The sequence below is a fragment of the Cutibacterium nasicola genome, assembly GCF_052654715.2.
In genome coordinates, this window is the sequence record NZ_CP199745.2 from 1,609,226 (window position 1) to 1,838,397 (window position 229,172).

Genomic DNA, 229,172 nt, shown 5'->3' on the forward strand with positions numbered 1-229,172 from the left:
TCTACGGCCACTCAGTGCCCGACATGCTTGGCCTGGGTGAGGCCCACCCCACTCCCCTCGACGACATGTTGCTGCCGGTCCCCGGTCTGGGCATCAAGTCGATCAGCATCGGCATGATGAAGCCCAACAAGTCCGACGTCATCGCCTGGCGCGGCCCGATCCTCGATCGCGCCCTCACCCAGCTGCTGGCTGACGTCCACTGGGGCGACCTCGATTACCTCCTCATCGACCTTCCGCCCGGCACCGGCGACGTCGCCATGAGCCTGGGCCAGAAACTGCCCAATGCCGAGGTGCTCGTCGTCACCACCCCGCAGCAGGCTGCCTCCGAGGTCGCTGAGCGCGCCGGAACGATGGCCGGAATCATGCAGCAGCACGTCATGGGCGTCGTCGAGAACATGTCCTGGTTGGAGGTCACCGCCCCGAAGTCGGGCGAGACCTTCCGCGTCGATCTCTTCGGCAGCGGCGGTGGCCAGAAGGCCGCTGAGGCCCTGTCGGAGCGTCTGGGCACCGAGGTCCCGCTACTGGGCCAGATTCCGCTGGACGTCGATCTACGCAGCGGCGGCGACAGAGGAGACCCGATCGTCCTCGCCCACCCGGAGTCCCCAGCTGCCAAGGCCATCCACGACTTGGCGGGCACCATCGATTCCCGCCCGCGTGGACTGGCCGGGATGAACCTGGGAGTTTCTCCAGTCTGATCAACCATCACGAAGAATGGGTCCCCGTCAGTACTGACGGGGACCCATTCTTTTCTGGATCATCTGCGAGGCAAAATCAGGTCGCCTCGGTGTCGAAGGGCACCGGCTGGCTGAAGTCATGCACCGCCTCCGGACTCGACCCCGACGGCGCCTCCGGCAGCCCTTCCGAGTTGCGGATGTCCGCCAGGCCCAGGTCAAGGTCGGATCGAACGTCAGACAGGTCAGACTTGATCTCGTCAATGTCATCCTGCAGACCGTCCAGGACGTACTTCCGCACGAAGTTCTGCGGCTTGAGGTCTTGGTAGTCGAGGTCAGCAAACTGCGGCCCCAGCTCACTACGGAGCTGATCCCTCGTGCTGTTCGCGATGTTCTTGAGGTAGTGGTAGACGCGCGCCGCCTTGCGGGCCATCTCGGGCAACTTGTCCGGCCCAAACATGAGCACAGCAATGATGACGAGTACCGCGATTTCCGCTGGACCTGCTGTGGACATGCCCTATACCTTACCCCGGAACTTGACCTTCCAATGTCGCCACAGAGCTGTCACAGCCGAGTGCGATCCAGCAGATCGAAGAAGGTCTCGGTCTGCTCAGTGGTCGGCATGGTTTGGGGAAGACGGACCCCACCGACGTCAAATCCCTGGTGCGCCAGTCCGGCCTTGACCATGGTGACGCCCTGGGCGGCGAAGACTCCGATGAGAACCGGCAGGATTTCGCGGTAGATCGCCAGGGCCTCGTCAATCCGTCCCTCGATATAGGCGTCAATGACCTCGTGCATTCGCTTGCCGGTGAAATGAGTCGACGTCCCGACGACTCCGACTCCACCGACCGACAACAGGGCAGGGGTGATGGCGTCATCGCCGGAGTAGTAGGCCAAGGCGGTGTTGGCCATCACCGTGGCCGACTCGACGACCTGCCCCTTGGCGTCCTTGACGGCCACGATGTTGGGATGGTCGGCCAGCTCGATGAGGGTCTCCGTCTCGATCGGAGTCCCGGTGCGACCGGGAATGTCGTAGAGCATGATCGGCAGGTCGGTGGCGTCGGCAACGGTGGTGAAGTGCTCGATCAGTCCAGCCTGCGAGGGCTTGGAGTAGTACGGGGTGATGGCCAGAAGGCCGTCCGCGCCAGCCTCGGCAGCCTGGCGGGCCAGTTCGACGGTGTGGGCGGTGTCATTGGTCCCGACCCCGGCGACGATGGTGGCCCCCGGCCCGACGGCCTCGGCGACGGTCCTGATGACGTCAGCCTTCTCGGCATCAGTGGTCGTCGGGGACTCCCCGGTCGTGCCATTGACGACGAGGCCGTCATTGCGCTGCTCGTCAACGAGTTTGTGCGCCAATTCGCCGACTCGACGCAGGTCGACCACCCCTTCGGACGTCATCGGAGTCACCATGGCCGTGAGCAGACGGCCGAAAACGGGAGCGGACATGCGAGACCTCCTTGTGTACTTGGTGCCCATGGTAGCCACGAGATGGCCCCGGCGGGCTAGGCTGTTCGTGTGAGTCCAGCACAGCCCAGACATCAAGTCCCAGACGCCCGGTCGTGGGAGTACGCCGACGGCTTCGTCGCCCCCTCCCCTGCCTTGCAGGAGGCCCGCGAGGCCGCACGCGCCGATCAGTGGGAGGTGCTCGGCAACGGCACCACTGCCCTGCTGACCTTCCTGGCACGCACGATGCAAGCCAGCAACGTCGTCACCGTCGGTACCGACGTGGGCGTCTCAGCCCTGGCCCTGTTGGAGGGCATGACTGCCAAAGGCGTGCTGACCAGCATCGACCCCGATGCCGAGCACCAGGCTGCCGCCCGCAAAATCCTCTCACTGGCACGAATCCACTCCAACCAGGTGCGTCTTATCACCGGCACCCCACTGGACGTGCTGCCCAAGCTGCGCGACGACGCCTACGACATGGTCCTCATCAACGGTGACCGGCTGGAATACGTCGAGTACGTCTCCCAGGCGCTACGTCTGCTGCGTCAGAGCGGAGTCGTCATCGTCAATGCCGCACTGGCCAACAATCACGTCGCTGACCCTGACAACGAGGACGACGACACCCTCATCATCCGCGAGACCCTCGACTCGGTGCTGGAGACCGAGGAGTTCACCCCTGTCCTGCTGCCGGTGGGCGAAGGTCTGCTGCTGGCGATGAAGGGATGATCCCATCAACCACGACGAAGTGGAGTGGCCCCCCGGATCACCGGGGAGCCACTCCGTGCGTCCTGTAAATCGTCCCGATCAGTAGGGGACGGTGATTCCCTTGCCGACCACTGTCACACCACCCGGGGAGACGGTGAATCCGCGAGCGCGGTCGTGGTCGTGGTCCACACCCACCTGAGCCCCGTCGGGAACGATGACGTTCTTGTCGAGGATGGTGCGATGGATGGTGGCGTTGGACCCGATCGTCACGTTGTTCATGACGATCGACTCGTCGACACGAGCCCACCTCTCGATGCGGGCGCGTGGACCCAGCACCGTGCGGTAGATGTCGGTTCCGGAGATGATGCATCCAGCCGAGACCAGGGTGTCATCGCAGGAACCACGCATCACGAACTTGGCACCAGGGGCCTGCTCCTGCATGGTCCAGATCGGCCAGTCAGGGTTGTACAGGTTGAACTCCGGCTCGACCGACACCAGGTCCATGTGCGCGTCGTGGTAGGCGTCGATGGTGCCCACGTCGCGCCAGTAGTCGGCGTCCTTGCCGGTGTGACCCGGAACCTCGTTGTCGCGGAAGTCATAGACCTGAGCATCGGAGGCGTTGACGAACCTGGGGATGATGTCTCCGCCCATGTCATGGCGCGAATCGGCGGTGTGGGAATCGTCGTGCAGAGCCTGCACCAGGGCCTCGCGGCTGAAGATGTAGTTACCCATGGAGGCGAAGGACTCGTCCGGGGAGCCCGGCAGGCCAGGCGGATCAGCGGGCTTCTCGAGGAACTCAGTGATCCTGTGGTTCTCGTCAGCATCGATGATTCCGAAGGCCGAGGCCTCCTTGCGGGGCACCCGAATCCCGGCGACGGTGCATCCCAGACCGGAATCAATGTGGTACTGCAGCATGGCGTCAACGTCCATCCGGTAGATGTTGTCGGCACCGAATACCACGACGTAATCGGGATCCTGGTCGTTGATGAGATTGAGGGACTGGTAAATGGCGTCGGCGCTGCCGAGGTACCAGCGAGGTCCGAGACGCTGCTGAGCCGGGACCGGGGTAACGTACGACCCCAACATCGTTGACATCCTCCACGTGATGGAGATGTGACGGTCGAGGGAGTGCGACTTGTACTGGGTCAGCACCGCGATCTGGGTGAGGCCCGAGTTCGCCAGGTTCGACAGCACGAAGTCGATGAGCCGGTAGGTACCACCGAACGGCACGGCTGGTTTGGCACGGTCCATCGTGAGGGGCATGAGGCGTTTGCCCTCACCGCCAGCGAGGACGACGGACAGAACCTTGGGACGCGTCTTTGCCATGGCCCTCAATCTACCGCCACCGAGCCTCTGAGAGGCAATGGTTCGGGCCTTGAACGGCCAATGTCGTGGAGGGTTCCTGATTCGTTGACGACAAGGTCACCCCATTGACCCATCAACGCCGTCTTTGTGGGACGATCACGTCATGTACGTGTCCGTTCTGACCCGCGAATACCCTCCTACCATCTACGGAGGTGCCGGCGTCCACGTCGCGCAACTCGTCCCTCATCTGCGCAACCTCATCGACGTCGATGTGCAGTGCATGGGAGAACCACGAGAGGGAGCCACCGCCCATGCCGAGAACTACCCGGGGGGCGCCAACGGCGCGCTGCGGGCCTTCGGAGCTGACCTGTCCATGGTCGATGCGATCCCTGACGAAATCGATCTCGTCCATTCCCACACCTGGTACGCCAATCTCGCTGGTCTGCTGGCCGGCGTCTTCCATGACGTCCCGCATGTCATCAGCGCCCATTCCCTGGAGCCCGACAGGCCATGGAAGGCCGAGCAACTGGGTGGCGGATACCGGCTGTCCTCGTGGGCCGAGAAGACGGCCTACGACGCCGCCGACGCCATCATTGCGGTCTCCGATGGCATGCGCAACGACGTCCTGCGGGCCTACCCGGAGCTCGACCCGGACAAGGTACACGTGGTACGCAACGGCGTGGACACCGAGGAGTTCCACCCCGTCACCGGGACCGACGTCTGCCGCGAGATCGGCATGGATCCGGAACGCCCGTCAGTAGTCTTCGTGGGACGCATCACCCGTCAGAAAGGCCTGATCCATCTGGTGCGCGCCGCTGCCGAACTCGACCCCGACACCCAGCTCGTCCTGCTGGCTGGGGCCCCGGACACCCCCGAGATCGGTGAGGAGTTCAAGAAGGCGTTCGACGAGGTGAGAGCGTCCCGTCAGGCCCCGGTCATCTGGGTTCAGGATATGCTGCCACGCCCGTCAGTCCGTCAGGTTCTCTCGGCTGCCACGGTCTTCGCGTGCCCCTCGGTCTACGAACCGCTGGGTATCGTCAATCTCGAGGCCATGGCCTGCGCCACGCCGGTGGTCGCCTCCCGGGTCGGTGGCATCCCGGAGGTCGTCGTCAACGGGACGACCGGCCACCTGGTCGACGGGGCCCCGACCGACTCCTCGACCCCCGAGCAGGTCGCCGCCTTCGAGTCGGCCTTCGCCGCAGCGATCAACGACCTCACCCGCGATCTCGAACGCGCCGAGGCGTTCGGAACCGCTGGACGTCAGCGCTGCATCGACGAGTTCTCCTGGGCGCGGATAGCCGAGCAGACCGTTGAGGTCTACAAGGCCGCCATCACACGTCACAACGCGTAAGTACCCCGTATGAACACGGTCGTGCCCGGCTCCGACGAGCCGGGCACGACCATCTCTCAGCCGTCTGCGTCAGCTGGCGACACCCTGGAGGCACTTGAGCAGTTCCTGGGCTTCGTCACCGGTGAGCTCAACAACCAGCCGACCGCCGCCTTCGACTGGAACGCGCATGATGATGCCACGGCCCTCCTTCGTGACCTCCATGGGACCGTCTCCGGTACGGGGCTTCATAGCTGCCATGTCACTCTTCCTCAATCACTGGGCAGTGGTGCAACTCCTATTATTCCGTATCCGGGGCCTTTCCGTTAAAGGTGCGCTCCTCAGAGTCCGCAGAACCCTCCTTCTGGGATGCCTCCACCTGTGCTGCCATACGGTCGAGCAGCTGATCCACCTGAGACATGGAATAGCCTCTCGGCACCACCGCGAAGCGGGCCGAACGCAGGTCATCGGCGCTCAGATCGCCCTCGGGCAGATCGGGGACGGGACGATCATCAACGACCGCTGGCACCTGCCCGAACTTGCCAGATGCTGCCAGCACCGCCAGCCCGATGATGACGATGACGAGCCCGCACAACGCCCACACCATCAGTGGTCTCCTTCCGAACGTTCACACAACCACGACTCGAGCGCTCGGGCACAATCGTCGAGGCTGGACAACTTGCAACACTCATCGGCCTTGTGGGCGTACATCGCGTCGCCAGGACCGAAGTTGAGGGCTGGCCGCCCCATTTCGAAGAACCGAGCCACATCCGTCCAGCCGTATTTCGGCATCGAGGTCGTGCCGACCGATTGGGCGAAGGACTGGGCCAGAGGCTTGTCCAGGCCAGGTCGCGCCGGGGAGGACAGATCGAGGATCTCCATCGTCCATCCGGCGAACATGGTGCGCATCATCTGTTCGGCCTGCGGGGCGGTCTTGTCAGGGGCGAACCGGTAGTTGATCTGGACCGTGGCCTCCGGGGGGACGACGTTGCCGGCCAGACCACCCTGCACCATCGTCGCGTTGAGTCCCTCGTGGTAGGTCAAACCGTCGACCTCCACGAGGTGGTCGCCGTCGGCCTGCCAGTCCTGCAGGATCTGGAGGATCGGCAGCAGGTCATGAATGGCATTGTGGCCCGCCCAGGATCGGGCGGAGTGGGCAGCTTGCCCCTCGGTCGTCAGGGTGAACCTCATCGTTCCCTGGCAGCCTCCCTCGATGACGGCGTCGGTGGGCTCCATGAGGATGGCCAGGTCGCAGTCGAGCAAGCTCTCGTCATGGGACCGCAACTTGAGCAGCCCGTTGTGTTCGGCGGCGATCTCCTCGGCCTCGTAGAACACCCAGGAGACGTCGTGGCTGGGCGCGGCGAGGGTCGCCGCCAGATGCAGTGCGACGGCCACTCCCCCCTTCATGTCGCAGGTTCCCCTGCCGACCAGGTAGTCACCGTCGTCGCGGGTTTCGATGCGGCTGGGAAGGTTGTCGGCCACCGGAACGGTGTCCAAATGACCAGCGACGAGGACGCGGGAGCCCCGGTGCAGGTTCGTGGCCGCCACGATCGAGTTTCCGATCCTGGTGACCGTCAGATGGTCGAAACCTCGCAGGGATTCCTCGACGGCGTCGGCGAGCTGATCCTCATGGAGGCTTTCGGAGCGAATGTCCACGATGTCGCGAAACAGGTCGCGGAGATCACCGGCGAGATCGAGTTGCATGGTCTTCACTGTACTGAACCGTCTGGCATCCGGGTCTGGACCACCTCGGTGCCGGTGCCGCGGGGATGAGTCTGATCGGCAAGGCTCTCAGCCACGTCGAAAACCTTTTCGGTGTCCAGGGACGGCGTCGGCTCATCGGCCAGGAGGGCGAGGACCAGACCAACCGCCAACCCGACGAGGACCAAGACCATGAGCGGCACTTGTCCACGATGTGTCACCCCACGTGGACGGCGCTGACACCTCCAGGTCGTCGGACCTTGCAACTAAACTCATGGTCATGACGCAGACGACGACTTCACAGACCGTCCAGGCCGACCGTCAGGCATGGGGTTGGGGACTGGCCACCGTCCACGAGGGCGGCGACGTCCTGGACACCTGGTACCCCGAACCCAAATTGGGCACCCCCGACGAGTCCAAGGCCCCTGACGACCTGTACCGGGTCACCGAAACCGGTCGCGACGCCATCCGCAACGTGCACACCGAGGTGGTGCGCACCGTTATCAATCTCGACGAGGCACCGGCTGACGTCCCCGACGCCTACCTGCGGCTGCATCTGCTGTCGTCGCGCATGGCCCAGCCACGCACCATCAACCTCGACGGTATCTTCGGTGTGCTTCCCAACAACGCATGGACGACCATCGGTCCGATCCGGGTGGCCGATCTGGACAGGGCCCGCATGCAGGCGCGCATCGCTCATGCCCCTTTTACCGTCCTCCTCGTCGACAGGTTCCCACGTATGGTCGACTTCGTCGTTCCCACCGGGGTCCGCATCGGTGACGCCGATCGCGTTCGCCTGGGAGCTCACCTAGCCGAGGGAACCACCGTCATGCACGAGGGGTTCGTCAACTTCAACGCCGGTACCCTGGGGCACTCCATGGTCGAGGGACGTATCAGCCAGGGCGTCGTCGTCGGCGACGGCACCGACATCGGCGGCGGAGCGTCCATCATGGGCACCTTGTCGGGCGGTGGTAAGGAACAGGTGACGATCGGTAAGGGTTGCCTGTTGGGCGCCGAGGCCGGAATCGGCATCTCCCTGGGCGACAATTGTGTCGTCGAGGCGGGCCTGTACGTCACTGCCGGGACCAAGGTGACCCTGCCCGACGGCAAGACCGTCAAGGCCTCAGAGCTCTCTGGTGCCGACGACATCCTTTACATCCGCGACTCGACGACCGGCGTCGTCAAAGCTCTCGGACGTGGGGACCACAAGATCGAGCTCAACACGAATCTGCACCAGAACTGACATGACGAAGTCCTCCCCGCGCCGGGCCCGGTCTGCCTCCACACGACGACCCCGGGGTCGACGTAAGCGCCTTTCCACCAGTCCGGCCAGGTCGACAGCTGCACTCGTCGTCGTGTTGGCGATCCTGGCGGGACTGGGCTGGGGAGGCCACGAGGTGTGGAAAGCCGTCGACCCATTCGGCACGGTCGAGCCGGAGGGCTGCCGGGTGACGGTGTCCGGCCAGTCCTACGACCTCGATCTGGAACAGTCCCAGAATGCCGCCATCATCGCCGCCGAGTCGATTCGACGCGGGATGCCGGTCCGCGCGGCCACCATCGCCCTGGCGACCGCCATGCAGGAATCGAGGCTGCGCAACATCGACTACGGCGATCGCGACTCCCTGGGGCTCTTCCAGCAGCGTCCTTCCCAGGGGTGGGGAACTCCCACGCAGATCATGGACCCGTGGTACTCCTCCGGGAAGTTCTACGAGGAGCTGGTGAAGTTCGGAAACTGGAAGGACATCAGCGTCAACGACGCCGCCCAACAGGTGCAACGCTCAGGTTACCCGGAGGCCTACCGCAAGCATGAGCCTCTGGCCGAGGCGTGGGCCTCAACGCTGACAGGGCACTCCCCCTCGGCGTTGTCCTGTGTCAACAGGTCGCCCGAGAAGGCGATCATCAACAAGCTCACCCAGACCGTGCGCACGGGGTTGGCGGACAAGATCGCCATCCAGACCAAGGGATCAACGGTGTCCTTCACCGCGACGGATCTTGTGCTGGCCCGAGCGGCAGTGGCTCTGACGATGGCGAGTACGAATCTGGGGCCGATTGATCGCGCTACCGTGGCGACGACGAGTTGGACCGCTGACCCGGAGCACTACGCCTCGTGGCGTGCAGCCACCGGCCCGTCCGCGAGTCCCGCTACCAGCGGCGCGGGCCGAGTCACCGGCACCGTCACCGCCCACAGCTGACTCTCAGCGAGCCTCGGACAACCTCTCGGCCGCGGCGTTGATCCTCTCGTCGGTGGCCGTCAGCCCGATACGGACGTGGTCAGAGCCACCATCGACGTAGAAATCACCCGGTGAACACAGGATGCCAAGATCAGCCAACCTGTCCAGGGTGGCCCGACAGTCCTCGCCCTCGGTCGCCCACAGGTAGAGCGAACCCTCGGAATGATCGATTCGGAAACCGGCCTGCTCGAGGGCTGGCTTGAGCACCTCACGACGCAGTTGGTAGCGCTTCACCTGCTCCCACACGTGGGAGCGGTCGGCCAGAGCGACCTGCATGGCCGCGGCGACCGGAGCCGACAGCATGAGTCCGGAGTGCTTGCGAAGGGTGAGCAACTCGCTGGTGAGAGCGGAGTCACCGACGACGAATCCCGCACGGTATCCGGCCATGTTCGACCGCTTGGACATCGACAAGCAGGCCAGCAGGCCGGTGACGTCCCCGCCGTTGACCCTCTCGTTGAGGACGGAGACGCACTCCCCCTCCCAGACGAACTCGCCATAGCACTCGTCGGAGGCCAGAACGGCTCCGGTGCTGCGGGCGAACTCCACCCAGGCCTTCATCTCGTCGAGGTCGAGGATGCGTCCTGACGGATTGGCCGGAGAGTTGATCCAGATGAGGTCGGGATGGCCCTCGACCTCATCAGGCTCGTTCACGGCTTGCACGGTGGCTCCGGCAAGCTGGGCGCCAACCTGGTATGTCGGGTAGGCGCAGGCCGGAATGACGATCGTGGAGTCCGGGCCCAGACCAAGCTGGCTGGGCAGCGAGGCCACCAATTCTTTGGTTCCGATGACCGGCAGGACGCTGGTCTCACCAAGCTGCGCGGGCGCCCCCCAGACCTGCTTCATGTGGTCCAGGATGCCGACTCGCAGTGCGGGTGTCCCCCACACCTGCGGGTAGCCGTGGGCGTCACTGGTGGCAGTCAGGGCCTCGGTGACGATCTGGGGAGTTGGATCGACCGGGGTGCCCACTGACACGTCAACGATGCCACCGGGATGGGACTGAGCCTTGACCTTGGCGCCGGCAATGGTGTCCCAGGGGAAGGTGGGCAAACTCTCCGAGACGATTCGGCGGCTCATTCGCCCTGAGGGGGCAGGGCCTCGACGGCCGGGTGGTCCTTGTGGGTCGGGCCGAGACGGGCAGCGCCGCCCGGGGAACCCAGTTCGTTGAAGAACTCGGCGTTGATGTCGAGGAACTGCTCCTGCTCACCGGGCAGGTCATCCTCGTAGTAGATGGCCTCGACGGGGCAGACGGGTTCGCATGCACCACAGTCGACGCACTCCTCAGGATGGATGTAGAGGCTCCGCTCGCCCTCGTAGATACAATCGACGGGGCACTCCTCAACGCAGGCACGATCCTTGACGTCCACGCAGGGCAGACCGATGACGTAGGTCACGTCTTCTCCTTGTTCCGGCCCTGGCAAGGGGCCTGATAGACATTCACCGTCATCATAGTGCCGCGCCGCGACATGCATCCCTCGACATGCACCGGCGCCCACGACCGTCGGACGGCCGTGGGCGCCGGAATCAGGTTGTCAGCGTGCCTCAGAGAGCGGCGACCAGGGCGTCAACACTAGCCTTGGCGTCACCGAAGAGCATCCGCGTGTTGTCGGCGAAGAACAGCGGGTTCTCGACGCCGGCGTAACCAGGCTTCATGGAGCGCTTGAAGACGACGACCTCGTGGCCCTCCCACACGTGGAGAACGGGCATGCCCGAGATCGGGGTGCCGGGATCCATGGCAGCCGGGTTGACGGTGTCGTTGGCTCCGATGACCAGGACGACGTCGGCGTCAGCGAAGTCGTCATTGATCTCGTCCATTTCCATGACGATGTCGTAGGGCACATGAGCCTCGGCAAGCAGCACGTTCATGTGACCGGGCAGACGTCCGGCAACCGGATGGATGGCGAACTTGACGTCCACCCCCTTGTCGCGCAGCTTCTTGGCCAGTTCGGCCACCGGGTACTGGGCCTGGGCCACGGCCATGCCGTAACCGGGAGCGATGATGACCGAGGAGGCATCGGACAGCTGGGAGGCCAGCTCGTCAGCCTTAATCTCGGTGATCTCACCGTCAGGGCCATCACCCTCAGCAGCCGGGGCATCGCCGAAACCGCCCAGGATGACCGACGCGAACGAGCGGTTCATGGCCTTGCACATGATGTAGGACAGGATGGCGCCGGAGAAGCCCACAAGGGCGCCGGTGACGATGAGCACCGGGATGTGGAGGCTGAACCCGGAGAAGGCGGCCGCCCAACCAGAGTAGCTGTTCAGCATTGAGATGACGACCGGCATGTCCGCACCACCGATGGCAGCAACGAGGTGGAAGCCGAGGAACAGCGAGGCCAGCGTCAACAGGGCCAGCGGCAGCCAGGCGATACCGCCGGAGACGTTGGAGAACCAGATGCCGCAGCCGATGATGACGACCAGCAGACCGAGGTTGATCCAGTTGCGGCCCGGCAGGGTCAGCGGCTTCGAGGGAACCTTGCCCGACAACTTGCCCCAGGCCACCAGGGATCCGGTGAAGGTCAGGGCACCGATGAAGATGCCGATCCAGATCTCCGAGAGCTGGAAGGTGCTGGCTCCGGTCCCCTCCTCGGCGAAGGCATTGAAACCAATGAGGACGGCGGCCAGACCGACGAAGGAGTGCAGCTGAGCGATGAGCTCAGGCATTCCGGTCATCTCGACCTTGAGGGCCTTCCACACACCGAAGGCACCACCGATGAGCATCGGGACGAAGAGCAGGACCATGGACACCGGCGAGTATCCCGGCAGCTTCACCAGCGCGACGATCGTCGCGACGATCGCGATGACCATGCCGAGGATGCCGTAGGCGTTGCCCTTCTTGGAGGTCTCGAATTTGGACAGACCGGCGAGGGCGAAGATGAACAGCAGGCCCGCGACGATGAACGAGGCGTTGACGAAGTTCACCAACGACCCGGCCATCGGGGCAATGAGAAGTGTTGACGTCATGGATCAGGCCTTCCTGAACATCTTGAGCATGCGCTGGGTGACTGTGAAACCGCCGAAGATGTTGATACTGGCGATGAGCACGGTCACCGCAGCGACGATCCGGATACCCCACGACTCGCTGCCGAGCTGGGTGATGGCGCCGACGATGATGATGCCGCTGATGGCGTTCGTGACGCTCATGAGCGGGGTGTGGAGGGCGTGGGTGACGTTCCACACGACGTAGTAGCCGACGACCACGGCGATCGCGAAGGTACCGAAGAGGGCGACGAACTCGGTTGGGGAAAAGGTCAGCAGGGCGATGAGGGCGATCGACAACGCCGCGACGATGCTGAAGGTCTGGGGCCACGGACGCGGCTCCTTCTCCGGAGCCACCGGGGTGGCCGGTTCGGCCTTGGCGACCGGTTTGGGCGCAGCGGCGACCTGCACCGGCGGCGGTGGGAAGGCCACCTGACCTTCGTGGCAAACCGTCATAGTGCGGATGACCTCGTCGTCGAAGTTGAGGACGAGCTCACCGTTCTTCTCCGGGGTGGCCAGCTTCAACAGATTGACGAGGTTGGTGCCGTAGAGCTGGCTGGCCTGGCCCGGCAGACGGGACGGCAGGTCGGTGTAGCCGATGATCGTCACGCCGTTCTCGGTGACGTAGGACTCACCGGGATGAGTGAGCTCGCAGTTGCCGCCACCCAGGGCGGCGAGGTCGACGATGACGCTACCGGGCTTCATGGCAGCGACCATCTCGGCGGTGATGAGTTTGGGAGAGGGCTTGCCAGGGATGGCTGCCGTGGTGATGATGACGTCGTCCTTTCCAGCCTGCTCCATGTAGAGCTCGGCAGCGCGGACGTTGTAGTCGTCGCTGGTCTCCTTGGCGTAGCCATCGGAACTGACGCCCTGATCGGAGTCGCCGGTGCGCACGTGCAGGAAGGTGGCACCCATTGACTGGACTTGCTCGGCGGTCTCGGGACGGACATCGGTGGCGTACACCTCGGCGCCCATCGAGTTGGCGGCGCCCAGGGCAGCCAGACCGGCCACACCGGTGCCGATGACGAAGACCTTGGCTGGCGGAACCTTGCCAGCAGCGGTGACCTGGCCACCGAAGGTGCGACCGTACGCGAATGCAGCCTCCACGACGGCCCGGTAACCCGAGATGTTGGCCATTGAGGACAGAGCGTCCATGGACTGCGCACGCGAGATGCGCGGGACCATGTCCATGCTCAGGCCAGTGATACCGGCAGCAGCAAGCTTCTCGGTGAGGGCAAGGTCCTGACGCGGGTGAAGGAAGGTGACGAGAACGGCTCCGGTGTGCATGAGGGCGATCTGGTCGTCGGTGGGCTCGTTGACGGCCAACACGAGGTCAGCGTTCCACGCCTGCCCCGGTCCGACGATCTTGGCACCAGCCTCTTCGTACACGTGGTCAGGCAGAGCGGCGTGCTCGCCGGCTCCGGACTCGACGACCACCTCGTAGCCGAGTTTGAGTAGGGCGGGAACAGTCGTCGGAGTCGCGGCGACCCGATTCTCACCCGGGAGTGATTCCCGTGGGATTCCGATGATCATGATGGTGACTTTACGGCCAAACGTCCTTGGATACGACATCGGGGTTGCACGTTTCCCCATGTTGGGGGTCATCTCTGACGAGAAATGGGGCACCGCCGATTGGCAGTGCCCCATCAGGTCGTCAGTTGCCCGGATGAGGCCCGTTCGGGCCAGGAGCAGGATTCCAGGGCTGCTGCGCGGGGGGTTGCCCCCATGGCCCCTGAGGCGGACCTGCAGGGACTCCGGGCTGTCGGTAACCAGCGATGCCAGACGTAGCCCTTAATGTCAGAACGAGTTGCCACACCTGCGCTGCTGCGGTCAACAGCACGAAGACGAGGAAGAACCACACCCCCGCCCTTGAGTTACCGTTGTTGCCGGTCGAGTTGATAACCCCCCCAGATCATGAACAGGACAAGCACCGCCGCCAGTACCGTCAGCACGATCTCGTAGGTGCGCGAGCGGAGGTGATCAGCCATCATCGCTATGACGGCCATGGCGAGGTACACCACCATCAGCAGGACCGTCAGCCGGACTCTCACCGCCCACTCGCCCATACCGTCAGAGGTGACACCGTTGAGATTCAGCGTTCCGAGACCATTGAGCGATATTTCGAGGCCGGCTCCGAGACCGAGACTGACCCACGGGGCCAGAAGAGCGACGAAGCTCAGCAACAGCCCTACGACAACCGCAACGCGACGCACATTGCCCAACGTGCCTCGAATCAGCCCGAGGATGGGATCAGGTTGCCTCGGCTGGGACGCAAATCCCGGCGGCGGGTATGCGGAAAATCCCTATTGGGGGTTGGGGGTGCACGGGTTGGGATTGTGGGGAGGGAATGGACCTTGTGGTGGATATCCCTGCCCCTGTGGTGGAACAGGCCCTTGCCGAGGAGGTACCGGTCGGCCCCATTCGGGGCCTTGAGGCGATGTGGTGTCCGTCATTCTTGAACCTCTCTGGCTACCGTCGATCGTCACGGCACCCGAAAACGTAGCGATGGTACCCCTCCCGTCGCAAGCGGCATCTACAACGAACACACGGTGGCAACGACGGTGGGTCACGCCACTTGCCACCGTTTCCGCGGGGCGGCGGGTATGACGTCACAGCGGAGGCGACCATCTGGCTCGACACCTCAGCAGGGGGGGAGCAAGGGGTAGGGCGCGCACTCATGACCGAACTCATGCGGCAGGCTCGCCGCGATGATCAGCCTGTCCCTCAACGGTCACGGGAGCGGATGCACGCCACCACCAGGCTCGCGGCGAGGCAGACGATCCCGAACTCCTGAATGAGAACGACGAAGTTGGTGAAGACCTCGGAGAACACCGTCACCCGAATGCCCCCTCTGTGCGCAATCAACTGGGCCGCGGCGGACTGGACAACAAAACCGGCGACAAGACATGTCGCACCGACGATGACCGGAGCCCGCAGCGACCGGGGACCGAGAGCAAGCCGTGGTCGCCCGACACCACAAATGGCAAGAACGAAGGAACCAGCCGAGAACCACAACAGGAGCGTGTAGAGGGCCGCTCCGACGATGCCAACCGCCTGAGAGTAGTACTCGAGCCGGACCCAGGAAACCAGGCATGCCACCACGAAGAACCCGATTCCTGCCAGGATCGCCCGTCCCGTCCAGCTCGGCCTCTCGTCGCGTTTCTGCCCACTGGGCTCAGCCATGATGTCTCCCCCGTTGAAGCGTACCTTCAGCTTGTACTCGGACGCGGGTTCTACGGGGTCGCTAGGGTTGCTCCATGACCGCGTACCATGCTGACGCCAGTGACCTTGAGTGCAAGGAAATCCTCACCTGGGAAACCTTCGGTGCCGCCACCGACGAACTCGCCACCCAGATCCACGATTCGGACTTTGATCCCGAGATCGTGATCGCGGTGGCTCGCGGCGGCATGATCCCGGGCGGAGCTCTCACCTACTCCCTCGGCGTCAAGCTCACCGACGCCATCAACGTCGAATTCTATACCAATGTCGAGGAAACCCTGCCTGATCCGGTGCTGTTGGCCCCGATGCTCGACACCGACTCCATCCGCGGCAAGCGAATCCTCGTCGTCGACGACGTCGCCGATTCCGGCCGCACCCTGGCACTCGTGCTCAAGCTGCTGCGCGGATTCGGCGCCGACGTCCGCTCGGCGGTGCTCTACGCCAAGCCGACCACCGTCATCAACCCGGACTTCGTGTGGAAGGCAACTGACAAGTGGATCGTGTTCCCCTGGAGTGTGAAGCCTCCTGTCGGTCAACGCTGAGTCAGAGCATCGACCCCGCCGCGACGACCACGTCATGGAAGGACACCGCTCCCGGATCGGGCGTGCCCAGGGACTTCTCACCCAATGGGCGCGCCCGACCGACCTTGGCGGTCACCTCGGAAGTGGCCTGAGCCCCTTTCTTCGCAGCCTCACATGCGGACTTCCATGCCTGCGGCAACGGATCCGTTGACGATTCCAAGGTCGCCACGAAGGGATCCATGGCGTCGACCATGGTCTTGTCGCCGACCTTCGCCCCTCCCAACCTGGTGACGGCGTCGAGGGCAGCACGAGCAGCCTGACGAATGGTGCCGTCACTGGCAGGATCCTCGTCCCCCAGGACCGCACCGAATGCGGTCAGCACTGCTCCCCACAGCGCACCCGAGGTGCCGCCAGCGTGCTCGGCCCAGGCTGAACCGGCAGCGTTGAGAGTGGTGGCGGCGCCGGCGCCATCCCCTCTCACCCGCTTTGCCTCGGTGAGTGCAGCCTGGGATCCACGCGTCATGCCGATGCCGTGGTCACCGTCACCGGCAACCGAGTCGAGTCGGCCGAGCTCATCGGCGCGCTCCGACAGGGTCCTCCCCACTTCTTCCAATCCCCTGACGACGACGTCGGCAAGCTCCTGGGACTCTTGCGATCCGGGAGCGGCAACCAAGACATGTTCTGCCTCCTGGGGCAACGCAGTGGTGTCGAGATCAACCTGACCGACAGCCCCACGACGATAGGCGGGGGTGTCGCACGCAGCCAGCCACAGCGGTTCGATGACTTCGTCGAGCCACACCAAGGTCAAGGAGACACCTGCCATGTCGAGGCTGGTGACGAACTCCCCCACCTGCGGGTCGACGATCGTCAGTCCGGCCTCCTCGAGACGACGGCTGATGTCATTCCACAACACGAAGAGTTCCTCGTACTTGGTGGACCCGAGACCGTTGACGATCGGGACGACGCGGGATCCGGAGTCCTCGGGGCGGTCGGCCAGCAAGCCGTCGACGAGCATGGCGGCCACCTCGTCAGCCGTGCCGAGGGTCTCGTCATGGATACCCGGCTCACCATGGATACCCATGCCGACACCCATCTGTCCGTTCTCGACACGGAACAGCGGGTCGTCAGCTCCCGGCAAGGTGCAGCCAGCGAAAGCCACCCCGAAGGAACGGGTGCGTCCGTTGACACGATCGAAGACCTTGACGACCTCGTCGATGTCGCGGCCTTCCTCACAGGCAGCCGCCGTCACCTTGAAGACCGGGAGATCCCCGGCGATGCCACGACGCTTGAGGTGGTCCTCCGGGCCGGCGGAGGCGATGTCGTCGGTGACGAGCAGGCATCGGGTGTCGATGCCCTCGCTGCGCAACCGTTCAGCCGCTTGTCCGAAGTGCAGGACGTCGCCGGCATAGTTGCCGAACCCGATGAGGACTCCGGCCCCCCGATCCGCTGCCTTGCAGACTGAATAGGCCTGTGAGGCCGAGGGCGAGGAGAAGATGTTGCCGCAGACGGCGCCGTCGGCGAATCCCGGGCCGACCCAGCCAGCGAAGGCCGGGTAGTGACCTGATCCGCCGCCCACGACGAGGGCGACCTTGCGATCTGTACGGACGGCACGAACGACTCCACCGAAGACCGGCCTCAGGTGGTTCGGGAAGGCGCTGGCGAGTCCAGCGACTGCCTGGGACGGAAAACCATCGGGGCTGTTCACGAGTCGGGTCATGGTTGGAACTCTCCTGTCATCGCATCATCGTTGATGGTGTTTTCCCATAATCCATGATAATTGGTGTCACCACAGAGTGCCCGGTGTGCCGAAAATGGGACAATGGAGCCGATGAAGGAGATCACATGCCTCACACCATGCCTGCCCTGGTCCTCAACGGCCCCGGAGACGTTCATCTGGCCCAAAAACCCGTTCCTGAGCCGGGCCCCGGCGAGGTGGTCCTGGCCGTTGAGGCGACGACGATCTGCGGCACCGATCTACGCATCATCTCCGGCGAGAAGACCACCGGGGTACGCTCTGGGGTCACCCTCGGCCACGAGATCGCAGGACGTATCGCCTCCCTCGGCGAAGGAGTGGAAGGACTGACCGTCGGGCAGCAGGCGACCGTCTCCATCGTCGTCTCCTGCGGCACCTGCCGAGCCTGCCTGGCAGGACGCGAACATCTGTGCAGCCGCTGCGAGCTCATCGGCTACCGGATCGACGGCGGGTTGGCTCCCTGGCTGTGCGTGCCGGCTCGAGCCGTCTCTCGCGGCAACGTCGTCCCGGTGGCTTCCGAGATGCCAGCCAACCGGCTGGCTCTGGCCGAACCTCTCTCCTGCGTCCTCAACGGGCATCGTCGCCATGGAGGGGTCAATCCCGGAGAGACGGTGGTCATCATCGGTGGCGGAGCCATCGGCCTGCTTCACGCCCAACTCGACCTGGCGTGCGGAGCCGGACAGGTCATCCTCTGCGAGAAGCACGCCGATCGACGCGACCGGGCCACTGCCTTGGGAGCTGTGCCGACTTCCCCCAACCACCTGGTTGAGGACGTTGCCGAACGCACCGACGGTCTTGGTGCCGACCTCGTCATCGTCGCCATCGGACACAATGAACTGGCCGAGCAGTCCCTTGACCTCGCTGCGCCCGGCGGACGGGTGAGCTGGTTCGCCGGCTTTCCCAAGGAATCGACGGCGACGATCACCCCCAACACCGTGCACTATCAGGAGCTCACGGTCTCGGGAGGATCAAATGCCCGACGCGCGGACGTCCACCGAGCAGTCGAGATGCTGGGGCGCGGAAACATTGACGAGACCCCGATCGTCACTCACACCTTCGGCCTGTCCCAGTGGGCTGAGGCCGTCAACGCGGTGCGCGGCCACGCCGGGGTGAAGATCGCCATCAATCCGCGGCACTGAGCCGCATCACTTCACAGCTTCACCGAGCCGGCCCCGGTGTCGGGGTTGCCGAATCGGTGGGTCGCCACCGAGACCGAGCGCCCCCGTGGGAACGGCGGCAGTTTGCGGTACGCTGGTGACGTCGTCGGCCCGCACAGCCAGACTGGTCGCGGTTCATCCGTGCTTCGACACTCCATTGATGTCCTGTTGCCAGGTGTGGACCTGTTAGACGGCCTCGGTGACCAGCTCAGCAGGGCGCGGGGATGCCCAGGTATCAGCGTCGATACTCATGGCACGACCATATTCTTGTCAGGGCAGCAACACGCCGCTCACAAGGGCGTGCAGATTCACCGATCTTCTGATGGTGCAAGAATGCCGCCGCAAAATATCCGAGAGGGCAGCTCATGACGCACACCGCCACCGAATCGAGCGCGGCGACCCACAAGGGCATCGAAACCACCGGAATCGAGGTTGTCGAGGAGTCTCAGCGCACCGCGCGCCCACGGGACCTCTTCCTCCCCTGGTTCGCCTCCAACGTGTCGGTCTTTGGCATGAGCTACGGAGCCTTCATGCTGGGGTTCGGGGTGTCGTTCTGGCAGGCCATGGCCGCCACCCTCATCGGCGTCATCGTCTCCTTCGGTTTCTGCGGGATCATCGCCGTCGCCGGAAAGCGAGGCTCGGCCCCGACCATGGTCCTCTCGGGGGCAGCCTTTGGCACCCAGGGAAACAAGATTCCCGGCGTCATCGCATGGATGACCTCGATCGGCTGGGAGACCTCCTTGGCCATCACGGCCGTCCTCGCGACGACCACGATCTTCCACCGGCTGGGGTGGAGTTCCGGGAACTCCGTCAAGATCGTCGCCGCCATCGTCGTGGCCCTGCTTATCGTGGGCGGTGCTGTGGCCGGCTACCACATCATCATGAAGCTGCAGGCCATCCTGACGTGGATCACCGGCGTCCTGACCGTCATCTATCTCATCATGGCCGTCGGACACATCGACTGGCATGCCGCGATCTGTCTGCCCTCAGCCTCCTTCCCGGCCTTCATCGGCACCCTCACCCTCATCATGACCGGCACCGGTCTGGGATGGACGAGCATTGCCGCCGACTGGTCTCGGTACCAGTCGCGCAAGTCCTCGGGATTCTCCATCGCCTTCTGGAATGTCTTCGGGGCGTCGTTGCCACTCATCATCCTCATCACTGGTGGCCTGCTGCTGGCGGCCTCCTCCAAGGACCTGTCTGACGCCATCGGTGACGACCCCATCGGCGCCCTGGCGACCATCCTGCCGACGTGGTTCCTCATCCCATTCCTGCTGGCGGCGATCCTCTCCCTGCTGGCCGGTGCGATCAACGGCATCTATTCTTCCGGGCTGACCCTGCTGACCCTGGGTATTCGCGTTCCGCGCCCGGCTGCCTCTCTCATCGACGGGACGATCCTCACAATGGGCACCCTCTACGTCGTCTTCGTGGCACCCAACTTCATCTCCCCGTTCCAGTCCTTCCTGGTGACCCTGGGTGTGCCGCTGTCAGCCTGGACCGGCATCATGATGGCTGACATCACTCTTCGCCGTCGGCCCTATGACGAGGCCGATCTGTTCGACGGGGCGGGGCGATACGACCGTTTCGACCTCACCTCGATCATCACCTTCATCGTCGTGACGATCTTGGGCTGGGGCCTGGTCGTCAATACCTATGAGGGAGTCAACTGGAACAACTGGCAGGGTTTCCTCCTCGGCCCTCTCGGCCTGGGAGGGCGTGAGGGTGACTGGGCCTATGCCAACCTCGGCGTGCTCGAGGCCCTCGTCCTCGGGTACGTCGTGACCCTCATTGCCCGACGCGGCACAGTGCGTCGCCAAGAGTCACGATGAGCAAGCCATAGCTGGAACAGCCGACCACCGACCCCATCACCTTCGGCAGGGGCCGCTCGGTGGAAAACCGCGAGTCAGCCTTGACGGTGATGGATCTGTACTCTCCGCGGATTCGGGGCGCCACCAGTCGTGAGGTGCTTTCAAGCCGCTCCCAATGCTCTGTATCGTCCTTTTGTTTGGGTACCCTGCCTTGTTTATGCACTCCCCGGAGACGACAATGGTTCTCACTTGCGTACTGGAAAGGGGAACACCACATGCACCGTCGTCTTCTGGCCATCGCAACCATCAGCGCCTGCGCCCTGGGCATGGCTGGTTGCTCCGGCAACTCTGGTCCCGGATCCTCCACCTCGGGCGCTTCCTCGGCCGCCGCTGCGACTGACAAGGTTGACATCGTCGCCTCGACCAACGTCTGGGGTTCGGTCGCCAAGGCCATCGGTGGAGACAAGGTCAACGTCCACTCCGTCATCGACAACCCCAATCAGGACCCGCACGACTACGACGCCACCGCCAAGGACAAGCTCGCCTTCTCGAAGGCCGAGATCGCCATTGCCAACGGTGGCGGTTACGACGACTGGGCTCCGAAACTCCTCAAGAGCACCGGTTCCAAGGCAACCCTCATCGACGCCGTCGAGACGTCTGGCCTCAAGAAGCCCGGCCAGGAGGAGTTCAACGAGCATGTCTTCTACTCGATCGACAGCGCTCGCAAAGTTGCCAAGGCCGTCGAGTCCGACCTGGTCAAGGCCTCCCCGAACAACAAGGCCACCTTCGAGTCGGGCCTCAAGAACTTCGAGTCCACGCTGGACGATCTCAAGGCTCACGCTGCCAAGGTCGGCGAGAAGCACCCGAACAGCACCGCCATTGCCACCGAGCCGGTGGTTGGCTACCTGCTCGAGGACATGAAGATCAAGAACATCACTCCTGAGGAGTTCATCGAGCAGTCCGAGACCGAGGCAGGCCCGTCGACCAAGGTTGTCCACGAGACCACCAAGCTGATTGCTGACAAGAAGGCCTCCATCCTCCTCGTCAACGGCCAGACCAGTGACGCCGTCACGAAGGAGCTGCAGAAGGCTGCCACGGGCGCCGGAATCCAACAGGTCGGCGTATGGGAGACCTTCCCGGAGGGTGTCGTCACCTACCAGGACTTCATTGGCAAGGCCATCATCGACATTGACAATGGCCTGGCCTGACACCCGTGGCATCACATCGCTGTGACAACTCCGGGACGACGAGGATCGAGCCTGCCAGACTCACCGACGCCAAGGTCGCCTTTGGGGACCGGGTGCTGTGGTCGGGGCTCGACCTCGTCGTGGAACCCGGTGAGTTCATCGCCGTTCTGGGGCCCAACGGGGCGGGAAAGACCACCCTGCTGAGGGTCCTTCTCGGGCAGACTCCGCTGACGGCCGGCACCGCGATGGTGGCCGGTCGTCCGGTGCGTCGTGGCTCGACCCGCATCGGTTACATTCCGCAGCAACGCTCCTTGGAGACGACGGCTCCGATTCGCGGCCGCGATCTGGTGGGCATGGGGATCGACGGCCACAAGTGGGGATGCGGCTGGTTCAGTCGCTCTCGACGTCGTCGCATTGACGAGGCCATCGCCTCAGTGGGTGCCACCGCGTTCGCAGACACCCCGCTGACGATGACCTCCGGTGGCGAGCAGCAACGCCTGCGCATCGCCCAGGCCCTCGTCACCAACCCTGAGTTGTTGCTGTGTGATGAGCCGTTGTCCAGCCTTGACCTGCGTCATCAGCAGGAGGTCACCAAACTCATCGACAACGCGCGTCGAACCCGAGAGCTCGGGGTGCTCTTCGTCACCCACGAGATCAACCCGGTTCTGCCCTATGTCGATCGAGTGGTGTATGTCGCTGGCGGCAAGGTTCGCGTCGGCACCCCCGACGAGGTACTGCGGTCCGAGGTCCTCACCGAGCTCTACGGCTCCCCCGTCGAGGTCTTCCGTCACGACGACCGGATCATCGTGCTGGCCGACGACGAGGGACCGTCGCACCTGCACGGTCCGCAGACCCCCGAGGACGAGAAGATGATCTGACATGGATTTCTCCACCATCATCAACTTCGACAGTTTCAGCCAGCTCATTCCCCTGGTTCACGGCTCGATCATCGCCGGTGTCATCCTCGGGGTCCTGGCAGGTCTCATCGGGCCGATGATCCATGCCCGCGACCTGGCCTTCGCGATTCACGGCACCTCGGAGCTCTCCTTCGCGGGCGCCGCAGTGGCCCTGTTCTTCGATGCATCGGTCACCCAGGGTGCTGTCGTCGGATCCCTGGTAGCCGCCCTCATCCTGGGGCTGTTAGGCGTCAAAGCCGCCGAGCGCAACGCCTCCATAGGCATCATGCTGCCCTTCGGCATGGGCATTGGCGTGCTCTTCCTGAGCCTCTACAAGGGCAGATCGTCCAACAAGTTCGGCCTGCTGACCGGACAGATCGTCGCCGTCAACACCACCGAGCTGAGCACCCTGGTCGCCGTCGCGATCTTCGTTGCAGTGTGCCTGGGCATCATATGGAGACCGCTGTTCTTCGCGTCGGTGGATCCCGAGGCAGCCAAGGCTCGCGGGGTCCCCATGCGGTTCCTGTCGATCGTCTTCATGCTGTTGCTCGGTCTGACCACCGCTATGGCAGTACAGCTCGTCGGTGCCCTGCTGGTGCTGAGCCTGCTCATCACTCCGACAGCTTCCGCCGCCAAGGTGACGGCACATCCGCTGGCCATGTCCCTGCTGTCGATCATCTTCGCGACGGTCTCCGCGGTGGGCGGCATCCTGCTGTCCCTGGGGCCCGGCCTGCCGATCAGCCCCTACGTGACGACGGTGAGCTTCCTCATCTATCTGGTGTGCCTTGTCCTCGGCGCGATTCGTCAGCGCCGCGGTTGGAGCCGTCGGGTCGCTTGAACCGTCGTTCCTCGCACAACGTCTTGTCGACGACTGTTGTCGACAAGACGTTGTGCTGTCATCTCGACGTCACCGTGATATCAACTGGGCACTGTGACCTGGTGCGGTACGCCGTCGAGAGGATGATTCATGCATCGCCACCCGGCCCGAGGCCTGGCCGCCACCGCCTGCGCCGCTGCCCTGATCTGCCCGCTGGCACCAGGGGTTGCTTCCGCCGGACCGATCACGGACGCCATCGAGGTGTACACCGGAGGCGCTCCGGTGCTGTCCACCACGCCGAATGGCGTCAAGATCACCGACAGCGGATTCGGTTCGGCCTTTGCCCATCGCAGCGGCGATCCTGACGACGTCTACTACGGTCTGACCGACCGCGGCCCGAACACTGACTCCGATGCCGACAATGAGAAGATCGAGCCGGTCAAGTTCCAGCCCTCGATTGCCAAGCTCCGTCTGGTCAACAGCCACATGGAGCTCGTCAAGAGGATTGGTCTGGCGACCAAGGACGGCACACCGATGAACGGTGCCGTCAATCCGGAGGCCTCCACCGGGGAGGCGATCGTCTACATCAACGGCTGGACGATCGCTCCTTCGAAGGCCGGCATCGACTCCGAAGGTCTCGTCGTCGCCCCAGACGGCAGCTTCTGGGTCTCCGACGAGTACGGCCCCTATGTCGTTCATTTCGATGCCCAGGGACGCGAGATCTCCCATCTCAAGCCCTTCGACGGCACCCTCCCTCGCGAGCGCACCCCGAGCCGTGGCATGGAAGGTCTCACCCTGACCCTCGACGGCAAGACCCTGGTCGGAACCATACAGTCGGCCCTGGAGACCCCGGATCTGTCCGACAGCTCCAAGAAGGTCCCCTTCGTGCGCATCGTCACCATCGACGTCGCGAGCGGCAGGACCACTGGGCAGTACCTGTACCAGCTGCACCTGAGCCAGGCCAAGACCTCCGTCTCAGAGATCACCGCCCTGGGAAACCACATCCTGCTCGTCGACGAGCGTAACGGCGACCCGGGCAAGGGCACCTTCAAGCGCCTGTACAAGATTGACCTGTCGAAGGCGACCACTGTCAACGACGCGAAGTCGGTCCCGGGGGGCGACCTATGACGCCGCCAAGGGTGGCCTGTTCATCAACGGCGAGTCCCTTGAGGGATTCTTCTCGGCTTCAACGGCTGTTGCTCCGAGCACTTCAGCCCCGGTTGACAACAACGGTCACGGCTTGCCGCACACCGGCGTCTGAACGATGGCGTACCAGACGAAGGTTGCCGGAGCATCGATGGCGGTTTGAGCAGCCAGCCGGATGGCTATCACTCCTTTGTCTACGTACTATCCCTCAAAACCGACAACCGAAAACGGGGCGCACCGGTCGCAAGAGCAGTGACTGTGATGGCGAGCACACTGACTGCCCACATGGCGACGGGTAGCGCCGCAATGGAAAGGTCGAAGGATTGATTCGCGTCGGTCGATCCGATCGCGGCATTGATCGCCCAACCAGCCAGAACTCCAACCACCAGTGACATCGACTGGGCCGGCAGGATCGTGACGATCATCTGCACCAAGAAGGACCTTCGCAGGATATGGGCGGGGGTACCCACGGCTTGTTGAGCAGCAATGGTATGTCGCATTCCCCATCGCAGTTCGACAAACGCGACAGTACATGCCACCAGGATCAGCAGGAATCCGGCCGCCAGGCCGCTACGCACGATTCCATGCTGTTGGATAAACGCCTGTAGGGTGTCGGGGTTCTCAGCCCCGGCATGGGCCGCATAGGACGGCGCGGCGGCGTGGAGTTGATCCACTAGCCGATCAAGATCGCCAGTTGTGGAGTCTGCGGTGAACTCCAAGAAGTCTGGAGTGAGGCCTGCCAGCCTCGGGTCGCTGCGAGCGAGGAGAGCGTCATCACCGTAGGTGACGGGTAGGTAGCTGACGGGCTTGATGGTACGGGCCGTAGTGTGTTTGTCGTAACCAAAGGTCCATGTCGATGGCGCGTCTCGCCTCATTGCCGGCATCCTTGGACAGGGTTGCGGATCGGGATCGAAGGCGGCCAAGTCGGCGCAGGATGCGGCAACAAGGGTATGGCCATCGGTGGTCATGTAGATCATGCGTCGGGGCCGGGTGATGCGCCGGAGGGCTTGCTGTTCGGTGGCGGTCCGATCGGTGAAAGGGACCTGGACGAGGACATGGCGGGGATCCCCCTCGGTGTCGTGGGTACCAGAAATGAGGAATCCCGATCCAAATCCGGCCAGGCCGACCATGATCGTCAATGCGACCACCATCGCAGCGGAATCCGGATAGTGGGCCCGGGCCAGGGCCAAACCGAGACGAGTGGGCAGTCTCAGCTGCTCACGACCGGCGCACCACACGATGACGAGGTGGGCTGACATGACGGCGCCGAGAGTTCCAAGCACAGCCCCACCCATGATGTATCCAGCGCCTCGGTCCCCCAGGCGCTGGCCGTCGTGAGCGAACGCCATCATCAGGCAAATCCAGCCTTCCAGACCGATCGCAGCCACGACGAGGAGAAGACCAACGATCCCGAGCAGATGACGCACCGTCCCAAGCCGGGCGCAGCAGCGCGGGGGGCGGCGTGAAGCCAGCAACCTTCGCAGGGTGCGACGGGCTAACCGACCACTCACGATCACCATGATGACGACGATAGCCAGCCACGCCGGCCATCTCAGCCTCGCCTGCCAAGGCCACCAGGTTAGCCCGAGCACCCCGCTGGTTCCGAGGACGTTTTGAACGGGAACGAACAACGCCAATCCGAGCAGAGCACCCAGGCCAGCGGTCCCGGAAACCTCGGCGGCGAAGACCTGGCCACACCAGTCGGGGTCGCATCCCATGCGCACCAACGTCGTGAACCGGTCGCGACGCGAGGCGGCCGACAGACTCAGCGACGTCCACAACAACATGGCTGCCGGCAGCCCAACCAGTCCGATCACCTCGATCCACGCAGTACGTGACGACACCCCAGAATCATCTATCCCGGTCAAGCCGAAGCCCTTCAGCTCGCGGCAACCAGCCTGATCGGGGGTGGTCGTAACCGAGAACAACTCATCGGGTGAAGCCAAGGCAGCCCGATCCACCACCACCGGATCGACCGTGCCTAAGCTGGAAACTTTCACGACCCCGGCGTCCATCAGCGACTTCAGACGCGGGGAAACGATGGTGTGACCCGGTTGGGGCCAGTGCTTCAGCCCCGGAGGCAGCCAGTCAGCGGGGTGGTTCACCACGAAACTCGTCCAGGGCGTGCCGTCGACCTGTAATTCCTGCACCTTGAAACCGGCATGCCCGCTTGCCGGCCTACCCGGAGCAAGGATAGGGGTCCGCGCATCACGTACCTCCTGCTGCTGGACGGTGACGCGGGGCAGGGTGATACCCACCGCTAACCCCAGTGTTGCCAGGGCCACACCCACAACCATCACCACTGATCGAATCAGCTCATGACGGCTCGCTCCACGGCTCAATCGCAACGCCAGACGCAAGCCTTTCACGCCGCGCCTCCCACGATCCGTCCATCGGCCAGGCGAATGATCCGGGCATTTTCCGGCAACGTGTGCTCATCATGGGTAACCATCACCAAAGTGGAACCTTCAGCGCGAACCAGATCATCCAGCAGACCGATCACGGCATGGCGGTTCGTAGTGTCCAAGGCTCCAGTAGGTTCGTCGGCCAGAACGACCGTCGGATGGTGGGCGAGGGCACGCCCCACGGCAGCACGCTGCGCCTGGCCTCCTGACACTTCGCTGGGCCGTCGCTTGCTGCTCTCACCGAGGTCAAGGATCTCGGCAAGGCGGTCGGCGCGCCTCAGTGCGTCCCGACGCCCAGTGCCAAGGAGCTCAAGAGGCAGGGCAATGTTGTCACGCAACGTGAGCTCGGGAACCAGCCCAGAGTTCTGAAACACCAAGCCGATCGTTCGCAACCGCCACGCCGCACGTTGTCTGTCATCCAGCCCGTACACATCGACATCCCCATGTACGACCCGCCCTTTGGTCGGCGCCTCCAAACCGGCAAGACACATTAACAATGTCGACTTGCCCGAACCAGAAGCACCGACGACCACGTTCACCGATTCCGGAGACATGACCAGCGAGACATCGTCCACTGCGGGTCGACTCGAATGGGGGAACTGCATGAACAAGCCATGACAAGCCAATGAACATCGATTAACCATCAGGTGTCCGATCCATGGGCGCCAGAGCGCGGTCATCACTCGCGGTACAGTCTTTCGACGCAGTGGTCACGATACCAATGTTCGGCGCACACTTGGACACGAAGATCTGCTGCACGCAGAGTATCCCCAGGGCTCACATCAGAATTGACACCCACCTTGCCGCCAATGTTTACGTGCCCGATTCTCCTCCACGAGTACCCTTGCTGGCGAGCATTGACATGGCCTGAGTTAGAACCAGTTGACGCCAAGGTTCCGGTGACCCTCACAGCCTTGCCAACCCAGCCCCGATGTGTCACTCCGTAGGTGTATCGACCATGAAAACTGACATTTTGTCCCGTATCGATCCCTATATTCCCACTAGTGGAAGCAAACGCACCAACAGCCATTCCGAATGTCAATACCACAGTAACCCCGACGACACCTGCAAGTCGCTTCACCACAGCCCCTCCGTTGTCAATTCCACACACCACTCTTGATTCGACTACTCACTATATTCAGCGCATATTATTATAACTCTCATAACCCAAACACAAACAAGTTCTTCGATATTGAATTCCTTCGTCTGCAGCACATTGTCCATTCGTACAACTGACCCCAGAGAACCCCATCTACAGATAGCCTCTCGCTTCTAGCGCCCCTACCCCCTCGACTTGAACTTATGCTCTGATATGCATAATTATGTATCATGCGGTGTTGACCGACACCGCACCTGCGAAGGAACGTCACATGAAATCTCTGCGTCACGCCGCCGGCACTTCACTGGCCGTCGTCGCTCTAGCGGTGAGCGGCTGCACCTATGCCTCTGAGGAGTCCGCGTCCCCCACGGCGGATTCCAGCAAATCCGACACCCCGTCGAATGCCCAGCTCATCGACTCCATCAAGACTGATCCCACCATCGCCGCGATGGTCCCTGACGACATCAAGGAGTCGGGCACCCTTCGCAACGGCGCAGCCGCCAACTACGCACCCGCGGAGTTCATCGACACCGACGGCTCCACCGTTGTCGGCCACGACGTCGACTACATCACCGCTGTCGGAAAGATCCTGGGCCTCAAGGTGACGACCGCCAAGGCAGCCTTCCCCAGCCTCATCCCCGCCGTCGGCTCCAAGTACGACGTCAGCGTCTCCTCCTTCACCATCACCCCAGAGCGTCAGAAGCAGGTCACGATGACCTCCTACTTCAAGGCCGGATTCTCCATGGCCGTCCCGAAGGGAAATCCGAAGAAGGTCTCCCCCGATGACCTGTGCGGCCACTCCGTGGCGGTGCAGACCGGTACTGCCCAGGAGTCCGCTGCCCAGCAGAAGTCGAAGGAGTGCACCGAGGCAGGCAAGAAGCCCATTGACCTGTTGTCCTACGCCTCCCAGTCCGACGCCACCACGAACGTCGTCGGTGGCAAGGCCGACGTCCTCTACGCCGACTCAGTGATTACCGGGTACGCCATCAAGCAGACATCCAAGCTCGAAGCCCTCGGCAACATCACCGATGCATCCATGTTTGGCGTCGTCACCGCCAAGAATGACGGCGGACTGTCCAAGGCCATCCAGGCCGCAACCCAGAAGCTCATCAACGACGGGACCATGAAGAAGCTGCTGGCCTCGTGGGGCACCGAGGACGGTCTCACCGAGACCTCCGAGGTCAATCCCGAGTCCTGATACAACCAACCGAAAGGCATCCAAGGTGGCCAACCACCACGCCGACATCCCCAATCGCATCCGGACCCGCGATGTCGCTCATCCGGGCACCTGGATCGCGGCCGTCATCGTTGCCCTCCTGGTACTGATATTCGTCCAGGGGCTCGTCACGAACCGCAACTACCAGTGGTCGATGGTGTGGCTGTACCTGCGTGATGTCAAGGTCATCACCGGTATCGGTTACACCATTCTGCTGACCTTCTCAGCAATGCTGTTGGGAACGGCGGTGGCACTCCTCATGGCCATCATGAGGCAGTCACGCAACCCGGTGTTGCGCGGTGTCTCCTGGGCCTACATCTTCGTCTTCCGTGGCGTCCCGGTGTACACCCAGTTGGTGTTCTGGGGGCTACTCGCGGTCTTGTACCCCACCTTGTCCGTCGGGGTGCCTTTCGGCGGCCCAACGCTGGCCAGCGTCGAGACCGAGAAGGTCGTCACCGCCCTGGCCGCGGCCATCATTGGTCTGGGCCTCAACGAGGGCGCCTACCTGGCCGAGATCATCCGCTCCGGGCTGGAATCCGTCGACGTCGGCCAGACGGAAGCGGCAAAAGCCCTGGGCATGAAGCCATCGCTCATCATGCGCCGCATCATCATCCCCCAGGCCATGAGGGTAATCATCCCGCCACTGGGCAACGAGACCATCGGCATGCTCAAGACGACCTCCTTGGTGTTGGCCGTACCCTTCACCCTCGACCTCCAGTACGCGACGAACGCGATCGCGAACCGCATTTACGCACCGATTCCGCTGCTCATCGTCGCCGCCTTCTGGTACCTCGTCATGACGAGTGTCCTCATGATCGGGCAACATTTCCTAGAGCAGTACTTCGGACGTGGTGTCAACGGGAAGTCCTCGTCGAAGCGACTGCGTCGCCAGGCCGCCATCCAGGCAGCCGACACCACGCACAAGAACATCGCCCTGGAGGTCGAGCAGTGAGTACATCCGCACCAAAGTCTGCACGCACCGAACCAATGGTGCACATCAAGGGATTGCACAAGGAGTTCGGGCCACTCCACATTCTCAAGGGGATCGACCTCGACGTCGGCTCCGGCGAGGTGTGCGTTCTCCTCGGCCCCTCCGGTTCCGGAAAGTCCACGCTGTTGCGCTGCATCAACCAGCTGGAGACCTTCGAGGCTGGTGAGATCTGGGTCGGCGGGGAGCGCGTCGGCTACGAACACGACCCTCTGCCGGACGGCCGCCTCAAGCGACTTTCTGACAAGGACATCGCTGCTCAGCGGGCACGAGTCGGCATGGTCTTCCAGCGATTCAACCTCTTCCCTCACATGACTGCCCTGAGCAATGTCATGGAAGCACCCATCAAGGTGTCCGGGCTGTCCAAGGAGGAGGCCGAGCCGCTGGGCATGTCCCTGTTGGAGCAAGTCGGAATGGCTGATCGCGCTGACCACTACCCCGCCGAGCTCTCCGGCGGTCAGCAACAGCGCGTCGCCATTGCCCGCGCGATGGCCATGAAACCCGAACTGATGCTTTTCGACGAGCCGACCTCAGCACTCGATCCCGAGCTCGTCGGTGAGGTGCTCAGCGTCCTCAAGGATCTCGCCCGCGATGGTATGACGATGATCGTCGTCACGCACGAGATGGGGTTCGCTCGGGAGGTCGCCGACCATGTCGTCTTCATGGATGGCGGCGTCGTCGTCGAAGCCGGATCACCCGATCAGGTCATTGACAACCCGAAATCTGATCGGCTGCGCGGGTTCATCGATTCAGTGCTGTGAGATGTCGCGGCTTCATGACACAGTGACAGCGTGAATGACGATCAGATGATCAGGCTCGGCCAGTATCTCAAACTCGCCAATCTCGCCGAGACTGGTGGGCAGGCCCGCGATCTCATCGCCTCGGGGATGGTCAGCGTCAACGGCGAGGTGGAGACCCGGCGGGGGCGTCAACTCCATCCCGGAGACGAGGTGAGCGTCACCAGCGGTGGCCAGACCGTCACCGAGACAGTCGATCTCACCGAGCCCGACGTCCCCTGGTAATGCGACGTGTCACCATGACGGGTGGCCTGAACTCATGCTCAGGCCACCCGTCATGTAGGTATGAGCTTTCCTGGGCCGATTTCGCCGCTTCGACCGTCATGCGAGCATCAACGATGCCAGTGCCGCATGCGGATATGCACTTCGCCGGGTTCACCGAACTCTTTAATCTTCGCGGGCGTGAGAGCAACGACACCCGACACGTACGACGTGATGCCACAAAAGTCCATTCCTCTCGCTCTGCTAAAGACAAAACGAACCTACGGCGACGAAGGGTCACTGCCTAGACATGACTCGAAAGCCTCTCACATAGCGATGATGAAACATCCCTGAATCAGGACCAAATTAGTAGCGAAGTGATTGAGTCCGGGACAGCGAGGTCAGGAAGATTCAATGTCCCGTCGCCCTCACTCACACTCATGACCTGCTGGTCATCTCCCCCTGCGCCCATGGCAGCGTGGGAACGGCATGAGCAAAGGCTCGCAAAATCTCCTCAGCACCTTCCAAGGCGTTGGTGGCCTCGGTGCCCAGGCCCGCCTCAATCCGTGCGGCAGTCTGCTGGACGCTGGAGTCGGTATCCAACGACTCCAAAATCTCGTTGCGCACCATGTTCCACAGCCACTCCCGTTGCTGCTCGGTACGACGCACCTGGAGGGAACCATCCTTCTCCAGGTAGGCGCGGTGGTCGACGACGGCCTGCCAGACGTCGTCCAGCCCCTCCTTGGTGTACGAGGAGCAGGTGAGCACCGGAACCCGACGCTTGTCTGCGTCGGAGGAGACAAGCTTCATGGCAATGGAGAGATCCCGAGCCGAGACTCGCGCATTACCCTCGTTGTCGCCATCGGCCTTGTTGACCGCGGCGACGTCAGCAAGTTCCAGAATGCCCTTCTTGATGCCCTGGAGCTGATCGCCAGTACCAGCGACGGTGAGCATGAGGAAGGTGTCAACCATCCCGGAGACCGCAACTTCGGACTGCCCGACGCCCACCGTCTCGACGAGGACGACGTCATAGCCGGCAGCCTCCATGACGATCATGGCCTCGCGTGTGGCTCTGGCAACGCCACCGAGATGACCACCAGAGGGCGACGGACGGACGAATGCCTCGTCACGGTTGCACAGGTCTCCCATCCGGGTGCGGTCGCCGAGGATCGAGCCTCCGGTGCGGGTCGAGGAGGGATCGACAGCGAGGACGGCAACCTTGTAGCTGAACTCGTCGATGAGCTTGGTGCCCATGGCATTGATGAAGGTGGACTTACCGGCACCGGGGACACCCGAGATACCGACGCGGATGGCGTCACCGGTGTGAGGAGCCAACAAGCGCAACATCTCGCGCGCCTTCTCGCGATGCGCCGGTTTGCTCGACTCCACCAGAGTCAGCGCCTTGGCAATGTGCTGGCGGCTCCCGGCCAGGACTTGCTCAACCAGTTCGGGGACGTCGATCGGCATGATCACCATTTCCTTCATCGGGTGGGTATGTCCACCGTACCGTCCACGGACGACGTTTACGCCTGAGGGCTCATACCCGGTGGATTTTGGTAACGAAAACGTTGGCCCCTGGAACCTTGCAAGGTTCCAGGGGCCAGACATCAGGCTCGTGGCCTGCCAGACTCAGTCGTCGTTGTGAGCGGCGAGCAGCTTCTCCATCAGCTCAAGGGCAGCGTCCGGAATGACGGTGCCAGGCGGGTAGATGGCGGCCGCGCCGTCGTCCTGGAGCTCCTGGAAGTCCTGGGTCGGGATGACACCACCGACAACGATCATGATGTCGGAGCGACCGAGCTTGTCCAGCTCCTTGCGCAGGGCGGGCACCAGGGTGAGGTGTCCGGCGGCCAGCGAGGAGACACCGACAACGTGAACGTCACCCTCAACAGCCTGTCGAGCAGTCTCCTCAGGGGTCTGGAACAGCGGGCCGACATCGACGTCCATGCCAAGGTCCGCGTAGGCGGTCGCGACGACCTTCTGGCCACGGTCGTGACCATCCTGGCCCATCTTCGCGATCATGATTCGCGGACGGCGACCTTCCTTCTCCTCGAACTTCTTGATGAGCTCGTGGACCTTCTCCGTCGACTCGGAACTACCGGCTGCCTTGCTGTACACGCCCTCAATAGTACGGATCTGGGCGGTGTAGCGCCCGAAAACCTTCTCCATCGCGTCGGACATCTCGCCGACGGAGGCGTTGGCACGACCGGCGTCGATGCACAGCTTGAGCAGGTTGCGATCGGGATCGCTCGGATCGGGGTTGGCGGCAGCCCAGGTCAGCTTCTCGAGAGCGGCCTGGCAGGCCTCCTCGTCGCGGTTGGCACGCAGCTGCACCAGCTTGGCCTTCTGCTCCTTGAGCACCTGGGTGTTGTCAACCTTGAGGACCTCGAGATCCTCTTCCTCGTCCAGACGGTACTTGTTGACGCCGATGAGGGGCTGACGGCCCGAGTCGATGCGTGCCTGGGTGCGGGCAGCGGCCTCCTCGATGCGCATCTTCGGGATGCCCTTCTCGATGGCCTTCGCCATACCGCCGGCCTTCTCGACCTCCTGGATGTGGGCCCAGGCCTTGCGGGCCAGCTCCAGAGTGAGCTTCTCGACGTAGGCCGAGCCGGTCCAGGGGTCGATGACGCGACAGGTGCCCGACTCCTGCTGGATGAACAGCTGAGTGTTTCGAGCAATACGAGCGGAGAAGTCGGTCGGCAGGGCGATGGCCTCGTCGAGGGAGTTCGTGTGCAGGGACTGGGTGTGCCCCTGGGTGGCCCCCATGGCCTCCACACAGGTGCGGATGACGTTGTTGTAGACGTCCTGGGCGGTCAGCGACCAGCCGGAGGTCTGCGAGTGGGTACGCAGGCTCATCGACTTCGGGTTCTTCGGCCCGAACTGGTGCACGAGCTTGGCCCACAGCATGCGGGCCGCGCGCATCTTGGCGACCTCCATGAAGAAGTTGGTGCCAATGGCCCAGAAGAACGACAGACGCGGGGCGAACTGGTCGACCTGCAGACCCACCGACTCACCGGCACGGATGTAGTCGACACCGTCGGCCAAGGTGTAGGCCATCTCGATGTCGGCGGTCGCGCCAGCCTCCTGCATGTGATAGCCGGAGATCGAGATGGAGTTCCACTTCGGCATGTTCGCACTGGTGTAGGCGAAGATGTCGGAGATGATCCGCATCGAGGGCAGCGGCGGGTAGATGTACGTGTTACGAACCATGAACTCCTTGAGGATGTCATTCTGGATCGTTCCGGCGAGCTGCTCGGGCTTGGCACCCTGCTCCTCGGCGGCCACCACGTACAGGGCCAGAATCGGCAGCACGGCGCCGTTCATCGTCATGGACACAGACATGCGATCCAGCGGGATGCCGGCAAAGAGCTCACGCATGTCGAGGATGGAGTCCACAGCCACGCCGGCCATGCCGACATCACCGGGAACACGGGGATTGTCAGAGTCGTAGCCGCGGTGGGTCGGCAGGTCGAAGGCGACCGACAGACCCTTCTGGCCGGCGGCCAGGTTACGGCGGTAGAAGGCGTTGGACTCCTTGGCGGTGGAGAATCCGGCGTACTGACGAATCGTCCAGGGTCGGAAGGCGTACATGGTGGCGTACGGGCCGTGGGTGAACGGAGGCAGACCGGCGTAGGTGTCCAGCCAGTCCATGTCGGCGTAGACGTCCTCGGAGTACAAATGACCAACCGAAATCTGTTCCGGAGTGGTCCAGGGCTCCTGCTCAGCGGAAGCGGCAGCCAGCTTGGCGAACTGCTCCTGAGCGTCCGCGGGAACCGGAGCGTCTCCCAGGTTGATGGAATCGAAACGGGGCAGGGTGGTCACTTGGCAACTCCCAACGTGTCCAGAGTGGTGGTCAGGACGTCAACGACGTCCATCCCGAGGTAGATGCGACCGTCGATGACCTTCTCGGCCTCGGCAGCGTCATCACCAAATTCCTTGAAGGCACCCGACAGGTAGACCAGCTTGGCGCCGGCCTCCTTGAGGGCCTTGGCGACCTCGAGGCCCTGGGCCGCGTAGGTCTTGGCGTTCGAGCACAGGTCTGCGACCTCGGCACCGGACTCCTTGAAGGCCTTGACGACCTCTTCCGTGGTGCCGCCCTCGCACTCGGGGGTCTCCATGCCGGCGATGTGCCACACCGGGGCGGAGAATCCCTCGCGGGGACCGAAGTCACGACGGGTTCCCAGGCAGGCCAGGAACACCTTCGGACGCTCGGAGCAGGTGGCGGAACGATCGACGAGGGCCTCGAAGACCTCGGCGTCACGGTGCTGTTCGAGACCGTTGCGCTTGGGAGCTTCGGGGTAGGGCCTGGTCTCGACGGTCTTGGCGTCGAGCAGCGGGAACTCGCTGACGGCCGTGATCGGCTGCTTGCGGGTGGCCAGACGCTTGGCGCGCTCGGCGTTGAGCTTGTCGAGCTCGGTGCGAACGTGGTCACCGGTGAGGGCGGCAACCATGCCACCGGCGGCCTCGACAGCCTGGAACTCGGCCCAACCGGCCTCCTCCAGCTTCTTGGTCAGGGCCTCGACGTAGAAGGAACCACCCGCCGGGTCATTGGCGCGGCCGATGTTGGACTCCTCGGCGAGGATAATGCCCGTGTTGCGGGCGATACGACGGGAGAAGTCGCTCTTCGGCAGGCCGATGGCGGCATCGAAGGGCAGGGTCGTGACGGCCTCGGCGCCACCGACAGCAGCACCGAAGGTCGAGATGGTGCCACGCAGGATGTTGACGTAGGGATCATCGCGGGTCAACTCACGCCAGCTCGTCACGGCCTCCTGACGGGCGCCACGCTTGGCAGCCGGAACCTCGAAGACCTCACCGATGCGGTTCCACAGGGTACGCAGGGCACGCAGACGGCAGATGGTCAGGAACTGGTCGTGGGTTGCGGAGACCCGGAAGTTGATGGAATCGAAGGCCTGCTCGGCAGTCAGCCCCTGTTCCATGAGCGCACGGACATACTCGACGCCGGTGGCGATGGCCCAGGCGAGCTCGTGCACGTCGCCGGCACCAGCGTTGTGGTAGACCGTCGCATCAACGACGAAGGCACGAGAATTCTTGTACTTGTCGGTCTTCTTGGCCCACTCGGCCATCGTGGACAGATCCGGGGTGCCGCCGTTGAGAGCGGCGAAACCGATCGGGTCCAGACCGAGATTGAACGACAGCTTGTCGGGATCGATGTCGGAGTCGACATAGACGTCAAGGAGGGCCTGTGCAGCGGCCTCCTGGTCGTCACGGCTCGAGACCTCAACCTTGGCCAGGTCGAGCAACACGTCCTTGAGGTCCCCGGCAATGTCCTCCGGCTTGATGGCGTCGGCACCGACGCGCAGCCACAGGGACATCACACCACGCTCGAGGTCGGCGATGATCGCCTTCCTGGTGAACTGCGGATCCGGATCCTCGTGAAGGGCCCGCACATCCCATGCGTCCATGACGCCAGTCCGGATCGTGGCGCCACGGGTGAAGGGCGGCACACCCGGGGCGCCGAGCTTCTCAGGGGCATCTTGACGCCGGTACATCGGCTCGATCTTGATGCCGTCGACCGTGCTCGGCTCGAGGCGCTTCATTCCTTGCTCAATGTTGAGCTCCTTGCCCTCGGGACGTCCCCGGTTCAAGACCTTGAGGACCGCGTCCTCCCACTGTTCGTGGGTGATCTTCGGAAAGTCCCCGGCCAGGCTCAACTCCTCGGGCATCCTGTCCTCGACGGACTTGGATGCGAGGTTGTCAGCATCAGTCATTCGTCAGACTCCTGCTTCGCTGCGGATGGGTGGACGACCTCGGTCGGCCCTCGAGACCTCGGACGCTGCGGCGCACGCAGGGTACGTCGCAAGCTCTGGCAGGTATTCGGACTCATGGGCACCTCGTCTGCCGACAAGTCCTACGTCACCGCTTCCCAGACCGAAGCCCAGTGCTTGATCGCCATCCGGTCGGACCTAAGACCAACTGGACGTCGATGGTGATGTCGTTCCCACTCACCGCTGCGGGGCAGTTCCGGAATTGCACCGGATTCCCTCTTACCGCCTTGAAACCCCCGGACGGGATTCCTTGGCACCAGCACCTATGATACTAGGCTGCGCACGATCGACTTGGCACAGCGGGGGTGCATGTGCACGATTGTGCGACCGTGCTGTGAACAGACGTTTACCGTGCCTTGCGGACCTGGGGGATTTGAGGCCGGTTTGCGACAGAGTCGATCCACTCTCGTAGGTCGGCATGGACGTGCCTGCGATTGACCTCATTGAGAACCTCATGGCGCCCACCCGGGTACAGGATGACGTCCACCTCCTGGGACCCGGCATCGCGCAATTGGCAAGCTGCGCGACGCACTCCCCTACCGGAGTCGCCCACCGGATCCTTGGCACCGGCCATGAGCAAAACAGGCAGAGCAGGCGGAGTGGCACGTAGAACCTCGGTGGAATTGGCGAGTTCGATGAGTCGTACCAATTCGCGGTAGAAGGCTGCGGTGCAGACGAAACCGCACAGCGGGTCGTTGTTGTAGGCGTCCACGACGCGCACGTCTCGAGACAACCAGTCGTAGTCGGTGCGAGCCGGCTGGAAGGCCCGGTTGAAGGACCCGAAAGACAAGGTGTTGAGCAACGGACTGCGGGAGTCCTCCCCCAACATGAGCACCTGGGAACGGGCAAGCCCGGTGGCGACGGTGCTCAACGGCCCCAAGGAGGAGCCTGTGCCAATGATGACCAGGCCGGTCATCTCGCGTCCCCGGCGAGCGGCCAGAACACGGGCGAGGAACGATCCCATCGAGTGTCCGACGAGGAACCACGGCTTCCCCTCAACCTCGGCCATGAAGTGGTCAGCAACCGCGGAGAGATCGTCGAGCAGTTGGTGGTGGCCCCGATCAGGGGTGGTCCCAAGTTGTCCGGTGGCAGCAGCGCGCGGTCCGTGACCACGGTGATCATTCGCCACGACGAGCCAGCCGTCGTCCGCCAGCGCCCGGGCCACCTCGTCATAGCGGGCCGCGTACTCGGCCATGCCATGACACAACTGCACCAATCCCTTGGTGGGGCGACCCGGCGCAGCCTCCGGACGCCAGACAAGGACGTCGAGGTCGGCTCCGTCGTCAGCGGTGATCGTGATGGTGTCCATGAATCCTCCCGGGGTCGTAGTTCCAGCATATTGAGGTCTCCCAGCCAGCATCTCGGCATCGCGGAAGAAGCGCCCACATCACCATGATCCTGTTCTCGCTCAGGGAGAACACGAGCAGAACAACGAGCCTCTTCAGGCCCGACGCTGTGTAGTGAGGTCAACGCCATGCCCGCGACGCGCCGCGTTACCAGGTTCGCGAGCATCACGTCACCGTCTCGTAAGGTCACCGCCCTAGACTCATGGGGACCCACCGAAAGGACGTCTCGTGAAGATCGCCGTCGCAGGACTGGGCTATGTCGGCATGGCCAATGCCGTGTTGCTTGCCCAGCACAACAGTGTCGTCGCCATTGACATTGACGCCGAGAGGGTCGAGATGGTCAACACCGGACACACGACGATCGTCGATCCCCTCATCGGGGAGTACCTGGCCCACCACGAGCTGGATCTGACGGCCACGACTGATCCGCACAAGGCCTATGACGATGCTGACTTCGTCGTCATCGCCACCCCGACGAACTATGACCCTGACCAGAATTATTTCGACACCTCGAGCGTGGACGGAGTGCTCGACCTGGTGCAGGAGCTCGCCCCCGAGGCGACGATCGTCATCAAGTCAACGATCCCGGTGGGCTTCGTCGAGGGGATTCGCAAGGAGCGCCCCGGCCTTGACGTCATCTTCTCTCCGGAGTTCCTCCGCGAGGGCAAGGCTCTCTACGACAACCTCCATCCGTCACGGATCGTCGTCGGGTCGGACTCGGCCAAGGCCCACCTCTTCGCCGATCTCATGGCCGCCGGGGCGGTCGACACCGGCATCCCGGTGCTCTTCGTCGGGGCCACCGAGGCCGAGGCCATCAAGCTGTTCGCCAACACTTACCTGGCGATGCGGGTCTCCTTCTTCAACGAGCTCGACACCTATGCCTCTCAGCGTGGGCTGTCCACCCGTCAGGTCATTGACGGGGTCTGCCTGGACCCCCGCATCGGCAGCCACTACAACAACCCGTCCTTCGGTTATGGCGGCTACTGCCTGCCCAAGGACACCCGTCAGCTGCTGGCCAACTACCAGGACGTCCCCCAGACCCTCATCCAGGCCATCGTTGACTCCAACACGGTGCGCAAGGACTTCATCGCCTCGGACATCATCGCCAAGGATCCGAGGCGAGTCGGCATCTTCCGTCTGGTCATGAAGGCTGGCTCGGACAACTTCCGCTCCTCGTCGATCCAAGGGGTCATGAAGCGCATCAAGGCCAAGGGCATTGAGGTCGTCGTCTACGAGCCGACCTTCGAGGGCAACGAGTTCTTCCACTCGAAGGTCACCAAAGACCTCGAGACGTTCAAGGCCGGCTGCGACGTCATCATCGCCAATCGAATGTCGCTCGAGCTGGCTGACGTCGCCGAGAAGGTCTACACCCGAGACCTCTTCGGCGGTGACTGAGCCTCAGGCTCGGCTGGACCAGATGACCTCACCAGCCTCGCGAATGAGGGCCGAGCAGCCATCACGCACGTCGAGCTCGACGATGAGGGGCTCGGCCCCGGGGACACCGCTACGGTAGACGTAACGCTCGTTGGTCAGGTCAAGGGACTCGGTACGCGCGTCGACGAGCCAGGGATGACGGCGGCGCAGGCCGAGCAGGTCTTGGTGGGCACGCAGGGTCTCGGCGCCCAGGTTGGACAGCTCCGCCGGGCTGGCCGGGAACACCGGACGGATGTCATCGTCGCCTCCGAGCCTCTTCTCCTTGATCCCGCGGTAGGCCAGCTCGTCCCCGTAGTAGATGAGCGGGATGCCGCCAGTAGTGGCCAGCACCGCTGTCGCGACGATCGCACCATCCTGCTCCACCTTCGAGGCGATGCGGGTGACGTCATGATTGCCGACGAAGGTCATCGGGGTGAAGGAATCGGAGAACTCGTTGTGACGCCCCAGGGCATGATCAAGTTCGAAGAAGTTACGGGATTCGATGGACGACCACGTCGCCTTCCACAATTCGTACTGGGTCACCGAATCCATGCCGGAGGCCTTGACGATCCCCGCGTAATCGCCATGGATGACCTCACCGAAGATCCACACGTCGGGGTGCTTCTTGTGTACCGACGGCAGAACCTCTGCCCAGAACTCCGGAGTGACGGAGTAAGCGGCGTCGAGACGCCAGCCATCCACGCCCCGGTCGCACCAATGGTTCATGACCCGGGCAACGAGGTCACGCACAGCGGGGTCCCCGTGGTTGAACGCGACGAGGTCATCGTGGCCCTCGAACACGTCGAGTTGGCCGTCACACCACCGGACCATCCGTCCAGCATCGGTGTCCGGGCCAGCAGTCAAGGCATCCTGCACGATCTGACTACGACGTGAGACGTGGTTGAACACTCCATCGAGGAGCACCGACAGACCGTGGGAGTGGGCGGCCTGAACAAGATGGTCGAAGTCGGCGTCGTCTCCAAGGCGAGGATCGATGGCGAAGTAGTCCAAGGTGTCGTAACCATGGCTGGTCGAGGCGAAGATCGGCCCCAGGGCCAGGCCGGAGCACCCGAGCGACACCGCATGATCGAGCCAGGCCTCCAGATGTCCGAGACGATGCCTCACCTCGTCGGACTCGAGTCGCATGGGAGCCCCCACGAATCCCAGGGGATAGACGTGCCAACCAATGAGATGGTCAACCCATCCGGGACGTTGAGCCATGATGCCTCCGTTCGCCGTCACCACAGCCGTTCGACTGCAACTGTTCCATCATGTCAGTCGTGGTCGAAGTCTGCGGTGGAAAGGTCTGCACGAGGCGCCTTGGTGACGAGTTTGTGACCAAGCCACAGTGCCAGGAATGCCGGAATGGTGATGTACGCGACAACCATCCCGGTGATATCGCCGCTGAGGACGGCATCACGGCCCTGCCCCAGGGTGACGATGACGCACAGCACACCCGCAACGATCGGACCGGCCGGGTACCAGCGCGCCCGATATGGCAACTCGGACAGGTCATGTCCCTGTGCGAGGAAGGCGCGACGGAACTGCATGTGGCACACCGCGATGCCAATCCACGCGATGAATCCGCACAGCCCGGAGATGTTGACCAACCAGGTGTAGGCCTGGCCAGACCCGACCAAAGACGTGGCGAAGCAGGCCGCACCGACGAGCGTGGTGACGATGAGTGCCGGGACCGGGACACCGCGTCGATTCGTGGTGGCGAGGACGTGTGGAGCCTTACCCTCTCGCGCCAATGCGTAGAGCATCCGCGTCGATGCGTACAGGCCGGAGTTTCCGGCCGAGAGCACCGAGGTGAGGATGACGGCGTTCATAACGGCTGCAGCCGCGGCCACTCCGGCTCGCTTGAGCACAAGGGTGAAGGGACTGACGGCGACGTCAGTGACCTCACCGGCGAGCAGGTTCGGATCGGTGTAAGGCAGCAGCACACCGATGACCGCGATGGCGCCGATGTAGAAGATCATGATTCGCCAGAAGATCTGCTTGGTGGCCTGGGGAACTGCCGTGCCCGGGTCCTTCGCCTCCCCCGCCGCGATGCCGATGAGCTCGGTGCCCTGGAACGAGAATCCAGCAACGAGGAACACCGTCATGATGCCGCCGAAGCCGTTGACGAAGGGGGCATCACCGTGATGCCAATTGGAGACTCCCGGGGAGTTCCCCATGATCCCCGCGATCATGAGGATGCCGAGGACCAGGAAGACGAGGACTGCCGTCACCTTGATGATGGCGAACCAGAACTCTCCCTCGCCGTAGGCCCGCGCGGACAGCACGTTCAGCAGGAAGAGTAGGGCCAGGAATCCGGCTGACCATATCCACGACGGCACATTCGGGCACCAATACGCCATGACGATCGAGGCGGCAGCGAGCTCGGCGGCCACCGTGATGGCCCAGTTGAACCAGTAGTTCCAGCCCAGCGCGAAGCCGAAGGACGGTGAGACGAATCTGGTCGCGTAGGTCTCGAAGGCGCCCGGTACCGGAAGATAGGAACTCATCTCCCCCAAGGACTGCATGAGCAGGAAGACCATCAGTCCCATGGCCAGGTAAGCCACGAGGGCGCCTCCTGGACCCGCCTGGGAGATGGTGGCACCGGATGCCACGAAGAGCCCGGTGCCGATGGCTCCGCCAATCGCGATCATGTTCATGTGACGCGAGGAGAGCCCGCGCTTCAATTCGCCGTCCATGGTGGTCCTCAGTTAGGAGCGCCCCGCCCTTCTGGACGCGGTTTTGGTCACTGTACCGCCCTCAGACGCCCCCATGCCCCATACTCCGTATGTTGGTACATGACACAAAGCAGAGGGCGCCCGACATCTCGTCGGAACACCCCCTGGAATGGGCTGTGGCTCAGACCTTCTTGGCGGCCTCGAGAGCAGCGTCGTAATCGGGCTCGGTGGTGATCTCGTCCACCAGCTGGGTGTAGGTCACCTTACCCTCGGGGTCCACGACGATGACGGCGCGGGCGAGCAGATGACGCATCGGACTGTCGGCGAGGGTGACGCCGAGATCCTTGCCGAAATGGGAGCGGAAGGCCGAGGCGACGACGACGTTCTCAATGCCCTCGGCGCCGCAGAAGCGGGCCTGGGCGAAGGGAAGGTCACGGGACACGCACAGCACGGTGGTGTCGTCGAGTCCGGCAGCCTTCTCGTTGAAGGTGCGCACACTCTTCGCGCAGACACCAGTGTCGAGGCTCGGGAAGATGTTGAGGACGAGCTTGTTACCCTTGAGCTCGTCGCTGGTCAGCTCCGACAGATCGGTCTTGACAAGGGTGAACGATGGGAGATCGGATCCAACTCGAGGCAGGTCGGCGACGGTGTTGACGGTTTGTCCCTTGAAAGCAGTAGTGGCCATATTCACACTTTATGCGGATACCGTCCCCAACCACGACGTTCTGAGAGGCATTCAGTCCCGAGTGAACAACTCCGACGCCGCATCCAGGACACACACCTCATCATGGGACAAGGTGAGATCGGTGGCCGCGAGCAGTGGCCCAAGCTGATCCACGGTGCGCGCCGAGGCAATGGGGGCGGTGACCCCCTTGGCAATCAACCACGCCAGCGAGACCGACGCCACCTCGACGCCGTGGTCACCGGCGATTTCTCGCAGCTGATCGAGGACCGCGAAGGCCGCCTGCGCATGCTCGTCGTCAGGCAGATAGGCCGCCATCATCGATTCCCGGGCGACGCCGTGGAGATCGTCACGAGTGGAGTACTTGCCCGTCAGGAAGCCCGATGCCAGCGAGAAGTACGGAAAGAGAGCCAGGTTGTACTCGCTGGCGAGCTGGCCGTAACCCTGAGGGGCCTCAACGTCGGCGCGGTGCAGCAGGTTGTACTGAGGCTGCAGGGCTACCGGACTCGCCAGTCCCTCATGCTCGGCCACCTCGAGCCACTTCTGCTCCCGGCTCACCGAGAAGTTCGACAGACCGACCCAACGCACCTTGCCGGCCTTGACGAGCTTGTCGAAGGCCCTTGCCATGTCCTCGATCTGCTGGTTGTCGTCGTCGTAATGGGCGTAGTAGAGATCGATGTGGTCGGTGTGGAGCCTCACCAGGGAGGCATCGACAGCAGCCGAGATGTTCTCAGCGGACAGCCCCCTGAACTCGGGGTGGGTGGCCACCTTCGTCGCGATGAGGATGTCGTCGCGATGGCCGCCTTTCTCGAGCCATGATCCGATGATCGTCTCTGATTCACCGCCCACATTCCCCTCGGCCCAGTGGGAATAGCCGTCAGCGGTGTCGACCAGCGAGCCCCCGGCGCCGAGGAAGGCGTCCAGGATGGCGTGGGAGTCGTGCTCGTCGGCAGTCCAGCCGAAGGTATTGGCTCCCAACACCAGCGGCCTGATGTCCAGATCGGTGCCAGGGATGCGAGTCATGAGGCCTCCTCGTCGGCCCCGGGATCAGGAACGGTCGACCAGATCGATGTCGACCATGATCTCGGTGGCAATGGATTCCAATTCCGAGCGTAGGTCCTCAAGGGTCGTCGCGTTGGTGATTCGGCATTGCACCCTCGCCTCGAAGAGAATTCCGTCACCCATCGGGGCCTCGCGCAGGCCTGTGGACATGTCGTCAATGGTGACACCGAGACGGGCCATGGTGGCCGTCACCTTGTGAATGATTCCTGGATGGTCGTGACCGACGAGATGAACCACCAAGATGGCCTCGTTCTCGTCGTCTTGTGGGGTGGTGTCGGTGACGGTGAGACGGAGACCCCTGGCCTCCAGGCTTCCAAGATCAGCCTTGAGGGGCTCAACCTTGGACGCGTCGACGTCGACGAGGACGATTCCGGCGAAGGCGCCGGCGAGTCGGGCCATACGGCTATCGAGCCAGTTACCGTCGTAGTTGGCAATGGTTTCTGACAGATCGGAGACAAGCCCGGCACGGTCCGCGCCGACCGCAGTGAGAAGGAGCTGAGTCATGGCTCAAGTCTACGCGACCCCGGTCACCAGCGGGCCCTGGTGGTGGCAGTGGGGCCGTCAAACTCTGTGAAACCGGCGTCAACAACCCTCACACGAGCAACATCGGCGTCCCAATGTTCAACTGTGGGCGTGACGACGCGAACTCGGAACCCGTCACGGCGCCAGCTCTCCAAGGCCTGGCGGTCATCGTCACTGCCGGAGCTCATGGCCTCATGGGCGAGCTGCCCAGCGTGACCACACTGCGCACATGCCTTACCGGTCGTCATCTCGATGCGCGGATTGATTTCTATCGTGACAATGGCTCCAGTCGTGGCGGAATCGCCATTGGAAGGAAGATGGGTGCCAGCTACCTGAAGTTTGTCGATCTGCTTGGGCTGGGGGTGCACCCGGGCCGGGACGAAGGCCCGCACCTTCGCTGGACCTGTTTCGGCTGGCGCGTCAACGGGTGGGTCCTGGCAGACGGTGATGCCGTCAAGGACCTGGACGTCGTCCCACCTCTTGCCGGAAGCACGCCGAACGATCTTACGGATGCGCTTGTCGGACCACTGTTGCACGGCGTCATACCACGGGCCTCCCGGTTGAGCACGGGGGTCGTCGAGGAGGGAGACGACGGCGCGCGCCGCCGCCTCGCAAGCATCTACTTCGCGCGCCGGATGGCGTTTGTCACGAAGCAATACCAGCTGCATAGCCCAAGGATCGGGTTCGTGAGCGGGTGTGGTCACTCGTGGCAGGCTACTCGCCTGATCCTGCGAGACGCGAAGGTGGTCGTCGCCACCGCCACACATCTGCAAGACTCGACGACGTGCGGAGCATTGTCTGGGACATGGGCGGAACGCTCATCGACACGTACCCGGAGGTCGATCAGACCCTTGCGGATGTCGTGTGGGCCGAGCCGAACAGGGAGCAACTAGCAGAGGTGGCACAGCTGAGGTCGGAGTCGATAGCCCACGCCATCGAGGTCTTAGCCGAACAGTATGACGTCTCTTCCGAGCTGCTCGACGATGCCTACACCTTGTTGAAGAAGAAGTGGGCGCACGATCCCGCCCCGCTGATGGCTGGAGCAGCAGAGGTCATGGCGGCCGTGCGGCGCGGTGGTGGCCTCAACCTCGTCGCCACCCATCGTGATCGCGCCAGCGCCGAGAACCTCTTCCACGCCCTGGGAGTGCAGGTGGACGACCTCGTGTGCGCCCCTGATGGTTTCGCACGCAAACCTGACCCCCAGATGAATCTGGTACTCATGGAGCGTCATGGGCTGGATCCGTCCGAGGTCATCGCAGTGGGCGATCGTCCCATTGACATCGACGCCGCGCGAGCCGCAGGGATCGAGGGATTCCTGCTGTCCTCCGAGCCTTACCCGAGCACTACGACGATCAGTAGCTTGACGGAGCTGCTGGATCGTCCGCGAACGGATCACGGTCGGGGTCCGTCTGGACCTCCAGCTCGACCTCTCGAAGCACCCTTTCGGCAGTCTCCTTGCCCTCCAGATGTGCGATGAGGGCTGCGGTCATGTCCATACCTGCAGCAACCCCTGACGATGTCCACCGGTCACGATCATGCACCCATCGTGCTCGTGGCTCCCACCTGACGTCCCGGCCATGGGAGGACGCCCAGGTGAAGGCCCGCTTGTTCGAGGTTGCCCGGTAGCCCTCCAGCAGGCCAGCTGCGGCCAGCAAGGCGGATCCGGTGCACACCGCCGAGATGATGGATGCGGGAGCAGTCCATCCACGCAGCCGGGTCAGGAAGGAGCGATCGTCAACCAGGGATCGCGTCCCCATTCCACCTGGGATCAGGACGATGTCGTGACCGGCGGAGGCATCCATGTCCTCGGTGGCCATGACCACCGCCCCCTGACTGCTGCGAACCGGGCCAGGTTCGACGGCGCAGAACGTCACCTCGTACCGGTCCGACAACCGACTCCACAGTTCAACCGGGCCGAAGACGTCGAGGAGTTCGAAGCCGTCGAAAAGGAGGACACCGACCTGTCGACTCATGCGATAAGGATATCTTCACCGCAAGCGTGTCGGCGGTGACGTCATCTGCTGCTGAGGGGTTTTCCGCCTCAGCGTGCACATCCATGCCGCTCCCAAGGCGGTCGTGAGGACCAGCGTGACGGTAGGAAAGACCGATACCAGCAGCACTTATGCTTGTTCGTAAGCTTCGCCTACGACAGGGTGATGCCATGCGTGTACTCATCATTGGTGGCACTGGAACTATTGGCTCCAAGGCAGCTGCGGCATTTGAGGAGCGAGGCGATGAGGTAATTACCGTCGGTCGTAGTACCGAAGTATCAGTAGATCTATCCTCTATCACTGAGATGTTCAACAAAGTAGGTAGGGTTGATGCTGTTGTGACAACCATGGGATCGGCCCCGTTTGTTTCCATCGAGGATGCCACAGCGGACGATTTCCAGGCGGGAATCAGCAGCAAGATGCTTGCTCAACTCAATGCCGTGGTCTATTGCCTTCCGTACCTCAATGACGGTGGCTCGATTACCATGACGACAGGCATCTTGACCCAACACCCTGTCCCAGGGAGCCTGATTGCTACCGCGGCGAACGCAGGGGTTGAGGGTTTCGTCAGGGCTGCGGTGTCGTCCTTACCGCGGAGCATCAGGATTAATGCTGTGAGTCCGACGATGCTCGAGGAAGCTCGTGAGGCATTCGGACCCTCTTTTGTCGGCTTTAAGCCAGTGTCTGGCACCGAGGTGGCCCAGGGCTACGTTCGTAGTGCTCATGGAATTGAAAGTGGGCAGATTTTCCAGATCTGGGGTTGATTCTTTTTACCAGCGTTGTTCAAGAACTATTCCACACCACCAGGTGTACTGATCAGAGACGCGATTTGAACCCTTTGCCTGCTCGACAAATGCTCTGACAACAAGGCTCGAATTGACGTTGTCCCCGGCGAACTCGGTACGAGCAGGCCTCCCGCCCACAGTGCTACCGCACGCCCTCGTCGTGGCCCGGAGACACTTAGCTTCCTGCAGCATCTCGAACGAGTTGTCATCTGGCTCCTTGCCTGCCTTCTCACTGGGGGCGGAACGATCATCTGGGGATCTCATCAGACCTGGCCCGAGCTCGGCGATCTGGTCGGCACCTCTACGAAGGAGACCGATCTTCGTGTCGTGAAGTCGATGGAGCTCAGGGGGGACGTCCTCCTGCTCGGCATGCGGATGCAGGGCATCGCATCCTGCAGAAGGGCCAGGCCGGCCCCTCGGTGGTCCTGAGACTTGGGGCACCAAGAAGACCCCGTTCATTCAGCATGCCCATGACACTCACCCTCGCGTCGACGGCAAAGCTGTCGAGATCACGCGCGAGAGCCCCACCCCCGCCAAGGTGACGGTGTCCCCGTTCAAGTTCATCAACCACAGCAATGAGAAGTTCTACCGCGGCATTGCGGAAGGTATTGACCCCAACATCAAGGTCGAGTTCGTGTACAAGGACGCCAGCTGACGGATACTGACGCGGTAGATGGCGGCATCTTAGGCGTTGACGTAGCCTTGAAGAATGTTCTGCAAGTGCGCACACAAATCCTCTGACAAGGCCACACACGCTCATCGCACCGCTCGCCTCCTGACGGCGCTGTGTGCTGGAGCGGGAACCTTGCACTTCCTCAAGCCGGAACCCTTCGACAGCATCATTCCGCCTGAAATCCCGGGTAAGCCACGCAACTGGACGTATGGGTCCGGCGCTGCCGAACTGACGACGGCGGCCCTGCTGGCATGTCCGCGGACCCGCCGCCTGGGCGGACGGGCTGCTGGAGCCCTGTTCGTCGCAGTGTTCCCCGGAAATCTGGAGATGGCGCGCCAGTGGCGTGACCGCGAGCCCAAGTGGCAAGTGATCTCCTTGGGTCGGCTGCCGCTGCAGGCCTTGTTGGTCAAGCAGGCCCGGGAAGTGGCGAAGAACTGCTGAGAACGTGGCCCCAGATACCGCGCCGTTGTGAGACGGTATCGTGACAGACGTCATCCCCGAGGAATGCCAACGGTAGGGCTGCCAGCCGGTATGCGACCTACTCAGTAGGCCCGCGTTACAACAGAGCCTGGGAAGCCTCGACCGCTATACCGCCATCGGCCGTCGAGTACACGGTCGCGTTGACGCCGTAAACCTCGCGGAGCATGTCCTGCGTGATGACGTCACGAGGGTCCCCCACGGAGTGAACGCGACCGCCGGACAGGACCACCACCTGGTCACTGAAACGGGCCACCTGCCCCAGGTCGTGGACGGTCATGATGACGGCTGCGGGAACGTCCTTGGCCGCCTGACGGATGCGATCCAACAGCAACAGCTGATTTCGCAGGTCGAGCGCACTCGTGGGCTCGTCAAGCAGGAGAGCCGATGGTCTGCGAATCACAGCCTGGGCGAAACTCACCAATTGTCGCTGCCCTCCCGACAGCTGCGCCATGGTTCGCGCGGCCAGTGAGCCTAGGCCCAGCACCTCGATGATCTCGGAGACATCGCGTAGTGCCGCGGATGTGACGCGCAAACCACAGAGTCCTTTGAAGACCTGCTGGCGAGCGACCATGACGCTCTCAAACACGGTGAGTGAGCTCGCTGGTGGAGGGTCCTGCGGCAGATACAGGACCCGATCTGTGACGACTTCGCCGCCGCATTCTTCCAGCCCCGCGATACAGCGAAGCAGCGTCGACTTGCCAGCACCGTTGGGGCCGATCAGCGACGTGATGCTACCCGCGTCCATGTCGGGAAGCGTGATACCGGTCAACACCGGATCCTGCCCGTGGCCGTACGAAAAGTCGATCCCACACACACGAATCGCTGGCGCATGGACCGGAGCCGACATCACGTCCCGACTGGACTGGCCGGATCGTACCGGAGCGGCCTCGATCGTCGCAGAGTTTGAACCTAAGAGGCCCACAGCGTCCCCCTTTTACTGGTGATGATCAGGACGTAGACGGGCACACCGACGATCGCGGTGATGATCCCGACGGGAAGGATCACCCCAGGTTGGATGACCTTCGAGACGGCGGACGCGCCGACGAGGAGCAGCGATCCCGCGATGGCCGAGGTCGTCAAGAAGTAACGCTGGTCTTCTCCGACGATCATGCGCGCGACGTGGGGCCCCACGAGCCCAATGAACCCGATGGTTCCGGCCATGGCGACGGCAGTAGCGGCGATGAAAGACACGACGACGAGAGTGAGGGTCCGCATCGCATGGACGCGCACACCGAGAGCGCGGGCGCGATCATCCCCCATCCGGAAAGCCGTGAGGCTCCACGCATTGCGATAGAAGAACACCAGCCCCGCAACTGTCACCACGGAAAGCAGCGCGATTTGCGGCCATGTTGCGCGCGTGAGGCTGCCCATCGTCCAGAAAACCACCTGTTCGAGCTGAGTCTCGGAGGCAAGGTACTGCATGAGAGCCAGGAGCGCATCGAAGAAGAAGACGATGGCGATGCCGAGCAAGATCATAGTTTCCGCACCGGGCCCGCGAAATCGGGAGAACAACAGGATGATTCCGCACGCGAGCATCGCAAAGAGCCACGCTGTGCCCGCCATGCCCAGTGCGGCACCTATACCGGTCGCCGCGAACCCGGACACGGTTGCCAGTGCGGCACCGAAACCGGCGGCGGACACACCCAGGGTGTAGGGCTCTGCGAGTGGGTTGCCGAGAATCGTCTGCATTTGGGACCCGGCAGCCGCGAGAGCGCCTCCGACAAGCACCGCGGTGAGGGTCATGGGTAGGCGAATATCGAAGACGATCTCGTGATCTATGGGACGAGACTGTGCCGGATGCACCACCGTGGCCAGCACATCCCGAGCTGGCATCGAGCCGCCACCGAGGAGGAAATCCACGAGGGACACTGCGACCAGGAGGACGACAAGACACGCAATGATGCCCGTCTTGCGGCGTCCCCTGTGCCGGTACCACTGCGCGGTTGCGCTGGCGCTGCCCTCCGGGGCTGCGCCGAACATCCGGGTGCCGCCGTCAGCGCACGTCATGATCATTTCAGACCTGTCCAGAACGTGCCGGTCGCCGCGACGGGGAGGAACTTGTCATGCAGTTCGCGAATCTCCGCGTGCGGATCGATGTCGGAAAACAGCTCCGGATGCATCGCCTTGGCAAACATCTCCACCGCAAGGTAGTTGTACGGCGAGTCGTAGTAGTGATGCCACGCGGCATAGATTCGCTTATTCGCGACGGCAGTCGTTTTTCGCACGGCGGCCTGCTTGTCGACGACCGCGCGCAGGTCACGCGCGGCGGCCTCCGGGGACTCGTCATAGCCCAGCGGGACATATATGCCGGGCTTGACCGGGGTCTTGCCCTGAGCCCAGTCCGCGCCGGTCGCGATGATGACCTGCGGGTTTTTGCCGGCGAGAGCCTCTGGGGACACCTGGCCCTGCTTCGCCTTGATCATGCTGTAGCCCAGGTTGTCCCCGCCGGCCAGATTGACAATTTGCGCGAGGTTGGATTTGGCGAAAGTGGAGCAGCAGTCGAAGTATCCGGGGGCGCGCCACAGGAACGTGGGCGTGCGCTTGGCCTTCGCCTTCTTCAGACGCGAGGTCACCGTCGAGACCTTGGATTCGTAGTATGTGATGAACTCTTCGGCCTTGTCTTCGCGATTCAGGAGTTTGCCCATGAGACGGATGCTCGGGACGGTGTTTTTCACGGGGTCGATGAAGTAGTCGACGGCCACCGTCGGCACCCCAGCCTTCTCGAGCCCATCGATGATTCCCGCGTCCTTGGCGGCGTCAAACACGCCCGCGTTCACCACGAAGACATCGGGACGCGATTCGAGAGCCTGTTCGAGGGACATCGTGTTGTTGTAGATCTCGCCGGTAGTAGGGATGGTGCTAATCGTGGGGAACTTTTTCGAGTAACGCTTATAGGTGGCGAAGTCGTTTTCCTTAAGATCTTCTGGCCACGCGGCAATCTTGTCCGTCGGATTGTCTAGGTTGAGTAGCGCTGTGGTGTACAGCAGCTTTTGGCCACCCATGAGGATGCGATTGACGTCTTGAGGGACCTTGACCTTCCTGCCTAAAGCGTCCGTCACCGTCTCGGTCGGCATGTTTTGCCCCGTGTCCTGCGTACCTGCACTGGTGCACGCAGAGAGGAATACGACAGCCGCCACAACGAGGGCGACGAGAGCTGTGAACGTCCTCGACCGGAGAGGCAAGGGGTACGCGATGGTGGTCATGCTATGTCTTCTTTCGGTAGTGGGGGATGTGCCGACCCTCTGGACGGAGTTGAGAAAAAGTTGGATGAGAAGCGGGGGCGATGGGTGTTCAGGATGCGGCCACCACCGTCTCGCCGGGTTGGTCCAGCTGCGAGATACGGCTCGTGAGGGTGCGGGCCAGAAGGACGGTGGTCGTCCCAAACCCCAGGATCAGACCGATCCACACGCCGTAGGCAGCCCAGTGGGCGACCAAACTCAGGAGGACCACAGCCGGGACCCCGACCGCCCAGTAACCCCACAGGGTTGCCTTGAGCCCAGAGGTGGTGTCTTTCAGGCCACGAAGCAGGCCGACCAGGACGTTCTGACTACCCTTGGCGAATTGTTGGAGCACAGCGATGCACAGCAGCACCGTGGCGATACGAAGGGTGTCCGGAGAGGCACCGCCGAGAAAGAGCTTCACGAAGAACGAACCCAGGGTGAGCCAGATCACAGCGATGAGGGCGAGATAGGCCCACACCGGCAGCAGAACCCTCCGCGTCACCAGCGAGACGCTGTCGCGGCCTTGGCCTTTGACTCCGCTGACGAGCACGGATCCACCGTGCGAGAAGCCAATGCACACTTGGTAGACGATATAGGCGAGTTGGTTGACTACCATGTGGGCGGCAAGCGCTACGGGTCCGACGACACCCATGACGAGGCCAGCGATGGTAGTGATCGCGGCCTCTGATCCATAGGTGAGGGACACCGGGATCCCGAGCCGCACCAGTTCGCGAATATAATCCTGGTCTCCCTTGCGAGGCAGGAAAGCGAACAGCTGACCTAGTTCGCTGTCGCGGCGCAACGTCCACGCGAAGGCACACAGGGCGAACACCTGGACGAATGCGGTGGATGCGCCGATGCCGGCCGTGCCCCAGGCCGCGGACCACCCCAGGGCCGAGACCGCCCACAGGAAGAAGGCGTTGGCGCCGGCGTTTACCCCGATGGAGATGAGCGTGACCACGAGCAATGAGCCGGGTCCCCGCATTCCCACGGCGAACTGTCTGAGGACGTTGAGCCAGACCATGGGTAGCAAACCAGGGCCCAAGGTGAGGGTCATCGCGAAGGTGAGATGCGCAACGCTCTGATCCACCGGGAGGACGAGCACGAACGCCCCGAGCGCGATCACGAGGATGACGCCCAGGATGGCCGACGTGGTTCCCACCGCCATGCCACTGCGCACTGCCCGACGGACCTCGTGGGCCACCCGTTCGTCGTGTTCGCCTCGCTTCCACGGCACCGCCGCCTCCGCGAGGAGATTGCCTGCGGCTGTCACCATTCCGACGCACATCGTCCGGATCTGGTTGTAGAACTGCATGGCCAAGCCGCCGCCAGCGATAGCGGCCACACCAAGGGTCTGCAGCATCAGCACGTCCGCCGTCGTCAGGGCTACCCCTGCAAGTTGTACACCGGCGATGGGCAGCGCAAGGGAGCAGACCTCGCCGTAGCCGATCGCCTCACGCTGTTGCGTGACGGTCACGCCGCGTGCCCCAATACAGGCAGGGCTGACCAGGTCAGGTGTCTGTGACGCAGTTGGTACACGGGGATCTCTCTGTCGATGGACGCCCGGGGCCACCCACGTGGGGGCATTGGAACGCAACGGAACAATCTTTAGGTACGCTTTAGGTAAGCCTTACCTTTATTGTAAAGTTACCGTACACTGAAGGCCGACAACGCGCACCTTCCACCGTCGACACCATGACCATGGCCAGCTCCGGCGGAGGCACAACGGATACCGGCATCCAGCGCCCACACAGACCCGCCGATAAAGAAACACGACCTCTAGTTCGGGGAAACCGAGCCCACCTTCGCCCAAGACATGGTCATGCACCCAACATTCACGACCAGCGCCAACAGCCAGCAGGACTAAGCATTGAGGCGCCATTCAACATCTCTTCAGTAGTTTTTCATTGACGGCGTCACCAGTTAGTTCTCTTTAGAACTCGCCCATTCACAAGTTCCCATCCCCTCTTGCTAGCATCGGTAAACGCTACATGGGTGATCATTTTTCCCGCATTTCCCTTCGCAAATAGAGAAATGGGCTCCTGGACAACCTCCCGATCGATTACCGAACCCCATTTGAATTCAGGATGGGCAGGAACGACAAACCTCCCAGGAGGCACTATTTCTAAACGCAATGTGGGGTTATCGGCACTCCGGTCCAATTTTTGACTGCGGATCTCCACCTCAAAAATTGGCGCAGTAGAGCCGTTAACGACCATGATCCCGTATTTCTCAACACCCTTACGATTAGAAAGCTCAACACCGACCACGAAAATAAGCTCCGCCTGACGACGTTCTTCAGAGATTTGTTGTTGCAGGTCGCGATTTTTCTCGATTCTCTCCATGTTCCTGCTGGTCTGCCACGACACCACAGCGGCGATAACCGCGAGAAGGTCGCTAGGTGTAACCACCACACAGGTTAGGTACATCGGGCTGGTCAGAGACAGCTCTGGCTGGACACGGGCGAGGGCCTCTGGGTGGAGTGTGTTGCTACCACACAAAGCACGACTCCCAAGAGGCCCTCATGACCCACCGTAATGCCCCGTTGTCCGAAACCGGACGTTTGCGCCTGGCCTGCTGCATCGTCGAGGATGGCTGGCCCCTGCGTCGGGCCGCCGAACGCTTCAACGTCAGCGTCACCACGGCCCAACGCTGGGCACAGCGCTACCGCGCCCACGGGCCGGCCGGAATGCGTGATCACTCCAGCCGACCCCACCACCAGCCCCGACGGGTCTGCCGTCGCACGCAACGACGGGTGGTGGGATTGCGCATCACCCACCAGTGGGGCCCAGCACGCATCGCCTACCACCTACGCCACCAACACCTCAGCGTCTCGACCGTCGGCAAGATCCTGCAACGCTACGGATGCCCACCCCTGACCTGGATCGACAAGGCCACCGGCGCCCGGCTACGCGCCCAACCCACACCCGTCCGCTACGAACACGACACCCCCGGTTCACTGGTCCACCTCGACATCAAGAAGCTGGGCCGGATCCCCGACGGCGGCGGCCACCGCATGGTCGGACGCGCCCAAGGAGTACGCAACCGTGGCCGATCCGCCAGCGGGGGTGGGTATCACTACATCCACAACGCCGTCGACGACCACTCCCGCCTGGCCTACGTCGAGGTCCTCAGCGATGAGCGCAAGGACACCGCCGCCGGGTTGTGGACCAGGGCCCAGGCCTGGTTCGCCAGCCAGGCCATCACCGTCAAGCGGGTCCTGACCGACAACGGCTCCTGCTACCGGTCCAAAGCCTTCAACAAGGCACTCAAAGACACCCACATCACGCACAAGTACACCCGGCCCTACACGCCCAAGACCAACGGCAAGGTCGAGCGGTTCAACAGGACCCTGGTCGCCGAGTGGGCCTACGCACGGCCCTACGCCAGCGAGACCGACCGCCTGGCCGAACTCCCCGGCTGGCTGCACCACTACAATCACCACCGCGGACACACCGCGCTCAAAGGCAAATCACCCGCCGACCGCGTACCTAACCTGTCCGGCGATTACACCTAGGTGTCCCGAATGGCAGCCGACCCGGACGAACACGTCGAGCAGTTCCGCCACCGACCGCTCAATGCGGCAGGACCGTTCACCGTGAGGTCTTCGGTATGCAGGTGGTCACCAACGAGACCGGTGCGGCGTGGAACGAGTTCTTCGCAGACTTGGTCCGCCCGCGGCCTGTCTGGAGTCCGGTCGGTCACCTCGACTCGAAGCCCTGGCCCGTTGCCGCATCAATGTCGTGCCCACCACCGAAGCCGAGATCGGAGCTGATGATCTGCCCGCACCTACTACCTGACCCGCCCAAGCGAAGGAACACACCGCTACACCACTACGAGGGACTTGACCGACGTCGCGGGCACCCTCGACCTCCAGCATCCAGCGGGAGTTCACCCAGGCGAAGAGGCAGGTGGGATCGAACCAGAAGTCGACGGTCGTGGTCGCGGCCCCACCTTAGTCGGGCAGTGCCTCCACCGCGGCTCTCTCCACCAGGAGGCCGCGACGGTACCGCTCTAGGAAACAGCGGAAACCGGCGACGTCCTCGGCGACCGGGTAAACCGACTCAAACGCGCCGCCGACAAAGACGACCTCGTCCAAGAAATCGGCCAGCCGCCTGCCCCGCCCGGCCACGCCGTAGAGCGCGAGCAATGCCATGCCCCACGGCCCACCCTCGCCTGCATTCGTCCCGACGGCGACGGGCGCCTCCAGCGCGGCTGCCATCAGGCGTTGTCCCACACTAGGGGTCCGGAAGAGGCCGCCGTGCCCCACCCAGCAGTCGATCTCGACACCCTCCTCGAAGAGGATCTCCATCCCCAGTCGCAAGGTGGACATGATGCTCATCAAGTGGGCCCGCATCAGAGGAGCCAGGTGCAAGGGAGCGTCGGGCAGCCGCATCAGCAGCGGGCGCCCTGCCGTCGTGTCGGTGATGGGCTCCCCCGCGACGTAGTTGTAGGTCACGATACCGCCCGCGTCACCTGGCGCCTCCAGCGCGGAGCGGTAAAGGATACCGTAGAGGTCGTCGGGAGGCACATCCACGCCAGCGGCCTTCGCGAACTCGCTGAACAGCCCCACCCACTCGTCGATGTCGGAGGTGCCGTTGTTGCAGTGCACCATGGCAACCACATCTCCGGCAGGCGTGGTGACCATGTCCAGCTCGCGGTGAGGTGCACTCAGGGGGTGCTCGAGAACCGCCATGGCGAAGAGGCTCGTCCCCGCGGAGATGTTGCCCGTGCGCGGCGCGACGGCATTGGTCGCCACCATTCCGGTCCCAGCATCACCTTCTGGAGAGCACAGCGGTACGCCCGGCTGGATTGTGCCGCTCGGGTCCAGCAGCGCAGCCCCCTCGGCAGTGAGAGACCCGGCAGGCTGACCGGCCAGGCCAACACGTGGGAGCACGTCGCGCAGCCGCAGCGGAACTCCTCGCTCCTCCAGACGCTCCTCGAAGATGGACAGGAGCCGCTCGTCGTAATCGCGGGTGGCATCGTCGATCGGGAACATGCCGCTGGAGTCGCCGATGCCGAGGATCCGCTCCCCCGTCAGACGCCAGTGCACATAGCCGGACAAGGTGGTCAGGAAGTCGACGCGGGAGACGTGCTCCTCGCCGTCCATCACCGCCTGGTACAGGTGTGCCACGCTCCAGCGATGCGGAATGTTTACGCCAAGCAGGGCCGACAGCTCGGACACGGCAGAGCCGGTGTTGGTGTTGCGCCAGGTACGGAAGGGCACCAACTGATTGCCCGCGCTGTCGAACGGCAGATACCCGTGCATCATGCCTGAGACACCCATAGACCCCAGGCGATTCAGCTCCAAGCCGTACTCGGTCCTCACCGTCGCGAGAACTCCTGCCACGCACTGTTGGATCCCGTGCCATGCGTCACTCATCTCGTAGGACCACACCCCGTCAACGAGATGGTTCTCCCAGGAGGAGGTCGCGGTTGCGACGGGAGCCCCATGATCGTCGACCAGGACGGCCTTGATGCGGGTCGAACCGAGCTCGATGCCCAACGCCGTGCGCCCTTCGGCCAGGGCGTCTCGCCGCTCGTCGGGGTAGCGTGCCTTCATGGGGGTTACCTCTCGTTGTGCATTGACTGGATCAGTGCTGGCCGTACACGTTCTGGTACCGCTCCCAGAGCCGGTCGACCATCTCGTCGGGCAGGGATTCGACCGGCCCGAGCTGGAGCGCCGCGTGAACCGTGCGGGCGACCTCCTCCACCATGACCGCAGCCTTGACCGCGGCTGTGCCGTCCTTGCCGACGGTGAAAGGTCCGTGCTGGGCCATGAGGACCGCCGGCGACCTGCTGCCACGCAGAGTCCCCACGATTCCTTGACCGATCGAATCGTCGCCGATGATCGCGAGCGGGCCGATCGGGACTTCTCCCCCGAACTCGTCACCGCACATGGTCAGGACGCAGGGGATCGGCTGACGGCGGGCTGCAAAGGCAGTGGCATAGGTGGAGTGAGTGTGGACGACACCTCCGACCTCGGGCATGTGCCGGTAGACGTAGGCGTGGGCCGCCGTGTCCGACGACGGCTTCAGCGATGCTGCAGTTCCGTCGTCGATCTTCGCCCCGTCCAGGGTACAGACGACCATTGCCTCCGGCGTTAGCTGGTCGTAGGTCACGCCTGAGGGCTTGATCACGAAGAGGTCGGCCCCGGGAACACGCTCCGACACGTTGCCGGCGGTCCAGACCACTAGGCCCCAGCGCGGCAGCTCGGCGTGCAACGCCACAACGCGCTCCCGGGTCTGGGCCACCGCAGCCTGGACGTCGGGCGAGAGCTCCGTCAACCTCAGCATGTCAGTTCTCCTCGGTCATGGCACGGACGGCATTCTCACGCTCACGGAAGTAGCCCACAGTCTGCCCGACGAGCGCGTCGAGCGCCTTCGGGTCGGGCATGCCGTTGCGCGCCGGGTAGGGACCAGCCCCGGGACCGAGCGGCTCCGGAGTGACGAACCGGCCGGGCGCGTTGTGCCCGATGAGATAGAGCGCCATGATCATGGTGTCGACGTCCATGGACCCCTCCCCCAGAGCACGACGGTTCGAGTCCGCCAGGTGCAGGTTCACCAGCCGTTCGCCCGCCTCCAGGATAGCGCGGGGAATGTTGGGCTCCTCGACCTGCATGTGGTAAACGTCACCGTTGATGTGAGCAACGCCGGGGTGGTCTACCCGCTCGATGTACTCGACGGCCTCCTGCACCGTGTGGACGATGGAGACCTCAGCCGCCCGGATGGGCTCGATGGCAGCCTTGACGCCGGTCTCGGTGAAGACACCGGCAGCGAGACGCAGCGCGCGATAACTGCGCTCGACCTCGTAGGCGTCGTAGGCCTGGGAGCGACCCACGGCCCCCGGCACAACCAGCAGGTAGTGGCCACCCATGGCGGCTGTGAACCGGGCTTCGCGACGGATGTAGCCGATGGCCTCCTGCTGCTGGATGGGACGGTTCGACGCCAGGTCGTTGTCCTCGGAGAACATTCCGCATACACCGGAGGTCTTGAGGCCATGACGCTCCAGGACGGCCTTGGTCTCCTCAACCTGATAGCCGAGGTCGTCGCCATAGTGATTGCCGTGCAGCTCGATGTACTCCAGCCCATTGGCGCTGAGCCGCGCGCACGAGTCATCCAGGTCTTCCAGACCGAATCCCCAGTTGGACCAGGACATGTTCAACCGCGGCTCGAAACGAGCCGGGTCCTCCTTCTTGGCAGTCAGGTACTCCTTGCGGATCTCCTCGCGCCAGGCGTCGACGTTCTGCATGGGTGTTCCTTTCATGGTTATGCCGACTCACGGATCATGAGCTCGGGTGTGAACAGGCGGCCTTCCACCGCGACATCGCTGCGTTCGGCTGCCTCGAGCAACTGGGTGGTGAGGTGAGCACTCATCTCACCAAAGGGCTGACGGATGGTCGTCAGCGGCACGTCGAGAACCGCACCGTAGGGAATGTCGTCATAGCCGGTGACGAGGATGTCCCGGCCGACCACCAGTCCCGCGCCGCGGACCGCCCGGCATGCACCGATGGCGGTGTAGTCATTCAGGCACACGATGCAGTCCGGCCACGTGGACCGAGGCTGCGCGAGGATCTCGCTCACGACCCGGAAACCGCCGTCCCACGTCGGGCCGGCCGCGGGCACCCGGCGCACCTGGTCCGGATCCAGGCCGCGGCTGTCCAGAGCGGCCACGAACCCCGCCCAGCGATCGCGGTGTTGGACCGCGTGAACGGGCTCCTCGACGAAGCAGATCCGATGGGCACCCCGGTCCACGACGTGGCCGGCAATGAGTCCCATGCCCGCAAAGTCGTCGACGGTGACCGCTCTGATCCGCTCGTCCTCGCTGCGCTGAGCGAAGAGGAGAACGGGGTGACCTCGCTCCTGGAGGCGGTTGAGAAGGTCGAAACTGCCGCCCGAGGTACACACGGCGAAGGCATCCACCCCAGCGCGGCTCATGCTCTCCAAGGCGGCCCGCTCGGCCTGGTTGGACTGCTGGGTCCCGGCCAGCATCAGTGAGCTGCCCGCCGCCTGGACCTCTTGGTCCATGAGATTGGCCACGTGGGAGAAGAAGGGGTTGGAGATGTCGAAGACCACCACCCCGAGGAGGCGTGAGCGCTGACGGGCCAGCGCCCGCGCCGCCGGTCGCGGCCAATAGCGTTGCCGCGCCATCTCAGTCTCCACCCGAGTTCGAAGAGCAGGGCTCACGCGCTCGGGATGGTTGATAACGTTCGAGACTGTGCCAACCGAGGCGCCAGCAGCCTGCGCCACCGAGTAGATGCTCGCGTTGTTCCCCTCCGTCATGTCAGGCTCGCAGTCCGTACCGGCGCGCGGCGTAGCTGTTCATCAGGACGGCGCAGATCAGCAGGAGACCGAGCGCCAGCAACTGGGTGCGGGGGCCAAGGCTTCCCTGGAAGGAGATCAGGAGGGCCGCGTTCAGCCACGTGATCAGCAGCGCGCTGGTAATGACACCACTCACCCGAGCGAGACCACCGGAGATCAGGACGCCACCGAGCGCCGCGATCGTGATGGCAGGCAGCGCCATGCCGTTACCGCTCGTGCCGGCATCGGGACGTGCGGAGGCGAACTGAGCCACGTTGACGACAGCTGTCACGCCGGACAGGAGCCCGGAGGCCATGTAGGCGGAGGCCCTCGTCCAGCGAATACTCTGCCCGGCGTACGCAGCGGCCGTGTCATTGGTGCCGATGGCCAGCAGCGAGCGTCCCCACGTCGTGTGTTCCAGCATGAACCATGAGATCACCATCGCCGGCAGGAGGAAGCTCAGGACCTGAATCGGCAGTTGCACGTCTCCGAACAGCGAAAGGTTGCGGGTGAGCTCGTGCGTGGCGGCGATCACCGGCCCCGAGATGGGAGCCTGGCCGCTGGCCACCATGGCAATCGACGCGAAGGCATACGAGGTCGCCAGCGTGGCGATGAGGGGTGGGAAGCCGAAGTATCCCACGAGCACGCCGTTCAGCAGACCCATCAACCCGCCGACAATGATCGCCACGAGGGCCGCGAGGAGGACCGGCACGCCAGCGTGCTGGACAAGCGCGCCGAAGACGAGGCCGCTCAACGAGACCATGGCGCCGACAGACAGGTCGATACCGGACCGGCCGGACGTGATGACGAACATCTCCGCCAGGGCGAGCAGGGCTACAGGGACGAAGGCCTCGAGCGAGGACGCCATGTAGGAAAGGTCGAAGGGGGCATACAGGTTGCCGTTGTTCCCCAGCAGGTAGAACACGATGACGAGGATCACGGTCAGGACCGCCAGCGCCGCGACGCGCTCAGTCAGCGCGATGCGCAGCAAGCGCGCACCCGTCGATTCCTTCTTGGGCTGCGTGGCCACCGCCATGTCTGCAGGAGTGGTGCTCACTTGCGGTTTCTCCTTGCCTGACGGGCCAGGTCAACCCCGACCGCAATGATGATGATGACACCCACGAAGAGCTGGGTGAGCTGGCTGGGGAGATGCAGGTGCGTGACGGCCGCCTGAACGCTGCACACCAGAATGGCTCCCAACACGGTCCCCAAGACGGTGCCTCGGCCGCCGATGACCGACGTGCCGCCGATAACGCAGGCGGCGATGACAGACATCTCGAGCCCGGTACCGATGTTCTGCTGGACAAGTCCGCCGTTGCCGATCAACATGACGCCGGCAATGCCGACGGCGATGCCGCTGAAGACGTAGAGCTCGAACACCCGGCGCTGGACCTTCACGCCAGCCAGTCGGGCGGCGACGGGGTCATTGCCGATGGCATAGATATGGCGGCCTGCTGACCAGTCACGCATGTAGAACCACGCGAGCAGGGCGATCAGGAGGGCCAACCACATGGCGTTCGGTATGCCGAGGAAGGAGGCGTCGACACCACCTCCGAGGAAGCCGAGCGTATTCGGCACCCCAGCCAGCTGGGTGTCTCCGAAGATTTGAAGCGCTACAAAACGGAAGATGTTGAGGGTGCCGAAAGTCACGACCATGGCGGGGACTCGCCCGAACGAGATGAGCGCGGCGTTGATGGCGCCCAGCAGGGCACCCACGATGATCGCGACGAGGATGGCGACCGGCGCGCTGACGTGGAGGTCACGCAGCATTCGCCCTACCACCACCATGACCACGGCGAGCATGGAGCCCACAGAGACGTCAATCCCCGCCGTGCACATGATCGCTGTCATGGCGACGCCCATCACGATGATGGGAGCCACGCCGTAGAAGATGGAGAAGACGCTGCTGGGCTCGACAAAGGTTGGAGTGACGATCGCCATGATGATCCACAAGGCTGCGATCACTCCGACCAGGACAATCTCCTGACCTTCGATCCAGGGACGGCGCTGCTTCGGTGCGGCCTTGACGCCACTCACGGCTTGTGTGTCAGTGCTCACCGGTGACAACCTCCCCATCCGAAGTTTCGCCCGACGCCGCGGACAGCAGGCAGGCGGCAGAGACGTCTGCAGGCAGCTCCTGCTCGGTCACGCCTCGTCGCAGCACGATGATGCGATCGCAAAGAAAGCGGATCTCTTCGAGGTCTGTGGAGAGCACCACCGCGGCATGCCCCTCGGCGACGTGGTCGAGGATGAGCCGATGTATCTCAGCCTTGGCGCCGACGTCGACGCCCTGCGTCGGCTCCTCGGCGACCAGGATCTTGGCCTCCTCAACGAGCTGACGTGCCATGACGACCTTCTGCTGGTTGCCACCGGAGAGCGCCCCGATCACGGTGTCGGGGCCAGGAGCCTTGATGCGGAGACGATCGATCATCTCCCGCATCACGGACGTCTCGCGCTTGTGGTCGAAGACACCGCCCTTGGAGAAGTAGCGCAGATGGCTCGACGAAAGATTGAAGGCGAGCGACTTGGGAAGAAAGACGCCCTGCGTCTTGCGATTGCCCGGCAGCAAGGTGATCCCCGCATCCATGGCGCAGCGCGGAGAGGAGAAGCTACGGGGGAAACCGTCGACGGCGATCTCGCCGTGGTCCGGCCGCAAGATGCCAAAGAGGCAGCGGGCGAGCTCGGTAGCACCTGAGCCGATCAGGCCGTACACGCCGAGGACCTCACCGCGGTGCAACTCGAAGTTGGCCGACTGCAGACGGTCTCCGCAGCCAAGGTCCTTCACCGACAGGATGACCTCGTCGCTCACGTGGCTGGGACGCTCGCCGCGGTCAGCGACCTGGAACTTGTCCCCCACCATCGCCGTGGCGATCTTCGCGGGCGACATCTCCCCCGTCGGGTAGTCACCGACGATCGCGCCGTCGCGCATCACCGTCACGCGGTCGGTGATCTCGGTGAGCTCGTCCAACCGGTGAGAGATGTAGATGACACCGATGTTCTCCTCACGGAGCCCGCGGACCGTGGCGAAGAGACGTTCAATATCGTGGTTGGTGAGGATGGCGCTGGGCTCGTCGAGGATCAGGAGACGGACGTCGGCGACGAAGGCCTTGGCGATGGAGAGCAGCTGCTGCTCTCCCACCGCAAGATCGCCGACGCGGGTGTGCATGATGTCCGGGCTGAGGTTGAGGCGGGCCAGGAGATCGGCCACACGCCCCTGCTGCTCGGCCCACGCAACACGCCCCACCTTGGTGAGCTCGCGACCGAGGAAGACATTCTCGGCGACGGTCAGGTCAGCGAACAGCTGTGGCTCCTGGTAGACGGCCGAGACGCCCGCCGCGAGCGCAGCTTTCGTATTCCCGTGGACCAGCTCACTGCCGTCGATGAGGACCGTCCCCGTGTCGGGAGACTCCGCCCCGCTGATCATCTTGATCAGCGTCGACTTGCCGGCGCCGTTCTCTCCCGCGAGGCCGCAGACCTCGCCCGGGTAGACTTTCCAGCTCACGTCCTTGAGGGCGTGGACGCCGCCGTACCGTTTATCGATGTTGCGTATCTCGAGCACGGGCGTGCCCGTCTTGGTGGTCTCCGTCACTGGTGCTGCCATCTCATATCCTTGTGAGGGTGGGGCGCGGGGACCGCGCCCCACCCTGATTGGTTCAACTGGGTGGCTCAATCCACCCTGGGATTACTAGTAGTTGAAGTTGCCCGCATTGTCCTTGGTCAGGATGAGGGGCTCCCCGAGCAGCAGGGTCTTGGTCGACTCGTCGTACTTGATGCCCTTGAGTCGGCCGACGTCCTGGGTGGGCTCAAACTTCTTGCCCGAGGCTAGCTGGAAGCCGGCCCAGGCGGTCAGGTAGCCGTGATCCTCGACGTTCCAGAGCACGGAGGCGCTGGAGGAACCGTCAGTGAGATAGGGCAGCATGGCCTTGGGCGTGCCGACACCAACCGTGAACACCTTGCCGGTCTTGCCGGACTCCTGGACAGCCTGAGCGATGCCAGGGGCCGCGGTGGTGCAGGGGCCGATGATGCCCTTGAGGTTGGGGTTGGCGTTCATGAGGTCTTTGGCCATGGTCACTGCCTTGGCCTGGTCCTCGTCGGCGTACACCGTGTCCACGATCTTGATCTTCGGGTAGTCCGAGACAGCCTTGCTCTTGACGACCTTGATCCATGCGTTCAGGTTCGAGGCGGTCTGGCCGCAGGACACGATGGCGATCTCGCCCTCACCGTTGATGGGCTTGGCGATCTGCTCGAGGAGGGCGGCGCCGATGCCGTCCTCAGTGGCCTGCGTGACGAAGACCTCACGCGCCGAGTTGGGAGCGTCAGTGTCGGAGGTGCCGACCTTGATACCCTTGTCCTGCGCCTCCTTGAGCAGGGGCCCCATGGAGTCGGGGTCGTTGGAGGCGACCATCAGGGCGCCCACCTTCTGCTGCATGAGAGAACGGACGACGTCGCCCTGGGCGGCAGGATCGGCGGTAGTGGGGCCGCTGTAGACCCACTTGAAGCCGAACTCCTTGGCGGCGTCAGCACCGCCCTTGTTCATCGCCTCGAAGAACGGGATGCCCTGGATCTTCGGGACGAAAGCCACCGAGACGTCCGAGGCAGCGCCCGAAGCGGACCCCGTCGAGGCGGTGGACTTGTTGCCGCCGGCGCATCCAGCGGCGGCGAGTGCGAAGGCGGTTGCGAGGCTCGCGACCGCGAGACCATGTCGACGCTTCATGATTTCCTTCCGGACAACTTTGGCCTTGCGCGCCATGGAGGTAGGCACGCGGGATTGAGAACGACTTTGAAGCGCTTCAAAGATAACAGATACTATCCACCTCCGAGTCACAGATGTCAAGACCTCACGCGGCGGTGGTCACATGCAACCCGGAGCCTGACCCGTGCTGTGCTCTTGGCCGCTCTTGACGAGCTGCAGGACCGGCGGGTTCATTACTGACGCTGAGCTGCCCGTGGTGGATGGTCTGGAGCTGTACAGGCTGTCAGACCTGTGACGCGAGTCCGTGAGGCGCTGATGGTCTCCCGTGACGGGGGCCCTACCGGCGACAATGAGGGTCTTCCCGTCGATTGATCATCTGACCCGCGTCCACAACTGTCTGGGCTTCTCACCAGTCCTCGCCCACAAGCAGCAGACCATCGAGTTCGACCGCGAGCCTCATCCTGTGTCGAGGCTGCGTGAAGTGACTCCATGACTACACCGTCGACACCTTGACCTTCGCCACCACGGGCAAGTCCGTGCCCACGCCAGCCTCGTGGTCAACCGCGCTGCACTGGGAGAGATTCTCACCGGTTCCGACGACACCGTCGCCAGGGCTGGCTCACCATCCCGAGGCCCCTCGCAAGCACGGTGCAGAGGTCGCCGTCACCGTCGTCGCGCTCATTCCCGAGTGGGGCACCCGCAACTTCCACGCCATCCGCGAGGACTGGTCGACCGACAACTGGTATATCAAGAAGCGCATCACCAATCTGCGGCCGGACAGCCGCTCAAACCGGGAGGAACAATCATCACTGACACCGCCCATCTCGACGAGCTGATCGCCGCTGAGCGAGCGAAGGCTGACTGTTACGGCGCATGACGTTATTGACGCTGGGGAGATGACGTAGGGGCCGCCCTTCGTCAGGATGGGAGTTGCGAAACCATCCAGCCTTGGAAGGAGCCTACCCTTGAGCACTCACGCTCATGCACCCCTGTCGGTTGGGGCGCCGACGTCTGGTCCAACGCTGTCAGACCCGTCCAATCACCCACGTCGGCGCCGAAATGGGTATCAGCCGCGCGGCCGCGCATGAGTGACCACGCTCCCGTCATCGTGGACTACGCGCTCTAGGCCAGCGGATTCATCCCGACCGTCATGATGTGCGCCGACAACTCGGTGAGGCGCTCTCGAATCTCGCCAGTGCGGTCGAGTTCGCGCATCCGCTCCATCGTCTGCAGCGGCGACGCGGCCATGCCCACCTGCTCGGATACCGGACCGACGAAGACGACATCGAGACCGCGCGCCGCCAACCAACTGGCATAAACACTCGTGGCGCCGCCGATGTCCAAGACTCGGGCCTCGGGCGGAATGAAGCTCAGGTAGTGTCGCGTCGCCTCCAATTCCAGCAGCCCGGCGGTGTGGCGACCCCGCAACCAGCCCGCCTCGGAGCAGTTCGCGTAGAAGGCGCGAGGTTTGGCGTCAAAGTCTTCTTACTGAGCCATACAGCCATCCTCATAGACCTGAGAACCAAATACACAGCCAATTTCCTGGCCCCGTGGGCAGCGGGCGGGTCCAGGGCATGTAGACTGAAGCCATTGTTCGACAGTAGGGTTGGTTTGCATTACGCAAGACGGGTTCTCACGGATCCGAGCAGTTCCTTCTGGCAAGTGTGAAGAGCAACATCCGGAAGCGGCCGAAAAGCGGTCGCTCCACAAATCGAAGGATTGCACCATGGCAACCGGCACCGTTAAATGGTTCAACGCCGACAAGGGCTACGGCTTCATCCAGCCCGACGACGGCTCCGCCGACGTCTTCGCTCACTTCTCCGCTATCAACTCCTCGGGCTACCGCTCGCTGGACGAGGGCGACCAGGTTGAGTACGACGTGGAGCAGGGCCCCAAGGGCCCACAGGCGTCCAGCATCACCTTGAACCGCTAATATCACGTGATCTTCGGCGAGGCCGCTGCCCTTCGGGGCGGCGGCCTCGTGCTTTTCCTTCGGCAAGCAGATCACCAACCGCCGGGACCTCGCGCCCGACCAGAGGCCGATGCACTCCCTGTGACCAGCGAGTTCGACGAGCGCGCCCGCACCCAGGACGACAAGCCAGGTCGACGCGGGGAGGCCCCCGCGGTCATCATGGGCGGGTGACCCCCTCAGCCACCCACGAAGTCCTGGAGATCGTGGCCGGCGCCGGGTTCGCCCCAGCCCCGCGTACGACCTGGTGATCACCCGCATGACGATGCACCACGTCGCCGACCTCGAGCACCTCATGACCAGCGTGCGCACAATGCTCCGCTCGGGCGGCGCCTACCTCGCCATCGATCTGACGGACCGCAGCGCCGACTTCCACGACCACCCGACGCCTCCGGTCCCAATCTCATATTCACAGGGCAAGGGCGGACAGGTTCAGTTGGCGTCAGGATCAGCCACCACCGTTGACATACTCACTACAGGCAAGCTAGAGGTCCCAAGCCCAGCTCAGACACCATCTAAACGTGAAACGAAACTCAATTACACGTTGAAGCGGAATTCCACCGGCTTCCGGGCAGAACTAACGTCTTTTGGGATCAACGCACCACGACCGAAGCGACGCAGCAGCCTCATCCAGATCAGCCCTACCACTCGCCACGGCGACGACGAGGTTGTATGCATCGTCGTCCGGAGCTTCCACCCACCAGCCATTGAGGTCCAAGAACACCACCATCGCCAACCATCCCAACCGCTTGTTGCCGTCCACCAGCGCATGATTGTTCACCAAAGAGTCCAGGAGAGCCGCAGCCTTGGACCCCAGTGTTGGATAGGCATCACCGCCCCACAGCGAGGTGCGTGGACGCGCCGCCGCAGACTCAAGCAAACCAACATCACGTACGGGACCAACCCCCAAGTCTTCAACCAAGGCCATAAGGTCCTCAACCGTGAGAAAAACGGTCATCGACCCAGCCGATCAAGGACATCGGCATACCGAGCCCGCGCCCTCGCCGAGGCGTCAGCCACATCCTTCGTGTGCCCCCTCCGCGCCGCCACCTCATGGATCGCGCGAATCGTCGCCTCCTGACGACTGATCCCGTCATCCTCGGCAAGACGCGCGAGAATCCGCTCGTCCTCTTCTGTCAACCGCAACGTCATGGCCACGAGATGATGATACCAGAGTGGTATCACCATCGGGCTGGAAGGTCGCCGCACCAAAGCTCCACCAAGTTACGAAACCAGCGAGAGTCGGCTCACCACGACCACGCAACCACTAGTCCCAACCGACGACCGAGATCATTGGTCGCGTTCGAGCAGGGAATCCCGACGCTGCGGCCGAGATCTGGCACCTCGTCAGCAGTCTCCGGATCAGTATGACGAAGTCAGTTCAGCACGTCCCGCAGGTGAGCTTTAGACGTCGGCAACATAGATGGTCTCCGGCTAAGCTAGCTCCGAGTCACGAAAGTACAGGTTGCGGATCGATCGCTTCACGACAAGGTCAACGTCACGATCGACAATCCCCCCAGCTCGTCGCGCAAACCACAGAAATCCTCAAAGGGATCCGACTGGCCAGGAATGAAGTCGACCAAGAAATCGACGTCACTGTCAGCGTCGAGCCCTCCCCACACCAAAGGACCAAACACGGCCAGTTCCGCGACGCTGTGCCGTTTCGCGGCGCGACTGATCGCGTCTCAGTCGATGCTCACGGCGATGGCCATACCCTCCAATGTCGCACCGGGTGAGTAGTTACCGGTCTACGTGCATGTCCGGTTCGACACCGGATCGCTCACCAGGCACAAGAGGGGTGGCCGAGATCCTGGTCGCGACGGATGCTCATCGAGGCCCACGACCATGCAGCTGCCCCGCGAGCCCGCCTGCTGACGAGCCTCAACTGATATTCGCGATCACCGATCGAACCCAGCGTGCCAGCAAGCCCACATTCCGGACCCCACGCCCAGATTCAGTCACCATTCCTCTTATGCCACGCGGTATTCCATCTCGATGCCAGTAAAGGGTTTTCCATCAATAGTGGTCGTAGCGCCAACGCGAGTTTGGCAAAAGCCCAGCGACTCGTAGAGGTTGATGGCATTCGTATTGTGCTGGTATACGCCGAGTTCGACGACGCTTGCATCAACGGCTTTCGTTGCCGTTTCTATCAGTCCAACGACCGTCGCCCGTCCCAGACCTCGCCCACGACAGGCCGGGGCCACGATAATGCGCCCGATTCGAACCCGACCACTAGCCAAGAGCTTGTAGGAACCAGACGCCACCAGCATGTCGTTGACCTTCATCGCCAAGACCACCCAGCCATCGTCAGACGTAGCAAGCAGATCCCTCCCGGTCAACGGGAAAGGCAGACGCGCCCCTCCGAACAACATGACATCTGCGCGACTATGAAGCCACCCGGCGACACAATCTGCCATGCGCTCGTCAAGCACATCGATTCGCACGTTCATCCTTCTTTTCCTCTGCCATGGCCACCGTCTCACAGCCCGATGTGAAAACGAATAACCGCTTGCGTTTGAGGCGCTGCTGGAGCCCACGCCAGCAACATACATCAGTCACGCCACGTGCAGCGGCATGATCTGCTCAGCTGCCGCGTCTTCCGCACGGTCGAGCTCGTAGTGGCTCTGCACATTGGTCCAGAATGTCGCCGAGATTCCGAAGTACTTCGCGAGTCACAATGCGGTGTCCGCTGAGATCCCTCGCTTGCCGTGCACGATCTCGTTGATCCGCCGCGGCGGCACACCTATCGACACAGCGAGCTTGTGCTGTGTGATCCCGAAGCCCTCGATGAAGTCCTCCATGAGAACTTCTCCCGGATGGATCGGCTCGATCTCGTCAGTAGTAGTCAACGATCTCCACCTCCCCTGGTCCGGCGTCTGTCCATCTGAAACAAATCCGTCACTGGTCATTGATTCTGATGCTGTCCTGACCAGCTCGGTCGCCCTTGAGCACCTCGAGTCGGTTACCAGGTGGAACGCGGAGGTCTTCGAGCATCTCCGCAGATCCCACCTGACGAAGCTTGCGCAATGCCACCCGGAGGATTCGGGGATCATGGCGGGCACACGCTCACGATGCCACACCCGCTCGGTGTCTTTGCTCCCGAACGATCTGATCACGCGCCCAGCATATAATGGGCTCCGTCAATAGCGCTACACGTTAAACTGGAACTCCGCGACCATCGAGGCAATGCCGAGCAGTGCGGTGATATGACTCGCTGCCATCTTCGGTCTTTCCCGGCACACACCGAGAAAGACGGGAATGTTCCCCGGTTGGACCCAGGACGTGATGTGTTCTTTTAACGAGACCCCATCATCTCATAGAATCAGACACTTGTCCCACACAGCGCAAGTCACACTCCAATCCACGCAACGACACTATTGCCATAGTGGCATTTTGTTCTATCTAACATCCAACCATGAGTACCATTTCATAATGGAGTCATGGCGGATCGATGGCGCTTCAGTGATGAGAGTGATCCGGGTAGAAGCGATCTCACCTTCGCTGACATCGAAACCGTCCCCGACGGCCATCTTATCAATTTCTGGAAGTATATCCTTCAGATCCAGCAAGGATATCTCTGACTCCATCCAGTATATTGATATATTGAGCTCCTTGGCTCTCCTGTTGTACCTGGCCCGAAACTCCTCCGAAACGTGAGTTGCAGATATCGTGAGAGTTAGGAGGTCATCAATTTGACAACAAAGAAGCCCATTCCGATAAGAGTCGATATCGTGATACACATCCTGGACCAAATGAGCAACGGCAGAAGCTCGCCAGGCTGCTATCTCGTCAGGCTTTGCAGTTTCCTCGAGAATGCGAGTCGCGAAAGAGCGTGAGACTCCAAACTGTACAGCCACATCATTCACATTGGCTCCGAGCTCATTCAACTTGTTTCCCAAGTAATGCAGCGTCGATATCAACGATTCTTCGTCTATCTCGAATCTGGTTGCCGCTAACCGAAAGACTTCGGCCTCCGCCTTCAAATTGTCCATCATGCCTCAACTCTGCAACTTTTAGCCCCACTGAGACTGGATACCACCAGCCCGAACTGAGCACTGTGAACATGGGGTAAGCAACCACGTCATATCGCGCCTTATGGCTGTTTCTACAAGGATTAGTTGCCACTGCAGAGATAACACGAGAGTACGGGCCATTTGGCGGGGTACAACCGCTGACCTTTTTTAAAAAGAAACTGCCCCTCGTCTTGTTGGCGAAGCTCAATATGAAGAGAGTGTCTATAAAAGTCATTTGGACTCGCCGTCGAAACGCAGCTTGTCTGCGCACCCCACTCAAGCCGATTCTTGATAACCATAACGGTATGAAACTTTCCCGTACATATTCCCGCATCAAATGATGATCTATTGGACGATATGGACGATTGTTTTGGATTACCAGAAGGACCGATTATCCAAGATCCATCCTCTGATACCATGGTATATCCATCGTGTGATTCAATCCGAGCCCCATCGACATCTATTCCTGCTTCGTATGCAGCTGAGAGCAAGGGGCTAGACAAACGATCTGAATGTGTTGACCTGGCCTCCATTCCATCCGCAAGTGCCCTCGTTGCAACACTCCAGGGACAGCGCACATGTCATACATAGGCCAAGAGCGACCATCGTACTTCCTTGGGTGCACCATAAATCTCTTCCCTTTATGCGCTAACTATGTTGCTTGAGGCTAGAACTGTAAATACTTGGTAGTGTATAGCACTTTGTCTTGTCCGCTCTTGAGACCTGTGCCCTGAACCTTACGGGCAGTCTTGACTGCTCCGGCTCCCATGCATTCGGCCCCGGCGGAAGCCACGCTGAGCCGGAAGCTTCCGGTGAAACGTCAACTCAATCACGATGCCCGCGGGCGGCAGTGTTCTCCGGCGGATGAATACGAATCCCGGTCTGACGGTCCTCAATGAAGCTGCCCTGCGGTGTCCGCGACGCGCGGGCGACGAGGGCGAGGTCCCCGACACACCCGCCCAGGTGAATCGCCCCCGGCACGACCGCTGCCCCGCCCATCGGCCCGTAGGCGGCCCAAGAAAGAGTCGCCGAGGTGAGCAGTACGAGTGGGGCCAGGGCGACGTAATCGAACGCACGCCGGGACGTCCGAACCCCGAGCGCGGTCGTCGTCAAACCCACGACAACCCGGCCGACACGCGCCACCCCGAAAGTCGGTCGATGCCCAAGGGTGAGCAATGCCAGCCCGTGACCAAGCTCGTGGACAACAATAAGGACGACGGTGACCGCGATAACCACGACCACATCGGTCAGTCCGAAGCGGCCTCCTGAGGCACTGCGCGACAGAGCCCACGCTGCAAAGTGACCGACGAATCCCAACACGGTGAGAGCCACACCGACCAAGTTGATCCAGGCCCACTGGGCCTTGGACGGCGTCCAGTCGACGGCTCTGGGCGAGCCGGAAGGGTCACCACTCACGGCCCTCAGCCTAGTATCCTGATCCCCTTAATCCATTAACTCGTCTCAGGTGTCGCGCCATGCCTGGGACCGGTGGCATGGCGTTGTCGGTCAGCTCACGACACCGGAACTCCGGCGGCTTACCAACAGGCAGCCCGGACTCCTTTCCTGAGGCCATTATCGCCTCAGAATCAGTGTCCGGGAAACTCGGTCATGCCTCTGCCATGACAACTACACATTGAACCTAAACTCGACAACCATCGAGCCCGTCGGCATGAGTTGAGCAGGGCCGACCAGTCCCGCTTCACTTACAGGCGGGCACGCGAAAGGCCAGATACTCGTCGTCACACGAGAACCCCAAGGACTCAACCACCTCGCGCTCTGAAAGATCTGCGAAATAGACGAAGTCTGAGTACCCACGGGTGGTAGCCGTAGAGATCCAGGTCGAGAGCATGGCACGCAGGGTCGCATCATCCAGAGCCGACGCCGCCAACACCGGCTGGCCATCCCCTCCCGTGACGCAGATCCACTCTCCCCAATGCGCCCGAATACGATCGGCGCGCCACCAGAAGCCGTGACCAGTCAATCGGTCGAAGAGTCGCGCGAACTCGTCCTGCTCATCATCAGCAAAGACGTGCGCCTCTGGGGAACCGGCCAGATTGATCCCCTCAAACGGGAGACAGTGTTCCAACAGCTCTCCCGCACTTTTCAACCAAGCACGCGCTGTTACATGACGGTGGGAGATCCCCACAATGATCGAGGCGAGTGGGTGTCGCTCCTGCATGTTGGCGAGGAGCTGCGCATACACCGCCTCGTGACTGTTGACGGCGACAGGGCCGCACACCGTCTGAGCGTTCTTCGCATCGGACAGAAAGAAGCCACACGCCCCCATGATCACAGGACCGCACCGAACGATGTACAACTCGTCACCTTCGCGTTCTGGATGCGAGCTCCACACCCTCGCGCGACTTCTTCCCGGCCAGAGGAAAACCGACCTGCCCCGACTGCACGAACGGCCACAACGCAACAGCCGCCTCATGCACCTCACGCTCCGTGGCGGCGACGGTTACTTCCATCGACCCCATACCCACACGTTATCGTCAGCCGCCTTAAATCCGAGCCGTGATTACCCACAAGAATCAATGACGATGTGCTACGCAGCAGACCCAATGTGGTGCAGATCGTTCCACTGACACGAACCACCAGACCGAGCGGGCAGAGATTTATATGGAGCCCGACCTCTGCAGCTACTCCATCGTGGGCCTCGGACTTGTTGAGCGCCCCGCGCCATACTTCGTGATCGAACATATCTTCGATGACAAAAGATGTAGCGCATAGGATCATAGAAGTAGACCTTGGGTACCAGATCGGGAACCAAGGCCCCATGTGTCTGGAGAGATTCGACCTCATGGCGTGCCCGGTCGGGAGTCATAGGCCGCCCCTCGCCCGTCATCCGGACGTATGGCAGCGCTAGCTTGATGTAAAGACCCCACCCGTCTTCATCTTTTAACAGGAAGACGAGGTTGAGATTGCCGTCGCCGATTTCCCGAACTGATGCCACGCGCCCCAGGTGCCCGACCGCAAATGTCGCTGACGAACAGGCTGACGCCGACCAAGAGAGCTGTTACGCCAACGATCCATCCAATGGCTGTGGTCGAGATGAGAAGTCCGCCGCCGCATTGGTCCATCGCCGTGATAACCCATGCCTTCGCGTCAATACTTCCCGAAGCGATATCCGTCGGTGCGGCGCTGGTGCAGAATGTCTGGCTGACCCCAGATCGCAGAGCGGCGGCGTCAATAACTGGTCGCAGGAGCCCACGGGGGCCGCCCAAAAAATGGCTCAATCCGACGAGAACCACGACGAACAGTCCTGGACATAGGACGCGCCGAAGCCAACTGTTCGTGGAATTTGGAAACAAGGACGCTATCGCGACGATAAGACCGAACGCATAGCCTGCGACAGCCCCGGCGGCAGGATAATCCAGCATCGAGCGTGGCGTGATCGTGTTAAGTACTGCGGCGCTCTTTGCCGGCTGTGTGAGGATCGGCATTACAAGCCTCGCGAGAGGCACGAGCGAGGCCATAACGGCACCGACTGCTCCACCGTATCCAATCCATGTGGCGATGCGACGCACACACGAGCCGACTCCCAAACGCAACTGCAGGAATTTGATCCGCCGGAGGAGGGATAAGAGCGCGATGCAGATGAATGCTGAGACGGTGAGAAGACAGCTGATCACCAACATGTTGTAGCTGATTGCAGCAGAGAGCACCGCCGATACGATGCCATCATTCACACCAGTGATACTCACAAAAATCCCGACTAATACGACAACAACGATTGCGATGTATATCACCCCTACGATCCAGATCATTGTGGGAATAGAGACAACATTGTCGAAGCTGTCGGCCGTGATATGAACTTCCCGCCACCCGCAAGGCGCGGCAAGTGTGAAGAACCGTTTGGCCTTGGACTTTGTCTCTTGCCATGTCCTATCGCAGCGATATCGCACGTACGCGCGCACTGTTGTGGAGCCCTGGCGCTCGGCTCCCTGGAGGAGTCTGCACGTTACATACGCCGTGCTCATAGCAATGAGCGCCACGGGATAGACCGCCAACACAGACCTCGGAGCGATAACCATGGTCGCTACGGCGAGTGCCGCAGACACAATGCTGATCTCTTTCGTGGCCGCGAGGCTTCGAAGGTGGTCACGAGCGAACGCAGCTTTCAACTTCGTCATCGCGATCCGGACAACTACACAGACAACTAAGAGGGCAACTAGCGTCCCAATATGCATGGAACAATCATTGTTCCATGCTCTAACATCCAGTCCATTCGTACGAACCACTCGTGCGCCAGTGCCCGAACGTGACAGGCTCCTCCAACCAGGAGGCCTGCTTGCGCAACTCCCCAACGACGAAGGTTTCGGGTAGATGCCCGAAGTCGATGAGTGACGTCGGGTCAATGCCGGTGGGGTGTCTCCGGGGAAGGGAGCCGGAGTAAACGAGCGGTCAACCCTGATTTAACAACGTGAACCTCTGGCTTCGCGCTCACACGCGAGCGAAGGTTCTTACCCCCGGAGGGACGACGCACGACCAGAAAACGGGCCCTCAAGAGGCGAGAATGATTCTAGGCAGTGGGCCGACTGAGGCCCGCTATCAGACGTTGAATCTAAACTCGACCACGTCACCGTCCTGCATGACGTAGTCCTTGCCTTCCAGACGCAACTTTCCAGCGGCCTGGGCCTCCTTCTCTCCACCGAACTCGACGAGGTCGTCGAAGGACATCACCTGGGCCTTGATGAACCCCTTCTGAAAGTCGGTGTGGATGACGCCGGCAGCCTCGGGAGCAGTGTCGCCCTTGCGGATCGTCCATGCTCGGGACTCCTTGTCCCCAGCAGTCAGGAAGGTCTGCAGACCGAGGGTGTCGAAACCGACACGGGCGAGCTTGTCCAGACCGGGCTCCTCGATACCGGCGTCGGCGAGGAACTCGGCGGCATCCTCAGGCTCCATCTCGGCCAGCTCGGCCTCGAACTCGGCGTCCAGGAAGATCGCCTCAGCGGGAGCAACCAGCTCCTCCATCTTGGCCTGGAAATCGGCGTCACCCAGCTGATCCTGATCGCAGTTGAAGACGTAGATGAAGGGCTTTGTCGTCAACAGGAACAGATCGTGCAGCGGCTCGGGATCAAGCCCAGCCGAGAAGATCGTCCTGCCTTCCTCGAGCACCTTCTTGGCCTGCTCCCACGCCTCGGCCTTGGGGCGCGACTCCTTCTTAATCGCGGCTTCTTTCTGCAGCTTGGGCAGCTGCTTCTCCATCGTCTGCAGGTCGGCAAGCACCAGCTCGGTGGTGATGGTCTCGATGTCGTCGGAAGGATCCACGTGACCATTGACGTGGGTGACGTCGTCGTCGTCGAAACACCTCGTCACCTGGCAGATGGCGTCGGCCTCACGAATGTTGGAGAGGAACTCGTTACCCATCCCCTCGCCCTTGCTGGCGCCCTTGACGATTCCAGCGATGTCGACGAAGGACACCGTCGCGGGAATGGTCTTGGCGGAGTGGAACATCTCCGTCAGCACGTCCAGACGCTTGTCCGGAACCCCGACCACGCCGACATTCGGCTCAATGGTCGCAAAGGGATAGTTCGCCGCCAGGACGTCATTCTTGGTCAGCGCGTTGAACAGGGTCGACTTGCCGGCGTTGGGAAGACCGACGATTCCAATCGTAAGTGCCACGTCGAGTCATGGTAGTCGCCGCCTGCGACAAGGGCGACGGCGACACCGCCGGCCTCAGGCTCCCTGCCAGTATGCCGCCAGGGCAGCCGTGATGTACTCCAGGTCCTTGACGCCGGCGAGCTCGCGGGTGGAGTGCATCGACATCAGCGGAACGCCGACGTCAACCGTCAGCATGCCGAGCCTCGTCGCCGTCAGCGGCCCAATCGTCGAGCCACACGGCACCGAATTGTTCGACACGAACTCCTGGGTCGGCACCCCGGCCGTCGCACAAGCACGCTTCCACAGCGCCCCGCCGACACCATCAGTGGCGTACCGCTGGTTGGCATTGATCTTGAGCAGCGGACCCTCGTTGAGCAGCGGATGGTTGGCCGGATCGAACTTCTCGACGTAATTGGGATGCACGCCGTGGCCGGCATCCGAGGACACGCACGACGACCTCGCGATCATCGCCCGGTAAGCCGCGCCCGTCATGCCAAGACCCTCAGCAATCCGCACCAGGACGTCCTCGAGGAAGGGCCCACAGGCGCCGGATCGAGTCGACGAGCCGACCTCCTCATGATCGAAACACGCCATGAGCGCCACGTCATCAGTGGGCGTGACATCGACGAAGGCGGCCACCGAGGAATGCACCGAGGACAGGTTGTCCATGCGCTGGCTGGCCAGAAACTCCCCGTAAGGCCCGATGACGGCCGGGGACTGGGTCAGGTGGGCGAAGATGTCGTGGAAGGCGAGGTTGGAACGCTTGATGCCGGCCTCCTCACACAGCAGGTCCTCGACGTCGAGGTCGGGGCGACCCACCGACAGGATCGGCATGAGGTGACGCTGACGATCCAACGTGAGGTCGTCGTTGACGGTGCGGTCCAGGTGCGGGGCCAACTGGCTGATGCGCAGGATCGGGCCGGTGCGCACGAGATGCACCTGGCCATCCTTGGTGACGAGACGGCCGGACAGGCCGAGGTCGCGGTCGAGCCAGGAGCTCAGCAGACCACCGCCGTAGACCTCCATGCCGACCTGCTGCCAGTCCTGATTGGTGACGGTGGCATTCGGCTTGAGCTTGAAGGACGGGGAGTCGGTGTGGGAGCCGACGATCCTGACGCCAACCTTGTCAGTGACCTTCTCCGGGGTGACCCAGGCAATGACCGCTCCGTCACGGACCACGTAGCAACGTCCCTCGACCGACGACCACGACTCGGTCTCCTCAAGCTTCTGGAACCCGGCCCCGTCAAGCCGTCGCGCCAGCTCGGCGGCCGCATGATACGACGTGGGAGACGCCTCCACGAAGGAGATGATGTCGCGGATGTGATCCGAAGTCGCGGTGTCAACCATGGCGACCATTCAACCATCATCCGTTGTTCTCCACGGTGGAACACGACCGTCGTCAACCATGTCGGAGGCGGCTGCGACCCTCGTGCCATGACGAACATCGTTGTCGGGCTCATTGGTCTGGTCATCGGTCTGGCCATCGGAGTGGGTATCGGTTGGCTCATCGCCCAGTTGAGGGCCTCCCAGCGGGTCGCTGAAGCCACCACGACGGCGCAGGTTGCCACCGAGCGTCTGGAGGCTGCCGAGAAGGTCACCGCCGACCGTGACGCCCTGGCCACACAGTTCCGGGCGCTGTCCGCCCAATCCATGGCCGATCAGGACGAACGCTCCACCCGGGCGGCGCAACGGACGATGAGTGACGCCCAACGCCTGCTCGCCCCCGTCTCCCTTGCCTTGGAACGGCTGGACCGGCGGCTGGCCGAGGTGGAACAAGAACGCACAGCCATGACGGCGAGTCTCCGCGAGCAGGTCGCCGGGGTGAGCAACGCCGGGGAGAACCTGCGCAAGGAGACCGCCAGCCTCGTCACCGCCCTACGCAAACCGCAGGTGCGCGGCGCCTGGGGCGAGATGCAGTTGCAGCGCACCGCCGAGGTGGCCGGAATGCTGGAACACTGCGATTTTCAGACCCAGCAGACAACGACCGCCCAGGGCACTCCTCAGCGTCCCGACATGACGGTGAGGCTCTCGGGTGATCGGTGCATCCACATCGACGCCAAAACTCCATTGGCGGCCTTCCTCGACGCCGCCGAGTGCGAGGATCCCGAGGAGTACGACGCCCAGATGGCGCGGTTCGCCCGCCACGTGCGAACCCACATCGACCAGTTGTCGGCCAAGGGGTACTGGCGCACAGACCTGGACTCCCCGGAATTCGTGGTGTGCTTCCTGCCGTCCGATGCCTTCCTCCAGGCCGCCCTGCAGGAAATGCCTGATCTGCACGAGTACGCCAACCGTCGTGGAATCGTGCTCGCCAGCCCGTCAGTTCTCATCCCGATGCTGAGAACGGTCGCCCTGGCATGGCGTCAGGAAGCCGTCACACAGTCCGCGGCGGAGGTCGCCGCGCTGGGACGCGACCTGCACAAGAGGCTCGGCACCCTGGCCGGAAATCTCGACAAGATGGGACGATCCCTCAACTCGACGGTGCGCGCATACAACACCCTGTTGGGTGGCATGGAGACAAGGGTTCTCGTCCAGGCCCGGCGGTTCGAGGATCTCGGGGTCACCGACGAGGACATTTCCTCACCTGCGCCGATCGAGGAGACAGCACGCCCCCTCACAGCGCCGGAACTGACGGAGCATCAGGGCGAGGACGACTCCCCTACCTCAGTTGGCGGCCGTGCGACGCTTACGCAGCTGCGGAGGCAGGGCGAAGGACAGTGACTCCTCGATGAGGGTCTCCTCCTCGGCCTGCGGCCAACCCTTCGAGGTGAGCAGGTCGAGCACACCCTGGACGAGGGTCTCCGGCACCGACGCACCCGAGGTGACACCGATGCTGTCGACCCCGTCGAGCCAGGACTCCTCGATCTCACCGGCATTGTCGACGCGGTAGGACGCCTTGGCCCCCGACTCGAGGGCGACCTCGACCAGGCGGCCGGTGTTCGACGAGTTCTTCGACCCCACCACGATGACGAGGTCGCACTTGGGAGCCATCTGCTTGACGGCATGCTGACGGTTCTGGGTGGCGTAGCAGATGTCGTCGGACGGCGGATCGATGAGCTGGGGGTGCAGCTGACGGATCCGGTCGACGGTCTCCACCGTCTCGTCAACGCTCAGGGTCGTCTGGGACAGCCACGCCACCGGACGATCAGGGTCCAGCTGCAGACCATCGACGTCCTCGGGGGTCTGCACAAGAGTGATGTTCTCGGGAGCCTCACCCGTCGTCCCCTCGACCTCCTCGTGGCCGGCGTGGCCGATGAGCAGGATCTGGGTGTCGTCGTTGGCGAACCTCTTGGCCTCGTGATGCACCTTCGTCACCAGCGGGCAGGTGGCATCAATGGTCCGCAGACCACGATTGGCCGCTTCGTTCTTGACTTGGGGGGAGACGCCGTGGGCCGAGAAGACCACCAAGGCGTCATCGGGCACCTCGTCGAGCTCGTCGACGAAGATGGCACCGCGCTCCTCCAGGGTCTCCACGACGTGACGGTTGTGCACGATCTGCTTGCGCACGTACACCGGCGCACCGTAGGCCTCCAACGCCTTCTCGACGGTCACGACCGCGCGATCAACGCCAGCGCAGTAACCGCGCGGTGCGGCGAGAAACAGCCTCTTGTCAGTGTCAGCCCCCGAAACAGCCATGGCTCCGAGTCTACGGGTACGCCATCATCTGGCGAATCTCCTCGAATTCGCCTATCGAGGATGCGATGACGCCGGGCCCGGAGGATACCTCGCGCCCAAGCCACTTCCTGCAGACTGTCGTCATCCTCGGATAGCGTGTCGCCCATGGCAGAGCTGAACACCGCTGACAATCCCCGCTCCTTGGCGTGGGTCGTCAACGCCGTCAAGGTGTGGGTGGAGCGCTGCGGGGCGATTTGGGTGCAAGCCCAGGTCATCGAGGTCACCCGCCGTTCGGGCCCGACCCAGTTCCTCACCCTGCGCGACCCGACCGAGGAGATCTCGGCCAGCGCAACCTGCCACCGTCGCGTCCTCGATGCTGCGGGGCCAATCGAGTCAGGGATGACGGTCACCGCCCTCATCCGCCCGACGGTCTGGTCGCGTAGTGGTCGGCTCTCCTTCGAGGTCTCCGAGATCACTCCCACCGGCGAGGGGCAGCTGCTGGCCCAGTTGGAGAGGCGCAAACGTCTGTTGGAGGCCGAGGGACTCTTCGACGGCACCCTTCACAAGGCCATCCCGGTACTGCCGCGCGGAATCGGCCTCATCACGGGAGCTGGTTCCGACGCCGAGCGTGACGTTCAGCGTCATGCCACCCTGCGGTGGCCTGCTGCCCGATTCGTGGTGCGCAACACCCTGGTTCAGGGGTTCATGGCTGCCCAGCAGATCATTGCGGCCTTGGCTGAGCTCGACGCAGACCCCACCGTCGACGTCATCGTCATCGCACGTGGTGGCGGATCCCTTGAGGACCTCCTCCCCTTCAGCGACGAAGCCCTCGTCCGAGCGGTCTACGCCACCAGAACCCCGGTCGTCTCGGCCATCGGCCATGAACGTGACAACCCCATCCTCGACCTCGTCGCCGATCTACGAGCTTCCACTCCGACCGATGCCGGAAAGCTCATCGTCCCGGACGTCGCTGAGGAAGCCCAGGGTATCGAGACGGCCAGAACTCGGCTTCGCCAAACCGTCACGAGGTTTGTCGACATTGAGGTTGTTCGCCTCGCTCAGATACGTTCCCGCCCGGTGATGATCAATCCCACAGCCACCCTTGACGTCGCTGCCGAGAAACTCGCCTCGGCCCTCCAGCGTCTTCGCCTGGCAACCAACCGTGCCCTGGACTCCGAGGGCCGCGAGGTCAACCACATGCTGGAGCAGGTACGAGCGATGTCCCCCAAGGCCACCTTGGATCGCGGCTACGCCATTCTTGCCGACTCCGAGGGCGACTCCATCGCCTCCGTCGATGACACCGATCCGGGGGCGAATCTGTCGGTCTACCTGTCCGACGGGACCCTCGGCGTCACCGTCGATTCCCTTGACCGACGTACCCCGAACCGACCACCGTCCCAGGAGGATTCATGAGCGAGAAGAAGTCCGAGTCGACACCCGAGAAACCCACCTCCGAAGAGCCCGAGATCCCGTACGAGGCCGCCCGCGACGAGCTGGTCGGCATCGTCACCCGGCTGGAGTCCGGCGGCATCTCCCTGGCCGAGACCATGAAGCTGTGGGAACGCGGCGAAGCGCTCGCCGACATCTGTCAGACCTGGCTCGATGGGGCGCGCGCCCGCATTGAGGCGGCACGTTCCGAGGCCGAGGACTCCCAGGGCTGACTGGGCACCCACGACGGTCAGGACGTCTTCAGCATCCCCGCGTCGGCAGTGAGAGCCCAAGTTGGCATCGGCGACAACGACGACCTCCGAGGAAGCGACCGCCCCCGAATCGTTACAGATGCGCCACGCGGCGCCGTCTCAGCTGATCAACCGACCATGTCCTCCATGATGTTGGTCACCAGTGCGGCAATGGGCGAACGCTCCGACCTGGTGAGGGTGACGTGGCCGAACAGATCGTGTCCGCGCAACCGCTCAATGACAGCTGCCACACCGTCATAGCGACCCACCCGAAGGTTGTCTCGCTGCGCGACGTCGTGGGTGAGTACCACCCGAGAGTTCTGCCCGATTCGCGAGAGCACCGTCAGCAGCACGTTGCGCTCCAGGGACTGAGCCTCATCGACGATGACGAAGGCGTCATGGAGAGAACGTCCGCGAATGTGCGTCAGCGGTAGGATCTCCACCATGCCACGCGACATGACCTCTTCGATGACGTAGCTGTTCGTCACGCTGGTGAGGGTGTCGAGGACCGCCTGACCCCACGGGGCCATCTTCTCTCCCTCGTCACCGGGTAGATAGCCCAGATCCTGGCCACCGACGGCGTACAGCGGCCGGAAGACCATGACCTTCTTGTGGAGTTGACGCTCCAGCACCGCCTCAAGGCCAGCACACAGAGCCAGCGCCGACTTTCCGGTACCAGCTCGTCCTCCCATGGAGACGATGCCGACCTGCGGATCGAGCAGCATGTCGAGGGCGACCCGCTGCTCGGCCGAGCGGCCACGAATCCCGAAGGCCTCCTGATCATTGGGGATGAGCCGAGCCGAGGCGTCAGGCATTCTACGGGCCAGAGCACTGCCATTTGGCCCCTCGAGCACGAGTCCGGCGTGCACCGGGATCTCGTCAAAGATCGCGTCAACGACGTGCCCGTCCTCGTAGAGGGTCGAGATCATCTCATCGGGAACCTCAAGAGTGGCCATCCCCTTCCATCCGCTGTCCGGGACAAGTTCGTGCCGGTATTCCTCGGCCTCCACACCAATCGCCGAGGCTTTGACGCGCAGCGGCAAGTCTTTCGTCACCAGGACGACAGAATGCCCGGCCAGTCTGTAATTCTGGGCAACCGCCAGAATCCGAGTGTCGTTGTCACCGAGACGGAAGCCATCCGGCAGGCAATTCGGGTCGGAGTGGTTGAGCTCGACGAACAGCTCGCCTCCCTCGTCATTGACCGGCACCGGACCGACGAGGCCGCCGTTGTCGAGTCGCAACTTGTCGAGGATACGCAACGCCGCGCGGGCGAAATGTCCCAATTCCGGGTGATGACGTTTGCCCTCCAGCTCGGTGATGACGACGATCGGCACCACCACTTCGTGCTCGGCAAAGTTGAGCAGGGCGCGAGGATCGGACAGCAGCACCGAGGTGTCGATGACGTAGGTCCGCCTCCCCTCAGGTGCCTCCGGGATCGGGCTGTGGGCTCGCTCGGAGCCTTCTGGACGGACGGACACGAAAACCTCCCGTGACGTGAGAGGTCGCATCGAGGAAGGCAACGTCGTCGAGGCGTCGGAAGCGGCCCCTCTGGCATCAAACCTAGAGCCCGATCGGTGGCACCGAAGCAGATGGTCCGGCCATCCACCCAGAATTCATCAGACGGTCAGATGACAGCAAGACCAATGGCAACCGCATGACAGATCGCAGCCACCGCGGTGCACGTGTGGAAGACCTCGTGGAACCCGAACCACGTTGGTGACGGATTGGGCTTCTGACGGGCATACGCGACTGCACCGACCGTGTAGAACACCCCTCCGATGAGGATCAGAATGACCACCGCCGGCCCTCCCACACGCCAGAACTGCGGCAACCACCACAACGCCGTCCATCCCATGACGACGTAAAGGATCGTCGACGCCCATCTGGGAACGCCGTTCCACACGAACCGGAAGGCCACTCCGAGCAGGGCGCATGCCCAGATGATCGACAACAGGATCACCCGGGAGGCGCCCGCCGTCAGCGAAACGGCCAACGGGGTGTACGTACCAGCAATGAAGACCGCGATATTGGCGTGGTCGATGCGCCGCAGGACGTCCTTGATCGTCTCGCCCCACGGCACCCGGTGATAGATCGCCGAATTTCCGAACAGTTCCAAACCGGTGAGCATCCAGATCGCGACGGCGAACCGGTTCCCCCAGGTCGGCGTGGCGATCATGAGACCGACTCCGGCAAACAGGATCAGCGGTGCCATGACGGTGTGGACCCATCCACGCATCCTCGGTTTGGGGAGCACGGTGCCACGACTCTCGTCACTACTGCCTTGAGGCGACATATCCGACGAGTCTCCCCTCTTCTCAACAAACCTACGGTTCGGTAGGTTCCACCTCCACCCTACCCTGCCAACGAGGTCAGCCCACGACTCGATCTGTGCCTCACGGCGTGAGGTGCTGATCGCTTGCACCAAGCATTGACTAATCTGGACCCATGAGCAGCCTGGACCACCGTCTGTCGAAGGTCAGTGAGACCCTCGACCGCATGCACCCGTCCGGACTGCTCTACACCACCTATGAAGCTCGACTGCTCGACCAGCTCGATCGCAGCCGTCTGCCCCAGCACGTCGCCGTGCTGGCCGACGGCAACCGACGGTGGGCTCGCCTCAACGCGCCGGGACAACCGTTGGTGGCCGGTTATGAGGCGGGCGCGGATCGCCTCCGGGAGTTCTGTGCCTGGTGCGACGCCGTCGGTATCCCGATCATCACGCTGTGGGTTCTGTCGACCGACAACCTGCAGCGCGCGGAGACGGGCGAGCTTGGACCACTTCTCAAGGTCATCGGATCCCTCGTCGACTCCCTGGCAGAGAATCCACGCTGGCGGGTCCAGGCCGTCGGGGACCTCGATCTGCTTCCCGCCGACATGGCCGAGTCCCTCTGTCGCGCCGGTCGCAACTCGGCGGACCATGTCGGCATGCACATCAACGTCGCAGTGGCCTACGGCGGTCGTCACGAGCTGCGCGACGCCGTCCGCTCGCTGCTTGCCGAGGAAGCCGCGAAGGGCACCAGTCTGGCCGAGCTCGCGAAAACCCTCGAGATCGACCAGATCGAGGACCACCTCTACACCCGCGGTCAGCCCGATCCTGATCTCATCATTCGCACCTCGGGTGAGCAGCGACTGTCAGGCTTCCTCATGTGGCAGAGTGCCCACTCCGAATTCTACTTCTGCGAGGCCTTGTGGCCCGACTTCCGCAAGGTCGACTTCCTGCGGGCACTCCGCTCCTTCACCCAGCGGGAGCGGCGCTACGGTCGCTGACCCGCCAGGTGCACGATCTCAAACCCGCCGCCAGAGCGGTTCCTTGAGCTCCAGGTAATCGGTCACCGGCTCGAGGCACACCGTGCCACGGCACACCCAGCAGGTCGGCTGACCATCGCGCGGAACCCGATCCTCGAACCAGGTACCGAACCCGGACTCCTCACCAACTCGACGTATGATGGCCGACCCAGCCGGGGCCATGCGCCACGCCGCAACGGCCAGATCCGTGGGCTCCTCCTGAGTGTCGGCGATGACGACACCAGCCGGCTTGAGACCACGACGGGCCTCATCGGCGATGAGGAAGTCGGCCAGTGCCCATCCAGCAAAGCGAGGAGCGGACGCCACCACCGGCAGCAGGGCAGCGGAAGCCTCTTCCGCACGGCTGACGAAGTCGTCACGCTCAGCCATGAGGCCCACCCGGCGCAGGGCCATCATCATGACGGCCGTCGCGCTGGGGCTGGCATCGTCGGTCAGGGTGTGAGCGGTCACCGTCAGCAGATCCAAGCCCTCCGCGTCCACGAAGCTGCCATCGGGAGCACCGAACCGCGTCACGGCCTGGTCAAGCGCCTCGACCGCGCGGTCAAGCCACACCGACTTCCCCGTCGCACCAGCCAGACTGGCAAAGGACAGACCAACCCACGCGTAGTCCTCGCAGACTGCCGACGGTCCAGGACGATCGTGGAAGGAGGTGCGCAACAGGTCGCCGTCATGCCAGTGGGATGTCCACAGCGCCTCGGCCAGATCGCGAGCCTGCGACACCCAGGACCACTCGCGCAGGATCATTCCGGCCTCGACGAATCCGTCGACGAGCATGGCGTTCCACGCCGTGATGGCCTTCTCGTCGCGAGCAGGAGCACTACGCCGATCGCGAGCCTCCAGCAGAGTGTCCATGTCAGCGTTGATGCGCTCCCACTCAACCCGTCCGCGCAGCTGAAGGGTGCCCAGACCGTTCTCGTCGAAGGGCTCCAGGTGCACCAGCGGACGCAGCCACTCGGCCTCCTCGGCCCCCAGGACGTCCGTGACGAGATCCTGGCTCCAGAGGTAGTAGATCCCTTCGCGAGTGTGGCCGGCGGCGTCGGAGTCGGCGTCGAGTCCTGCGGCGTACAGGCCGTTCGGCAGCCGCATCTCCCGGTTGAGCCAAGACACGGTGCGACGAGCGGCGTGGGAGTACAGGTCGCGACGATCCGGGTCGTGGTCAGCGGTACGGCGCCAGCAGCGAGCCATCGTCCCCAACAGCAGGGCGTTGTCGTAGAGCATCTTCTCGAAGTGGGGCACCACCCACTGGGAATCCGTGGAGTAACGGTGGAATCCGCCACCGACCTGGTCGAAGATGCCACCGCGCACCAAGTGCTCACACGTGTTCTGCGCCATGTCGAGGCTGGTCGGATCTCCCTTGACCAGCAGCGCATCCAGCAGGGTGGCGTTCGGGAACTTCGTCGGCCCACCGAACCCGCCGTGCACGATGTCGTAGTCCGCTCCCACGGCGTCAATGAGCTCACCGGCAATCGGTCGTGGGGTGTCAGGAGCCTTCTCGATGGGACGCAGGTGCTCGACAATGGCGTCGGCCGAGGACACCACTTCGTCGCGACGCTCCCGCCACGCACCGCCGAGGGCCTCAACGAGTTCCACGAAGGCAGGCTGACCTCCCCGGCGCACCGGCGGGAAATAGGTACCGGCGAAGAAAGGCTTGCCGTCAGGAGTCAGGAAGACGGTGTTGGGCCAGCCACCCTGGCCAGTCATCGCCAGGGTAACCTGCATCAGCGCGGCGTCAACCTCGGGGCGCTCCTCGCGATCAACCTTGATGGCGACGACATTGGCGTTGACGACCTCAGCCGCGTCCGGATCGGAGAAGGACTCGAAGGCCATCACGTGGCACCAGTGGCAACTCGAGTACCCCACCGAGACCATGACTGGAACGTCGCGACGGCGTGCCTCGGCGAACGCTTCCTCTCCCCAGGGGAACCAGTCGACGGGGTTCGCGGCGTGTTGGAGCAGATACGGGCTGGTGGACTCGCCGAGGTGGTTGGGCATGGTCGTCAGCCTACGAGTACAATCCCGTTCCCGGCCAAGTGGGCCCTGGGACACGACAGCCCACGTGTCGGCCCAACCAGCAGCCAGGATCACGTCCTCAACGACGAGGACCACGACCGCATCGCACGCCGCTACCCCACACAGCGTCGCGCCCCGTGGGTGATCCTCATCCTGGTGCTGGCCGCCTCCGGCGCTGACCACGTGCGCGTCGGGAAGATGCCGGTGACGTTCCCGGCAGACTCGTCAAAGGACGAGACGATCCACACCCCCATCACGGCCTTCTCGCCTGCCCTCACCGCTGAGCTGGACAAGTGCGGGCCCATTGAGGTGACACACGCGGTAAGATGTATTAATGCTTGAGTCCCAAGACACTGTGTGGCTGACCCAAGAGGCCTTCGACAAGCTCACTCAAGAGCTCGAGTACCTCAAGGGTGAGGGCCGCACCATCATTTCCACCAAGATTGCCGACGCCCGTTCCGAAGGCGACCTTTCCGAGAACGGCGGCTACCACGCTGCCCGGGAGGAGCAGGGACAGGCCGAGGCCCGCATCCGTCAGTTGGAGCAGATGCTGCGTAACGCCGAGGTGGGCGAAGCCCCGTCCTCTCCGGACGAGGTCGTGCCCGGTTCCAAGGTGACCGTCTGCTACTTCGACGACGAGTCCGACACTGACACCTTCCTGCTGGGATCGCGGCAGGTGATGGGACTCGACGATTCCGTCAACATCTCCGTCTACTCCCCGCAGTCCCCCCTCGGCGGCGCCGTTCTGGGTCATTCCAAGGGAGAATCAACCGAGTACAAGGCTCCCAACGGCAAGACGATCAAGGTGACGATCCTTGATGTCGAGCCGTTCCAGGAGTGACACACGTCCACAGACGTCATGAGGGCGGGGTGCCATGGCGCCCCGCCCTCATTGTGCTTTGTTACGGGCTCACATAGCGCGGACCGCGATCCGTCCGACCAGGCAGGTGAGGTCAAGACGGGCGGCTCCGGAACCCATGACGTACTCGTCGACATCTCCGCCCTCAGGCCAGGAGATCATGCCGGTCTGGGCCTTGCCACGAACCGAGACGTTGGACCCTCCGGCCAGCTTGACCAGTAGATTGCCCGACTCGACGCGGATCTGGGAACGGCCACTGTCGATGCATCCGGTGATGGTGCCGCTTCCAGCCTGGAAGAGACCGTCCTCCAACCGATGGACGCCGTCGATCTCGGTGACGCCAGCCGTGACGCGCACCCGCCCGAGGTGCTGCACGCCAGTGGCATGCACCGAGCCGCCCGACAGCTCGATGTCAACGGGTAGATCGGGATGCACCCGGACCGTCACCTCCCGTCCCAGACCGAGATCCTTGACCCCGTCCATGTCAGCCGGGAGTCGGAACCTCTTGAGGACGCCCAGGTCAGGGGCGAGGTGACCTTCAATACCGACCTCGACGACGCGTCCGATCCGCCGGCGGGTGTGCTTGCCCTCGATCTGCAGACCGGAGACCGAGCGGTCCCCGACAAGACGGATGCGACGTCCGGTGCAGTTCAGACGGACACGGTCCAGATCGGTCGCGACGTCAACGTTCTTCTGTGGTTCGCTCTCGCCACTGGCGCGACGCGGTCCTGGCGACATCGTCGAGGCGACTGTCTCACCGACGCTCTCTGCCACCCCAGAAACCATGCGCCAGGCGGAGCGAAGCCCCTCCTTGGCCTCCGGAGGAATGGTGAAACCGCCCAGGGGGCCCTTGTCATCTGCGAAAGTCTCGTCTTCGGACGCCCCGCGACGGGGCCCGGTGCCTTCGTCGGGGCCGCTGGTGCTCCCAGATGCGGGCTTCTCCTGTCCTCCAGCAGCCGCGATACGGCGGTTGGCCTCGGCGGTGTCAATCCTCCCGGCAACAAGGTCCTCGAGGATGGCGGTGATATCAGCGCTCATGACATCAACTTTACGGGGGAGCCCAACTCACGTGTGTTCGGCAGCGAGGTCGTCCGGGCGTGGCGGGACCTCATCTTCCGGGGTCTCGGGGCTCAGCGCTTTGATGAAGGCCACGCCGAAGGCAACGATCGGGATGGCGAACAGGGCACCCACGATCCCAGAGATGATGGCGCCGACCGCGATACCGACCAGCACGATGAGCGGGTGGATCGAGACTGCCTTGCCCAGCAGGAAAGGCTGCAGGACGTGTCCCTCGATCTGCATGACGGCAACGAAGACGATCAGCATGATGACGGCCTTGAAGAAGCCCAGGGTCACCAGTACCACACCGACCGCGACGACGCCGGCCGTCAGCGCACCGACAATCGGTACGAAGGCGAGGATGAAGGTCAGGGCACCAATCGCAACCGACATCGATGAACCGATGATGGCCGCTCCAATGCCGGCTCCCAGGCCGTCCACGAAAGCAACGATGACGGCGGCTCGCACGTAGGCCACCAGGGCGACCCAGCCACGCTTGGCTGCATCGAGGATCTTGACGCGATGCTCACGCGGAATGAGAACAGCCGTCTTCTCAGCCAGGGTGTCTCCCTCGTACACGAAGAAGAAGGTGGCGAAGAGGGCCATGACGAGTCCCGCTGCGAAACGGCCGATCTGGGTTCCGGCGGCAGCCGCAGCCGAGGCGATACGTCCCTGGGATCCAGCCATGGCGGTCTCGGCCTTGTGCACGAGGTCATTGAGCTGGGCCTTGTCGGTGTGCAGGGGGCTGTCGGCCAGCCATGCCAGGGCCTGCTTGAAGCTCGCAACCGCCTGATTGCCCAATTCCCGCCACTGCATCGCAATCTGGGCGCCGACGAGGGTAAACACGCCGCCGACCAGGATGATGAGCAGCAGCAGGCAGATCCCCGAGGCAATGCCTCGGTGGATGTGATGGTGCGACAACCAGTTCGCCAGCGGCCACATGGCTGCCGTCAGCATCAGGGCCACCGCGACGGGCACTGACACCTCGGACGCAGCGTGAAGCACCTGGTAAAGCCCATAGATGAAGACCGCGATGACCATGAGACGCCAGCACCATCCAGCGGCGGTACGTACACCGTTGGGAATGTCTTCGGCCGGGGTGCCCGTCGCCGTGACGGACTGAGAAACTGGCACGGCCACCTCCTGACCGACAGCGGTCTCAATCGTCTCCCCCTCAGCGCCGGCACACGGGGAAACTCGTGTCGGGTCTGGGGCCTTCTTGCCCGAGCCGAATAGCTTCATGGCATCCTTCCGGAATTGTGAGACGGGTCGTGGCCCCGGAACGCGTCTACGCAGTGTAGCGTCTGGCACGTCAACCGTATGATCCATCTGGAGGTCACCGTGGTAGCCCGTCCCCTTGCCGCATTGGTCGCCCCCGACTGGGCAGAGGCGTTGACGCAGGTGGAACCACGCATCCATGAGATGGGGAACTTCCTACGCGCCGAGACAGCTGCCGGACGAGGTTTCCTGCCTCACGGGGATCGCATCCTGCGCGCTTTTTCCCGTCCCATGGCGAATGTTCGAGTACTCATCGTCGGTCAGGACCCCTACCCGACACCTGGCCACCCCGTCGGCCTGAGTTTCTCGGTGGAGCGCGACGTGCGTCCGTTGCCACGGTCGCTGCAGAACATCTACGCTGAATTGCAGTCCGACCTGGGAATTGACCCTTGCGAGCATGGCGATCTCACCGGCTGGTTCGAGCAGGGAGTGTTGCTCCTCAACAGGTGCCTCACCGTCCAGCCGGGCCGGCCCGCCTCGCATCGCGGTAAGGGGTGGGAGGAGGTCACCCAGACCGCCATCGAGGCCTTGGCGGCGCGTGGTGGTCCGCTGGTGGCCATTTTGTGGGGACGCGACGCGCAATCCTTGGAACCCATGTTGGACAAGGTCCCGATCATCAAGTCGTCACACCCCTCCCCCATGTCGGCCCGATACGGCTTCTTCGGGTCTCGACCTTTCAGCCGTACCAACGACTTGCTGGTACGGCAAGGAGCCGACCCGATCGACTGGGATCTTTCCTCCCACTGATCGGGCCGGCCCCTCACGCCGGCGGGGTGTCAGTCTTGCTCGGGATGGCGGAACAGGGAGACGGCTGATGCAGCCAACCCGCCCCACACCGTGAGCATCGCGATGATCATCATGACGATGGCAGATCCACTCATAACAACGCTCCTTCCTGAGATGCCTGGGCATTCGCCCGAGCGAGCTCTTCCTCGTGAGTGAGCTCGTGGTGAATGGCCGAGCGGTTCGGCCACGGGATGAGGGACAGCACGATTGCCAGCACGACGACGAGGACCGACACTCCCCATCCGAAGAGTCCGACGAAGTTGCCGGGCATTCCGCCGTAACCCTTGGTGGAGACGGTGACGATCTCAGTGATCCACAGGCCCAGCAGGACCAGTGGGGCGACGACGCCGACCAGGGCCATCCATACCTTGTTGACCTTGAACGAGGAGTACTCGTTGAGGTGGTCGCGCAGCACCGGGAGCTTGCGCAGCGCCCAGGTGATGACGAGGCAGGCCAGCAGAGCGACACCGACGATGCCGATGTTGTTGATGAAGTGGTCGGTGACGTCGAGCAGGTTGAGGCCCGTCGTCGTCGGGAAGAGAACGATCGACGCAACAGCCGTCACGCCACCGATGACCCAGGTTGCCGCAACTCGCGTCATGCCGGTCTTCTCACGGAAGGCGGCGATGACGACCTCCAGCAGGCTGATCATCGACGTGATGCCGGCGAAGACCAAGGAGACGAAGAAGAGCACGCCCATGATCGGTCCAACAGCACCCGCCTGGCTGATGATCTGTGGGAACGCGATGAACGCCAGGCCGATTCCCGAGCCAGCAACCTCGCTCACCGGCTTGCCGGAGGCGGTTGCCATGAAGCCCAGGGCGGCGAAGACGCCGAGGCCAGCCAGGATTTCGAACGAGGAGTTGGCGAACCCGACGACCAGGCCGGAACCTGTCAGGTCAGACTTCGGCTTGAGGTAGGAGGCATAAGTCACCATGATGCCGAATCCCACTGACAGGGAGAAGAAGATCTGGCCGTAGGCGGCCATCCACACCTGGTAGTTCCCCAACGCATTCCACGCCGGGGTGAACAGGGCGTCAAGGCCAGTCGATGCGCCGTCCAGGGTGAGGGCGACGATGACCAGTGCGATGAACATCACCGCGAGGATCGGCATGAAGACCCACGAGGCGCGGGTGATGCCTTTCTCGACGCCGGTGGCCATGATGGCCAACACGACGAGCCACAGGATCAGCAACGGCCAGAAGACTCCGGGCACGAAGTGGAACTCGACGTCAATGTTGCTGGCCACGTGCAGGAAGCTGCCTGTGAGGAATCCCTCGGGGTCGTCCCCCCATGCCTTCGTCACCGAGAACCCGACATAGCGAATGGCCCAGGCGATGATGGCGGCGTAGTAGATGACGATCACCCAACAGATGAGGGTCTGCCACCATCCGATGGCCTCCGTGCGCTTGTTGAGACGACGCAAGGCCATGGGCGGCGAGCCACGGAACTTGTGTCCGACGGCATAGTCGAGGAAGAGCAGCGGGATACCGGCCGTCAGCAGCGCAATCAGATAGGGCACGATGAAGGCTCCGCCGCCATTGCTGTAGGCGACGTAGGGGAACCTCCAGATATTTCCCAGCCCGACGGCGGAACCAACCGCAGCGATGAGGAAGGCTCCCCGGCCGGTGAAACTCTCACGCCGCTGGGGCTTTCCAATGGTGGTTCCGTCACCTGCAACGGTCGCGCCAGGCTGCGCGGGGTCAGACATGTTGATCCTTTCCACCGGTGAACTTTGACCCCCAGTCTCACATGGTGATGAGGTGGGATCAGATCATGGACCACACATTGAGATAACAGGAATTGATCCGAGCCGATGTCCGTTACACCCGTGTCGACGTCGTGAGGAAAGGGACGCATGAACAAGAACGAGATGGTCTCACCCGACAACGCCTTGCCCGGAGGCCGAACCCCAGTGTTGGAAATGCCGTTCTTCCACCGCGTGACTGGGGACCGGCTCGACCGCTCCTTCCCCGGCTCCGAGACGATTTACCTGGCCATGGGGTGTTTCTGGGGAGCCGAGAAGCTGTTCTGGAACAATGACGGGGTGCTGCAAACCGCCGTTGGTTACATGGGCGGTTTCACTCCCAACCCCACCTACCGGGAGGTGTGTACCGGACGCACTGGGCACGCCGAAACCGTCCGGGTCACCTACGACCCGACCAAAATCTCCACCGAGGAGATCCTCACCCTCTTCATGGAGAACCACGACCCCACCCAGGGGATGCGTCAGGGCAACGACGTCGGTACCCAGTACCGCTCGGCGATCTGGTGCACCACCACCGAGCAGTTCATGGCGGCCACCACCCTCAGGGGGTCCTTCCAGGCCAACCTGCTCAATGCCGGGTACGGGGAGATCACGACGACCATCTCGATGGCCAACGGCGTGGAGTTCTTCCTGGCTGAGGCCGAGCATCAGCAGTACCTCGAGGACAATCCGATGGGCTACGCATGCGACCATCGGACTGGGGTCTCATGCGCACCACATGGCCTATGACCTGGTCCCACATTGTGCTTTTCGCCACATGACCGGGCGTTACTCACGTACGCTTCGGGCATGACGCCCGCAAGTGAGGCGAGCCGAGCTGGGAGGCGGAGGGGCGGCTCAGGAATGTCTCTGTGGCTCCTGAGCTACCATGACTCGATACCAAACTGGCAGCCCGAGCCGATTATGACCATCGTTGCAACGCCGCGATGGTTACCCTCGAAGATATGGTGACCTTCGAAGATTCTGTGGTGGCTGGCCGAACCCCCCGATTGCCCTGGCCACGGAACAACGAGTGAGGTCGAGGCTGTGGTCACCTTCAGCGCGGCTGGCGTGCTCTGAGGAATCGAGCTTCTCAATGTATCTGTGCAACTGCCTGTCCACCGACCGCCTACAGACCAATCAACGCCACCAATGCCCTCGTGTACCATGACTGCTTTCACAGCTGTCGGGGAATCCTTTCGGCTATCGCCCCGTCCACGCAACCGGGGTGTCCCCCGCGCGGGCATGATGGACATGACCACCCATCGAGGAGGATTGAACACATGAAGTACCGCACGATCGGACCCTTCCGTGCCTCTGCCATCGCCTATGGCTCGATGCCGTTGTCGATCGAGGGGCGCCCGGACCGCGAGACCGCGATCAAGGTCCTCCATGACGTCCTGGACGCTGGATGTACCCACATCGACACTGCGTGGGCCTACTACACCTCCGGTGGCGAGGAGCAGTACGGCGAGAAGCTCGTGGCCGACGCCTTGGAATCCTGGCACGGCGATCGCTCGACGATCTCGGTGGCCACCAAGGTCGGCCACTACCGCTGCTTCAACGATGCCGGAGAGGCCGTCTGGGACGTTGACGGTTCCCCGGAGAGACTGCGCCGTGACGCCACGCTCTCGGCCGAGGCCCTGCGCACCGACCAGATCGACCTGCTCTACCTGCACCGTCCTGACCCGAAGGTCGAGTACGAGGAGATGGTGAGAACTCTGGCAGGCATCCTCGACGACGGCCTGGCCCGAACCGCTGGCATCTCGAATGCCAGCACCGACCAGATCCAGCTTGCCCAAAGCATTCTCGGAGATCGTCTGGTGGCCGTGCAGAACCAGTTCTCTCCCGGCTTCTTGTCCTCACGGCACGAGCTGGAGTTGTGCGGAGAACTCGGTCTGGCATTCGTCGCGTGGAGCCCGCTGGGTGGTTACCGCCGTCCCCTCAAGGAGGACGCATTCACCGCCTTCCAACGCGTCGCCGATGAGCGTGGGGTCAGTCGGGCCCAGGTCATCTTGGCCTGGGAGCTGGCCCAGGGCGATCACGTCGTCCCGATCCCGGGATCTCACCGCTCGGAGACGATCCTCGACTCCTTCAAGGCCGTCGATCTCTCCCTGACCGACGAGGAGCTCGCTCGGCTTCCCTGACGATCACCCTGTGGCGGATGTGTCGATGCACCCGGTGGCCATGACATGATCCCCGGGTGCATGACGACGTGGAGGCAAGACGGGGACTGACGACCGGTATCGCCCTCTAACCTCATGTGGGGGTTCTTCCCCCCTCTACTTCCGGTTGCTGGAGCGTCCAGGGCCTTCGGCATCGGCATCGTTGCCGTCGTCGTCCTCATGCCGGGTCATTCTTCCACGCCGCTCATCTCGCTGGGGCTGGCGATGAGTTTCGGATTCCACGGCCTGGTCAAGAAGGTGCTCGGGGTCACGGTGAACCCCACCGTCGGACTCACTGTCGGGACTCTGGCAACCACTCCCCTGGCTTTTGGTGTACATCGAGTGGGTCGTCGCCCATGAAGAATCCACCTTCACCGGCTCCTACAGCCTGTTGCTTGTCAGCGCCGGCATCCTGACGGCGGTTCCACTGCCGATGTTCGCTTTCACGACCTCCCGCATCAGCCTGACGACGTTGGGAATCCTGCAGTACATCGCACCGATCCTGCAGTTCCTGGTGGGGCTGCTCATCTTCGGCGAGCAGATGCCCTGACAACGCCGGGTCAGGTTCTCCCTGGTCTGAATTGCTGTCGTGATGTTCTCGGCAGAAGGACTCATCCCGTGGTACGACGCGAACGATGACGCCGTCACAGAATGGCGCATGGGGCCACCGGAATCCTCCGGTGGCCCCATGCGTCGTTCCCAGATCAGGCTTCGACGCGCTCATTCGCCTCGCGCTTGGTCCACTGGTAGAGGACCGCGAGTGCAGCGACGAAGACGACGACGCCGACGATCCCGGCGCCACTGTCCCAGGACTCTGGCGCAATCGCGATGGCCTCCTCGGAACCCGCGGCCGCGATCATCGCAGCGTAGATGACGCCGAAGATCGACTCTCCGACGATCAGGCCCGTAGCCAGCAGGATGCCGGTGCGCTTCTTGCCCTCGGCGTCGCCGCCGGTGTGAGCAGCCCACTTGTCGAACAGCCAACCGAGGGCAGCACCGATCGGAATGGTCAGCGACAGTGTCATCGGCAGGTACATGCCCATGCCGACAGCCAGCGGGGGAAGCGAGAACTTCTTGGTGGTGTGGGTGAAGATCTCGTCGACGACGATCACACCGGCGCCGATCAGTGCGCCGATCCCCATCAGACCCCAGTCCAAGGAGCCGCCGAAGACGCCGGTGGCCAGGGATGAGATGAGGGTGGCCTGCGGGGCCTGCAGAGCGTTCGGTCCGGCACCCGGAGCGCCCTGGAACCCGAAGGCGGTCTGCATGAGCTGCATGACGGGCGGGATGATCGCCGATCCGAAGACGACACCGATGATGAGGGCGACCTGCTGTTTCCAGGGGGTGGAGCCGACCAGCTGGCCGGTCTTGAGGTCCTGCAGGTTGTCATTCGAGATCGTCGCGATACCGAAGACGATAGACGCAGTGAACAGGGTGTACGCCACCAGCTTGACGGTCTCGTCGCCACCGACAGCACCGTAGGTGAGTTTGATGAGCAGGGCGGCCACCAGGACGACGAGGATACCGACACCGGATATCGGGCTGTTAGAGGCACCAATGAGGCCGGCCATGTAGCCACAGACCGACGCAACCGCCAGGCCAACGAGCAGGATGAAGACCAGGCTGACGATGATGACGCCGGTCATGGACCTCGAGACCACCATGTCACGGGCAAATCCCCACAGCATGAACCCGATCGGGATCATCGAGAGCAGCACGACGGTCAGGACGACCGACACCGGCAGGTCGCGCTCGGTGAGCGGGACTTCGCCACCCTCATGACGAGTCTTCGAAGACCTTACAGAAGCGTTAATGCCCTTGGTGATGGGCCCGATGACCTTGACGAGGGTCCAAATGGCAGCCACACCGATCGTGCCGGCGCCGACGAAGCGCACGTCGCTGGTGAAGACCTCCTTGATGACGTCGAGGTTGCCACCGACCTTGCCGGAAACTCGCCAGGGCAGGATTGCCCCGTAGGAGATGATGATGCCGACGAGCATGGCTGCCGCGACGGCGACACCGACGAGGTGACCGACGCCGATGAGGGCCATCGACATGCTCACCCCAACCATCGAGCCACTGCTGTTGCCGACCTTGAAAGGCTTGGTGAGAGCTGACTTCACCAGCTTGACGTCAGACAGCAGCGCGTATCCGGCAGACACCAAGGAGCCGACGATGATGACCCGCAGACCCACCTTGTTGGCCTCGGCTGCACCCGCGGAATCGCCAACCTTGAGGACCTCAGCACCAGCAACGCCTTCCGGGTAAGGAAGGTCGGAGCCGGTGACGAGAGCTCGTCGCAGCGGGATGGAGTACATGACGCCGAGGATGCCACCCACCAGACAGATTGCGAGGGTGGTCCAGTACGGGAATCCCGTCCACCAACCGACCATGATGAGGCCTGGCAGCACGAAGATGATTGCGGAAAGGGTTCCAGCAGCCGAGGCAATCGTCTGGACGATGTTGTTCTCTGCAACCGAGTGCCCCTTGAAGTGGCGCAACACAGCCATCGAGATGACAGCTGCCGGAATTGACGTGGCGAAGGTCAGGCCGACCTTGAGCCCGAGATACACGTTCGCCGCGGTGAATACCAACGTCATGAGGCCACCGAGGATGATGCCCCGGAGCGTTAATTCACGTACTGATGACCCTGACGGCTCGGCCGACGTGGATGCGCTCGATAGGTCAGACATGCTCCCCTTCTTCCGTAGGTTGACCTGACTACTATGCCACCGTCAGGGCCCCAAAGGTATACAGGGCGCGGCCAGTCACGCCAATTGCCGTCTTCCAGATTTCGGAAAGACCCAAAGGCTCAGCATGAAATAGACGTACAGGCCTTCAACACACGCAGCGGTGAAGCGAGCAAGTTCGAAATGAACACCTATGTGTTCCAAGAAGGACGAGAACCCCAGGGTGAGACAGACGTAATTGGTCACCATCGTGATGACGTAGCGACCGCCCTGACGGCTCAGATTACCGTGAGACTGAAAATTCAGCCACTTGTTGACGACAAAGGAGTAGATGGCCGACAGCCCGTATCCGAGCGACACCGAAATCGGGTACGGCATTCCGACGCCGCGGAAGAAGACGGCAAGCAGGCTCATATCGATGAGGAACCCGAGTCCGTTGATGATGCAGTAGCCGATGAAGGTGACGGGGAGCCCTGACAGCGGGAAGGGCAGGGCGGAGTGAATCGTCAAGCAACCTCTGGCAAAGACGCGAGGGGCAGAGCGACGGGAAGTCCTCCTGTCGCGGATTCGCTTCACACTCGTCGCCACGAATCCATTTTTACAGTTGGATCAAGGAGCGTCGCCACCGGCCGATACCCTGAGGGCATGGCCACAGCACGACGCGCGACCACAGCTGACCTTCCGCTCATGGTCCATGTGCTGCGCCACGCGGCCGGCGGGATATCGGAACCACTAGACGTCAAGGAATGCCAAACCAATCCAGCCATCGCCCATTACATCAACGGTTGGACCCCGGACCAGATCGGGATGATCTGTTTCGCCGATGGATCCCCCATCGGGGCAGCTTGGTTACGAAACCTGCCGGCCTGCGATCCCGGTTATGGTTTCGTCGCCCCGGGTATCCCAGAATTGACCATGGCCATCTCTCCTCAGCAGCGCGGTCGGGGCCACGGTGGGTATCTCCTGGACAGCCTCCTCGCCGAATGCCACCGCCACGGCACCCGTGCCGTGAGCCTAAGCGTTGACGCCGCAAATAGACCAGCCATGACCATCTATCGCAAGGCTGGATTCGTTGAGGTCTCCACCGAAAACAATCACCTGACGATGCTTCGCGTCAACGGTAGCCCGGCGGAATCCCAACCGCACTCAATCCGTACCTGACCAACGCAAAAACCACCGATACATCAACATATGCTGGGGGGTCTTATGTGTTGGTGTGGGGGCGCATAGAAAAGAAAAGGAAAGGAAAGGAAAGGAAAAAAGACTGAGGGTGTGGGGAAGAATCATATTCTTCCCCACACCCTCTGTTTTTCATGAAATGAATTGAGTCCGGCAGTGTCTTACTCTCCCACATGATCCCTCATGCAGTACCATCAGCGCTGGAAGGCTTAACTACCGGGTTCGGTATGGGACCGGGTGTTTCCCTTCCGCCATGACCACCGGAAAACTATGGGGCCAGTCAGGCTTGGCGCAACCCCGCGTGGGGGCTGGGAGCCGTACAGTGGATGCGACACAACACCATTCTTGACGTCTCAAAACAGAATGTGTAAGTCCTCGGTCTATTAGTACCAGTCAGCTCCACACCTTACGATGCGTCCACGCCTGGCCTATCAACCCGGTCGTCTACCGGAGACCTTACCAGAAACCTGTAGGAACCCTCATCTTGAAGCATGCTTCCCGCTTAGATGCTTTCAGCGGTTATCACGACCCGACGTAGCCAACCAGCCATGCTCTTGGCAGAACAACTGGCACACCAGAGGTCAGTCCGTCCCGGTCCTCTCGTACTAAGGACAGCCCTTCTCAAGATTCCTCCGCGCGCAGCGGATAGGGACCGAACTGTCTCACGACGTTCTGAACCCAGCTCGCGTGCCGCTTTAATGGGCGAACAGCCCAACCCTTGGGACCGACTCCAGCCCCAGGATGCGACGAGCCGACATCGAGGTGCCAAACCATGCCGTCGCTATGAGCGCTCGGGCAAGATCAGCCTGTTATCCCCGGGGTACCTTTTATCCGTTGAGTGACGGCGCGTCCACAAGCCACCGTCAGATCACTAGTCCCGACTTTCGTCCCTGCTCGACCTGTCAGTCTCACAGTCAAGCCCCCTTGTGCACTTACACTCACCACCTGATTACCAACCAGGATGAGGGAACCTTTGGGCGCCTCCGTTACCTTTTAGGAGGCGACCGCCCCAGTCAAACTACCCATCAGGCACTGTCCCTGAACCGGATCACGGCCCAAAGTGAGATAACCAGAACGACCAGAGTGGTATTTCAACAATGACTCCACAACCACTGGCGTGGCCACTTCACAGTCTCCCACCTATCCTACACAAGTCGTCCCAATCACCAATACCAAACTATAGTAAAGGTCCCGGGGTCTTTCCGTCCTGCTGCGCGTAACGAGCATCTTTACTCGTAATGCAATTTCACCGAGTTCATGGTGGAGACAGTAGGGAAATCGTTACTCCATTCGTGCAGGTCGGAACTTACCCGACAAGGAATTTCGCTACCTTAGGATGGTTATAGTTACCACCGCCGTTTACTGGGGCTTAAGTTCACCGCTTCGCACACGCTAACAGTTCCCCTTAACCTTCCAGCACCGGGCAGGAGTCAGTCCGTATACATCGTCTTACGACTTCGCACGGACCTGTGTTTTTGGTAAACAGTCGTTTCCCCCTGGTCTCTGCGCCCCTCACCGCAACCACCAGCACGTGGCAGCAACAGCTCAGGTCCCCCTTATCCCGAAGTTACGAGGGCATTTTGCCGAGTTCCTTCACCATGATGATCTCGATCGCCTCGGTATACTCTACCTATCCACCAGTGTCGGTTTAGGGTACGGGCGGACCAGCCACCTCGCTCACGAAGCTTTTCTCGACAGTACAGGATCACTCACTCACCCACACACATGGGCTCGCCATCATGCCTCAACCACACACCCGGCGGATTTACCTACCAGACGGTCCACACATTTAGCCCCGGACAACCATCGCCGGGGATGAGCTACCTCCCTGCGTCCCTCCGCAGCTTGCCTACTACATGATCGGTTCACACACTCACCACACCACCACAACATCAACGATGCCACAATGGCAGGCTCGCACGCTTAGCATCACACACCTCGACACGAACGGTGACAAGCCGGTACCAGAATATCAACTGGTTATCCATCGACTACGCCTGTCGGCCTCGCCTTAGGTCCCGACTCACCCAGGGCAGATTAACTTGACCCTGGAACCCTTGGATAATCGGCGGACGGGTTTCCCACCCGTCATTCGCTACTCATGCCTGCATTCTCACTCCCGCACAATCCACCACACGGTCACCCGGCAGCTTCACCTCACACAGGACGCTCCCCTACCCAAACCCACACAGGGTCTGCCACAGCTTCGGCGGATAACTTAAGCCCCGCTACATTGTCGGCGCGGAATCACTTGACCAGTGAGCTATTACGCACTCTTTCAAGGATGGCTGCTTCCAAGCCAACCTCCTGGCTGTCTACGCAACTCCACATCCTTTTCCACTGAGTCACCACTTAGGGGCCTTAGCTGATGATCTGGGCTGTTTCCCTCTCGACGACGAAGCTTATCCCCCGCCGTCTCACTGCCACGCTCACACTTGCCGGCATTCGGAGTTTGGCTGATTTCGGTAAGCTGATAGGCCCCCTAGACCATCCAGTGCTCTACCTCCGACAAGAACCACGCAACGCTGCACCTAAATGCATTTCGGGGAGAACCAGCTATCACGGTGTTTGATTGGCCTTTCACCCCTATCCACAACTCATCCCCTCCATTTTCAACTGAAGTGGGTTCGGACCTCCACGACGTCTTACCGACGCTTCATCCTGGCCATGGATAGATCACACCGCTTCGGGTCTAGAACACGCGACTAGCGCCCTTATCGGACTCGCTTTCGCTACGACTCCCCCACACAGGTTAACCTCGCCACGCATCACTAACTCGCAGGCTCATTCTTCAAAAGGCACGCCATCACCCCACAAGGCTCTGACGGCTTGTATGCGACCGGTTTCAGGTACTATTTCACTCCCCTCCCGGGGTACTTTTCACCATTCCCTCACGGTACTCATCCACTATCGGTCACCAAGGAGTATTTAGGCTTGACGAGTGGTCCCGCCAGATTCACGCAAAATTCCACGAGTTCCACGCTACTTGGGGCAACCCTCACCAGTGCCACGCTTACAGTTACGGGACTCTCACCCACTCCGGTACGCCTTCCCAGACGCTTCACCTTCACGCAACATTTATCACTGGCCGATCCTGCGGCAGCAGAACCCAAAGGCCCCCACAACCCCGCACATGCAACACCTGCCGGCTTGAACACACACACGGTTTGGCCTCCTCCGCTTTCGCTCGCCACTACTCACGGAATCACAATTGTTTTCTCTTCCTACGGGTACTAAGATGTTTCACTTCCCCGCGTTACCTCCCACACCCCTATACATTCAGGGCAGGGCCACCGGACACTACTCCGGACATTCCAGGTTTCCCCATTCGGACACCCCCGGATCACAGCTCGTTTACCAACTCCCCAGGGCTTATCGCAGGTTACAACGTCCTTCATCGGCTCTTGGTGCCAAGGCATCCACCGATCGCACTACACAACTTACACAACACAAAACACAAAAATAATAAGATGCTCGCATCCACTATACAGTTCTCAACCACCACACGAATCAACACCACACCCACCACACAGCAGACGCAGCATCACCGCACCAGGCCACCACACACAGTGTGATACCCCAGAACCCCAACAGCATGCCTAAGACCCTGCCACAACACACAGGACGCCAATACTCCACAAGAAGCCAACCCATCCACCAACGCCCCACACGAGACGCACTGAATGAGCCCTTACAAAACGCTCCTTAGAAAGGAGGTGATCCAGCCGCACCTTCCGGTACGGCTACCTTGTTACGACTTAGTCCTAATCACCAGTCCCACCTTCGACGACTCCCCCACACAACGTGTTAGGCCACCGGCTTCGGGTGTTACCGACTTTCATGACTTGACGGGCGGTGTGTACAAGCCCCGGGAACGTATTCACCGCAGCGTTGCTGATCTGCGATTACTAGCGACTCCGACTTCATGAGGTCGAGTTGCAGACCCCAATCCGAACTGAGACCGGCTTTCCGAGATCCGCTCACCCTCACAGGCTCGCAACTCTTTGTACCGGCCATTGTAGCATGCGTGAAGCCCTGGACATAAGGGGCATGATGACTTGACGTCATCCCCACCTTCCTCCGAGTTGACCCCGGCGGTCTCCACTGAGTCCCCACCATAACGTGCTGGCAACAGTGAACGAGGGTTGCGCTCGTTGCGGGACTTAACCCAACATCTCACGACACGAGCTGACGACAGCCATGCACCACCTGTGAACCAGCCCCACAAGGAGGCGCACCCATCTCTGAGCACTCCCAGTCCATGTCAAACCCAGGTAAGGTTCTTCGCGTTGCATCGAATTAATCCGCATGCTCCGCCGCTTGTGCGGGGCCCCGTCAATTCCTTTGAGTTTTAGCCTTGCGGCCGTACTCCCCAGGCGGGGTACTTAATGCGTTAGCTACGGCACGGAATCCGTGGAATGGACCCCACACCTAGTACCCACCGTTTACAGCGTGGACTACCAGGGTATCTAAGCCTGTTCGCTCCCCACGCTTTCGCTCCTCAGCGTCAGGAAAGGTCCAGAGAACCGCCTTCGCCACTGGTGTTCCTCCTGATATCTGCGCATTCCACCGCTCCACCAGGAATTCCATTCTCCCCTACCTTCCTCAAGTCAACCCGTATCGAAAGCACGCTCAGGGTTAAGCCCCAAGTTTCCACTTCCGACGCGATCAACCACCTACGAGCCCTTTACGCCCAATAAATCCGGACAACGCTCGCACCCTACGTATCACCGCGGCTGCTGGCACGTAGTTAGCCGGTGCTTCTTCTACAGGTACCGTCACACAAGCTTCGTCCCTGCTGAAAGCGGTTTACAACCCGAAGGCCGTCATCCCGCACGCGGCGTTGCTGCATCAGGCTTGCGCCCATTGTGCAATATTCCCCACTGCTGCCTCCCGTAGGAGTCTGGGCCGTATCTCAGTCCCAATGTGGCCGGTCACCCTCTCAGGCCGGCTACCCGTCACCGCCTTGGTAGGCCACTACCCCACCAACAAACTGATAGGCCGCGAGCCCATCCACAACCACCGAAGCTTTCCAACCCCCACCATGCAGCAGGAGCACATATCCAGTATTAGCACCAGTTTCCCAGCGTTATCCCAAAGTTGTGGGCAGGTTACTCACGTGTTACTCACCCGTTCGCCACTCGAGTACCCCAAAAAGAGGCCTTTCCGTACGACTTGCATGTGTTAAGCACGCCGCCAGCGTTCGTCCTGAGCCAGGATCAAACTCTCCAATGAAAAAATATCACCCACCCCACACCACACAGGCACAGGGCAACGGTGTCAACATGAAGAATCCAAAACACTAACCCCAAACACTGACCAAAAAATCCAGTCCATGTCCAGAATCACAAAGGAATCCATAAACAAATCCGACACACCAAAAAGATGCATCAAAAAATCATTGACTATCAAAGACACACTGTTGAGTTCTCAAACATCACACCCACAGAACAACCCCACCAACAAGCAGGACCACCCCAAGGCGACCCGACCAACCCTACCACACCAAGCCCCGACACACAAAACCGAGACCAACCAGCAGAACCAGCCACCACCAGAAACCACCCACAAGCAATCCCCGACAGCCCGAAGAACACTACACACCAACCAACCACAACGCAAACCAAACCACCACAACCCCGCTCAGCATCGCATCGGGAGGGAATCGTCAGCCTGTATCCACCTTGCTCATAGACTCAACCCGTGATGATTCGAGCCAAGGAGTGCCGCCGAGTTGCTGGCGTGGTTGCCAGTGGGATCACTCTATGTCTGTTCGCAGCATGTACCACCTCGTCTCCTCCTGCCCCCTCGGACGAACCCAGCCGTACTGCTCTCGTCCCCTCCTCAAAGGTCACTCCTTCGACATCCCCACTCGACGGCACCCACTCCCGGGCGATCATCAACGAGCTGGTAGCCGCGTCGGGCAATGGTCCTGTCACCAAGGTGGACATCACCAAGAAGGCCATGAGCATCACGGTCCAGGCCGGTGGTTCTCCTACGGTGTGGACCTGGCAGAACGGAACGATCGAGTCGTCCGCGACCCAGAGCACACAGACGGCGTCGCGTCCCTTCAACCCTGACGACTTCGCCGTCGAAAAGATGCCGACGATTCTGCGCCAAGCAGCTGAGATATCCGGATCTCACATGAACCAGAACTTGCAGATCGTCGAGTACAACGAAGGCACCATCCTGATGACAGTCTCGACCAAGCCCGAGAGCCGGACGGTCTTCTTTCGACGTGACGGGTCAGTCATCAGCCATATCGATTTCGCCACCGCCACTGGGATGACTGAGGCCCTGGCTGACGCCGTCGCAGGGGCCAAGGAGGTTGGCCAGATCAGTTACCAGCCTGGCAAGGGAGTCATGGTCGACACCCCCACCGCCACGCCTGGCATAGTCATGCGGCGTACCCGGTCAGCCGATATGCCGGCGTGGGCCGTCCAGCGCAAGGGGGATGCCGCCTCGACCTTCTGCCCCGCGCTCCTCGCACCGGACGTCATCGTCGACATCATGGAGCTGGCAGCAGTGGGAACCGGCGAGAAGCCGTCGGACATGGCATGGACCATCTCACTGGACGAACAGCTCGACATGCCCGTCATGCACATCAGCGTCAATGGCGTCTCGACAGCCTTTGACACCAACGGCGCCGACGTCACGGGCAAGATCAAATGACCCCTCGAACTCCCCTTGTGTGATTCAGCTCATCACGGAGCTGGACCGCTTCCTAGGGGCAAGGTGGTTGAATGAAAGTGTGCTCATCACCGCAGTCGGAACGCCAGGCAGTGGGCAGACCCATGCCTTCCACGTCCGTCACGGTATGAATCCGCACGTTGAGCTGTGGCGCCATGGCCTCGTCGTCAAGGAGTACCTGTCAGCTGATCGGGTGGACGACGAGATCGTCGTCACGGCTTATGTCGGGCCCAGGACATCCACCTCCCAGCCGCCCCGCACCCGGGACGGCGTGCCGGATCTGTCGGACGATCGCCAAGTCGGCGAATCGGTTCGCCCCTACCAACGCATTGCCGCCTACGCCGTCGTGCGATCGCGTCGAGGACTGCTGGGCACCGAGTGCTCACCACGAACCGCCGTCCCGGGTCTGTGGGCCCTGCCCGGCGGTGGTCTGGAGCCTGGGGAATCCCCCGCCCAGGCCGTCACCCGTGAGGTGATGGAGGAGTCCGGGCAGCGAGTCCGCCTCAACCGCATCATCGACTTACAGTCTGACCACTGGATCGGGCGTTCCCCCTCGGGTGTGTTGGAAGACTTCCATGCCCTGCGGATCATCTACTCGGCTACGAGCGAGAACCCCACCGATCCTTACGTCATTGACGTCGGTGGCACTACCCAGTCGGCCCAATGGATCCCATTGTGGCGATGGCGTCGTCTGTCCTGGGGAGCCGCGACCCGGATGTGCCTCGAGACCCATCTGCGCGATGTTCCCAGTACCTGACATGACGAAGGGGCTCGGTCATCATGACCGGGCCCCTTCCGCCGTTCACGTCACTCAACACGGAGGTAGCTGAAAATCCGCAGAATCTCGGTGTAGAGCCATACCATCGTCACCGCGATACCGAAGGCAGCTCGCCAGGACTCAGAGACGGGAGCCTGGTTGCGCACTCCCCACTCGGCGTAGTCGAAATCCATCACGAGGTTCATGGCAGCCAGCACAACGCCCAAGGCTGAGCACAGAATCCCGATCGGACCGAAGCTAGCCAGCCCGAGGTGGATCCCGAAGAGCATCAGCACGATGTTGATGAGCATCGCGATGGCGAAGCCGAAGGTCGAGATGATGACGATCTGGCGGAATCGCGGCGTCACCTGGACATTGAAGAACTTGTAGGCAGCCAGGGTCACGCCGGCGGCGGCAAAGGTGCCCAGGACGGCCTGCACGACGATTCCCGGGTACAGGGCCTCGAAGATGGCCGACATGGAACCCAGGACGAGACCCTCACACAGACAGTAAAAGATGACGCCAGCGACCGGGACCTTGCGGCGAGTGCTGACAATCATGGCCGTGACGAAGGCTGCGATCGATCCCACCAGCAGGGCAGCACGGCTGGCAGCGACATTCGGACCAATCAGGGTGAAGCTCACGGCGCTGATGACGGCGATGATGAGCAGCACCAGACCGGTCCGGCCCAGGACGTCGTCAAAGGTCATGGCACGCTCAGCGTGTTGCTCGTGCATGTCATCGTGCGACAGAACGCCCCATTCGGATCCGGGCTGTCCGGACATGCCGTACTGCGCCCCGTAGTCCTGGCCGGCATAGGCCGGCTGGCCATAGGGATTGCCATGTGGCTGGAAGGCCTCGGCTCGGCTGAATACCGGGTTGGCCATGTGATCCTCCTGTGAAAGTCGTGGTGACATCTACTGTAAACAACACCGCGAAAGCGTGAAACCTGCCCCGCACTGCGGGACGACATTCGGACCACACCGACGACTGGGGTCGTACACCGCATAGCTGATGCATGTCCGGGTACCCCCGACGGGATTCGAACCCGCACTGGGACGGGTTTAAGCCGTCTGCCTCTGCCGTTGGGCTACGGGGGCTGGGGAGGAGGTTGGCTCCCCCTGGGCCAGCATCGCCAGCGCCATGCCGTCAAGGATATCCTTCTCCGAGACGACAAGCTCCCCGGCTGTCGCCCGGTGACACACCTCGTCAATGATGAGGGCGCCGCCGCAAAGCACCTCGGCACGGCGTCGCTTCAACGGTCCCATCTGCTCGACCTCGTCGACCGTCGACGCGAGCAGTGTGTCGGCGAGGTCCGCCACCTGATCGGCTGTCAGCACTGAACGGTGAACCTTGGATCGGTCGTATTGCGTCAGCCCCTGGTTGATCGCCGAAAGGCTGGTGATGGTGCCGGCGACCCCTACGACGGTGTGTGCCGAGGCCACATCGACAGGGCATTCGGCGACCATCTCCCGGACGTAGGTACGGGCCTCGTCGATCTGTTCGGCTGTGGGCGGATCGCCGCGCAGGAAGCGCTCTCGCAACCGCACGGAGCCGATGTTGAGGCTCGTCCGGGACTCGATCTGACGTCCATGGCCGAGCACCAGCTCGGTGGAACCGCCGCCACAGTCGATGAGGAGAACGGGCTCCTCACTCACCTCGATCCCGGACATCGCTCCGACAAAGGACAGACTTGCCTCCTCGGTGCCGGCGATCACCTCGGCGTCAACGCCAAGGGCCTCACGCACCCCAGCGAAGAACTCGTCTCGGTTGGAGACGTCACGAGCGGCCGAGGTCGCGACGAAGCGAACCTCGTCACAGTGGTGCTCGGCGATGATCCGGGCGAAGGTGCGGCAGGCCGTGAAGGTGCGTTCCAGGGCGTCAGGGTGGAAGGCACCGGTGGCGTCGACCCCCTGACCCAGCCTGACCAGTTCCAGGTCTCGTGCCTGCTCAACGAGGTGACCTTCTGGGCCCGCCGAGGAGATCAGCAGGCGGATGGAATTCGTCCCGCAGTCGATGGCTGCGACGGTGCGATTGTCAGTCATGACGTCCTTCTGTCACTGCGGGTCGCGGTGTTCGGGTGAGCACGGATTGCACCAGAACTCCCCCAATTTCTCGACGACCTCGTCGCCAAAGGGGTTGACGCCTGGCCCGGCGGCCAGGGCGTGCCCGGCCAGGGCGTGCAGGCACTTGACACGGGTTGGCATGCCGCCTGCGGAGACCCCATCGATCTCGGGGACCGGATCCAGACCGGCTTGTTCGCCGATTCGGGTGCGATCGGCCACGTAGGCCTCGTGAGCGTGTCGGTAGTGATCGGCGAGTTGCTCGTCCTCGTCAAGTCGTGCGGTCATCCGAGCCATCAGACCGGAGGACTCGAGGGTGCCGATGAGGGATGCTGCACGCGGGCAGGTCAGGTAATAGGTCGTCGGGAAGGGAGTGCCATTGGGCAACCTGGGCTCGGTCGCGATCACCCCGGGCTTCCCACAGCCACACCGCCAGGCCACGCCGGCGACTCCTCGTGGCTCGCGACCAAGCTGGTCCCGGACGGCTTGACGGTCGTCCTCAGTGAATTCTTCAAGCATGGTCACCTCATCGATGCGACGGACTCGCGGAAGATGGCTTCGCCGAGGGTGTCGGTGTCATTATCGTCCCAGGGGTGGAGGTGGGCGCTACGGGATGGTCAGCGTCTTGGATCGACTCGGCGGCTCGCCTCCACCAGTGGGCGTCAGCGCTGGCCTCGGTCGCAGGATCCTTCTCGTCCAGTGAGGTCGTGGATCCGATGACCTTGCCGTCCTCCCCGATGACCTGGTAGCCGGTCTCTCCCGGCATCACCCACCCAAGCTGGGCCCGCGCCTGTGCGCGTACGTAGTCAGGATCATGCCACCTCTTGACCTCGCCCTGGAGGGTCGAGATGGAGGCCCGCGCTGTGGCCTCGTCGTCCTGGATACGGGAGATCTGGGAACGCTGGGAGAAGAAAATACCCAGGCTGGGCGCGATCATGATGAGCACCAGCAGGACTACAACTCCCATGACGACTGCCCGCAGTGTCAGACCGAATCGACGTGGCTGCTCGTCCTTGGGAGCGTCATGTCGCGGCGGTTCCGTGCGCGTGGTGCGCTCGTAGGTACCTCGGTTCCTCGGGCCGGAACGGTTCGGGGAGGATGGGCGCGTCCGTCCCCCGGCCGGTCGCTGGGACTGCCCGGACGGACGATTTCGGTTGCTCGGTGTGCTGGCCATCGTGGTCCATCATGGCATGACCGCCCCGGAAGTACCGGGGCGGTCATGCCATGTCGGGCACTGCGAGCAGCGCCTTGTGACGTCACTCAGGCCTGGAAACGCGGGAAGGCAGAAGCGCCGGCGTACTCGGCGGAGTCGCCCAGCTCCTCCTCGATGCGCAGCAGCTCGTTGTACTTGGCGATCCGCTCGCCACGGGCCGGGGCACCGGACTTGATCTGACCGGTCGACAGGGCGACGGCGAGACCGGCGATGGTGGTGTCCTCGGTCTCACCGGAACGGTGAGACATCATGCAGCGGTAGCCGTTGCGGTGGGCCAGCTCGACAGCGTCGATGGTCTCCGAAAGGGAACCGATCTGGTTGACCTTGACGAGCAGGGCGTTGGCGGCCTTGGTCTCGATGCCCTTGGCGAGGCGCTTCGGGTTGGTGACGAACAGGTCGTCGCCGACGATCTGGATCTTGTCGCCGAGCTTCTTGGTGAACTCGGACCAGCCGTCCCAGTCCTCCTCGTCCAGCGGATCCTCGATGGAAACCAGCGGGTACTTGGCGACGAGACCCTCGTAGTAGTCGATCATCTCGGCGGAGGACTTCGCCTGACCCTCGAAGTTGTACTTGCCATCCTCGAAGAACTCGGAGGCAGCGACGTCGAGAGCGAGGGCAACGTCCTTGCCGGGCTCGAAGCCGGCAGCCTTGATGGCGTCGAGGATGAGGTCCAGGGCAGCGGCGTTGCTGGGCAGGTTCGGGGCGAAGCCGCCCTCGTCACCCAGGCCGGTGGCCAGGCCCTTGTCCTTGAGGACCTTCTTGAGGGAGTGGTAGACGGCAGCGCCCCACTCGTAAGCCTGCTTGAAGGACTCAGCGCCAATCGGAGCGATCATGAACTCCTGGATGTCGACGTCGGAGTCGGCGTGAGCGCCACCGTTGAGGATGTTCATCATCGGGACGGGGAGCACGTGGGAGTTCGGTCCGCCCAGGTACTGGTAGAGGGGAAGGCTGGCCGAGTCAGCAGCGGCGTGAGCAGCAGCCAGAGAGACGCCGAGGATGGCGTTGGCGCCCAGCTTGCCCTTGTTGTCGGAACCGTCGAGCTCGATCATGATCTGGTCGATGATGCGCTGCTCACTGGCATCACAGCCGAGCACCTCCTCGGCGATCTTCTCGTTGACGTTCTCAACAGCCTTGAGAACACCCTTGCCGGAGTAGCGCTTCTTGTCGCCGTCACGCAGCTCAACGGCCTCGAACTGACCGGTCGACGCGCCGGACGGAACCGCGGCGCGGGCCTCGGTGCCGTCGTCGAGGATCATCTCGACCTCAACGGTCGGGTTGCCGCGGGAGTCGAGGATCTCACGGGCTTCGATGAATTCGATGGTTGCCATGGACCAACCTTTCAGAGAGGATCTTTGCGTCCACCTCAAAGCGTATCGAAGCCTGCCAACCGGCGGCATTTCAGGGCTCCCCGTCACTTCCTGTCGTGGCCGTCAGCAGGGTTTTCGGTGATGACGAATTCGTAGGTGACGTCGCCAGGAACCTCGATCAGCAGGTCAATCTTCTCGTGCTGTGTCCGCTTGCCGGAGCTGATGTGGGCGTACCCCTCATGGCACGGCGTGGACTCGGCTGCGCCATCGTTCTCGGTCACCGTGATCTGGGCATCAGGGGTGTCACACAGAAAGTAGTAGTCGGTAATGGCCCCGGCCTCGACGACGATGGTCTGGGAGATGGTCCCGGTGACGACGCGATCACTGACGATCCCGATCAGGCCTGGCAGGTAGTCCTTCATACCTCCCCTGCGCAGGGTTGCCGTCGCATCGGAGTTGGGGTTGATCTGCCCAGGAGTTGGTTTTCGGCCCGTGGCGGACGGCGAAACCGTGGATGCGGGCGCTTCCGGCATGTCCGAGATCTCGGTCAGGCCAGCGGGATCATTGTCGCTGCCCTTGCATCCGGTCAGTGCACCCACGGTGACGACGGCGACGAGCACCGTCGCCAGGGTTCGTCGCATCGTTCGTTCACCTCCTCCGTGTCTCGGATAACCGTAGTGGTGGTGGAACCTCAACACCACGTGAGGCCCGGCGTAGAGGGACCATCAGGTCTTGGTGGCGTTCTTGACGATGCCGATTGTGTAGGTCATCTCGGGGTCAGCGTCGATACCCACGACGATCATCTGGTCCTTGATGGGCGGAGGCTGCGCGGATCCATCGCGGTCTCCTCTCCTCATCACACAGGAATTCCCCTCAGACAATACCGCGTATGCTTCAGCGTCCTTCGGCGTCCCGGATGTCGCTCTCTAGCCTGCGCAACTGGTCGCGCAGAGCTTGGTCGGCGTCGACGCCGCTAGCCTGGGCACGGGCGATGAGGGTCAGGAGTTCATCTCCGGTCTGCTCGGCGGTGATGGGTTTCTCAGGCAGTTCAACGTCCACGCCACGGCTGCGAGCCCGTGAGATGACCTTGGCGCTGCGGGCCACGCTCGACAGCGAGTGCGCGATGCCATCGAGGCTGGAGATGCGTCCCTTGGCCGCTGCCTTGCGCGCCTCCCATGCGGCGTCGAGGTCCTCGGGGACGTCCTCGTCCGAGAAGACATAAGGATGACGGGTCACGAGTTTGGCAACGATCCCACCGACGACCTCGTCAATGTTGAAGACGCCCTCCTCCTCCGCGATGCGCGCGTGAAAGACCACCTGGAGCAATAGGTCGCCCAATTCCTCGACGAGGTCGTCGTCAGTGCCGGCCTCAATGGCATCGACGACCTCTCCGGTCTCCTCGACCAAATAGGTCACGAGGGAGCGATGGGTCTGGCTGCGATCCCACGGGCACTCGTCGCGCAACCTCGCCATGACGGCGACGAGGTCGGAGAAATCAGCCCTCGGTCGGGAGTCGTCCGACGCCATCAGGATCAGGAGCGAGAGGTGAAGGGGTCCGACAGCGAGGAACTCCCGTGGACCGCAAGGTTCTTGGCGTCCCAGGTGCCCAACCGCGGATTCGTCTTGACCTCGACCGCGGCCAGGTCGGCCATGGCCTTCTTCTCACCCTCGCGGTCGAACAGATGGAACAGGCCGGCGAAGTCACGGACCATCGCATGGCAGACCGGGTCGGAGGTGAGTGCCGTCATGCCATTGCGGGCGATGACCTGGTCGCGCTGGGCATTGGAAAGCTTCTCCCCGCGGTTGTCCAGGACCTCCTGGGCGACGGCACCACGAATGACCGTCGAGGAGATGACCTGGCGAGGGGTGAGCTCCGTGCTGGGATTGATGTACTTCGAGCAGTGATCCGCTGCCTCATCGATCGACTTCATCGACACCGTTGTGCCCCCCACCGTGGCCGCGGTATTGGGGGAGCTCGCGCACCCGGACAACCCTGCTATACCGAGGAATCCGGTCACTGCGACAGCGACCATGCGGATCGGCATGGGACGCGACAATGCCATGGGGCAACCCTCCTGAATTCGGTGCCGCGCCCTCGGCACGGCGAAGAAGCCTGTCAGCAGCATCCTACGACGAGACTCTCGGCTTCCGCGCCCGACCCGTGAGTGTGGCAGCCGACCCGGCGATGACGGACCCGAGGAACCACGCCGCTCCCACCGGACTCGCGCTAGAGCTGACAACCCAGTTCCACCACGCTTCGTGGCCGTATCCGCGTCCCGTTAGCACTCCGATCAGGAACATACCCACAGCAGGCATCGAGGCAAGCCCCCGCGACATGAAACGCGCACACAGGAGGGTCAGTCCCATACCGATCACGGCATTGCGCGAGATCACCAAACCCACCTCGATAAGGCCGGGACACACGATGGTGGCCAGCAGAGGCAGGGCTGCGGCAACCATAAGCCCAACATCAGCCCAACGCACCGGACGCCGAGATCTCAACTCCAACTCGACCGGATTCCTGGCCACCGACCAGCCGTGAGCCACAATGACGACAAGGGACCCGAAGAACACCAGTGGTGCCCGCAGTGCGACCCCTCCGAAGATGACCGGAATATCGCGAATCGAATTTCCGGTGAGGGCCACCAAGACTGCCATACTGACCGAGCACGCCAGCACAACTGCGACGCCGCGGTTTTTACACCACCAAATCATGGCACCTCACCGCCGAACTGGCCCAACCACCTTCACCGGCACGAGGACAGCCTAGTGGCAACAATGTTCACCGCCTTCGTCTGCTGGACAGCAGGCTGCGTAAGGACTTTCTGCGCCCAGTGCCACTGGTCTGTGGGAATGTTCCCATCCCTCACGTCCTTCTCCGATAGACCCAAGGCCCGTGCACCCGACAGCTGCAGCCACGCTCGGTAACGCCCTTGGTCGGCCGTAGCCCACGCCGGGATCTCGGCGTTCTCCCGTTCCAGACATGGTGCCGTGGCAAGATCACTCGTCAAGGCCCCCAGCAGGTCGTCCGGAGCTGGGGATGGTTGCCCAAGATAGATGTACGCGTCTCGGCCATCACGCGAACGCGATGATGCGGAATCCGGGGGGCTGACCTCGGTGATGACCTCGGGCAGTGTAACGCCTGCCTGACGCCAGACCGGAACCACTGTGGCCACAACGGTCTTGAACCTAGCCGCGGCAGGCTCATGTTCGGGCCACACACAGACCTTTACCTTGGCCACCACGTCACAGTGCAAACCATGGGTTCGCGGCGCGATGGGATCGGGGCCCATCCCCCGAACCATGCTGGCACCACCCACCAGGCCACTCGCGACCAGAACGGCCACTAATCCGGCGACCATACGAGGACCGGGACCCACGGCACGACCACGTGTCCACAACACGAGGAGACTTGCCGCCAGCACGCTGGCGAGCACCGTCCACGTCGCTAAAATGGCACGCCACGACAGCGTGCTGTTGACGCCGCAACATGAGGGCCAGCCTCCGGTCAAATGTCGCATCCACAAGGTTTCGCTGGCTGGAAGCATGATGAGCCACAAGACCGGAACCGTGAGACTGAGCGGCACCGACAGTGCGGGACGCACAGCGACTCCGACCGCCATTCCAGCCAAGGCCCACACCCACACAGTGCCGATGGTCGTCACGATGACGGGCACGGCGTCAATGCTGGTGAACGCCCCGTCACGGATGAAGATCACTACGTCCAAGACGGTGGGAACAACCACCGCAGAGGCCCATGGGGCTGCCATGATCGCGAACCGAGACCGACGCGCTACTCCGGATAGCACCCCACCCGTTTGGAGTCGATGACCTTCCCAGGCACCGGCAGCACATGAGAGCGCAGCGACAAGCAGCAGACTGTAGGCGTCGCGGGTGGCTGATGCGAGGGCGTATCCCTGGGCGGCCGGAGCGTCGAAGTATGTCATGGAGGTGAGAGCCATGACCGGTGCCAACCAGATGCCTGGTGAGATCCGGATGCGCGTCAACCAGGTCATGCCCGCTCCGATCCGACGAGGCCAAGGTAGGAACGTTCGGCGCGATTGGGACCCGGTTCCGAAAGATTGATGAACTCATCGGGCGTTCCTGCGAAGATGACGCAACCCTCATTCATGACGACCACACGGTCGTAAAGGTCCTCGATGTCATCGACCAGATGGGTTGACACGACGACGACTTGGTCTCCAGATGGCACCGACTTGAGAACCTCTCGGAAGGAATGGCGTTGGGCTGGGTCGAGACCTGCGGTTGGCTCGTCCAGCAGGAGAACCTGCGGGTTCACCACCAAAGCTTGAGCAAGACCGACACGGCGTAGCTGTCCTCCTGACAGGCGCGAGGCCCGCGAGGACGCCTTGTCAGAGAGATTGACTGCTGCCAGTACCCCCACGGCTCGACTCTGCGCATCTCGACGCGACAGGCCCGCTAGCCAGCCGGAATAGGCCACCTGTTCATCGACACGGAGTCCGGGTATCGGTGGGACATCCTGGGGCATGAGTGCGACCTGTGACCGTGAGGGCGACACGGGTCCTGGGGAATCAGGCAGGATTACCCGTCCAGCAGACGGTTTAAGGATTCCTGCCATGATTCGAAACAACGTCGACTTCCCAGCACCATTAGGACCCAGAAGGACAGTTTTCCCGCTATAAAGCTCACAGTCGAACCCATGGAAAATCTCACCGTGTCGACCATAGGAAAAATAAACTCCTTCGATCGTCACTTCAGATTCCAGCAGTGCGCGTTTCATGGCACTCAGCACTCGTGAAACATCAATAGCTGATCGTCATCGAGGGGAGCGACACCACTGAGCCGCCATCAATCCCCTCCACCGTCAGGTGATAGTCACCAGCAGGCTGTATTCCCCAACCCGTGTGAGTAGCTGAATACTTGCACAGCAGCGCCTTATTCCCTCTTGCAATATCTGGAAGAACCCACCTATCCTTATGCAAACCCCAAGTGATGGATTTCGCGGAACACTTACCATTGTGCCAGACAATCGTTTTAGCATTATCGTTTGCATTGTCGTGCCAAGACCGCGTTTCAAACCCCACTCTGACGCTACCGAGATGCGATTTGAAACTACCTTCAGCAAACGCTGGCACAGAAATCGACCCCAAGTCACATCCGGCGATCACAGCCGCAGACATGACCCGTCCAATTTTATTCTGCATAATCTCTATATCCTCTCAACCTCGAGAAAACCATGGACTTATCTTGTGTTCCGATGTCAGCATACCCTAACTCGACTGGTCAAGAACGTGGCACAGCCCCGTCTTTGGTGTCCAACACCCCGGCCACGAGACCGGTAGCCCAATCGAGCAGTTCCTGACCTGCCAGAGACTGCCCCCCGATCCGCGCGGTAGTCGGTTTGGGAACCATGACAAGCCCAGCCGTCTCCTTGACCACTGACCCCGGATACAGCCTCTTGAGTCGCATCACGCGCGACTCCGGCAAATGGACCGGGAAAAACCGGATGTTACGTCCCGACGGGACCACCTCGTGGATACCTGCCCTGCGACACATGAGACGGAACCGAGCCACCCCGAGGAGGGCCTGTACCGGCTCGGGCATCGGACCGTAGCGATCGACGAGCTCGGCGGCGATGGCGTCGACCTCCTCGTCGCTGCGCACCTCGGCCAACCTCTTGTACATCTCCAGACGAAGCCGCTCGGTCTCGACGTACTCAACTGGCAGGTTGGCGTCGACCGGGAGTTCGATGCGCATTTCGGGTTCGTCGGCGGCACTGGCGTCACCACGGAACTCCGCGACGGCGTCACCCACCAGACGGATGTAGAGATCAAATCCGACGTCAGCGATGTGACCGGACTGCTCGCCGCCCAACAGGTTTCCGGCGCCGCGAATCTCGAGATCCTTCATGGCGATAGCCATACCGGCACCCAGATCGGTATGGGCGGCCATCGTCGCCAGGCGATCGTGGGCGGTCTGGGAGAGCGGCTTGTCAGCCGGGTAGAGGAAGTAGGCATAGCCACGCTCACGGGAACGGCCGACACGCCCGCGCAACTGGTGTAGCTGGGACAACCCCATGCGGTCCGCGCGGTCGATGAGCAGGGTGTTGGCCGTGGAGATGTCGATACCCGACTCGACGATGGTGGTGCAGACCAGCACATCGGCGCGACGCTCCCAGAAGTCCACCATGATCTGCTCGAGCTGCTTCTCGTTCATCTGGCCGTGGGCGGTGACGATCCGTGCCTCCGGGACGAGCTCGCGCAGTTTGGCCGCCGTCTTCTCGATGGACTGCACCCGGTTGTGGATGTAGAAGACCTGACCCTCACGAGCCAACTCGCGACGGATGGCCGCAACCACCTGACCCTCGTCGTAGGGACCGGCGAAGGTGAGCACCGGATGACGCTCCTCCGGCGGCGTGGCGATCGTGCTCATCTCACGGATACCGGTCACCGCCATTTCCAGGGTGCGCGGGATCGGGGTGGCGCTCATCGCCAGCACGTCGACGTTGACCCTCATGCGCTTGAGGGCCTCCTTGTGCTCGACACCGAAGCGCTGTTCCTCGTCGACGATGACCAGGCCGAGATCCTTGAACTCGACCTCCTTGGCCAGTAGGCGATGGGTGCCGACGACGACGTCAACCGTGCCGCGCTTGATCCCCTCCAAGGTCTCGCGAGCCTCGGCATCGGTCTGGAATCGAGACAGGGCCGCGACCTTGACCGGGAACCCCGCGTATCGCTCGGTGAAGGTCTGGAAGTGCTGCTGCACCAAAAGGGTAGTTGGCACCAGCACGGCCACCTGTTTGCCGTCCTGGACGGCCTTGAAGGCAGCGCGCACCGCGATCTCAGTCTTGCCGTAACCGACGTCGCCACAGACCAGGCGGTCCATCGGGACGACCTGTTCCATGTCGTGCTTGACGTCGGCGATGGTGGTGAGCTGATCAGGGGTCTCGACGTAGGCGAAGGCGTCCTCCAGCTCCCGCTGCCAGGCGGTGTCGGGGCCGAAGGCGTGGCCCTTGGTGGCCTGCCGGGCGGCATAGAGCTTGATGAGTTCAGCGGCGATCTCACGGACCGCCTTGCGGGCACGAAACTTGCGCTTGCGCCAGTCGGCGCCACCCATCCGGTCCAGACTGGGAGCATCACCACCGACATAGCGGGTCACCTGGTCCAGAGAGTTGACGGGGACGAAGAGACGGTCGCCGGGCTGACCCTTCTTGGAGGGGGCGTACTCGATGACGAGGTACTCGCGGGTAGCACCACCGACGGTGCGCTGCACCATCTCCACGTATCGGCCCACACCGTGCTGCTCATGGACGACGAGGTCGCCGGACTTGAGCTCAAGCGGCTGGATCTGATTGCGACGGCGTCGGGGCATGCGCCGCTCGCCACTGACGGCTGGGTCCTGGGAGTCAGCGAGGTCTCCGGTGGAAGCCACCAACAATTTGAGGGAATCCGCGGCGAAACCATGACGCTGATGCAGCCGGACGACCTGGACGCATGGCTCGGTGATGTCGGCGTCGACCTCGTCGACCAGCTTGGCCGCGACGTGATGTTCACCGAGCAGCTCCGCCATGCGCTTGGCGATGCCCTCACCCTCGGCACACAGCACGACCGTCCAGCCCTCACCGAGTCTGGTGGTGAGATCCTTGACGGCCGCCTCCACGTCTCCGCGCCACGGTTCGACAGCCTCCAAGTGCGGGGTGACGGTGTGCGGGGCGGTCGTGACGTCGTCGTCAGCGAGAACATCCGTAGCAGGGTCGTCCAGGGCGAAGGAGGACATCGACCACCACGCCATGCCGCGCTCCAGGCAGTGGGCCCTCACGTGGGACAGGCTGCGGTACCCCGAGGCCGCCAGGTCGATCGGGGCCTGGCCACCACCGGCGGCAGCCGCCCACCCGGCTCCCAGGAATTCTTCGGAGGTGCGGACCAGGTCCGCTGCCCGGGAGCGCACCATCTCGGGGTCCGAGAGGATGACCATGGCGTACTCGGGAAGGACGTCGACGAGCAGCTCCATCTCGTCGACCAGGGCTGGCATGAGGGCCTCCATCCCCTCAACCGCCTGGCCGTCGGCAATCCGCTCCAGCATGTCCGCCAGCTCGGGGTGGTTCGGCAGCAGCGTCTTGGCCCGGGAACGGACCTCATCGGTGAGAATGAGCTCGCGGCACGGAGTACACATGAGCTCCTGGTGGGTTTCGTCGGTAGATCGCTGATCAGCCACCGCGAAGGAGGTCATCTCCTCAATCTCGTCACCGAAGAAATCGATACGAACCGGGTGCTCCAGCACCGGCGGGAAGACATCGACGATGCCGCCGCGTACCGCGAATTCGCCTCGGCGTTCCACCATGTCAACCCGACTGTAAGCAGCGTTGACGAGCTCGGTCGCCAGCACGCTGAGATCGTGCTCCTCCCCCACGGCCAGGCGCACCGGCTTGATGCGACCCAACCCAGCCACCTGGGGCTGAAGCAGGGATCGCACCGGGGCGACGACGATCTGCGGCACCTCTCCCTCAGTGCCACACAACCGACGCAGCACCTCCATCCGTCGACCAACGGTGTCAGTGCGCGGGCTCAACCTCTCGTGGGGCAGTGTCTCCCAGGATGGGTAGTAACAGACGTCATCGGGGCCGAGCCACGTCTCCAGGGTGGCCACCGACTCTTCAGCCTCCCGGAAGGTGCTCGTCACCAACAGCACCGGCAACCGTCCGGAACCAGTGAGCGCCTGGCTGAGCACAGCCGCCACGGCCGGACGGGCAGACGGAGCCACCTGCAGGTCGAGAGTGGGGATACGCCGGGTCAAAGCATCCTCCACGGACTGGGAGAGCACCGGCTCGCGGGAGAGAAGGGAGATCAATCCGCCAGAAGTCACCAAAACAGGGTACGTGGTGGCACCGACAGCTACCCGCCCGTCACGTTCTGGGCTGTTCTCCCTGGCCCACCAACCCATAGCATGACGACGTGAGCACCCCACCGATCCAGTACCCAGTCGTCCCCAAACCCGTTCGACGCGGCGGAGTCCTGCCGATGATCATCACGGTTCTGGGAGCGATCGTCATCCTCCTCATGGTGGCCGTCATCAGCACAGGATCGCCGGCATATTTCATCGTCGGCACGATCCCCTCGACCGTGGCCCTCGTCATGTGCCTGCTGTGCTACCGATGGCTCGACAAGTGGGAGCCGGAGCCCACCCGTCTCACCGTGATGGCATTGATCTGGGGCGGGTCAGCGGCCGTCATCTTCTCCATGCTCGTCGAGGCAGCCATCCCTGCCAGTGACTTCGGCACCGCCGCCATCGTCGCGCCACTCGTCGAAGAGTTCGCCAAGGCCTCGGTCTTCGTGCTGCTCATCACTGGAGTGCGCAAGCTCGAGCTCACCTCTCTGACCGACCACATCTTTTACGCGGGGGTGTGCGCCCTGGGCTTCGCCTTCGTGGAGAACCTGGGGTATTTCGCGACCGCCGAGGGGACAGGAGACATCGTCGTCATGACCCTGGTGCGGACCGGGTTCGGCGTCTTCGGCCACCCGCTCTACACCACCGCGACGGCGGTCGGCGTCTGGGCCTGGCGCAACAAGGACGGATTCTGGAAGGTCATCTTGGGTTATCTCGTCGCCTGCCTGCTGCATGGTCTGTGGAACGGTGGCCCGACGCTCGTGGCAACCGCCATGGGGCTGGGTGTCAACGGCCAACTGACGGCAATGGTCCTCATCTACGTGGTGCTCTTCGTCCCGGTGTTCATCGGTACCGTCGTCATGACGACTCGTAACCGTCGCAAGGAGTCCGAGGCGGTTCGCTCCCAGCTCCCGCTCATGGTCGAGGCGGGCCTGGTGACTCCTGCCGAGGCGCAGATGGTCGCCGATCCGCGCAAGCGTCGCGCCGTGCTCGCTGATTCGGGCAAGCACGGTAGGGCAGCAAAGCGCAGCCAGGAACGGACCATCACTGCTGTCACGGAGGCCGCGCTCGCGCAGAACCGCATCGCCAAGGGTGAGGGCGGTCCCGAACTGGTGCGTCGACGTGACCAGCTCTCGGAATGGCTGCGGACCCGCCCCGACAAATTGGGCCAACTACCCTTCATGCCGCAGGTCCCACAGATGCAGCCTCCGGCGAATTGGTGAGAGTCAGGAATTGAAACGGTTCTGGGCCACCGTCAGCCCCTGGGTGATGATCGTCTCGACGGCGTCGGCAGCCAAGGCCACCTGAACGTCCATGTCAACGCGCTGCTTGGCAGGGACACGAGCCAATACCCAGTCGGCAGGGTCCTGACGGCCCGGAGGACGCCCGACGCCGACCCGCACTCGAATGAAGTCACCGGTGTGCACATGGGACCTGATGGACTTCAACCCGTTGTGTCCGTTGTCTCCACCACCACACTTGAGGCGCAGACGGCCAGGATCGAGATCAATCTCGTCATGGATGACGATGAGGCGGTCAGGGGTGATACCTGCGAAGTCCGCAACCTTGCGGACGGCGACCCCTGACTCATTCATGTAGGTGCGACTGCGCATCAGGGTGACGGTCTGGGTCTCCGAGGCCGGAACACCGAGACCAGCCGAGCCGATGCGGGTGCGAGCCAGCTCGGCCCCCTGCCCGCGGGCCGACGAGAGCTTCTCGCCGGCCCGACGGCACAACTCAGCGATGACGTCTGCCCCGACGTTGTGCCGGGTACCGTCATAGCGCGGGCCCGGGTTGCCGAGCCCGATCACGAGCCAGGAAGGGCTCACTCGTCCTCGGCCTTCTCCTCGCCCTCGGCGCCCTCACCCTCGGACTCCGCGTCCTCAACAGGTTCGGTCTCCGGGAAGACGACGGTGGCTGCAACGGCCTCAGGGTCACCCTTGAGGGTGGTGCCCTCGGGGAGCTTGAGGTCGCCGAGGTAGATGGTGGTACCGGCCTCGAGACCGGTGACGTCGATCTCGATGGACTCCGGGATGTTGAGCAGGTCAGCCTCGACCTCGATCTCGTTGAACTCGGTCATGGCGATGGTGCCAGGAGCAGACTCACCTGCGATACGCAGGGCGACGTTGACGTCAACCTTCTCGCCACGACGCACGGACAGCAGGTCGACGTGACGGACGAAGCCCTTGAGGACGTCACGCTGGACGTCCTTCGGCAGGGCGAGCTTGGGCTCCTTGCCCTCGATCTCGATCGACAGCAGCGGGTTCTCGGTACGCAGGGCGAGAAGGGTGGCGTGGCCCTCGAGGGTCACGTGGATCGGTTCGTGGTCGTGGCTGTACATGACGGCAGGGACCTTGCCGTCACGACGAATGCGACGGGCAGCGCCCTTACCGAACTCAGCGCGCTCTTCAGCCTTGAGGTGAATGATGTCTGCCATGGCAGTGTCTCCTTCTCGTTGACGTGAAACGGCTCGACGAGAGGATGCCCAATCGGGCGGCCAGTCGATCACGGACCTTGCGGTCCCTCGCCAAGCAAGGCCACTGTACGGCACGACGACGTCGTCCCCCAAATGCAAAGCCGCCCACAGCACAAGCGGTGCCATGGGCGGCTGAGCTCTCATGTCAGCGGAACAGGCTGGTGACCGACCCGTCCTCGAAGACCTCCTGGATCGCCTTTGCGATGAGCGGGGCGATGGACAACACCGTCATCGAGGGGATGTTGATGTCGTCACGAATCCTGAGGGTGTTGGTGACGATGAGCTCCTCGATCGGGGAGTTGTTGATGCGCTCGGCGGCAGGATCCGACAGGATCGGGTGAGTGGCGGCTGCGATGACGCGCTTGGCACCGTGCTTCTTGAGGGCCGAGGCTGCCTGGCACATCGTACCGGCGGTGTCGATCATGTCGTCAACGAGCAGGCAGGTCTTGCCCTCGACCTCACCCACGACCTCATGGGTGGTCGTCTCGTTGGCCTTGTTCGGGTCGCGACGCTTGTGGATGATGGCCAGCTGACAGCCAATCTTATCGGTCCACATGTCGGCCAGACGCACACGGCCGGCATCCGGGGAGACGACGACCATGTCGGAGTTGTCGTACTTGGAGGCGACGTAGTCGGCGAGCACCGGCAGGGCCCAGAGGTGATCGACCGGTCCGTCGAAGAATCCCTGGATCTGGGCAGCGTGCAGATCGACCGACATGATGCGGTCGGCGCCGGCGGCCTGGTAAAGGTCGGCCATGAGGCGAGCAGAGATGGGCTCGCGGCCCAAGTGCTTCTTGTCCTGGCGGGCGTAGGGGTAGAACGGGGAGACCACGGTGATGCGCTTGGCCGAGGCCCTCTTGAGGGCGTCGACCATGATGAGCTGTTCCATCATGGCCTCGTTCACCGGGGCGCTGTGGGACTGGATGACGAACGCGTCGCAGCCACGCACGGACTCCTGGAACTGCACGTAGATTTCGGAGTTGGCGTAGGTGACCTGACGCGAGGGGACGAGGTCGACGCCGAGTTCGGCGGCGATCTGCTCGGCAAGTTCGGGATAGGCCCGTCCTGAGCAGATCATGAGGTGCTTGTTGTTCGGACGGGTGGTTCCACTCACTGGTCAGCCTCCGGGCTAAGGGTGTCGTCTTGGCTGTCGGACGTGATGTCCGAGTCGGTGGCGGGAGCGGCGCACTCCCGGGAGAGAACGGATCCGACAACGACGGAGGATCCTGCAGTCACCTCGGAATCGTCGACGTAGGCCATGTGGGGTATGGCCGCCTCGGTTCCGACGTGGGTGTTCTTGGTCTCGACGAAGGCTCCGACCTTGGCGTCGCGGTCGAGGACGGAGCCGGGGCGGATGTTGGAGAACGGGCCGACGCGCACTCCCTCACCGACGACGGCGAGTGTGACCTCGGACCGAGTGACAGTGGCCCCTTCCCGAATCTCGGAGTCGGTGACGATGACATCCGGCCCGATGATGGCCGCGGAGGCGATCGTCGTGGCTCCGTTGAGGAAAACTCCTGGATACAAGGTGACGTCATTGCCGAGATCGACATCCGGCTGGATCCAGGTGGAGGACGGATCGATGACGGTGACCCCGGCGCGCATCCATGCGGTGACAACGCGTCGGTTGACCTCGGCATTCATGCGAGCCAGCTGAACCCGGTCGTTGACTCCCTCGGTCTGCCAGACGTCGTCAATACGGAAGGCGCCGACACGACCACGACCGGGGACCTCGATGGTGCCATCGGCAGCCATGGTGGCGACGTCGGTGAGGTAGTACTCACCCTGGGCGTTGTCGTTGGACAGCTTGGACACGCCGTCGCGCAGGGCCTCGGCGTCAAAGACGTAGATGCCGGAGTTGATCTCTCGGACGGCCCGCTGTGCCTCGTCGGCGTCCTTGTGTTCGACGATTCCGACGACGGCTTCCCCGTCACGTAGGATGCGCCCATATCCCGTGGGATCATCGACCTCGGCAGTGAGAACGGTGACGAGATTGCGACGCTCGCGGTGGACCTCGACCATCTGCCGGAGGGTTTCTCCGGTGAGCATGGGGACGTCGCCATAGGTGACGACGATCTCACCGTGAAGCTCGCCCAGGCCGTCAAGACCGCACGCGACAGCATGACCGGTGCCCTTCTGCTCGGCCTGAACCGCGGTGGTGACGTCGGGGGCGTCATCAGCCAGATGGGCCTCTACCTGATCGCGACGATGTCCGACGACCACGACGAGATGCTCTGGGTTGAGTCCGCGTGCCGCTCCTACGGCCCACGACAGCATGGGTCGACCGGCAACTTCGTGGAGCAGTTTAGACTTCGAGGACTTCATGCGGGTGCCACCGCCAGCAGCCAGCACGATGACGGCGGCCACTCCGTCGATCTCGGTTCGGTCAGTGGACGGGCTGGACGTCACGGTGCTCTCCCAGTTCGAATGCGGCATGCAGGGCCAACTGTAGCCGTCACGCGGTCGCACCGCACCGTGAGGAGGTACGACAGGGTAGATGAGCTCCCCGGGCAGGAGTCGAACCTGCGTCGCTGATCCTGATTCAAAGTCAGGCGGGCCCTGCCGGCAGACCAACCGGGGAACGCTCGGCAAACCGAGTCCCCCCAACCCTAGAGCATGGACCGCGATTCGGCCACGCAACGGGCCTGAGTAGGCTCGATGCCATGACGTCGACGCCCGCATCCCGACCTTCCAGGCACCCCCGGGCTCGGATGACCAGCGGACAGCGCCGCGAGCAGCTCATCAGCGTGGCGCGTCGTCTCTTCGCTGACAACGGCGTCGCGGGCACCTCCGTCGAGGAGATCGCTGCCACCGCAGGAGTTTCGAAACCCGTCGTCTACGAGCACTTCGGGTCCAAGGACGGGCTCTACGCCGTCGTCGTCGATCGGGAGGTGCGCCTGCTGCAGGACTCCCTCAATGCCGCGATGACCCGCCCGAAGCAGGGACCACGCCGCACCCTGGAGTCCGCGGTGCTGGCCCTGCTGGACTACATCGATGATCGCCCCGATGGATTTCGCATCATCTCCCGAGATTCCTCGGTCGGATCAACGACCGGCTCCTACGCCTCGATCCTTTCTGACGTCGCTTCCTGGGCGGAAGGGATTCTCGCCGACAACTTCAACCGTCACGGCTTCGACGCCTCCTTCTCACCCCTTTATGCCCCGGCACTCACCGGGATGGTGGGCATGGCAGGACAGGCCTGGATCGACACCCGGGAACCAGCCAAGGAAATCGTCGCCGCTCACCTCGTCGACCTGGCCTTCAACGGGCTGGCACGGGTGTCGGAAAACCCACGTCTCACCCGCCACAGCGAGCGGGAAGAGGATCAGTCCAGCTCTTCCTGACGAGCCAGCACCGCGCGCAGTCCCCGGCCCAGTTGCTCAACGGCCTGCGGGTCCATCGAGTCGAGGAGACGTCCCTCGGATTCCAACAAGGCTGCCAGAGCTCCGTCGACCCGATCTCGTCCGGCATCGGTGAGCTCGACGATGACCCCGCGACCGTCCTTGGGGTGAGGCAGACGATACACCAGGCCACGATCTGACAGTCTGGTAATCCGATTCGTCATCGTCCCCGAGGCGACCTCAAGCTCGCTGAGGAGCTGCCCGGGGCTGAGCTGATAGGGCTCCCCGGAGCGTCGCAGGGCTGCCAGGACGTCGAATTCCCAGCCCTCCAGGTCCCATTGTGAGAATGCCTTGGACCGGTCTCGATCAAGGCGACGTGCCAGCCTGGTGACGCGCGACCACACCTCCATCACCTCGACGGGCAGGTCGGGTCGCTCCCTCGCCCATGCCGCGATAATGACGTCGACGGCGTCCTTCGGGTCCTGGTGCTGGTGGGAGGTCGTCATGCGAAGCTCCCCACCGGCCCCGGCAACACCTGAGCGCCGGAGGCCGGGCCGCGGGCCGTCCTGGTGCGATTGACCTGCGGTAGGGCGGACACGGCCCCGCTGACCTTCTTGGCCCCGGCGGAGTCGCGCACGAGGAAGGCGCAGGTGGGTCCGGAACCCGAGACGAGAGCGGTAAGAGCTCCAGCTTCCTTCCCGACTTCCAGCACCTCGCCGAGTTCGGGACGCAGGTCAACAGCGGGGGCCTGAAGATCATTGCTCATGGTGGCCGCGACCGCGTCGAGATCTCCCCGCGTGAGGGCTGAGATGAGGTCGTTGGGAACTGACTCTCCCCCAGGGTTCCCGCCCATCTCGTCGAAACGTCGGTAGACGGCTGGGGTGGACAGTCCCTGGTTCGAGGTGGCGATGACCCAGTGATGACGGCCACGACAAATCACCGGAGCCAGACGGTCCCCTCGCCCTCGACCCAGCGCCACCCCGCCCATGAGGCAGAAGGGCACGTCGGAGCCTAGCTGCGCGGCCAGCGGCTGCAGACTCTCAGGAGAATCGGGAAGACGACACAGGGCGGCTGCGGCGAGCAGGGCTCCAGCGGCATCAGCGGACCCACCTGCCATGCCACCGGCGACAGGAATGGACTTGTCGATGTGAATATCGACGCCATGATCGCGCTCCCCCCGCTCCAGGGCGAATTCCTCACGCACCATCTCCACGGCCCGCCAGGCGAGGTTGGTCTCGTCAGTGGGAACCTGGTCGGCATCCTCTCCCGAGACGGTGAGGGTGATGCGTTTGTCGTCACGACGGGTCACCGTCACTTCGTCGTGAATCCCGATCGCCTCGAAGACCGTTGCCAGCGGGTGGAAACCGTCAGGCGCAAGGCTGCCGACCCCCAGCGCCAGATTGACCTTGGCGCTGACCCGCACCGTCACAGTCGTGGGACGGAGCAGGTCGAACGGATCGTCCATCATCATGTGCTTACCGTACCGGCAGAAGTTCACACCTGACCCGGATCGCCGAGGACACCGGCTTGGGCCAGCGCCTCTGCGACACGGGTCAACTCCACGATGCCAAGGGCTTCTCCCCGCACCGTCGGGTCGATCCCGGCAGAGCTGATGAGCTCAGAGGCAGCCATCGATCCGCCGCACAGCCCGGCCAGCGCTGATCTCAGCATCTTGCGACGGGACGCGAAGACCGCGTCAACCACGCGGAAGACCTGGGAGCGAGTGGCCTCAGGGGCTCGTCCATCGATCTGGGGGGGACGTCTCCTCGTGATCCGGACTAACCCGGAATCCACGTTGGGCACCGGCCAGAAAACCGTCGGGGCGACATTTCCCACCCGGGTCGCCTCGGCATACCAGGCCAGTTTGGCGCTGGGGACCCCGTAGATCTTGGACCCCGGAACGGCCACCAGACGGTCGGCCACCTCCGACTGCACCATGACGACACCCGTCGACCATTGCGGACAGATCGCCAGCATGTGCAGCAACACCGGGACAGCGACGTTGTAGGGCAGGTTCGCCACCAACGCGGTCGGATCGGCACCGGGGACGGCATCGACGTCGAGGGCGTCGGAGAGGATGACCTCCAGCCTGTCGGCAGCCTCGGGCATCCGCTCGGCGACGGTGTCGGGCAGCTGGTTGGCCAGCACCTCGTCAATCTCGACGGTGATGACTTGGGCACCGGTCTCCAACAACCCGAGGGTTAGCGACCCCAGGCCTGGGCCGACCTCGATGACACGGTCATCGGGACCCACGTGGGCCAGGGACACGATGCGGCGCACCGTGTTGGCGTCGTGGACGAAGTTCTGCCCCCGGGTTTTCGTCGGTCTCAGGCCGATCTGACCGGCAATGCGTCGGATCGACGCGGGATCGAGCAATCCGGTTTCGGTCACCAGGCACCTCCATAAGCGGAAAAGGCGTTGTCAGTGAGCTGTTGGCAGGCGCGCGTCTCGTCCCACCCACGCTGCTGTGCCACGAAACGGGCGGTGTGCGGCAGCAGATAGGGACCGTTGCGCTTGCCGCGGCGTGGCACCGGGGTCAGGAACGGTGCGTCGGTCTCGACGAGGATGCGGTCGTCGGGAGCGATCGCCAGGGCGTCGCGCTGAGGGCCGGCAGAGTTGAAAGTGATCGTCCCGGAGAACGACAGGTATGCCCCGTGCCCCAGGCAGATCCGGGCCAGGTCGGCATCACCGGAATAGCAGTGCATGATGACCCGCTCCGGCCAACCTTCTGAGTCGAGAACGTCGACGACGTCTTCGTGGGCCTGTCGGCCCTGGGTCGGACCGTCTCCCTCACCACCGTTGCGGGCATCACGCATGTGGATCGCAAGGGTGAGACCGTGCTCATGGGCCAGGGCGATGTGGGCGGCGAAGACCTCCCGTTGGAGGGCCTGGCCCTCGTCGTCAGTCGTGCCGAAGTGGTCGATGCCAGTCTCGCCGATGGCCCGGACGTGGTCGCCGGCGCTGGCAAGGTCATCGATGCGCTTGAGGGCATCGCCGATCTTCTTGCGTCCCAGACGGGCGGCGTCATTGGGATGGATCGCCACCGCCGCAATGACGTTCTTGTGGGTTCGCGCCAGTTCCTCGGCGAACTCGGACCCCTCCACGTCGCACCCGATTTGAGCAATGTGGGTTACCCCGACCTCACGAGCGGCGGCCAGACTGATGGCGGGATCGAGGTGGACGATGTCGGCCACCGTGTCGAGGTGGGTGTGGGAGTCCACCAGAGGGGCGGCCAATGGCTCGGGCAGGGGCGGCAGGCCAGCCTCGGCCAGTACCTCACGGATGGCTTCGTTCACGATTCCTCCTGGTCGGTCGAGGCATTCTGGACGGCGTCGTAGAGCTCATGTCGGTCGACACCGGTGGCCCGTGCTACCTGGGCGCTGGCCTTGGACGGCTTGATTCCGTCGTCGGCGAGGTCAGCGACCATCTCGACGGCCTCGTCAAGACTCACGGAGTTCCCCCTGGCTCCCTCGATGACGATGGTGATCTCGCCGCGGGCGTTCTCACGAGCCCATTCAGCCAGCTCTGCCAGACCGCCGCGACGAACCTCCTCGTAGGTCTTCGTCAATTCCCGGCACACCGCAGCGCGTCGGTCGGTGCCGAGGATCTCAGCGGCATCGTCGAGCAGATCGGCGAGCCGATGGGGAGCCTCGTAGACGACAGTGGTGCGCGGTTCGTCGGCAAGTTCAGCCAGACGACGCCGCCTCTCCCCCGATTTGCGCGGCAGGAATCCCTCGAAGCAGAACCTGTCAGTCGGCATTCCCGAGATCGCCAGGGCGGTCGTCACGGCAGTCGGACCGGGCACCGAGGTGACGACGATGTCGTGCTCGATGGCAGCGGTGACGAGCCGGTATCCCGGGTCAGAGACTGAGGGCATTCCGGCATCGGTGGCCACCACGACGTCATCACCGTCGAGGAGACACTCGATGAGCTCGGAGGTTCGGGCCACTTCGTTGCCCTCGAAGTAGGACACCACCCGGGCAGAGGTCTCGACGTCAAGGCGGCGCAACAGGTCGCGTAGTCGCCGGGTGTCCTCGGCTGCGATGATGCGGGCGTCACGCAGGGTCTCGACGAGGGCAGGCGAGGCGCTACGGCGATCCCCGATGGGAGTGCCCGCAAGGATGACTCGTCCCGATTGTGCCTGGTTCACCTGACCATCGTCCCACGCCGGACCGACGGTGGCGTCCCACCGACCCTCTACCATGGCGATGTGGCAGCAGCGAGAAGATCCTTGTCGACCATCGAGCGTCTCGACGACGGTCGAATGACCGACGAGTACACGAGCTGGGTCGTCACGGCCCTCATCACCGCAGTGGCTTTTCTGCTGCGGGTGTGGAATGTCGGCTTTCCCAGGAACCTCGTCTTCGACGAGACCTACTACCCCAAGGATTCCTGGACGATGCTCCAGCAGGGGTACGAGGGCACCTGGCCCGACGCCGCGAAGGCCAATGCTGACATCGTCAACGGGATCACGAGCACCTGGACACCCGACGCCGAGTTCGTCGTCCATCCCCCGATGGGAAAGTGGCTCATCGCGATCGGGGAACACCTGTTCGGTTTCAATTCCTTCGGTTGGAGATTCGCCTCCGTGGTCTTCGGGTCCCTGCTCGTCCTCATGACGATCCGGCTGGCTCGACGTCTCTCCCGATCCACAATGGTGGGTGCCATTGCTGGCATCCTGCTCACCCTCGACGGCCTGGCCTTCGTCATGAGCCGGGTCGGACTGCTCGACATCTTCCAGGCCTTCTTCCTGGTGGCGGGCGTCTCCGCGGTGGCAGCTGACCGGGACTGGTTCCGTCATCGTCTGGCAGCTCACCTGAGGGCCGTCGGCACACCCCATCTTGATGGGGTGTTCGGTCCAGCTCTGGGGTGGCGGCCGTGGCGCCTGGTGGCAGGGGTCATGTTCGGTCTGGCCTGCGCCACCAAGTGGAATTCCGTGTTCGTGCTGGCGACGATGGGCATCGTCTCGGTCATCTGGGACTGGTCGGCGCGTCGACTGGCCGGTGCTGGCAAGAAGGCTTGGTGGTCCTTCCTGCGCGACGGGATACCGGCCTTCCTCTACATGGTCGTCGTGGCCGTGGGCAGCTACATCGCCACGTGGGCACGGTGGCTCTCGGTCTACCCACACATGGTCTTCGGAAAGTCCTGGGCTGGCCCGAATCCTGATCCGGGTCTGTCGAAAGTGACCGGAAAGCCCTTGGCCGCGCTGTGGGACTATCACCAGCAGATGTACGACTTCCACACCGGCTCATACATGATGACGCAGACCCACGTCTACGCCTCGAATCCATCCGGCTGGTTGATCAATCAGCGACCGCTCGGGATTGACGCCGTCAACGACATCAAGCCTGGACAACAAGGTTGCGAGGCCGTCGGTGACACCTGCCTACGTGTCATCTCCGCGACCGGAACCCCCGTGCTGTGGTGGTTCGCAGCACTCGCCCTCGTGGCCGCGGTGATCTGGTGGATCTTCGCCCGTGACTGGCGGTTCACCCTGCCGATCGTCGCCATGATGTCGACGTGGATCCCGTGGTTCCGCTACGACAACCGTCCGTTGTTCTTCTTCTACGCCATCTGCATCATTCCGTTCACAGTGACGATCCTGGCGATCTGGCTCGGTCAGATCCTTGGCCCGGCCAAGGCCACCAGCCGACGCCGCATCGGTGCAATCGTCGTTGGCACGGTCATGGCCCTGGTCGCGGCCGATTTCGCCTTCATCTATCCCATCCTCACCGACAGCCTCATGACCCGAAAGGCATGGCTGGCACGGATGTGGTTCCGCTCCTGGATCTGAGTCGGTCATCGGACGCCCGACGGGGATTTGCTCGTCGAACAGATACGCTGAGGGTCCGGAAGGGAACCAACCCGGAAGGACGCCCATGATCTGGAAGCTGCACAACGGCGGTGTACTGGAGCCAGGTGAGGTGGTGGCTCCCGACGAGAGGCTCGGATGGGGACGAACCATCGGGCTGGGAGCCCAGCACGTGGTGGCGATGTTCGGGGCAACTTTCGTCTTCCCCGTCCTCATGGGCCTCAACCCGCAACTGGCAGTGATGATGTCGGGTGTCGCGACCCTCGTCTTCATCTTCGTCACCAAGCATGAGGTGCCGTCCTACCTCGGCTCCTCGGCAGCCTTCCCCGGCGTGGCGACGGCCATCTACGCCTCCGGCGGCAAACCCAATGACGTCTCGGGCGCCCTGTTGTGCGTGGGCCTGACCCTCTTCATCTGCGGCATCATCATCCAGGCAGCCGGTTCGCGTGTGGTGCACAAGGTGCTGCCGCCGACGGTGACTGGCGCCGTCGTCATGCTCATCGGCTTCAACCTCGCCCCGGTGGTTGCCAAGACCTACTGGCCCACCGATCAGTGGACCGCACTCATCGTCATGTTGCTGGTCATCGCACTGTCGGTGGGACCGCGCGGATTCATCTCCCGCATCGCCATTTTCCTGGCCTTGGTCATCGGTTACGTGTTGTCGTGGATCGAAGATCTGGTGTTCGGTCCACTGCATCATGCCGACGGCGGCGTCGCACCGCGAGTGGACTGGTCGGTCGTGCATGACTCGGCATGGTTCGGCCTGCCCCCGGTGACGAACCTGGACACGTGGAAGTATCTGCCCCAAGCCCAGAACGGATCCCATTACGCAGCCACCAACGTCGTCGGGTTCCACCTTCCGACCTTCCACCTGGCCTTCATCCTGTTGGCCCTGCCGGTCGTCATCGCCCTCATCGCCGAAAACACCGGTCACGTCAAGGCCGTTGCCGAGATGACCGGCACGAACCTCGATCACCAGGTCGGACGAGCGGTCGCCGCTGACGGTGCGACCTCCATGCTGGCCACCTTCCTCGGCGCGGGCCCGACGACAACCTACTCGGAGAACATCGGTGTGATGGCAGCGACGAGGGTGTACTCCACAGCCGCCTATGTGGTGGCTGCGGTCGTGGCGATCCTGTTCGGCTTCTCCCCCAAGTTCGGTGCCGTCATCTCGGCAACTCCCGGTGGGGTACTGGGCGGCATCACCGTCGTCCTCTACGGCATGATCGGCTTGCTGGGTGCCAAGATCTGGAAGGAGAACAACGTCGATTTCGGCAATCCGGTGAACCTCGTCCCGGTGGCAGCCGGCATCATCATCGGCGTCGGTGACGTCTCGCTGAAGTTCAGCGACTCCTTCACCCTGGGCGGCATCGCCCTGGGCACCATCGTCACAGTCGGCGTCTATCACCTCGCCAAGTGGCTCGCACCCAACGAGCTGTCCGACGCGGCCGGAGGCACGAACATCATCCTCGACACTCCTGGCATGTACGTTGACGACGACACCCCCGACGACCGTCGTCGTCGTGAGGGGAGATCGACGCCGTACGCAGTAGGCTTGCGGCCCAGATGACGGAGGAGGCGATCGATGGCAGCAACACCCCAGCCAAGGAACACCACGCCAACCAGCGCGAGAACCCACGGCGGCACCTCACCGGTGGCGACCGGACCGATCGCCGACACCAAACCCGGCATCGTCGACATCAAGTGGTTCGAGCAGGGAGTCCCGGCCGACCCGGAACACCAGGCTGACATCGAAGCGACGCTGTCCTGGCTGGACGGCCACCCCGAGCGACTGGGAATCATCGTCGAGCAGAGTCCGAACCGGACCCAGATCAAGCGCCTTGTCGACCTCATGCGCCTCGACCCACTACTGGCCGAGGACCTGGTGGAAGGCCACCAGCGTCCCAAGCTGGAACGCCACGGGGATGCCCTGTTCCTGGTGTTGCACCCGCCGTTCTACATCGACTCAATGGAGGATGTGGCCTTCGTCGAGGCCGAGGTCATCAAGCAGCGCAACTGCGTCGTCGTCATCGTGCAACGCATCCCTGACGAGTTGTCGAGCCTGAGGTGGACCCCGCGTCTTCCCAGTGCTCCGGAATTGCTGCGTCATGGGCCGGAGTCAGTGCTTTACACCATCCTCGACGGTGTCGTTGATCAGACCTTTCCCGTCATCAGTGGCATCCAGTTCGACATCGAGCAGATCGAGAGGCAGGTCTTCAGCGGGGACTCTGCGGCCCCCGAGCGCATCTACCGCTTGTCCCGAGAAGCTATCGACCTGCAGCACGCCACCAACCCACTCATTCCCATCATTGCCGCTCTCAGGGCTGGATCGGCCAAGCACCAAGTGCCCCCAGAATTGCAGGCATATCTGGCCGACGTCGCCGACCACTTGGCCCGAATCTCCTCGCAAATCACCGATATCCGGGAGTTGCTCACCCAGATCCTCACCGTGAATGCGACCCTCGTCGACCAGCGATCCAACGAGGACCTCAAAATTATTTCTGGGTGGGCAGCGATCCTCGTCGTCCCCACCCTGATCGGGTCGATTTATGGTATGAACTTCGACAATATGCCTGAGTTGCACTGGCGATTTGGCTATCTCTACTCCATACTCGCCATGGTGGCGAGCAGTGTGATTCTCTACGTCATCTTCCGTAGGAACAATTGGCTGTAGGCCTGGAGGACGGAGCCACGGGCCATACCTCCATGACCACGATCCATCATGGGAGAAGTTTCCGCGGGAGTCGCACGGAACGAGACGCGGCTGAGCGGGCATATTCGCCGACCGCTTTTACTTGGTACGGGTCACGCCGATAAGAGCCGCCAGAGGCCCGAGGCTTCGATTCCTCCACCGTGGGGGCGTGGTCGCCCTTCCTCGGCCGTCATCGTCGAAGCCGGGACCATCGACCTGGCGACTGCGTCGTCACGGGCTCGAGGGCTCCATCTTGGGCGACGCCCCAGTCTCCGGTACCAGTTTCGCTGCTGCCGGGATGCTCGCCCCGGTCTCCGAGGCCGTCTGGGACCAACCGGCCCGCTACCCGCTGATGGTGGAGTCGGGTATCGAGAGGGTTCCACCTTCGTCTGCGCTGAGGATTCTGCCGATCATCAAACCCTCAATGAACTGCTGGAACTCCAGCACCGGATGGGCATGGACATCAACCGAATCAGCGTCTATCAGGCACGCGTGGCAGAACCAGCACTGGGCCCAGGATGCGTCGAGGCTGTCGCCATGCCTGGCGATCACCAAATCGATCCCCAGCGGCTGTGCAGTGCCATCCTGGAGATCCTTGGTGACCGGATCGTGCCTACCCGAGCCAGTGAGGTTCTCTTCGATGAGAATCATCGCGCGATTGGTCTGCGTGGTGCCGACGGCAGAAGCTAGCACGTCGGTCACGTCGTATTCGCGACCGGGATAGAAACCGGTGCGAGGTGAGGTGCTGTGCCTTCGTGTCCCCGAAGCCTTGCAGCTGTTGGTGACAAGGACCATCCGCGGCGTCGTGCAGGGCAATGCAGTTTACATTGTCCCGCGCGTCAATGACACCGTCGTCCTGAGCGCGACGACCCGGAAAGATGGCATGGTGGGGGTGCGTGCCGAGGGAGTCCATCAATTGCCACGCGATGCCCACCGCTTGGTGCCCGGAATCCTCGACTGCGAGATCTACGAGAAGACGGCCAAGTCCCGCCCGGGTTCCCCGACGACATGCCCATGATCGGACGGGTAGCGGCGGGCTCACCGTCTCGATGGGGTACTTTCGACACGGCATTCTTGTGGCCGCTATTGGCTCCATGATTGACGCAGATTTCATCTGCGACACCGAAAAGGACAATGACCCGGTCCTACTCACGGCAGTCAGCCCATTCCGATTCTGCAACCGGTAAGTAGCCATCATGACGACGAACAATGGTGAACACATGGCGACTAGCCATGTCGGTTGCACCACCACGATGATCAACGGAGATCCGTACGCCGACGACGGTAACGAGACGATTCTTGATCTGGTGAGTGCCCGTACCGGCAAGACGCTGAGAGCCGACGGGCGGACCGTCGATGGCTCTCCTCTGGAGATTACGATGGCCGTGAACAGGAGGGCAACGACGGACCCCGACGAGCCGCTGCGCATCGGTGGTCTGGAGTTGACACCCCGACTCATCATGGGCACCGGCGGTAGCACGAGCATGGTCACCCTCGAACGGGCCTTGGTGGCTTCGGGAACCCAACTGGCGACCGTAGCCATACGTCGAGTCGTCGCCGGGGCTCGTCAGTCGGTGTTTGAGATCCTGCAGCGGCACCGCATCACCGCCCTGGCCATGGAACTGGGGTGCGACGCGGTGCTCCTGGCGTCGGCAGTAACCCATGCCCACAATACCGGTGGGCACGGCCAAGGCAATGAGGATGGCCGAAGCGGCTGGACGGGCAGCTCGCAGGTCGGGACGCATCCCACCTCGGCGTCTAGCGCGAGGCAGCTCGCCCTTCGACGGTATTGTCACCGACGGGTACGTGACCCGAGAGAGGACGACAACCTGTGAGCGCTCCGAACCCGGTGGGCAACGCGGCATTATGTGCCGCCAGTGACCGCGATGCCGTAGGAGACTTGCCCCCTGAGACGTCGCTGACCAGCCGTGACCTAACCCGATACGACCGCCACATCGTCCTACCCGGATTCGGGCAAGATGCCCAACGGCGGCTACGAGATAGTCGGGTACTCGTCGCCGGAGCCGGAGGACTTGGCTCCCCGGTGCTGCTATACCTGTCCGCGGCTGGGGTCGGCCACCTCACAATCCTTGATGATGACGTCGTTGACGAGTCCAACCTGCAGCGTCAGGTGATCCACCGCCAAGCCGACGTGGGAAGGCCCAAAGCCGTTAGCGCCAAGGATGCGGCGCACCGATTGGACCCGCAGCTGGCGGTGGAGGCCGTCGTCGCCCGTTTGGGAACCGACAATGCGCTCGACCTAGTCAAGGATCACGACCTTGTCCTCGATTGCACGGACAATTTCACGACCCGCTACCTAGTCTCCGATGCTGCCGAGATTACCGGCACCCCGCTGGTCTGGGGAACGATTCTGCAGTACCAAGGACAGATATCGGTCTTCTGGCCTGGTCATGGACCGATGTTGCGTGACCTGTTTCCCGAAATTCCCGCTGCCGACTCAATACCGTCGGCCGCTGTCGGAGGCACATTCGGCCCGATCGTCGGTCAAGTGGGGTCAATGATGGCCGCCGAAGCCATCAAGGTGCTCACTGGGGTCGGGGCGCCCTCCGTGGGGAAGCTCGTCGTCGTCGACGCTCTCGACATGGGCGCCCGCACCCTCAGTTTCGCCCCAGAACCGGACCGAGAACCGGTGACGTGGCTTCCCCCGTCCGATCGGTGAGCCATCACCAATGATTTTGGTGCACTGTTCTGGCGTCTCGATACATTTGGGCGTTCCGACGAAGCGACTGCAGTACGGCGGTTTCCCCGCCTGATCGAGGGTGGGCCCGCGAATGGCGCTGGTTGGGCCAAAGACAGACAGCATGGTTGCCCCTGCTTTCCTGAGGGTTCGCGCCACACAACGACAAGTGGGTTTCCCCGAGGCGTCGTCATGGCCCACCCGTGCCCCAACTAGCTCTGGGTCAAGACACCGCTATAGCTAACAGCAGCAATGGAAAACCGTATCGGGCACCGGATGCGACGACCGCCGCGAGAGAAACACTCGTTGCAGCGTACTGCCGCATTGTGCAACAGCACAGTCAAACGCTACGACAGCTCTCGTACCAAACTCACTGACAAGGCAGTGGGAAACGCCCGCACGGCTCGGTGCCTCGATCCGACCGCCCCTCGCACGGCCTTAGCTTCGTGCCGAGCCTCGCTGGTCGGCAATCCGCGTCAGTTTCTTCGCCAGCTCCGTCGCATCGCCACCTTGTGCAGTGGCAAGACCAACGAGGAAGGCTGTAAGCGGCGCCCCCGGGCGTGACGGTCCGTGAGAGATGGCCGAGACCATATCGAGCAGGGGCTGCTCGGCATCTGTTAAAATGGTTGGGTCAACACTCAGCTCGTCGGCAGCGGTCTTCAACCATTCACGCATCCGGGCCATTTTCTCCGGGTTGTCGTCATGATGCGGCACGATTTCCTCCTGACATCTTATGGGCATCACACGTAGTAGCTCACCTGTTCTCGTCCTGGAGACACCCTATGACCCAACAACAACCCGAGGACGGGGCGCACATAACTAAAGCGTACTCCGCAGACTTGCGAGATGTGACGCACCGTCCCGCGTGTGGTGGGCATCAATGTCCCCCACCTGCAAGCTGGCTAAAGATGTGCCCGAGCACCGGACCGATCACGGCGAGGGTATCGCTCACCCCCCCGGTGGATCCCGGGGCATTGACGATGAGCGCCCCCTGACAGTCACGCGAAGTGACTCCCACCAGCCCGCGCGAAAGCCCCGCTACGGCGGAAGTATGACCGCCATTGGCTCGGATCTGTTCCGCCAACCCATCCAGACGTGCAACCAGCATTGGCTCAGTAGCTTCCGGGGTGAGGTCACGCGGCGATACCCCCGTTCCGCCAGTGGTGACGACAAGACGGCATCCATGCGCCAGCGCGTCCTTCAGGGCGCCACGCACCGAGTCGATGCCGTCGGGCACGACAACCACCGGTTCGGGGCGAAGCCAGCTGTAATCCAAGCCAGCGAGCAACGAAAGGGCCAAAGGGCCAGACCGATCCGTCGCTGCTCCCGAGGCGCAACGGTCCGAAACGGTGATAACACGGGCCTTGATCTCTTCCACGCGGGAAATACTATCGGGGACCTCACCAGCAGTACCGTTGACCAACCCCCAGTCGGCTGAGTGGAGCGCATACTCGCTGGAAAGCATGCCCCGAACGTTGCGCGGGGAGAGATTCTGTCATCGCCTGCAGGCCTGCCAGCAAGCCGAACATCAGCGACGCCAACAGAAGCTTCTTCATCACCTGGGAGTCACGTCAATGCCCAGCTTCTGGCCGAGCGCGGTCCTTCCGCGACGAGAGGCGCTCAACATCTGTTTCTCTGAGAGAAAGCGTCTCGCACACCTCGACCAACGTGAATGACCCAGGACGGGACAACAGACGGGGCAACAGACGAGTAAGGCTTCCGAGAACATGTCAACCGGAGGCTCAATCGGCGACATGGTTCCGCCACCATTCCAGGTCATCCGGGGTGTCGAGGTCACGACAGACTTCTGGGCTCACCGGCACATCGAGTAAATCCAAATTTCCCAGCACGCTGTGCACCGAGCGGTTGATGACCATGCCGGAAGCAACCATTGTTGCTTCCAACGATACTCGTCGATACACCCCCTGCAGGAGTTGACGACGAGGCTGCGGGGTTCCTCCGAAGACCACCGCCCCGGCGAGGTGGCTCACCGAGGTGTCATCCAAGGCACGGCACAGTTGCGGAATACACTTCCCAATCCCCGGGGAGTCCACTGCGCAGACGAGTACCAAGTCGCCCGGCCGAGCGGGAGGCAGAACCCGCAATCCTGCGCCGATCCCGGCCAGCGGCCCAGAGCCGGGCGGTTCCTCCATGGTGCGCAATACACGTCGAGGCAACCCGACCGATTCACGGGCAACGATGACGTCACAGCCTTCCGTCCCCTCACGGGCCCGATCTACTGCATCCATCACGACATCCAGTAGACGACGCCCCCCTACACGCAAATCGGCCTTCGATACCCCGCCCAGTCGGCGGGCACGTCCTCCAGCGAGGATGACGGCATCCAGACGATGATCGGTCATGTCATGATCATGCCTCACCACGGGCAGGCAACCTCAGAACAAGGACTTGTCAGGCGCTAGAAGATGAAAATCTGGTCTTGACAGGTCGCGGTCCTTGGCAAATGACGAGAGGGACCAGCTGCACATGAAGCCCATGAGGCCAACACCTCGTCGCTGAACGACACCTGGTTTCACTGGGCGAGTCTCCCGGTGAAGGTGACGTCATCGAGGTGGAAAGCTTTTGTCGGTTCCACAACCCGGTTGGCAGGTCTCCGAGCCTCATGTAACCCACACCAACGCGGTGCTTCCCAGGCACGTCATCACATCCCTCGTCGCCCGCCCCCAGCTCGCTAGTGCAACCTGGGCCATGTCGACCTTGGGACGCAGTGCCCGATAGCATCCCAGCACCGGTTTTCTCTGGTAAACTTCGTGCTAATTAACTGATCCCACGCGGAGGCACCGTGAGCACAAGTCCCTCCCGCCATCGCATCGAGAACTGGGACCCCGAGGAAAGCTGGGATTCCCGTATCGCATGGCGGACCTTGACCATTTCGACGTTCTCCATGGTCATCGCATTCTGTGTATGGTTCTTGGTGAGCGCCATCGCGCCCAAGCTCAATGCCATTGGGTTCCACCTGACGAAGTCGCAACTGTACTGGCTCACCGCGATGCCTGGGCTGTCGGGCGGACTCATTCGGCTGGTCTACATGTTCCTGCCCCCGGTGATTGGTACCCGCAGACTCGTGGGATACAGCTCGCTGCTCTACCTCATCCCCATGATGGGCTGGTTCTTCGCAGTGCAGGACCCCTCCACCGGATTCGGCACCCTGCTGCTGCTGTCATTCCTGTGCGGTATCGGTGGTGGCTCGTTCTCCGGTTACATGCCGTCAACGGGGTATTTCTTCCCCAAGCGCAAGCAAGGCACCGCACTGGGTGTGCAGGCTGGCATCGGCAACTTGGGCATGTCGGTTGTCCAACTGCTCGGTCCCTGGCTCATGGGGTTTGGACTGCTTGGCATCACGTGGATCTCTCCGCAGCACACGGCCAGCAGCCCCTTGTGGGTGCACAACGTCGCCATCGTCTTCGTGCCGTGGACAATCCTGGCAGGGATCCTGGCATTCACCATGCTCAAGGATGTTCCGGTCAAGGCGAACTTCCATCAGCAGATCGACATCTTCTCCAACACGGACACATGGATCATGACCCTCATGTACGTCATGACATTCGGTCTGTTCAGCGGGTTCAGTGCTCAGTTCGGACTGCTCATCAACAACACCTACGGGGACACCAGCAACCTGGCTGGACAATTCTCCAACCTACCGACCGGCGCCAGTTATGCCTTCCTCGGTCCGCTCATCGGGTCCTTGATCCGCGTCATCTGGGGACCACTGTGCGACCGATTCGGGGGAGCGGTATGGACCTTTGTCTCCGGCATCGGGATGGCGTTGACACTGGGGTTCTGCGCCTTCTTCCTCAACCCGACGAGTCCCGACCAGTTCGTCTGGTTCCTGTGGGGAATGCTCGCCATGTTCTTCTTCGCCGGAATCGGCAATGCCGGAACCTTCAAGCAAATGCCCATGATCATGCCTGCTCGACAAGCTGGCGGTGCCATCGGTTTCACCGCCGCCATCGGTTGCTTCGGACCATTCGTCATCGGAGTCGCCCTGTCATCAATGACAGCTGTCACCTGGTTCTGGATCTGCAGCGCTTTCTGCATTCTCTGTTCGATCATCTGTTGGATCCGTTACGCCCGCCCCGGTGCCCCCCATCCAGGCTGATGGTCCGGCCAGCCCCACCCAGACATCATGACTCGGTTGACGGAGGAGAACTTCCGATGACAACGCACGACGAACAACCCGACACCAATCGTCCACGTGGTTCAACATTGCTGAGGATGGGGACCTGGCTGCGTCGCGGAGTGACGTCGTCCGACACACGCCAGCTGTTCCTGGAAGGCGGGCGCGAGGCCGACACCTTCTACCGGAAGCGTTGGGCCCACGACAAGGTGGTTCGCTCCACCCACGGAGTGAACTGCACCGGGTCGTGTTCGTGGAAGATCTACGTCAAGGACGGCATCATCACCTGGGAGTCCCAGCAGACCGACTACCCGTCCACCGGCCCCGACATGCCCGACTATGAACCACGTGGTTGTCCTCGTGGAGCAGCATTCAGCTGGTACGAGTACTCTCCCACCCGCATCCGTCATCCCTACGTGCGTTCGGTCCTGCTCGACTTCTGGCGCGAGAAACTGGCTGAACTCGGCGATCCGGTTGACGCCTGGGCCGCCATCGTCGACGACCCTGAGTGTTCCCGAGCCTACAAGAGTGCCCGCGGCCATGGCGGTATGGTACGTGTGACATGGGAGGAAGCCACGCAAATCATCGCGGCGGCCTATGTGCACACCATCAAGGCCCACGGGCCCGACCGCATCGCCGGGTTCTCCGTCATCCCAGCCATGTCCATGGTGTCCTACGGTGCCGGCTCCCGGTTCACCGAACTGCTCGGTGGCACCATGCTGAGCTTCTACGACTGGTATGCCGACCTGCCCCCAGCCAGTCCCCAGGTGTTCGGGGACCAGACCGACGTGCCGGAGTCCAGCGACTGGTTCAACTCCCAGTACCTCATCATGTGGGGGTCCAACGTACCGGTGACCCGCACACCCGACGCCCACTTCATGACCGAGGCGCGCTATCACGGCCAGAAGGTCGTCGTCGTGAGCCCCGACTACGCCGACAACACGAAATTCGCCGACGAGTGGCTGCGCGTCGCCTCGGGCACCGACGGGGCACTGGCCATGGCCATGGGCCACGTCATCCTCTCGGAGTTCCACGTCGGTCGTCGGGAACCCATGTTCCTGGACTACATGCGCCGCTACACCGACGCAGCCTTCCTCGTCGAACTTGACGAGTACGACTCCACGACCTTCGTCCCCGGAAAGTTCCTCACCGCTGACAAGGTACAGCTCGACACCCGTCCGGAGCATCCGGAGTTCCGCCCGCTCGTCATGGAAGCCGATGGATCGCCCAAGGATCCCGGGGGTACCCTGGCCGATCGGTTCTCCACGTCCGGAGTCGGGCACTGGAACCTCGACATGGACGGTGTCGACCCGGTGACGACCATGATGGACACCAACTCCTGGCAGCCGGTGAAGATCTCCCTACCTCGCTTCGACCTGCCCTCCACCGCGGACCAGACGAGTCTGGGGGGCGGGACTGTGCACCGTGGTGTACCAGCCCGGAGGATCAACGGCCATCTCGTCACCACCGTCTACGACCTGTTGCTGGCCCAGTACGCCGTCCATCGTGAGGGGCTGCCCGGTCAGTGGCCCACCGGCTACGACGACCCGACCGTCCCTGGCACCCCGGCCTGGCAAGCCGAGCTCACCGGGGTCCCGGCAGCTGCCGCCGAACGGATCGGACGCGAGTTCGCCATCAACTCACTGCAGACCGGCGGACGATCCATGATCCTCATGGGTGCCGGTGTCAACCACTTCTACCATGCCGACGAGATCTACCGAACTCTCCTGGCGCTGACCAACATGTGCGCCACCCAAGGAGTCAACGGCGGCGGCTGGGCACACTACGTGGGTCAGGAGAAGGTGCGCCCGTTCACGGGATGGGCCAACTACGCCTTCGCCCTGGACTGGGCACGACCAGCCCGTCAGATGATCGCCACAGCTTGGTATTACCTCACCACCGACCAGTGGCGCTACGACGGGGCTCGAGCTGAGAGCATCGCCTCACCGCTGGGTGCCGGATCCCTTGCCGGACGTACCACAGCCGACTGCATGATTGACTCGGCCCGGCGAGGGTGGACACCAAGCTATCCCACCTTCACCCGCAACCCACTCGACCTGGCCGACGAGGCTGCCGCAGCCGGCATGAAACCAGCCGAGTACATCAGTGAGAGACTGGCGGACGGCACCTTGAGTTTCGCCTGTGAGGATCCCGACGCACCACAGAACCATCCACGTCTGTTGGCGAACTGGCGTACCAATCTGCTTGGTTCCAGCGCCAAGGGCACCGAGTTCTTCATGAAACACATGCTCGGTTGCGAGAACGACGTCGGTGCCACCGAACTGCCCGAGGACAGACGTCCCACCAGCATCCGCTGGCACGACGATGCCCCTGCCGGAAAACTCGATCTCATGTGGACAGCAGACTTCCGCAACACGTCCACCACATTGCACTCCGACGTCGTCCTACCGGCAGCCACCTGGTACGAGAAACACGACCTCTCGAGCACGGACATGCACCCCTACATCCACTCCTTCAATCCGGCAGTGGACCCACCGTGGGAGGCACGCACCGACTTCGAGACCTTCCGGACGCTCGCCCACCTCGTCTCACAGATGGCACGTACCCATCTGGGGACCCGTACCGACGTCGTCGCAGCCCCGCTCATGCACGACACACCCGACGAGATGACCACCCCAGCCGGCACCGTGAAATGTGACGAAGGCGACGACAAGCAGTGGACACCCGGTGTGACGATGCCCAAACTCATCACCGTCGAGCGTGACTACACCCAGGTAGGGGCCAAGTTCGACACCTTTGGGCCGCTCACCGACAAGTTGGGCATGACGACAAAGGGCGTGACTTTCCACCCCGACAAGGAGGTTGCCAAACTGGCACGACGCCACGGCGTGGCCGACACCGGCCCCGGCGCCGGACGTCCACTCCTCGACACCGCCATCAAGGCCTGCGACACGATCCTGGCCACATCAGGTACCACAAACGGTCGTCTGGCCACCACTGGGTTCGAGCAGCTGGAGGCGCGTACCGGAACCACGATGGCCGACCTGTCAGCCGGATCCCAGGACCGTAGGATAACCTTCTCCGACACCGTCACCCAACCACAACCAGTCATCACGTCACCGGAGTGGTCAGGCTCCGAACATGGTGGACGCCGTTACTCGGCCTTCGTCATCAACATGGAACGACACAAGCCTTGGCACACCCTCACCGGGCGGATGCACTACTACCTGGACCACGACTGGATGCGTGACATAGGTGAGAACCTACCAATCTACCGACCTCCACTCGACGTTGCCCACATCTACGACGAACCACCGGTCGGACACCTGGGCACCGACTCCGACGGTGCCGCCGTGGTGTCGGTGCGTTACATGACCCCGCACAACAAATGGGGCATCCACTCCCAGTACTACGACAACCTGCACATGCTCACCCTGGCCCGTGGTGGCCAGACGATCTGGATGTCGCCGAAGGACGCCGAGAAGATCGGGGTGACCGACAACGACTGGGTGGAAGCCTACAATCGCAACGGCACGGTGGATGCCCGGGCCATCGTCAGCCACCGAATCCCCGAGGGAACGGTGTTCATGTACCACGGTCAGGAACGCACCGTGAACACCCCACTCAGTGAACGGTCCGGCAAGCGTGGCGGCACCCACAACTCACTCACCAGAATCATGCTCAAACCCAGCCACTTCATCGGCGGGTACGCCCAGCTCAGCTACGCCTTCAACTACTACGGCCCCACCGGGAACCAACGTGACGAGGTGACGCTCATTCGGCGTCGCGACCAGGAGGTGACGTTCTGATGAAGGTCATGGCACAGATCGCGATGGTCATGAACCTTGACAAGTGCATCGGCTGCCACACCTGCTCGGTGACCTGCAAGCAGGCCTGGACCAATCGCGAGGGCACCGAGTACATGTGGTTCAACAACGTCGAGACCCGCCCGGGAGTCGGATATCCACGCGGCTGGGAGAACCAAGATCGGTGGAAGGGGGGATGGCGACGCACTCGTACCGGCAGGTTGGTACCACGTCAGGGTGGACGCATGGCAACCTTGGGCAAGATCTTTGCCAATCCCAATCTTCCCGGTGTCAACGACTACTACGAACCCTGGACCTACGAGTACGACAAGTTGTTGTCGACACCGTCGTCACCACACGTTCCCACCGCCCGGGCCACATCTGCCCTGACCGGTGAGTACCGGAACACCATCGACTGGGGCCCGAACTGGGACGACGACCTTGGCGGATCCATGGAGATTCTCGACCAGGACCCGGTGCTGCACCAGATGAACCTCACGGTGCGCAAATCCATCGAAGACTCGTTCATGTTCTACCTACCACGCATCTGCGAGCACTGCCTCAACCCGACCTGCGTGTCGTCGTGCCCATCGGGAGCGATCTACAAGCGCGCCGAGGATGGAATCGTCCTCGTCGACCAGGACCGTTGCCGCGGCTGGCGCATGTGCGTGTCCGGCTGCCCGTACAAGAAGGTGTTCTTCAACCATCACACCGGCAAGGCCGAGAAATGCACACTGTGCTACCCACGTCTGGAGGCCGGACAGCCAACAGTGTGCTCGGAAACCTGCGTTGGACGACTGCGCTACCTGGGAGTGCTCCTCTACGACGCCGATCAAGTCACCCGGGTTGCATCCCAACCTGACCCACATACCCTGTATGCCGCCCAGAGAGAAATCCTCCTCAACCCCAACGACCCCGAGGTCATCACACAGGCCAGGGCCGACGGCGTCCCACACTCCTGGATCAAAGCAGCTCAAATGTCACCGGTGTGGCAGCTCATCAGCCGCTATCAGATTGCCCTGCCACTGCACCCGGAGTACCGCACCCTACCGATGGTCTGGTACGTGCCGCCGCTGTCGCCGGTCATCGACACCGTCACCGCCTCGGGAAACGACGGTGAGAACCACAAGGTGCTGCTGGCGGCAATCAGCCAGATGCGCATCCCCTTGGAATACCTCGCCGGGCTGTTCACCGCCGGGGACACCGCCCCGGTTGAGCTCTCGCTGCGTCGTCTTGCCACTATGCGCTCCTACATGCGCGACATCTTCCTGGGCGACGAAGGTGACGAGGCGATCCCCGCAACGGTCGGAATGACCGGCGCCGACATGCAGGACATGTACCGACTGCTGTCCATCGCCAAGTACGACGACCGCTATGTCATCCCCACGACCAGCACCAACCTGCCGAACGGGATCAGGGAGTTGGACGACTGCCCTGTGAGCCAGGTGCCCCGCTGCTCGACAGATCTGTGCACCGATGACACGGTCAGCATGTCGTCCCCGGCTTCTGCCCCACCTGGGACTCGTACCCTTCCTCTGGAGGTGATCTGAGATGGGCGTCTTCCTGGGGGCTGCACGCATGCCGACGAGGACGCACGTGGACTCCTCCCCCGTCCAACGTCGCATCGTGCAGATGGCGGTGAGTCTATTGCTGGACTACCCCGATGAACGACTGACCGACATCATCGCTGCCGTGCGTCACGAACGTGATCTCATGCCTGCTCAAATCAGCGAGGAGATCATGATCTTCTGCCGTACCGCCGAGGACTGGGGACTGCGCGCCCTCCAGGAGCACTACGTGGAGACTTTCGATCAGCGGCGACGCTGCGCTCTGTACCTCAGTTACTATTCCGCCGGTGACACCCGGGAAAGAGGAGCTGCGATCCTGGGGTTCCGCGAGGTGATGCGACGCAACGGATTTGAGATGACCAGTCCACATGAGCTTCCCGACTACCTTCCAGTAGTCTTGGAGTTCGCAGCTCGCGCTGATGACGGTGAAGAACTTCTCCGCGCCAACCGAGAGGGTCTGGAGGTCATCCGATCAGCACTGAGGTCGGCAATCAGCCCATATGCACATCTCCTGCAGGCATTGTGTCTCCTCCTGTCACCGTTGGACGAGCAGACCCTCGCCCGCTACCAGCGTCTCATCAGCCAAGGCCCACCCTTCGAGCTGGTGGGTCGTACTGCCTTGGACTCCACGACTGGGAGTAGACCATGAACACGGGATCCATGCTCACATGGCTGGTACTGCCCTACCTGTCCATCGTTCTGCTCATTGTGGGGATGATATGGCGATACCGTACTGACCAGTTCGGCTGGACGAGCCGGTCCAGCCAGTGGAACGAACCAGCCATCCTGCGCTGGTCGTCACCACTGTTCCATTTCGGCGTCCTCTTCGTCTTTCTGGGCCATGTGTTGGGGCTCGTGATACCGGCATCCTGGACCGCAGCCATCGGGATCACCGAAGATGGGTACCACGTCACGGCAACCGTTCTGGGCAGTCTGGCCGGAACGTGCGCCTTCGTGGGGCTTCTCGGCCTGTTGTACCGCAGGCTCGTCGTGGGATCCGTGAGAATGGCGACGACGCGAATGGACATCGTCACCTATGTGCTGCTCACCGTGGCAATGGTGATGGGATGCTGGGCTACGCTGCACCAGCAGGTGTTAGGTGGGGGATACGATTACCGACAGACGATCAGCCCTTGGTTCCGCTCCATCGCCTTGTTGCACCCTCAACCAGATTTGATGGCATCGGTACCGTTGGACTACAAAATGCATGTTCTGGCGGCGATGGTCCTGATCAGCGTGTGGCCATTCACCCGGCTCGTGCATGCTGTATCCGCACCGCTGGGCTACGTGACGAGACCATATGTCGTGTATCGCTCTCGAGGCGAGTAATTGGGGTCCGCCGGCCCCTGTGGAGTGGTGAGGCCGTGAACGTACAAGGACTCGACGACATCTTGTCTGCCATCGCGTCATTGACCCCGGCGCAACAAGCCGTTCTCAGTGCGGTGTCCAACCACTGCGGCCCGGTGGCGATCACCGATCTGGCCCGTGAGTGTGGACTGCACGTCAACACGATACGCGAACCACTCAACGTCTTGGTGTCGCTGAGGCTGGTGGAGCGGGAGCGCATGCCGGTGACCGGGCGAGGTCGCCCTTCTTGGGGATATGTGAATCGGACGTTGTCGGGGCCGGGCTCACCGGTGGACCTGCTGCGTCACCTTGCAAGATCGACGATCACGTGGATCCACAATTCCTGCGACGATCCCATCACCGCCGGGCTGGACCTGGGACGTCATCTGGAGGATGACGCCTTGGCCGCGGCCAAGGTGCCGGACCACGCCACCCTCGCAGCCTCCCCGCAGTTCAGCCTGGCAGCCCACATGACGAAGATCCGGATATTTCTCACCGCCTTCGGTTTTTCCGCAGAACCGCATCCGAGTCTCCCCACTGCCCTGGTACTACGCGCCTGCCCGTTCGTCGATCCTGGATACTCTGACCCGGTGGCGCTGGCGGTTCAGCGCGGGATGTTGCTGCGAGTGATGGAATGCACGGCGGGCAACCTGGCCACAGCCACGATACGTCAGGATGCGGACACCATGAACTGTGAACTCATCCTCAACGCCAATCATGTCGAGTAACGGCAACGGCCCTCAGCCCGGCACCTGCCCAGTGAATCTCATCAGCCCGGCGAGCTGAGCCGTGAAGGGGGTGCGAGGATCGTTCAGCAGCTGCTGAACCGTGCCATCCTCAACGACCCTACCACGCTCGAGCACCACCAGCCGGTCAGCCACCGAGGTTGTGTCCGCAACGTCGTGCGTGATGAGCAGCGTCGTCGTGCTGGTCTGCTCCAATCGGGAGCGCAGCTGCCTGCGGACCAGCATCTGCGTGTCGATGTCGAGGGCAGCGGTGGGTTCGTCGAGCACGAGGACGGCCGGGTCGACGGCCAAGGCACGGGCCAGGCCGACAAGCGCCGTCTGCCCGCCGGACAACTGACCGCCACGTCGTGCGGCAAGGTGGGCACACCCGAGCGCCTCCAATTGTCGAAGAGCGATGGCCCGTGACCTCATCCGGCCCTGTCCGTGACTACGTGGCCCATAGGCAACGTTGTCGAGCACGGACATGTGTCCGAAGACCCGCGCGTCCTGGGTGAGCAGGGCCACCCCACGACGTCCCGGTCGCAGCACACGGCCATTACCCGCGTCGACGATGCGCTCACCGATGCGCACCTGCCCGCCGTCGAGGGCGAGCAGCCCGGTGACGACCCCTGCGAGCGTGGATTTGCCTGCCCCATTGGGCCCCATGACGGCAACGACCTGACCGGGGTCAATGTCGAGCCTCACGTACCAGTCGCGGGCCAACATCTGGCCGTCGACATGAACTGAGGCCAGACCGGTGGAGGTCGATCCCGTGGTGGTGGAGTTGGAAGGATCGGACGACATCTGGAAGGAGTGGTCGTGGGCACGAACCGGGGGCCGTTCCTGGGCTGATGATCGCTGGATACGCTGACCGACCGCCCCACCCACTGCTGTACTGGAGACGGGCCCACGCGGCGGCGTGGAACGTCCACCAGGTGCCCGCTGGGTGAGTCCGACAACGACTGCACCGACGAGGACGAGGACGAGTCCCAGAGCCATGGCAGTGTCCGAATCGGTTTCCCGAGCCAAGTACACCTCCAGAGGCATCGTTCGGGTGACCCCTTGCAGGGATCCGGCGAAGGTGATCGTGGCGCCGAACTCACCCAAGCAGCGCGCTGCGGCCAGAGCCGCACCTCGGCCAAGGGCTGGGGCCACGGTGGGCAGCGTGATCGTCGTGAGGATCCGCCAGGATCCAGCTCCCAGCGCTGCTGCTGTCTGTTCCAGACCCCACGAGCGGGTTCGTACAGACGACTCGAGCGTGGTGACGAGGAATGGCAGTGAGACGAACACTTGTGCCATGACGACGGCTGCCGTGGAGAACGCGATGGTGATCCCCACTGCATGCAGGGAAGAACCGATCATGCCCCGTCTGCCGAAGGTGGCCAGTAGCGCCAAGCCTGCAACCACCGGCGGCAGGGAAAGTGGCAGCAGCACCAACACTCGCACCGCTGCCACACCGGGCCAGTCACGGGCAAGAAGCAGCGCGATCGGCACCCCCAGGATCAGATCGATGACGGTGGCTGCCACACAGGTGCGCATGCTCAGCCACAGGGCGTCCCGAGCCTCCGAGGAAGCCACGATCTGCGGGATGCGTGTCCACGGCACCCGGTTGCCCATTCCCACCAGGGGGAGAGCGAGGGCACAGATGCCCACCACTGCGATGACAGTGGTCCACACCGGCAGTGGGGTGGGGTCGAAAGAGCGCCATCCTGAGATCTTCCGCCCGGACCTGCCCACAGTCGGCCTCTCCTCAGCCAGCGTCGCCTCGACATGCTTGGCGTCCCCCGTCCCCTCACCCGACACGATCACCGCGCCGGGGAGAATCCGTCGTCTGTCAACACCTTCTGGGCCTCGTCAGACATGACATGGTCGATGAACTCGCTGGCCAAAGCCTCATGGGGAGCATTCGCTGCCACTGCGATCGGGTAGTGGTTGACGACCTCTCCCGCACGGTTGATCGGTACGATCTCCACCTTGTTGCCAGCTGCCTTGGCGTCCGTGCGGTAAACGATACCTGTGTCAGCCTGCCCGGACTCAACCTTGCCGCGCACATCAGTGACCTTCTGCTCCTCACTTACCGGAGCGAGGGTGACACCGAGTTTTCTGGCGAGGATCGACGTCGCGCTGCCACACGGCACCTCGGCTGCACAGACGACGAGATCGGCACCGACCAGGGAGGAGTCCAGCCCGGTCACCTTCGCCGGATTACCGGCTGGGGTGATGAGGGTGAGGACGTTGGTGGCGAACTCACGCGAGGGACCCACCAGTTCCTGATCGGATGCCTTGGTCATGCTCCTGGTGTCAGCGGTGGCCAGCACGTCGACCGGGGCCCCTTGAGCCAGCTGGGCGACAAGGTCCTGGGACCCTTCGAAGGAGAACTGCACGTCGACTCCCGGATGAGTCCTCTCGAACTGCTCACCAATCTTCTCATAGGATTTCGTGAGGGATGCGGCAGCGAAAACCGTCAATCTCGTCCTGTCCGCAGAAGGGTCGGACGAGGGGGAACCACCGCCGCACGCTGTCGTCGACACCGTCATGGCAGCTGCTGCGACACTGGCCAGGAAGGCGCGTACTCGAATCATGATGATCACCTGGTTCGTGGAAGTTGGAGGGACACATTGGTTGCCTTCACCTGAGCAACAGCAATCGAACCGACCTGCAGATCAAGCTCTCGTACGGCTTCGGTGGAGACGAGCGAGACGATGCGCAGATCACCGGTGACAAGTTCCACCTGACTCATCACGGCGTCGGAAGTGACGGCAGCGACGACACCTTGGATGTGATTGCGCATCGACTGCGCACGGGAGCCGTCGACCAGGCCGTGACGCTCCTGCTGCTGGTAGGCGAGGAAGGCCGCAAGGCTGGCGCCATTCACTCGTAATCGACCGCTCTCGTCCTTGGCAGCATGCACCTGCCCCTGATCGATCCAACGTCGCACCGTGTCGTCCGAGACACCCAGCAATGTCGCAACATCCGAGATTCGGTGCGAAGGCGCATGACAATTGGGTGGGTTCATGTCAGGGAACTCCATGTTCTTCACCACTCAATCCGTTTCTACGGTGGAAAACGGCTCTTTCTGTCTTACTTGAGAAGTAATTCTAGTGAAGCCATCCCACAATGTCAGCCGTCCTTGCGCACGACAGGACTGAACACACTTCGTCTGGGTACGCCTGCCGTATATCCTCATGTTCACAGCGATGCCGGATCGACACCAGACGCAGACCGGGAGGACGGTGAGCCGTGAGCCGAGTGACTGCCCCACCCACCACTCCCACCTCACGGCGCCTGTCTGACCGTTACGGACGAGTTGCCACCGACCTGCGTGTCTCGGTGACGGACCGGTGCAACCTACGTTGCACCTACTGCATGCCCGCCGAGGGCATGCACTGGTTGCCGGGAGCCAACATGCTCACCGACGATGAACTCATCCGTCTCATCCGCATCGGGGTGGAACGACTCGGCATCACCAAGGTGCGCTTCACCGGCGGAGAGCCTCTGCTGCGCCCCAGCCTGGAGCACCTCGTCCGTGCGACGGCAGCAATGCGCTGCGCAGATGACGCCCCACCGGTGACGGCGATGACGACAAATGGCATTGGCCTGCACCGACGCATCGCAGGGCTCGTTGACGCGGGGCTCAACCGGGTCAACATCTCCCTGGACACCGTTGATCCCCAACGGTTCGCTGTTGTATCACGGCGCAATCGACTGGGTGAGGTCATCGCCGGGATTGACGCCACCCTGACCGCAGGACTGCCAGTGAGGATCAACGCCGTCCCCCAGGCCGACTCGTACCGCACCGACGTCCCGCAGCTGCTGGAGTTCTGCCTGAACCGCGGCTTGGAGCTGAGATTCATCGAGTTCATGCCCATCGGTGCCCCGGGCTGGCGACGCGAGGTCACCGTGAGTGCCGACGACATCCTCGACACGGTACGAGCAGGGGGATTCACCCTGACCGCCGACGAGCTGCCCCGCGGCTCATCTCCCGCGCAGCGATGGCGAGTGACCGCCCCAGATGGACGCTCCGGCTGGCTGGGTGCCATTGCCTCGGTGACCAGACCATTCTGCGGTGACTGTTCCCGCACCAGGCTCACCGCGGACGGTCAGATTCGCAGCTGCCTGTTCGCGACCCATGAGGCGGACCTGCGTTCGGTGTTGCGTTCCGGTGGCGACGATGACGAGGTCATCAAGGTGTGGCAAGGTGAGATGTGGCGCAAGAATGCTCATCACGGTGTCGATGCTGGCGATTTCGCCGATTCCTCACGTCGAATGTCTGCCATAGGAGGGTGATGGTGCTGGTGCATTACTACGGTGGCACCGCCGAGGCTGCGGGAACCACCGAAGAGATGATCGAGTTGCCTGTTGACCTCACCGTTGACCAGGTGCTGGAGCACCTCGGCAAGCTCCATTCCGATTTGGGGCGGGTACTGGGAGTGTGCACCTTATTCGTCAATGGATTTGCAGCCCGAGGTGACCAAACGGTGCCAGATGGCGCCCAGGTCGACGTGCTTCCGCCATTTGCAGGAGGGTGAATGTACGCCGAAATTTCCGAGCAGCCGCTCGACGCCGCCCGCATCGTCAGCCTTCGCGGTGACGACCGCAGCGGTGCCGTGGTGACCTTCACCGGCATTGTGCGTAACCATGATGCTGGCCACGCCGTCGTCGCCATCGACTACAGCGCCCACCCACAGGCCGACCTGATCCTCCGAAAACTGGTCACACAGTACGGTGCTCGAGAGGGGGTGCACGGTGTCGCCGCCGTGCACCGGACCGGCCATGTGGCCGTCGGTGAGATCGCGATGATCGTGTCGGTGTCTGCGGAACACCGCCGGCAGGCCTTCGACGCAGCCTGCGATCTCGTCGACTCCGTCAAAGCGACACTTCCGGTGTGGAAGTGCCAGTGGCTCGCCGACGGCTCCCACGAGTGGACCGGGTTGTCCAGGAAAGCCTTATGATCGACACATCGAGTCTCGTCCTGCCCGTGACTCCACCCGAGCGAGTGAGCATCGAGGAGCATCTGCAACTGGTCTCCGCCCTCCCCGCCACACCGGGGACGGTCACGTTGCCCCTGTCCATGTGCTTGGGACTGGTCACAGCCGAGGACATCGTTGCCCGGCTCGAGGTGCCGCCGTTCACCAACTCTGCGATGGATGGATTCGCGGTATGCTTCGATGACGTCTCCGCAGCTACCCCAAACACACCTGTCACTCTCCCGGTGACTGCCGACGTGCCAGCCGGTTCTCCAGCCGACTATCCGTTGAAGGTCGGCACTGCCCAGCGCATCATGACTGGTGCTCACATGCCGGAGGGAGCTGACACCGTTGTCAAGGTGGAAGACACCGATCATGCCGCCGGCGTGTTTGATGCCCCTGCAACGGTGACAATCATGCGCTCCCCCGCAGCTGGCGCTAACGTGCGTCACCGCGGCGAGGCGCTGACCGTTGGGGATCTGGTGCTGGCAGCCGGGACGAGCCTCACTCCCGAGGCGCTCACAGCTGCCGCCGCAGTTGGATACGGTGATCTGAGGGTGCATCCGGCACCACGGATCGGCGTGTTGACGACGGGCTCAGAGCTCAGCGAGGCCGGTGAGCCTCTGGATCGTGGGAAGATCCCGGACTCCAATGGCGTCCTGCTCGCAGGCTTGGTGCACTCATACGGTGGAATCATCACCGAGCAGGCGAAGGTGCCCGACGACCCGACCCGGTTGCGTGAACTCATCACCTCTTGGCAGGTAGATCTCGTTGTCACGGCGGGAGGCATCTCCATGGGAGCTTACGAGGTCGTGCGCCAAGGGCTGCCAGAACTTACTTTCCACCCCGTCGCCCAGCAACCCGGCGGCCCACAGGGGATAGGTCTCATTGGCTCGACGCCCGTAATGGCTTTGCCCGGAAACCCGGTCGGAGCATACGTGAGCTTCCATGTCTACGTCGTGCCACTGATGGCCCGGCTACGTGGCCTCCCTCCAGATGGTACTCACGAGATGCCCGCCGAAACGTCTGTCATCCTTGATCCAGTGCTGAATCGCCCCATCAAGCGGGCTCCCGCTGCTGCATCGTGGCGCTCTCCGGTTTCCAAGACACAGTTCATGCCCGTGCGCTGGGTCGCCGGAGGAGTCGCTCCGGTACACTCGTTGGGTTCACAGTCACACGTGGTGACGGCTCTGCCGGCCACCGACGGACTGGCCATCGTCGGCCCCGGCGTTGATCACGTCGACATTGGCGACGAATTGAGCATCCTGTTGACCAGGAGGGATCGCACATGAGCGCGTCTCCTTTCACCCACCTACGAGGTGACGGGTCGGCCCACATGATCGATGTGACCGACAAGACCCCCACCGTGCGTGAGGCGACAGCAGAGTGCTGCGTAGCGTGCTCCGAGCCGATCATGTCCGCACTGCACAACGAATCAGTCCCCAAGGGAGACGTGCTGGCCGTGGCCCGCATCGCAGGCATCCAGGCCATCAAACACACACCTGACCTCATCCCCCTGGCGCACCGTATCGGCGTGCATGGAGCCGAGGTGGACCTGTGGCTCGAAAACGACCGAGTACGTATCCGCGCCACAGCGCGCACCGCTGATCGCACCGGGGTCGAGATGGAGGCACTCACCGCGGTGACGGTAGCCGCTCTCACAGTGGCCGACATGGTCAAGGGTGTCGATCGTGGCTTCGCCATCGAACACGCAGTGATTACTCATAAGGCTGGTGGCCGCAGCGGCGAATGGACCCGAGAGGACGCTAAGTGAATCCCGGCGGCATCACCCCCGACAACGGGCCGGGCGCCGGCTTCATCCACGAGGCGTCCGACGATGATCTCGATACCTTCGCGGCCACGTTCACCACCTTGGAGTCGTCGCATCGCACGGCCCCGGCCCCGAACGACTCAGCACACTAGTGGGGATGATCAACGAATGGCCAGGGGCGGCATCCGCTCGCATCCAGGTGGGCCCGTTCTGTTACGCCTTGCCGAACGACGAAGCGGTGTGAGGCCCATCAGCGTATGCATGACGGATGGAGTCCACCACTCGGCCTGGTCAGGGTGGGCAGCCGCCACTCCTCAGCCCGGCGTACAAACTCGGTCTTGCCGAGCTTACGGGCCTGGTCGAGGGCGTTGGCCCCGGTGCTCGTGGTGCGTCCCAATTGCAGATCGTCTCGGGCGAGCCAGAGGCCATAAGACCACAGAAAGGCACTCTTCTGGAATTCGCGTAATGGCTAACTCCATCGAGGGGTTCTCCTGTCGTGGCCGGATAGCTGTCCGCTACCTGCGCTGGCCTTCAGCAGCCGTTCCGCGACCGCAGGGCTGGCCGCGAGATCCGTGTACTACGCCGCGAAGAAGATTGACATCGCCCCGACCGAGCCACGGCTTGCACTTGGCACATCAATATCTTGATCCAACAGCTCACTGACGATTTCATTGCGTCAGTCTTCAGCCGAGATGTCCACCGGCCGCCTCTAGAGGGGTCTTGCCGTTGTCGTCGACGGCATTGGGGGCGGAGCAGTGCTTCATCGTGTACGCGGTTTCACTGCCCATGGCTAGCGAGGGAGATCAGAACGTCGTCATCCATAGTTGTAGCTCCCATGTCGTATTGGCGGCTTACTCCACACCGTCATACTTGGGATCGTCACATCGGTCACGAAACTGTTGGACAGGATCCGGGCCGTGGCAGGGCGACGGACCGCAGGCACCGGCCCCCGAGAGACGACTCTGCGAACATGTGCTCCACACCGCGCTAACTAACACGGTCAACAAGTGGGGTGATACCTGGGCGTTGTCCATAACTTGGAAGAGCGCGTCAGGCGATCAGATCCTATGAAGAGCCACCGTGGTGGCGCCGATAAAACGCCTCGGTCTCCTTTCACTCGTCAGAGCAACAAAACAAAACTATTCGTGCATCTTGCACGCGTGTGTTGTGCACGCCTACAGCGAAGGCATGGACACTCCAGGTACACAGATCGCGGAAGCGCTAGCGCTGAGAGTGTCCGATTCTTTGTGTGCGGGGGGTTGGTTTACAAGTAGTCCGCGAATCGGTCGGGGTAAGCCACGGCTAGTTGGTTGATGGCTTGTTTCCACCCGGTGGCTTTCGCTCCTTCAATATAGCCGTTGCACTCAACGTCGCGCTTTGCTTTCTTCGCTCGCTGCGCAGCGCGCTTGTCTTCGATGTTGCAGATCATCAGCCAAAGCGTCTTCAGCGCCGCGGTATCGTTCGGGAACTGGCCCCTGTTGCGGGTAGCTTTACGCAGTTCAGCGTTGAGCGACTCGATTGAATTGGTGGTGTAGAGCACCCGGCGTGCCGCCGGCGGAAACTGTAGAAACGGCACGAACCGCTCCCAAGCGTCGCGCCAGACTTTGACCGACTGGGGGTATTTCCGGCCCAGTTCACTGGCTTCGAACGCATCCAAGGCGGCACGGGCGGTGTCCTCGTTTGCGGCCGTGTAGACCTCACGCAGCGCCCGGCAGACGGGTTTGCGGTCCTGGTAGGACACCCACCGGTTCGCAGCCCGAATCAGGTGCACAATGCAGGTCTGCACCATGGAATTCGGCCAGGTGGCCCCCACGGCTTCCGGCAAGCCTTTGAGCCCGTCGCAGCACACGATGAACACGTCCTGGACACCGCGGTTGGCCAGATCCGCGCACACCGATGCCCAGAATGCAGCGCCTTCGTTGTCGGCGATCCACAATCCCAAGATGTGCTTGATGCCGTCCATGTCGACACCAACCGCCATGTAGCAGGCTTTGTTGACCACGCGGTGGCCGTCACGGATCTTGACGCGTAGCGCGTCGAGGAAGATCACCGGGTAAAACTCGTCGAGCTGGCGGTTTTGCCAAATCATGACCTCGTCTAACACCGCATCGGTAATGGTGCTGATCGTATCCGGGCTCATATCCACCCCGAGCGTGGTCGCGAGGTGATGCTGGATATCGCGCACTGTCATCCCGCCGGCGTATAGCGAGACGATCATGTCGTCGAGTTCTGTGAGCCGGCGTGCGCCCTTGGGCACCATCCGGGGCGTAAACGTGCCGGCACGATCCCTGGGCACGGTCACTTCCACCGCGCCGTAGCCAGAATTGACGGTCTTGGTGTACGACCCATTGCGGTAATTGTTCGCCTGTGCGGTTTCCACTTGGGCTTTGGTCTTGCGGTCAGAATGGCTATAGCCCAAATGCGCATCCATCTGTGCCTGCAGACCAGCGTTGATCGATGCCTGCAGCAGGCCTTTGACCAGCTCGCTGGCATCATCAGCGGAGGTCGACAGCTCGCTGATCAAGCTGGCGAGCTCAGGATTTTCCATCAGCTTCTCGCTGATCTCGTTGACCCTCGACCGCTCAGTGGTTTCGCGACATGCATCAACACTTGAATCAGCAGGGCTCGTCGTACGCGCCGCCGATCCGCGTGACCCGCGCTGGACACAGCTCACACTCACGCAAACAGGCCGCGACGCCGTACACGAGATGCGCCATCGCCTCGTCGTGCTGCTCGATGAGTTCCTTTCAGGCTGGCCAGCGACTACCCGCGCCGAGTTCGCAAGGATGCTGAGCGCACTCACTCAAACCGGACCATTCGCTAACTAACGAAAGTACTTCCCAACCACACGCTGCGCCGCAGCGTGGGCTTCGTGCGCCCATTTTCCGTGCGATTCCGTCTGAAAGGAGCTACATGTCCACCCAAGACCGCCTCACTCCCGCCACCCGTCACGTCGTTGTCGCGCTCGTATTCGGTGCCATCCTGCCGCTACTCGACACGAGCATCAGTAACGTCGCCATTCACGGACTCGGCGACTCATTCGGCACATCCGTAGCCGTCAGTCAGTGGGTGATCAGCGGTTACGGCCTCGCCTCAACCCTTGCGATCCCGCTCAGCGGCTGGGCAACCCGGCGCTTCGGAGCCCGCCGCGTATGGCTTACTGCGCTGAGCGTGTTCACACTGGCGTCAGCTCTGTGCGCGAGCGCCTGGAGCATCGGAGCACTTATTGCCTTTCGAGTCATTCAGGGATTCGCCACCGGATTCTCAATACCAATCATGCAAACGCTCGTTGGTGACCAGTGCGGGCAAGGCGCAGGCAACCCGAGCGATGACTGCGATCGGGTTACCCGCAGTGATTGCGCCGCGGTGGCGCCCCTTCTCGGCGGAATGCTCATTGACACGCTTGGCTGGCGCGCGATTTCCTCATGAATCTACCGATCGGCATCGCCGCTATTGCGCTCGCTCTCCATTATCTTGGCCCCTCACCCGCAAACACCGCCGCCCGGCTGAGCATCGTCGACTACTTACTGCTCGCACCTGCGCTCGTCATCACAGTGTTCGGCCTCAACAGCGTCGGTACTGCCCCGCACTGGTTTAGTCTCGGGGTCTTCTGCATTGGTGTGCTCTTGCTCGGGGGGTATCTGATCCAGGCAGTGCGAACCACCGAACCACTCATTGATGTGCGCCTTTTCCGCCGCGGCACCTTCACGTCGGCGTGGACAACACTCGCACTCGCGAGCATTGTGTTTTATGGCGGGCTTTTCCTTATCCCTCTGCATTATCAGCAGAACGCTGGCACGTCAGCATTGACCGCAGGCTTGTTGCTGGCAGTGCAGAGCCTCGGCGCGTTCGGGAGCCGTTCGTTCGCACCCACGCTCACAACTCGGTGGGGTACGCGCACCTGCGCATATCTGTATATCGGAAGCACCGTGCTCGGCACACTGCCATTTGCGTTCTCAAGCGGCAGCGCGCCACTCTTGCTCGTCTCACAAGTGGCTGGCCTATTGTTGCGGGGCGGCGGGCTCGGAGCGCTCACCGTGCTCTGTATGTCCGCGACCTACCACCAGCTCGACGCCGACGAGATCGTCCACGCGAGTACTGCTGGACGACTCGCCACCCAGTTCGGTAGTGCGGCTGGCGTCGCGGCTTGTGCGTTACTCGTCGCGGTAACTGACGGAATCCACCCGGTCACCTTCGCCGCGCTCACGGCCGTCACCGCTCTCATGACGGTCACGGCCGTGAGACTGCCGGACGGTGAAGTCGTACGAAACTAGCTCAGGCCCATAACCTACTTAGCCTCAACGACCTTGACGTGGTCTCCTTCGAACCTCTCCAGCAAGCATTAGAGCGTTTGAAGGCACGACGCTCACCGCCGCCCATGATGGATTATTCACACACTGTTCCGACCACTTCCTCATCTTTGGGGGCAGATGGAGACATCTACAAACCAGCGATCCACGTGGGATGAGGCCCGCGTCGTTACAGAGAGGACGCAGAGCGATGCCTACACAGATCGATCTGGAAGAGGAAGCGTGTCACGCAGACTACATCCCCTGACGGGACAGCAGAAACTCCGGGGATCCTGGATCAGCCACCCATACGTTCGTGCAATCGGCGTGCACTGAATCTGTCGGTAACCAGATGCGTGGCGTACCCAGTCCGGAGTGCTGTGTGAAGCGCCTCGGTCTTTCGGCGCCCTCCCGCCACCAGGACGCGAGTTGGTATGAGGCGCAGCTCATCCAGCTGAATGCCGACCGTTCTCGCATCGATCTCCGGACTACAGGGCTGACCATCAGCATTGATGAAGCGTGAGCAGATGTCCCCTATCGCCTGCATGCGCAACCGGTTGAGCTCGTCATCAGTGAAATAGCCCATGTGCAGCAACAGCGCGTCACGGTCCATCGCTCCCACGGTGAAGACCGCAACATCAGCTTGCTTGCCCAGGTTCAGAATCTGGGCAATGTGGCGTTCCGTCTCGACCAGTTGCTTCACCTGTAAAGAGTCGAAGATCACCGGCAAAGGCAAATAGCGACCATAAGCGTTGAATGCTTCGCATACAGCGGCGATGGTCTCGACATCGTTGGTGGGGATGTCCGACTGTGACATCCCTCCCTTGAGCTGGATGACCTCGACACCTCGGCGGTCCTGATGCTCAAGCTGGCGAGCCACTTCAAACATGGTGCCTCCCCAGGACAGTCCGAGGGTCATCCCATCGGCGACGACATCCTCCAGCATGCGGGCGCCGCCCCGTCCCAGAGCCTTGAGCACCTCTGCCTCATCATCGACCGGAGGGACCACCACGTGAACCTCCGTGAGCCCATAGTGGGTCCTCAGTGCGTCGGCGAGCACTGAACTGTCCTCTCGAGGATCATTAATGGAAATAGTGACGAAGCCACGGTCCTTTGCGTGCTGGATGAGCTTCGAGACGGTGGGCCGGGAGATTCCCATCTGGATGCCGATGTCGCTTTGCGATAGGCCGCTCTCGTAGTAGAGGCGGACCACGTCGAGGGCTTGGGCGTCTCGCTCGTCCATGCTAAAGATCCTTGCGGTCACGATGCCGAGTGCGGCCAGCGGATTGCTGGCCGCACCAGCGAGACTAGCGCCCACAAACTCGTACTTCATTACCGCTTGTCCATACTGACCCCCGTCCGTGCGGTGAAATCCTCGGCAGTGGCGTAGGAGAACTGGGTTCCTCTCCGGGTGACGGAGTCGGCAGCGTACGCGTTGGCCATTTCAAGAGCATCGGCGATGGGCCACCTTGAGACAAGAGCATGGCTGAAGCAGCCGATGAAGGCGTCTCCTGCGCCGGTTGTGTCTACCGCATCGACGCTGACGGGTGGAATCAACTGGGTCCCCTTCTCGCTGACCCACAACACACCGCGTTCCCCGAGAGTGACAATCACGTTGTGCATACCCTTCGCGACGAGCTCGGTCACGGCCTCGGTGATCTCCTCGAGGGTGTCAACCGGCTTCCCAGTCAGCAGCGCCAGCTCCGTCTCGTTTGGAACGAAGTAGTCGACTGAAGCGATCCGCGAGTAGTCGAGGTTGGCAGTCGCCGGAGCGGGGTTCAGCAGGACGGGGATCCCAAGTCCGTGCCCCACCTCAATCGCGTGATACACAGTGTCGAGCGGGATCTCCAACTGCAAAACGATCAGACGGCAGGACTTGATGTCGTCGATAGCCGCGTCGATGTCCTGGGGTGTGAGAAGAGCATTGGCCCCCCTGACGATGAGAATGGAGTTGTGTGACTCCTGGTCGACGAAGATCGGGGCCACCCCGGAGGAAGCCTCGGTCCGCATCACGTGGCGAGTGTCGATGCCGTTGGAAGCAAAGTTGCGAACCGTGTTCTCAGCAAACACATCGTTTCCGACCCTCGTCAGCATCATCACCTGAGACCCCAACCGGGCGGCGGCGACAGCTTGGTTGGCTCCTTTCCCTCCACAGCCCATCTGGAAGTCGGGCGCCTCGAGGGTTTCCCCCAGCACGGGCATCCGGTTGATGTAGGTGATCAGGTCAACCATGTTGGATCCGATGACAGCGATGTCCATGACTACTTGTCCATTCCTGTGTGAACGTGGAAGTGGCGGGTCTCCCCCGCTTCCAAGTTGATGAGGGTGCCTGACGCCTCCGCGGCGTTGCGCCCCTCAGGGCGACATGTTCCGGGAAGCACGAACGCGCACACCCTCTGGTCGGCGTTGTGCAACAGCCAGCGCGTAGCAGTGGTGAACTCTTCGGTCGAAAACTCTGTCACGAAGCGCCCGCCCTCAGGCAAACTCATCTCAAAACGTGCCGTGGAGCCATACTGCGGAAGATCATCGGCGAAATAGACGATCTCGGGGTCGTAACGGCTACCGTCAGCGAGAACTTGAGAATCAACTCCGCCAGCCAGAATCTCCTCGTTAAATGCCAACCAATCCTGCGTGGGTGAAACATGGGCAGGAACACTGCGACGCAGCTGGAAAACGTCACCAATCGACTGGCTCATGCGCGCACCGTCAATCCATGCGTAGTTCATATGGCACATGTACTGCAACGGCATCGGCTGGTAGTGCGACAGGTTGGTCACGCTCAGATCGATGTCGATCATCGTGGCCCCGGTAGCAAGCGACACACGAGGAACAGCCTGGTAGTGGTGCCCGAACCCTTGGGCGTATTCACGACGACCACTCACGGCGATGGTGCCACCACTGACCTCCAGCCATCCCTCATCAAAACGAGAACAAGGGAACTCACCGTGCAGAGGATGCGTGTCCTCAGGGGCTGGACAGCCATTGGCGAGCAGTCCTGAGTGGAAGGCGAAGCAGCCATAAGTATTGACGATGACATCCGCGGGTTGAGGCTGGGAGAACATGTTGTCCATCGTGAGTGAGACACCATCGAAGACCACGTCCCAGATGATCTGACCCATGAACGGCAGAACTTCTACGTGCCCACGGGAGTTCGAAACTGTCACAGACGCCACGCCACTTTCGTAACGCTTTGCGGTGACGGTGAACTCATCAGATGACAACAAAACAGTGTCACGCCCAGCGGTGAAGAGTGATTCATGCAATGGAATTGTGTACATGAGAGACTTCCTTATTCAGATAAATGGTTAGTCGGCCACAGCCGCTGAATCGGAGCGCTGCAGGAGAATGAAGTGCGTCAGCACAGCCGCGAAACAAACCAGTGGCACTACGAAACTGAACGGCATCGAGCCAGTCCTATCGGAGACCATGCCTTGGAGGAGTGGAACTATTGCGCCGCCAACGATGGACATGACGATGACAGCGCCGCCAGTTTCGGTATGCCGCTTGTCAGTGATCGCGTCCAAAGTACGGGTGTAGATCGTGGCCCAGCAGGGTCCGAGCAGACCCGAGGTCAGGATTGCTGCCCATACTGCACTCATGTTGGGGACGAGCATCACGTACAGCAGCGCGAGACAGCCCAGCGTCGAGTAGATGATGATCGTTTTATTCGGGCCAATGCGAGTCATGAGAACGTTCGCCAGGAATTTCCCGAGAAAGAATGCAATGAACGCCCATATCATGAAATTAGAAGCAGTTCGTTCGTTCATAGTGTGATCGAGAGACAAAGCCAGGCGAATAGTGAATGACCAGAGCGCCGTCTGCAAACCCACGTAGAGGAATTGAACGAAAATTCCGCGACAGAAAGTCTTATTGCGAACGAGGTAACGTAACGTTTCCCCAATGCTAGCGCTGGCCTCTTGATCCTCTCCTGAGTTTGTATGCCGTAAGGGCTTGCAGTGGGGGAACTGGGTGATAGCCACGAGAATCAGCATCACGACGAGGACCATGACGATGTACTTGTAGGGCAGGAGGGTGCGCGCAAGCATCTCCTCAGCAAGGGCCCGTTTCTTCTCCGCGTCTAGTCCGGACATTCGCCCCTGCAAGCGATCCCCTTCGGAGAAAATCAAGTACTTGCCGAGCAGAATGCCAAAGATAGATCCAAGCGGATAGAAGGTCTGCGAGATGTTCAACCGGAGCGTGGAGGACTTCTTGGGACCGATCATTGATGAATACGTGTTGCAGGACGTCTCGAGGAAGCTGAGACCGACCGCAATGGCAAACAGAGCGACGAGGAACACCGAGTACGTCGCCATGTGCGATGCCGGGAAGAACAACATGCAGCCGACGATGTACAGCGTCAGGCCAATGAGAATAGAGAGCTTGTAGCTCCACTTTTTGATCACTCTCGATGCAGGAATGGCGATGACAAAATACCCGCCATAAAAGGCACTCTGGACAAAGGCAGAAGCCGCATCCGAGAGAGTGAAGATCGTCTTGAATTGTGTAATCAGAATGTCATTGAGACTCGCCGCTGCTCCCCATAATGGGAAGCAGATCGATAGAAGGATGTACTGGAAGATCGGCGTTCGATCCAGATAACCGTCATCCTGTTGCACTGCGCTGTGCTTGATGAGCATGTCAGTTGCCTTCCTTGATGATTCTGAGCCCGGCGGAAGCACCGATCCGATTTGCACCAGCTTCAACCATCCGAGTGAAATCCTCAGCTGTGCGAATTCCACCGGAGGCTTTGACGCCGAAATCTGGCCCCACCGTTTCGCGCATCAAGCGGACGGCGCCTTCCGTCGCGCCGGAGGTGGAGAACCCCGTCGACGTCTTGACGAAGTGAGCGCCCGCAGCCACAGATCGACAGCAGGCCTCAACGATCTCGCCATTGTCCAGCAGACACGTTTCGAGGATGACTTTGACGAGTGCGCCGTCTGCTGCCTCGACGACGGCACGAATATCATCCTGAACCCCCTCCCAGTCGCCAGCCTTTGCCAGCCCCAGGTTCATTACCATGTCGATCTCGTTCGCGCCGTGTGCCACCGACTCTCGAGTCTCAGCCTCTTTCGTGGCAGTGGTAGTCGCACCTAGCGGAAAGCCAATCACCGTACATACAGCTAGACCAGACCCCTGCAGCGCGTCATGAGCTGTGGGAACCCAATAGGGATTGACACACACGCTGGCAAAGTGGGCCTCTTTGGCCTCCTCGCACAGGCTGAGTACCTGGTCGCGAGTAGCAGTGGGGGCCAGCAGGGTGTGGTCGATGAGATGTGCCTTCGATGGCATGCGTTCTCCTTTGATCGCGTTGACAGGAACCACACAACCACCAATGGGAACATTTGTAAATCCTAAACTTCGCGAACGTTCCCAAAACTCCGTGAAGAAGCAGCCCATGCATGGCGTCATAGTGACAAATCCCTCACCCGCCAATGCCCCGAGGTGAGTCGTCTTCCAGCTCCGCACGGAGTTCACGCAGCAACGCCGTCGCCTCAGCAAGCCGGGCGGCATAACCCTCGGCTATCGCCGTAAGCAGCGGTGCCCGCACGTCCGCTGCCGCCGCAGCGAGAGACGCCCCCTCCTCGGTGAGCGTCAAGATGACCGCACGACCGTCATCTGATGAGGCAGACCGGGTGACGTAACCAAGATCAACAAGCCGCGACACAAGACGGCTCGGATGCCCCGACTCAGCAACCAAGCAGCCCGCAAGTTCCTTGAGCGACACCGGACCGAGCTCACCGAGGGTCATCAGCGCATCAGCCTGCACGCAGGTTAACCCAAGTGGACGAAACAACGCAGCAAGTGCCGCATTGAGCTCAGCAACGAAACGCTTAAGCTCGCTGGAAAACTCGAGCACCACCGTCGATTTATGTGACATGTGACCTACTTTCACTACGATCAACTACATGACATGTTACGTATCACAGCCACGGCGGGAGCGCACCGCTCTACGAGTGCAACAATTCACCGCAGCACCGCGCCTCGTACATGAACCGCTGGTAGTTCCAGCCCAGCGAGCGCTCGTACACGTCACACACCGCAGTCGGAGTCACCGATGCGCTCGCCGCGCATGGGGACTACCTCCTCCATCCGCGCAGTGGGTTCGTCCCCGGCTACGACTTCGTCGGCACCGTGGAACAACTACCCGCCCATGCCCCTGCCGAGCTGCGCGTTGGCGACCGAGTAGCAGGCATCCTGCCGCATATGCCGAGGCACTCCACGCGATCGCCTTGGCCATTGCAGTCGCCGTCGCGTGCCTCGGGCTGGCAGTGTGGTGGCTACGCCGTGGCGACCACACTGGCAGTGGATCACCCCTGACGGACCAGCAACCGTCAGAAACTGCCCCGATCCGCCAAATCCGCACGTCTGAAGCCCTTGGGGTCGGTGCTGCTCCGTAGGCGAGGGTCGCTCTCAGCGCCAAGGATCGGAGGTAAAACTGTTCGACCCGACACAGGTTGGCCTTGGATACGAGCGACTCTCTCGCCTCCTGCGAGAACGCGGCGTCAACCTCCGCAACCACTCACCATCGACCAGCGAGATTCGGCGATGCGCTCCATGCATGAGTATGGGGGTTTCCCTGGAATGCGTGGGCGACAAGTTTGGCTACACAGTGGGATCAGTTCGCAAGCACTTGATCACCGCTGGCGTCATGCTGCGCGACCGCACGGTCGTGGAACAGCCCCGAAGGCACAGCAGGACCATTGCTGAAGAGCAACGCACGCCAAGACACGTTACGTAACCTCACGGCCAGGCGAAGCGTGCAGCTCTCGTCGCCAGGTGCAGCAGCAGCTCGAAGTCGATGTTCCCTGTCGGGAGCATCATCTGCTCTTCCCGCACGAACTTGCAGATCAATTCCATGAGCTCCTTGGCCCCGCCTCCTGCGCAGCCTGCGTGATGCGATCCAAGGAGAGGGTGCCGGCGAGGGAGGCTTCGTCGATGATGACGAGTTGCCCAGACCGGAAGGTGGCCCCGGTGTGTTGGTGAGTGGTCCACCACTTGGCGGTGTTCTCCGTGACGATCCCCAGATCGCCGGCCAGCACTTGCGCCGCAACCGATTCATGATGGACTTGCGCAATCAACACCTGTGTCCCCGCACCTGCAACCGCCTGCCACACCAACGCCGACTCGGCACACTGGGCGTCACATCAAACCCCGCGACCGCACGTCGCGACCCCGCTCAGGATCAGGCGACAGGTCCAGCGCAACGCGATCAGCCGTCGAGTTGTACACCGGATACGCGCCCCAACAGATCACCCATGATCGGGATCGCGACCCATACCAACCAACGGCTGACGATGCGCGTCCGACACCTGCAAACCAAGCGCGAGTCCACCATGCCCCAGGGCAGCGATGACCGAACCCAGCTACCAACCTTGCGAACCGCCGATCACCGGAATTGGCGTCGGGAATGGTCCGCACCGCCCACGGGTTCCGGCTTGGTTGATCCGATGACAAACCTCGGTAGAGTCGAGTCGTGATCATTTGAGCATTTCCCTGACCTGCGTCCGAGGCCGTCTGCCCGGCAGGTTCTTTCACGTCTTCGGGATTTTGCTCATGCCTCACGTACTTGCTTCATCGTCGTTCACTGCCACGGGCTCGCATCTGCGAGTGGACGGTCTCTCGTTCTCCTACCCTGATCGGCGGGTACTCACGAATTTGTCGTTCGTCGTACCTGCTGGTGACCGGGTGAGGCTGATCGGGGAAAACGGGTCGGGGAAATCGACCTTGCTCAGGGTGCTCGCCGGATTCTTGGAGCCGACATCGGGAACGGTCGCCGTGAATGCACCGGATGCCGATGTACCAGTGATTGGGCTGCTTCATCAGGAGTCCCCGTTCTCCGCAGCTGAGATCATCGAGAATGCCATGGAGACTGTGGTTACCCCGTCGCGACGCGCAGCCGAAAAGGTCAGCAGGCTCGGTGCCGCGCCTGCGAACAACCCCGATGATCCAGTCACCGCCGACGCCTATGCGTGTGCCCTGGAAACGGCCGAGCGTCTTGGGGTGTGGGAGATCGAGGCGAGGGTCTCAGCGATGCTGACTGGACTCGGGCTCGGGGGAATCGACCGCGACCGGTCGATAGGGACGCTCTCCGGTGGGCAGTGAGTTCGGCTCGCTCTGGCGTGGCTGCTGCTGAGCGCACCGGATGTGCTGCTGCTGGACGAGCCGACGAACCATCTTGACGATGCCGCGACCGCATATCTCGTCAGCGTGCTCACGGCGTGGAGAGGGCCGCTACTTATTGCCAGTCAGGATCGGGCTTTCCTTGATGAGACGGCCACGTCGCTGCTCGACCTCGACCCGTCGCCACTCCCGCACACGGTCGCGGGGCCGCTGGTTGACGACGGCACGGGAACCGGGATCGGCCTCACCCGCTTCACCGGCAGCTACAGCGACTACCTCGCCGCACGAGCTGAAGCACGGCAGAGATGGGAACGGTGGTATCGCGATGAACAAGCCGAGCTTTCCCGGCTTCGTGCCGCGGTAAAGGATCAGCAGATGGTGGGACACTCGGATTGGCGCCCGCGTTCCGAGGTGCGCATGGCGAAGAAGTTCTACGCTGACCGCAACGCGCAGGTCATCTCTCACCACCGTCAACGCGGCTCTGAAAGATCGGTTCCCGGCCACGTCGCTCAGCATCAGCCGAGGCGAGAAATGGCTCATCACCGGCCCGAACGGATCAGGGAAATCGACCTTGCGCGGCCTGCTCGCCGGCACGCTGAAACCAAGCAGTGGGCAGGTCACGCGCACCCCGGTGGACCGCGTACGGCTGCTTGCGCAAGAAACCGCGCTACCTGACCCCTACGATCGCGGTCCTACACGCACGGTGCTCGACGCTTACACAGATTTGGTCGGTGCGGAACGTGCGGCACGGGTGCCGCTGAGCACCTTCGGGCTGATCGCTAGTCGAGACCACACCCGACGTGTGCAGGAACTCAGCGTCGGCCAACAACGTCGTTGCCCTCGCGGTAGTGCTGGCTGACCCGCCAGAGATCCTGCTGCTGGATGAGCCGACCAACCACTTTTCGCTCAGCCTCGTCACCGCACTCGAAGATGCACTCGTCCAATACCCTGGCACCGTCGTCGTTGCCTCACACGACCGGTGGCTGCGCAAACGATGGCAGGGTCAACGGCTGACACTCCCTGAACCGTGCTGACAAGCACAGTGCACCGAATCGAGGCGCAACTGCACCTGCAGCCAGAACCGAGCACCCGCTGTGCCGTCGCCAGCCCAGATGGCGAGGATGGCGTGGCCCGATTCACCGTGACGCCCTTCACGGCATGGAACGGGGGTTACGGACTTGCCCCGTCAGGGACCATCACCACGATCACGTCGACGAAGATCACCGGATAGATCGCATTCAGCGGTCTGCTCGCCCATTGGGTGGGTTCCGCCGGTGGCCTTCTCCGTGATCTGGCTGATGGTGTGTGTGGAGGCCGTCGTCCCACAAACCTCGTCGAAGTGTGTGACGATCTCACCAGTCATCAACCCGCACGGTCACCAACAGCACGGTCTGATCGATCCCGTCCAGACGGCGCTTGCGCTTGGGCACGATCACCTGAGCCCAAGACAGCAACAAGGCCCGAACCGAAACCATCGAGGATGGCAAGGGTTCGGGCCTTGTGGTGGGGTGGAGCATAGGGGATTCGAACCCCTGACCTTCTCATTGCGAACGAGACGCGCTACCAACTGCGCCAATGCCCCAACAACGCGGTTACGCTACCACATCCGGGCAACCCGCGCCACGGGCGCGACTCAGTCGACAAGGACCTCGTCAGCTCCGGACTCTTCCTGCTCCTTGGCGACGTCATCAAGGGCTGTGCGCATGTCCTGGACCATCGTCTCGATGTTTGACGGACCCTTCTGCGGTCCACCTGCAACACGACCGTCCACGCCCAGCAACCATGCCGTCGGGTATCCGTGAACCTCGAAGACCAAGTTGGCGGACCCGCCCTCGTCGACCAAGGACAGCGGGCGCAGCGACTCCGGAAGTGCCTCGCGAGCAGACTCGCCCATCACCAGGCATCGCACGTCAACCTCGGGCAACAGCGTCATCCATCGTGGAACTTTCGCCATCAGTGTCTCACACGGGCTGCAACCGGGAGACACGAAGAGCAGCAAGGCCGGACGCTGTCCCACCAGGCCGCGCAGGGTCGTGGTGCGTCCCTCGGCATCCGTCACCGATGCCAGCGGGATCGGCACAGACTCGTAGTCGGCAATCTCCTCGTCGTCATCCTCCTCGGCCACCTCGTCGACCGGGCGGTAGAGCACCGTCGCGAGGACAGCGGCGGTCAGCACGGCGGCAAGCCACCACCACAGATCACCGGCCGAAGCCTTGATGATCCTCTCGACGGCCGGACGACGGTCGTCAATGGCCGCGATGAGGGCCAGTACCGATGCTGCGACCAGCAGGACGTTGCGCATGATGGTTCGGATCCCGACGTCACCGGGAGCCAGATCGCCAAAACAATGACAGTCCACCGGATCGGGAATCGTCACGACTGCCCGAATGATGATGCCGAGGTAGAGGCAGAACAGCGCGACAGCGCAGGAGGCGACGACGATTCCGAACACCCCACCGACGATGAGCAGCAGGGCCCCCAGCACGATCTCTGCCCAGGGCAGCATGGACAGTACCCCCGACGGCAGTTGCGAACCGGGGAGGCCGAGTGCGTCGAGGGCATCACTGACTGTGTCGTGAGACTGAACCTTGCTGCCCCCCGAGACGAGGAGGACAACCGCGGCAAGCACCGTGCACAGCGTCAGACCGGAAAACACGGGTGCCATTGTGTCATCTCATCTGGCCTATGTCAGAACCGAGCTTCAGGCCGAGGAGGCTCGAACAATCCCCGAGGGACCCTCACGATCCTGCGAGAATGCCTGCTGGTCGTCGGAGGCTTCGATCTCGGTGACGACGGGGGTGTCGACCTGGCCTGGAACCGGGCCAGGAGCGGACAGGTCGATGGTGCGAACGGTCCGAGCACTCAACGGCGTCGAGACATAAGTCGGAGCGGTGACGACGACGTCGTCCCACAGCGAGCCCTCCGGGGCCGTCACCGGAGGGTTGAGGTCGATCGTCCAGGAGGTGGGCTCGTCCTCGGTGCGAAAGGGTTCCGTCTTCACCTCCAGGACTACGGTGTCCTCGTCCCATCCCCTGTCGATGAGGGCGTAACGACGATCAAAACGCTTCGCCATCGCCACCACGGACCACCGCGCCAGGGCGAAGAATCCGACCAGAAGAAGGGCGAGGACCGCCACCAGCCACCACGGCGTGACGTCGGCGATGGCAAGCACCGTGAAGAGCACCGTCAAACTCAACAGCACCAACATCGTGGTCATCCGACGCTTGGCGGCCACCGCCCAGGATCGCCTCACGTCGCGACGGGCGTACGACCTGGTGTACGGGGTGGACAACTCCACCTCGGGGCCGTCATCGGTCGTGTCGGGGGTAACTGTGCAGGAGCCTCGGGAGACCACGTTCATGGTGTCCGGGAAGTCCTCGTGCGCGTCATCGGGCACCTCTTGAGAACGTCGACGGTTGACGACCATCGGGACGAGATAGGCGATCCATCCCACGAGGACGATGGCGATGAGGACGGCTTGTACGGCTTGCACGAGTGACACGCTACGGGGGCTCCTCGGCGTGTCGCGTGGACCACACGCGGAGTGTCGAGAAACGAATTACAACGGCGTGGTTCGGTCCTCGTCCTCCACCATCGGCGACCCCGGAAGAAGGTGGTTGGCGAGGTAGTGGCACAGGACGCCATCGGGGTAGTCGTCGGCCAGCAGACGAAACACCCGGTGATCGCGCCATTCACCGTCAATGTGCAGGTATGCAGGCCTCATCCCTTCCTCCGCCATGCCGAGTTTCTCCACCACGCGCAGGCTCTTGGCATTCTCGGGACGAACGCAGATCTCGACTCGGTGCAGCCCCATCACTTGGAAGAGGTAGTCGCACGCCAGCGCCACCGCTGTCGGCGCCACACCCTTACCCGCATGGGCGGACGCCACCCAGTAACCCATCGAGCATGTCATGGCCGATCCCAAGGAGACCGACGACACCGTCAGCTGTCCGATGAGTGGCGTCGTGGCACGGTTGACGGTTCGATGATCGGGCCATCCGTCGTCCCAGCCGATGGCCCACGGCAGGCTGCTGCCTTCCTTGGCACGCTTGCGGTTTCTCAAAACCATCGTGAGATACCCGCCAATGCGCTCGTGGGACCCCGGTGGTTTCGTCGCCTCCCACGGGCCGAGCCACTGCCAGTCGAGTTCACGCGTGGTTGTCCACCTCACCTCGTCGGCTCGCCGGAACGGACGCAACACCACCCCACCGGCTTGCAGGGTCACCGGCCAGTGATGGTGACGTGGCATCGTCACTCCCCACGGCAGACGAGATGAGGTCATGCCGTCACCTCAACCACCAGCACACCAGTGGCATACCGGTCGGAACCGGCTCATCGCCCGCCCCGACGACGGCGATTGCGTCAGCCATCGACAGGTCGACGGCGTGGGTGACGTCACCCATTCCCGCTCGTGAGAGGACCGGACGACCTCCGACTCGAGCCAGGCGCACCGGGACGAAGGTCGTGGAGTCCGGGTGACGGGCAATCGGCCGATCCGTCTCGGCCTTGAATACATCAGCCGGCGGCAGGCCTGACAGCTTGCGCAGCAGAGGTTGCACAAAGGCCATGAACGAGATGAGAGCTGGCCCGGGGCCTGCTGGCAGGACGACTAGGGGGACCAAGCTCGGGTCGATGAGGGCGAATTCCTGATTGGCCCCCGGCTCCATCGCCACCCTGGCGAAGTCAGTACCCCCCATTCGTGGCAGTACCGACGAGACGGCGTCCTGCTGACCAACGACCATGCGATCGCTGGTGGCCAGGACGAGGTCCGCACCGCGTACGGCATCGGACAGCAGCCGTGTCAACTCACTGTCGCACGAGGTGTTGGTGGAGATGACGGTGACGTCGGCGTCGAGGGCGCGGGTGGCGGATTCGATAGCTGCAGCCGTGGCATCAAGGGAGGCAATCTCTTCGGCGCCATTGGCGCGGGCTCGCCTCTCGATCTCCTCACGCTGGCCCTCATCAGCTCGTACCGCCACGATGACGACCTTGGGACGCGGTCGGACGAACACCTCGTCGATACCGGCTGAGGCCAGCATTGAGATGATTCCGGGATGCAGGATCGTCCCATTGCGTACCAGGACCTCGCCTGTTCCGTAGTCCGACCCTGCGAGACGAGCTCCAGCCCACCTCTTGACCGGAGAGAACAGCACGATGTCGCCATCGGCGTCGAGCAGGTCCGGTGGGAGGACGCAGTCGGTACCCTCTGGCAACAGCGACCCAGCCATGACGCGCACAGCGGTGCCCGGGGTGACTGGAGTGGGAGGGCGACGATCGATCTGGATCTCCACGGAGCCGGAACGCCCTGCCATCTTGGTGGACGCAGAATCGAGGGCATAACCGTCAATGACAGCCGTCGTCACCACGGGCACGTCATGAGGTGCGTGGATGTCCTCACACACCGCCAGCCCCACAGCCCGCGGCACATCCATGGCGACTGGTGGAACGGCCTGGACGAGGCTGCACAAGTAGTCGCGATGATCGACGATTGACCGACGCCCGGACATGTCCGTCTCGGGCGCTCCCGGAAGGCCGAGAGGTTCCTCCTCGGGCTCCGGGGCATCGATCTGCTTCTTCCTGTGGAACAAGGCCATGGCATCACCCTAGAGGTCATGGCGCGGTCTGCCCGGCAGCGACTCGGCCAGGGCGTAGCATGAGGGAGTGATGACGCACCACAGCCCCGCCAGTGAGGACCCCTCTGATCCTCGGCTCGGCAAGGAGGAGCTCCGACGGCGCTGCCAGGCCCGCCGGGCAGCCGTGGACCACCAAACCAGGATCAGCAGGGACGACCGCCGCACCGAGCACGCCATGAGTCGGCTGCTGTGGGCCCACAAGGTCGCCCTCTACCTGTCTCGTGGGGATGAACCGGACACCGTGGGACTGGCCGACACCCTCGTCATGATGGGAAAACAAGTCCTGGCTCCAGTGTTGACCGACGGCCACGGTCACTCCCTGCATGAACCAGCGTGGGCGTGGTACGACGGTATGAACGTGCGTACCGGACTGTGGGAGATTCCCGAGCCGGTCGCTGCTGTGTTGCCGGACTCGGCCATCGCCGAGGCCGAGGTTGTGCTGTGTTCGGCCTTGTTGGTCGACCGGACGGGCTACCGGGTCGGCGTGGGAGGCGGCTGGTACGACCGTGTCCTCCCCCAGCGAGCCCCTGGGGTTCCGGTGTGGGCGGTCGTCAATGATGACGAAATCGTCGACGAGGTTCCCCATGATCCATGGGACGAGCCGATCACCGCTGCTCTCGCTCCCACTGGCCTGCACCTGTTGGGCCAGTGAACGACGCGGAATTTCCTGGTACCCGACAGCGCGCCTATCATTCGACAGGCGCCTGACACCGATCGGGCCGGAACGAGGAGATCATGCCCACCTACCAATACCGATGCAACGACTGCGACCGTGACCTCGAGGTCGTGCAGAAGTTCAGCGACCCCTCGCTGACTGTCTGCCCCACCTGTGAGGGCGAGCTGCGCAAGGTCTTCAGCGCGGTGGGAGTGGTCTTCAAGGGGTCGGGCTTCTACTCCACCGACAATCACACCAAGGCAGGCTCCACGGCGGCCACTGCCGGGAGTTCGTCCTCCTCCGATTCTTCCTCGACGAAATCCGAGTCGACGTCGTCCTCGTCATCCTCCTCGACGACGAAGACCTCCGACAACGCATCCTGAGTGACGGGTCCTGGCAGGGCGAGAACCTCCTGTGGACGAAAACTGCCCTGTGGACAACTGAACGATGTCGTCTCCTTCGGCGATAACTGTGGGTGTGAGACTGACATCGAAAAACTCCCAGGCCCCTCGAGAATCGACCCGTAAGCACAAGACCACCGCGCGACGGCGTCTGCATGTCCTCGTCGTCCGTCATCGACGCGGATTGGCGGCCCTTCTCGCCGCACTGGCCGTGTTGCTCGTGGCCTCCCCCGGAAAGGCCATGACAACTTCCGGTCGAGAGGTCATCGTTGCCGCCCATCCCATCGAGGGCGGACGCACCATTCAACGTTCCGACCTACGTAGCGTCCGAATGGATCCTGCCGTCCTACCGCATGAAACAGCGACCCTCGCGCAGGTGGAGGGTCGCCAAGCATCAGCTCGTATCACTGAGGGAACGATCCTGACGGCATCAGCCGTGCTGTCCGGCTCCAGCGTCGGAACCGGAAAAGCCTTGGTGGGGATTCATCTCGCCGACTCGTCAATGGTCGGCATGCTGCAGGTAGGCCAACGGGTATCTGTCGTCTCACCTAGCGAGGACGGAACACCGCACATCCTCACCCGTGGCGCAATCATCCGTAGCCTGCCCACCAGCGGCGGTGGACTCGCACAAGGTTCCCCGTCCACGGAATTGGTGGTGGTGTCTACTGGATCGGCCGATGCCGCGGCGATCGCTGTGGCTGGCCAGGGGCAGCCCTTGGGACTGGTTGTGGAGTGAGTTCGCATCTGGCGAAACAGCGGAAACGGTATTAGCCGCACCTCTGATGTCCCGTTACGGTTCTCAACGGGCCCGAGAACATCGGGGCAGTACCAACTCGAAAGGAGACCCGTGAAGGGATTCAAGGACTTCCTGATGCGCGGCAACCTCATTGAGCTCGCTGTGGCATTCATCCTTGGCGGCGCGTTCTCCACCGTCGTCAAGTCATTCACCGCGGTCATCATGGATCTATTCGGCAAGGTCGGGGGCACCCCGAACTTCTCCGGTTGGGTCCCGGGCGGGGTTCATGTCGGTGCCTTCATCACCGACGTCATCTCCTTCTTCGTGATGTCCTTCGTCATCTACTTCGGGCTCATCAAGCCCGTGGAGATCGCAACGAAGAAACTCAACCACACCGAGGAGGAGCCGGCGGCTGCCCCCACCATCGCCGATCTCCTCATCGAGATCCGCGATGAGCTGCGCTCCCGTCCGATTCAGTGACCTGACTCAGTGCAACACGCTGTGTGGTGGTCGTTCGGACAACAGACGAGCCTCGTCAGGCCCGATGACCACCGCACCGCGATGCACTGTCGAGCTCAACCCGTCCAGCCCGGCTATCCGACGCGTCTGGGCGAGCACCGCTCCATAGCGGGCGAACTCAAGTCCGGAGGCCAGGTCGTCGGGGAGCGAGTCGGGCCACGAGCGTCCGGTCTGTTGACATTCAGCTCGCCGCTGCGTCAGTCGTGAGGCCGGCCAGCCCTGCTCGGCCAGCCAATCCACCAGGTCGGCGGCCTCCCAACCTGGCCCGTCAGGGGCGGTAAGCCGCTGTCCGGTGAGGGCCGCGGCCACCGCCTCCCAACATTGCTGATCAGATGTCACTTCTGACCTGAACGCTCGCCGGTGAGCACGGTGCCGTCAGGGATCCTCTGAGGCCTCTCGGTGCTGAGGGTGGCATCTGTCTCGACGACGACCCCCGACCCGAAGGTCCAGTCTCCCCTGACCGTGAGAGAGGTGGCCTTGCGCAGCGACGGCGGCTCCGGGATGCGATCGTTGAAGTCACTGACCTTCTTGTAGAACTCCTTGTCAAGGTCGATGGCGCAGGTGTCGTCAGTCATCTTGACCAGGTGAGCGGAATCATCAAGGTCGTACACGTCGGAGCGCAGCAGCAGCAGCTCATTGGTCGTCTTGACCGGCAGGAACCGGGAGCGATCCACGCAGATGCAGGTGGCGCCCTCGAAGACCTCGATGGCACCACCCATGGCGGACTCGATCTGAATGACCGGGGTTGAGGAGGAATCCTTTGGGTCGACGGTCTTGTCGTTGCGGATGATCTGCAGACCCATCACGCCGTGACGCTCGTCGAGGACCTTCTTGAGGGCCTCGAGGTCGAACCACAAGTTATTGGTGTGGAAGTAGGGATGACGGTTCTCGTCGGTGAAGTACTCCATCTCCTCATCGGCGGTCTGGGCGGTGTCGCGCAGGATGAGCTGACCGTCGGACTTGCGTACGGCCAGGTGGCCACCCTTCTTGTCGTTGATGGTGCGATGGCACAACTCGGCGGCGTACGGGGCGCCCGAGGCGGCGAACCAGCCGGCCAGACGACCGTCGGGAACCGCCCCCAGGTTGTCGCCGTTGGACACCGAGGCGTACGTGAACCCAGCGTCCAACAGCTTGTCGAGCACACCGGATCCGAACAGGGCGGTGTAGAGGTCCCCGTGACCCGGCGGGCACCACTCCAGGGAGGGGTCCTTCTCCCACTCGACCGGGGTGAGAGTCTCGGCGTCGAGCTTGGGCTCCTGATTTTGCAGAAAGTCCAGGTCCAATCCCTTGACAGCCAGATCCGGGTACTTCTCAAGAACCTTGAGGGTGTCCTCACGAGTGCTGAAGGAATTCATGAACATCAGCGGCAAACGGGCGCCGAACTGCTTGCGAGCCGACAGCACCTGAGTGGCGATGATGTCGAGGAAGGACTTCCCGTCTCGCACCTCGAGCAGGGACTTCGCGCGGTCCAGACCCATCGAGGTTCCCAGGCCACCGTTGAGCTTGATGATGACGGTCTTGTCGAGCGCCTCGGCGGCCTGCTCCTCACTGACCTCGACGTCGTCGAGCATCGGCGGATCAGTCATCGGGGAGATGGTGTCCTCGCGGATGAGCCCGGTGTCACCGGTCTCGAGCTGGTGATAGTAGGAGGTGAAGACATCAATGGCGACGGGATCGACACGTGCCTCGGCCATCTTCCGGCGCGCAGCTTCAAGTCCTTCTTCGCTCATTGTTGCTCCCTTGCTGGTAGACAGACGTCACCAGTCTATCGAGGAGGCTCCACCGGCACGGTGGAGCATGCCACCCCGATGTGGTCGGGGTTGGTGGGTGAGGTTGGCCCTTCCCACCACACCGGACTAGGCTGGTGTGGCCCTTTGTGGGCAGGGCCCCGTAGCTCAGGGGATAGAGCAGTGGTTTCCTAAACCATGTGCCGTAGGTTCGAATCCTATCGGGGCCGCCCTCAGGCGTAACGCCGTTTCATGTCGACCTCGATCTCCTCCAATGAGCGTCCCCTCGTCTCCGGCATCACCTTCACCAGGATGAGCGCGATGACGAGGTTGGCAATGCCGTAGGTGAGGTAGGTTCCGGCACCTCCCAAGTCTGCCAGCATGACCGGGAAGGTCCAGGTGATCGTCGCGTTGGCCAACCAGCCACAGAAGACCGCGGCACCATTCATGGCTCCACGCATCCGGGTCGGGAACATCTCGCCGAGCATGGTCCACACCACCGTGCCGTTGGTGGACTGCACGATGAGCATGAACAAGCTCATGAGAACGAGCACGAGGATGGGTGCCCACTTCGGCACTCCCGTGCCCATCTGGGGAGCGGTCGCGAATCCAAAGGTGGCAGCGATGCCGAGCAGACAGACACCGACGGCGGTCACGTCGAAGATCAGTAGGTGACGACGATCGAACCGCTCGATGAGCCACAGGCCAGCGCCGGCGCCGATGACGGACATGACGCCGTTGGCCACCTGGGCGATGATCGAGGCCTGGGTGCTCATACCGGCGAATTCCAGTACCTTCGGCGCGTAGTACATGACGGTGTTGACGCCAGTGGTCTGGTTGACTGCGGCGAGGAAGATCCCCACCAGCAGCAGCCGTCGGGTCCAGCGCAACTCCACGACAAGGGCCCATTGCTGACGATGAGTGAGCCTGCCGCCCGCACCGTGGAGCTCGACCATCTCGGTGATCTCGTCAACGAGCGGTTCGTCGACCCCCTCCTCGCGAACCTGCTTGAGGCAGGCGATCGCCTCGCTGAGCTGACCATGGCTGAGGTGCCAGCGAGCCGACTCGGGCATCTTCCTCATGCCGATCCACAAAGCGATGGCCGGCAGGGTGCAGACCACGAGCATCCAGCGCCATGCACCGCCGGATCCAGCGGACACCGACAGCTGGGCGAGGAAGGCATGGAATGCCTCGTCACTCATCGTCCCGCCGTGGGACGTCGTCAGGGCCTGCAGCTTGTCCCAGGAGTAGGTTCCGGGATCGAGCCGACCGGACGGGTCGGCGGTCACCGTCAGGCTCGGGCCGCCGTGTGCCGCAGAAATGGCGGCATTGACGGAAAAGGCCAGCAGCTGACCGAAGACGATCATGAACTGGTCAAGAGCGACGATGCGACCACGCATCCGCTTCGGAGAGGTCTCCGACAGATAGACCGGCACCGTTGCCGAGGCCGCACCCACGGCAAAGCCGAGCACCACCCGGAAGGGATACATCACCCACATACTGGGAGCCACGGCTGTGCCGAGGGCACCAGTGATGAACAGGACGGCGAGGGTCAGCAGGTTGTGCCGGCGTCCCCAGCGATCGCTCATCATGCCGCCTACGAGCCCGCCGAAGGCCGCACCAAGGGTGAGTGTTCCCCCGATGGCGCCTTCATGGCCCACCGTCAGGGCCAGGCCGCCAGCAGCATGTGGCAGGTACATGAAGGGTAGCGCGCCAGAGATGACTCCGGTGTCATAGCCGAAGAGCAGGGAGCCCAGGGTGGCAACTGCCGCCACCACACCGACACGGCGCTTCGGGCCTGCCGGTTGCGTCGTTTCGACGAGCTCGGCGACCTCGGCTCTCGATGTCACGGACAGCTCCTATGAACGGGATGTCGCACCGACGCACCACTGGGCTCGGCACCGCGACCCGACCGGCAGCCATAACTCAATCACGTATGACACGAAGAAGGCCGACGGCAGGACGTTACCATCCTGTCGTCGGCCCCCGTACCCGCACACAGTGGCGGGAATGAGAAACCCCGATGTCAGCCCTGCTTCTGGGTCTCAGCCTGCTTCTTGAGATCCTCGACGTCGATCCCCTTGACCTTCTCGATGAGCTCGTCGAGCTGACGGCCCTGCAGCAGGCCGGACTGACGGAAGACGAGGTACCCGGCGCGGAAGGCCATGATCGTCGGGATGGAGGTGATTTCCAGACCGGCGGACAGCTCTTGCTGGTCCTCGGTGTCGACCTTGGCGAAGGTCACGTCGGTGTGACGCTCGCTGGCGTCCTCGTAGATGGGCGAGAAGCGCTGGCACGGTCCGCACCAAGATGCCCAGAAGTCGATGAGGACGACATCGTTGGAGTCGACGGTCGAGGAGAAGTTGTCCTTGGTCAATGCGACGGTAGCCACGTTGTACCTCCCGGTAATTGCTTGGGTTCGGTCGACCGCAACGCCGTGGCGCCTCGGCCCATGTGTGATGCAACAGCGTCAGGTGCTGGTGTATTCCCAATGTGCCAATCCGTATTCACCTGGATGTCACGCGCCTTTCAACTCGGCAATCGCCGTCGCTCCCAGATCACGCAGCAGGTGACCGGCACGCACGGGCCGCGCGGCAATGACCGACACCACACGGGACAATCCCGGCAATGCCTCGTCGGAGACGTTGACGTCGTAGCCGGGAGCCGCGGGGTCCAGCATTGGGTTGGACCCGTCCGCCCACTGCTCGTTGAGCTTGTTCCAGGTCGTCACCCAGGCATTGCCGATCTCGCTGCCCGACGGCACCCCGAAGAAGTGACCCACCGGGGCATGATGGCGCAGGGCCACCAGACCGGATTCCTGAAAAATACGGGCCAGACGCACCCGGGAGTCCAAGGCCCGGCGTTCCTCCGATGTACCGGCGAGCACCCACTGGCACGGGTGCGGACAGGTGATACCGACGTCCGGACGCTCACCGACATCAATAGTGGCGTGGTTCATCGCGCATACACCCAAGGCTTCGCCCAACCTGGAATGGAACTTGTCCAGGTACGAGGTGTAACCCTCCTGGTCACCCTGAGCAGCATGGAGGCTGCGTCGAGCCGTTGCATTCATGGCCGAGGTGTGGGCGCAATCCTGACCGTCGCCTCCCCACTTCTCCCCCACCTTACCGGGCAGGGTGAGCGGGTCCCCGCCGTCTCTGAGCACCGGCTGCCAGGCCAGCTGGCCCAGGTACTCCCCCAGGATGTGGCAGGTCACGACAACCTGCTGGGGCTCCTCACGGTGCATTCGGATGTCGAGGACCTCGAGCATGAGCTCGTAGAGGGGCACCAGGTCTCCCAGTGCTCCCCTCACAGTTGCCCGCGGATGATGCGGAAAACCCGCGTCAGTGAGCCGGGACCGCAGGTCAGCAGGCAGAGGATCCCCGATCTCCTCGAAGTCCTCGGCATCAAGGGCCAGGACCCTGCGGGCCACCGCCGTCACCGCAGCAGCCTGCACCAGGTGGGGATCGTCGCATTCGGACGCCCGCGCCATCCGCAACATGGAATCGGCGGTGTCATACCAACCCGCCTCACAGAGCGTGACGATCTGGTTCAGATCTGGCAGCTGACTGGGCCACAGGGTCTGGGGCACACTCATCGCGGCATCGTCACCGCGATTCAGCAGTTCTGGACGACGAACAGACCGGAAAGGACCTCGGGATCGACGACGACCGAACCGTCCGGACCCGTCAAGCGGATGCCGTCGGCATCATCGTCGACCTCAATGCTCCTGCCCGGCAGCAAACCAGCGGCGTAGGTGTCGGTGAGATTACCCTCGGTGGCCTGGAAGAACTCCGACAACCGGGTGACGGTCACGCTGACCGGGCAACCGGCCTCGGCAATGATCTCGTCAAGGGGCTTGGAGTCGTCGCGGAAACGCGCGGAGTCGTCCGGGCGACGACCGATCTGCTCGGGAGGAAGGGGGCAACCGTACGGAGAGACATCAGGGTTGTCGAGGATCTCGGTGAGATGCTTCTCAACCTCACCGGAGATGACGTGCTCCCAACGGCACGCCTCGTCATGGACCAAGTCGGGTCGAAGACCAATGACCTCGGTGAGCAGGCACTCAGCCAGACGATGTTTGCGCATCACCGTCTCGGCCACGTCATGGCCCTCCTGCGTCAATGAAATCGAGCGGTTCGCCCCGACGACCACAAGACCGTCACGTTCCATACGAGCCACGGTCTGGGAGACGGTGGGGCCCGACTGGTGCAATCGCTCGACGATACGAGCTCGGCGCAGTTCGACACCCTCCTCGAGCAGCTCGTAGAGAGTCCTCAGATACATCTCCGTGGTATCAACGAGCTCACTGCTCACGGTGCACCTCTTCCCCGCCCTCACAGCCGAGGGGCGTCGCTGGCCACCTGCCCACCGGACAGGCTGTCTGACAAAACGGTCGGGGCGTCATTGCTCACGCCCGAGTGACCTCCCGTCATGAAGTTTAGTGCTCAAGTACCTGCGATGACCGTCAGACGGACTCACCGCGACGGATGACGCGAACCAGATGGCCCTTCTCGTCGGTGAGGCACATGTCAGCCCAGTGCCCCTCCTCCAGGACGCCGACCTCGTTCAAACCGTGGAGTTCGGCCGGTGTGGTGGCTGCCATGACGGCGACTTGGCCCAGCGGCAGGCCCACGACAGCAGTGACGAACTCGACCGCGCGGCCCATCGTCAGAGTGGATCCTGCGATCGCTCCCAGCGAACCGTCGGCGGCCAGCAGTCGGGCGCGACCATCCACGACCTTCACCGGCAACCTGCCCAGGATGTAATCGCCGTCAGGCTGACCGGTGGCACTCATGGCGTCGGTGACCAGGGCGATGCGCTGCGGTCCGGCAGCCAAGATGGCCATCCGAATGACGTCGGGCGCCAGGTGCACACCGTCACAGATGAGCTCGCAGACCACACGCGAGTCAGTGAGCATCGGCGGAACTGGACCGGGCTTGCGGTGATGGATGGACGGCATCGCGTTGAACAGATGTGTCATGACGTCAGATCCAGCGTCGACGGCAGCGCTGGCAGTGATGTTGTCGCACTCGGTGTGACCGATGGCGGCGTGCACCCCGGCCTTGGTGAAGGTGGCGACGGCCTCCAAGCCGTGCTCGCGCTCCGGGGCGATCGTCACCATTTTGAGAGCAGACCCGCCTACTGTGATGAGTCGGTCCACCGACGCCGGGTCGGGATCACACAAGAGCTCGACGGCGTGGGCTCCCTTGCGCGATTCGGCGAGGAAAGGCCCCTCGAGGTGGATGCCGGCGATCTCGTCGTCGTCCATGAGCTGGCGGAGTCGCCCGATCTGGTCGACGACGTCGCCAATGGCAGCGGTCACGGTGGAGGCGAACAGGGTGGTCGAGCCCTGACTACGGTGGTAGTGGACGGCCCGCAGTGCGGCGTCGCGATCAGGATCGGTGAAGTCAGCACCGGCGCCACCGTGGCAGTGGGTGTCGACGTAACCGGGCAGGATCCACTCGTCGACGAGCTCAGCCTGCGGATCGATGCCCTCGCCGACCTTGATGATGCGTCCGGCCTCGACGGTGATCGTTGCCGGTGACTCACTTCCGTCACGGGCGACAACGTGGTGTGAAGCAATACGGCTGATCATCGATGCCTCCTTGGCAGCGGGTTTTTCCACATACTGTCACATGGCCACAGCGTGAACTCGGGCTTCGTCCGGCCCAGGATCTGCGAGGATCAGAGCATGGCTGAGCCAAGGATTCCCAGTGACCTCCTGCCCTCGGACCCCCGTTTCGGGTGTGGCCCGTCCCGGATCCGACGGGAGGTGGTGGCCAGTCTGTCCGAGCCGGGATCGGTGATGGGTACGTCCCATCGCCAACCACCTGTTCGCCATGTGGTCGCCGCGATCCGCGAGGAGCTCTCCACCCTCTACGACCTTCCGGTCGGACACGAGGTTGCCCTCGGCAACGGCGGAGCCACCCTCTTCTGGGACATGGCGACCGTCTGCCTGGTGGGGAAGCGCGCCGCAACTGGCGTTTATGGCGAGTTCACGAAGAAGTTCTCCTCTGCTCTGCAGAGGGCCCCCTTCCTCGCTGATCCGGCAGTTTTCCAGGCCCCGCCCGGCAAGCTTGCCCTGCCGCAAGCCCTCGGAGAGATCGATGCATATGCGTGGGCTCACAACGAGACCTCCACCGGGGTCATCGCCCCGGTCCGTCGACCGGATGAGATTGACCAGGATTCCCTGGTTCTCATCGATGCCACGTCAGCCGCCGGAGGAGTTGCTGCAGACGTGGCGCAGACCGACGCCTACTACTTCTCACCGCAGAAGAACCTGTCCTCGGACGGCGGATTGTGGCTCGCAATTCTGTCACCAGCAGCGATCGAACGCTCGGAACGACTGACTGGCTCGGCCCGCTGGGTACCGCAGATGCTCGATCTCAGCGTCGCGGTGAAGAATTCCCGGGCTGATCAGACCCTCAACACTCCTGCGCTGGCCACCCTCGTCATGTTGGAGGCGCAGTGCCGCTGGCTGCTGGACAAGGGCGGCATGACGTGGGCGGCATCCCGCACCACGTCGACCTCGGGGATCCTCTACCGCTGGGCGGAGGACAACCCGCTGACGGCCCCGTTCGTCACCGATCCGGCGCTGCGCAGCCCGGTGGTGGTGACGATCGACATCGACGAGTCCGTCGACGCCGTCCGGCTGTGTGCCCGCGCCCGCGAGAACGGGATCCTCGACATCGAGCCCTATCGCAAACTGGGCCGCAACCAGATTCGGGTGGCCACCTTCAGCTCGATCGAGCCGGGCGACATCGAGGCGTTGACGGCCTGCCTGGATTGGCTCCTGGAGCACCGCGACTAACGGTGTCGCCAGGTGGTGTCCTGGGAGCGGTCGTGCAGGAAGGTCACGATGCCGGCGCACAGCGCCACCGCGACCGCTCCCAACACCGCGATGAGGGTGCCCGAGCGCGCCTTGGAGGTGGGCTTTCCGGTGGCCTGAGTTGCCCCTGCCCTGGAACTCGGAGTCAACGAGGGGGTCGGCGAGATCGAAGTCAGCTTCGTCGGGAAGTCAATTCCCTGTACCTTGCTGCCCGAGGTCGCGACCTCCAAGGTCTTCTGAGTGGTGTCGGTGGTGATGGCCTGCCCACCCGAGAACGCCGCGTTGGCAACCGTCTTCCAGGAGTAGGCGTCAACGACGCGAACCTCATGGTCGGTCAGCATGGCCATCCGTGACCCGTCCGGCAGGAAGGTGGCGTCCTTGACCCCAGCGGGGGCGTCGGCCACCTTTTCCAGGGGGTTGGACTCCGTGCGGCTGACCTGCGGGCCGCCACGGTAGATCGCCGGGTGGGGGCCGTCAGTGATGATGTAGAAGGTCCCCTTCGGGCTGACTGCCAAGGCCTTGGCGTCGTGGGCGCCGTCAGGGTAGGTGAACATCCACTCGTAGTAGGTGGATTGACTGGCGGCCGTCGCGGTGGGAGACATCACTCGGATGCCGCGACGCGTGGCCTTCTCGTCACCGATGTCGGCGACATAGAGGACTCCATTGGCCCATGACATCGCCTCCACGTCGTGGAAGGCCGGGTCCCACTTCACCCGATGGACCTGCTTACCCGTCTTGTCGAGGGCAAGCAGGGAGCGGACCGTCGACGGAGAACCATCGGTGACCCAGTACCAGTCGTTGTCGAGGTCGGCGGCCATGCCCACCGGATTGCCGAGCTCCTTGTCCGTCGTGACGGTGAGATCGACGGCGGCAGCGGGGCCAGTCGAAAGCCCCCAGGCACATCCCAGGGCCACCAGCGCACTCACGCAGCGGGAACGTCGGGTCCTGGATCGTCGGGTCACGAAGAGACATCCTGCCATGCCGGATCGACCTGTGACAGCAGGGATCCCACCACGACGAGCAGTACGAGGATGATGAGAACCCCGCTGATGGTGTGCTGCCTGGGGCGTGGATTCATGGATTACACCTTATGCTGACCTCGTGACGAATAACCTGTTTCCATGGGTGGGTTGAGACTCAACACCATCGCGATCGACGAAGTTCGCGACATGTTTGAGGCTGACGAGGGACTCGCAACGAAGCTACGCACATGGACCGAGGCCACTTTCAGCGTGCCCGTCCACCACCATCGTCGATCAGGGTGGCACAGCCCGTTCCACCCGCTCTACAAGCCCAATGTTGAAGACCCGATGCTGCCGGTGGGATGGCCAACTCCCAATGACGTCGAAGACCTGGTCCGTGGCCGTTCCATCGAGGCTGATCGTCTGGGCCGCTGCTGGCGACTCGTCAATGAGTGGCTGACCCACCTGTCGTGGGGATGGACCGAGATCCCGATGTCGGTGGCACGGCTCCATGAGCTCAATTCCGATCTGGCGGCTGTCGGCCTGCCCAGCACCTGTGCCATCGAGCGGCTCATGGTCAAGGATCCGCGGATTCCGCTACGACCGGCACCCGGCATGAGGATCGGCCATGCGAGCACCGAGCAGGTTCTGACAACTCGGCTCGGACTGACTGGCGTCGTCGACAAAATACCGGTCGAGCGGCAAGGTGAAGGTGACGCCGTCCTGGGTTTCCTCAACTCATTCCGGGGTGGATGGACCTCGCCGGCGACCTGGGGCGTCCGGCGCCAGGCCTCTTGGTGGTCTGGCAACCGGACACCGTCAGTGGGCTTCAACCCACCAGCCTCACATCTGGCCGAGCAGTCTCATGAGCAGCGACTGGGCGAAGTAGACCACGAAGAGGGCCGCAACAACCCACAACAGCGGATGGATCTTGCGCGCCTTGCCAGCGATGGTCTTGGTGATGCAGAACATGATGAGGCCGGCGCCAATACCCGTGGTGATCGAGTAGGCGAACGGCATGAGCACCATGCCCAGGAAGGCCGGAAGACCCTCCTCGACGTGCTTCCAGTCGATGTGGGTGACCTGGGCCATCATGAGGAATCCGACGAAGACCAGCACTGGTGCGGCCGCCTCCGAAGGAATGATCGAGACGATCGGCGCGAGGAACATCGCCAACAGGAATCCGATACCGGTGACGATGGAGGCGATACCCGTTCGGGCTCCTTCCCCCACGCCAGCAGCGGATTCGACGTAACCGGTGGCCGACGAGGCCGAGCCGAGACCGCCAGCGACGGCAGCCAGGGCGTCGACGACGAGGATCCCCTTGAGGTGCTCGGGATTGCCGGTCTCGTCAAGGATGCCGGCCTGGTCACCGATGGCGACGACTGTTCCCATGGTGTCGAAGAAATCAGCAAGCATGAGGGAGAAGACGACCAGCAGGGTTCCCAGGAACACTCCGACGCGGAAATGCCCGTCAGCCAGGAAGCCGCCGAACAGGTCGACGTGACCCAGCAGGCCCAGATTGGGCAGGCGGAAGTCAGCTGCTCCGGGCAGCCGCGGAACGTTGAGGGCCCAACCGGTGGGGTTCTCCTCGCTCTGTGGTCCAAGGTGCGCGATGGCTTCGATGATGACACCGAGCAGCGAGGTACCAATGATGGCGATGAGCATGGATCCCTTGACGTGACGCTGGTGCAGGACGACGAGAAGCAGGAATCCGAACAGGCACAGGAAGATCGGCCAGCCCTCCAGACTGCCGCCGACGCCCAGGGTGACCGGGGTGCCGGAACCGCGGCGGACGACGCCGGAATCCACGAAACCAACGAAGGCGATGAACAGGCCAATTCCGACGCTGATCGCCGAACGTAGGGAGTTCGGGACAGCCCGGAAGATCATTTCCCGGACGCCGGTGAGGACGAAGATGAGGATGAGGGCGCCTTCCCAGACCACCAGGCCCATCGCCTGGGACCATGTCATCGTTGGGGCGACGACGTAGGCGAGCAGAGAGTTGATGCCAAGGCCAGTTGCGATACCCATCGGGAATCGTCCCCAGATACCCATGGCTATCGTCATGACCGCGGCCACCAAGGCGGTAACGGCCATGACCATCATCTTGTTGTCGTCAATGGCAGCCGTGTTGAGAGTGGTGCCAGCGGCGTCGAGGAACTTCGGGGCACCGTTGAGGAGCTTGCCGTTCTTGTCGGCCGCGGTACCGATGATGAGAGGGTTCAGGGCCAGGATGTAGGCCATCGTGAAAAAGGTGACGATGCCGCCGCGAACCTCGCGGGGTCTCGTCGATCCTCGTTCTGTCAGATGAAACCAATTGTCGAGTCTTGCTGATGCGGTGTTGCTGGACACGGGGGCATTCTAGGGATGAGATGTCACGGCAGCGTTGCAGGGCATTACGATGGGATCGTGGCGAACCAGCGTGAACACCTGCTAACCCAGGCCAATGTCGCCCCCGTTGACGAGAACGGGGTGGCGGTCGGCATCGTGGGAACCATCGCTTTCGCTGTGGCGTCCATCGTCTGCTGGATCATGCTCGACCGCCTCACCGGAACCGGCTACCGCGACTGGCTCTGGATCTGCCTGACGGGCACCGCTCTGGGTATCGTCGGCACGGGATACTGCTGGTTACGATCCCGTTGCTGAGCCGCTCCACCGGAGGCTCACAACTCAGTCGAACAACGAGTCGTCGATGGAGATGGTGTCGAAGACCGGCTCGGGCAGTTCGATACCGCGATGCTTCTCGACGACGTCGGAGTGACCGCCACAGCCATGATCGACGTGGACCACTGAGCCGTCAGAGGGCGAGAATTCATTGGAACACACCCCGAAGACCCGCCCCAGGGAGTGCTGCAGGCGCACGAAGTAGCCACAGGTGACGCAGCTGGCAGGGGCATGACGACTCATGGCATTGTCAGGGCCGCCCTCACCGGTAAGCCAACGCTCAGCAGTGACGTCACGACCCTCACGCGACAGCACACGCTCACGGCCCAACCCCAACTCGGATGCCACGGCTCGGGTGGCAGCCCACTCGGCGGGATCCTCGTCGGCGGCGAGCTCACCACCGGTGTGACCAGGCTCCAGGCGTGGATCATTGTCGGCGGTGGGCATGAGGGTGCCGGCGGTGATGTCCCCGGCACGCACTCGGTCGCGCCACGGCACCCACTCAGGGGCCAACAGGGAGTCGTCGCCGGGAATGAGGGTGACCTCATTGACGGTGACGTTGCGTCCGCGCAGGGCGCGCGCCATCGTCACGGCCCACCGCCAGCCCCGGTATCCCGGATGCGGGCACTCGAAGAGGTGGGTCAGGACGCGCTCATCCTCGACGATCATCCCGACGTGCTCACCCACTCCGAAGTCACCCGCCCGACGTTCGGCCGCTTCCCGGGCCTGGTCGACAGCCTTCGCGATCGTCGCGTCAGTCTTGATGGCCCGGGTCGCAGTGCGCGGCTTCGACGTCACCTGTGTCATCACAGCTCCAACTCGTCGGCAACAGCACGAAGCATCTTGGCCACCGCGCCGGCGGTGCGCGGATCGGGGTGACGTCCGTGCCGGTAGCCATTGCCCATCTTGTCGAGCATCTTGATGAGGTCCTCGCAGATCACCGCCATCTCCTGTGGCTGCTTGCGACTCACCTTGGACAGCGAGGCCGGGGTCTCGACGATCTGCAGGGACAGGGCCTGCTCTCCTCGACGTCCCTCAACAACCCCGAAGTCAACCTTCTGACCGGGTTTCAGGGTATTCACCCCTGCGGGCAAGGCGGAAGCGTTGACGTACACGTCACCGCCGCCGTCCTTCGTCAGGAAACCGAACCCCTTGGTGGCGTCGTAGAAACGCACCTTTCCGGTTGGCATCTCTGGCTCACTCCTTCTGGTCATGACGGTCAATGGACCGCCCTACAAGGCTACAGCCTTGTCGACGGTCCACCACTCACAATCCTTTCACGGCCCGACGGGAAGGTTCCCGGCAGGTCAGGAGCATCACGCTGACGGGTCTCACATGACGCCGGAGAGATCACCCCGCTGCCCATCAGCCCACCTGAAGTAGTCAGCCATCGTCAACTTGGAGGCTGCGGCCTCATCGGCGATCACGAGAACATGGGGGTGGAACTGCAGAACCGAGGCCGGGCACATCGCCGAGACCGGACCCTCAATGGCTCCGGCGAGGGCATCAGCCTTGTTGGCACCGACGGCCAGCAAAACGACATTGCGGGCGTCCATGATCGTCCCAAGTCCTTGGGTGACACAGTGACTGGGAACTTTCTCACCCTCCTCGAAGAAGCGAGCATTGTCAGCCTTGGTCCGCTCGGCGAGGGTCTTGACGCGAGTCCGCGAGGACAGCGAGCTGGTCGGCTCGTTGAAGCCGATGTGGCCGTTGGCCCCGATACCGAGGATCTGGACATCGACGCCGTCAGCCTCCTTGATCGCCTTCTCGTAATCCGCGCATGCCGCGTCGAGGTCGTCCGCCATGCCGTCGGGAGTGTGCACATCAGCCGGGTCCAGGCCGAGCTGCTCGGTGACGGTGTGTCGGATGGTGGCTGCGTAGGAGCGCTCGTCATCAGCAGGAAGACCGACGTACTCATCCAGGGCGAAGGCGCGCAGACCGGTGAAATCGGCCTTGCCCTCCCCAGCGAGAGCCACCAGCGAGGAGTAGGTCGTCAGCGGAGTCGATCCGGTGGCAACTCCCAACACCGGTGTCTTGGCCCGGGCCAGAACCTTGGCAATACGCTCGGCGGCAATCCGTCCGACGGCCTGCTCGTCAGCGCAGATGATGACCTCCATGTCGGCCCCTCCCTCACATGCGCGGCCACACCGCGCGTCATAGTCGTGTCCGGATCAAGATTATGACCCGGTGAACATTCCTGGACGATCACAATCATCACCTGTAAGCGTTGCGCACACTCTGAGCACACTGCGTGGCCAGCCCTACCCCTTACCATGGAGCCCTACCCCTTACCATGGAGACATGGCACAGAGCACCGACATGAGAGCGCCCATCGACGTCGTCGGTTCCCGTCCTGCTCCGAGTGCCTTCCAAGCCCCGCGGGTCGCTCCCCTCGAAACCCCGAGCATTCCGGCCAACCCGGCTGCCGGGAAGCCATCGATCGCTCCCCGTGGTTATCAGAGTGGGAACTACCGTCCGCTAGCCGAGCTGATACCGCAGCGTCGACGCAGCCACGAACCGCATGAGCCCTTCTCCACCCAGGCAGGACTGACTGGCCCTCGCATTGAGCATCGGGACCCACGCGAACCCATCCGCGCCAGCCGGTTGACCAGTAACTCCTCGACCTGGGCAGCTCCGTCGGAAGCCCCCGTCTCGACGACTCCCCCGCCGCGTCTCAAGACTGTTCGTATGCCCCGTCGGCTTGATCCGCGCATGCCCGCTACCGCTGGTAGTCGGTCCTTCATGGACCTGTGTCGAGGGCTGGGCTGGTCGTGGATCGTCGTGCTCGCCCTGGGATGCGTGTGGTCCCCGCTGTCGATACCGGCTCTGCTCCTCGCATGGTGGCTGGCATGGCGTCACCCCTTCGCTGCCGGACGCCTCAACAAGGCTCTCACCGCTGTGACGGTCGTCGTCATCATCGGTGGTGCGATCGAGTCGCCGGTACGAACCGTACTGGCCCAGTTCGCATGGATGTCTCGCCTGGGATGCGTCGTGATGCTCGCGCTCGGGTTCATCCTCATTGATCGTCAGCTGACACCTCGAGAGCCGAGGTCACGTTGATGAGTGCGGTTGATGAACCGACGACCCTTGCCTCCACGATTCGGGATCTGGATACCCAGGGACTCTCTCGACTGCTGACCCTGCGTCCTGACCTGACGAACCCCACTCCCCGTGACCTCGCTGAAGTCTCTTCGCGGGCTGGTACCCATGCCTCCATCAATGCTGCGATTTCCAGCCTTGACCAGTGGCGACTGAGGCTGCTGACCGCCTTGGCCGCACTCGGAGATCTCACACTGGCTGAACTGACTGACGCCATGTGCCAGGGATGGCCGACCGAGCCCGACACCATCCGTGCAGACGTCGCGGACGGCGTCTCCGATCTGCTCGACATGGCTCTCGTCCTGGAAGGCTCCGGCCACCTGCACGTCATTCAGGTCGTCACCACTCACCTGTCCGAGTACCCGGCCGGTCTGGCACCGGTCTCCGCCATGCCCATGGGTTCCGACGAAGTAGCCGAGAGACTGGCTTGCGCAGGCCCCACGGCGCGCGCCGTGGTGAAGCGTCTGGTGTGGTCCCCCACCGGGCACGTCCCCAATGCCCGACGCACGGTGATGCCCGAGACTGCGACGACCCCCGTCGAGACAGCGCTGGCTCACCGCCTGCTGCGTCCCCTTGACGACGACACCGTCATCCTGCCCCGCGAGGTGGCCCTACCCCTGCGCGGGAATCGTCTCTTTGCCGAACAACCCAGCCCCACCCCACCGGCATGGCCTGAGCCCCGCCAGACCACCCTGGTCAACCGTGCCGGCCTTGGGACGGCGCTGGAGGCGGTCAGCGCGATGTCCGCCCTGTTGGAGGGCGTCGAGCGTCACGACTGTGCTCTGCTGGCCCGTGGCGGCATGGCCAAGCGAGACGCCCGCACCGTGCTGTCGCGAGTGGCACCGGGCAACGATGGCTGGGTACATCTCGCCGTCGCAGCAGCTGGCGGATTCATCGGGGCCGACGGACGAGGCTGGCTACCCACCTCGCTCGCGGACCGCTGGCGCACTGATTCATTGTGGGGTCAGTGGGTGAGCTTGCGGGATGCCTGGAGACGCATCCAGCAGCTTCCCGGCACCCTGGACAACACCCTGGACGCCCCATCGCCGGCAACCGCCCGAGCATGGCGACGCCTCGTCCACGAGGAATTGAGTACATCTGAACCCGGAACTCCCATCGAGGCTGGCCTCCTCGCCGACCGCATCCGGTGGCGTCAACCGGGCACCACGGTCGATGACTCCTTGGTCCAGGCTGTCCTTGACGAGTGCCAGGTGCTGGGAATGATCGCTCTGGGGGCACGCACCGATCTCGTCGATTCCCTCACCTGTGCTGGCATGCCGGAGCGCACCGACGAGGTCATCCTTCAGTCCGATCTCACCGCTGTCGCTCCCGGTCCGCTGACCCCCGACACCGCCGCTGACCTGGCTCTGCTGGCTGACCGGGAGTCCACCGGCATCGCCGGCGTACGGCGATTCAACCGGACCAGCCTTCGTCGCGCCCTGGACGCCGGATGGACTGGGGAACGCGTGCGTCAGTGGTGGACGGATCACTCCCTCAGCGATGTTCCCCAAGGCCTGCTGGTCCTCCTTGACGACGTCGTACGTGACCACGGCCGGGTGTCAGTGGCCGCCGCCGGTGCCCTGCTGGAGGTCGACGACCCGGCTGCCGTCGAGGCGATGTTGCGCAGTTCGCTGGCCACCGATGTCGGACTGCGTCGAGTCGGCCCGCAGGTACTAGTGGCCCAGGCAGAACCTGACCAGGTACTGGCAGGCCTGCGCCAGTTGGGAATGTCCCCGGTGGCCCGCGATTCCCATGGCGACGTGTTCTCGGCTCCCCCGCCACCACGTGCCAAGGTCGATGCCCCCACGTCAACGGATCCGCACGCCGATCCGAACGGCCTTGCCGCGTCGCTGCTCAACAACAAGGGCCGCGGGTTCTCGGATTGCCGTCAGCTTCTCGCACAATTGCACCAAGCCCAACAGGAGGGAGCGTGGATGCAGATCGAGCGAGTCATCGACGATGGCACTGCGGTGCGTCAGACGGTGCGGATCATGGCAGTCGCAGCAGGAGCAGTACGCTGCGTCATCCGTGGTGGCGGCGGGGTGGCGATTGTCCCGGTGTCCCGGATCACCTCCTGCCAGCCTGCCTGACCAGGCCGGTCCGCCCCGGCATGGGTGTTGTCCAGGTGGCCGCCTGAACAAATCTGTACCGCACAGCCAAGGGTCATCAGCATTGGTGCCATCGTCGTCGCCCGCTCCCTGGCTGTGGCGATCTGGCCCGAAAACGCCATCGCTGCCAGGTGCGGTGGCAGGCATGTCCACTGCGCGCACGATTGCCACACGAGCTCCGACACCGCCCACCTCATCGGGAACAAACACGAGCCATGGGGCGATACTTGAGGTGATGACTCCCGTACCCGGCCCACTCATTGTCCAGTCCGACCACACCCTTCTGCTGGAGGTAGATCACCCGCAGGCAGAGGAGTGCCGTCATGCCATCGCTCCATTCGCGGAGCTGGAACGTGCCCCTGAGCACATCCACACCTACCGACTCACCCCGCTGGGCCTGTGGAACGCCATGGCCGCTGGACACGACGCAGAACAGGTCGTCGACATCCTGATGCGGTATTCACGCTACCCCGTGGCGTCCGGCCTGCTCATCGACGTGACAGAGACGATGTCACGCTATGGCCGGCTGCGAATTGAAAAGCACCCCACCCACGGGCTGGTGCTGGTGTCACCAGACCGTGCCGTGCTCACCGAAGTGCTGCGGTCAAGGTCAGTACGCGGTCTTGTCGGCGACCAGATTGACGACGAGACGGCGGTGATCCACCCGTCGCAGCGCGGCACTCTCAAACAGGCGTTGTTGCAACTCGGCTGGCCTGCCGAGGATCTTGCCGGATACGTTGACGGCGAGCACCACGACATCGCCCTCAACGAGGACGGATGGAGCGTACGGCCCTACCAGAAGGTCGCGGCGGAGTCTTTTTGGGACGGGGGATCCGGCGTCGTCGTGCTGCCGTGCGGTGCCGGCAAGACGATTGTCGGGGCCACCGCGATGAGCTTCGCCCGCTGCACGACCCTGATCCTCGTCAGCAACACCGTCTCAGCTCGACAGTGGAAAGAGGAACTCGTTCGACGCACCTCGCTCGCCCCTGACGAAATCGGCGAGTATTCCGGGTCGCGCAAGCAGGTGCGCCCGGTGACGATCGCCACGTATCAGGTCATCACCACCAAGCGTCACGGCGTGCACCCTCACCTGGAGCTGTTCGAGGCGCGCGATTGGGGACTTGTGATCTACGACGAGGTCCACTTGCTACCAGCCCCTGTCTTCCGAATGACGGCTGACCTGCAGGCACGTCGGCGTCTCGGTCTGACGGCCACCTTGGTGCGGGAGGACGGGCATGAGGACGACGTCTTCACCCTCATTGGCCCCAAGCGCTACGACGCTCCGTGGAAGGAGATCGAGGCCCAGGGGTGGATTGCGCCAGCCGACTGCGTGGAGGTTCGAGTGAGCCTGCCTGAGTCTGACCGGATGGCCTGCGCGATGGCAGAACCCGACGTCCGCTACCGGATGGCCGCGACCCTGCCCATCAAGAATAAGGTCGTGAAAGACCTCGTGGCGCGTCATCGTGGCCAGCCCACCCTCGTCATCGGCCAATATGTCGACCAGTTGGAGGAACTGGCCAAGGAATTGCGATGCCCCATCATCTCCGGGTCAACGACGCCAACTCGACGTCAGGAGATCTACCAGGATTTCAGAGAGGGGCAGGTCGACCTGCTCGTCGTCTCCAAGGTCGTGAACTTCTCCATTGATCTACCAAGCGCCGAAGTCGCCATCCAAGTCTCCGGCGCCTTTGGATCACGCCAGGAGGAGGCCCAACGTCTAGGCCGTCTGCTGCGTCCAAAGGACGGCCTGGTAGCTCGTTTCTACGCGGTTGTCTCGCGCGATACCGTTGATGCCGATTTTGCCAGCCACCGTCAGCGGTTCCTGGCCGAGCAGGGGTATTCTTACCGCATCATTGACGCGGGCGACTTGGACGCGCTCGACTGAGCGGCGTGACAATAGACGTGAAAGCACTAGGCCCACGAAGGAGGACGCCTTGTCCGCGAAGGCTCTCATCACCAGACGTGCAGCGCTAGGGGGCCTGGTCGTCGCTGGCGGGGCTGCCATCGGTGTGCCCATGGTGCGTGCCGAAAATCGTCCGGAGAAGCCTGCACCCCACAAGCTTGCACCCGCCAAGGCGGCAAACCTTGCAGGTCCCGGACCCTATGTGCCGTTTCCTTACCAGAATGAGCTGAAGAAATACCTCAAGGCCCGTAGGGGAGAGCAGTCCGTGGCGATGCGGGTGCACGGGCAGCGCGACATCCACGTTCTCGATCACGGCGCGACCACATACATCACCGCGTCCATCATCAAACTCGCGATCATGGAAACCGTGCTGATCCAGGCTTCTGACGACAAGCGCCCACTCACCAGGGACGAGAAGAGCCTTCTCGTCCCCATGATCGAAAGCTCGAGCAACGATGCCACGACGACGCTGTGGAAGCAGGTTGGCAAGGCTGGCGGGGTCCGTACGGCGATGCGCCGCATGGGCGCCACGCACACCACCTTCGATCCCGAAAACCGTTGGGGCCTGACGTCAACGACCGCCGCTGACCAAGTTGTGCTCGCCGATCACATTTTCTGCCCTAACACGATCATTCCCGAATCCATGCGTGCGTACGCCCGCGAGCTCATGTCCAGCGTCGACGATGACCAGAATTGGGGCATGACGGCAGGCATGGAGTCCCCCTTCGTCAAGAATGGATGGTTGCCGCGCGACGATGGTTGGCACGTCAATTCAGTGGCCTCCACCGGGACAACGGGGTACACCGCCGTGGGGCTCACCCATTCCGCCACCGCATCGATGGACGACCTCGTCGAAACCATCGAAGGAATGGCACGAATCATCGCCCGCCATCAGCACAGCACCTCAGCCTCGTCGGCGCAACAGACCGGTTCCCCGGCTCCTCAGACTGTCAGGGGCGACCATGGCCATGCTCAGTTTCGGGCGCCGGGAACCCGAGATGTGTGGATCCAGGCATACTGACGCAAGGTTGGCCTCACCCGGCCAAGCGGTCGAGGAGATGTCGCCACGACCTCACCAAATCAGCATTGACCCACGCCTTCCACGACCCTTGAGGCCGCGCTGGGCTACCAATGTGGAAGGCCCGGATGCCGGCCTGGTACAGCCACGGAACGTGTTCAGCACGCAGCCCACCGCCAGCCATGACGAGGTTGGCAACTCGAGGGTCCGCCTTCGCTCGGGCAATGAGATCGTCGATGCCGTGCTCGACACCTCGTGGTGATCCAGCGGTCAGTACCTGATCGAGCGCAGGCAAGCCGAGCAATTGCGCCCACGCCTTGTCCGGCTCCAGACTGTTATCGATGGCACGATGAAACGTCCAATGCTGGTACCCCGCTGTCAGCTCGGTGACGGTCTTGACATCAACTCCAGTCGCCGGATCGAGAAATCCCAGTACTGGGCCGTCGGCGCCCAAGTCACGGTATGCGCTGGCCAGGCGTAAGGCCTCGTCCTGACGACGTGGATCAGCCCGAAATCCACCATCGAGACGCAGCATCGGTCGCACTGGAATGTCGACGGCGCTGAGGGTGCGTGCCAACAGCTCAGGGCTTGGCGCCAGCCCCTCGTCGTCCATGGTGCCAACCAACTCGACGCGATCGGCACCCCCTTCCGCTGCCCGCTTGGCGTCGTGTTCGTGCAGACATATGACCTCGAGCAATAGCATAGCCCTAATTGTTGCGCCAGTCGCGTCGAATCGTCACCACAAGGACGGTAATCAGGGCCACCAAGACGATCATGCTGACGACGGATCCTTCTGCCCCGAACGTTCCGCCAGTGAGCCAGGAGCGAGAATCAGGTGTCCTCGCGGTCGTCATGACGCTCTCATCAAAGTGCAGGCCTGACACGTCGAAACCCAGCACCATCCCCTGCAACCAATTCCAAGCGGTATGGAACGCCATCGCCGCAAGCAGGTTACCCCGCCACACCACTAGCAACCCTTGCATGAGGCCGAATCCTGCGATGTTCACCAAAGCTACCCATGTCGTACCGGGGTTGGCACCGTGCAGCGCGGCGAAGACGACAGCTTGAATGGCCAGTCCGGCGAGAACTCCCCATTTCGCGGCTACTGACTGCATGAGGTAGCCGCGTAGCACGGCTTCCTCGGCGCATCCCTGCACCAGAAACAGCACAATCGCGGCGACGATGAGCACCACCGCCATGACACTCGGCCGTCCCCACGACATCGTCGCCTGGCCACTGGCCGTCATGACCGCGACGTCAATACCGAGGATCACGACCGCGATGACGAGCCCAATCCACACGTCGTCGCCATGGCCCCGAAAACCAAGACAGCTCATAGGTCGCTGTTCGACGAAACGCATCCATGCCCAGAGCGCCAGCCAGACCCCGGCGAAGGATGCCAACAGCAGGATTGTCGAGGTTTGAGAGTCTGGAGGACCGCCCACTGACGCTGTCAGCACACAAGCGAAACCGCCTTGTCCCACCCCGAGTATGGTCATTGCCGCCAACAATGACAACAGCGGATGGAGAGTTCCAGCTCCAGCAAGAAATGTGGAGAACCGGCTTCCTTGCGGGCATCGGGTATTCAGGTGCACTACACGAGAGTACTTGACGGCAGGCAACCACCACTTCAGTGCGGCAAGACGACGAGAACACCACACGCCAACCGCCCTACCACCCCTTTGGCACGGCCAAAACCGTGGATCCGCGCGACCATGACCTTGTAGCCCAGCCTGCAACGATCAGGTCTGTAGGGGGATACTAATCCAGGACAACACCGTCATGGCCACCGGAGACCCCCAAGCGCAGGGGACTCGCCCAAAGAAATCGCACGATGCGGACCATTCCATATTCTGCACACTCCTTCCAATTCATGAGTCGAGGTGCCGTACTCTGTACGCGCTCATTGTTTCTCACGTGGCACATTTTCATGCCAGAGAGGACCTCCCCCATGACCAGGCAGCCACCGAGCGGTGGATGGCCCCAGGGACCGCAACCACAGCAACCTACGTGGCAGTCCCCGTACGGGTCGAGTCAGCCTTATCCCCAGCCCCACAGCAACAACTCCGCACAACGTCGCGACCAGCAGCCGACTGGATTCGGTTCAGCGTAGGCGCCACGGCAATTCTGTGTGGCATCCTCACCTTGTTGAGCCTCATGCTGTCCATGGTCACATTGCACGCTTCCAATGTTCCAGACGGCATTCCACATGATGCGTCTGTCAAACCGTTCGAGGGAATTGATCTGGGAGCGATGACAGCTGACGCTGACACCAAGGCCTTCCTCGACGCAGTGTCATCTATGACAAACTTCACCGGCATCACGTCTTTGCTTGCCGCCTTGCTGTTCATCGCCACAGGCATCCTTCTTCTTCTCCGTCGCAATGTGCTCGTCACAACTGGAATGACCGTCGGCGCAGTCTACATGTGCGTAGCAGCACGCATCCCCGCTGGCATCATCACGGGGCTGGCAGAACGAGTCACGTCATCGTTAACACAGATGCTCGGTGTTGCAGCCTTTGACGATGATGATTCAGGCGAGATCACCGAATTCTCACAGATCCTGTCATCGATCTCGATAAAGAACGGAGCCGGAACAAATTTCATCATCGTTTCGGAGATTCTTGCCGTCGTCGCTCTGATTGTCATCGCTGCTTGGATCATCATCCACGGAACCAAGACCATGAAGGGGGCCATTCGATGAGTGAGAACGGCGATTTCGACAAGACCCGCATCAGCCCTGCGCCATCGTGGACGCCATCCCCGAACCGGCCTGGCCCTCAACGAGCCCCTCACCCTGACGGCTCACGCCCCCACCAACAGCCTCCCACGCCGTATCCCACGGGACAGCAATACGGCCAGCCCAATCCCGGGCAGTACAGCCAATCCAACCCCCAGCAATACAGGCAGTCTGGCCCGTATTACCCGGGCGCATCATCCAACACACCAAAGTCATCCCACCATTTCACGATGTGGCTCAAGCAGGACAAGGCGTCACTCCTATTCAGCGGGGCCTTGGTACTTGTGGGAATACTGCTTTTCTTCATCCCCATGTTCACATGGCTCTCTGTGAGCGCTACTGACAGCAGCGCCACCATGAATGGCATGGGTCACATCTCGATCAGTTCCGTCGAGGATCAAAGTAGTGACGATATCCAGACACTTGGTTTGATCAATTCATGGTTACCGGCAGTTACCAATCCGATCCACACCATGCTCATTTGGACAGGAATAATCCTCATTGCCGCCGGGGTCGTCACCGCTCTGACAACCAGCAAACTCGGTGACGTCATCGCCGCTGTGTCCTCCGGATGCATGGCTTTGATCTGGCTGGTGCTCACCGCCAACGCCATGCACGCTCTCAACAAGGCGTTTGCGGGCACACCGGACCAACTGCGTGTGAACATGGGGGCAGGCGTCATCATCGGCATGGTGCTGCTCGTCGCAGCACTGGCAGTATCGATCATTCACCTCGTCCGAACACCGGCACCATCGCGCAGGATATCCACGGATCACCTCTGAACCGTTGTCACCGACAAAAACAATGGGGCGGCTCCAATCGGAGCCGCCCCATTTAGTCAGGTGGACTGGATCACATCATTCCGCCCATGCCACCCATGTCCATGTCACCGCCAGCCGGAGCAGCCTTCACGGGCTCGGGCTTGTCAGCAATGACGGCCTCAGTGGTGAGGAACAGAGCCGCGATCGAGGCGGCGTTCTGCAAGGCCGAGCGGGTCACCTTGGCCGGATCGATGATACCGGCCTTGACCATGTCAACGTACTCGCCGGTGGCGGCGTTGAGGCCCTCTCCGACGGACAGGCCGGCGACCTTCTCAGCCACGACTCCACCCTCGAGACCAGCGTTGATGGCGATCTGCTTGAGGGGGGCGGAGCACGCGGTCACGACGATCTGGGCACCGGTGAGCTCGTCACCCTCCAGGCCCTCGATCCTGGCAGCCTTGGAAGCCTGGATGAGGGCGACACCACCACCAGGGATGATGCCCTCCTCGACGGCAGCCTTGGCGTTGCGCACGGCGTCCTCGATACGGTGCTTGCGCTCCTTGAGCTCCACCTCGGTGGCAGCACCCACCTTGATGACGGCGACGCCGCCAGCGAGCTTGGCGAGACGCTCTTGCAGCTTCTCGCGGTCGTAGTCGGAGTCGGAGTTCTCGATCTCCTTGCGGATCTGGGCGACGCGTCCGGCGATCTGCTCGGAGTCGCCGGCACCGTCGACGATGGTGGCCTCGTCCTTGGTGACGACAACCTGGCGGGCGTGGCCCAGCAGGTCGAGGGTGACGGCGTCGAGGGACAGACCGACCTCCTCGGAGATGACCTGGCCACCGGTGAGGATGGCGATGTCGTTGAGCATGGCCTTACGACGGTCGCCAAAGCCCGGAGCCTTGACGGCGACGGACTTGAAGGTGCCGCGGATCTTGTTGACGATGAGACCAGCGAGGGCCTCACCCTCGACATCCTCGGCGATGACGAACAGCGGCTTGCCGGACTGCATGACCTTCTCAAGGACCGGCAGGAGATCCTTCAGCGAGGAGATCTTGGAGTTGACGATGAGGATGTAGGGATCCTCGAGGACAGCCTCCATGCGCTCGGTGTCGGTGACGAAATAGGGCGAGATGTAGCCCTTGTCGAAGCGCATGCCCTCGGTGAGCTCGAGCTCCAGACCGAAGGTGTTGGACTCCTCGACGGTGATGACGCCTTCCTTGCCGACCTTGTCCATGGCCTCGGCGATGATCTCACCGACGGTGGGATCGGCAGCCGAGATGGAGGCGGTGGAGGCGATCTGGTCCTTGGTCTCGATGTCGATGGCCATCTCGGACAGGCGAGCGCTGATGGCCTCGACGGCGGTCTCGATGCCCTTCTTCAGGCCCATCGGGTTGGCGCCGGCGGTGACGTTGCGCAGGCCCTCACGAACCATGGCCTGAGCCAGGACGGTGGCGGTGGTGGTGCCGTCGCCAGCGACGTCGTCGGTCTTCTTGGCGACCTCCTTGACGAGCTCAGCGCCGATCTTCTCGTACGGATCGTCGAGTTCGATCTCCTTGGCGATGGATACACCGTCGTTGGTGATGGTGGGAGCGCCCCACGACTTCTCGAGAACGACGTTGCGGCCCTTGGGGCCGAGGGTGACCTTGACCGCGTCGGCGAGGGTGTTCATACCCGCCTCGAGTCCGCGGCGGGCCTCGATGTTGAATTCGATGAGTTTTGCCATATTTAGGGGATTCCTCCGCTCCGGTGGGCTTGGCAGCCCGTGGACGTCAGATGATGTGGCGGGAGCGACCCCGCGTTCTGATTCCCCGTGATGCCCGCGACGGACGATCTGGTGATCTCATCACCGGGATGACCACCCTCGTTCGGCGCTCGCAACACCGACCCGGGCAGTAGCACTCTCGCTTGCCGAGTGCCAGTATCATGTTTAGCACTCGCACCCGGCGAGTGCAAAGGGTTGACGAGCGGAAGGTGGCCGATTGTGGTGTTGACGATGGCCTCAGACAGATTGAGCCCCGTCACCAGATGATGTGTGTGGTACGGGTCCTACACTGGGTCTGTGTCAGATTCCCCCACTTCCGAAACCGTGACGTCCGGCGAACTCAGTGCATCGGACCGCGCGATTCTGGATCTCGAGGAATCCTGGCAGGCCGGGAATCCGAGTGTTGACAAGGAGACCGTCATCCGCGAGAAGCTCGGCATGTCGTCCCCCCGTTACCACTTACGGCTCAACGAGCTGATCGACGATGAGCCGGCCGCGCGATATGCGCCTTCCCTCATCGGGAGGCTGCAACGAATCCGCAATCAACAGCGCAGGAACCGCAGCGCACAGCTGCTCGGATGACACACGCGGCATTGTCTACGATGCGCCACCATTGACGAGAGGCACACTATGAAACGCCTGACCGGTACGGTCCGGACGTACTCCTGGGGCTCCTATGACGCCATCCCCAACATCTTGGGAAAAGAAGCCGACGGCGAGCCCTGGGCCGAGTACTGGCTCGGAGCCCATGGAACCTCACCGTCGACCCTTGACGGCATTCCCCTCACCGAATACCTCAAGGCTCACCCCGACGAGCTGGGTGAGCGCAGCCGCAATGCCTTCGGATCCAGGCTGCCCTTCCTGCTCAAGATCCTCTCGGCTCGCCGCCCGCTGAGCCTCCAGGCCCATCCTGACGCACGCATGGCGCGACAGGGGTTCGCGCGCGAGAACCAGGCCGGTGTCGACGTCAACGATCCCCAGCGCACCTTCGTCGACGACTGGCCCAAGCCGGAACTCCTCGTTGCCCTCACCGATTTCGAAGGATTGTGCGGGTTCCGCGATCCGCATGAGACACGCCAGCTGTTCGATGGGCTTGACGTGCACACCCCGACGGACCCGGTATTGGGGTCGCTCACCGAGCGTTCCGGCCCGGCGGCGCTGGCTGAGACCTTCCTTGACTGCATCACCGGGGATGACCTGCGCCGACAGATCGTCACCGAGGTGGTGTCAGGGGCCGTCAACCACGTTGGAGAGGACACGCCGCTGGGTGAGTTCGCTCGCACGGCCGTCGAGCTCGACGAGTATTTCCCCGGGGATCCGTCGATCCTGGCGGCACTCATGCTCAACCGGATCCATCTCAAGCCCGGCGAATCGCTGACAGTCCCTCCCGGTCTCATGCATTCCTACTTGTCAGGCACGGGCATCGAGATCATGGCCGACTCCAACAACGTCGTGCGTGGCGGACTCACCGACAAACACATTGACGTCGACTCCCTGATAGGGATCGTGGATTTCCAAACCCAGGAACCACGAGTCATGGCGGCCGAGGAGGCAGATCCCGGTCTGCGGGTCTTCCCGAGCACCGATGACCAGTTCCGGCTGTGGGAACTCGACCTCGACACCGCCCGTCCAGCCATCCTGCCGGCCAGCGATCTGGCCCGAATCCTGCTCATCACCGGTGGGTACGCGGTGTGCTCGAGTTCCCAGGGCACTGACGAGATCGTGCATGGACAGGCCGTCTGGGTTCCCGCTGGCGAACAGGTACAGGTGGACGGGAACTGCGACGGATTCCTCGCTGCTGCTGGGGTGTGACGCGACCCCGTGTGGAATTCGCGAGCTTACGAGAGGATGGACCCATGGCACACAAGATGAACGTCGAGAGTTTCAACCTGGACCACACCAAGGTGGCGGCCCCGTTCGTGCGGGTGGCCGACATCAAGCACCTGCCTGCTGGAGACACCCTCACCAAGTACGACGTGAGGTTCTGCCAGCCGAACAAGGACCATCTGGAGATGCCTGCGGTCCACTCGATCGAGCACTCCTTCGCCGAGTGCGTGCGCAATCACTCGGAATCCGTCATCGATTTCGGGCCGATGGGATGCCAGACCGGGTTCTACCTCATCATGGTTGGCGAGCCGGACGTCCCGGCCACCTGTGAGCTCGTCGAGACCACCCTGCGCGACATCCTCGAGCTCGACGCCACCCCCGCGGCCAATGAGGTGCAGTGCGGCTGGGGAACCAACCATTCGATCGAAGCCGCTCAGGACGCCGCCCGACGGATGCTGGATCATCGTGACCAGTGGGAACGGGTGATGGCCTGAGAAGGTGATCATGGCTCAAGGGCTCACCGTTCACGTCGCCCTTCGACCGGTTGGTGGTCGGTCACTCGAGATCCCGGAATAGACGGTTTGCACACCCAGTCCCGCCGATTTGACCAGGTCGAAGCGATGGTGCGTGGTGCGGCGTCAATGGGGAACCATTCACAACCGGGTCCAGCTCGTGGCTGTTGTGGAGCCTCTGACAGGATTCGAACCCGCGACCATCGCTTTACAAGAGCGGCGCTCTACCAACTGAGCTACAGAGGCCTGTCGCCTCACGACGACGTGGAACATTGTGGCACACATCGCCCCCAAGACGTCACTGACGCATGTGCCGACAGTGTCGTCAGGCCAACGCCTGTGCGAGGTACCGACGCGCACCGACCATCGCGGGCCCGTACCAAGCCAGCTTCTGACCATCGACGAGACGGACGTCAAGGCCCGGAAAAGCTGGGACGTCGTCAGGGCCGAAGTGGTAGGGCTCGTCGGGCAGGATGACGCGGTCTGGACGGGCGGAGATGAGGTCGGCCAGTTCGGCGTGGGGGTAACGGGACTCCCCCGGTAGATCGATCACTTCCACCCCGACATGCCTCAGCGCGTCGGCGATGTAGGTGTCCTGTCCGACGCACACCCACGGATCCCGCCACACCGCAACCACGGCACTGCGCACCTCGCCGGTCCACGACTGGCTCCACTCCTCGTCGGCATCGCGCAACCACCGCGGTCGCCGGACGCCGAACCCTTCCATGAAAAGCCTCGTCAGGCTTGAGATCGCCTCGGACACCGTGTCGATCCGCGTCACCCACACCGGCACACCGGCCTTCCGCAACAAGGTGACGTCGTGCTCGCGGTTCTCCTCCTGATTGGCGACGACCAGATCTGGTTCCAGGTCGGTGATAGCTGCCCGATCAGGATTCTTCGTCCCCCTGATTCGCGCCACCTCGTGGCCGACAGCCTCGTCCAGGTTGGCAGGCCGAATGCAGTAATCCGTGCATCCCACCAGAGTCTGCGGACACGTCGCCGCAATCGCCTCGGTGATTGACGGCACCAGGCTCACCACCCGCTGCACTCGTCCGCTCACCGGCACGTCGGCACCAAGATCGTCGATCATGACACCACCGCCACGGCCAGGGCGGACAGCACCCAGAAACTCATCTGCGTCACCTCATTGATGCTTCCAAAGGTGTCCCCCGTCATCCCGGACAGACGCCTCACCAGGTGATGAATCCAGGCCCACGCTATGAGCAGGGCCAATGCGGCGCAAAACAGGGCGACCAGGCACCACCGCCAGCCTCCGGCGACAAAACCCGCCAAGGCCATGACAGCTCCCAGAACCGTCAGGTTGATCGAGGCTGATTCAGGAGTCGTCACCCCGGCGACGAGGGACCCGAATCCACCCGGACGAGCGCAGGGCACGCCGGTCATCGTGGCGAAGAGAATGGCAGCTCGACCGATGGCCGGCCCGAGCGCAACCACCATCGCCACACGCCACCATGCCCCCGAAACGGTCGTTCCGGCCAGGCTCACCACGGCAGCCGCGTCCACGATCAGTACCAGGACGATGCTGATGACACCCATCGGACCGATGTCGGACTTCTTCATGATCTCGAGGGCCTTGTCAGGCGCTGCTCGCGAGCCCAGACCGTCAGCAGTATCGGCGACTCCGTCGAGGTGGAAGCCTCCGGTCGCTCCCGCCAGCCAACACACGGCGAGCACCCCGGCCAACCACGACCCAGCCCCCAACCCGAGCACCAGGGCAACGATTCCGCCGGCCACCACTCCCAGGCACAGTCCCAGCCAGGGGAAAGCCGTGATGGCCCGCCGAGCCAGCGAACGATCGATGTCGTTCAGGTATGGCCCAGGCAGGATCGTGAAGAGGGACAGGGCCTCGGCCACTCCACGCAGGGGTCCCAGCTTCCCAAGATCTGCATGTTGTTCGTCGCTCATGCCCACCTCTTCGGGATTCCAGCCACGCACATCCACACCTCGTCACAGGCATCCCCGACAGCCGCATTGAGGCGCCCCAGCTCGTCGCGGAAAAGCCGTCCCGCCGGGGTGTCAGGCACGACGCCCATCCCCACCTCATTCGAGACGAAGGTGACGTCGCGCCGAGTACGACGGATGGCGTCGGTCAGTTCATCGACGCGATTTCTCAAGGACCTCTGCCACGACTCGTCCCCGGGATCAGCAACCCATGCTCCGACCTCGTCGAGGACCCGCGTGATCCACACCCCGAGGCAGTCCACGAGTACCGGAGAGTCGTCGTCAGCCAGCAGCACGGACGCGATATCCGGGGTCTCGACGGTCTTCCAGGTCGCCGGGCGCCGGGCCTGGTGTAGTCGGACTCGTTCCTCCCACTCGGCATCGTCGGGATTCCGCTCGGAGGTGGCGACGTAGGTGACCTTGGAGTCACGGGGCAACCTCGACTCAGCGAAGGTCGACTTCCCGGATCGCGCACCCCCCAGAACCAGGACTCGACAAGGGGGAGCGCTCGTATCGAGGGCATCGGGAAGATCGGTCTCCCCAGTCACCTTGATGTCGGTGACGTCGGCGTCCTCGAAGGTGGCCATCTCGTTGAGGATGTGGGCGCTGGCCTGAACGATTGGCAGGGTGAGGATGGCCCCCGACCCCTCCCCCAGCCGCATCCCCAGATCCAGCAGGGCCGGAAGACCGAGTGCGCTGGTGGACGCGGTGATTCCCGGCTCGGCGCCGGCATGGCTGGTGATGACGAAGTCGCGTACCTCCGGGCAGATCGCGGTGGCCGTCAGAGCTGCCGAGCAGGCGATAACCCCGTCGATGAGCACCGGGACACGCCGGGAGGCCGCGGCCAGGATGTACCCCGCCATGGCGGCGTGCTCGAAACCTCCCACCTTCGCCAATGCCTCAACCGGGTGGTCGGCGTCGGGCCGGTTGACCTGGAGTGCGCGGGACACGACACCGATCTTGTGCTGGTGACGACGGTCGTCCGACCCAGCGCCCTTACCCGTCACCTCAGCAGGAGAGCACCCGGTGAAGACGCTGATGAGTGCCGAGGCCGGCGTCGTATTCGCGATGCCCATCTCGCCAGTGACGAGGATGTCTGCTCCCCCCTCGACAGCCTCCAGGCCGGTCTCGATACCGACTTCAAGGGCCTGGACGGCCTCGTCAGCACTCATGGCCGGGCCCTGGGAGATGTCATCGGTGCCTCGTCGCACGCAACGCTGGCGAATGGGCGCGTCGACCTCGTGGAGGGCACCGACGTCGGTGATCCACAGCTGCGCACCCATCTGCCGCGACAACACGCTGATCGCTGCCCCGCCGGCCGCCATGTTGGCCATCTGCTGGGTGGTGATCTCCTGAGGATCCGGGGAGACTCCCTGGGCCCACACCCCGTGGTCGCCTGCGAACAGCCCGACGACCGGGTGGCTCGGGACAGGGACCGGTACCTGTCCGTACATTCCCGCCAGCCGGATCGAGAGATCCTCCAACAGCCCGAGCGAACCCTCGGGCTTGGTGAGCACCTGCTGACGGGCTCGGGCAGCCTCCAGGGCCTTGGCGTCAGCTCCTCGAATGCCGCGCACTGTACGGGCAAGCAGGCTCTCAGCGGACACGGATTCAGACAGTCGGGCCATCATGCTCCATCGTCGGGGACGCCGCCGCATCCCCCGGGCCTGTGTCCTCGCAGTCCCGGACGCCACGCACGTGCGTCGCAATGTGGTCCCACCCCGGTCGGGGCAGGTGTGCGCGGTTCTGGTCTGACTTCGCCTCGATGGCGTCACAGTGGCGGGACCGTCCCGGATTCACACCGGTGTTCCACCGCGGTCGAGGATCATTGTCCCACAGCCTGCTTTGATGGAGTCATGGACGTCCTCATTCTTGGCGGCACGACAAAGGCCCGGCAGCTGGCCACTCGACTGGTCGATGACGGGATCGACCTGTGCACATCCCTGGCGGGACGCACGAAGTCCCCACGACCCGTCCCAGGACCGACGAGACTGGGCGGGTTCGGCGGTGTCGACGGTCTCAAGGACTTCCTCACCGCCAACGAGGTCAAGGTCATGGTGGACGCCTCACACCCCTTCGCCGCGACCATGCACGGCCACGCCGCACAGGCGTGTCTCGATCTCAACCTGCCGCTGGCCCGGCTCGCACCGCCGAGCTGGCGTACCCAACCCGAAGCCGCAACCTGGCACTGGGTGGACGATCACGACGCCGCCGCACGAGCCCTTGCGGACCTGCCTGATGTCGTCCTGCTGACGGTGGGACGCCAACCCATCAGCCATTACCTGCGCCTTGGCCCGCGTCGGGTCATCGTGCGCTGCGTTGACGCCCCCGAGGAGGAGCTTCCCGAGGGCTGGACGGTGCTGCAGGAGCGTGGCCCTTTCACCATAGCCCGGGAGCGTGAGATCTTCTCCGGGGGTGTGGAGACCGTCGTCTCGAAGGACTCCGGGGGCACCGAGCTGGACCCCAAACTCCGTCTGGCAGCCGAGACCGACGTCCAGATCGTCATGGTGTCACGCGGCCCGGCCCCTGGTTGGGGGGACGAGCTCAGCGAGGTCGACGAGGCGGTGCAGTGGATCAACGCCCACCTCGCGACGGTGAAATCTCAGTGATCAGACGGTTCGTGGACCTGGGTCTCGTCGAGGTCCAGGCCCGCGACGTCTCCGACAACGGTGATGGCCGGCGGCTTGATGCCAGCCTCGGCCATGTCCTCAGCGGCGTTCTCCAGGGTGGTCGTCAGGGATCGCTGGGTGAACAGTGAGGCGTCCGCGACGACGGCGACGGGGGTGTCACCGGCAAGTCCACCTTCCATGAGGCGTGCAGCGATGTCACCGATGTGCGCCACGCCCATGAGGATGACGAGAGTGGTGCCAGTCTTGGCGATCTGTGCCCAGTCGAGTTCGGACCGGGTGTCGCCGGGGGCGACGTGCCCCGAGACGACGGTGAATCCCTGGACCAGGTGACGGTGGGTCAGTGGGACTCCCATGAGCTCGGGGCCGGCCACGCAGGAGGTGACTCCGGGAATGACGCGCACCGGGACGCCGGCTGCGGCGCAGGCCTGCCACTCCTCGCCACCACGTCCGAAGACGAAGGAGTCGCCACCCTTGAGGCGCACCACCTTGCGCCCGGCCCTGGCATGCTCGATGAGCAGCTCGTTGGTTCGCTCCTGCGGGACGTAGGGCCCGCGCGGCACCTTGCCGACCGGGATCTTCTCGGCGTCCGGATTCTCGTCCATGACGACGACCGGAGCGAGACGGTCGTGGAGGATGACGTCGGCCTGACGCACTGCCTCCAGCCCTGCAACGGTCAGCAGCCCGGGATCACCGGGGCCACCTCCGACGAGGGTGACAGTGCCGGGAACGAGTTCTGGGGAGTAGGACATCAGTTTTCCTTGGGTTGGTGTGCTGTCAGATCGGAGATGGCTCGGGCGAGCTCAGCATGTGTCTTCGTGTCACGGACGGCGAGTCTGATCCAGCTGGGACCGAGACCGGGGAAGGTCTCCCCGCGCCTCACGGCAAACCCGCGATCAGCCAGGGGAAGACGCACCGATTCGCCGCTGATTGACGAGGTGTCGACGAGCACGAAGGGAGCCTCGGAATCGACGATGGTCAGACCGAGTTCTCGAAGGCGTCCGACGAGGTCGGCGCGGGCCGCGGGAATCTCGTCACGCAGCTGGTTGCGGAACCGAGACGCTTCCTCGGAGGTGCAGGAGACCATGGCCGCGACGGCCGGGGTGGACACCGACCATGGGGTCTGGTGAGCCGCCAGACGTGAGATGAGTCGCGGATCCCCGACGACGTATCCGGCACGGATTCCGGCCAGGCCGTAGGTCTTCGTCAGGGAACGCAGCACCAGCAGGTTGCCCATGTCGTTGCCGATGAGGGACTGGGACTCGTCAGTGGCGTCCATGAAGGCTTCGTCGACGACGAGGATCCGACCAGGGCGGCGCAGGGTCAGCAGGTCGGACGCCGGGTGCAGCCGACCGGTGGGGTTCGTGGGGTTACCGACGATGACGAGGTCGGCATCCTCCGGGACGAGGGCCGGATCCAGTGCGAACCCGTCGGAGGCATTGAGGATGACTCGGTCGACGTCAATCCCGGCTGATCTCAGAGCTGCCTCCGGCTCGGTGAACTGAGGATGGATGACCGCAGCGTGGTGCGGCTGCGTGGTCGCAATGAGGGGGAAGGCCTCGGCTGCTCCGGAGGTGGGCAGAACCATGTCGGTTCCCACACCGTGCATGGTGGCCAGGGCGTCCCGGGCCGGGGCGGCGTCAGGGTAACGCGCCCAGTCGTGCTCGGTGGAGGTGATTGCGTCGCGAAGCCACTGCGGCGGCTCGAGGACGCGGACGTTGACGGCCAGGTCGACTAGACCGTCGGCAATGTCGCTGTCCCCGTGGTGATTGAGGTCAGGCTCGCCCTCCTGGGCCCCTCTCCCCTCGTGGAACCTCGCCACCTCACGGGCAAACCACGCCGCCTGGGAGGGGTGACCGGCCCAGTGCAGGTGCAGGTAGGAGGCCTGAACGGTGGGACGCCCCAGAGAAGCAGGGTCTCCCAGAGCTCCCTCGGCACGATCGGTGCCGTCGGGCATGGCGATGTGCCAAGCCGGGTCGACGTCAGCCAATGGCGTCGTCGTGGTGCGGTGGAATTCGTGGCCGACGACGCTGATGGAGTTGCGGGTGGCGACCCGGTACCCCATCGTCAGCCTCGTCGCCATCGCCGCGTCCATCGGAAGGACGCCGGCCATGTCGCGCCCGTCGAGGTGACGGCAGAGGTAGAGAAGCCCGGCGCACTCCGCGACGATCGGCATCCCGGCCTCGGCATGGGCGCGGACATCTGCCGCGAGCTCGGTGTTGTCCTCCAAATCCGTGGCGTGCATCTCCGGGAATCCACCGCCCAGGTACAGGCCCTGGATGCCGTCCGGAAGACGTCGATCGGTGAGGGGATCGACGTCGACGACCCGGAACCCGGCCGCCCGCAACATCTCGGTGGTCTCGGGGTAACGGAAGGTGAAGGCTCGCCCCGCGAAGATTCCGACCACCGGCGGCTCGTCGAAGGAATGGCCTTGCCAGCCAGCTGATTGCAGAGCGGCTCGCGGATCCCAAGGCTCGACGTCGAGGTCGGGTGCGGAATCGGCCAGGTCCATAACGGCGTCGAGATCGACGTGTTCGGCGATGAGGTCACCCAGGCCGGCGACCTTGGAGGCGGAGTGCTCCCACTCCCCCGCCGGGACCAGGCCCAGGTGGCGAGACGGCACGAAGATCGACTCGGTGCGCGGAATCCGCCCCAGCACCGGGATGCCGAGTCGGTCGAGTCCGCGCACGACCTCGGCACCATGACGAGGAGAGGCGACCCGGTTGAGGATCACACCGGCGATCGTGACATTCGGATCAAACGTCGCCAGACCTGCCACCACTGCGGCGTGGGTGAGGGACGCATGAGCGGTGTCGACGACCACGACCACCGGGGTCTGGGTCGAGGTGGCGATCTCGGCGCTGGACCCGCGTCCGGTCCCGAGCTGGCCGTCGAAGAGGCCCATCACTCCCTCGATGACCGCAATGTCCGCCGCATCGGGGGTGACGAAACCATGGGCCAGCAGCGGAGCCATGAGCTCGTCACCACACATGACGGAGTCCAGGTTGCGGCCCGGACGACCACTGGCCATCGAGTGGTAACCGGGATCGATGTAATCCGGCCCGACCTTGAACGGCGCCACCGTCCGGCCGGTGGCACGCAGGGCTGCCATGAGACCTGTCGCGACGGTCGTCTTACCGCCTCCCGACGCCGGGGCGGCGATGAGGATTCGTGGAATGCGCATCACCATTCGATTCCCGCCTGACCACGCTGACCGGCGTCGAAGGGGTGCTTGACCTTGGTCATCTCGGTGACGAGGTCTGCGGCCTCGACGAGGGCTGCCGGGGCGCGACGGCCAGTGATGACGACGTGCTGGGTGCCGGGGCGGTTGACCAGTGTGTCGACGACCTCGTCGACATCGAGCCATCCCCAGTCCAGCGGGTAGGTGAACTCGTCAAGAAGGTAGAAATCAAGCGCCTCGCTGGCCAGGAGTTCCGACACGTGTCGCCACCCCTCGCGGGCAGCGGCCTCGGGGTCATCGGCGGCATCGAAGGAGCGTGCCCAGGACCATCCAGTCCCCATGACCTCCCATGTGACGGGACCGCCGGCACCGGTCTCCTCGTGGAGTTTCCCGAGAGCTTGCAGGGCGTCCTGCTCGCCGACATGCCATCGTCCGGACTTCACGAACTGGAAGACGCCGACTTTCCACCCTTGGTTCCAGGCGCGCAGGGCGGTACCCATCGCCGCTGTCGTCTTGCCCTTGCCCTCGCCGGTGTTCACAGCAAGAACTGGCCGTAATCGTCGCTGTCTGGTGGACAGCCCGTCGTCTGGTGTGGCGCCACTGCGCGCGTGCGGCATGAACGACCTCCTTGCGGGTCCGCGCCCGTCGGGTCACGGGATTTCCGTGACCTGACCCGCAGGATCGACCTGGCTCGCGCTGAGGCGCTCACAGTGGCGGGACCGCTCCGGATTCACACCGGATTCCTCCCCGAGGGCCATCGTCGATTGTGTCACACGGGTCGGGTTGTCCTCACCCGGCACTGCCCTAAGCTTCCCTCATGACCCATGATCCTGACGCCACCCTCCTCGGACGCACGCCTGGCCTCGACGAGACGCACTTCGCCCATGACGGCCTCATCACCAAACATCCGGTGAGGGCCGTCGCTCTGGCAGCGTTGCGACCCATGCCGGGCCAGCTGCTGTGGGACCTCGGCACCGGCGCCGGGTCGATCGGTGTCGAGTGGTGTCGCACCGATCCGACCTGCCGAGCCATCGGGGTGGAGCGCAAGGCAGAACGGGCCGCCAATGCCCGCACGAATGCCGCAGAACTCACTCTGCCCGGCCAGTTCGAGGTCATCGACGCCGACCTCGCCAAGGGGCTGCCGGAGGGACTGCCCGACCCGGATGCCATCTTCATCGGCGGCGGTGCGACGGAAACTCTCGTCACCCAGTGTCGACCACGTCTGCCCATCGGGGGACGGCTCGTCGTCCATGGGGTGACGATGGAGGCCGAGATGCTCGTGGAGTCCTTGCACCGGGATCTGGGCGGTGACCTCATGAGGTTCGGCGTCGAGACCGCCGACAGCATCGGCCGGCTGCGGGGCTGGAAACCGGCCCGCACCGTCGTGGCGTGGACCTGGCAGCACACTGAGTGACGACGAGCCACCCAGTGTGCACAGTTGTCTGATCCTGGACTCAGCTGATCTGGGAGGCCAGCAGGCAGGCAGCCCAGGTCTGCTCGGCAGCGAAACGCACATGGTGTGGCACTGCCGAAACCGACAGCGCTGACCTGTTCATGATGACCATCGAACCGCCGCACTGTGGCCGCCCCATCAAGAGTGCCTTGTGCCGCTGATGTCACAACGATGACGTCAACACGGACTGCTCGGTGCCAGGTGTGACAGGATCGCGACGACCTCGCTCATCGTTCGGGGACGCTCATCCATCCCAAGACGCCGGACCAGTTCGAGGGGCCAAGGCAGGTGTAGATGGGCCCTCTCCACCATGGTCACATTTGCGAGTAACTCGTCGATCGGCCCCTGCTGCACTCCCCCGTCGACAACGATGAGCGCCTCGTCAGCCCAGGCCAGGGCCAGGTCGACGTCATGGGTAGCCATCGCCACGGTCGTACCGTGGTCGCGCAGACGGTCCAAAGCCTCCAGCATCTTGGTGACGCCGACCGGGTCGAGTCCGGCGGTGGGCTCGTCAAGGAGAAGCAGATCCGGGCGCATGGCGACGGCACCGGCGACAGCAATCCTCTTGCGTTCGCCGTAGGACAGCTGGTGCGTGGCACGCTCGGCAAGATGGCTGGCCCCGAGTAGCTGCAGGGCCTCGGCGACGCGGTCGCGCACCTCCGCCACGTCCAGCCCCATGTTCATCGGGCCGAAGGAGACGTCCTGGCTCACGTCAGCGCTGAAGAGTTGGTCGTCGGGGTCCTGAAGGACGAGCTGAACCGCCCGACGGTGCTCACGAAGCTGGGTGCGCCCGTGACCGAGCACGGTGTCACCTCTCTTGACCTTGCCCTTGACGGGCTTGAGGGAGCCCGACAAGCAACGCATCAGCGTCGTCTTGCCCGATCCGTTTGCTCCCAGAATCGCCACCCGAACTCCAGCGCGGAAGGACACGTTGACGTCGGTGAGCACCATGGGCCGGCCAGGGTGAGTGGCGTACAGGTGCTCGGTCGACAACAGGGCTTCGTCACTCATCTGAAAATCCTTCCGGTCGTCGACCAGCTGATCGCCCAGACTGCGGCGATGACGATGACGACGATGATCTTGAACCGCGCTGATCCGACGCGTTTGACGGGCAGGGTCACCAGTGCGGACTCGAATCCGCGGTTGACCAGGCCGTCGTTGAGGCGGTTGGCCCTCGTCCAGGCTCGAATTCCGACCGATCCGAGCAGCGCTGCGGTGTTGCTCATGCGCCGGTTGAGCCCGCCAAATTTCCCTTCCGGGGCGTCGCCGAGGCGGGCGTGCTGAGCTTCACCGGCCGTCACGACGGTGTCGAGCAGCACGAAGATGAGCCGGTAGGTCAGGGAGGCGATCTCGAGCAACGGGTCAGGGATGTGGAACTTCCGCAACCACGTGAGCAGATCGACCATGGGGGTGGTGACGGCCAGCACCATGAGGGTGAGGGTGCCGCAGACGCCATGTTCAATCAGTGACATCGCCTGGGCGGTGGTGACCGGCCCGATGCTGAACACCCCGGCATGCCACCAGACTGTCCCGATGGGGGACGACCCAAGGCTGATGAGGACCGAGATCCCGCCGACCACCAGGAAGACGATCGGGGCGGCCATGGCTTGCCACAGCACTCGCCCCCGGATGCGCGCCGGGCCGAGGATGACGATGACGCTGATGATCCCGGCGAGTAGCGCCCCGGGCCAGATGCCGGAGCCGACCACCGGGCTCACCCACGACGATGACTCCATCGACGGGGTACACAGAGCGGTCAGGAGCAAGGATGCTGATAGGGCGACCTTCTCACCAACCGGACGACGCCGCCAGGGGGAATCCCAGGCGGCGTCGTCGAGAGAGGTGATTGTCATGACTTGGCAGTCGCAGTGGCTTCCGACGAGGTGACGGCGGCCTCGGGCACGTCGTCGACACTGTGCAGGTCAGAGGCGTGCTCGGCCTCCTCACGACCCTTCTTCTTGCCGGACATGCGGCCCAACGCGTACCCGGCAATGCCGGCACCCAGGGCAGCCTGCATGGCGAACAGACCGGACTCGACCTCACCCGAGTTCGGCTCGAAGATCGGCTTGATCCACTCCTTGGCGCCAGCCTCCTCAGCCGCGGTGGCAGCTGCGTCGTCAGTTCCGCCGAAGCCCTCCTCCTCGTCTCCGGACACCTTCTTGGCGCCGAGGACCATGCTCAGCACGAACAGGGCGATCAACAGGACGACGATAACCGGAGTCACCCACTTGCTGTTGCCGGTCAGGGAACGATCGGCACGGGTCGGGACTGCAGTGTTCTCAGGCATTTGCCACCTCCGGGGTACGAGCGAGGACGCCGAGCTGCTGAAGCTGCGGGGCGGCGACCTTGGCAAGGAAACGGAACAGCAGGATTCCGATGAAGCCCTCAGCGATGGCCAGCGGAATCTGGGTCACGGCGAAGATGCCGAGGAACTTGCCAACAGCCCCCCAGAAGCCACCGGTGGGATCCGGGAAGGCAAAGGCGAGCTGGAAGCTGGTCACGACGTAGGTGACGAAGTCGGCGAAGACCATACAGAGGAAGACTGCCAACGCGTCGGGCCCGTGGAGTTTCTTGGTGAGCTTGTAGAAGGCGTAACCGGCCCACGGTCCGGCAATGCCCATCGAGAAGGTATTGGCCCCCAGTGTGGACATGCCACCGTGAGCCAGCAGCAAGGCCTGGAAGATCAACACGATCATCCCCAGGAACGCCATGACCGGTGGTCTGAAGAGGGCTGCCCCGACGCCGGTTCCCGTGGGGTGGGAGGACGAGCCCGTGACGCTGGGGAGCTTGATGGCGGAGAGGACGAAGGTGAAGGCGCCGGCAGTGGCAAGCAGGAGCTTGTTCTCGGGGTGCTCCTTGACCTCCTTGACGACTCGGTAGCCGCCGTGAATAACGAACGGAGCAGCAGCTGCATACCAGACTGCACACTCAGCTGGTGAGAGAACCCCCTCAGCGATATGCATGAGGTGTCATCTCCTTTCTCGGGATTCGCGTCCCGTCCTGGAAAGGCCTGATGTGCGCGACAGATCTGACTTCCGATCCACATGGGATCGTCCACAGTGGCGCGTCCGTGCCGGCGTTTCCCGGCTTCAATCACGTCATCAGGACATTCTTGAGTTGTTCAATGGCCAGTCAAACACAGCCACTGCAGGGTTGCATCAAAGGGTTGCCTAACCAAGGTAGCATGCCCGTGTGGCTGATTGCGTAGTGTGGGAACATCCCGATAAGTCGTCATCACCCCTTGTCATCGATAGGAGCACAGCCGTGACCCACGAGTACGTCAACAACGGATCCGACATCTACCGCGAGTCCTTCCGCATCATTCGTTCCGAGGCGAATTTGGATCGCTTCCCCACCGACGTCGAGGGAGTCGTCGTCCGGATGATTCACGCTGCTGCGGATCCCGCCATCGCTGACGACATCGCTTTCACACCAGGTGTGGTCAAGGCCGCCCGCAAGGCCTTGGGTAACGGTGCCCCGATCCTGTGCGACTCCTCCATGACGGCCACCGGAATCATCCGGTCCCGTCTGCCCCGTGACAACGAGACGATCTGTTACATCAAGGATCCCCGCTTGGCCGACATCGCCAAGGCCAAGAACATGACGAAAACCTGCGCCGCGGTGGACCTGTGGGCCGAGGAGGGCAAGCTCGACGGGGCCATCGTCGCCATCGGCAACGCCCCCACCGCCTTGTACCGGGTGCTCGAGGTGTGCGAGGAGACGGGTGCCTGCCCGGCAGCCGTCGTCGGCATCCCTGTCGGGTTCGTCGGTGCAGCCGAGTCCAAGCAAGCCCTTGTCGACTCGCCCCTGGACTTGGAATACCTCACCTTGTTGGGACGACGTGGCGGCTCAGCGATCGCAGTGGCCGCCGTCAACGCCATTGCATCGACCGACGAGCTGACCAACAACCATCGCTGAGAAGCCCCTCACCAGAGCATCGCAGTGGGGCTGAAACCGGCGTCGCCCAGCAGCCGCATCTCACCATCCCAGCCAGGCTCCGTAACTCGCCTGTCCGGAGATCTGCACCCCTGCTCGCCGTCGTCATGGTCAACGACAACCACGTCAACGTCACAGACACCGCACCTGTGAAGCCAAGGGGTACCGAAGCGGCGCAGCTACCTCTCAGCCCTCGTGCCCGGGCACGGAGGCCGGAATCTTCAGCTGGGGTTTGATCGACGACTGGGGTTCCAACCCCCACTTCTCCAGGCTGACCCTCAGGTGCTCGGCGGCATCGATGTTGAGCGGACCAGAGGTCCACATGGCGTAGGGAAGGTTGAGGTAGCGCTTCTTCTTCACCGCATCCAGGTTCTTGGTCGCCGGATTCGATTCCAAGATCTTGATCTTCTCGCTGTAAGGCTGAGCGTCGTAGTCGACGAAGGCGATGGCGTCCGGGTTCATCTTCGCCACCTTCTCCCAGCCGATGCGCACCCAGGTGTCATTGACGTCATGGGCGCCGTTCTGCGCACCCGCCGCGTTGATGATGGCTTGTGGGCCGCCCTTGCTTCCGCTGGTGAAGACGGTGTCCTTGGCGGAGTCGAAGAGCAGCACCGTCGGGGTCTTCTTGGCCTTCGGAGCCTTCTGAAGGGCACCAAGACGATCATCCATGTCCTTCACGGCCTTCTTGCCGGTGTCCTCGTGCCCAGTGAGGATGGCGAGATTGGTGATGTCGGTACGCACCGCATTCCAAGGATCCATGACGCCGCGGGCGCTCTGGCCGTCCTTCTGTCGACAGGACTCGGTGAGCAGATAGCTGTTGATGCCCTTGCCGTGCAGATTGTCGGGGGTGAGATTGTTCGCCTCGGAGAATCCGTAGTCCCAGCCGGCGACGACGACGTCGGGCTTGTTGGCGATGATCGACTCGAGCGTCATGTAACCCTTGACGCCCTCGTGCAGACTGTTGATGGTGTCGGCCCCGTACTTGGCAGTGAGGATCTCCTTGTCCCGGCCCATCGAGCTCACTGCGGCGATCTGTTTGCGTGCCCCGGCGCTCAGCGTCATGGCGATGATGCTGCCGTCATTGACGTAGAGGCGTTCGGCATTCCTGGGGTAGGTGACCTTCTTACCGCAGTTGGTCACGGTGACTTCGCCGGAGTCCTTGGCGGAGTCGCCGCTCTTGGGAGTGGACCCACTGCCGCAGGCGGTGAGTCCCACGGCCAGACAGGCGGCCATGACGACGGGTAGGAATTTGGTGGACATTTCAGTTTTCCTCTCTGATGAGTTCAGGCAGCGGCGCAGTGCACACGAGCTCCTGGCTGCCATCGGGGGTGGTGACATGGTGTGCGACGACGTGGAATGCCGTCGCGACGTTCGATGGGCTGAGCGCCTCACGGGCCGGACCTGCAGAGAGCACTCCGCCATCCGCCAGGACGACGACGTGGTCGAAGTGGGCTGCGGCCATGCCCAGATCGTGGATGGTGGCGACCACCGTCCGACCGCTGGCGCGCAGCGTGTCCAGCAGCATGAGTTGGTGGCGCACGTCGAGGTGATTGGTCGGCTCGTCGAGCATGATGAGGTCTGCACCCTGGGCCAGGCCACGGGCGATGACGGCGCGACGCCGTTCACCGCCGGACAGGTGGTCGCAGCGACGATCGATGAGGTGGTCAAGTCCGACCAAGGCCAGGGAATCCCGGATGATCCTTCGCTCGGAACGCTGCCCCACCTGCCACGGCTTGCGATGCGGAGTACGTCCCAGCGCAACCATCTCACCCAGCAGGAGGTCTGGCGATGGCGACTCCTCCTGCCCGACGAAGGCCATGAGCCGAGCACGTTTCATGGGGGTGTAGTCGGTGACGGAGGTGCCGTCGAGCAGGACGTCTCCGGAATTGAACTGACGCACCCCGGCGATGGATCGCAGCAGAGTCGACTTGCCGACTCCGTTGACGCCGACGATGGCGGTGAGCTCCCCCGGCTCGGCGGTGAAACTGACGTCGTCGACGATGATGCGGTCGTTGATGCGGCACTGGACGTTGCAAACTTCGAGACGTGTCATGACTCACTCGAGAATCGGTACTGGCTGCGCCCCATGAGGTACAGGAAGATGGGAGCGCCGATGAACCCGGTGACGACGCCGAGAGGCACCTCCTGTGGTGCCGCGATGACGCGGGCGCCGACGTCCACCCACAGCAGGAAGAGACTGCCGATGGCGGCGGCGACGGGCAGCATCGACCGGTGACTGGCTCCCACGAGCAGCCGTGACATGTGGGGAATGACGAGTCCGACGAATCCGATGCCGCCCGAGACCGCCACGAGCACCCCGACGAGTACCGAGTTGCCGACGAACAACGCCTTACGCACCCTGGTGTCGGGGATGCCGAGGGATCGAGCGACGTCGGTGCCAGCCGCCAGGGCATCGAGCCAACCCGAGAAGGCGATCATGAGCACCACGGACAGAGCGGTGACGATGGCTGCCACCCACAAACTGTCCCAAGTGGCACCGGACACCGATCCCAGCATCCAGTACAGCACCGACTGCGCCGCGCGCGGGTCCGAGCTGCGGAAGACGAGGAAACTCGCCAGTGCCGAGAATGCCGCAGAGAGCACGACGCCCGAGAGCACCAGCCGCAGCGGCGTCATGCCGCCCTGGGCCATGGAGATGAGGTACACCAGACCGGCGGCGCCCAATGCCCCCACCAAGGCTCCGATGGTGAGCCGGTGAGGGCCCCAGGAGGCAAACATCCCCAGGGCGATGACCGCGGTGGCCCCCACACTCGCACCGGCCGAGACACCCAGCAGGTAGGGGTCGGCAAGCGGGTTGCGCACCAGGGTCTGCATACCGCTTCCGGCCAGGGCGAGTCCGGCTCCGACGATGATCGCCAGCAGTGCCCTGGGGGCACGCAGGTCCCAGACGATGACATCGATCGTCGGGTCGGGGCCCGGCTCACCAGTGATCCTGGCACCAACCGTGTCAAGAACGCCACGCATTGGCAATGGTTCCGAACCAATGGTCAGCGAGACGACGGCGCTGACGACGATGAGCACGACGAGGATGATCACCAGGGGTGCCACCCGCAACCGGCGGTCACGCTCGGCCGACCGTCTCGAGGAAGGCATAGCTGTTCCTTCTGGGTGCGAGGACCTTGATGCGAGGCCCGAACGACACAAGTCATACATGGGGTCTTCGGACTTCGGATCACTCTCGGTCGGCCCTTCCCAGGATCACTCCCAGTGGTCTTGCCGACGTCGTCACCGTCACCGCTGCGCAACAGTCCCGGATTCTCACCGGATTCACTGCGGCCTCATCGGGGCCGCACCATGTATGCGAGACAGGCTAGCACCTGTGACACGCACTTCGCGACGTGCCGTCCGCCAGCCCCTTGTCACAGACATGCCGGATCGCGTGCGGCACACGCCTCGGAACCCACCGAGCGCAATCGACGGGGTACTTCGCACCCGCGTGGTAATTCAGTTCGGCAAGGTACCTCGTGCCACACCAGGTGACAGACACCACGACTCCTGACACATCTGCCACAGAGACGAACGGACCACAACACCGCCACCGACAGGATCTCCATACCGCGCAGAGCTCCCCACACTGCGAAAAGTTGTGCTCCCGCCGCCGCTTCATGCCTGGAGTACAACTTTGTGGCTGAAAAATTCTGCTCAACAGCACAAGCGCGAGGGTAAGCACAATTTTCTCGACTGGTTCAGCAGCCAGAACCACAGGGAGCAGCCTCGAAGACTGCACCCAGACACCCAATCCGAGGGTGCAAGTACAATCTTTCGGTCAAAAAGTTGTGCTCCACCGCCCCGAAAGGGGAAGTGCACTTAGCTTTCCGGTGTACCGGAACACGCTCTGCCTGACCAGGAACTTGGCGAGATGGATCATAAGGACTGAAAAAGTCAGGATGCCTCGTCACCTGTCCACAGGTAGTGAAATCCGCGACCTGCCATTGCCTCTGACGAAGGCTGCAGTACTCCGTCAGCCATGAGATCCTTGAGGACCTGTCCGACGTTGGAAGCCCACACATCCAGGATGACGCCCAATTCTGTCGTACTGATACGCCCTCGATGCCGGGCATATTGACGAGCCGTCACTGCTCTACTAGGCACTGAACGCTTCAAACCGCGATTCGCATATTCCATGTCCAGCTGCTTGTTTGCTCTCTTGGAGAGGGTAAACGCGGGGAGGACTTCGTCGGGAACGCCGCGGATGGGCTTCAGCAAGGGTTCGCCATCACACTCCGTCTGCCGTAGAAGCTCAAGAGTTTCGTGAACTTCCTCGACGGGGACTTGCAGGTAGGGAGCAAGAATGTCCTCGTCGATCCAGAGATGATCAGTGAGGAAACGCATAACCATCAAAGTGCGGAGATTTTGCATGAGCTCGGGAACATCCATACCAGTGAGCCACGATGTCCATGCCACGTCAGGATCGACACCGGAAAGCGTCGTCACCACATAGGGACCGTCAATTTCCCGAATGGTCGGCATGCGAAGCCCCCGGCGAAGCAAATCACCAACCATACGGTCAACTCCGATACCTTCACGTTCTGCAATTCGAAGTGATGCCAAGAGCTCAGTGAGAGCAACGTTTCTGGACGTCGATGGGTGGGTGATGATGTTCTCAGCCGTCACACCTCCGAAGAATCCTCCGGGGCTGGTAACTCGCAAGACGGCTCCATTGTGCTCGATGAGCGTTGCATCGGGCAGCCCCCATTCACGATGAGCCAACCCATTGACGATGGCCTCACGAATGGCACGTTCCGGCAGCTGGCGGACCTGCCCCTCGACAAGTCCCGAAGACACATGCGATAAAGGGTTGTACGCCCGCGCGACGGCGAACACCCGTTGGAGCTGCTCAAGCAGTGATACCCCACCAATACGTACTCGGTCACCGCTGTCCTGACCGGGCATGTCACGACGTATGTAGTCAAGGCATGGCTCGGGACGCCCCACAAAGACCAGAGCAGCAGCATTGGTGAGCTTGCCCTCACCATCAATGGCGTTCAACCGGGACAGCAACTCACGACTCGTACAGTTGGCCAATTCCACCGCCGCCTCGTCGGTGCTGGCTTGGAGGAAGGCGCGTGCTGCGTCAAGGGCAGCAGGTCGCACTTCCTCCAGGCTCACGTTTGAGAACTGCGCCGACCAGTCGTAGCGGATAGAGTACTGATGGCGGTGGTGCCATGACGTTGCGTCGATCTCCTCGCAATGATCACCAATCCGCCAGCGGATCTTTCCCTTGACCTTGATCGGTTCCAGCGCGGTGGGTGATCTGACGATCAACAACCTGGCATCGTGAACGTGGACTTCTCGGACGTCAACAGTCAACGCGCGAGAGGTGTGCTCATAGATCTTCCTCCGCAACCACTCGGTATCCAAGGATGTACCGATGAGCAATGGTCCATCATCCTTGTCATTGACTCCGACGATCAGAGCACCACCCCCAGGGGTGTTGGCCATGCACGCGGCTTCACCGGCAAGCTGCTCAGCGGCTCGTTCATCCTCACGTCGACCCAGTAGCAACTCACCGTGCTTGCCTCGTCGACTGGAATCCTCCTTGAAGTCAAGATACTTGCATTCCGGGACCCGGTGCCCTGCGTCCAAGTGCTCCAGCGCAGCGTCGATCTCAACTGCAATCGGGTCTGGCCCGAAAGTTGTTCCCATGTGAGCAGTCTACTTCCAGCTACAAGTTTGTGCCCAGAAACTTTTAACCAGGCATCCAGTCCAGACATTGAGTATAACTTTATGACTGAAAAGTTATGATCAAGCTCAGCGACGAGGAGTGCGCACACATTTTCGATGGATCTGACGTCCCCTCACGATTGGGGAGACAACTGGCTGGCATGTTGAGACAACATGAGCCAACACAGCGGGGCGGCGGATGATTCAGTGCGGTATTTCGGTTCGGCAAGGCACCTCGTGCCACGCCAGGTGGCGAACCCCACGATCCCTGGCACATCTGCCACGGGGTCGCTGGACCACGACCCGCTCGGCAGACCGGACCACCACCTCACCCGGGCCCGCGCACACTCTCACTTACACTGCAAACAACAGTGCAAGTAACGAACATCGGGCAACGTGCCAAAGATGGCGGAGACGCTATTCGCGAACATGCCCAATGGCGGCACAGTCATCCTCGGGGTGGACGAAGCAAACGGTCGGTTCGACGTGGTGGGCGTCAAGGACATCGCAACAACGGAGGCGGGTATCGCAACACAGGCCAGGGATGCCGTCCAAGCATCACCGCATCTGGATTTTCAGACATTCACCATTGACGGCAGACAGGTGGAGGTTCTCCATGTGGACGAACAGATCGACTACGACTTGGCCGCTGCCAGGGGACGTGTCGTTGACGACCTGGAACCTGAGCTGGTGGAGTCGTATCTGACGACAGTACGCACCAGTGACCGACGATTGCGCGACCATGCTGACGAGCGAATCCTGCGGACGACGAACATGCTGACAGCATCAGGGAGAACCAACGTTGGCAGGACTGTATGCCCTGGGTGACTATCCGCAGGGGCACTACCCGGCGCTCATGTGGCGTCAACATGACGACTACGAAGCGAAGACAGCGAGGCCCTCACCGGGCCCCAAAGATCTTCGGTCCCAACCCGCAACGAGGAGCACGTACTCGCTACACTCGTCGCAGGGGAGAGCACTGACGATCCACGAACTTGCAGACTACGCGGGACTGACAACTGGTCAGGTGCGTTACGCTCTGGCGTTGCCGCTCAAGGAAAGACTCGTCGTCATGGATGGCCGCCAAGGTGCCCGGACGACCTGCTACCGAATCCATACCGTATGCTGAACCATCCACACCTTCACTCACACTGCAACGCTTGCAGTGTGAGTTGCAGTCTGGCGACCCACCCGCCAGGCCTGGAACACATGTGAACGGCGTGGAGCTGGGCACCAGAACAGACACAGTCGGGAAACGGGGGCGCCTGCAGCTGGCTCACCCCCAACGCTTGGGGGGTGCCACGGGGGACGGAGTATCGCTGACCGTACGGGCCAGCCACATGGGGGGACCGGCACACGGCCTCAGCCCCAGAAGGATTCACCCTCCCAGGTTCCCAGCGATACCACCGGTACGACCTGACCGGAGATGATCGACCCCTCGTGGGGAACCCGTGGGAGGTTCGCCGGGGCGGCCAACGTCATCGGGATCGAGGTGTCACCGACAATCCGGTACCAATCGACGTCGGTGAGTTCATTGGTGCGCTTCTCGACCCGCTTGCAGACCATCGTCATCTCGGCGACGGCGCTGGCCTCCCCGCGAGTGGCGCGACCGGCATTAATCTCCATCAGCCACGGGCTGATCAGGGTTCCGACGGCGAACTGCAGATCACCGGTACCGCCCAGAGACCCCTCGTGAGAGCGTCCGTACTCCTCCTCGGACTCGAAAACCCGCAGCATCTGATTGGCGACGGCGCCCACCCTCAGATGCTCGATGAAGCGTGGGGTGTCGTCACCGGGTTCGGGGCACAGCGGTATCTCAACCGGGTCGTCAACATTGGCCAGGAAGCGCGCCAGGTGCTTGCGGTTGGCGGCGGGCAGCTTGAGCACCGACTCCCCGGTGAGCATGGATGCCAAGTTGGCGTGGGAGTAGATGTCGACCAGTGCCACCGTCGAGCTGAACCGCACCAGATCGGCGGGGTGAGTCGTCGGGGCGACGAGGGAGGCCATCGTCTCGATCTCGTCGCGATCCTTCTGCTTCATGAGCGCCAGCCGCGCCCCGGACGGATCGGTGTAAGCAGCCAGCAGGTCGAACCCTCCGACGTCCTCCACCCCGACAGCACCAGCCTCAGCCGCGGAATTGACGAGGACGTCGAGATCGGGGGCGTCGAAGCCCAGGGCATGTAGGTCATGGGAGATCACCCGACGATGATAGGCAGGAAAGCCCTGAACCGTCATCGTCGGGGAATCCCTCCTCGACAGATTCAGCCCTGCAAGGCTCGCAGCACCTCGTCACGCAGCTTGGCGGAGCGACGCGGGGTACGGTCGCCGACGACGCTGACCGTCATGCCACCAGCCCTCTCGGTGGCCGGGGTGAAGGCACTGCCCTTGCGTCCCTTGTCACCACGCACACAGAAGACGCCGCGCTTATCGGCCTCCTCGGCCACCAAGGCGTTCACCTCGGGATCGTTGGTGAGGGCCTGGACGAACCAGACGCCGTCAAGATCCTCGACCTGGAAGGCGCGACGCTCCAGGTCCACCAATCCCTTGCGGGACATCCGCGTGAGCTGGATACCGGAGTTCGGGGCGACGACGTGGACCTCGGCCCCGGCCTCGAGCAGCCTCACGACGCGGCGTTCGGCAACGTGCCCGGCACCGACGACCAGAACCTTGCGGCCCTGCAGACGCAGACCCGTCATGTAAACCGGGGCTCCCTCCCCCAGGCCCACCTCGTCAAGGGGTTCTCGGTAGCGATCGACGACGACGTCAGCGACCTCGTCACAGTCACCGATGACCGGGGCGATGCGGATCTCGACGCCGGGATGGCTGGCCTGCCAGGCCTCCACCTGCTCGGTCATCCACACGTGCAGCAGCCCCGGGAAGAGGAAATTGCCCTGCACGACGATCTGATCGGCACCCTGGGCAGCCAGGGCGGAGAGGGCCTCGGGAACCGACGGACGGGTCACCTGGATGAAGGCCGGTTCAACCCGGTCAAGGTCGTTCTCCTCCCAGAACATCCTCGTCAGGGTGTAGTGGGAAGCGTTGGCATCGGGCACGAGAGCTCCGCGTCCCACCAACACCACGGCCGTGTCGCGGGAACGCCACTCCTCGCGTCCCTCACCGGCAGCGAGGGTCTCGGCGAGACGACGGTTGAGGGCCTTGCGCATCCGCACGTCCGGCAGCAATGGGGCGGAATACATGACGCGTGCGTCCCCACGGCCCTCGTCGATGGCCTCTGGAATGTCCTCCCGGACGTGACCGCCGGTGTTGAACATCAACGGAACGACGACGGCGGCTGCCGGGTCCTCGTCACCGTCAGCGCCCTCGGGAACCTCCGGTGTCTGGGCGACGGCGGCACGGACGGCGTCCGGGATGCTGGGCTCGGCGAGCTCGACGAACCCCAGCTCGACCGGGATGCCGGGCAGTTTGCCGGCGATGCGCTCGGCCAGGGCGCGACACTCGGCCACGCCGGACTCGTCACGGGTGCCATGTGCTGCGATGACCAGCGGGGTCCCACTGGCGAGTGGATCGGTCATTTCGACTCCTTCGTCTCGGCGTTCTTCTCGGACCCGGACATGCGGGTCGAGTGGACCGGCGGCTTGGACAGGTAGGTCTTCTCGTCAGCCTTGGGCAGGTCCTTGTGCGTGTAGTTCTTGCGAGCCTCACCGGTGACGTGGCCGTCCATCCAGTGGTAGTCACGTGGGGTGACCATGAGGCGTCGTCCGTCTCCGGAGCTCACGTACTTGGTCGTCGTCGAACCCACGACGACAAGGGTCGTCATGCCGACCCATTCGGGCTTGAACTCCTCGAGGGTGGACATGATCACCTCCTGCTGACGACGCTCGGCATGGGAGACGATCGCCACCGGGGTGGACGGCGGACGGTGCTCAGCCATGATCGCCAGGGCGTCGGGGAGCTGATGGGTTCGGGTACGTGAACGCGGGTTGTAGAAGGTGGTGACGAGATCCCCCTCGGCAGCCGCTCTCACCCTCTTGAGGATGAGATCCCAGTCGGTGTGCAGGTCCGAGAGACTGATCGTGGCGTGATCATGGCCCAGCGGAGCACCGAGGATCGCCGAGATGGCGAGCTCGGCGGTGACACCGGGAACGATCTCGACGTCGATGCCATCGGTGCCCATCTCCAGGGTCGGGGAGGCCATGGCATAGATGGCCGGGTCGCCGCCGCACACGAAAGCCACGTTGCGACCGTCGCGGGTCGCGTCAATGGCCGCCTGGGTGCGCTCCTCCTCGGTGCCCATCTTGGTGGCCAGGATTGTGGCACCCGGACGCACCAGGTCGCGGATCTGACGGACGTAGGGGGCATAACCCGCTATGAAGGTGGCATTGCGGATGGCATCGACGGCGCGCGGGGTGAGAAGATCTCGCGAGCCGGGCCCGAGGCCGACGACCGAGAGGTGACCACGAGCCGGGATGCGACCGACGGCGCAGGTGGCCTCGGGAGTCTTGGTCTTGTGGACCAGCAGCTCGGCTCCCTGGCACAGCACGGCAGCCTCGCTGACACTCGGTGTGCCGACCTCGCGTGCGACGACGTCGGAGGGAGTCGGGACATCCTGGGCGGCCAGCTCCTCCGCGGACTCGGTGCGGTAATCGACGCCGAGCTGATTCGCCAGCTTCACGAGACCGAGCTCACCGGCCTTGACCTCGTGGGAGACCAGACGAGTGACCGATCCAAGAGCCAGACCGTTGTCAGCGAGGGTCTTCTCGAGAAGCTCTCGCAGCGGTTCGACCTCGGTGCCCTTGTTACATCCCATCCCGACGACCAGGCAGTTCGGGTGCAGGACGACGGTGGGCAGGTCGTCACCATGGTCAGTCCGAATTCGCTCTGCGACCCGCTCGGAGACGATGATTCGGGCGACCGGGGATTCAGCATCCTCGGTGACGTTCTTGGGCAGTGGGGGCAGCGGCCAGGGCTGTTCGCGGATGACCAGCACCGGGCGTCCGGCGATGATCGATCCGGTCACCCCGGCGACGTCACCCTCGTAGGCCCAACCGAGCTGATCGAGGGCCGGGACACCGAGGGAGTCGGTGGCGGTGGACACGACGGCGGTGCCGCCGAGAGCCTCGGCGATGGTGCGGGAGAGCTCGTTGGCCCCACCGACGTGGCCACCCACCAATGGGATGGCGAAACGGCCGGCCTCGTCGACGACGACCACACCCGGGTCGGTCTTCTTGGACTCCAGCAGCGGGGCGATGATGCGCGTCGTGGCACCCAGGGCCAGGTGGGAGACGATGAGGTCGCACTCGCCCCAGGCCGCCGCCAGCCCGGTGCGGGACGGTCCGACGTACTTCTTGGTCTCGCGCTTGAGCACGTGGTCGATGGCCTCGGCGTGGGCCGCCGCGGCGTCGGAATTGATGATCTGTCCGATGATCGGGTCACGGTCCGAGCCGTCCGGGTTGGTGTCGACGCCGGGCTGGGGGGCCTCGGGAGCATTGACGTTGACGTCACCGGCCAGCTCCGGGTTGATGCCCAGGGCCGCCGGGGAGTCCGGATGATGCTCGAGGACCAGCACGACGTTGGGGCTGAGGATGTCCGCGTCAGCAATGACGGCCCTGGCTGCTTCCTCGTCGAGGACACGCACCCGCTGGCCCTCCTCACCGATCTTCTCAGCGAGGACGAAGGTCTTGCCGCGACCCGCGAGCCCGTCGACCAATTCCGCCAGGCCTCGGTTGGGGGCTGTCAGCACGCCCACCTTGGGATGGATCTTGGCAAGCCGGATGGCGGTCTCGATGTCCTTGGAGTGTGAGGAGACGAACTGGGCGTCGTCCCAGGGCAAGGCCACGGCGGCGAAAGCAGCCTGCAAGGAGGTCGGGGCCGTCACGACCTCGACCTTGAGACCGGCCTGGCGGATACGTCGCACCACACCGAAGAAGAGCGGGTCACCGGAGGCGATGACAACGACGTTGGCGTCGTCGGGCAGGGACTGAACTCGCTCGACGGCAGGGCCGATGAGGCCGAGCTTCTGACGCTTCTCGTCGGGAACGTTGAGGGCGTCAAGGTGACGCTGACCTCCGACGACGAGGTCAGCATCGGCGACCTCCTGGCGCAAGGAGTCGGAAATGGTACCGAGATATCCGTGGACGCGAATCATGAATTGTCCTTCGTGTCGGAGTTCGTGGGGTTCTGGTCGTAGACGCCGCGAGTGCCGTGGGCCTTGAGGTCAGCGCGGGCCTGGGCGTCAGCTCCGCGGTATTCGTGACGGAAACCGGGGTGGTAGAGGTGGCTGCGAGTCTTGATCGGGCCCTCTGCCAGGGCCGGTCCGACGAGGACGACGGCGTGCTTCCACAGCTTGTGGTTGCGCATCGTCTCCGAGAGGTGGGCCAGGTCGCAGCGGAACATGATTTCCTCGGGCCAGCTGACCGCGTACCCGATGATGCAGGGAGTCTCGGGCAGGTAGCCTCCCTCCAGCAGGGCATCCTGAAGAGCCTTGTTACGGGCCGCGGAAAGGTAGATCGCCATTGTCGCACCGTGACGGGCGAAGGAGGCGACGGTTTCCCCGTCGGGCATGGGGGTCCGCCCGCCCTCCAGTCGGGTGAGGACGAGTGACTGGGATACCTCTGGGACGGTGATCTCGACGTCCATCCGGGCGGCAGCGGCCGAGAAGGCCGAGATGCCCGGGATGGTCTCGAAGTCGATACCGATGCGACGACACAGGTCGCGCTGCTCGGCGGTGGCGCCATAGATG

At 62.9% G+C, this 229,172-nt stretch carries 217 protein-coding genes, 5 tRNA genes, 3 rRNA genes, 9 pseudogenes and 3 riboswitches (2 of these 237 running past the window's edge); of the genes and pseudogenes, 89 read left to right on the plus strand and 145 right to left on the minus strand.

Translation table 11 applies throughout. The annotated features are described in order from the left end of the window. A protein-coding gene (locus tag ACUCCZ_RS07510; RefSeq protein WP_435916934.1) for an Mrp/NBP35 family ATP-binding protein crosses the window boundary here: on the plus strand, window positions 1-695 show its 3' portion. It extends 460 nt beyond the left edge of the window; 695 of the gene's 1,155 nt are visible here — the last part of the coding sequence; its start codon lies beyond the left edge, outside the window; its stop codon occupies window positions 693-695. Window positions 696-771: 76 nt separating this feature from the next. Here the strand turns inward: ACUCCZ_RS07510 and ACUCCZ_RS07515 are convergent, their stop codons facing one another. Together ACUCCZ_RS07515 and dapA are read right to left on the minus strand one after the other, a co-directional pair. Continuing rightward, window positions 772-1,185: a sec-independent translocase gene (locus tag ACUCCZ_RS07515; protein WP_435916935.1), complete on the minus strand. Its 414-nt coding sequence runs from the start codon at window positions 1,183-1,185 to the stop codon at window positions 772-774. Window positions 1,186-1,235: 50 nt separating this feature from the next. Beyond that, on the minus strand, window positions 1,236-2,117 hold the full coding sequence (dapA, locus tag ACUCCZ_RS07520; protein ID WP_435916936.1) for a 4-hydroxy-tetrahydrodipicolinate synthase: 882 nt from the start codon (window positions 2,115-2,117) through the stop codon (window positions 1,236-1,238). Between the two features lie 69 nt (window positions 2,118-2,186). Here dapA and ACUCCZ_RS07525 point away from each other — a divergent pair, with 69 nt between their 5' ends. Continuing rightward, window positions 2,187-2,840 (plus strand): O-methyltransferase, encoded by a 654-nt coding sequence (locus ACUCCZ_RS07525; protein WP_435916937.1) that lies wholly within the window; start codon window positions 2,187-2,189, stop codon window positions 2,838-2,840. A 78-nt stretch (window positions 2,841-2,918) separates the two neighbouring features. On the opposite strand, the gene glgC is transcribed toward ACUCCZ_RS07525, so the two are convergent. Beyond that, the gene (gene glgC / locus ACUCCZ_RS07530) at window positions 2,919-4,145 is read right to left on the minus strand and encodes a glucose-1-phosphate adenylyltransferase (protein ID WP_435916938.1); all 1,227 of its coding nucleotides are present in this window, start codon (window positions 4,143-4,145) and stop codon (window positions 2,919-2,921) included. 142 nt (window positions 4,146-4,287) lie between these two features. Here glgC and glgA point away from each other — a divergent pair, with 142 nt between their 5' ends. Further along, a complete protein-coding gene (glgA, locus tag ACUCCZ_RS07535) occupies window positions 4,288-5,475 on the plus strand; it encodes a glycogen synthase (RefSeq protein ID WP_435916939.1) in 1,188 nt (395 codons plus the stop codon). 69 nt (window positions 5,476-5,544) lie between these two features. Here the strand turns inward: glgA and ACUCCZ_RS07540 are convergent, their stop codons facing one another. From ACUCCZ_RS07540 to ACUCCZ_RS07555, 4 genes are read right to left on the minus strand one after another with little or no spacing between them, the layout of a single operon-like run. After that, a complete protein-coding gene (locus ACUCCZ_RS07540) occupies window positions 5,545-5,712 on the minus strand; it encodes a DUF3117 domain-containing protein (RefSeq protein WP_435916940.1) in 168 nt (55 codons plus the stop codon). A 40-nt stretch (window positions 5,713-5,752) separates the two neighbouring features. Next, a complete protein-coding gene (locus tag ACUCCZ_RS07545) occupies window positions 5,753-6,058 on the minus strand; it encodes a DivIVA domain-containing protein (protein WP_435916941.1) in 306 nt (101 codons plus the stop codon). Next, on the minus strand, window positions 6,058-7,155 hold the full coding sequence (gene dapE, locus ACUCCZ_RS07550; RefSeq protein WP_435916942.1) for a succinyl-diaminopimelate desuccinylase: 1,098 nt from the start codon (window positions 7,153-7,155) through the stop codon (window positions 6,058-6,060). The genes ACUCCZ_RS07545 and dapE overlap by 1 nt, the downstream gene beginning before the upstream one ends. Window positions 7,156-7,160: 5 nt before the next feature. Beyond that, complete coding sequence (locus ACUCCZ_RS07555) at window positions 7,161-7,355, minus strand: hypothetical protein (protein ID WP_435916943.1); 195 nt, start codon at window positions 7,353-7,355, stop codon at window positions 7,161-7,163. A 77-nt stretch (window positions 7,356-7,432) separates the two neighbouring features. Between ACUCCZ_RS07555 and dapD the strand changes: the two genes are divergently transcribed. Both dapD and ACUCCZ_RS07565 read left to right on the plus strand, forming a co-directional pair. Further along, window positions 7,433-8,395, plus strand: coding sequence for a 2,3,4,5-tetrahydropyridine-2,6-dicarboxylate N-succinyltransferase (gene dapD / locus ACUCCZ_RS07560; RefSeq protein WP_435916944.1), 963 nt, complete (start codon window positions 7,433-7,435; stop codon window positions 8,393-8,395). A 1-nt stretch (window position 8,396) separates the two neighbouring features. Next, complete coding sequence (locus ACUCCZ_RS07565; protein ID WP_435916945.1) at window positions 8,397-9,344, plus strand: hypothetical protein; 948 nt, start codon at window positions 8,397-8,399, stop codon at window positions 9,342-9,344. A gap of 3 nt (window positions 9,345-9,347) precedes the next feature. Here the strand turns inward: ACUCCZ_RS07565 and dapC are convergent, their stop codons facing one another. The 5 genes from dapC to ACUCCZ_RS07590 form a co-directional block, all read right to left on the minus strand. Further along, window positions 9,348-10,457, minus strand: coding sequence for a succinyldiaminopimelate transaminase (dapC, locus tag ACUCCZ_RS07570; protein ID WP_435916946.1), 1,110 nt, complete (start codon window positions 10,455-10,457; stop codon window positions 9,348-9,350). Beyond that, entirely contained in the window at window positions 10,454-10,774 is a 321-nt protein-coding gene (gene fdxA, locus ACUCCZ_RS07575; RefSeq protein ID WP_435916947.1) for a ferredoxin, read from the minus strand. Before fdxA ends, dapC begins: the two co-directional genes overlap by 4 nt. Window positions 10,775-10,922: 148 nt before the next feature. Beyond that, window positions 10,923-12,344 (minus strand): NAD(P)(+) transhydrogenase (Re/Si-specific) subunit beta, encoded by a 1,422-nt coding sequence (locus ACUCCZ_RS07580; RefSeq protein ID WP_435916948.1) that lies wholly within the window; start codon window positions 12,342-12,344, stop codon window positions 10,923-10,925. Window positions 12,345-12,347: 3 nt separating this feature from the next. Then, a complete protein-coding gene (locus tag ACUCCZ_RS07585) occupies window positions 12,348-13,892 on the minus strand; it encodes a Re/Si-specific NAD(P)(+) transhydrogenase subunit alpha (protein ID WP_435916949.1) in 1,545 nt (514 codons plus the stop codon). Between the two features lie 341 nt (window positions 13,893-14,233). Continuing rightward, on the minus strand, window positions 14,234-14,572 hold the full coding sequence (locus ACUCCZ_RS07590; RefSeq protein WP_435916950.1) for a hypothetical protein: 339 nt from the start codon (window positions 14,570-14,572) through the stop codon (window positions 14,234-14,236). Window positions 14,573-14,929: 357 nt separating this feature from the next. Here ACUCCZ_RS07590 and ACUCCZ_RS07595 point away from each other — a divergent pair. Next, a pseudogene (locus tag ACUCCZ_RS07595) lies at window positions 14,930-15,075 on the plus strand (GNAT family N-acetyltransferase); the annotation flags it as partial. An 8-nt stretch (window positions 15,076-15,083) separates the two neighbouring features. On the opposite strand, the gene ACUCCZ_RS07600 reads toward ACUCCZ_RS07595, so the two are convergent. Then, window positions 15,084-15,542 (minus strand): hypothetical protein, encoded by a 459-nt coding sequence (locus tag ACUCCZ_RS07600; protein ID WP_435916951.1) that lies wholly within the window; start codon window positions 15,540-15,542, stop codon window positions 15,084-15,086. A gap of 74 nt (window positions 15,543-15,616) precedes the next feature. Here ACUCCZ_RS07600 and ACUCCZ_RS07605 point away from each other — a divergent pair, with 74 nt between their 5' ends. Further along, complete coding sequence (locus ACUCCZ_RS07605) at window positions 15,617-16,120, plus strand: phosphoribosyltransferase (protein ID WP_435916952.1); 504 nt, start codon at window positions 15,617-15,619, stop codon at window positions 16,118-16,120. A gap of 1 nt (window position 16,121) precedes the next feature. Here the strand turns inward: ACUCCZ_RS07605 and ACUCCZ_RS07610 are convergent, their stop codons facing one another. Then, a complete protein-coding gene (locus tag ACUCCZ_RS07610; RefSeq protein ID WP_435916953.1) occupies window positions 16,122-17,816 on the minus strand; it encodes a dihydroxyacetone kinase family protein in 1,695 nt (564 codons plus the stop codon). 125 nt (window positions 17,817-17,941) lie between these two features. On the opposite strand from ACUCCZ_RS07610, the gene ACUCCZ_RS07615 reads away from it, so the two are divergent. The 6 genes from ACUCCZ_RS07615 (at window position 17,942) to ACUCCZ_RS07640 (ending at window position 24,845) form a co-directional block, all read left to right on the plus strand. Next, entirely contained in the window at window positions 17,942-18,991 is a 1,050-nt protein-coding gene (locus tag ACUCCZ_RS07615) for an alcohol dehydrogenase catalytic domain-containing protein (protein ID WP_435916954.1), read from the plus strand. A 383-nt stretch (window positions 18,992-19,374) separates the two neighbouring features. Continuing rightward, window positions 19,375-20,838: a purine-cytosine permease family protein gene (locus tag ACUCCZ_RS07620; RefSeq protein ID WP_435916955.1), complete on the plus strand. Its 1,464-nt coding sequence runs from the start codon at window positions 19,375-19,377 to the stop codon at window positions 20,836-20,838. 254 nt (window positions 20,839-21,092) lie between these two features. Continuing rightward, window positions 21,093-22,025 carry a metal ABC transporter solute-binding protein, Zn/Mn family gene (locus tag ACUCCZ_RS07625; RefSeq protein ID WP_435916956.1) on the plus strand — a complete coding sequence of 311 codons (933 nt, stop codon included), beginning with the start codon at window positions 21,093-21,095 and terminating at the stop codon, window positions 22,023-22,025. A 5-nt stretch (window positions 22,026-22,030) separates the two neighbouring features. After that, on the plus strand, window positions 22,031-22,882 hold the full coding sequence (locus ACUCCZ_RS07630) for a metal ABC transporter ATP-binding protein (RefSeq protein ID WP_435916957.1): 852 nt from the start codon (window positions 22,031-22,033) through the stop codon (window positions 22,880-22,882). A gap of 1 nt (window position 22,883) precedes the next feature. Beyond that, a complete protein-coding gene (locus ACUCCZ_RS07635) occupies window positions 22,884-23,738 on the plus strand; it encodes a metal ABC transporter permease (RefSeq protein WP_435916958.1) in 855 nt (284 codons plus the stop codon). A gap of 129 nt (window positions 23,739-23,867) precedes the next feature. After that, the gene (locus tag ACUCCZ_RS07640; RefSeq protein WP_435916959.1) at window positions 23,868-24,845 is read left to right on the plus strand and encodes an esterase-like activity of phytase family protein; all 978 of its coding nucleotides are present in this window, start codon (window positions 23,868-23,870) and stop codon (window positions 24,843-24,845) included. Between the two features lie 212 nt (window positions 24,846-25,057). Here the strand turns inward: ACUCCZ_RS07640 and ACUCCZ_RS07645 are convergent, their stop codons facing one another. Both ACUCCZ_RS07645 and ACUCCZ_RS07650 read right to left on the minus strand, forming a co-directional pair. After that, window positions 25,058-27,160, minus strand: a complete 2,103-nt coding sequence (locus ACUCCZ_RS07645) for an ABC transporter permease family protein (protein ID WP_435917064.1) — start codon at window positions 27,158-27,160, stop codon at window positions 25,058-25,060. A 68-nt stretch (window positions 27,161-27,228) separates the two neighbouring features. Continuing rightward, entirely contained in the window at window positions 27,229-27,912 is a 684-nt protein-coding gene (locus ACUCCZ_RS07650) for an ABC transporter ATP-binding protein (RefSeq protein WP_171023495.1), read from the minus strand. A 726-nt stretch (window positions 27,913-28,638) separates the two neighbouring features. On the opposite strand from ACUCCZ_RS07650, the gene ACUCCZ_RS07655 reads away from it, so the two are divergent. The 4 genes from ACUCCZ_RS07655 to ACUCCZ_RS07670 all read left to right on the plus strand — a co-directional run bounded on the left by ACUCCZ_RS07655 (window position 28,639) and on the right by ACUCCZ_RS07670 (window position 31,593). Beyond that, window positions 28,639-29,565 carry an ABC transporter substrate-binding protein gene (locus ACUCCZ_RS07655; protein ID WP_435917066.1) on the plus strand — a complete coding sequence of 309 codons (927 nt, stop codon included), beginning with the start codon at window positions 28,639-28,641 and terminating at the stop codon, window positions 29,563-29,565. Window positions 29,566-29,851: 286 nt separating this feature from the next. Then, a complete protein-coding gene (locus ACUCCZ_RS07660; protein WP_435917067.1) occupies window positions 29,852-30,535 on the plus strand; it encodes an amino acid ABC transporter permease in 684 nt (227 codons plus the stop codon). A gap of 35 nt (window positions 30,536-30,570) precedes the next feature. Beyond that, window positions 30,571-31,332 (plus strand): amino acid ABC transporter ATP-binding protein, encoded by a 762-nt coding sequence (locus tag ACUCCZ_RS07665; RefSeq protein ID WP_435917068.1) that lies wholly within the window; start codon window positions 30,571-30,573, stop codon window positions 31,330-31,332. 45 nt (window positions 31,333-31,377) lie between these two features. Further along, window positions 31,378-31,593, plus strand: a complete 216-nt coding sequence (locus tag ACUCCZ_RS07670; protein WP_435917069.1) for an RNA-binding S4 domain-containing protein — start codon at window positions 31,378-31,380, stop codon at window positions 31,591-31,593. 414 nt (window positions 31,594-32,007) lie between these two features. Here ACUCCZ_RS07670 and meaB read toward each other — a convergent pair whose 3' ends face one another. From meaB to ACUCCZ_RS07690, 4 genes are all read right to left on the minus strand, one after another. Then, window positions 32,008-33,054, minus strand: coding sequence for a methylmalonyl Co-A mutase-associated GTPase MeaB (gene meaB / locus ACUCCZ_RS07675; protein WP_435916960.1), 1,047 nt, complete (start codon window positions 33,052-33,054; stop codon window positions 32,008-32,010). A gap of 144 nt (window positions 33,055-33,198) precedes the next feature. Further along, window positions 33,199-35,388 carry a methylmalonyl-CoA mutase gene (gene scpA / locus ACUCCZ_RS07680; RefSeq protein WP_435916961.1) on the minus strand — a complete coding sequence of 730 codons (2,190 nt, stop codon included), beginning with the start codon at window positions 35,386-35,388 and terminating at the stop codon, window positions 33,199-33,201. Next, window positions 35,385-37,295, minus strand: a complete 1,911-nt coding sequence (gene mutA, locus ACUCCZ_RS07685) for a methylmalonyl-CoA mutase small subunit (RefSeq protein ID WP_435916962.1) — start codon at window positions 37,293-37,295, stop codon at window positions 35,385-35,387. The genes scpA and mutA overlap by 4 nt, the downstream gene beginning before the upstream one ends. A gap of 80 nt (window positions 37,296-37,375) precedes the next feature. Then, a riboswitch (cobalamin riboswitch) is annotated at window positions 37,376-37,628 on the minus strand. 70 nt (window positions 37,629-37,698) lie between these two features. Then, on the minus strand, window positions 37,699-38,661 hold the full coding sequence (locus tag ACUCCZ_RS07690) for an alpha/beta fold hydrolase (RefSeq protein WP_435916963.1): 963 nt from the start codon (window positions 38,659-38,661) through the stop codon (window positions 37,699-37,701). Window positions 38,662-38,962: 301 nt separating this feature from the next. Here ACUCCZ_RS07690 and ACUCCZ_RS07695 point away from each other — a divergent pair, with 301 nt between their 5' ends. Then, a complete protein-coding gene (locus tag ACUCCZ_RS07695; RefSeq protein ID WP_435917070.1) occupies window positions 38,963-40,093 on the plus strand; it encodes a nucleotide sugar dehydrogenase in 1,131 nt (376 codons plus the stop codon). 3 nt (window positions 40,094-40,096) lie between these two features. Here ACUCCZ_RS07695 and ACUCCZ_RS07700 read toward each other — a convergent pair whose 3' ends face one another. From ACUCCZ_RS07700 to ACUCCZ_RS07725, 6 genes are all read right to left on the minus strand, one after another. Next, on the minus strand, window positions 40,097-41,332 hold the full coding sequence (locus tag ACUCCZ_RS07700; protein ID WP_435916965.1) for an alpha-amylase family protein: 1,236 nt from the start codon (window positions 41,330-41,332) through the stop codon (window positions 40,097-40,099). A 53-nt stretch (window positions 41,333-41,385) separates the two neighbouring features. Next, the gene (locus tag ACUCCZ_RS07705; RefSeq protein ID WP_435916966.1) at window positions 41,386-42,810 is read right to left on the minus strand and encodes an amino acid permease; all 1,425 of its coding nucleotides are present in this window, start codon (window positions 42,808-42,810) and stop codon (window positions 41,386-41,388) included. Window positions 42,811-42,970: 160 nt separating this feature from the next. After that, the gene (gene tpx / locus ACUCCZ_RS07710; RefSeq protein ID WP_435916967.1) at window positions 42,971-43,474 is read right to left on the minus strand and encodes a thiol peroxidase; all 504 of its coding nucleotides are present in this window, start codon (window positions 43,472-43,474) and stop codon (window positions 42,971-42,973) included. Window positions 43,475-43,525: 51 nt separating this feature from the next. Beyond that, window positions 43,526-44,494, minus strand: coding sequence for an aldo/keto reductase (locus ACUCCZ_RS07715; RefSeq protein ID WP_435916968.1), 969 nt, complete (start codon window positions 44,492-44,494; stop codon window positions 43,526-43,528). 24 nt (window positions 44,495-44,518) lie between these two features. Continuing rightward, complete coding sequence (locus ACUCCZ_RS07720; RefSeq protein ID WP_435916969.1) at window positions 44,519-45,037, minus strand: glycine cleavage system transcriptional repressor; 519 nt, start codon at window positions 45,035-45,037, stop codon at window positions 44,519-44,521. A 23-nt stretch (window positions 45,038-45,060) separates the two neighbouring features. Then, window positions 45,061-45,723, minus strand: coding sequence for a peptidyl-tRNA hydrolase (locus ACUCCZ_RS07725; protein WP_435917071.1), 663 nt, complete (start codon window positions 45,721-45,723; stop codon window positions 45,061-45,063). Window positions 45,724-45,860: 137 nt separating this feature from the next. Here ACUCCZ_RS07725 and ACUCCZ_RS07730 point away from each other — a divergent pair. After that, window positions 45,861-46,322: pseudogene (locus ACUCCZ_RS07730) on the plus strand (HAD family hydrolase); the annotation flags it as partial. 85 nt (window positions 46,323-46,407) lie between these two features. Here the strand turns inward: ACUCCZ_RS07730 and ACUCCZ_RS07735 are convergent. Further along, window positions 46,408-47,028 carry a DJ-1/PfpI family protein gene (locus ACUCCZ_RS07735; protein WP_435916970.1) on the minus strand — a complete coding sequence of 207 codons (621 nt, stop codon included), beginning with the start codon at window positions 47,026-47,028 and terminating at the stop codon, window positions 46,408-46,410. Window positions 47,029-47,216: 188 nt separating this feature from the next. On the opposite strand from ACUCCZ_RS07735, the gene ACUCCZ_RS07740 reads away from it, so the two are divergent. Beyond that, window positions 47,217-47,810, plus strand: a complete 594-nt coding sequence (locus ACUCCZ_RS07740; protein ID WP_435916971.1) for a short chain dehydrogenase — start codon at window positions 47,217-47,219, stop codon at window positions 47,808-47,810. Between the two features lie 730 nt (window positions 47,811-48,540). Then, the gene (locus tag ACUCCZ_RS07745) at window positions 48,541-48,945 is read left to right on the plus strand and encodes a DoxX family protein (protein WP_435916972.1); all 405 of its coding nucleotides are present in this window, start codon (window positions 48,541-48,543) and stop codon (window positions 48,943-48,945) included. Window positions 48,946-49,060: 115 nt separating this feature from the next. Here ACUCCZ_RS07745 and ACUCCZ_RS07750 read toward each other — a convergent pair whose 3' ends face one another. From ACUCCZ_RS07750 to ACUCCZ_RS07770, 5 genes are all read right to left on the minus strand, one after another. Then, window positions 49,061-49,753, minus strand: a complete 693-nt coding sequence (locus ACUCCZ_RS07750) for an ABC transporter ATP-binding protein (RefSeq protein ID WP_435916973.1) — start codon at window positions 49,751-49,753, stop codon at window positions 49,061-49,063. 140 nt (window positions 49,754-49,893) lie between these two features. Further along, window positions 49,894-50,991: a FecCD family ABC transporter permease gene (locus ACUCCZ_RS07755; RefSeq protein WP_286320914.1), complete on the minus strand. Its 1,098-nt coding sequence runs from the start codon at window positions 50,989-50,991 to the stop codon at window positions 49,894-49,896. A 2-nt stretch (window positions 50,992-50,993) separates the two neighbouring features. Continuing rightward, entirely contained in the window at window positions 50,994-52,187 is a 1,194-nt protein-coding gene (locus ACUCCZ_RS07760) for an ABC transporter substrate-binding protein (protein ID WP_435916974.1), read from the minus strand. 88 nt (window positions 52,188-52,275) lie between these two features. Further along, entirely contained in the window at window positions 52,276-53,682 is a 1,407-nt protein-coding gene (locus tag ACUCCZ_RS07765; protein ID WP_435916975.1) for an MATE family efflux transporter, read from the minus strand. A gap of 439 nt (window positions 53,683-54,121) precedes the next feature. Beyond that, window positions 54,122-54,550: a hypothetical protein gene (locus ACUCCZ_RS07770; protein WP_435916976.1), complete on the minus strand. Its 429-nt coding sequence runs from the start codon at window positions 54,548-54,550 to the stop codon at window positions 54,122-54,124. A gap of 179 nt (window positions 54,551-54,729) precedes the next feature. Here ACUCCZ_RS07770 and ACUCCZ_RS07775 point away from each other — a divergent pair, with 179 nt between their 5' ends. Then, the gene (locus tag ACUCCZ_RS07775) at window positions 54,730-55,722 is read left to right on the plus strand and encodes an IS481 family transposase (protein WP_435916977.1); all 993 of its coding nucleotides are present in this window, start codon (window positions 54,730-54,732) and stop codon (window positions 55,720-55,722) included. After that, window positions 55,723-55,959: pseudogene (locus tag ACUCCZ_RS07780) on the plus strand (transposase); the annotation flags it as partial. Between the two features lie 201 nt (window positions 55,960-56,160). On the opposite strand, the gene ACUCCZ_RS07785 reads toward ACUCCZ_RS07780, so the two are convergent. From ACUCCZ_RS07785 to ACUCCZ_RS07820, 8 genes are all read right to left on the minus strand, one after another. Next, window positions 56,161-57,768 carry a xylulokinase gene (locus ACUCCZ_RS07785; protein ID WP_435918451.1) on the minus strand — a complete coding sequence of 536 codons (1,608 nt, stop codon included), beginning with the start codon at window positions 57,766-57,768 and terminating at the stop codon, window positions 56,161-56,163. Between the two features lie 31 nt (window positions 57,769-57,799). Beyond that, on the minus strand, window positions 57,800-58,501 hold the full coding sequence (locus ACUCCZ_RS07790) for an L-ribulose-5-phosphate 4-epimerase (RefSeq protein WP_323462601.1): 702 nt from the start codon (window positions 58,499-58,501) through the stop codon (window positions 57,800-57,802). A gap of 1 nt (window position 58,502) precedes the next feature. Next, the gene (locus ACUCCZ_RS07795) at window positions 58,503-59,456 is read right to left on the minus strand and encodes a sugar phosphate isomerase/epimerase family protein (protein ID WP_435918452.1); all 954 of its coding nucleotides are present in this window, start codon (window positions 59,454-59,456) and stop codon (window positions 58,503-58,505) included. 17 nt (window positions 59,457-59,473) lie between these two features. Further along, window positions 59,474-60,487, minus strand: coding sequence for a LacI family DNA-binding transcriptional regulator (locus tag ACUCCZ_RS07800; protein WP_323462599.1), 1,014 nt, complete (start codon window positions 60,485-60,487; stop codon window positions 59,474-59,476). 1 nt (window position 60,488) lies between these two features. Beyond that, window positions 60,489-61,562: an ABC transporter permease gene (locus tag ACUCCZ_RS07805; RefSeq protein ID WP_435918453.1), complete on the minus strand. Its 1,074-nt coding sequence runs from the start codon at window positions 61,560-61,562 to the stop codon at window positions 60,489-60,491. After that, window positions 61,559-62,563, minus strand: coding sequence for an ABC transporter permease (locus ACUCCZ_RS07810; RefSeq protein ID WP_435918454.1), 1,005 nt, complete (start codon window positions 62,561-62,563; stop codon window positions 61,559-61,561). Before ACUCCZ_RS07810 ends, ACUCCZ_RS07805 begins: the two co-directional genes overlap by 4 nt. Continuing rightward, the gene (locus ACUCCZ_RS07815; RefSeq protein ID WP_435918455.1) at window positions 62,553-64,106 is read right to left on the minus strand and encodes a sugar ABC transporter ATP-binding protein; all 1,554 of its coding nucleotides are present in this window, start codon (window positions 64,104-64,106) and stop codon (window positions 62,553-62,555) included. The genes ACUCCZ_RS07810 and ACUCCZ_RS07815 overlap by 11 nt, the downstream gene beginning before the upstream one ends. An 84-nt stretch (window positions 64,107-64,190) precedes the next feature. Next, window positions 64,191-65,219 (minus strand): autoinducer 2 ABC transporter substrate-binding protein, encoded by a 1,029-nt coding sequence (locus ACUCCZ_RS07820; RefSeq protein ID WP_435918456.1) that lies wholly within the window; start codon window positions 65,217-65,219, stop codon window positions 64,191-64,193. A gap of 488 nt (window positions 65,220-65,707) precedes the next feature. Here ACUCCZ_RS07820 and ACUCCZ_RS07825 point away from each other — a divergent pair, with 488 nt between their 5' ends. Beyond that, entirely contained in the window at window positions 65,708-66,034 is a 327-nt protein-coding gene (locus ACUCCZ_RS07825; RefSeq protein ID WP_435918457.1) for a DCL family protein, read from the plus strand. Window positions 66,035-66,320: 286 nt separating this feature from the next. On the opposite strand, the gene ACUCCZ_RS07830 is transcribed toward ACUCCZ_RS07825, so the two are convergent. Then, window positions 66,321-66,626 carry a class I SAM-dependent methyltransferase gene (locus ACUCCZ_RS07830; protein WP_435918458.1) on the minus strand — a complete coding sequence of 102 codons (306 nt, stop codon included), beginning with the start codon at window positions 66,624-66,626 and terminating at the stop codon, window positions 66,321-66,323. A 298-nt stretch (window positions 66,627-66,924) separates the two neighbouring features. Between ACUCCZ_RS07830 and ACUCCZ_RS07835 the strand changes: the two genes are divergently transcribed. Continuing rightward, on the plus strand, window positions 66,925-67,131 hold the full coding sequence (locus ACUCCZ_RS07835; protein ID WP_435918459.1) for a cold-shock protein: 207 nt from the start codon (window positions 66,925-66,927) through the stop codon (window positions 67,129-67,131). A 613-nt stretch (window positions 67,132-67,744) separates the two neighbouring features. Here ACUCCZ_RS07835 and ACUCCZ_RS07840 read toward each other — a convergent pair. The 12 genes from ACUCCZ_RS07840 to ACUCCZ_RS07895 form a co-directional block, all read right to left on the minus strand. Next, window positions 67,745-68,125, minus strand: a complete 381-nt coding sequence (locus ACUCCZ_RS07840) for a type II toxin-antitoxin system death-on-curing family toxin (RefSeq protein WP_435918460.1) — start codon at window positions 68,123-68,125, stop codon at window positions 67,745-67,747. After that, window positions 68,122-68,319 (minus strand): CopG family transcriptional regulator, encoded by a 198-nt coding sequence (locus tag ACUCCZ_RS07845; protein WP_435918489.1) that lies wholly within the window; start codon window positions 68,317-68,319, stop codon window positions 68,122-68,124. Before ACUCCZ_RS07845 ends, ACUCCZ_RS07840 begins: the two co-directional genes overlap by 4 nt. A 329-nt stretch (window positions 68,320-68,648) precedes the next feature. Then, window positions 68,649-68,804, minus strand: coding sequence for a hypothetical protein (locus tag ACUCCZ_RS07850; RefSeq protein ID WP_435918461.1), 156 nt, complete (start codon window positions 68,802-68,804; stop codon window positions 68,649-68,651). Between the two features lie 333 nt (window positions 68,805-69,137). After that, on the minus strand, window positions 69,138-69,617 hold the full coding sequence (locus ACUCCZ_RS07855; RefSeq protein ID WP_023035070.1) for a GNAT family N-acetyltransferase: 480 nt from the start codon (window positions 69,615-69,617) through the stop codon (window positions 69,138-69,140). Window positions 69,618-69,839: 222 nt separating this feature from the next. Next, entirely contained in the window at window positions 69,840-70,016 is a 177-nt protein-coding gene (locus ACUCCZ_RS07860) for a HigA family addiction module antitoxin (RefSeq protein WP_323457809.1), read from the minus strand. 49 nt (window positions 70,017-70,065) lie between these two features. Then, window positions 70,066-70,161 (minus strand): hypothetical protein, encoded by a 96-nt coding sequence (locus tag ACUCCZ_RS07865; protein WP_435918490.1) that lies wholly within the window; start codon window positions 70,159-70,161, stop codon window positions 70,066-70,068. A gap of 404 nt (window positions 70,162-70,565) precedes the next feature. Further along, window positions 70,566-71,162 carry a hypothetical protein gene (locus ACUCCZ_RS07870; RefSeq protein WP_435918462.1) on the minus strand — a complete coding sequence of 199 codons (597 nt, stop codon included), beginning with the start codon at window positions 71,160-71,162 and terminating at the stop codon, window positions 70,566-70,568. An 843-nt stretch (window positions 71,163-72,005) separates the two neighbouring features. Then, a complete protein-coding gene (locus ACUCCZ_RS07875) occupies window positions 72,006-72,596 on the minus strand; it encodes a DUF3267 domain-containing protein (RefSeq protein ID WP_435918463.1) in 591 nt (196 codons plus the stop codon). A 283-nt stretch (window positions 72,597-72,879) separates the two neighbouring features. Further along, entirely contained in the window at window positions 72,880-73,266 is a 387-nt protein-coding gene (locus ACUCCZ_RS07880; RefSeq protein WP_435918464.1) for a hypothetical protein, read from the minus strand. Window positions 73,267-74,074: 808 nt separating this feature from the next. Then, complete coding sequence (locus tag ACUCCZ_RS07885; protein WP_435918465.1) at window positions 74,075-75,316, minus strand: hypothetical protein; 1,242 nt, start codon at window positions 75,314-75,316, stop codon at window positions 74,075-74,077. Between the two features lie 418 nt (window positions 75,317-75,734). Beyond that, the gene (gene ychF, locus ACUCCZ_RS07890; protein ID WP_435918466.1) at window positions 75,735-76,808 is read right to left on the minus strand and encodes a redox-regulated ATPase YchF; all 1,074 of its coding nucleotides are present in this window, start codon (window positions 76,806-76,808) and stop codon (window positions 75,735-75,737) included. 54 nt (window positions 76,809-76,862) lie between these two features. Further along, window positions 76,863-78,143, minus strand: coding sequence for a M18 family aminopeptidase (locus ACUCCZ_RS07895; protein ID WP_435918467.1), 1,281 nt, complete (start codon window positions 78,141-78,143; stop codon window positions 76,863-76,865). A gap of 78 nt (window positions 78,144-78,221) precedes the next feature. Here ACUCCZ_RS07895 and ACUCCZ_RS07900 point away from each other — a divergent pair, with 78 nt between their 5' ends. After that, on the plus strand, window positions 78,222-79,508 hold the full coding sequence (locus tag ACUCCZ_RS07900) for a DNA recombination protein RmuC (protein WP_435918468.1): 1,287 nt from the start codon (window positions 78,222-78,224) through the stop codon (window positions 79,506-79,508). Here ACUCCZ_RS07900 and ACUCCZ_RS07905 read toward each other — a convergent pair. Continuing rightward, window positions 79,452-80,423, minus strand: a complete 972-nt coding sequence (locus ACUCCZ_RS07905) for a 4-hydroxy-3-methylbut-2-enyl diphosphate reductase (RefSeq protein ID WP_435918469.1) — start codon at window positions 80,421-80,423, stop codon at window positions 79,452-79,454. The two genes, ACUCCZ_RS07900 and ACUCCZ_RS07905, sit on opposite strands and share 57 nt — an antisense overlap. Window positions 80,424-80,567: 144 nt before the next feature. On the opposite strand from ACUCCZ_RS07905, the gene xseA reads away from it, so the two are divergent. Together xseA and ACUCCZ_RS07915 are read left to right on the plus strand one after the other, a co-directional pair. Continuing rightward, window positions 80,568-81,815 (plus strand): exodeoxyribonuclease VII large subunit, encoded by a 1,248-nt coding sequence (xseA, locus tag ACUCCZ_RS07910; RefSeq protein WP_435918470.1) that lies wholly within the window; start codon window positions 80,568-80,570, stop codon window positions 81,813-81,815. Then, a complete protein-coding gene (locus tag ACUCCZ_RS07915) occupies window positions 81,812-82,063 on the plus strand; it encodes an exodeoxyribonuclease VII small subunit (protein WP_435918471.1) in 252 nt (83 codons plus the stop codon). The genes xseA and ACUCCZ_RS07915 overlap by 4 nt, the downstream gene beginning before the upstream one ends. Before the next feature lie 146 nt (window positions 82,064-82,209). Here the strand turns inward: ACUCCZ_RS07915 and ACUCCZ_RS07920 are convergent, their stop codons facing one another. Then, window positions 82,210-83,589: a PhoH family protein gene (locus ACUCCZ_RS07920; RefSeq protein ID WP_435918472.1), complete on the minus strand. Its 1,380-nt coding sequence runs from the start codon at window positions 83,587-83,589 to the stop codon at window positions 82,210-82,212. A 116-nt stretch (window positions 83,590-83,705) separates the two neighbouring features. After that, a complete protein-coding gene (trhA, locus tag ACUCCZ_RS07925) occupies window positions 83,706-84,374 on the minus strand; it encodes a PAQR family membrane homeostasis protein TrhA (RefSeq protein WP_435918473.1) in 669 nt (222 codons plus the stop codon). A gap of 152 nt (window positions 84,375-84,526) precedes the next feature. Between trhA and uppS the strand changes: the two genes are divergently transcribed. Continuing rightward, the gene (uppS, locus tag ACUCCZ_RS07930) at window positions 84,527-85,348 is read left to right on the plus strand and encodes a polyprenyl diphosphate synthase (RefSeq protein ID WP_435918474.1); all 822 of its coding nucleotides are present in this window, start codon (window positions 84,527-84,529) and stop codon (window positions 85,346-85,348) included. Window positions 85,349-85,366: 18 nt separating this feature from the next. Here uppS and ACUCCZ_RS07935 read toward each other — a convergent pair whose 3' ends face one another. Then, on the minus strand, window positions 85,367-87,379 hold the full coding sequence (locus tag ACUCCZ_RS07935) for a thioredoxin domain-containing protein (RefSeq protein ID WP_435918475.1): 2,013 nt from the start codon (window positions 87,377-87,379) through the stop codon (window positions 85,367-85,369). Between the two features lie 45 nt (window positions 87,380-87,424). Between ACUCCZ_RS07935 and ACUCCZ_RS07940 the strand changes: the two genes are divergently transcribed. Then, window positions 87,425-87,739: a hypothetical protein gene (locus ACUCCZ_RS07940; RefSeq protein ID WP_435918491.1), complete on the plus strand. Its 315-nt coding sequence runs from the start codon at window positions 87,425-87,427 to the stop codon at window positions 87,737-87,739. Further along, a complete protein-coding gene (gene greA, locus ACUCCZ_RS07945) occupies window positions 87,732-88,238 on the plus strand; it encodes a transcription elongation factor GreA (RefSeq protein ID WP_435918476.1) in 507 nt (168 codons plus the stop codon). The genes ACUCCZ_RS07940 and greA overlap by 8 nt, the downstream gene beginning before the upstream one ends. A 69-nt stretch (window positions 88,239-88,307) precedes the next feature. Here greA and ACUCCZ_RS07950 read toward each other — a convergent pair whose 3' ends face one another. Continuing rightward, the gene (locus ACUCCZ_RS07950) at window positions 88,308-89,294 is read right to left on the minus strand and encodes a hypothetical protein (protein ID WP_435918477.1); all 987 of its coding nucleotides are present in this window, start codon (window positions 89,292-89,294) and stop codon (window positions 88,308-88,310) included. Window positions 89,295-89,321: 27 nt separating this feature from the next. Further along, window positions 89,322-90,557 carry an AI-2E family transporter gene (locus tag ACUCCZ_RS07955; RefSeq protein ID WP_435918478.1) on the minus strand — a complete coding sequence of 412 codons (1,236 nt, stop codon included), beginning with the start codon at window positions 90,555-90,557 and terminating at the stop codon, window positions 89,322-89,324. A gap of 78 nt (window positions 90,558-90,635) precedes the next feature. Here ACUCCZ_RS07955 and ACUCCZ_RS07960 point away from each other — a divergent pair, with 78 nt between their 5' ends. After that, the gene (locus ACUCCZ_RS07960) at window positions 90,636-91,340 is read left to right on the plus strand and encodes a uracil-DNA glycosylase (protein ID WP_435918479.1); all 705 of its coding nucleotides are present in this window, start codon (window positions 90,636-90,638) and stop codon (window positions 91,338-91,340) included. A 29-nt stretch (window positions 91,341-91,369) separates the two neighbouring features. Here ACUCCZ_RS07960 and ACUCCZ_RS07965 read toward each other — a convergent pair whose 3' ends face one another. Both ACUCCZ_RS07965 and ACUCCZ_RS07970 read right to left on the minus strand, forming a co-directional pair. Continuing rightward, window positions 91,370-91,474, minus strand: a complete 105-nt coding sequence (locus tag ACUCCZ_RS07965) for a methionine/alanine import family NSS transporter small subunit (RefSeq protein ID WP_435918480.1) — start codon at window positions 91,472-91,474, stop codon at window positions 91,370-91,372. Then, window positions 91,471-93,090, minus strand: coding sequence for a sodium-dependent transporter (locus tag ACUCCZ_RS07970; RefSeq protein ID WP_435918481.1), 1,620 nt, complete (start codon window positions 93,088-93,090; stop codon window positions 91,471-91,473). The genes ACUCCZ_RS07965 and ACUCCZ_RS07970 overlap by 4 nt, the downstream gene beginning before the upstream one ends. 147 nt (window positions 93,091-93,237) lie before the next feature. On the opposite strand from ACUCCZ_RS07970, the gene msrA reads away from it, so the two are divergent. The 4 genes from msrA (at window position 93,238) to ACUCCZ_RS07990 (ending at window position 95,841) form a co-directional block, all read left to right on the plus strand. Beyond that, on the plus strand, window positions 93,238-93,876 hold the full coding sequence (gene msrA / locus ACUCCZ_RS07975; protein ID WP_435918482.1) for a peptide-methionine (S)-S-oxide reductase MsrA: 639 nt from the start codon (window positions 93,238-93,240) through the stop codon (window positions 93,874-93,876). Window positions 93,877-94,409: 533 nt separating this feature from the next. After that, window positions 94,410-95,273: an aldo/keto reductase gene (locus tag ACUCCZ_RS07980; protein ID WP_435918483.1), complete on the plus strand. Its 864-nt coding sequence runs from the start codon at window positions 94,410-94,412 to the stop codon at window positions 95,271-95,273. 114 nt (window positions 95,274-95,387) lie between these two features. Next, the gene (locus ACUCCZ_RS07985; protein ID WP_435918484.1) at window positions 95,388-95,651 is read left to right on the plus strand and encodes an EamA family transporter; all 264 of its coding nucleotides are present in this window, start codon (window positions 95,388-95,390) and stop codon (window positions 95,649-95,651) included. Further along, window positions 95,623-95,841: an EamA family transporter gene (locus tag ACUCCZ_RS07990; protein ID WP_435918485.1), complete on the plus strand. Its 219-nt coding sequence runs from the start codon at window positions 95,623-95,625 to the stop codon at window positions 95,839-95,841. The genes ACUCCZ_RS07985 and ACUCCZ_RS07990 overlap by 29 nt, the downstream gene beginning before the upstream one ends. 154 nt (window positions 95,842-95,995) lie before the next feature. Here ACUCCZ_RS07990 and ACUCCZ_RS07995 read toward each other — a convergent pair whose 3' ends face one another. Together ACUCCZ_RS07995 and ACUCCZ_RS08000 are read right to left on the minus strand one after the other, a co-directional pair. Beyond that, window positions 95,996-97,984, minus strand: coding sequence for an OPT family oligopeptide transporter (locus ACUCCZ_RS07995; protein WP_435918486.1), 1,989 nt, complete (start codon window positions 97,982-97,984; stop codon window positions 95,996-95,998). 75 nt (window positions 97,985-98,059) lie between these two features. Beyond that, window positions 98,060-98,491, minus strand: a complete 432-nt coding sequence (locus tag ACUCCZ_RS08000) for a GtrA family protein (RefSeq protein WP_435918487.1) — start codon at window positions 98,489-98,491, stop codon at window positions 98,060-98,062. A gap of 135 nt (window positions 98,492-98,626) precedes the next feature. Here ACUCCZ_RS08000 and ACUCCZ_RS08005 point away from each other — a divergent pair, with 135 nt between their 5' ends. Further along, window positions 98,627-99,142 carry a GNAT family N-acetyltransferase gene (locus ACUCCZ_RS08005; RefSeq protein WP_435918488.1) on the plus strand — a complete coding sequence of 172 codons (516 nt, stop codon included), beginning with the start codon at window positions 98,627-98,629 and terminating at the stop codon, window positions 99,140-99,142. Between the two features lie 166 nt (window positions 99,143-99,308). Here ACUCCZ_RS08005 and rrf read toward each other — a convergent pair. The 3 genes from rrf to ACUCCZ_RS08020 all read right to left on the minus strand — a co-directional run bounded on the left by rrf (window position 99,309) and on the right by ACUCCZ_RS08020 (window position 104,395). Further along, a 5S ribosomal RNA gene (gene rrf, locus ACUCCZ_RS08010) occupies window positions 99,309-99,425 on the minus strand. Between the two features lie 98 nt (window positions 99,426-99,523). Further along, window positions 99,524-102,606 (minus strand): 23S ribosomal RNA (locus ACUCCZ_RS08015). Window positions 102,607-102,869: 263 nt separating this feature from the next. Next, a 16S ribosomal RNA gene (locus ACUCCZ_RS08020) occupies window positions 102,870-104,395 on the minus strand. The 16S, 23S and 5S rRNA genes sit together here, the layout of an rRNA operon. A gap of 471 nt (window positions 104,396-104,866) precedes the next feature. Between ACUCCZ_RS08020 and ACUCCZ_RS08025 the strand changes: the two genes are divergently transcribed. Both ACUCCZ_RS08025 and ACUCCZ_RS08030 read left to right on the plus strand, forming a co-directional pair. Continuing rightward, entirely contained in the window at window positions 104,867-105,832 is a 966-nt protein-coding gene (locus ACUCCZ_RS08025; protein ID WP_435917359.1) for a hypothetical protein, read from the plus strand. 145 nt (window positions 105,833-105,977) lie between these two features. Further along, window positions 105,978-106,607 carry an NUDIX hydrolase gene (locus ACUCCZ_RS08030; protein ID WP_435917360.1) on the plus strand — a complete coding sequence of 210 codons (630 nt, stop codon included), beginning with the start codon at window positions 105,978-105,980 and terminating at the stop codon, window positions 106,605-106,607. Window positions 106,608-106,657: 50 nt separating this feature from the next. On the opposite strand, the gene ACUCCZ_RS08035 is transcribed toward ACUCCZ_RS08030, so the two are convergent. The 15 genes from ACUCCZ_RS08035 to mfd all read right to left on the minus strand — a co-directional run bounded on the left by ACUCCZ_RS08035 (window position 106,658) and on the right by mfd (window position 120,112). Further along, the gene (locus ACUCCZ_RS08035; protein ID WP_435917073.1) at window positions 106,658-107,494 is read right to left on the minus strand and encodes a Bax inhibitor-1/YccA family protein; all 837 of its coding nucleotides are present in this window, start codon (window positions 107,492-107,494) and stop codon (window positions 106,658-106,660) included. A 140-nt stretch (window positions 107,495-107,634) separates the two neighbouring features. Next, window positions 107,635-107,707, minus strand: a tRNA-Leu gene (locus ACUCCZ_RS08040). After that, a complete protein-coding gene (locus tag ACUCCZ_RS08045) occupies window positions 107,672-108,652 on the minus strand; it encodes a Ppx/GppA phosphatase family protein (RefSeq protein ID WP_435917074.1) in 981 nt (326 codons plus the stop codon). Before ACUCCZ_RS08045 ends, ACUCCZ_RS08040 begins: the two co-directional genes overlap by 36 nt. A 12-nt stretch (window positions 108,653-108,664) precedes the next feature. Beyond that, window positions 108,665-109,189, minus strand: a complete 525-nt coding sequence (locus ACUCCZ_RS08050; protein WP_435917075.1) for a DUF501 domain-containing protein — start codon at window positions 109,187-109,189, stop codon at window positions 108,665-108,667. A gap of 7 nt (window positions 109,190-109,196) precedes the next feature. Continuing rightward, entirely contained in the window at window positions 109,197-109,637 is a 441-nt protein-coding gene (locus ACUCCZ_RS08055; RefSeq protein WP_435917076.1) for an FtsB family cell division protein, read from the minus strand. Between the two features lie 293 nt (window positions 109,638-109,930). Continuing rightward, the gene (gene eno, locus ACUCCZ_RS08060; protein WP_435917077.1) at window positions 109,931-111,211 is read right to left on the minus strand and encodes a phosphopyruvate hydratase; all 1,281 of its coding nucleotides are present in this window, start codon (window positions 111,209-111,211) and stop codon (window positions 109,931-109,933) included. 83 nt (window positions 111,212-111,294) lie between these two features. Further along, window positions 111,295-111,831 (minus strand): hypothetical protein, encoded by a 537-nt coding sequence (locus ACUCCZ_RS08065; RefSeq protein WP_435917078.1) that lies wholly within the window; start codon window positions 111,829-111,831, stop codon window positions 111,295-111,297. A gap of 84 nt (window positions 111,832-111,915) precedes the next feature. Continuing rightward, window positions 111,916-112,047: a hypothetical protein gene (locus ACUCCZ_RS08070; RefSeq protein WP_435917079.1), complete on the minus strand. Its 132-nt coding sequence runs from the start codon at window positions 112,045-112,047 to the stop codon at window positions 111,916-111,918. Between the two features lie 37 nt (window positions 112,048-112,084). Next, window positions 112,085-112,717 (minus strand): nucleoside triphosphate pyrophosphohydrolase, encoded by a 633-nt coding sequence (locus tag ACUCCZ_RS08075; protein WP_435917080.1) that lies wholly within the window; start codon window positions 112,715-112,717, stop codon window positions 112,085-112,087. A 5-nt stretch (window positions 112,718-112,722) separates the two neighbouring features. Then, a complete protein-coding gene (locus tag ACUCCZ_RS08080) occupies window positions 112,723-113,253 on the minus strand; it encodes a hypothetical protein (RefSeq protein ID WP_117188739.1) in 531 nt (176 codons plus the stop codon). 64 nt (window positions 113,254-113,317) lie between these two features. Next, the gene (locus ACUCCZ_RS08085; protein ID WP_435917081.1) at window positions 113,318-113,848 is read right to left on the minus strand and encodes a hypothetical protein; all 531 of its coding nucleotides are present in this window, start codon (window positions 113,846-113,848) and stop codon (window positions 113,318-113,320) included. 89 nt (window positions 113,849-113,937) lie between these two features. Continuing rightward, window positions 113,938-115,206, minus strand: coding sequence for a DUF7224 domain-containing protein (locus ACUCCZ_RS08090; protein WP_435917082.1), 1,269 nt, complete (start codon window positions 115,204-115,206; stop codon window positions 113,938-113,940). Continuing rightward, complete coding sequence (locus tag ACUCCZ_RS08095) at window positions 115,203-115,925, minus strand: ATP-binding cassette domain-containing protein (RefSeq protein WP_435917361.1); 723 nt, start codon at window positions 115,923-115,925, stop codon at window positions 115,203-115,205. The genes ACUCCZ_RS08090 and ACUCCZ_RS08095 overlap by 4 nt, the downstream gene beginning before the upstream one ends. Before the next feature lie 49 nt (window positions 115,926-115,974). Beyond that, entirely contained in the window at window positions 115,975-116,352 is a 378-nt protein-coding gene (locus tag ACUCCZ_RS08100) for a hypothetical protein (RefSeq protein ID WP_435917083.1), read from the minus strand. A gap of 103 nt (window positions 116,353-116,455) precedes the next feature. Then, window positions 116,456-120,112, minus strand: coding sequence for a transcription-repair coupling factor (gene mfd / locus ACUCCZ_RS08105; RefSeq protein WP_435917084.1), 3,657 nt, complete (start codon window positions 120,110-120,112; stop codon window positions 116,456-116,458). A gap of 26 nt (window positions 120,113-120,138) precedes the next feature. On the opposite strand from mfd, the gene ACUCCZ_RS08110 reads away from it, so the two are divergent. Then, complete coding sequence (locus tag ACUCCZ_RS08110) at window positions 120,139-121,278, plus strand: PrsW family intramembrane metalloprotease (protein ID WP_435917362.1); 1,140 nt, start codon at window positions 120,139-120,141, stop codon at window positions 121,276-121,278. Window positions 121,279-121,281: 3 nt separating this feature from the next. Here the strand turns inward: ACUCCZ_RS08110 and pth are convergent, their stop codons facing one another. The 5 genes from pth to ACUCCZ_RS08135 all read right to left on the minus strand — a co-directional run bounded on the left by pth (window position 121,282) and on the right by ACUCCZ_RS08135 (window position 125,112). Next, a complete protein-coding gene (pth, locus tag ACUCCZ_RS08115) occupies window positions 121,282-121,884 on the minus strand; it encodes an aminoacyl-tRNA hydrolase (protein ID WP_435917085.1) in 603 nt (200 codons plus the stop codon). Further along, window positions 121,881-122,492 carry a 50S ribosomal protein L25/general stress protein Ctc gene (locus ACUCCZ_RS08120; RefSeq protein ID WP_435917086.1) on the minus strand — a complete coding sequence of 204 codons (612 nt, stop codon included), beginning with the start codon at window positions 122,490-122,492 and terminating at the stop codon, window positions 121,881-121,883. Before ACUCCZ_RS08120 ends, pth begins: the two co-directional genes overlap by 4 nt. Before the next feature lie 184 nt (window positions 122,493-122,676). Continuing rightward, the gene (locus ACUCCZ_RS08125) at window positions 122,677-123,609 is read right to left on the minus strand and encodes a ribose-phosphate diphosphokinase (protein ID WP_462981570.1); all 933 of its coding nucleotides are present in this window, start codon (window positions 123,607-123,609) and stop codon (window positions 122,677-122,679) included. 32 nt (window positions 123,610-123,641) lie between these two features. Next, on the minus strand, window positions 123,642-124,940 hold the full coding sequence (gene glmU, locus ACUCCZ_RS08130) for a bifunctional UDP-N-acetylglucosamine diphosphorylase/glucosamine-1-phosphate N-acetyltransferase GlmU (protein ID WP_435917363.1): 1,299 nt from the start codon (window positions 124,938-124,940) through the stop codon (window positions 123,642-123,644). 93 nt (window positions 124,941-125,033) lie between these two features. Further along, window positions 125,034-125,112 (minus strand) — tRNA-Gln (locus ACUCCZ_RS08135). A gap of 130 nt (window positions 125,113-125,242) precedes the next feature. On the opposite strand from ACUCCZ_RS08135, the gene ACUCCZ_RS08140 reads away from it, so the two are divergent. Further along, on the plus strand, window positions 125,243-125,875 hold the full coding sequence (locus ACUCCZ_RS08140; RefSeq protein ID WP_015583165.1) for a TetR/AcrR family transcriptional regulator: 633 nt from the start codon (window positions 125,243-125,245) through the stop codon (window positions 125,873-125,875). On the opposite strand, the gene ACUCCZ_RS08145 is transcribed toward ACUCCZ_RS08140, so the two are convergent. Genes ACUCCZ_RS08145 through rsmI form a run of 5 tightly spaced genes read right to left on the minus strand, consistent with a single transcriptional unit; the run spans window position 125,857 to window position 130,022 of the window. After that, window positions 125,857-126,378 (minus strand): MarR family winged helix-turn-helix transcriptional regulator, encoded by a 522-nt coding sequence (locus ACUCCZ_RS08145; protein WP_435917088.1) that lies wholly within the window; start codon window positions 126,376-126,378, stop codon window positions 125,857-125,859. The two genes, ACUCCZ_RS08140 and ACUCCZ_RS08145, sit on opposite strands and share 19 nt — an antisense overlap. Then, window positions 126,375-127,343, minus strand: coding sequence for a 4-(cytidine 5'-diphospho)-2-C-methyl-D-erythritol kinase (locus tag ACUCCZ_RS08150; protein WP_435917089.1), 969 nt, complete (start codon window positions 127,341-127,343; stop codon window positions 126,375-126,377). The genes ACUCCZ_RS08145 and ACUCCZ_RS08150 overlap by 4 nt, the downstream gene beginning before the upstream one ends. Before the next feature lie 23 nt (window positions 127,344-127,366). Beyond that, complete coding sequence (rsmA, locus tag ACUCCZ_RS08155; protein WP_435917090.1) at window positions 127,367-128,263, minus strand: 16S rRNA (adenine(1518)-N(6)/adenine(1519)-N(6))-dimethyltransferase RsmA; 897 nt, start codon at window positions 128,261-128,263, stop codon at window positions 127,367-127,369. Then, a complete protein-coding gene (locus tag ACUCCZ_RS08160) occupies window positions 128,260-129,168 on the minus strand; it encodes a TatD family hydrolase (protein ID WP_065673643.1) in 909 nt (302 codons plus the stop codon). The genes rsmA and ACUCCZ_RS08160 overlap by 4 nt, the downstream gene beginning before the upstream one ends. Beyond that, window positions 129,165-130,022: a 16S rRNA (cytidine(1402)-2'-O)-methyltransferase gene (gene rsmI / locus ACUCCZ_RS08165; protein WP_435917091.1), complete on the minus strand. Its 858-nt coding sequence runs from the start codon at window positions 130,020-130,022 to the stop codon at window positions 129,165-129,167. The genes ACUCCZ_RS08160 and rsmI overlap by 4 nt, the downstream gene beginning before the upstream one ends. Window positions 130,023-130,136: 114 nt before the next feature. Here rsmI and ACUCCZ_RS08170 point away from each other — a divergent pair, with 114 nt between their 5' ends. The 8 genes and pseudogenes from ACUCCZ_RS08170 (at window position 130,137) to ACUCCZ_RS08205 (ending at window position 137,056) form a co-directional block, all read left to right on the plus strand. Further along, complete coding sequence (locus tag ACUCCZ_RS08170; RefSeq protein WP_435917364.1) at window positions 130,137-131,666, plus strand: dolichyl-phosphate-mannose--protein mannosyltransferase; 1,530 nt, start codon at window positions 130,137-130,139, stop codon at window positions 131,664-131,666. Window positions 131,667-131,751: 85 nt separating this feature from the next. After that, a complete protein-coding gene (locus ACUCCZ_RS08175; RefSeq protein ID WP_435917092.1) occupies window positions 131,752-133,254 on the plus strand; it encodes a uracil-xanthine permease family protein in 1,503 nt (500 codons plus the stop codon). Window positions 133,255-133,338: 84 nt separating this feature from the next. Then, the gene (locus tag ACUCCZ_RS08180; RefSeq protein WP_435917365.1) at window positions 133,339-134,358 is read left to right on the plus strand and encodes a magnesium and cobalt transport protein CorA; all 1,020 of its coding nucleotides are present in this window, start codon (window positions 133,339-133,341) and stop codon (window positions 134,356-134,358) included. Window positions 134,359-134,406: 48 nt separating this feature from the next. Further along, a complete protein-coding gene (locus ACUCCZ_RS08185; protein WP_435917093.1) occupies window positions 134,407-135,066 on the plus strand; it encodes an FAD-dependent oxidoreductase in 660 nt (219 codons plus the stop codon). Window positions 135,067-135,118: 52 nt separating this feature from the next. Next, window positions 135,119-135,394: a glycine oxidase ThiO gene (locus tag ACUCCZ_RS08190; RefSeq protein ID WP_435917094.1), complete on the plus strand. Its 276-nt coding sequence runs from the start codon at window positions 135,119-135,121 to the stop codon at window positions 135,392-135,394. 175 nt (window positions 135,395-135,569) lie between these two features. Continuing rightward, window positions 135,570-135,767 (plus strand): annotated as a pseudogene (locus ACUCCZ_RS08195) (sulfur carrier protein ThiS); the annotation flags it as partial. Then, a pseudogene (locus ACUCCZ_RS08200) lies at window positions 135,756-136,211 on the plus strand (hypothetical protein). The pseudogenes ACUCCZ_RS08195 and ACUCCZ_RS08200, both read left to right, overlap by 12 nt. After that, window positions 136,208-137,056 (plus strand): HesA/MoeB/ThiF family protein, encoded by an 849-nt coding sequence (locus ACUCCZ_RS08205; RefSeq protein WP_435917095.1) that lies wholly within the window; start codon window positions 136,208-136,210, stop codon window positions 137,054-137,056. Before ACUCCZ_RS08200 ends, ACUCCZ_RS08205 begins: the two are co-directional and overlap by 4 nt. 456 nt (window positions 137,057-137,512) lie before the next feature. On the opposite strand, the gene ACUCCZ_RS08210 is transcribed toward ACUCCZ_RS08205, so the two are convergent. The 3 genes from ACUCCZ_RS08210 to mobA form a co-directional block, all read right to left on the minus strand. Next, window positions 137,513-137,815 (minus strand): DUF6457 domain-containing protein, encoded by a 303-nt coding sequence (locus ACUCCZ_RS08210; protein ID WP_435917096.1) that lies wholly within the window; start codon window positions 137,813-137,815, stop codon window positions 137,513-137,515. Window positions 137,816-137,951: 136 nt separating this feature from the next. Then, window positions 137,952-138,452, minus strand: coding sequence for a MogA/MoaB family molybdenum cofactor biosynthesis protein (locus ACUCCZ_RS08215; protein ID WP_435917367.1), 501 nt, complete (start codon window positions 138,450-138,452; stop codon window positions 137,952-137,954). A gap of 364 nt (window positions 138,453-138,816) precedes the next feature. Beyond that, window positions 138,817-139,455, minus strand: coding sequence for a molybdenum cofactor guanylyltransferase (gene mobA, locus ACUCCZ_RS08220; RefSeq protein ID WP_435917097.1), 639 nt, complete (start codon window positions 139,453-139,455; stop codon window positions 138,817-138,819). Window positions 139,456-139,877: 422 nt separating this feature from the next. Between mobA and ACUCCZ_RS08225 the strand changes: the two genes are divergently transcribed. From ACUCCZ_RS08225 to ACUCCZ_RS08250, 6 genes are all read left to right on the plus strand, one after another. Continuing rightward, window positions 139,878-141,194: a nitrate/nitrite transporter gene (locus ACUCCZ_RS08225; protein WP_435917098.1), complete on the plus strand. Its 1,317-nt coding sequence runs from the start codon at window positions 139,878-139,880 to the stop codon at window positions 141,192-141,194. A 56-nt stretch (window positions 141,195-141,250) separates the two neighbouring features. Then, window positions 141,251-144,982 carry a nitrate reductase subunit alpha gene (locus tag ACUCCZ_RS08230; protein WP_435917099.1) on the plus strand — a complete coding sequence of 1,244 codons (3,732 nt, stop codon included), beginning with the start codon at window positions 141,251-141,253 and terminating at the stop codon, window positions 144,980-144,982. Next, complete coding sequence (gene narH, locus ACUCCZ_RS08235) at window positions 144,982-146,529, plus strand: nitrate reductase subunit beta (protein WP_435917100.1); 1,548 nt, start codon at window positions 144,982-144,984, stop codon at window positions 146,527-146,529. The genes ACUCCZ_RS08230 and narH overlap by 1 nt, the downstream gene beginning before the upstream one ends. Before the next feature lie 82 nt (window positions 146,530-146,611). Continuing rightward, window positions 146,612-147,196 carry a nitrate reductase molybdenum cofactor assembly chaperone gene (gene narJ, locus ACUCCZ_RS08240; protein WP_435917368.1) on the plus strand — a complete coding sequence of 195 codons (585 nt, stop codon included), beginning with the start codon at window positions 146,612-146,614 and terminating at the stop codon, window positions 147,194-147,196. Next, a complete protein-coding gene (gene narI, locus ACUCCZ_RS08245) occupies window positions 147,193-147,876 on the plus strand; it encodes a respiratory nitrate reductase subunit gamma (protein WP_435917101.1) in 684 nt (227 codons plus the stop codon). Before narJ ends, narI begins: the two co-directional genes overlap by 4 nt. A 134-nt stretch (window positions 147,877-148,010) precedes the next feature. Continuing rightward, a complete protein-coding gene (locus ACUCCZ_RS08250; RefSeq protein WP_435917369.1) occupies window positions 148,011-148,622 on the plus strand; it encodes a helix-turn-helix domain-containing protein in 612 nt (203 codons plus the stop codon). Between the two features lie 12 nt (window positions 148,623-148,634). Here ACUCCZ_RS08250 and ACUCCZ_RS08255 read toward each other — a convergent pair whose 3' ends face one another. The 3 genes from ACUCCZ_RS08255 to ACUCCZ_RS08265 all read right to left on the minus strand — a co-directional run bounded on the left by ACUCCZ_RS08255 (window position 148,635) and on the right by ACUCCZ_RS08265 (window position 151,635). After that, complete coding sequence (locus ACUCCZ_RS08255; RefSeq protein WP_435917370.1) at window positions 148,635-150,302, minus strand: ATP-binding cassette domain-containing protein; 1,668 nt, start codon at window positions 150,300-150,302, stop codon at window positions 148,635-148,637. A gap of 122 nt (window positions 150,303-150,424) precedes the next feature. Next, window positions 150,425-151,210: a molybdate ABC transporter substrate-binding protein gene (gene modA / locus ACUCCZ_RS08260; RefSeq protein WP_435917102.1), complete on the minus strand. Its 786-nt coding sequence runs from the start codon at window positions 151,208-151,210 to the stop codon at window positions 150,425-150,427. After that, window positions 151,207-151,635, minus strand: coding sequence for a TOBE domain-containing protein (locus ACUCCZ_RS08265; protein WP_323459898.1), 429 nt, complete (start codon window positions 151,633-151,635; stop codon window positions 151,207-151,209). The genes modA and ACUCCZ_RS08265 overlap by 4 nt, the downstream gene beginning before the upstream one ends. Before the next feature lie 144 nt (window positions 151,636-151,779). Here ACUCCZ_RS08265 and moaA point away from each other — a divergent pair. From moaA to ACUCCZ_RS08295, 6 genes and pseudogenes are all read left to right on the plus strand, one after another. Continuing rightward, window positions 151,780-152,906 (plus strand): annotated as a pseudogene (gene moaA / locus ACUCCZ_RS08270) (GTP 3',8-cyclase MoaA). 2 nt (window positions 152,907-152,908) lie between these two features. Further along, window positions 152,909-153,148, plus strand: coding sequence for a MoaD/ThiS family protein (locus ACUCCZ_RS08275; protein ID WP_435917371.1), 240 nt, complete (start codon window positions 152,909-152,911; stop codon window positions 153,146-153,148). Continuing rightward, window positions 153,149-153,571: a molybdenum cofactor biosynthesis protein MoaE gene (locus ACUCCZ_RS08280; RefSeq protein ID WP_435917103.1), complete on the plus strand. Its 423-nt coding sequence runs from the start codon at window positions 153,149-153,151 to the stop codon at window positions 153,569-153,571. It abuts the gene before it with no gap. After that, window positions 153,568-154,878, plus strand: a complete 1,311-nt coding sequence (locus tag ACUCCZ_RS08285) for a molybdopterin molybdotransferase MoeA (RefSeq protein ID WP_435917104.1) — start codon at window positions 153,568-153,570, stop codon at window positions 154,876-154,878. The genes ACUCCZ_RS08280 and ACUCCZ_RS08285 overlap by 4 nt, the downstream gene beginning before the upstream one ends. Before the next feature lie 44 nt (window positions 154,879-154,922). Beyond that, window positions 154,923-155,360: a cyclic pyranopterin monophosphate synthase MoaC gene (gene moaC / locus ACUCCZ_RS08290; RefSeq protein WP_435917372.1), complete on the plus strand. Its 438-nt coding sequence runs from the start codon at window positions 154,923-154,925 to the stop codon at window positions 155,358-155,360. Beyond that, window positions 155,357-155,509 carry a hypothetical protein gene (locus ACUCCZ_RS08295; RefSeq protein ID WP_435917105.1) on the plus strand — a complete coding sequence of 51 codons (153 nt, stop codon included), beginning with the start codon at window positions 155,357-155,359 and terminating at the stop codon, window positions 155,507-155,509. The genes moaC and ACUCCZ_RS08295 overlap by 4 nt, the downstream gene beginning before the upstream one ends. 1,112 nt (window positions 155,510-156,621) lie before the next feature. Here the strand turns inward: ACUCCZ_RS08295 and ACUCCZ_RS08300 are convergent. Then, window positions 156,622-157,905 (minus strand): IS256 family transposase, encoded by a 1,284-nt coding sequence (locus tag ACUCCZ_RS08300; protein ID WP_435917106.1) that lies wholly within the window; start codon window positions 157,903-157,905, stop codon window positions 156,622-156,624. A 365-nt stretch (window positions 157,906-158,270) separates the two neighbouring features. Here ACUCCZ_RS08300 and ACUCCZ_RS08305 point away from each other — a divergent pair, with 365 nt between their 5' ends. Then, on the plus strand, window positions 158,271-158,786 hold the full coding sequence (locus ACUCCZ_RS08305; RefSeq protein WP_435917107.1) for an MFS transporter: 516 nt from the start codon (window positions 158,271-158,273) through the stop codon (window positions 158,784-158,786). Next, entirely contained in the window at window positions 158,783-159,631 is an 849-nt protein-coding gene (locus ACUCCZ_RS08310) for an MFS transporter (RefSeq protein WP_435917108.1), read from the plus strand. The genes ACUCCZ_RS08305 and ACUCCZ_RS08310 overlap by 4 nt, the downstream gene beginning before the upstream one ends. Before the next feature lie 313 nt (window positions 159,632-159,944). Here ACUCCZ_RS08310 and ACUCCZ_RS08315 read toward each other — a convergent pair whose 3' ends face one another. From ACUCCZ_RS08315 to ACUCCZ_RS08340, 6 genes are all read right to left on the minus strand, one after another. Next, window positions 159,945-160,979, minus strand: coding sequence for a sugar-binding transcriptional regulator (locus tag ACUCCZ_RS08315; protein ID WP_435917109.1), 1,035 nt, complete (start codon window positions 160,977-160,979; stop codon window positions 159,945-159,947). Next, window positions 160,979-161,905 (minus strand): ribokinase, encoded by a 927-nt coding sequence (rbsK, locus tag ACUCCZ_RS08320; protein WP_435917110.1) that lies wholly within the window; start codon window positions 161,903-161,905, stop codon window positions 160,979-160,981. The genes ACUCCZ_RS08315 and rbsK overlap by 1 nt, the downstream gene beginning before the upstream one ends. Window positions 161,906-161,907: 2 nt before the next feature. After that, entirely contained in the window at window positions 161,908-162,924 is a 1,017-nt protein-coding gene (locus tag ACUCCZ_RS08325; RefSeq protein WP_435917111.1) for an aldose 1-epimerase family protein, read from the minus strand. Window positions 162,925-162,951: 27 nt separating this feature from the next. After that, a complete protein-coding gene (fucP, locus tag ACUCCZ_RS08330; RefSeq protein ID WP_435917112.1) occupies window positions 162,952-164,283 on the minus strand; it encodes an L-fucose:H+ symporter permease in 1,332 nt (443 codons plus the stop codon). Between the two features lies 1 nt (window position 164,284). Next, window positions 164,285-164,935: a deoxyribose-phosphate aldolase gene (gene deoC / locus ACUCCZ_RS08335; RefSeq protein WP_435917113.1), complete on the minus strand. Its 651-nt coding sequence runs from the start codon at window positions 164,933-164,935 to the stop codon at window positions 164,285-164,287. A 133-nt stretch (window positions 164,936-165,068) separates the two neighbouring features. Beyond that, window positions 165,069-165,524, minus strand: coding sequence for a MarR family winged helix-turn-helix transcriptional regulator (locus ACUCCZ_RS08340; protein ID WP_435917114.1), 456 nt, complete (start codon window positions 165,522-165,524; stop codon window positions 165,069-165,071). A 218-nt stretch (window positions 165,525-165,742) separates the two neighbouring features. Between ACUCCZ_RS08340 and ACUCCZ_RS08345 the strand changes: the two are divergent. Further along, a pseudogene (locus ACUCCZ_RS08345) lies at window positions 165,743-165,964 on the plus strand (hypothetical protein); the annotation flags it as partial. Window positions 165,965-166,494: 530 nt separating this feature from the next. Here ACUCCZ_RS08345 and ACUCCZ_RS08350 read toward each other — a convergent pair. Then, on the minus strand, window positions 166,495-166,728 hold the full coding sequence (locus ACUCCZ_RS08350; protein ID WP_462981536.1) for an AAA family ATPase: 234 nt from the start codon (window positions 166,726-166,728) through the stop codon (window positions 166,495-166,497). Between the two features lie 604 nt (window positions 166,729-167,332). Here ACUCCZ_RS08350 and ACUCCZ_RS08355 point away from each other — a divergent pair. From ACUCCZ_RS08355 to ACUCCZ_RS08370, 4 genes and pseudogenes are all read left to right on the plus strand, one after another. Beyond that, complete coding sequence (locus ACUCCZ_RS08355; protein ID WP_435917116.1) at window positions 167,333-167,749, plus strand: ATP-binding cassette domain-containing protein; 417 nt, start codon at window positions 167,333-167,335, stop codon at window positions 167,747-167,749. Between the two features lie 105 nt (window positions 167,750-167,854). Then, window positions 167,855-168,076: pseudogene (locus tag ACUCCZ_RS08360) on the plus strand (ABC transporter ATP-binding protein); the annotation flags it as partial. 229 nt (window positions 168,077-168,305) lie between these two features. After that, window positions 168,306-168,626 (plus strand): ATP-binding cassette domain-containing protein, encoded by a 321-nt coding sequence (locus ACUCCZ_RS08365; RefSeq protein ID WP_435917373.1) that lies wholly within the window; start codon window positions 168,306-168,308, stop codon window positions 168,624-168,626. A gap of 168 nt (window positions 168,627-168,794) precedes the next feature. After that, complete coding sequence (locus ACUCCZ_RS08370) at window positions 168,795-168,998, plus strand: hypothetical protein (protein ID WP_435917117.1); 204 nt, start codon at window positions 168,795-168,797, stop codon at window positions 168,996-168,998. Window positions 168,999-169,119: 121 nt separating this feature from the next. Here ACUCCZ_RS08370 and ACUCCZ_RS08375 read toward each other — a convergent pair whose 3' ends face one another. The 6 genes from ACUCCZ_RS08375 to ACUCCZ_RS08400 form a co-directional block, all read right to left on the minus strand. Further along, window positions 169,120-169,242, minus strand: a complete 123-nt coding sequence (locus tag ACUCCZ_RS08375; protein WP_435917118.1) for a hypothetical protein — start codon at window positions 169,240-169,242, stop codon at window positions 169,120-169,122. Window positions 169,243-169,276: 34 nt separating this feature from the next. After that, window positions 169,277-169,349 (minus strand) — tRNA-Ala (locus ACUCCZ_RS08380). A gap of 51 nt (window positions 169,350-169,400) precedes the next feature. Continuing rightward, window positions 169,401-170,432 carry a TlpA family protein disulfide reductase gene (locus ACUCCZ_RS08385; RefSeq protein ID WP_435917119.1) on the minus strand — a complete coding sequence of 344 codons (1,032 nt, stop codon included), beginning with the start codon at window positions 170,430-170,432 and terminating at the stop codon, window positions 169,401-169,403. Between the two features lie 36 nt (window positions 170,433-170,468). Further along, on the minus strand, window positions 170,469-171,260 hold the full coding sequence (locus ACUCCZ_RS08390; protein ID WP_435917120.1) for a hypothetical protein: 792 nt from the start codon (window positions 171,258-171,260) through the stop codon (window positions 170,469-170,471). A 66-nt stretch (window positions 171,261-171,326) separates the two neighbouring features. Then, the gene (locus ACUCCZ_RS08395; protein ID WP_435917374.1) at window positions 171,327-171,986 is read right to left on the minus strand and encodes a GNAT family N-acetyltransferase; all 660 of its coding nucleotides are present in this window, start codon (window positions 171,984-171,986) and stop codon (window positions 171,327-171,329) included. Between the two features lie 67 nt (window positions 171,987-172,053). After that, window positions 172,054-173,361: a MoeA family protein gene (locus ACUCCZ_RS08400; RefSeq protein ID WP_435917121.1), complete on the minus strand. Its 1,308-nt coding sequence runs from the start codon at window positions 173,359-173,361 to the stop codon at window positions 172,054-172,056. A gap of 181 nt (window positions 173,362-173,542) precedes the next feature. Between ACUCCZ_RS08400 and ACUCCZ_RS08405 the strand changes: the two genes are divergently transcribed. The 4 genes from ACUCCZ_RS08405 to mscL all read left to right on the plus strand — a co-directional run bounded on the left by ACUCCZ_RS08405 (window position 173,543) and on the right by mscL (window position 175,672). Then, window positions 173,543-174,052, plus strand: coding sequence for a 5-formyltetrahydrofolate cyclo-ligase (locus tag ACUCCZ_RS08405; RefSeq protein WP_462981571.1), 510 nt, complete (start codon window positions 173,543-173,545; stop codon window positions 174,050-174,052). A gap of 83 nt (window positions 174,053-174,135) precedes the next feature. Further along, window positions 174,136-174,438, plus strand: coding sequence for an FmdB family zinc ribbon protein (locus ACUCCZ_RS08410; protein WP_435917123.1), 303 nt, complete (start codon window positions 174,136-174,138; stop codon window positions 174,436-174,438). A gap of 94 nt (window positions 174,439-174,532) precedes the next feature. After that, window positions 174,533-175,192, plus strand: coding sequence for an SAF domain-containing protein (locus ACUCCZ_RS08415; protein ID WP_435917124.1), 660 nt, complete (start codon window positions 174,533-174,535; stop codon window positions 175,190-175,192). A gap of 111 nt (window positions 175,193-175,303) precedes the next feature. Then, entirely contained in the window at window positions 175,304-175,672 is a 369-nt protein-coding gene (mscL, locus tag ACUCCZ_RS08420) for a large conductance mechanosensitive channel protein MscL (RefSeq protein ID WP_435917125.1), read from the plus strand. Between the two features lie 6 nt (window positions 175,673-175,678). Here mscL and ACUCCZ_RS08425 read toward each other — a convergent pair whose 3' ends face one another. Together ACUCCZ_RS08425 and ACUCCZ_RS08430 are read right to left on the minus strand one after the other, a co-directional pair. Continuing rightward, a complete protein-coding gene (locus ACUCCZ_RS08425) occupies window positions 175,679-176,050 on the minus strand; it encodes a hypothetical protein (protein ID WP_435917126.1) in 372 nt (123 codons plus the stop codon). Next, on the minus strand, window positions 176,047-177,441 hold the full coding sequence (locus ACUCCZ_RS08430; protein ID WP_435917127.1) for a UTP--glucose-1-phosphate uridylyltransferase: 1,395 nt from the start codon (window positions 177,439-177,441) through the stop codon (window positions 176,047-176,049). Before ACUCCZ_RS08430 ends, ACUCCZ_RS08425 begins: the two co-directional genes overlap by 4 nt. Before the next feature lie 154 nt (window positions 177,442-177,595). Here ACUCCZ_RS08430 and ACUCCZ_RS08435 point away from each other — a divergent pair. Then, window positions 177,596-177,668, plus strand: a tRNA-Arg gene (locus ACUCCZ_RS08435). 3 nt (window positions 177,669-177,671) lie between these two features. Here the strand turns inward: ACUCCZ_RS08435 and ACUCCZ_RS08440 are convergent. The 5 genes from ACUCCZ_RS08440 to ACUCCZ_RS08460 all read right to left on the minus strand — a co-directional run bounded on the left by ACUCCZ_RS08440 (window position 177,672) and on the right by ACUCCZ_RS08460 (window position 183,037). Next, the gene (locus tag ACUCCZ_RS08440; RefSeq protein WP_435917128.1) at window positions 177,672-179,288 is read right to left on the minus strand and encodes an MFS transporter; all 1,617 of its coding nucleotides are present in this window, start codon (window positions 179,286-179,288) and stop codon (window positions 177,672-177,674) included. Window positions 179,289-179,464: 176 nt separating this feature from the next. Continuing rightward, window positions 179,465-179,848, minus strand: coding sequence for a thioredoxin (gene trxA / locus ACUCCZ_RS08445; protein ID WP_435917376.1), 384 nt, complete (start codon window positions 179,846-179,848; stop codon window positions 179,465-179,467). Window positions 179,849-179,956: 108 nt separating this feature from the next. After that, window positions 179,957-181,036: a hypothetical protein gene (locus tag ACUCCZ_RS08450; RefSeq protein WP_435917129.1), complete on the minus strand. Its 1,080-nt coding sequence runs from the start codon at window positions 181,034-181,036 to the stop codon at window positions 179,957-179,959. Window positions 181,037-181,056: 20 nt separating this feature from the next. Continuing rightward, a complete protein-coding gene (locus ACUCCZ_RS08455) occupies window positions 181,057-181,779 on the minus strand; it encodes a metal-dependent transcriptional regulator (RefSeq protein WP_435917130.1) in 723 nt (240 codons plus the stop codon). A 127-nt stretch (window positions 181,780-181,906) separates the two neighbouring features. Next, complete coding sequence (locus ACUCCZ_RS08460; RefSeq protein ID WP_435917131.1) at window positions 181,907-183,037, minus strand: N-acetylglucosamine-6-phosphate deacetylase; 1,131 nt, start codon at window positions 183,035-183,037, stop codon at window positions 181,907-181,909. A 96-nt stretch (window positions 183,038-183,133) separates the two neighbouring features. Between ACUCCZ_RS08460 and serC the strand changes: the two genes are divergently transcribed. Continuing rightward, complete coding sequence (serC, locus tag ACUCCZ_RS08465) at window positions 183,134-184,252, plus strand: phosphoserine transaminase (protein ID WP_435917132.1); 1,119 nt, start codon at window positions 183,134-183,136, stop codon at window positions 184,250-184,252. Here serC and ACUCCZ_RS08470 read toward each other — a convergent pair. Continuing rightward, window positions 184,249-185,088, minus strand: a complete 840-nt coding sequence (locus ACUCCZ_RS08470; protein ID WP_435917377.1) for a hypothetical protein — start codon at window positions 185,086-185,088, stop codon at window positions 184,249-184,251. The genes serC and ACUCCZ_RS08470 overlap by 4 nt on opposite strands. A 303-nt stretch (window positions 185,089-185,391) precedes the next feature. On the opposite strand from ACUCCZ_RS08470, the pseudogene ACUCCZ_RS08475 reads away from it, so the two are divergent. After that, window positions 185,392-186,101, plus strand: a pseudogene (locus ACUCCZ_RS08475) (hypothetical protein). Here ACUCCZ_RS08475 and ACUCCZ_RS08480 read toward each other — a convergent pair. Beyond that, on the minus strand, window positions 186,076-187,479 hold the full coding sequence (locus ACUCCZ_RS08480) for an NCS2 family permease (protein WP_435917378.1): 1,404 nt from the start codon (window positions 187,477-187,479) through the stop codon (window positions 186,076-186,078). The pseudogene ACUCCZ_RS08475 and the gene ACUCCZ_RS08480 sit on opposite strands and share 26 nt — an antisense overlap. Window positions 187,480-187,602: 123 nt before the next feature. Here ACUCCZ_RS08480 and ACUCCZ_RS08485 point away from each other — a divergent pair, with 123 nt between their 5' ends. Next, window positions 187,603-187,881 carry a DUF2530 domain-containing protein gene (locus tag ACUCCZ_RS08485; protein WP_435917133.1) on the plus strand — a complete coding sequence of 93 codons (279 nt, stop codon included), beginning with the start codon at window positions 187,603-187,605 and terminating at the stop codon, window positions 187,879-187,881. A 24-nt stretch (window positions 187,882-187,905) separates the two neighbouring features. Here the strand turns inward: ACUCCZ_RS08485 and ACUCCZ_RS08490 are convergent, their stop codons facing one another. The 3 genes from ACUCCZ_RS08490 to nagB all read right to left on the minus strand — a co-directional run bounded on the left by ACUCCZ_RS08490 (window position 187,906) and on the right by nagB (window position 190,016). Next, on the minus strand, window positions 187,906-188,706 hold the full coding sequence (locus ACUCCZ_RS08490; protein ID WP_435917134.1) for a DUF3027 domain-containing protein: 801 nt from the start codon (window positions 188,704-188,706) through the stop codon (window positions 187,906-187,908). Then, window positions 188,706-189,089: a cold-shock protein gene (locus ACUCCZ_RS08495; protein WP_435917135.1), complete on the minus strand. Its 384-nt coding sequence runs from the start codon at window positions 189,087-189,089 to the stop codon at window positions 188,706-188,708. The genes ACUCCZ_RS08490 and ACUCCZ_RS08495 overlap by 1 nt, the downstream gene beginning before the upstream one ends. Before the next feature lie 141 nt (window positions 189,090-189,230). Continuing rightward, a complete protein-coding gene (nagB, locus tag ACUCCZ_RS08500) occupies window positions 189,231-190,016 on the minus strand; it encodes a glucosamine-6-phosphate deaminase (protein ID WP_435917136.1) in 786 nt (261 codons plus the stop codon). Between the two features lie 571 nt (window positions 190,017-190,587). On the opposite strand from nagB, the gene ACUCCZ_RS08505 reads away from it, so the two are divergent. From ACUCCZ_RS08505 to ACUCCZ_RS08520, 4 genes are all read left to right on the plus strand, one after another. Continuing rightward, entirely contained in the window at window positions 190,588-190,959 is a 372-nt protein-coding gene (locus ACUCCZ_RS08505) for a hypothetical protein (protein WP_435917380.1), read from the plus strand. Further along, on the plus strand, window positions 190,959-193,088 hold the full coding sequence (locus tag ACUCCZ_RS08510; RefSeq protein ID WP_435917137.1) for a helicase-associated domain-containing protein: 2,130 nt from the start codon (window positions 190,959-190,961) through the stop codon (window positions 193,086-193,088). Before ACUCCZ_RS08505 ends, ACUCCZ_RS08510 begins: the two co-directional genes overlap by 1 nt. Before the next feature lie 253 nt (window positions 193,089-193,341). Beyond that, window positions 193,342-194,991, plus strand: a complete 1,650-nt coding sequence (locus tag ACUCCZ_RS08515) for a DNA repair helicase XPB (protein WP_435917138.1) — start codon at window positions 193,342-193,344, stop codon at window positions 194,989-194,991. Window positions 194,992-195,211: 220 nt separating this feature from the next. Continuing rightward, entirely contained in the window at window positions 195,212-196,030 is an 819-nt protein-coding gene (locus tag ACUCCZ_RS08520; RefSeq protein ID WP_435917382.1) for a serine hydrolase, read from the plus strand. A gap of 13 nt (window positions 196,031-196,043) precedes the next feature. Here ACUCCZ_RS08520 and ACUCCZ_RS08525 read toward each other — a convergent pair whose 3' ends face one another. Both ACUCCZ_RS08525 and ACUCCZ_RS08530 read right to left on the minus strand, forming a co-directional pair. Then, window positions 196,044-196,730 carry a copper homeostasis protein CutC gene (locus ACUCCZ_RS08525; protein ID WP_435917139.1) on the minus strand — a complete coding sequence of 229 codons (687 nt, stop codon included), beginning with the start codon at window positions 196,728-196,730 and terminating at the stop codon, window positions 196,044-196,046. Window positions 196,731-196,734: 4 nt separating this feature from the next. Continuing rightward, window positions 196,735-197,526, minus strand: a complete 792-nt coding sequence (locus ACUCCZ_RS08530) for a CPBP family intramembrane glutamic endopeptidase (RefSeq protein ID WP_435917140.1) — start codon at window positions 197,524-197,526, stop codon at window positions 196,735-196,737. Between the two features lie 649 nt (window positions 197,527-198,175). Here ACUCCZ_RS08530 and ACUCCZ_RS08535 point away from each other — a divergent pair. Together ACUCCZ_RS08535 and ACUCCZ_RS08540 are read left to right on the plus strand one after the other, a co-directional pair. Beyond that, a complete protein-coding gene (locus ACUCCZ_RS08535; RefSeq protein ID WP_435917141.1) occupies window positions 198,176-198,730 on the plus strand; it encodes a hypothetical protein in 555 nt (184 codons plus the stop codon). A gap of 509 nt (window positions 198,731-199,239) precedes the next feature. Continuing rightward, on the plus strand, window positions 199,240-199,548 hold the full coding sequence (locus ACUCCZ_RS08540; RefSeq protein ID WP_435933063.1) for a hypothetical protein: 309 nt from the start codon (window positions 199,240-199,242) through the stop codon (window positions 199,546-199,548). Between the two features lie 70 nt (window positions 199,549-199,618). On the opposite strand, the gene groL is transcribed toward ACUCCZ_RS08540, so the two are convergent. Continuing rightward, complete coding sequence (gene groL, locus ACUCCZ_RS08545; protein WP_435917143.1) at window positions 199,619-201,250, minus strand: chaperonin GroEL; 1,632 nt, start codon at window positions 201,248-201,250, stop codon at window positions 199,619-199,621. A gap of 336 nt (window positions 201,251-201,586) precedes the next feature. On the opposite strand from groL, the gene ACUCCZ_RS08550 reads away from it, so the two are divergent. The 3 genes from ACUCCZ_RS08550 to ACUCCZ_RS08560 are packed head-to-tail and all read left to right on the plus strand — an operon-like array spanning window position 201,587 to window position 203,610. Further along, window positions 201,587-201,871, plus strand: coding sequence for a DUF3263 domain-containing protein (locus ACUCCZ_RS08550; protein WP_435917144.1), 285 nt, complete (start codon window positions 201,587-201,589; stop codon window positions 201,869-201,871). A gap of 48 nt (window positions 201,872-201,919) precedes the next feature. Then, a complete protein-coding gene (gene manA, locus ACUCCZ_RS08555) occupies window positions 201,920-203,101 on the plus strand; it encodes a mannose-6-phosphate isomerase, class I (RefSeq protein ID WP_435917145.1) in 1,182 nt (393 codons plus the stop codon). A gap of 44 nt (window positions 203,102-203,145) precedes the next feature. Beyond that, on the plus strand, window positions 203,146-203,610 hold the full coding sequence (locus ACUCCZ_RS08560) for an S-ribosylhomocysteine lyase (RefSeq protein ID WP_435917146.1): 465 nt from the start codon (window positions 203,146-203,148) through the stop codon (window positions 203,608-203,610). Between the two features lie 188 nt (window positions 203,611-203,798). Here the strand turns inward: ACUCCZ_RS08560 and ACUCCZ_RS08565 are convergent. From ACUCCZ_RS08565 to cobT, 4 genes are all read right to left on the minus strand, one after another. Further along, window positions 203,799-203,874 (minus strand) — tRNA-Thr (locus tag ACUCCZ_RS08565). A gap of 79 nt (window positions 203,875-203,953) precedes the next feature. Continuing rightward, a complete protein-coding gene (locus tag ACUCCZ_RS08570; protein ID WP_435917147.1) occupies window positions 203,954-204,718 on the minus strand; it encodes a helical backbone metal receptor in 765 nt (254 codons plus the stop codon). After that, on the minus strand, window positions 204,715-205,554 hold the full coding sequence (locus tag ACUCCZ_RS08575) for an adenosylcobinamide-GDP ribazoletransferase (protein ID WP_279186939.1): 840 nt from the start codon (window positions 205,552-205,554) through the stop codon (window positions 204,715-204,717). The genes ACUCCZ_RS08570 and ACUCCZ_RS08575 overlap by 4 nt, the downstream gene beginning before the upstream one ends. Further along, on the minus strand, window positions 205,551-207,221 hold the full coding sequence (gene cobT, locus ACUCCZ_RS08580) for a nicotinate-nucleotide--dimethylbenzimidazole phosphoribosyltransferase (protein WP_435917149.1): 1,671 nt from the start codon (window positions 207,219-207,221) through the stop codon (window positions 205,551-205,553). The genes ACUCCZ_RS08575 and cobT overlap by 4 nt, the downstream gene beginning before the upstream one ends. A gap of 225 nt (window positions 207,222-207,446) precedes the next feature. Here cobT and ACUCCZ_RS08585 point away from each other — a divergent pair, with 225 nt between their 5' ends. Next, window positions 207,447-208,199, plus strand: a complete 753-nt coding sequence (locus ACUCCZ_RS08585; protein WP_435917150.1) for a cobalt-precorrin-6A reductase — start codon at window positions 207,447-207,449, stop codon at window positions 208,197-208,199. Here ACUCCZ_RS08585 and cobA read toward each other — a convergent pair. From cobA to cobO, 3 genes are read right to left on the minus strand one after another with little or no spacing between them, the layout of a single operon-like run. After that, window positions 208,193-208,969: a uroporphyrinogen-III C-methyltransferase gene (cobA, locus tag ACUCCZ_RS08590; RefSeq protein ID WP_435917151.1), complete on the minus strand. Its 777-nt coding sequence runs from the start codon at window positions 208,967-208,969 to the stop codon at window positions 208,193-208,195. The two genes, ACUCCZ_RS08585 and cobA, sit on opposite strands and share 7 nt — an antisense overlap. Next, the gene (locus ACUCCZ_RS08595) at window positions 208,969-211,401 is read right to left on the minus strand and encodes a cobyrinate a,c-diamide synthase (RefSeq protein ID WP_435917152.1); all 2,433 of its coding nucleotides are present in this window, start codon (window positions 211,399-211,401) and stop codon (window positions 208,969-208,971) included. Before ACUCCZ_RS08595 ends, cobA begins: the two co-directional genes overlap by 1 nt. Beyond that, window positions 211,401-212,015, minus strand: coding sequence for a cob(I)yrinic acid a,c-diamide adenosyltransferase (gene cobO, locus ACUCCZ_RS08600; RefSeq protein ID WP_036979703.1), 615 nt, complete (start codon window positions 212,013-212,015; stop codon window positions 211,401-211,403). Before cobO ends, ACUCCZ_RS08595 begins: the two co-directional genes overlap by 1 nt. Window positions 212,016-212,055: 40 nt before the next feature. Then, a riboswitch (cobalamin riboswitch) is annotated at window positions 212,056-212,192 on the minus strand. A gap of 23 nt (window positions 212,193-212,215) precedes the next feature. Between cobO and cbiT the strand changes: the two genes are divergently transcribed. Further along, window positions 212,216-212,812, plus strand: coding sequence for a precorrin-6Y C5,15-methyltransferase (decarboxylating) subunit CbiT (gene cbiT, locus ACUCCZ_RS08605; protein ID WP_202724899.1), 597 nt, complete (start codon window positions 212,216-212,218; stop codon window positions 212,810-212,812). A gap of 216 nt (window positions 212,813-213,028) precedes the next feature. Here cbiT and ACUCCZ_RS08610 read toward each other — a convergent pair whose 3' ends face one another. The 4 genes from ACUCCZ_RS08610 to ACUCCZ_RS08625 are packed head-to-tail and all read right to left on the minus strand — an operon-like array spanning window position 213,029 to window position 215,814. Then, window positions 213,029-213,862 (minus strand): energy-coupling factor ABC transporter ATP-binding protein, encoded by an 834-nt coding sequence (locus tag ACUCCZ_RS08610; RefSeq protein ID WP_065674341.1) that lies wholly within the window; start codon window positions 213,860-213,862, stop codon window positions 213,029-213,031. Further along, entirely contained in the window at window positions 213,859-214,704 is an 846-nt protein-coding gene (gene cbiQ / locus ACUCCZ_RS08615; protein ID WP_279186945.1) for a cobalt ECF transporter T component CbiQ, read from the minus strand. Before cbiQ ends, ACUCCZ_RS08610 begins: the two co-directional genes overlap by 4 nt. Then, on the minus strand, window positions 214,701-215,138 hold the full coding sequence (locus ACUCCZ_RS08620; protein ID WP_069101815.1) for an energy-coupling factor ABC transporter substrate-binding protein: 438 nt from the start codon (window positions 215,136-215,138) through the stop codon (window positions 214,701-214,703). Before ACUCCZ_RS08620 ends, cbiQ begins: the two co-directional genes overlap by 4 nt. Then, a complete protein-coding gene (locus tag ACUCCZ_RS08625; protein WP_334355083.1) occupies window positions 215,131-215,814 on the minus strand; it encodes an energy-coupling factor ABC transporter permease in 684 nt (227 codons plus the stop codon). Before ACUCCZ_RS08625 ends, ACUCCZ_RS08620 begins: the two co-directional genes overlap by 8 nt. 301 nt (window positions 215,815-216,115) lie before the next feature. Here ACUCCZ_RS08625 and ACUCCZ_RS08630 point away from each other — a divergent pair, with 301 nt between their 5' ends. Then, window positions 216,116-216,769, plus strand: coding sequence for a precorrin-8X methylmutase (locus ACUCCZ_RS08630; RefSeq protein WP_334355084.1), 654 nt, complete (start codon window positions 216,116-216,118; stop codon window positions 216,767-216,769). 204 nt (window positions 216,770-216,973) lie between these two features. Here ACUCCZ_RS08630 and ACUCCZ_RS08635 read toward each other — a convergent pair whose 3' ends face one another. The 4 genes from ACUCCZ_RS08635 to ACUCCZ_RS08650 form a co-directional block, all read right to left on the minus strand. Continuing rightward, window positions 216,974-218,047, minus strand: a complete 1,074-nt coding sequence (locus ACUCCZ_RS08635) for an ABC transporter substrate-binding protein (protein ID WP_202724892.1) — start codon at window positions 218,045-218,047, stop codon at window positions 216,974-216,976. Between the two features lies 1 nt (window position 218,048). Continuing rightward, window positions 218,049-218,840, minus strand: coding sequence for an ABC transporter ATP-binding protein (locus tag ACUCCZ_RS08640; RefSeq protein WP_069101819.1), 792 nt, complete (start codon window positions 218,838-218,840; stop codon window positions 218,049-218,051). Further along, a complete protein-coding gene (locus tag ACUCCZ_RS08645) occupies window positions 218,837-219,856 on the minus strand; it encodes a FecCD family ABC transporter permease (RefSeq protein ID WP_179856619.1) in 1,020 nt (339 codons plus the stop codon). The genes ACUCCZ_RS08640 and ACUCCZ_RS08645 overlap by 4 nt, the downstream gene beginning before the upstream one ends. A gap of 88 nt (window positions 219,857-219,944) precedes the next feature. Further along, window positions 219,945-220,120: riboswitch (cobalamin riboswitch) on the minus strand. Between the two features lie 570 nt (window positions 220,121-220,690). After that, window positions 220,691-222,454, minus strand: coding sequence for an RNA-binding domain-containing protein (locus ACUCCZ_RS08650; protein ID WP_435917153.1), 1,764 nt, complete (start codon window positions 222,452-222,454; stop codon window positions 220,691-220,693). A 423-nt stretch (window positions 222,455-222,877) separates the two neighbouring features. Here ACUCCZ_RS08650 and ACUCCZ_RS08655 point away from each other — a divergent pair, with 423 nt between their 5' ends. Beyond that, window positions 222,878-223,300, plus strand: a complete 423-nt coding sequence (locus ACUCCZ_RS08655; RefSeq protein ID WP_435917154.1) for an AlbA family DNA-binding domain-containing protein — start codon at window positions 222,878-222,880, stop codon at window positions 223,298-223,300. 534 nt (window positions 223,301-223,834) lie between these two features. Here ACUCCZ_RS08655 and ACUCCZ_RS08660 read toward each other — a convergent pair. The 4 genes from ACUCCZ_RS08660 to cobM form a co-directional block, all read right to left on the minus strand. Beyond that, window positions 223,835-224,671 carry a VOC family protein gene (locus tag ACUCCZ_RS08660; RefSeq protein WP_462981537.1) on the minus strand — a complete coding sequence of 279 codons (837 nt, stop codon included), beginning with the start codon at window positions 224,669-224,671 and terminating at the stop codon, window positions 223,835-223,837. 62 nt (window positions 224,672-224,733) lie between these two features. Continuing rightward, window positions 224,734-226,005 carry a CbiX/SirB N-terminal domain-containing protein gene (locus tag ACUCCZ_RS08665; RefSeq protein WP_063279360.1) on the minus strand — a complete coding sequence of 424 codons (1,272 nt, stop codon included), beginning with the start codon at window positions 226,003-226,005 and terminating at the stop codon, window positions 224,734-224,736. Continuing rightward, a complete protein-coding gene (gene cobJ / locus ACUCCZ_RS08670; protein WP_063279361.1) occupies window positions 226,002-228,578 on the minus strand; it encodes a precorrin-3B C(17)-methyltransferase in 2,577 nt (858 codons plus the stop codon). The genes ACUCCZ_RS08665 and cobJ overlap by 4 nt, the downstream gene beginning before the upstream one ends. Further along, window positions 228,575-229,172, minus strand: the 3' portion of a protein-coding gene (gene cobM / locus ACUCCZ_RS08675; RefSeq protein WP_063810876.1) for a precorrin-4 C(11)-methyltransferase. It continues 374 nt past the right edge of the window; only the last 598 of its 972 coding nucleotides appear in the window; the start codon falls outside the window, past its right edge; its stop codon occupies window positions 228,575-228,577. The genes cobJ and cobM overlap by 4 nt, the downstream gene beginning before the upstream one ends.

Coding starts and splice junctions, on each gene's coding strand:
- ACUCCZ_RS07515 (WP_435916935.1), bottom strand. CDS start 1,185: ATGTCCACAGCAGGTCCAGCGGAAATCGCGGTACTCGTCATCATTGCT.
- dapA (WP_435916936.1), bottom strand. CDS start 2,117: ATGTCCGCTCCCGTTTTCGGCCGTCTGCTCACGGCCATGGTGACTCCG.
- glgC (WP_435916938.1), bottom strand. CDS start 4,145: ATGGCAAAGACGCGTCCCAAGGTTCTGTCCGTCGTCCTCGCTGGCGGT.
- glgA (WP_435916939.1), top strand. CDS start 4,288: ATGTACGTGTCCGTTCTGACCCGCGAATACCCTCCTACCATCTACGGA.
- ACUCCZ_RS07540 (WP_435916940.1), bottom strand. CDS start 5,712: ATGGCAGCTATGAAGCCCCGTACCGGAGACGGTCCCATGGAGGTCACG.
- ACUCCZ_RS07545 (WP_435916941.1), bottom strand. CDS start 6,058: ATGGTGTGGGCGTTGTGCGGGCTCGTCATCGTCATCATCGGGCTGGCG.
- dapE (WP_435916942.1), bottom strand. CDS start 7,155: ATGCAACTCGATCTCGCCGGTGATCTCCGCGACCTGTTTCGCGACATC.
- dapD (WP_435916944.1), top strand. CDS start 7,433: ATGACGCAGACGACGACTTCACAGACCGTCCAGGCCGACCGTCAGGCA.
- ACUCCZ_RS07565 (WP_435916945.1), top strand. CDS start 8,397: ATGACGAAGTCCTCCCCGCGCCGGGCCCGGTCTGCCTCCACACGACGA.
- dapC (WP_435916946.1), bottom strand. CDS start 10,457: ATGAGCCGCCGAATCGTCTCGGAGAGTTTGCCCACCTTCCCCTGGGAC.
- ACUCCZ_RS07580 (WP_435916948.1), bottom strand. CDS start 12,344: ATGACGTCAACACTTCTCATTGCCCCGATGGCCGGGTCGTTGGTGAAC.
- ACUCCZ_RS07585 (WP_435916949.1), bottom strand. CDS start 13,892: ATGATCATCGGAATCCCACGGGAATCACTCCCGGGTGAGAATCGGGTC.
- ACUCCZ_RS07600 (WP_435916951.1), bottom strand. CDS start 15,542: ATGGCTGAGCCCAGTGGGCAGAAACGCGACGAGAGGCCGAGCTGGACG.
- ACUCCZ_RS07605 (WP_435916952.1), top strand. CDS start 15,617: ATGACCGCGTACCATGCTGACGCCAGTGACCTTGAGTGCAAGGAAATC.
- ACUCCZ_RS07610 (WP_435916953.1), bottom strand. CDS start 17,816: ATGACCCGACTCGTGAACAGCCCCGATGGTTTTCCGTCCCAGGCAGTC.
- ACUCCZ_RS07615 (WP_435916954.1), top strand. CDS start 17,942: ATGCCTCACACCATGCCTGCCCTGGTCCTCAACGGCCCCGGAGACGTT.
- ACUCCZ_RS07620 (WP_435916955.1), top strand. CDS start 19,375: ATGACGCACACCGCCACCGAATCGAGCGCGGCGACCCACAAGGGCATC.
- ACUCCZ_RS07625 (WP_435916956.1), top strand. CDS start 21,093: ATGCACCGTCGTCTTCTGGCCATCGCAACCATCAGCGCCTGCGCCCTG.
- ACUCCZ_RS07635 (WP_435916958.1), top strand. CDS start 22,884: ATGGATTTCTCCACCATCATCAACTTCGACAGTTTCAGCCAGCTCATT.
- ACUCCZ_RS07640 (WP_435916959.1), top strand. CDS start 23,868: ATGCATCGCCACCCGGCCCGAGGCCTGGCCGCCACCGCCTGCGCCGCT.
- ACUCCZ_RS07645 (WP_435917064.1), bottom strand. CDS start 27,160: ATGGTTGTGGGTGTGGCCCTGGCAACACTGGGGTTAGCGGTGGGTATC.
- ACUCCZ_RS07650 (WP_171023495.1), bottom strand. CDS start 27,912: ATGGTTAATCGATGTTCATTGGCTTGTCATGGCTTGTTCATGCAGTTC.
- ACUCCZ_RS07655 (WP_435917066.1), top strand. CDS start 28,639: ATGAAATCTCTGCGTCACGCCGCCGGCACTTCACTGGCCGTCGTCGCT.
- ACUCCZ_RS07660 (WP_435917067.1), top strand. CDS start 29,852: ATGAGGCAGTCACGCAACCCGGTGTTGCGCGGTGTCTCCTGGGCCTAC.
- ACUCCZ_RS07665 (WP_435917068.1), top strand. CDS start 30,571: ATGGTGCACATCAAGGGATTGCACAAGGAGTTCGGGCCACTCCACATT.
- ACUCCZ_RS07670 (WP_435917069.1), top strand. CDS start 31,378: ATGATCAGGCTCGGCCAGTATCTCAAACTCGCCAATCTCGCCGAGACT.
- meaB (WP_435916960.1), bottom strand. CDS start 33,054: ATGAAGGAAATGGTGATCATGCCGATCGACGTCCCCGAACTGGTTGAG.
- mutA (WP_435916962.1), bottom strand. CDS start 37,295: ATGACTGATGCTGACAACCTCGCATCCAAGTCCGTCGAGGACAGGATG.
- ACUCCZ_RS07690 (WP_435916963.1), bottom strand. CDS start 38,661: ATGGACACCATCACGATCACCGCTGACGACGGAGCCGACCTCGACGTC.
- ACUCCZ_RS07695 (WP_435917070.1), top strand. CDS start 38,963: ATGGCCAATGCCGTGTTGCTTGCCCAGCACAACAGTGTCGTCGCCATT.
- ACUCCZ_RS07700 (WP_435916965.1), bottom strand. CDS start 41,332: ATGGCTCAACGTCCCGGATGGGTTGACCATCTCATTGGTTGGCACGTC.
- ACUCCZ_RS07705 (WP_435916966.1), bottom strand. CDS start 42,810: ATGGACGGCGAATTGAAGCGCGGGCTCTCCTCGCGTCACATGAACATG.
- tpx (WP_435916967.1), bottom strand. CDS start 43,474: ATGGCCACTACTGCTTTCAAGGGACAAACCGTCAACACCGTCGCCGAC.
- ACUCCZ_RS07715 (WP_435916968.1), bottom strand. CDS start 44,494: ATGACTCGCATCCCTGGCACCGATCTGGACATCAGGCCGCTGGTGTTG.
- ACUCCZ_RS07720 (WP_435916969.1), bottom strand. CDS start 45,037: ATGACTCAGCTCCTTCTCACTGCGGTCGGCGCGGACCGTGCCGGGCTT.
- ACUCCZ_RS07725 (WP_435917071.1), bottom strand. CDS start 45,723: ATGCAGCTGGTATTGCTTCGTGACAAACGCCATCCGGCGCGCGAAGTA.
- ACUCCZ_RS07735 (WP_435916970.1), bottom strand. CDS start 47,028: ATGAGTCGACAGGTCGGTGTCCTCCTTTTCGACGGCTTCGAACTCCTC.
- ACUCCZ_RS07740 (WP_435916971.1), top strand. CDS start 47,217: ATGCGTGTACTCATCATTGGTGGCACTGGAACTATTGGCTCCAAGGCA.
- ACUCCZ_RS07745 (WP_435916972.1), top strand. CDS start 48,541: ATGTTCTGCAAGTGCGCACACAAATCCTCTGACAAGGCCACACACGCT.
- ACUCCZ_RS07755 (WP_286320914.1), bottom strand. CDS start 50,991: ATGACGTGCGCTGACGGCGGCACCCGGATGTTCGGCGCAGCCCCGGAG.
- ACUCCZ_RS07760 (WP_435916974.1), bottom strand. CDS start 52,187: ATGACCACCATCGCGTACCCCTTGCCTCTCCGGTCGAGGACGTTCACA.
- ACUCCZ_RS07770 (WP_435916976.1), bottom strand. CDS start 54,550: ATGGAGAGAATCGAGAAAAATCGCGACCTGCAACAACAAATCTCTGAA.
- ACUCCZ_RS07775 (WP_435916977.1), top strand. CDS start 54,730: ATGACCCACCGTAATGCCCCGTTGTCCGAAACCGGACGTTTGCGCCTG.
- ACUCCZ_RS07785 (WP_435918451.1), bottom strand. CDS start 57,768: ATGAAGGCACGCTACCCCGACGAGCGGCGAGACGCCCTGGCCGAAGGG.
- ACUCCZ_RS07790 (WP_323462601.1), bottom strand. CDS start 58,501: ATGCTGAGGTTGACGGAGCTCTCGCCCGACGTCCAGGCTGCGGTGGCC.
- ACUCCZ_RS07795 (WP_435918452.1), bottom strand. CDS start 59,456: ATGCAGAACGTCGACGCCTGGCGCGAGGAGATCCGCAAGGAGTACCTG.
- ACUCCZ_RS07800 (WP_323462599.1), bottom strand. CDS start 60,487: ATGACGGAGGGGAACAACGCGAGCATCTACTCGGTGGCGCAGGCTGCT.
- ACUCCZ_RS07815 (WP_435918455.1), bottom strand. CDS start 64,106: ATGGCAGCACCAGTGACGGAGACCACCAAGACGGGCACGCCCGTGCTC.
- ACUCCZ_RS07820 (WP_435918456.1), bottom strand. CDS start 65,219: ATGAAGCGTCGACATGGTCTCGCGGTCGCGAGCCTCGCAACCGCCTTC.
- ACUCCZ_RS07835 (WP_435918459.1), top strand. CDS start 66,925: ATGGCAACCGGCACCGTTAAATGGTTCAACGCCGACAAGGGCTACGGC.
- ACUCCZ_RS07840 (WP_435918460.1), bottom strand. CDS start 68,125: ATGACCGTTTTTCTCACGGTTGAGGACCTTATGGCCTTGGTTGAAGAC.
- ACUCCZ_RS07845 (WP_435918489.1), bottom strand. CDS start 68,319: ATGACGTTGCGGTTGACAGAAGAGGACGAGCGGATTCTCGCGCGTCTT.
- ACUCCZ_RS07855 (WP_023035070.1), bottom strand. CDS start 69,617: ATGAACGTGCGAATCGATGTGCTTGACGAGCGCATGGCAGATTGTGTC.
- ACUCCZ_RS07865 (WP_435918490.1), bottom strand. CDS start 70,161: ATGCTCGAAGACCTCCGCGTTCCACCTGGTAACCGACTCGAGGTGCTC.
- ACUCCZ_RS07870 (WP_435918462.1), bottom strand. CDS start 71,162: ATGATGGACAATTTGAAGGCGGAGGCCGAAGTCTTTCGGTTAGCGGCA.
- ACUCCZ_RS07885 (WP_435918465.1), bottom strand. CDS start 75,316: ATGACGAAGTTGAAAGCTGCGTTCGCTCGTGACCACCTTCGAAGCCTC.
- ACUCCZ_RS07895 (WP_435918467.1), bottom strand. CDS start 78,143: ATGGTCGCCATGGTTGACACCGCGACTTCGGATCACATCCGCGACATC.
- ACUCCZ_RS07900 (WP_435918468.1), top strand. CDS start 78,222: ATGACGAACATCGTTGTCGGGCTCATTGGTCTGGTCATCGGTCTGGCC.
- ACUCCZ_RS07905 (WP_435918469.1), bottom strand. CDS start 80,423: ATGGCTGTTTCGGGGGCTGACACTGACAAGAGGCTGTTTCTCGCCGCA.
- xseA (WP_435918470.1), top strand. CDS start 80,568: ATGGCAGAGCTGAACACCGCTGACAATCCCCGCTCCTTGGCGTGGGTC.
- ACUCCZ_RS07915 (WP_435918471.1), top strand. CDS start 81,812: ATGAGCGAGAAGAAGTCCGAGTCGACACCCGAGAAACCCACCTCCGAA.
- ACUCCZ_RS07920 (WP_435918472.1), bottom strand. CDS start 83,589: ATGCGACCTCTCACGTCACGGGAGGTTTTCGTGTCCGTCCGTCCAGAA.
- trhA (WP_435918473.1), bottom strand. CDS start 84,374: ATGTCGCCTCAAGGCAGTAGTGACGAGAGTCGTGGCACCGTGCTCCCC.
- uppS (WP_435918474.1), top strand. CDS start 84,527: ATGAGCAGCCTGGACCACCGTCTGTCGAAGGTCAGTGAGACCCTCGAC.
- ACUCCZ_RS07935 (WP_435918475.1), bottom strand. CDS start 87,379: ATGCCCAACCACCTCGGCGAGTCCACCAGCCCGTATCTGCTCCAACAC.
- greA (WP_435918476.1), top strand. CDS start 87,732: ATGCTTGAGTCCCAAGACACTGTGTGGCTGACCCAAGAGGCCTTCGAC.
- ACUCCZ_RS07950 (WP_435918477.1), bottom strand. CDS start 89,294: ATGAGCGCTGATATCACCGCCATCCTCGAGGACCTTGTTGCCGGGAGG.
- ACUCCZ_RS07955 (WP_435918478.1), bottom strand. CDS start 90,557: ATGAAGCTATTCGGCTCGGGCAAGAAGGCCCCAGACCCGACACGAGTT.
- ACUCCZ_RS07960 (WP_435918479.1), top strand. CDS start 90,636: ATGATCCATCTGGAGGTCACCGTGGTAGCCCGTCCCCTTGCCGCATTG.
- ACUCCZ_RS07965 (WP_435918480.1), bottom strand. CDS start 91,474: ATGAGTGGATCTGCCATCGTCATGATGATCATCGCGATGCTCACGGTG.
- ACUCCZ_RS07970 (WP_435918481.1), bottom strand. CDS start 93,090: ATGTCTGACCCCGCGCAGCCTGGCGCGACCGTTGCAGGTGACGGAACC.
- msrA (WP_435918482.1), top strand. CDS start 93,238: ATGAACAAGAACGAGATGGTCTCACCCGACAACGCCTTGCCCGGAGGC.
- ACUCCZ_RS07980 (WP_435918483.1), top strand. CDS start 94,410: ATGAAGTACCGCACGATCGGACCCTTCCGTGCCTCTGCCATCGCCTAT.
- ACUCCZ_RS07985 (WP_435918484.1), top strand. CDS start 95,388: ATGTGGGGGTTCTTCCCCCCTCTACTTCCGGTTGCTGGAGCGTCCAGG.
- ACUCCZ_RS07995 (WP_435918486.1), bottom strand. CDS start 97,984: ATGTCTGACCTATCGAGCGCATCCACGTCGGCCGAGCCGTCAGGGTCA.
- ACUCCZ_RS08005 (WP_435918488.1), top strand. CDS start 98,627: ATGGCCACAGCACGACGCGCGACCACAGCTGACCTTCCGCTCATGGTC.
- ACUCCZ_RS08025 (WP_435917359.1), top strand. CDS start 104,867: ATGATTCGAGCCAAGGAGTGCCGCCGAGTTGCTGGCGTGGTTGCCAGT.
- ACUCCZ_RS08030 (WP_435917360.1), top strand. CDS start 105,978: ATGAATCCGCACGTTGAGCTGTGGCGCCATGGCCTCGTCGTCAAGGAG.
- ACUCCZ_RS08035 (WP_435917073.1), bottom strand. CDS start 107,494: ATGGCCAACCCGGTATTCAGCCGAGCCGAGGCCTTCCAGCCACATGGC.
- ACUCCZ_RS08045 (WP_435917074.1), bottom strand. CDS start 108,652: ATGACTGACAATCGCACCGTCGCAGCCATCGACTGCGGGACGAATTCC.
- ACUCCZ_RS08050 (WP_435917075.1), bottom strand. CDS start 109,189: ATGCTTGAAGAATTCACTGAGGACGACCGTCAAGCCGTCCGGGACCAG.
- ACUCCZ_RS08055 (WP_435917076.1), bottom strand. CDS start 109,637: ATGGGAGTTGTAGTCCTGCTGGTGCTCATCATGATCGCGCCCAGCCTG.
- eno (WP_435917077.1), bottom strand. CDS start 111,211: ATGGCAACCATCGAATTCATCGAAGCCCGTGAGATCCTCGACTCCCGC.
- ACUCCZ_RS08065 (WP_435917078.1), bottom strand. CDS start 111,831: ATGCGACGAACCCTGGCGACGGTGCTCGTCGCCGTCGTCACCGTGGGT.
- ACUCCZ_RS08070 (WP_435917079.1), bottom strand. CDS start 112,047: ATGAGGAGAGGAGACCGCGATGGATCCGCGCAGCCTCCGCCCATCAAG.
- ACUCCZ_RS08075 (WP_435917080.1), bottom strand. CDS start 112,717: ATGGCGTCGGACGACTCCCGACCGAGGGCTGATTTCTCCGACCTCGTC.
- ACUCCZ_RS08080 (WP_117188739.1), bottom strand. CDS start 113,253: ATGGCATTGTCGCGTCCCATGCCGATCCGCATGGTCGCTGTCGCAGTG.
- ACUCCZ_RS08085 (WP_435917081.1), bottom strand. CDS start 113,848: ATGGCAGTCTTGGTGGCCCTCACCGGAAATTCGATTCGCGATATTCCG.
- ACUCCZ_RS08090 (WP_435917082.1), bottom strand. CDS start 115,206: ATGACCTGGTTGACGCGCATCCGGATCTCACCAGGCATCTGGTTGGCA.
- ACUCCZ_RS08100 (WP_435917083.1), bottom strand. CDS start 116,352: ATGTCTGCGGCTGTGATCGCCGGATGTGACTTGGGGTCGATTTCTGTG.
- mfd (WP_435917084.1), bottom strand. CDS start 120,112: ATGGGTTGGTGGGCCAGGGAGAACAGCCCAGAACGTGACGGGCGGGTA.
- ACUCCZ_RS08120 (WP_435917086.1), bottom strand. CDS start 122,492: ATGGCAGACATCATTCACCTCAAGGCTGAAGAGCGCGCTGAGTTCGGT.
- ACUCCZ_RS08125 (WP_462981570.1), bottom strand. CDS start 123,609: ATGATCTGCTCAGGACGGGCCTATCCCGAACTTGCCGAGCAGATCGCC.
- ACUCCZ_RS08140 (WP_015583165.1), top strand. CDS start 125,243: ATGACCAGCGGACAGCGCCGCGAGCAGCTCATCAGCGTGGCGCGTCGT.
- ACUCCZ_RS08145 (WP_435917088.1), bottom strand. CDS start 126,378: ATGACGACCTCCCACCAGCACCAGGACCCGAAGGACGCCGTCGACGTC.
- ACUCCZ_RS08150 (WP_435917089.1), bottom strand. CDS start 127,343: ATGATGATGGACGATCCGTTCGACCTGCTCCGTCCCACGACTGTGACG.
- ACUCCZ_RS08170 (WP_435917364.1), top strand. CDS start 130,137: ATGACCGACGAGTACACGAGCTGGGTCGTCACGGCCCTCATCACCGCA.
- ACUCCZ_RS08175 (WP_435917092.1), top strand. CDS start 131,752: ATGATCTGGAAGCTGCACAACGGCGGTGTACTGGAGCCAGGTGAGGTG.
- ACUCCZ_RS08185 (WP_435917093.1), top strand. CDS start 134,407: ATGGGAGAAGTTTCCGCGGGAGTCGCACGGAACGAGACGCGGCTGAGC.
- ACUCCZ_RS08210 (WP_435917096.1), bottom strand. CDS start 137,815: ATGCCCATAAGATGTCAGGAGGAAATCGTGCCGCATCATGACGACAAC.
- ACUCCZ_RS08230 (WP_435917099.1), top strand. CDS start 141,251: ATGACAACGCACGACGAACAACCCGACACCAATCGTCCACGTGGTTCA.
- narH (WP_435917100.1), top strand. CDS start 144,982: ATGAAGGTCATGGCACAGATCGCGATGGTCATGAACCTTGACAAGTGC.
- narJ (WP_435917368.1), top strand. CDS start 146,612: ATGGCGGTGAGTCTATTGCTGGACTACCCCGATGAACGACTGACCGAC.
- narI (WP_435917101.1), top strand. CDS start 147,193: ATGAACACGGGATCCATGCTCACATGGCTGGTACTGCCCTACCTGTCC.
- ACUCCZ_RS08265 (WP_323459898.1), bottom strand. CDS start 151,635: ATGAACCCACCCAATTGTCATGCGCCTTCGCACCGAATCTCGGATGTT.
- ACUCCZ_RS08280 (WP_435917103.1), top strand. CDS start 153,149: ATGTACGCCGAAATTTCCGAGCAGCCGCTCGACGCCGCCCGCATCGTC.
- ACUCCZ_RS08285 (WP_435917104.1), top strand. CDS start 153,568: ATGATCGACACATCGAGTCTCGTCCTGCCCGTGACTCCACCCGAGCGA.
- moaC (WP_435917372.1), top strand. CDS start 154,923: ATGATCGATGTGACCGACAAGACCCCCACCGTGCGTGAGGCGACAGCA.
- ACUCCZ_RS08300 (WP_435917106.1), bottom strand. CDS start 157,905: ATGGAAAATCCTGAGCTCGCCAGCTTGATCAGCGAGCTGTCGACCTCC.
- ACUCCZ_RS08305 (WP_435917107.1), top strand. CDS start 158,271: ATGTCCACCCAAGACCGCCTCACTCCCGCCACCCGTCACGTCGTTGTC.
- ACUCCZ_RS08310 (WP_435917108.1), top strand. CDS start 158,783: ATGAATCTACCGATCGGCATCGCCGCTATTGCGCTCGCTCTCCATTAT.
- ACUCCZ_RS08315 (WP_435917109.1), bottom strand. CDS start 160,979: ATGAAGTACGAGTTTGTGGGCGCTAGTCTCGCTGGTGCGGCCAGCAAT.
- rbsK (WP_435917110.1), bottom strand. CDS start 161,905: ATGGACATCGCTGTCATCGGATCCAACATGGTTGACCTGATCACCTAC.
- ACUCCZ_RS08325 (WP_435917111.1), bottom strand. CDS start 162,924: ATGTACACAATTCCATTGCATGAATCACTCTTCACCGCTGGGCGTGAC.
- fucP (WP_435917112.1), bottom strand. CDS start 164,283: ATGCTCATCAAGCACAGCGCAGTGCAACAGGATGACGGTTATCTGGAT.
- deoC (WP_435917113.1), bottom strand. CDS start 164,935: ATGCCATCGAAGGCACATCTCATCGACCACACCCTGCTGGCCCCCACT.
- ACUCCZ_RS08340 (WP_435917114.1), bottom strand. CDS start 165,524: ATGTCACATAAATCGACGGTGGTGCTCGAGTTTTCCAGCGAGCTTAAG.
- ACUCCZ_RS08375 (WP_435917118.1), bottom strand. CDS start 169,242: ATGGTTTCGGTTCGGGCCTTGTTGCTGTCTTGGGCTCAGGTGATCGTG.
- ACUCCZ_RS08385 (WP_435917119.1), bottom strand. CDS start 170,432: ATGGCACCCGTGTTTTCCGGTCTGACGCTGTGCACGGTGCTTGCCGCG.
- ACUCCZ_RS08400 (WP_435917121.1), bottom strand. CDS start 173,361: ATGGCCTTGTTCCACAGGAAGAAGCAGATCGATGCCCCGGAGCCCGAG.
- ACUCCZ_RS08410 (WP_435917123.1), top strand. CDS start 174,136: ATGCCCACCTACCAATACCGATGCAACGACTGCGACCGTGACCTCGAG.
- ACUCCZ_RS08430 (WP_435917127.1), bottom strand. CDS start 177,441: ATGAGCGAAGAAGGACTTGAAGCTGCGCGCCGGAAGATGGCCGAGGCA.
- ACUCCZ_RS08450 (WP_435917129.1), bottom strand. CDS start 181,036: ATGAGTGTGCCCCAGACCCTGTGGCCCAGTCAGCTGCCAGATCTGAAC.
- ACUCCZ_RS08460 (WP_435917131.1), bottom strand. CDS start 183,037: ATGATCAGCCGTATTGCTTCACACCACGTTGTCGCCCGTGACGGAAGT.
- serC (WP_435917132.1), top strand. CDS start 183,134: ATGGCTGAGCCAAGGATTCCCAGTGACCTCCTGCCCTCGGACCCCCGT.
- ACUCCZ_RS08470 (WP_435917377.1), bottom strand. CDS start 185,088: ATGGCCGCCGACCTCGACAACGACTGGTACTGGGTCACCGATGGTTCT.
- ACUCCZ_RS08480 (WP_435917378.1), bottom strand. CDS start 187,479: ATGGCCTACATCCTGGCCCTGAACCCTCTCATCATCGGTACCGCGGCC.
- ACUCCZ_RS08485 (WP_435917133.1), top strand. CDS start 187,603: ATGAGATGTCACGGCAGCGTTGCAGGGCATTACGATGGGATCGTGGCG.
- ACUCCZ_RS08490 (WP_435917134.1), bottom strand. CDS start 188,706: ATGACACAGGTGACGTCGAAGCCGCGCACTGCGACCCGGGCCATCAAG.
- ACUCCZ_RS08495 (WP_435917135.1), bottom strand. CDS start 189,089: ATGCCAACCGGAAAGGTGCGTTTCTACGACGCCACCAAGGGGTTCGGT.
- nagB (WP_435917136.1), bottom strand. CDS start 190,016: ATGGAGGTCATCATCTGCGCTGACGAGCAGGCCGTCGGACGGATTGCC.
- ACUCCZ_RS08505 (WP_435917380.1), top strand. CDS start 190,588: ATGCCCCGTCGGCTTGATCCGCGCATGCCCGCTACCGCTGGTAGTCGG.
- ACUCCZ_RS08510 (WP_435917137.1), top strand. CDS start 190,959: ATGAGTGCGGTTGATGAACCGACGACCCTTGCCTCCACGATTCGGGAT.
- ACUCCZ_RS08515 (WP_435917138.1), top strand. CDS start 193,342: ATGACTCCCGTACCCGGCCCACTCATTGTCCAGTCCGACCACACCCTT.
- ACUCCZ_RS08525 (WP_435917139.1), bottom strand. CDS start 196,730: ATGCTATTGCTCGAGGTCATATGTCTGCACGAACACGACGCCAAGCGG.
- ACUCCZ_RS08530 (WP_435917140.1), bottom strand. CDS start 197,526: ATGACCATACTCGGGGTGGGACAAGGCGGTTTCGCTTGTGTGCTGACA.
- ACUCCZ_RS08540 (WP_435933063.1), top strand. CDS start 199,240: ATGCTCATTTGGACAGGAATAATCCTCATTGCCGCCGGGGTCGTCACC.
- groL (WP_435917143.1), bottom strand. CDS start 201,250: ATGGCAAAACTCATCGAATTCAACATCGAGGCCCGCCGCGGACTCGAG.
- manA (WP_435917145.1), top strand. CDS start 201,920: ATGAAACGCCTGACCGGTACGGTCCGGACGTACTCCTGGGGCTCCTAT.
- ACUCCZ_RS08560 (WP_435917146.1), top strand. CDS start 203,146: ATGGCACACAAGATGAACGTCGAGAGTTTCAACCTGGACCACACCAAG.
- ACUCCZ_RS08570 (WP_435917147.1), bottom strand. CDS start 204,718: ATGATCGACGATCTTGGTGCCGACGTGCCGGTGAGCGGACGAGTGCAG.
- ACUCCZ_RS08575 (WP_279186939.1), bottom strand. CDS start 205,554: ATGAGCGACGAACAACATGCAGATCTTGGGAAGCTGGGACCCCTGCGT.
- cobT (WP_435917149.1), bottom strand. CDS start 207,221: ATGATGGCCCGACTGTCTGAATCCGTGTCCGCTGAGAGCCTGCTTGCC.
- ACUCCZ_RS08585 (WP_435917150.1), top strand. CDS start 207,447: ATGGACGTCCTCATTCTTGGCGGCACGACAAAGGCCCGGCAGCTGGCC.
- cobA (WP_435917151.1), bottom strand. CDS start 208,969: ATGTCCTACTCCCCAGAACTCGTTCCCGGCACTGTCACCCTCGTCGGA.
- ACUCCZ_RS08595 (WP_435917152.1), bottom strand. CDS start 211,401: ATGCGCATTCCACGAATCCTCATCGCCGCCCCGGCGTCGGGAGGCGGT.
- cobO (WP_036979703.1), bottom strand. CDS start 212,015: ATGCCGCACGCGCGCAGTGGCGCCACACCAGACGACGGGCTGTCCACC.
- cbiT (WP_202724899.1), top strand. CDS start 212,216: ATGACCCATGATCCTGACGCCACCCTCCTCGGACGCACGCCTGGCCTC.
- ACUCCZ_RS08610 (WP_065674341.1), bottom strand. CDS start 213,862: ATGAGTGACGAAGCCCTGTTGTCGACCGAGCACCTGTACGCCACTCAC.
- cbiQ (WP_279186945.1), bottom strand. CDS start 214,704: ATGACAATCACCTCTCTCGACGACGCCGCCTGGGATTCCCCCTGGCGG.
- ACUCCZ_RS08620 (WP_069101815.1), bottom strand. CDS start 215,138: ATGCCTGAGAACACTGCAGTCCCGACCCGTGCCGATCGTTCCCTGACC.
- ACUCCZ_RS08625 (WP_334355083.1), bottom strand. CDS start 215,814: ATGCATATCGCTGAGGGGGTTCTCTCACCAGCTGAGTGTGCAGTCTGG.
- ACUCCZ_RS08635 (WP_202724892.1), bottom strand. CDS start 218,047: ATGTCCACCAAATTCCTACCCGTCGTCATGGCCGCCTGTCTGGCCGTG.
- ACUCCZ_RS08640 (WP_069101819.1), bottom strand. CDS start 218,840: ATGACACGTCTCGAAGTTTGCAACGTCCAGTGCCGCATCAACGACCGC.
- ACUCCZ_RS08650 (WP_435917153.1), bottom strand. CDS start 222,454: ATGGGAACAACTTTCGGGCCAGACCCGATTGCAGTTGAGATCGACGCT.
- ACUCCZ_RS08655 (WP_435917154.1), top strand. CDS start 222,878: ATGGCGGAGACGCTATTCGCGAACATGCCCAATGGCGGCACAGTCATC.
- ACUCCZ_RS08665 (WP_063279360.1), bottom strand. CDS start 226,005: ATGACCGATCCACTCGCCAGTGGGACCCCGCTGGTCATCGCAGCACAT.
- cobJ (WP_063279361.1), bottom strand. CDS start 228,578: ATGATTCGCGTCCACGGATATCTCGGTACCATTTCCGACTCCTTGCGC.